Here is a 230686-nt window from a genome sequence, read left to right on the forward strand (position 1 = left end):
GATAGTATTAGAGGGATTCTGCAAGATGAATCAGTTTCTATCATTATGATTGAGCATAATCGTTACATGTTAGAAAGCTCTGATTATATAGTTGATTTTGGAAAAAGGCAGAATGAATCTGTAGAGCATTTGGATGTTGTTAATCATGAGGATTACTATCGTCAAAAAAGTAATGTGAATAGCACAGAGAAAATAAATATCTCTTCAATGCTTAAGCAGAAAAAAGGAGTTCACTATTTAGAAGAAAATCATATTAACTATTTTAAAAATGCCGAAAATGTTTATAAGGGCGGTATTTTAAAAAGTTTATCATCAATGGCTAGGTTAATTTATGGTGAATATGAATCTGATACAATCGCACCTGTTATTGCTATTGATCTTGAAAGACATTTATATAGTCAATATAGTTTCTTATATGAGATTGGTGGATTAATTAATCATATTGTAGCTGCTCATCCAATTAATAAAGATACGAGAAGTTTTGATTTCTATTCACAGGACAATCATTGTCCATCTTGTTCTGGACGTCTTCAAATTGAAGTTTTTGATAAAGATATTGCCATTCAAGATAAAAGTGTTCCATTTTGGGATGGGCTATTCGATCCAGAAATCATGAAGGTATTAAAATTTTATCAGCATGAAAAAATAGAATTTCTATTCGAAGAAATAAAAAATGAGCTTGGTCACGATTTGTCAAAGAGCTATAATGATATGTCAGAAGAAGAAAAGCATACGTTTTGGTACGGATATTTTGAAAAATCATTTTATGATAAAAAAGGAAAGACACGCAGAACATGGGTAGGATTTAATACAATTATTGGTGGATATATTGTTATTTCAAAAGCACCTATTAAAGAAGAAATTAAGAGTTCAAAAAAAATGATGAAATGTCCAATTTGTGAGGGGACGGTTTTAAATCATCATAAGCCACTTAAATTTGGTAACGTAGATATTCGTGAAATAATCAATCAGCCTATTAATAAAGTATTGAAAACAGTTGGTGATTTACCGGCACTTGTTAAATTGAAGTCTATTGTTGGTGGCGATATGGTATTGACGGAAGATGTTTCTTTATTGCCAAGAAAAGCACAAGTTGCATTGAAAATGTTTGAATTAGAACAAGCAAGCTTTTCAAACTATGAAATGGTGTTACAAAATGTCTTACCATTCTGGAGCGAAATAAAAGGAAATATCGAATCCATTAGTGTTAATAATCAGGTAACTGTTTGTGATTTCCCTAATGTTTATGAAACGAGAGAAGCCATTATAGATAAGTATTTCACAAATGGTAAATATAAAAAACTTACGTATGTATACGAAGCGTTTGGATACAAAAAATTAGTTACTCAAATTAATAAAATTAAAAAAAGTAATCCATGTCCATTTTGTAAAGGTAAGAAAGTGATAACCGAAGATAATCTACATGATGGTGTCTTTAAACTAACAATTCCATGTGTAACTTGTAACTTGTAATGCAAGTGGTATTAATGACGAAGGGTTAAAAGAAGTTGTTGAGGGCGTGGATGTACAAACGTGGTTAACTGGAAAAGTAAGTGATGTTGTGAATGAAAGCTTATTAACAGAAGCTGTTGGACAAATACCAATTTTTAATCGCATACGTGAGTTGGATAAACGAGATATGATGGCGGTTTATGAATGTCTTGAGAGTAATCAGTAAATTTTATTAATATAAATTAATAAAACATATATTCTTTATAATGTATATATTAGCGCAGTATAATTAATACAAGGTAATGAAGGTAATAAAGGTAATGAAGGTAATGAAGGTAATGAAAGAAGATCCAATTTCTTAATATCAAAATTAAGAAATTGGATCTTTTAGTATTTTTATGCCTCCATACAATATTTTTCGATAAGAAAAGAAGTAATATGGAAGGAGAGATAAAAAACTAATAGTGATAAACGATTAATATATTATGTAATTATTATATTATAAAAGCTAAAATTAAGGTTGAAAACGGTTCGTAAGTGATATATTTTGTTTGTTAATCTATTTTGCATTGTCTGATTTTTTAAATTTAACAGAAATATATACTTGAATGAAGTATATATTTCTGTTAAATTTATCCTATGGATAGAACAAGTTTAATTAAAGGTCATTTAGAAATGTGTGTATTATCTATTTTGTCGAAAAAGAAAAGTTATGGTTATGAGATTATGAAAGAACTTGAAATAAACAATTTAAAATTGAAAGGAGTAGGAAGTATTTATCCTATTTTAACTAAGTTGAAAAATCAAGAGTGGGTTAATACTTATCAAGAGGTAACAGACAGTGGTAAAGTAAGGATTTATTATGAAATTAATGAAAATGGGAAAATACGTCTTGAGAAGAAAATTAATGAGTGGTTAGAATTGCAATTGGACATTCAAACATTATTAAAAAGCGGTTTGAAAGGAGACCTTCTGAAATGAGGAATAAATTGATAGGTAAAGAAAAGCAATTTTTAAGAGACGTACTTAAGGAATTAAAGCAATACGATATTAGTTTAGAAGAAAGGGAAAATATTAAGCGACAAATATTAGAACATATTCAAGAGTGTCGTGAACGTGGTGAAGACAGTATAGATGATTTAGGTACCCCTCAATTATTTGTTAAAGATTTTATAGAAATAAATGAAATTGATTTACAAGTTAAAATGAAACAACTTCAAAATGAAAAAGGAAAATTCAACACATTTATCTTACGTGGCATATTCATCGCATTTATTACTTACCTCATCTCGCAAACTACATTTTCAATATTTTTAACTGAATCATTTAATTCAACTAATAGCAAAAATACATTTAATTATAATATTTTATATCGCATATCAGAGAATCAATGGTGGAACGTTTTATTAATAATGATTAGCTTTATGCTCTCTGTAGTAGTGTTTATTAGCTTAGTAAGTTATAAAAAAAGAAAGCTATCTAAAGTATAATGAAGAAAACTATCTATAAACTATTTCAAATCTATATTCTTTGTAATGTAATAGTATTATGTATCATTCATCCAAAATCATATGCTCAGCAAGATATTAAAGCTACTTTAGATAAGTATATTGAAAAATTTATAAAAGAACAGAATATTCCAGGGGCTGCTGTTGCAATTGTACATAATAAAGATGTATTCTTCACTAAAACGTGGGGGATTACTGGGGAATCTGAAAAAAAAATAACTAGTAAAACACCATTTGCAATCGGATCAATAAGCAAATCTTTAACAGCTTTAGCTATAGTGAAATTAATAGAAGACAAAAAGATAAAATTAGAGGATTCAGTTCAACAACATCTTCCTTGGTTTAAACTAAAAGATTCTCAAATATCCTCATCTATAACAATCCAACACCTTTTAACTCATACAAGCGGAATAAACGCATATGAAGGCTTATTAATATCAGATAAGCAATCCAAAAGTTCTACAGCATTAAAAGAAAATGTAATGAGACTTTCAAATGTAAAATTAACTGCTCTACCAGGAGAAAAATATCAATATAGTAATGCGAATTATATTGTTTTAGGTGCACTTATTGAGGAAATTACAAATGATACATATTCCTCATATATGGAAAAACATGTTTTTCAGCTATTAAATATGAATGGTGCGGCAGCAAGTAAAGAAACTGCATATGAAAAAGGCTATTTAACAGGTTATCAGTCATGGTTTGGCATACCAAGAAAAAGTGTAGTGTCCTATGATAATGCCGGGGCACCGTATGGTTATATTACCGCAAATTTGGAAGATATGATTCAATTTATTATGTTTTTGAATCGACAAGAAGATACTCAATTTTTAAAGAAAGAAAACATCGACCTTTATCTTACACCACTTTATAACATAAATTCAGAAAAAAGCTATGGTTTTGGATTAAGAACAACAAGTATAAATGAAAGCGAAACGATGATTTGGCATTCAGGATCAACGCCCGATGCTCGTACAGAAATATTTACTTTAAATAAAAGTGGCTGGGGTGGTGTGATTTTAACAAATAAAAATCATGTATTAGAAGAACCAGCACTTTCAGTATTAAAAAAGGGGATTATTAATATTTTGAATGAAGAAGAACCGGTTGATCCCCATAAAAGCATACCATTTACACAAATTGTTATGTCTACAGTTATACTCGCGCTTTTCATTTCATCAATTATGTTAATTAAAAAATATAAACATAAGAAAACTGTAAAAAAATTAACTTGGTTATTCGTAGGGACTCTATTCCTACTATTATCTATTATTTTCATCCCACTTCTTACTTATTGTACAAGCTCACCATGGCGTACGATAAAAATATTTGCGGCAGATGTAGGTTTACTTACAAGTATTATAGTAATTTTATTAGCTGTGAACGGATTATTATCAATCTTTATAGGTATAAGACAGAAGAGTGTATAAGGGTAAATAATTAAAGAAATATAATTCAAACGTTATAAACAGTTGACCCTCACACAATGTCATTGTTTAAGATAAAGTTGAGCTTCAAAGTAGATGTAACTTATAGGAGGAAATCATGTTTAAAATAGGGGATTTTTCAAAACTATCTTCCATTAGTATACGAATGTTGAGACACTACGATAAAGTGGAATTACTACAACCAGTAAAAGTCGATGAGCAGAGTGGATATCGATTTTATTCAGCAGACCAATTAAAAAAAGTAAATCAAATTCAAACGTTAAAAGCTATGGGGTTTAATATTGCTACCATCAAAGAAATAATAGAATGCGATAATATAGATACCATAAAAGAGCAATTTTTAAATCGTAGTGCTCAAATTAAAGAAGACATGAATAACCTCCAAAAACAATTACGTCTCCTCGAAGACTCAACGAAAACGATGAGAGAGGATGTTGTTGAGATGAATTATCATGTTTCAATAAAAGAAATTCCAGAAAGAACTGTAGCTAGTGTTAGAAAGATTATTCCATCGTATAATTGCGAAGGTGATTTATGGAGTGTATTAATGCAAGAAATTCAAATGAAAAATATTAGTATTGCCCAACCGAGTTATAGTATTGCGGTTTTCCATGATCGTGAATACAAAGAAAATGATGTAGATATAGAAATACAGCTAAGTATTCTAGGTAAGCACGAAAATACAAAAGACGTTACATTTAAAAATATGGAATCGACTAATGTAGCTTCTATAACAGTTAATGGAAGTTATGAACAGATGACAGCTGTAAATGAGGCTGCGGCAAAATGGATTGAGACAGAGGGTTATAAATTAGCAGGCCCGATGTTTAATATTTATCATGTGAGCCCAGCGATGGAATCGGATCCTAATAAGTGGGTTACAGAAGTTTGTTATCCAATAAACAAATAAGTAATAAAAAAGGCATGTTTTATGCCTTTTTTATTTTATGAATATCTCAAAATATATAATTTTTCCTCTTTACAGTTTTCGTATCGGACTACATAAGGCAATAAATACTTCAATTATTTTAGTAAAAGTAGCTAAAGCAAATATAAATACAGGATTGTAGGCTGAAATAATTCCACCTACTAATGCCCCCAATGGCATAGATAATCGTGTAAGTACACGAGAAAAACCTAAAACACGTCCTTGCAAATTGGATGGAACAGTTTCCTGCCGAATTGATGTAACAATCGTATTCCATGTGATATTACATGTCATCGCGATTCCGAAAGCAATTCCGGGAGCGAGCCAATATGTACTCCACAAAGCAAATGTTAATCCAAGCGCTCCCAAAAATAGGAGTAAAGGAATAAGTACACCACGTCGAAATTTCTTTTCTAAAGGAACGGCAATTAAGCTTCCTAAAAGCCCACCTATTCCTATTAAAGTATAATTATAGCCACTTTGTGTGGAGGTAAGATTTAATGTCGACAATAAATAATACATAAGTATACCTAAAACAGCACTTGCTCCAAAGTTACCTACCATTGCTTGAAGTGACAAAGCTATATTTAACCGATCATTTTTCAGCCATTTAAATCCATCAAACAAATCATTTAGTACATTTTGCAATGTCTTTTTATCAGTATTCTTTTTATTTAAGTTTTTCATAGAAGGTAATATAATCACAGCAATTAATGTAGCAATAAATGAAAGAACATTAATCCAAAGTACTTGAAAGCCGCCAATAAAAGATATGAAAAGCCCAGCTATGATTGGACCAAACAAACTAGCCAATTGATTAACCATTTGATATAAAGAATTAGCCTTCGTTAATGATGCACCTGCGATGTGTGGAATGACTGTAACTGTTGTTACATCAAAAAGCATGGACATAACTGCTAAGATAAAAGTAATTACGTATAAATGCCAGACTTCTAATAGATGTAATGCATGTAAAATTGGTACGAGACTTACTAAAATAATATTGGTAATATCCGCCATCCAAAGTAACTTTTTTCGATCATATCGATCAACTAGTACACCAACTAAAGGGCCAAATAAAACGATTGGCAATACGTTAACAGCAAATAAAGAACTCATAATTACAGCTGAACCAGTTAATTGATAGGCAATCCAAGGCAGTGCAAAAGTATATAGTGAATCCCCGATTCGTGAAATGAGTAAACCAAAAATAAAAATCTTGTATTCTTTTGAAAAAGTTGTCTTGACAGTTAATCTTCGTTCTTGTACAAATTTCACAATTGTATGACCTCCCTTTTTTATAGAGGAATTTGAAAATAATCCGTCCAATATGTATTAAATATAGAATTCTGTAAGAAGTTGTTGAATCCTACTTTATAATATTGATTTTATATAAAATTGTAGGGAATAGAAATTAGGGCGGTTTTTATGCGAGGAGGCGGAATGATTCGAGAATAAAAGGGGTTGCTGGATAAAGAGTTAATCTTATGACCTTTTCCGCAATTATTGTTGTTAGCAGAACTTTTGAAAAAAGATCCTACATTAATATATCCCTTTTTTAGTTAATAATAGCCTCCTTAATACTAGTTAATACAAGGAGGCATTAAATTTTTAATAATTAATGGTATGTGTATCCTCCATCAGGAAACAATACATTACCCGTAGTAAAACTATTTTGCATTAAATATAGGACAGTATGTGCAATTTCATCATTATATCCAGCTCGTTGTACAAGTGAAAGAGATTTATAAGCTTTGTAAGCAACTAGTTTATTTTCGTTTTGTTCATTTTCTCTTTGTATTGTTCCAGGAGAAACCACATTAACTCTAATAGGAGCTAATTCCACAGCTAAAGCCTTCCCTAAACTTTCAATAGCACCATTGCAAGCTCCATAGGCAGGTGCGCCTTTAAGTGGTCTTTGACTAAATGCACCAGACATTAACACAATCGATCCAGAGTTTGAAAGAAAAGGAATTGCATATTTTACGGCATAATATTGAGGCCAAAACTTTCCGATGAAGCTACTTTCAGCAATTTCCTCTGTAGAGGTAATTGGTCCAAGTGTGTAAGAGGCTCCCGGTGTGAATAAATGATCAAAGTTCCCAACTGTCTTGAAAAAATTTTGTAATTGCTCTTTATTTTGATTATCCAATACGTAAGTTTGGAGACGATTGCTATTTATTAATTTTTTAGCAATCTTTAATTTTTCTTTCGAACGCCCTGCAATAATAACATGTGCTCCTTGTTCAATTGCTTGTTTTGCCGTTGCGAATCCAATACCAGAACTCCCACCAATGATAACAATACGATTATCTTTTAATGTAGTAATAGACATATTTTAGCCACTCCTTTAATAAAAAACTTTAGAATATAACTGTGCTATGCTTTTATTATTCGCTAAAAGGGAGCAAGTGAAAAGTACGCACTTTATATGTACATAGTCGCAAATTTCGTACTAATTGCTATTTATGCGGATAAGTAATACGAAAAATTTCTAAATATGGTTTATCTCGCATTCACGGGCAGTAAAACTCTCACCTCAAAGTTAGGAAAATGCAAGGAAGTTAGGTAAGAGATCAACTGCCCGTAAAAGCCCGATTGGTTCAACTAATAATCAGTGTGGGATGAACAAAACCCCCACTGATTAAAGTTTCACTTTATGATATCTGAGGAGAGGTGAGAAAAATGGATTTACAAGAACCGAAGTTAAAAGGGGTAATAGCAACATTACAAATAATCGGTGGGAAATGGAAGCCGCTCATTTTGTTTATTTTGCTAACAGATGGAACGAAACGTTTTGGTGAATTAAAGAGATTAATACCAGATATATCTCAAGGGACGTTAGCAAAGCAATTACGTGAATTAGAGCAAGATCAACTAATAAAACGCGAAATTTATCAAGAAATACCACCTAAAGTAGAATATAGCTTAACTGAACATGGAAAAACAGTCAGTACTGTTTTGGATAGTATGTGTAGTTGGGGAAGAGGGCATTTAGAATATATAGATAAAGATAAACCATAAAAATGTTATGTAAACTTATTGTAGTGTGAAGGGAAATGTTGTTTTAATAATTTGTATTTTATAATATATAATTAAAGAGTGTCGTAGGTTATTATACATATTTAATTTATTTTTACAAAGGGGAAGTAATAAGATGAACGAATTAGAGTATAAAAGCTTCTATGATAAAGTAGGAAAATTAAATGGATGGGATTTTAGCAAAATAAAATGTGAAACTGTAGGAGATACATGGGACTTTTATAGTGAGGTAAAAGAAAGGTGTAAACCATCACATATTTTACTTGATGTTGGTACAGGCGGAGGAGAAAATGTACTTAACATAGCATCATCAGCTAAATTGTTGATTGGAATTGATAATTCTAACGGCATGATTGCAACGGCACATTCTAACTTGAAAAAATCAGGTGTACAAAATGTTGAGTTTCTTCAAATGGGTTCTGAAGCTTTAACATTTCCACCTGCACATTTTGATATTGCTTCAAGTTGTCATGCCCCGTTTCTGGCATCTGAGTTAGCGAAAGTAATGAAAAAGGGTGCCTTTTTCTTAACACAACAAGTAAGTGAGAATGATAAATTAAACCTGAAAGAAGCATTTGGTAGAGGACAATGCTTAGGTGAACGGGATGGTACTTTAAAAGAAAATTATATGAAGCCCGTTATCTTTTGTTTACATGGATTAGGTAGTACGAGTTTAAGTTTTATAGAAATTGCTGAGGAATTAAAAGAAGAGTATAGATTTATCTCCGTTGATGCACCTGGACATGGTAAAACACCCCCATTTGAAAGAACAGAAGATTATGAGATGCACAATTTAGCAAATTGGTTAAATGAAATAATAAATGAATTGAGAATCGAATACTTCTATTTTCTATCACATTCATGGGGAAGTTTTGTAGCGTTATTTTATTTGTTAAATCATCCAGAAAAAGTACAAGGAAGTATTCTTATTGATGGTGGATATCAAACAAAAAGGCTTAAAGAAGAAACGTTGGAAGAAGAAATTGCTTATTATGAAAAGGACTTTGATGAATACGTTTTTAATAATTGGGACGAATTTTTCAAAAGTGAAAAAGCAGCTTATACTAGGTGGTCTTCATTGTTAGAAGTTGCTGTAAAGGATCTAGGGATCGAAATGGATAATAAAGTATGGTGGCATGCCAGGGGAAATACAGCTAGTAATATAATAAGAGGTATGCATAAAGATGAAACAATAGATATATATGAGAAGCTACCGGCTAATATTGTATTACTTCGAGTTACAGTCCCACAAGTTTGGGCGGATTATAGAGATAAGACAGCAAATGTTTTTAAAGAGAAAACGGACAGTATAGTAAAAGTAATTCCTGATACTACACACATGTTGCACTGGGATAAACCAGAAATTGTTATAGCGGAAATAAAAAATAATTGGAGCTAACATATTCATACTAAAGTTGTAGTTTCTATATGAAAAATCCATCCTTCCGTTTGATTTTATCTATTTATAAGTGTAATACAATACGAATAGATAATAAGAAATGAGGGGGAATGTAAAGTGATTACACATATATCAGATATAAAACTACAAACGGTTTCCATAGAAGGGGTAAAACAAGTTTATAAGGACATATTATCTTTTCCAATAAAAAAAGAAACAGCATCCTTCATTCAATTTGAAGTAACACCTTATACAACAATTAGTTTTCAAGAAGTGTATGAACCAATCGCACCTGCACATTTTGCTTTTGAAATTCCATATTCAAAATTCCATGAAACAGCAAAATGGTTAAAGGACTCTGGATTACTCATTGTAAAATGGCAAAATGGAAATGTAATTGGTGAAGAGAATGGTCTATTCAATTTATACTTTAAAGACGGAGATGGAAATCTACTCGAAATTATCGCACATAGTTATGTTAAAGAGGATGTATTAGTACCACACTCACCTTTAAACATTTTATACGTAAGGGAAATTGGTCTTCCTGTTAAAAGTGTACCTGTTTTTACGGAATGGTTAAAATCAAATCTAAATATGAAAACGATGGAAGATGGGGATATTTTTAACTTTGTTATAGGTGGCACTGCATATATCGTCGCGACTTGGTGGCAGCGACCTTGGATTCCAATCGCGATGAAAGCTCTATCACCGAAAGTATACGTTTCTTTCGGAACACCAGACGTCGCATTTTTACAGCGAATCCAAAATAACTTTAAGAAAAATAGTGTATCATTTGAATGTAAACGTAATGAAGTATCATTTATTGAGCAAGGATATACATTTTCAATTGTGCATACATCAGAGTTTCATTCTGATATTCCTAAACAATTAAACTTACCGCTTTCTATTTAAGGATGAAAAGCGGTAAGTTTTTTGTATATTCGTGAAGAAGGTTTTAGCTAGGGTTACAGTGAATTTAAAGAGAAGTACAAGGTGTTATTTTAATTTATGTTAAGGGGAGAAATGAAGTGGTTTTAGGTAATCCAATTGCAAAAGGGAATACTGCAGAAATTTATTTAACTGATGATAAGGTTGTAAAATTATTTAAAGATTACCTCCCAGATACAGAGTCTATGAATGAAGCAAAAAAACAAAAATATGCGTATTCATGCGGGCTGCCAGTTCCAAACGTATTTGAAGTAATAAAGATACAAAATAGACAGGCAATTATTATGGAACATGTAAAAGGGGACAACATTGGTGATCTTCTGCTTAATAATTTAAATGAGGCAGAGCGTTATATCGGCCTTTGTGTTAATGAGCAAAAAAAAAATCCATGCTATACATGTAAATACAGATGAAATGGAGTTAATGAGGGAAAGGTTAGAGAGTCAAATTAAATCTGTACATAAATTGGATGAAAACAAAAAGAAAAACATATTACTAAAATTAGATTCTATTACATTTGATTTTAGGCTATGTCATGGAGATTTCCATCCATTTAATTTAATTTTGAGTAAGGAAGAGAAAGTGAAAGTTATAGACTGGGTAGATGCTAGTTCAGGGGATATTCGCGCAGATGTATTTCGAACATATTTGTTGTACTCACAATCTACGGTAGAATTAGCTGAGATGTATTTACATATATATTGCAGTCGTACCGGCTTATCAAGAGATGAAGTTTTTCAATGGGCTCCTATAATTATTGCAGCTAGATTTTCTGAAAAAGTATCACCGCAAAATGAAGTGTATTTGAAAAGATTATTGAATCAGTATTTATAAGTCATAAAAAAGGCTGTCAGCTAATTAATAAATGCTGTTGTTTAACCAAATTTTCCTTGCAGTTAAACAACAGCATTCTTAAATATTGATATAGGTATTCTTATTTTCGATCTTCATCCTATAAAGGTTCATAATCCGTACTTGTTCCTCCGTTAATTCTTCTTTATCCCAATACATATGCATTAAGCTATATTCAAAAATCTCCTTTAATTTAATAAATAACGGAAACTTGTCTTTCATCTCTTTTGGTAGCCTTCAAATAGTGCTTTTGTAATAGAATACTCATAGTCAACGATATTCCCATTTCCAGCAAATGAATATTCTATCGCACTATAAATAGGAACGGCTAAATCGAATATGTAAAAATGTTTTTGGAATGAATCCAAGAGAATATCAACTTAACAAAATGCCTATTCAATCATTTGTTAAACTAAATTTAAATAAAGAAGGGGCGTTTAAAATGAATATTTCTAGAAAAATAGAGTTTGAACAGTTACGAGATAGGAAGAGTGAGCTATTTGATAAAGAGGTACTTAACATATTAAATGGTCAAGTTATGTATGAAGAATTTAAAAACGAAAAGCTAATGGGTGATTCTGATTATGCACCATTTAATGAGGCAATGTGTGTGAACCCTGCTACTACACAAGTTTTTGATGAGGATTTTATTAAAACAAGAGCGGAAGGACATAACAGTTCCGTAGAAAGTTATACAAAAAAGGTTATAGATCCGTTAGAAAAACTTTTTACGAAAAATTATAAATGTATTGTTTTATGGTTTGGTGAAGATATGTTTTGTCAAATGAACCTACTTACCATACTTTCTCACCTTGAACAGTCTGTTTATGAAGGGAAGGTATACTTAAATAGCTTTAGAGAGGATGAATTTAAAGTAAATCAAATTGAACTTGAATTGGGGAAGTATTCTTCTATATACAATGAAGTATTAGTAAACCATAAAAAGACCTCCCATAAGGTACCACCTGTAATGTATCAGGCTATAGACTTATTTTTAGAAATGTTAACAGAAGATAATGCAGTAATGAAATTCATTTCTAAAAATAAAGATTTATCAACTCAAGAATTATTAACGAAGTTGTTTCATCTTTTTCCTACAATCGGATATGGAGATACTCAGTACATAGAACTGATTAATAAAATAAAGAAGAAAGCTACACCAAAAATATAGGTGCAGCTTTCTTCTTATAATTGCTCAAGTAATTCTAATTCTTTTTCTACAAATAGCATTAGTTCTTTAATTGTTTCACCAGAAAAATCAAAACGAATACCGGCTGCATCATACACTTCTTTTATAGATTGCGAGCTTCCTAGTGATAATGCCTTTTTATAATTTTCTAGCGCTTGCTTAGGATCCTCTTTATATTGTTTATACATTTGTAATGCACCAAGTTGGGCGATCGCATATTCAATATAATAAAATGGTACTTCAAAAATATGGAGTACAGGTAACCAACTCGTTGCTATCCAGTTTTCGTAGCCATCAATATGTATGACGCTAGACTGATAATGTTTTTGAAGTTGTAAGTATTTTTCATTTCTTTCTTTAGAAGTATGACTTGGATTTTCATACAGCCAGTGTTGAAATTGATCGACAATAAGCATAATAGGTAAATATGAAATAACATCTTTAAAGAAGTTAATTTTTGCTTGTTTTAAATCTTTTTTGTCTGTATAGAAGGTATCCCAATAATTAAGCGAGAATAACTCCATTGTCATACTGGCTAGCTCAGCTGTTTCAGCTGGAATTTCTATATACTGTCGTAATTTTAATGGTTTTATGAGTTCGTTATGAATACTATGACCCATTTCATGTATAAAAGTGACAATATCATCTTGTGTATAATTTAAGTTCATAAAAATATAAGATAATTGTGAAGCTGGTAAGTACTCACAAAAGCCACCAGCTGCTTTTCCTTTGCGGCTTGTTAAATCAAGACAATTGTGTTTATACATTCGGTTTAAAAGTGCTGAAAATTCAACATCTAGTTTATTAAAGATATGAGTGCTCTTTTCAATTAAATCATTTTCATTTGCAATAGGTTTAAGTACTTTTTGATCTGGAGTTACAGCTGATACATCCCACGGGCGAAGTGTATCCAATTGCAGTTTATCTTTTTTCTCTAGCAATATTTTATCTTTAAGAGGCACAACATACTTACGTATGGATTCAGCTAGTTCATAGCAATCTATCGCTGAATAATCAAAACGCTCGTATTTTTTGAACATATAATCGCGATAATTCTCTAGTTGAATATTTTTTGCTTTTTGATGGCGAATTTCAATTAATTGATTTAATATGTTTTGGAGTTCTTTTTCAACAGATAAAAATTGTTCAGAAATAATGGTTTTTGCCTTTTTACGGGTGTCACGATTCGAATCTTGTAAATAGGATTGTAATTCTGTTATCGTTTTTTCTTCTCCGTCCCAAATTCCACTTAATCCTCCAGTGATTTCAAAGTACTCTGTGACTAATTTGTCTTCCTTTATTTCTAATTCGATATTTTCCTCACAAAATAACTTTTGAGCATTTTTTATTTTTGTATCTAATAAACCATATACATTAGAATCTAATTCCATTCGAAAAGGTGACTCTAAATATTTATTATCCAATAAATTTTGGTATCGCTTTAAAAGTGGCTTTACAAATTGTTGATCATGTTCAAAAGTATCCTTTATTTCTTCATCATCCGTATTACATTGAAAGGCGATGTAATGTGATCTTAATTGTTCTTCGATGTCCCAAATTACTTTTGACTGCTCTTTTAACCAATTTTCAAGGTCTAGTTTTGAAGAAATCATTTTATTTAATAAAGTCGAAAGAGTTTTTTCCAATTGTAGTACATTACTAATATCAATCGTATTTACACGTTGCATTATATATCCCTCACTTTTTATTTATTCATAGAGATATTCTATTTATTAATTGTAATTCCCTTGTTAAGTGGGGTAAATGTGAAATAATGTTAAATTTAATAATTAAAGAAGGTATTTATATGTCAAAGTAAAAAGTTTATCGTAAATGAAAATATATGGAGGGGTGCTGCATGAGAAAGGGAAAGAAGTTACTTGTATTTTTATTTCCACTTGCTTTATTATGTGCCTGTGAGAATGACATTGAAGATGCTAAAAGTGAAGATTCTATAGTGATGGATATTGCCACAGCAGCGGTAAAGGAGGAATCTTTTTTTTAGTGCTGCTATAAGAGATGAAAAAGAAAGAATATTAGATTTAGAGATTGCTGATAGCGAAGATAGTAACGAAATAAAAAATGATATTAATAAAAGATTGGTGATACAAGGTGTAACGTCTTATAAAATCAATATAACTCAAAGAAATAGAGAAGTTGTAAAGGCAGAGAGTAGATGGAATCAAGTTTTTGGACATATATTTGATGACGTATTCAGAAAAAATGGATATGAAGGGTTTGGTATTCAGCAAATAAATTATAAAAAGAATCAACCTGTTACCATTGATATAAAAACTAAGATTAGCGATGATGAAGTAGGGGCGAGAGAACTTGGACAGAAAATAGAAAAAGAAGTTGAAGTTGTACTTAAAACAGAAGCAGTAAAGAAATGGATTGAAAATGATTCATATGCTATTGGGATTTACGATATAGATGATCGGAAAATTAACTAATTGAGGAATGAATGCTATATGAATGAAAAAACGATATAATTAAATATAGAATTACTGAAGGAGGTGTAAGATGTATAAGTATTTACATATTTTAAACGACATAGAAAATATGATTCAAAATGGAGAAATAAGAGAAGGAAAGAAATTACCGTCTATACGGTCACTCGTTACGCAATATGAATGTAATAAGGCAACAGTTATACGTGCGCTTCATGAATTAGAAAAGCGTCACATTATATATTCTGTCCCTCAAAGTGGATACTACGTTGTTAAAAAATCAGAGAGTACTATAGAAAATAACGAGATAATTGATTTTGCCTCCTCAGCACCAGATCCAGATGTTTTTCCGTATTTAGATTTTCAACATTGTATTAATAAGGCTATTGATACGTATAAAAATGATTTGTTTGTATATGGAACGCCGAAAGGCTTACCATCTTTAATACCAGTTATTCAAAAACAACTAGCAAATTATCAAGTCTTTACAAAAGAAGAAAATATTTTTATAACATCCGGTGTTCAGCAGGCACTTGCTATATTAACTTCTATACCATTTCCGAATGGAAATGAAACTGTATTAATTGAACAACCAACATATCATCTATATATTGATTATCTAGAAATAAATAAAGTTCCTGTAATCGGTATTAAACGTACGAATGAAGGTATCGATTTGAATGAATTGGAGCAAATATTTCAAACCGGAAAAATAAAATTCTTCTATACGATACCGAGATATCATCATCCGCTTGGAACGTCTTATTCTAAAGATGAGAAAGAAAAAATCACACTATTGGCTAAGAAATACAATGTATTTATAGTGGAAGATGATTATTTAGCAGATTTAGAAACTGATTCAAAAGCAGATCCATTATATAGCTTGGATAATTGTAGTCATGTCATATATTTGAAAAGTTATTCGAAGATTATTTTTCCAGGTTTACGGGTTGGAGTTGCGGTCATTCCACCATCCATTGCAAATGCGTTCTATACATACAAAAAGATACTAGATATTGATAGTCCGATGATTTCTCAAGCGGCTTTAGAAATTTATATAAAGAGCGGTATGTTTGAACGTCATAAAAGTAAAATTAATTCTTCCTACTATAATAGATCAATAAAACTAGCAGAAACATTAGAAAAAGTGCAAAATGAAGATCCATCATTATTTACATATAATAGACAAAACACATTTGGAATACACACTTGTTTAGAAATGCAGAAAAACACAGTTACAGAAACACTTATACAAAAATTAGGTGACAGGCAAATAAGTGTCGATACTATTGATAAGAATTATATGAGGAATTTCCCTAAAGAAAAACTATTAAAGTTAAATGTTTCGAATGTAAAAGAAGATAAGATTGAAGAAGGTATTCGTAAAGTAATTGGGGAAATCAAGCAATTAAGACAGTTTAATTTTCAGTTTAGAAAAGAATAATTTGAATTAGGAGGTTTGTTTGGTTTTGAGGCGAAAAATCATTCTCTTGTTTGTATGTAGCGCTATAGTAGTTGGTGTAATGGTTGTGGCTAAATATAAAAAAAGAGAATGCATAGCAGTTGCAAAGTATTCAAGAGGTATTATCGTAGATTAAAATAACGAACCTATAACTAATGTGAAAATTTATGAAGATTCAATTGAAAGTAAGATGCGTAGTATTTCAAATGCACAAGGTGAATTTGAAATACCACATGGAGTTTGTGGTGAAATTGCATTAAAATTAGTTACTCAGAATGGGGAAGTCTATACGAGAAAATATGATAAGAATCATGTGTAAGAAGAAAACTAAAGGTGAATAAAATGAAACCATTACAGAGAAAAGTAGCAGTTGTGGACGGAGCAACTATATATGTAACTGAATAACTATATGTTTTTTAAGAGCGCTCTTAGAAAAGAGTGCTCTTTTTCATTAATGTAAATATTTACTTAGCATCTTTTTAAAATGATTTTTATCATAATTTACATATTGCGTAGCTGTATTTCGTATTGGATCTCCGGCATAAAATCTTTCATACAATTCGTGTCTAGATCCTAATGGACTTCCAATGATATCCCAGGCTAACTTAAATAATTTTGTGCTTTGTTCGGCATCTATATTCGTTCCTTTAAAGTGCTTTTTCAATAAATTAGCTATCGGACTTTGGAAGTCATTCGAGCTCGAAGGAAGTTGAATGAACCCACCTGCTCCAATTAATTGTAAAATTTCTATTGCACGGGGATAATATTTGGAACCAAGATTCCTTGCAGTTTCGATATATTTAAAATTCGGCAAATAAGTTTTCGTTTCATTTGTAGTACCTTCAACTTCTGCAGCAATTAAAAGTGCGCGAATTGTTTCGATTTGCATAATTAATTCCCCAAGCTTCTCTTGAACATGCAAATAAGTAGTAGCACCGATCGCTTCAGCAATTTCACAAGCAATTGCAGTTATAAATTCTAGCTTTACTACTAATCGTACAATTGCTTGGTGATAAGCTAAACTACTAGAAGCTACATCTGACTTTATTGCCCATAACGCTTCAGGGTTGTTATATAGTAAGACTCGTTCCCATGGTACAAATACATTATCAAAGATTAATAGTGCATCCATTTCATCGTACTGTGAGCTAAGAGGGGAATCAACTGTAATTGAATGTGTATTCGCAAATGGTTCTCTACAAACCATATGTAATCCAGGGGAATTGGCTGCCACGATGAGAAAGTGAGCTAAATCTTTTTGAGTATCAGTCAGTTTTGCTAATGGATAGATTAATAAATCATTTGAATAAGGAGAAGCAGTACCAATCATTTTAGCACCACTTAAATAAATTCCATCAGAAGTTTTTTTCGTAACTCTTAGTAATCCTAAGTCGTTTGTATTCAACATTGATTCTGTAGATCGATTTATTTGTGGATCACGTTGAACTACGCTTAAGAATAAGTGATTATCTCTTGCTTCTTCATAATAAGATGTAATTTTATCTGGAAACTGTGCATCGAATTTTTTATAAAAATATTTTGATACGTACCAGCCAGTAAGTCTCGATCTTGCGTAATCAGATAGTCTACTCATTACACCGTCTGTAGCATAACTCCACGTTTCAAAAGCGGTTCTCCTCATTAATAATTCGTTATAGGAATTCGGAACTAAAAAGGCTGTATGGACAAATTCTTTCGTTTTTGGACTAACATATCCAACAGAATCTCTTCGTATTGGATCATCAAACAATGTAAATAAATTAGAAATGGTACTTAATGTTCCTGCAAAATGTTTGTCTGTAGTTACATCTACTTTTTGTCCATAGAGCCAAACGTTACGACCATCTTGTAAGCTCTTTATATAGTAATCTTTCAAATTTTGCATATTTCCTCCTTCTAAAGACTATTCATATATTTGGACATCTTTTAATGGTGGGGAATATACGTGGAAAGTTATTACTGCTGAATCTGTAGCATTATACATTTTATGCACAGTATCTTTTTTTACTGTGAAAATATTTCCCTCTGTAAACTCTTCAATCCGCTCGCTATTATTTTCGTACGTTATATTTTGTAACGTACCATTGACTATTAGTATACATCCTACAGATATTCCATGATCGTGCACAAAGGTCTTTGCTTTGCTGGGGAAATTTAATACTAAAATCTCTACGAATTCAGACTGATAGATAACGTTCCTTCCGTATTCAAGATTAACTGGTGAAGTAATAAAAGGAGCTATTTTATGAAGTGAAATATTTAATGATTGAATAGTGTGTATTAAATTGAACGTATCGTAGTTACATAGGTTATTAAATGCCTTTCTTATGTTATGAATCAATTGCATGTACAACTTCCTCCTAAGCATTTGCAGTGAAAGAAAGTAATCTCCTATTATATCGTGTGTAGTCGATTACATAACATTGTATTGAATAAATTCAAAAAGGTGACTGGTTTTAATTGGGTAATATTTGCTCTGGACTACATGGTAATTAATTCCTTTTTTATGGTATGCTTGAACTATAGCCCGCTTTCTATTGGAAAGGTGATGAAATAAATGGCAGTTCTTTTAGTGGATAATCTATATCAAATGTCTATTGTTTTACTGATCTTATGTTCATTTTGTTTTTATAAATATTTAAAGAAAATAAAAAGGGAAAGAAAGCTTACAGGTTTTGAAATTACGATGTATATCGTGACGCAACTTGCGTATTTCATTTGGGCGGCAACGACTTTTCTTAAAATGTTATCAGAATAGTAATCTTGAAGTATTAGACGCTGAACAGAAAGGTACAGGAGCATTAAAGGTATAAACGTGGGCAAGGGTAATTTATCATCTATTAGGTAAATAAATTTAGTCGAAATTTAGATGGATAACAATATTACTTATAACATCTTTATAAAAAGAGAGGATATAAATGGAACAATATAAGTTAATTGTAAAAGGGCCTAAACAACTTAAGTGGGAAACAAATGAAATTAAGGACATACAGGACGATGAAATTATCGTTAAAACAATCGCAGGATCGATAAGCATTGGGGCCGAGTTACCACAGTATAATGGATCCGATGTTACAGATCCGCATCCTTTTTATCCAAGAAAAACTGGATATGAAAGTTATGGTGAAGTGATTGAAGTTGGTAATCAAGTAACACATGTAAACGTAGGTGATAAAGTAGTTTCTTTTTATGGACATGAAACGATAGGGATAGTTAAGGCGCATAAAGTAATTCGAGTGCCTAGTTCTATACAACCTAAAATTGCTTTATTATCTATTCTTTCATGTGATGCCGCTAAAGGAGTATTGAAACTAAACCCGCGACAGGATGAAAAAGTACTTATAATTGGAATGGGAGTTATTGGTTTACTCGCTTGTTATTTCTTAAAATACTATGTAGGCATTGAGCATGTGGATGTTGTTGAGCCTAATAAAAATAGAAGAGATTTTGCAAAGAAGTTTGGTACGAAAAACATATATGATTCAGAAGAGAAAATAATAGAAACATATAATTATGGTTTCGAATGTTCTGCTACAAATAGTGGGTTCCATACTTTGCAAAAAGCTCTTAAAACTAATGGTAAAATATGTATACTGTCTGATGGTAATATAGAAGAACTAACATTAACTGCTAACTTTTATCAGAAAGAATTACAAATTATTGGATCAAGTGACGGATACGATTATCAAAAACATGCAGATTGGTTTTTTGAAGAAATAGGAAAAACACCATTTATAGAGGAGATCTTTCAACATGAAATACATTATACTTCACTCATACAATGTTTTGATGAATTGAGTTTAGGGATAATTAAACCATTAAAAGTATATGTTTCATATGAATAACGAAAAAATGAGCAAATATTTGTCACATACCTTACAAATGTTTCGTCACATTTATGATTATTAAATGAGGAGGAACATATATGAAAATATTTGTAGCAGGTGCAACTGGTGTAATAGGACGTTCTTTATTGCCAATGTTAATAAAAAATGGGCATACGGTGTTTGCGATGATTCGTAATACTTCGCAAGTAGAAGCAATGAAAAGGGTGTGTGCCATACCAGTAATAGCTGATGTATTTAATAGAGAGGCTGTATTTTCTGTATTAGAAGAAACAAATCCCGATGTAGTTATTCATCAATTAACGTCATTGTCATCATGGAATTTTGAGGATAATGCAAAAATTAGAACAAAAGGCACTCGTAACCTTATCGATGCCGCTAAAAATGTAGGGGTACAGAAAATAATCGCTCAAAGTATTTCATGGGCGTATGAACCAGGGGATACATTTGCGACTGAAAAAGACTCACTACATATTACTGCTTCTATGCCTCGGCAAGTCACTGTTAATGGCATATTGAAATTAGAAAAAGCTGTTACTGAGTTACCTGAATCGGTTATACTTCGTTACGGCACATTATACGGACCAGGAACATGGTATGCGGAAAACGGATTAATAGCAAATCAAGTTCGTAATAATGAAATTATCGCATCAGACGGGATAAGCTCGTTTATACATGTTGAAGATGCTGCAAGAGCTACTATGCTATCCCTTAATTGGCCTTCAGGAATCGTAAATATTGTAGATAATTATCCAGCAACTAGTAAAGAATGGTTACCAATATATGCAGCAGCGATAGGGGCACATAAGCCTAAAGTTCAAGATGGGAAAAATAGTTGGGAAAGAGGAGCTTCCAATAATAAGGCACGTAAAGAGTATGGATGGACACCTTTATTTCCATCATGGTCTGAAGGATTTAACAACTTAATAGGTAAGTAAAACATACCTTTAATGGGAATGATAGTAAAATACACCATTAAAGGATTGGGTTATTATGAATATAATTTGGGAAAGTATTATATTAACTTTTACTGGAATAATTGTTTTGAAAATGACAGGTAGTACATCTGTGAGCCAAATGACAAGAGCTGAAATCATTATAGTTGTATCAATTGGCCGTATTATTGTAGAACCTGTATTAAGTAGAAAAGTAGTCCCATCTATATTCGCGGCTATCATATTTGCAAGCATATTACTTATCATTCATTTCTTTGAATTGAAATCAAGGAAGGTGGAACAATTTTTAAATGGAAGTAGCATTATAATTGTTGAAAACGGAGAGATTGTAAAAGAGAATTTGATGCAGGCAAAAATGTCGGAACAACAACTTTATATGCAATTAAGAGAAAAAGGGATTCATGACGTAAAGAGTTTACAGCAAGTTACAGCGGAACCGAATGGTCGTATTGGTTATCAATTAATAAAAGAAGCACAACCAATAACTTTAGAAATGTTAGAAAAAGTATTAGATCGGTACAATATAAAAAGATAATTTCTCGTGAGAAAAAGCCAATACTATAACGGAAGTATTGGCTTTTTTATTTTTCTACAAACGTAAGGATTAATAAAATAGGGTGGATTTTAAACCAATCATTATAATAGATATAGGCTTATAATTGTGCTATATTCAATGGACTTATAGTGAATGTGGTAAAAAACTAATTTGGCATAGGTAGACGCAGCGTTAAAATTTATAAGTTTTTCATGTGATACTAAAAATGGATTGAAAATAAGGAGATAGATACATAATGGAATTTTGGGAATCAAGTTTTATCGAAAAACAAACGATGTGGGGATTTGAACCTACAGAATCTGCAATTTTGACAAAAGATTTTTTTCTTGAAAAGAACGTTAAGAATATATTAGTTCCGGGTATTGGATATGGAAGAAATGCAAAGGTTTTTATCGATAATGGTATAAATGTAACAGGTATTGAAATTTCAAAAACAGCAATCGATTTAGCAAGAGAAAACGGACTAGAAGATGTTAGTATGTATCACGGTTCAGTAAACGAAATGCCTTTTGATAATAAACTGTATGATGGGATATTTAGTCATGCACTTCTTCATTTGTTGAATGAACAGGAAAGAGAGAAATTTATTGAAGATTGTTATAATCAGTTAAAACCAGGCGGATATATGGTTTTTACAACTGTTTCTAAAAAAGCTCCCATGTACGGAAAAGGAAAACAGTTGGATAAAGATTATTATGAGATAATGGAAGGTGTAAAAATGTTCTTTTATGATTCTGAATCTATAAAAAAAGATTTTAATCAATATAGATTAGTACAAGTTTCGGAAATTGATGAACCAAATAAGAACATGGCAAATAAACCTTCAATCAATTTCTTAATGATAAAATGTAAGAAAGAACGATAACTAAAAGTTATTAAGAATGATTAAAGATGTTTATATATTGATTATGCACAAATAAAAAGGACAAGCATATAATATAAATACCTTTTAACTTTAAGTAACCTTAACTTTCGTTAATAGGGTATCTCAAAATCCCCAAAAGAGCACTTGCGGAAACAAGTGCTCTTTTATTTTTTGTTTCATAAATATTTATAGTTGCAAATTTCGTGCAATAAAAATAAATATGAGAGAAATAATCATATCTTTATTATACGATTATTTCTGAACTACAAACGATATAGCATTTGTTTTTAATTGAATGTGTCTTTCATTTCGAACAATATCATAAGCTAATTCTTTTATTTCAACTTTTAGTTCTTTCCATTCTTTATAAATGCTTTTTAAAGTACTTATCATTTCTTCGGTTGAAAGATTAATTTCAATTAAAGCTTCTAATTCTTCATTCGTTATTGAATCAATTTCTTGTATGTTAGAGTTAATAATTAAACAATTAATACCGCCGTTTTTTGTACCTCTTTTCATAGAGTGGAGTACATTTTTAAAATCTTCTTCTGATCTGACATGTTCTAAACTTGATACTGCAACGATATAATCATAAGCGTTAGAGTCAATATGATAGTTTTCAATTGCTGCTTCTTCTGTTTTTATAGCCTCGCATACATCATGTTCTTTGCTATAAATTTGTAGCTTTGTTAAAGCGGAATTAAGTAAATCAACACATGTAACGGTGCCGCTAGTATTTTTTATTTTTTTTGCAATTGGAATGCTATTTCTCCCAACGCCAGAGCCAAGGTCAAGTACTTGCAAGTTGTTTTGTCCGTCAAAGTGGTTCATCAAGTCCATAACCGTTTTAACTGGTTTGAAAAGCCAAGAGCCAGCTTCAAACAGTTTATATTGTTCATAGCAAAGGTCGTGATATTTCTTTTCTTCTTGTCTTATGTAATCGATACGGTTCACATTGTTTCAGCTCCAATATTTTTATTGCAAAATGAATAGGTGGGACAGCCTTTAACATTTGTTTGAATTCGAAAAATACCACCAGCATGTGGATACTCTTTTAATTCGTTATCACTCATTCTTGTTCTGGCTGTTGTAACATATAAATCTGTTAAATTAGGCCCACCAAATGTACATGATGTTACATATAACGCGGGAATTGGAATGCTTAATATTTGTTCTCCAGTAGAGGGATTCCATCTAGTTATTTTTGAACCTCCCCAATGTGCAATCCATAAACAACCTTCTTCGTCAATTGTCATACCATCAGGTAGACCATCATTTTCAGAGAAATTGATTACATCACTTGGATTATGAATGTCTCCAGTACGTATATTATATTGATAGCGAACCACTTTTTTAGTAGGTGTATCTATAAAGTAAAAGTATGTATGATCAGGTGACCAAGCAATTCCATTTGATGTATTTACATGTGAAACTTTTTTCTCTACACTTAAATTATGATGTAAACAATACAAGGAACCTGCAGCATTCATACCGTATGTATCTGTAGAACCTGCCCAGAAACGACCAGCTGGATCACATTTTCCATCATTGAAACGATTTTCTATTAAATGTGGTTCAGGGTCAAAAATATGTGTCAGTTTTTCTGTATTTACATTAATAGAATAAAAGCCGTTTTCCATAGCTAAGAGTAGTACATCCTCTAAATATGGAACAACACAGCCAATTTGTTGATTGAGAACAATTACTCGGTTCGTATTAGCGGTAGGATTATATATGCATAATTTTCTCTCCATAATATCAACCCAATATAAAAGTTGCTTTTTTCCATTCCAACATGGTCCTTCAGCTAAACTTGCTTTAGCATCTAAAACTAATTCTATATTACTGAACAAGATGTTCACCTCGCGTTATAAGATATTAATATAATTCGATAAGAATAGAGGTAAACCTTTTAGTCAAAGGATATTAAAATTTATACTGTAGAAAAATGACCTTCTCAAGTGATTAAAAAAGTGTATAAACAAGGAGAGGAAAATGCATATGATGTTTTATGAGATTGTTTGCTTTTCTTGTAAGAATATATTTCGTGTTTACGAAGGCAGTGAAAAATATAAGCGATTTAAAGAGAAACCAAAAGGGGCATATTGTTGTGATGAGTGTAGCCACAAAATTCAATTAGAAGCGATAAAGAATTTTTTTAGATAATTTTACGATTTCGATTCGGAAAAGTTTGACAATAAAAGTGTTATAAATTATCATATTAAAAAACTAATATTTAAGGCATAGAAGAGAAGAGTAGTTAAGAAAGAATACGTACAGAGAGCTCTGGTAGCTGAGAAAGAGCGGTATACATCTTAATGAAAAAAGACTTGGAGCTGCGCAAGGAACTAATTTATTTAGGGATGGTGCGACGGGTTCTCCCGTTATAGAGATAGGGTATAAGCATATTTTGCCGTACCTGAAGAGGTTAATATGGTGACATATTAACAAACTGAGGTGGTACCGCGAAGCTAACAACTCTCGTCCTCAAGATGAATAATCTTGGGGGGTGGGAGTTTTTTTGTTGCATAAAACTGGAAATGAGAAACAAAAAATAATTGAGGTGAGTAATATATGCATTGGGCGTATGAAGTAGCACATGAATTAATTAGGAAACATCCAAATAAAGAAAAGTTTGTTTGTGCATCTGGAATTAGTCCGTCAGGTTCTGTTCATATTGGGAACTTTCGTGAAATCGTAACGACTTATTTCGTAGTAAGAGCACTTCAAGATTTAGGGAAAAAGACTCGTTTTATATTTTCGTGGGATGATTATGATAGGTTTAGAAAAGTTCCAAAAAATATTGATCCATCTTTTGCAAAGTATATTGGTATGCCATACTGTGATATTCCAGATCCGTATGGATGTCATAACTCGTATGCGGAGCATTTTGAAAAAGAGTTTGAAAAATCGCTTCAAGCATTTGGAATTGAAGTAGAATTTATTTATCAACATGATGAATATAGAAGCGGAAGGTATAACGAAAATATATTAGAGGCCTTGTATAAACGAAAAGAAATATATGATATTTTAATGGGTTTTAAAACTAGAGAGTGTAGTGAAGAAGAACGAGAGAGCTTTTATCCAGCTACATTATATTGTGAGAGATGCGGAAAAGATACAACAACTATTACACATTTTGATGAAGTATTAAAAACAGTCCGGTATGAATGTGAATGCGGAAATGAAAAAGAGTTATCCGTATTAAATACAAATAAAATGAAACTAAACTGGAAAATCGATTGGCCGATGAGATGGATGATAGAGGATGTTATTTTTGAACCGGGCGGTAGAGATCATTCATCAGAAACGGGTAGTTATAATGTATCAAAAGAAATTGCAAGGAAAATATTCAATCGAGAAGCGCCTCATTACGTTGCTTACGATTTTATTGGTATTAAAGGGAATCATGAAAAAATGTCTAGTTCTTCAGGGAATAGTATTACACCAAGCAATTTATTGAAAGTGTATATACCAGAAGTAATTCTCTTTATGTTTGCAAAATACAAACCAGGCGCTGCTTTTCATATTGGGTTGGATGAAGATGTGATTCGTAATTATACAGAGTATGAGCGATTGAAAGATAGTTATGAAAATAAAACGCTCAAAAATGAAGATTTATTTGATGCAATTAAAATCTCTAGAGTTGATAGTGAGATTAAAGAATATCCGAAATTTAATCAAGTAGCAGGAACGTTACCATTATTAAATTTTGATTCAACTATTTTACAGGGGATATTAAAGAAAATAGATAGGAGCTATGCATTAGATGAAATGAGAGCGATAAGTAATCGCGCAGAGTATTGGATAAGAAACTTTCAATTTGAAAAATTAATCGCGGTAAATGAGGAGAAAAATGCAGAGTTTTACTACACATTAGATGAAAGGCAGAAAGAATGGCTAGTAGAAGTTTGTAAAATACTTCGTTCTAATAAAGATTACTCTAACTTAATGGAGCAATTATATGCGATTTGTCATCATGAAAATAAAAAAATAATGAAAGAAAATCAAAAACAATTATTCACTATTATATATAAGCTCATTATGAATCAATCAAATGGTCCTCGTATACCATTATTAATACATGTAGTAGGCATAGAAAATTTCATCACACTATTAGATTTCTAAAACACAGTTAAAAGCAACGCAAGTACCAAAATTTCTAAGTACTTGCGTTGCAAATTTTACTATCGTGAATACATTTTCGGACATTCATCACCACTTGGTTCATAAAAACAATGGCTTTTAAACTGTCCTACAAATGGCTGATTATACCATTCAGGCGGACAAGCTCCAACTGGACGGAAATACCAAAGAGCCCATCGTGCAGGCCAGCGCCATTGACCTTGTAAAACTTTTCGTGCGATTTCTTTTTCTGATTCACGAGCGCGTTGATAAAAATATCCATATTGTACTGCTTCAAATCCGCCGGGGCTTTGATATACAGCGTCTCGTACGGTACGGAGTTGTTTAAAATCTAAGCAATCACAAAATACACGGTTTACTACAACGCATCCAACTAACTCCTCACCTTGGCGACCTTCGCCTTCAGCTTCAGCACGAATTAATCGAGCTAGTAAATCAACATCACTTTCGTTGTATGGAATAAGGGGCATAGTGATACCACCTTTCTGTTATAGTAAAGAGTGTATGTTATAAAACAATCTGCGTGCTTTTTTACATAAAAATAACATTTAATTTTAAGAGGAGCTTGTATAAAAAAAGCTAATTAGTAATAGTAGATAAATATAAAAGGGAGAGGTATTATGTATCGAATTCATAAAGACCATATCATTTACTCAATGTCACCAGAAAATAAGCCGTGTATGGAAGTAGAAATTGGGAGCAGTCTTGTATTTGAAACATATGATTGCTTTGAAAATCAAATCGATTCTGAAGATGTTGTGTTACAAGAATTAGATTGGAACCGAATTAATCCAGCGACTGGACCTGTATATGTTAAAGGAGCAGAACCTGGCGATATATTAGTCGTAACGATTGAAAAAATTGAAATTGCAGAGCAGGGCGTTTTAACTACAGGTGCAAACCTTGGTGTAATGGGTGATGAGTTAAATGAAAATACAGTGAAAATTGTCCCAATACATAATGAATATGTTTTGTTTTCAAGTGAACTACAAATCCCGATTAATCCAATGATTGGGGTAATTGGTACTGCACCGAAAGAAGAGAGCATTTCATGTGGCACACCGCATGATCACGGCGGGAATATGGACTGTAAAGAAATTAAAGAAGGAACAACATTACTACTACCAGTTAATGTCCCAGGAGCACTATTAGCATTAGGTGATTTACACGCAGCAATGGGTGATGGTGAAATTGGTGTTAGTGGTGTAGAGGTTGCTGGTGAGGTAACGGTAACAGTTCAAATTATAAAAGGAAAACAATGGCCATTACCAATGGCTATTCAAAAAGAAAAAATGATGACGATTGCTTCAGAGAAATTGTTAGATGATGCAGCAAATCGTGCTGTACGTAATATGGTGACATTTTTACATGAAGAATTAGCAATGTCTAAAGCTGATGCAACGCTTTTATTATCGGCAGCAGGTAATTTAAAAGTTTGCCAAGTTGTGGATCCGCTGAAAACAGCGCGTATGGAACTAGGAATGGATTATGTGGAGAAACTAGGATTTACTTTTAGTAAATTTCATATTAAATAGATAAGGGACGAAAAAGGATACTTTTGTATAAAAGCATCCTTTTTTTAATTTACTGATTTTGTGAAAAGAGGTAGTATTTATTTTATATAAGTATATTTGAGATTGTGGATTAAAAAGGAGTTCAATAATGGTCAAAATTATGATTGTAGAAGACGATATGAAAATTGCAGAACTATTATCGACACATGTTGCGAAATATGGTTATCAAGGAGTTATTGTATCGGACTTTCAAAATGTATTAAACATTTTTTTAGAAGAACAACCAGAGTTAGTTTTATTAGATATTAATTTACCGAGTTTTGATGGGTACTTTTGGTGTCGTCAAATTCGGGGAGTTTCAACATGTCCGATACTATTCATTTCGGCCCGTGAAGGCACGATGGATCAAGTTATGGCGTTAGAAAACGGTGGCGATGATTTTATTCCGAAGCCTTTTCATTATGAAGTTGTAGTGGCGAAAATTCGTAGTCATTTAAGGCGTGCATATGGAGATTATGCACCGAAATTAGAAGAACGAATGATTGAACAACAAGGTCTTTGTTTATATCCCGAAAGACTTGTATTGAAACTTAGAAATGACGAGATTGATATAACGAGAAACGAAGCCATTTTATTAGAGACATTAATGAAAAATTATCCGCGTGTTGTGAGTAGAGAAGTGTTACTTAATAAATTATGGGATAGTGAATCTTATGTTGATGATAATACATTAAGTGTAAATACAACACGTGTGCGTAAAAAGTTACAAACGTTGCATATAGAAGGTGCGATTGAAACGATTCGTAGTGTTGGATATAGATTTCATATTACTTGGGATAATGGTATAGAAAAATGATAAGGTTGTTTATACGTGATCATATACCACTTATTTGCTTTACCATAATTCAACTACTAGCTATATTTCTCGTATATTGGTTTGATGGGCATAATCATATTACAACGGCGTTATATGCAATGTTTCTAGGTGTTTTCTTTATGGGAAGTTATTTAGTGTTTCGTTATTTTACACATCGTTCTTTTTATGAGCGCCTAGCAAACCCGATGCAATCTTTGGATGAATCTGTTCAAAAATCTGATTTTGCAGCTGTATCGGCTGCTCTTCAAGAACTACTTGAGGTGCAATATCGACATTATCAAAATCAGCTGCAAATGCAAGAGAGAAAAAATAATGACCATTTAACCTTTATGAATCAGTGGATTCATCAAATGAAAACACCTTTATCTGTAATAGAATTAATTACACAGGATGAAGTAGATTCACGTTTTGAAAGTATAAATGAGGAAACTGATCGATTAAAAAAGGGATTAGAAATGGCTCTGTATGTCGCACGTTTAGAAGCATTTACACAAGATTTTTATGTAGAAAGAGTACAACTACATAAAATAGTGAATGATTCGGTACATGAGCATAAACGTTTCTTTATCCGGAATTTTGTATATCCAGAGCTTGAAATTGATAAGGACATTACTGTAGAAAGTGATGCGAAATGGTTACAATTTTTAATCGGACAAATACTATCGAATGCGATTAAATATTCATCAGGTAGTAGAGAGAAAATTAAAGTGAAAGCTTGTAAGGAAGGTAATAATGTTATACTTGAAATTGCTGATAATGGTGTAGGTATACCGAAGCAAGATTTACCAAGAGTATTCAAACCTTTCTTTACAGGAGAAAACGGTAGAGATTTTAAAGAATCAACTGGAATGGGGCTATATCTCGTATATGAAATTACGAAGCAATTAGGACATAGTGTAGAAATCTATTCAGAAGTTGGTAAAGGTACCGTTGTACGTATTATATTTTTTAATGTGTAAAATGACTCAGGCTAAAGAACTTTTGAAATAAGTTTTTTAGCCTTACTTTATATGGATTAAATGAAATGATATACAAGACTGGTATGATTCTAATAAAAGGTCGTGTAAGTATGTGTAATGACACAATAATAAATAAGGCTGTTAAATGAGAGGGATTTAATAATTTATTAATATATAAATAGTTTATTGTAAGAAAAAAGCTCGCCCTTTAAAAGAGCTAGCTTTATGAATTTTAATTAAGTAAACAAACTTAATAATTTATATCCAATTAATCCCAAAATAGTGATAGGAATCATCATTAAGAAAGAAGAATTTCGATGAGCATTAGAGCGTTCTAATACAAGAATCAAGATAATCCCGACTATGACTTCGGTATATCCAACAGGTAACATGTGACTATAGTCTTCAAAATTTAAAAGAATGTGAAGTCCATCCGTTACAAAAACTCCACTAATAAGTGAGCTTCCGAATTTATGAAGTGGATTTGTAGTATCTTTCCATAGAAAACCTGCAATTCCAAAGATAGTTCCTCCTATACATGCACATACAATCCATACAGATATAAAATAAATAGAGTGAGCTATATTTTTAATAACTATTGCATAACCATAGTAGCCTAATACCATTCCGAATAGTGCAAGGATACCAGAAAGTATAGCTGTACGCTTAGAATAACTAAAGCCAGCCACAAAAAAGGATGGAACTAACCAAACGCTTCCTAGATTAGCTAATGAATTCCAATGTCCAGGAAGTATACTTTGCCCCAATTTAGTTAGTATACCAACAATTATCCCTACTATAATCGGGATGAGAAAAATCATTAAAAACATATTTAACTTTGTGATTTTTAATGTCCTGTCCATAAAATCAATCCTTACATTAATATTTTCTGTAAAAATATAATAGCTTATTACAAGGGGATAATCAATAAAAAATTATCGATAAACAATAATTTATTGTTGGGTAATGAATAATATTTTGTTTTTATACAAAATTTATCCCGCTTTAATGGGCAGTAAGACCCCCACCTCAAAATTCAGCGAAAGCAAAGAAATTAGGTGGGGGTCGGGCTGCCCATTAAAGTCCGATTGGTTCAACTAATAATCAGTGGGGATGAAGAAAACCCCCACTGATTAAAGTTTCACTTTATATAAGAGAGAGTGCTTAGAAGTTTACTATTGGGGAAATCTAAAGGACGTAGTACAATCAATGTAATTTGTGCTTGTTCAATATGAAGCTAAGAAATGATAAATAAACCTAAAAGAAAGCAATCTTTTTAACAGCACAAATAATTGCATTTACTCATACAGTACTAGTATGGTACAATATGGTTATTAATGACGGAAAGGAATGATGGGTGGACGATGATTAACTAATCTTATTTTTAAATGTTGAAATTCAATAAATTTCAATTTCTAAAAAATAGGATTAGTCTGCCCAATTCGAAACAACGGTATTGCTATTTATATTGCGCAATAGCTTATTTGGGTATAAATAATATAATGACTAATCCTGCCAAATTTATTTGGGAGGATTTTTTTATTCTCCCTTAATGAAAGGGATCGATATTTATGAAAGAACTATTAAAATTAAATGATGTTTATGTTGAAATAAAAGAAAATATGTTGTTAGAGAAAATGAATGTGACAGTAAAACAAGGGGATGTTATCGGATTAATCGGTAAAAATGGTGCTGGTAAATCAACGTTACTTCAATTAATAAATGGGAAGATTGAACCTTCAAAAGGTACTGTTGAATGGATGCAAATGAATATGACAACAGCATATGTTGAGCAAGAAATAGAATCTTTTATTAGTAATGATGTAATTGCAAAAGAAGCAGAACTTCTTGCAAAATGGGGCGTGCCAACGAACGATTTTCATACTTTAAGTGGTGGTGAAAAGCTGAAAATTCGATTAGCAAAAGGATTTGCTGAAAATCCTAATGTCTTAATATTAGACGAACCGACAAATCATTTAGATGAGATCAGTACGGGATTTCTCATTAAACAAATAAAAAACATGAAAGGTACAGTTATCGTTGTATCGCATGATCGATATTTTTTAGATGTTGTCGCAACAAAAATATGGTCAATTGAGGACAAAAAATTAATTGAGCATAGTGGTAATTATACGAGCTACATGAAAGCACGTGAGCAAAAAAGAAAGTCGCAGCAGCGTGAATATGAAAAGCAGCAAAAAAAGATAGAACAAGTAGAAACACATATAAAAGAATTGAGTTCATGGTCACAAAAGGCACACGCGCAGTCTACAAAACAAGAAGGTGTGAAAGAATTCTATCGTGTAAAAGCGAAGCGAATGGATGCACAAGTGAAGTCAAAACGAAAACGACTTGAAAAAGAGCTGGAGAAAGCGAAAGTAGAACGTGTGAAAGAAGAGTATTCAGTTGAGTTTTCTATTCAAGCGAACAAAAAAGTAGGAAAACGTTTTTTAGAAGTGAAGCAATTAAAAAAAGACTTTCATGGGAAAGTATTATTTGAAAACGTTAATTTTACAATTCAGCACGGTGAGAAAGTTGCGATTGTTGGACCAAACGGTAGTGGAAAAACAACATTACTGAAGATGATTATGGGAACGGAAAATGCTGAAGGAGAAATATGGATTTCACCATCTGCGAACATCGGCTATTTAACACAAGAAGTTTTTGATTTACCGCTTGATAAAACACCAGAAAATTTATTTTTTAAAGAGACGTTTGAAGAAAGAGGAAAAGTCCAAAATTTAATGAAACATTTAGGGTTCCAAGCTTCTCAATGGAAAGAGCCGATTGAGCATATGAGTATGGGAGAAAGAGTAAAATGTAAGCTAATGGCTTATATTTTAGATGAAAAAGATGTACTCATTTTAGACGAACCGACGAATCACTTGGATCTACCTTCACGTGAACAACTTGAAAATACATTAGCTGAGTATAACGGAACATTAGTAATTGTATCTCACGATCGATATTTTCTGGAGAAAACAACTAACACAAAACTCGTGTTTTCAAACAATACGATACAAAAGCAGCTAGAAGAACCTACGAAAACAAGAGATGATATTGAAGAGCTACGTTTAACGTTAGAAACAGAGAGACAAGAAGTATTAGGGAAATTAAGCTTTTTAACTTCTAACGACAAAGAATATAAAGCACTGGATGAACGGTTTATGGAACTTACGAAGCAGATTAAGGCACTATAATGTATTTGTAAACGTGATTAAGGGGGATGGTTACATTCCCATCAAGCTAATCAAGTAAATTACTAGATACGAAATGCTTCTTGTTTCAAAACTAGTAAGTGATAAAAAAGTAGGCATGCTAAAGAAGCCTATTAAAAAGTGATTTTTCGCTAGGCAGCTTGTCTATGCTTCACCGTCGTGTTATACACAATCCCTAGAATATCAAAGACGGTCATATTCTTATGTCTATGATATTTACGACCGTTCTTTTTGAGCAGTTGATAAAGGCGATGCAGAATTTTTAAAAGTTCTTCTGTGCCAACCGCTATCGCTTGAAACAGTAAAGGAAAGTAATCTTTAATCATATAAATCGCTTTGTATTCACTCAGTTCCTGCTTTTTCTTTTCAAGCAGAAACTGTCGCATTTGAAACATTGTAGAAGAACAAAGGAGAATACCTATGAGTTGCCCATATAAATGACACTCTAGGTGTTCTCTTTTTATATTTTTACATTCATCAATTTCAAAGAATGACTTCCGCGTTTTAAACAAAATTTCAATCTGCCAACGAAGTGAATATAATGAATGCACGTAGTTCGTCGGTACTTCTTCTAGCGACGTGTTCGTGATATATACATTCATGCTCATTAAACGTTTACTTTTATCCTTCATGACAATGCCTTTCTTCTTTTCACGTATTGCTTGGTTTTTCAGACGTATTTGCGTTTGATCATCGGTTAAACGATGGATAATAACACGTGCTGGAAGTTTCTGATTTTGACCAATGTATGCCTCGGGGATTTCCATCGTTTCACCAGGGATTAGACCAGACAGCATTTGTGTCATATCAAGCTGGATGTATTCCGTTTGCTTTTTTAACGTACCATTGTTGTAATATTGGCTTACGTTAAGCTTGTGAAAAAAACATATTCATGTATAATACAATTGATGTATGATACATTAGTTGTAGGAGGGTGACCTATTTGAAAAGAGAAGATGCCTTAAAACTAAGAACAGATATTAAGAAAATGATTATAATAACTGGGGTTTTTGAATCTCAAAATTTGCCCAATGGGCTATTTGAAAAACCTTTACCAACTTCTCAAATGATGGCGTTAGAGGAACTAGAGGTGGAAAAATTAACTGTTTGGCAACTATCCAATAAACTTAGATTAGAGACTTCAACTGTAAGTAGATTGGTAGATAAGTTAGTAAAAAAGGGGCTTATTTATCGTGAAGTAAATGAAAAAAATAGAAGAGAACTTTTTCTGCACCTCACAGAAAAAGGTCACATAACTGTTAATTGCTTAAGAGAGCAATCCATTACATTTTATCAAAGTATTCTCAATAATTTATCAGAATCAGAACAAAAAATAGTTGTGGATGGTTTTGAATTATTTATTGATTCTATTTCTAAGTCTTTTGATTAGAGTGAGGTAAATCATAACATTTGGAGGGTAAAATGAGTTTGGATTTTGAACGTCCTATTATTGAATTAAAAGAGAAATTTGATGAATTAAAGAAAATTATGAAAGAAAATAATGTAGATTTATCGCCAGAAATTCATGTATTAGAAAAACGTTTAAATAAAATGCAAGATAAAATTCATTCTAATATTACACCTTTTCAACGAGTTCAAATTGCAAGGCTACGTAACCGGCCCACGACATTGGACTATATACCTTTATTGTTTACAAACTTTCTCGAACTTCATGGTGATCGATTATATGGTGATGATAAAGCAATGATAGGTGGTATTGCAAAATTTAAAGGGATGCCCGTTACGGTTATTGGTCATCAAAGAGGTAGAAATACAAAGGAAAATATAGAAAGAAATTTTGGAATGGCACATCCAGAAGGTTATAGAAAAGCGCTAAGACTTATGAAACAAGCTGATAAATTTAATCGCCCTATTATTACATTTATTGATACAATAGGCGCCTATCCAGGGAAAGGGTCTGAAGAACGTGGAATTTCTGAAGCGATAGCTCGAAATCTATTTGAAATGGCTACACTTAAAGTGCCAATTGTTTGTATTGTAATTGGAGAGGCATCAAGTGGTGGAGCTCTTGGCATTAGTGTCGGTAACCATATCCATATGTTAGAGTATTCATGGTACTCGGTAATTTCGCCAGAAGGAGCAGCATCTATCCTATGGAAGGACGCTAAGTATGCTCCAGAAGCTGCTGAACATATGAAAATTTCAGCAAAAGATTTAAAACATTTAGGAATTATTGATGAAATCATTCCTGAAATTAAAGGTGGAGCACAAAATGATATAAAATCACAGGCAAAAGTGATTGAATCTGTAATCGAATCATCTCTGAAAAAATTGATACTATTATCCTCGGAAGAGCTTATACAACAGCGGTATGAAAAGTATAGACAAATAGAGAATTATAAATGAAAATATTTAAAGTCCGTATTACATTTCGGAGGATTCTCGCGAAAAAATTCTAAATATTTCGTAATCAACTTCTTAAACTGGGATATGCTGATACTATTACTCTACAAAAGGTGTGTGATCGGTATGGAAAAGGAAAATTTGTTCAAATGGATGCATTATCACATACCCATCAACTTAAGAAATTGATTGTTCCCGAAAACGAAAAAATGAGCTGAATTCTCATAAATAACTGTAAAAAGGTGAAAATTTCGGTATGGGGGTATCTCAAAAGCTTAGGTTGATGGCAATGGGGGATGGTCATGGAAATAGAAAATTCCGCTAAGTTATTTAGGCTAGATTGTGGTGAAATTTACTTACAAGAGTTTTCCACTAAAGATGCAGAGAGTATTTATAACATATCCAATCAACCGGAAATAGAAAAGTTTTTACCGGACTGGAAATCGACGAAAGAACAAAGGGTTAATTGGGTTGTAAATTATGAAATACCAGAAAATAAAGCGTTTCTTCATGCAGTGAGAACTACGACTAACATAGATGATCACATATTAAGACTAGGAATATTTAAGAAAACCACAAATGAATTTATTGGATGGTGCTGCACAGGTATGAAAGAAGAACTCCCTTCACCAAACAGAGAGATAATGTATGCTATCTCAAATGAACATCAAAATCATGGCTATGCTACAAAAGCGACTAAAGGTTTAATTGACTTTTTGTTTAAAGAAACAAATTTAAATGTCCTTAACGCAATTGCTTTAATTAACAATGTAGCATCAAATAAAGTTATTGAAAAATGTGGGTTTATTTATAAGAGCCAACAGAGGATAGAAAATCAAATATATAATCATTATATATTGAGAAGATCTGAGTGGATAAAAATATAACGTTGGGTAGTAAAAGACCGATAAAGCAATCGGTCTTTTCTCATTTATATAATAAAGGTTTCATATACTTTGTATTTCCTGCTACTATACAATTATTATAAGATAGTTATGCGTTAATTTCAGTTTAAAAAAAGTTTTATTATCAGTTTTTTTAGAAATCTTACAAGCGTGTAAGATAAATGAAAGACGAATCAATATGAGCTGTAAGACAATTCATTTACACTCTGTTATGAGACGTGCAAATGAAGGGAGAATATACATGGAAATTTTACATGCAAAAAGTATTAGTAAAGTATATAAAGGGAAAGTACCTTATAAAGCATTAGTTGATATTGATTTATCAATTCAAGAAGGTGAATTTGTAGGGATTATGGGGCCATCTGGTAGTGGAAAAACAACGTTATTAAATATGGTATCTACTATTGATTCTCCATCATCGGGAGAAATTTTAATAAATGGCACAAATCCTTTCCAATTATCATCAGAAGATTTAGCGTTATTCCGCAGAAAACAATTAGGATTTGTTTTTCAATCATTTAATCTTCTTAGCACACTTACTGTAAAAGAAAACATCGTATTGCCGATGACTTTAGATGGTGTTTCCGTGCAAGAAATGAACAAGCGATTGGAAGAGATTGCAGAGAAGTTAAATATTACAGATATCTTGAATAAAAGAACATTTGAAATATCAGGGGGACAAGCTCAAAGAACAGCAATCGCTCGTGCGATCGTTCATAAGCCGCAATTATTACTTGCAGATGAACCAACAGGGAACTTGGACTCTAAATCTTCAAATGATGTAATGGAGATGCTTGATACTCTAAATAAAGAAGAAAAAGCAACGATGATGTTAGTTACACATGATCCGTATGCAGCGAGCTTTTGCAGCCGAGTAATCTTTATTAAAGATGGTCAACTATATAACGAAATTTATTGTGGTGAAAGTAGGCAAACTTTTTATCAAAAGATTATGGATGTCCTTTCTTTGTTAGGAGGAAAAAGGCATGACTTTTCGTCAGTTCGCATTTAATAATATTTTTCGCAATAAGCGTACATATGCTGCTCATTTTTTAAGTAGTGCATTTTCTATTATGATTTTCTTTACGTATGCTCTTTTATTATTTCATCCTGATTTACAAGGTGAGTTGAAATCGACAAGTGCAACAATAAGTGCATTTGGTACATTGGGATTTTCAGTTTCGCAAGGATTGATTTTTGTATTTTCATTTTTCTTCATTTTATATTCAGTTAGTTCGTTTTTAAAAACGCGTAAGAAAGAATTTGGCGTTTTAATGATGCAAGGTATGTCAATGAGACAGCTTAAAAAGTTATTGTTAATTGAAAATATGTTAATTGGTTTTGGTTCAATATGTATAGGTATTCTTATTGGACTCATATTTTCTAAACTAGTTTTATTAATAAGCGCAAGTGTATTAATGATTAGTAACGGCTTGCCTTTTTATATACCAGTACAGGCTGTATTATTAACAATCATTACATTTCTGTTCTTATTTTTAATTGTTTCGCTAGTAACATTTAAAATGATAAAAGTTACAGAGCTTGTGGAACTGATTCAAGCAGGAGAAAAGCCAAAACCTGAACCAAAATCGTCAATTTTATTATCAATTTTTTCTTTATTTAGTATAGGGTATGGCTATATTTTAGTATTTCGCTTTATCCCAAATCATAGTTTTATTGTGCTAGGAATAGGAGTATTCCTGGTGATTATTGGAACGTACTTTTTATATACACAGTGTAGCGTTTATATATTGCATCTTGCTAAAAGGAGAGAAACTTTCTTTTTAAAGAGAACAAATATACTAACATTTTCAGAATTAATTTATCGTATGAAAGATAATGCAACAATGTTTTTTATAGTATCTATTATATCAGCAGTTGCTTTTACAGCAATTGGCACGACAGCTGCTCTTGGAAATAAAGATTTAGTAAGGATGACGAATCCGTATACATTACTATACATGGCTCCTGAAAACAACAAAATAGCGGATAAACATCTCTCTATTATAAAAAACCATCTGGCTGATGCTAATATTCCGTATCGAATGGCTTCATCTTCATATATATATACAGAAAGTAATGTATATGTAATGAAATTAAGTGAATATAACGAACTTGCGAGAGCGCTAGGGTATCAACAAGAAACGATTGAAAAAGAAGATGAAATGTTATTAATTCCTGGAATGGTATCACAAAAACAAGAATTTAAAAATGGTGATTATAAGAAGAATATTGAAGTCATTCAAGGCGATTGGACAAAGACATTTCATGTGAAAAAAACTGTCGATAATTTAGTTTTGCCACATGATACGAAAGGGATATATATTGCTATTCAAGATCATGTATATGATGGAATTCCACTTAATAGTGGTCCAGATAATGAAGATATTATTCAATATCGTACTTACGGATTTGTTGTAGATGATTGGATAAAAACGAAAGAGGTTTCAAACCAATTAAATAATATATTTGATCAAGAACCTAGAGATATACATTTTGAATTTAGAGCACTAACAATAGAGTTGTTAAGTGCAAAACAAACGAATGGGTTATTACTTATGGCTAGTGTTTTAGTCGGAATCGTTTTCTTCACATTTGCTGCTAGTTTTATTTATTTCCGATTATATACTGATTTGAATCGTGATCAACAGCAGTATAAGATGATTTCGAAAATGGGGTTAAGTAAACGGGAGCTAAAGAAAGTTGTAACGAGACAGTTATTATTAATGTTTTTCTTACCAATTGTCGTTGCAGTAATACATACTGTAGTCGCTTATATGGCATTACAACAATTAGTCGATTTTTCTATTCTAAATAGCTCTATCGTCATTTTAATTTCATTTATATGTATACAAGTTTTATATTTCTTTATAACTCGTTGGCGTTATTTACAAAAGCTTCATAAGACAATGGAACAATAGAGAAAATCAGCAAGTAAGATTGCAGAAAAGCATGTAAAAAAACAATTTGAAGTTATGGAAGGAACTGTGATGAAAAAACAATTATCTATTTTCATATTAAGTATATTATTGTTATTAAGTGTAAGTGCATGCTCTAAAAACGAAAACAGATTTCCAGCTAACGGTGTGTTAATCATTGGAGATGAGAATCATACTGGAGCAATTATGAATCGTTATAAGGAAAACACGAAAGAACAGGAAGCTTTTGCAGTGAAAACAGGTAGATTTGACCAAAAAAGGGTTCTGATAATAAATGAATCTACTGCACAAGCGATGATGAATGCAAAGCTTTTTCGTAAACGTGATCAAGCATCCCTTTCTAAAACGTTAGATACGTTGCCGAATTTTCCAAAAGAAAGTTCCCTATTATTTATAAATGAAGAAGAAAAGAATATAAAAAGTATTGAAATAGAAGGAAACAAGATACCTGTTACATATGGTAGTGATGCTTGGCTTGGCAATAAACGTGACTATGGAGCACTATGGTATATCGTTGTGGCGAAAAATAGTGTGTATAAAGAAATAAAAGCAAATGAAACGAATATGCAACTTCTACACTTGAAAAAGTCATTAGGTGATGAAAACCCTAAAATATCGACAGATAATACGTTGATTAATGAAAAAGTAAAAGTAAGAAAGTTAATTGAAGGTTATAGAGATGAGGTATCAATTCAGTTTGTAACGATTGGAGAAAAATCTTAAAAAAGAGCTCGAGGTTGATGGATACTTTATCAACCTCGAGCTCTTTTTAATACCGTTTAAATAACTTACATTACTTCATTTAATCGAGTCTCACTCGTTTCTTCAATCGCATTTGAATTTTGAACTGAATTATTTTGTGCTTCTTTTTCTTTACGAGCCTTTTGTAGCATTTCAAGTATAATCCATAAAGGAACACCTTTATCTTTTAGCATCTTCCATAAATCTAATTCATTAAATTTATGCTCAGGTTGTTTCATTTCTTTTTCAGATAAACGAATATCAAATTTGATGGAATCATTTGATATTCGTTTATCTTCAAGTTTAGTAGAAGAGATAGTATTATGCTCAAGATGAGATGGAGTTATTTTAGTAGGTTGAGATAATGTATGAATATTGAATCCGATTTGCATGCCTTTTCCTCCTTTTCAAGCAATGAGATTAGTTTTCTTATGGTTTTTAAATCTTTTTAACATGAGGAAACTATATCTAATTATAAATCTAAATAAATAGATTTACAAGTTATATTGTAAAAAGTAAATATTTGCTTGAATTAATATTTATCAACAGTTGTATATGTTTTCTATATATACAATGTATATAAAATACTTTACATTATGTTTAAGTTGTTAAATTATTCTGTTAATTTTTTCAGGAAGAAAAATGTAAACGTTTTATTAGGGGGGAGAAAGTATGGGGAAGTTATTTTTAAAAATATGTTTTTTTGCATTAGTGACCGTATGTTCATTCGCAGCGAAAATATCATACTCTGAAGAGAGGCAACAAAATAATTATCCTATCATATTGGTGAATGGATTTGCTGGATGGGGTAGAGAAGAAATGCTTGGCGTAAAATATTGGGGTGGTGTTCATGATATACAGGAAGATTTGAAACGAAATGGTTATACGGTACATACCGCAGCTGTTGGACCTGTTTCTAGTAACTGGGATCGTGCATGTGAATTGTATGCACAAATTAGCGGTGGGACAGTAGACTATGGTGCAGTCCATGCTGAGAAACATGGACATAATCGTTTTGGCAGAACTTATAGTGGTTTTGCGCCGAATTGGAGTGAAACAAATAAAGTTCATTTAGTTGGACATAGCATGGGTGGACAAACGATTAGAACATTAGTACAGCTATTAAAAGAAGGTAGTTTTGAAGAAAAGAATTATGTGAAAAATCACCCAGACACCAAAATATCACCACTATTTGAAGGCGGAAAATCATACGTTCATAGTGTTACAACATTAGCAACCCCTCACAACGGTACAACACTTGCGGATGGTAGTCTTCTACTGCCGTTCGTTAAAGATTTACTCATTACAGCTGCAAGCTTTGGAGGAAACAATAATTTATCATTATATGATTTTAAATTGGATCAATGGGGTATAAAGAAGAATGCTGGAGAGTCCTTTTTCCAATATAGTAATCGTATTCTAAATAGTTCACTTTGGAAAAATACAAAAGATATAAGTCAATGGGATTTAAGTACAGATGGTGCAAAGGAGTTAAATAATTGGGTAAAGACGCAACCAGATGTGTATTATTTATCCTATAGTGGACATGCATCACAAGCAGCACCTATAACAGGTTTACATTTGCCTCATATAACGATGAATAAAGTGTTAATGGGAAATGCATTTTTCTTAGGTTCTTATGCGAGATATGAAGAAAACCGTCCGCTAGTTGATACTTCTTGGTGGCAAAATGATGGTGTAGTAAATACAAATTCTATGATTGCACCATCTTCTAATGTTACTGTAAATAATAATGAGTCATTACAGATTGGAAAATGGAATCATATCGAAACGAAAGCGAATTGGGACCATCTCGACATGATAGGGTTAAGTGTTTCAGACTCGTTAGGTTTTTCTAGCATTCAAGAGTTTTATAGAACAATTGCTGAAAAGCTATCACGTTTACCGAAATAGGTAATAATAAAGCGCTCTCGATGGAATTCGAGAGCGCTTTATATTATATTGAAAGAGGGATTTGGTAGAAAAATATGGGGGGATATTATGAAAATTCAAGTTGTATTATCAGGATACGGAACAGTAGGTAGAGAGTTTATAAAATTATTAAATGAAAAATATTCATATATATATGAAACATATGGGATTCAATTAGTTGTAAGCGGCGTATTAGGGAGAAATATTGCAATACATAATGAAGACGGCTTATCACTTCATCATTTATTAATGTATGGTGGCGGTACCGCTGCAATTGAAAAATATTTAGAGTATCATCCGAAGGAACGTGCAACAACTAGCATAAGTGGTACTGTATTGGTAGAATCAACAGTTACAAATCTTAAAGATGGAAATCCAGGGAAACAATATATGAAACAAGCGATTGAAAAACAGATGGATATAGTAGCAATTTCTAAAGGTGCGCTCGTTACAAACTGGAGAGAAATAAATGAAGCAGCAAAAGGCGCAAATATACGAATTCGATATAGCGGTGCAACAGCCGCTGCACTACCGACACTAGATATTGGACAAGTTAGTTTAGCCGGTTGCAGTATTGAAAAAATAGAAGGAATATTAAATGGAACAACTAATTATATTCTTACGAAAATGTATGAGGAAGATATGACATTTGAAGAAGCACTGAAAGAAGCACAAAATAAAGGAATTGCTGAGACAAACCCTATATTAGATATAAGTGGTTCAGATAGTGCGTGTAAATTGTTACTTTTGACAAACAGCTTAATAGAAACAGAGAAAACACTTACTGATATACATATAAAAGGAATCGAGCACGTTACAAAACAGCAAATTCGAAATGCTAAGGAACAACATAAAATTATTAAATTAATAGCATCAACATATAAGGATGAGGGAGGCAATGTGAATTTAAATGTTGAACCGTGCCAAATAGAAAAAGATCATCCGTTAGCAAAAGTAAATGGAACCGAAAAAGGAATTACGTTCTTTACAGATACGATGGGACAAGTTACTACAATTGGTGGGGCTTCTAATCCAAGAGGCGCTGCAGCTGCAGCTTTAAAAGATGTAATAAACTTATATCGAAAAGATTTGTAAGACCGTACCGCCCTTTATAAAAAATACATATGCCGTGGACCTTTTGAGAATGAAATAAATATGCAAAAATGATTGCAGGGGGTAAGAAATTGTTTAAGGATTTTAAAGTTGTTAAAGAACGTCCCGTTTATATTCAATTGAAAGATTATTTGAAGAAAATGATTATGAAAGGGCATTTGCTCGGGGATCAAAAAATCCCATCAACAAGGGAACTAAGTGAATTACTAAGTGTGAGTAGAAACACTGTACTCGCTGCTTATGCAGATTTAGAGCAAGAAGGACTCATTTATGCAGTTAAAGGAAAAGGGAACTTTGTTGCCAAGGTGGATATATCTAACACTTCGTCTGTTGAAATAGATTGGAAAAATAAACTTAATACAGTAACCGCATTAGCGGACGAATTAGATTTAATGAAACATGGTGTTCGTTGGGAAAAGGGAATGATTGTTTTTAATAGTATAGCCCCGGATGAGAAGCTATTTGATGTTGAAAATTTCAAAAGAGCTTTTCTTACTCGTATGTCCATTGAAGGGGACATCGTATTGAACTACGGATATGCAAAGGGATATAGACCGTTAATGAATTATTTACTTCATTACATGGAAATGAAAGGTGTAGACATTTCGAATAAAGATATTCTAATTACAAATGGATTTACAGAAGGATTGGATATTGTACTCTCTTCTTTATCAAAAAAATCCGGTCGTGTCATTTGTGAGAATCCAACTCACCATGCTGCACTTAAGCTTTTCCGTTTACATGGACTTGAAGTTCATGGGATTGATATGCATGAGGATGGTATTGATACGAATGAAGTTGAAAAAAGTTTGCGTGAAAAAGATTTTGATTTTGCTTATTTAATTCCTTCTTATCATAATCCAACCGGTATTGTTACGAGTTCAGAGAAAAGAACGGAATTGATGAGGTTATTCTCAAAATACAACGTTCCTATTATAGAGGACGGATTTAATGAAGAATTACGTTATTCAGGTTCACATTTAGCTCCATTATTAACTTTTGCGGGAGCTGGCAATAATGTGATTTATATTAGTAGCTTTTCAAAGGTGCTTTTCCCTGGTTTACGTGTAGGCTGGATTATTGCAGATAAAGAGCTGATTCATTATTTAGAAAGCGTAAAAAGAGCAAGAACGATTCACACATCTACGCTAGATCAAGCTGTTCTGTTTCAATATTTACATGAGGGATATTTTGAAAAATATTTAAAAAAGGCAAGATCTGTTTATAAGAAAAAATATGAGTTAGCTGTCGGGGCATGTAACCAGTACATTCCTTTTAAAAGAATGACTGGAGATGGTGGACTTCATTTATTTATAGAGCTAGAAGAGCATATGAATGCCCGCACACTTTTACAAAAGTGTTATGAGAAAGGCGTTACGTTTTCACCTGGAGATGTTTTTTACTCTGATGGAGAAGGAGCAAACACTTTCCGATTAGGGTTTTCGCGCTTGAAAGAAGAAGAAATAGTTCGTGGAATTAAAATAATTGGTGATACATTAAAAAATGAAATTTGGAGTTGAGAAAATGAAAATCGGTGTTATTATGGGCGGGGTATCGTCTGAAAAACAAGTTTCAATTATGACGGGGAATGAAATGATTGCTCATTTAGATAAAAATAAGTATGAAATAGTTCCAATTACATTAAACGAAAAAATGGATTTAATTGAAAAAGCGAAAGACATTGACTTTGCATTGCTCGCATTACACGGAAAATACGGAGAAGATGGGACAGTTCAAGGAACACTGGAGAGTTTAGGGATTCCTTATAGCGGAAGTAATATGTTATCTAGCAGTATATGTATGGATAAAAATATTTCGAAAAAGATTTTACGTTATGAAGGTGTAGAAACACCAGATTGGATTGAACTTACAAAAATGGAGGATCTAAATCTTGATGAGTTAGATAAGTTAGGATTTCCATTAGTGGTAAAACCAAACTCTGGCGGATCGAGTGTCGGGGTGAAAATCGTTTACAATAAAAATGAATTGATCTCAATGCTAGAAACTGTATTCGAATGGGATTCTGAAGTAGTAATTGAGAAGTATATAAAAGGTGATGAAATTACATGTTCTATTCTGGATGGAAAACAGTTACCTATAGTTTCAATTCGACATGCAGCCGAGTTCTTTGATTACAATGCAAAATATGATGATACTAGTACGGTTGAGGAAGTTATCGAACTTCCAGCAGAAATTAAGGAACGTGTAAATAAAGCTTCACTGACTTGTTATAAAGCATTAAAATGTAGTGTTTATGCAAGAGTTGATATGATGGTGAAGGACGGAATTCCATATGTAATGGAAATTAATACATTACCAGGGATGACACAATCAAGCCTATTGCCCAAAAGTGCAGAAGCAGCGGGAATTAGTTATAGCAAACTATTAGATATGATTATTGAAACATCATTAAAAGTTAGAAATGAAGAAGGGTTTTAAGGAGATTATATAACGAATTCTTTTGACAGTTTCACGAAGTATGCTATGATGAATACATTATAAAAACAAAATATTTATCCACTAGGGGGGCCTTTTATAGGCTGAGATCAAATGTGATTTTGAGACTCTTAGTACCTGATCTGGTTAATGCCAGCGTAGGGAAGTGGGAAAGACGTTGCTATTTAATGAGTAAATAAATACTGTCAATTTCACTTTCTTTACGCCTGTAAAGAAAGTTTTTTTATTTTACAGCTTTAATAATTGTGGATAAATACTTATATTTTATACATTATTGGAGGGATTTAAATGACTTTTTCACAATCATTACGTAAAGAAGTAGATTCAATTTGGGAAGCGAGTTTTAACCATCCTTTTGTAAAAAAACTTGGTGAAGGAACGTTAGATTTAGCTAGTTTTCGTTATTATGTGCTTCAAGATTCATATTATTTGAGTCATTTTGCTAGAGTACAAACTTTAGGAGCTGCAAAAGCTCTTGAATTAGAGACGACAGCTCGTATGGCACATCATGCTCAAAATACATATGAAGCAGAGTTATCTTTACATGAGAATTTTGCTAAAAAACTAGGGATAACGAAAGAAGAAAAAGATAATTTTATTCCTGCGCCAACTGCATATGCGTATACTTCACATATGTATCGTGCTGCGTATGAAGGGCATTTAGGAGATATCATTGCAGCAATTTTACCTTGCTATTGGTTGTATTATGAAATTGGCGAACGCTTAAAAGAGTGTCAGCCGGAAGAGCCAATTTATAACGAATGGATTTCTGCTTATGGATCTGATTGGTTCCGTACGCTAGTTGAAGAACAAATTACACGTTTAGATACTATCGCTGAAAAAGTAACAGAGGCAGACCGCAAACGTATGAAACAGCATTTTATTATTAGCAGTCAATATGAATATTCATTTTGGGAAATGGCTTATACATTAGAAAAGTGGCCAGTGGATACAGACGTAAAAGACGTAATTGGATAAAGAATAGAAGTAATGTTATAGATAGGTCTGGATCATACCTATCTATATATTTTTTCTTGTCAAATTTGCGTAAAGTCATTAGTGCTACGGATATGGCGAAATAGAATATCGATAATTTAGCTCATTTACTTGTCTACGCATTAACTGGATAAACTTCTGTCACATTTATTTTACAATTAAAGAACGTAAATGTTAGTGGTATGAAGTTAAATAAGAAAAGAAACCCGAGCTATTAGCTGTAACGGAGTTGTTTTTTCTTTGCAGGAATTTCTAAATTATCATGGAGTGTTGTTAATACGATATGCAAATATGCATATCGTATTTTTTTGAGCTCTTTATGTGTTAAAATTAGATATAGAGATATAGAAATATAAAGAAGCAAAAGCAGGAATATCCAATGAATTTTGAGAGGTGTTATATGTTTACAAATAAGAAATTAATTCGATTTGGTTTATCGTTGTTTGTATTTTTAGGGATAATTAATTTTACAATCAGCTATTTCCAAACATATCTTGAAACAGCAGCAGATATTAAATGGGTAATTCCAGAAATTTGGAAAACTATTTTGCTAGATGTTCCTCAAGGTATACTTGTTCTTTTAGGCGCAATTGCTTTATATGATTTCACAAAAGAGGCATCACAAAAAGACGCATCAATCTAAGTGTGTCTTTTTTCTATTAGGAATTTCATAGAGAGTTTTGCTGGAGAAATAGAATGAAAAGCCCTAATAAGGGCTTTTTTCTTTGTAGGAATTTCTTATCTGTCATAGAAACCGGTCACTTGGAGGTGTTATAGCGAAAGCCATTTACAGTACAGAAAAATCTAAGCAGCAGACGGAAATATATAGGACATGGCATCATAATTATTGAGAAATTAATTGAACTTAGTAAGTATGAAGATATGACGCTAGAATTCATATTTTTTAATTTTTATTTATCCCGCTATTTGCCGGGCAGTAAGCCCCCCACCTCAAAATTCAGCGGAAGCAAAGAAGTTAGGTAGGGGATGAACAAAACCCCACTGATTAAAGTTTCACTTTATAAAAATGAGCCCATAGTAAAAATAGGTATATGAACAAGGTGCATCATCTAGTGATAAGTCATACTTTGTTGGTGTACGTATTGAACTTAGTTTATAGCGCTATTTCTACTTAGATGTAACGAACAGGAATATAGGGAAGTATCGATGAGGTTGTATTTTATAAACGGAGGTTATGAAAATGAATCAGTTTCAACAAGAACTACAAGCGTTAAGCCTTAATGATTACCGGTCTGGAAATATTGTCTATTGGGACCAGCAAAACCAATATCCATATTACTATATTGAAGATGCTGCTCGTCGCTGTGGCGGTTGTGGTCGTTGTGGCGGTTGTGGTGGAGGTCGTTGTGGCGGCTTCCGTTGTGGTGGCTTCCGTTGTATTGGTTGCTTCGGTTGTTTTGGTTGCGGAGGCTGTGGCGGTTGTGGCGGCTGTGGTGGTTGCTCTAACTGTTTTGATGGTTTTACTGATACTACCGGTACTATTGTAACGTATGAATATTGATAACATCTATCTTGCTAGTTGCGGGCAGTAACATCCCCCAAAAAATTCAGCGAGAGCAAAGAGAAGTTAGGTGGCGGACTGCCCATAAAAGCCCGATTGGTGAGAGCTGATTAAAGTTTCACTTTATTAATAAAAAAACATTAGTTATATGTACGTGCCGACAAAGAATATAGCCATTTTTAATGGATATATTCAATCATTCAAGTGAAAGAGTAACAATAAGATATATAGATGTAATCAAGATGTGATGGATAAAGCAATGACTAGATTTAAAATCTAATCATTGTTTTTTTCTTATGGTTTTGTCATTAAATATCTGTCTAGTTTAGGCATTGCTTCCTTCTAGCTAACGAATTTATTACAAATTTGTAAGGTTAATGTAATGTTAATCGATAGTAAATGAAGATGCTTGAGTGTAATTTAAATAAGATTAAAAAGTACTGTTTATCTATAAAATAATCGGGTAAATACTATGTAATTAGGAAGTGTATGAATATGATTGAACTAAAATCTATTATCCATTCGTATAAACTAAAGAGAAAAATAGCTAAAGATTTATACGGAAAAAGAGATGAATTGACACTGTTATTAAATGAATTTAATAAAATGAAATGTACAGTAACATCTGAAAAGAAGAAAAATAATATATTATCTCGTTTGCAACTAATTTATCAAAATATGAAATCGGATAAGCAGTACCCTCTAGCAGTTGCTTTTGATAGTAAATTATTGGAGCGATTAGAAAAAGAACCTCTACATACTATTGAGGATGGTGTAACATGTTTACATCTAATGTTAGATGTGAATTATGAGAAAATAAAACAATATGGTTCGAGTACAAGTAGGTCATTTGTTCCATTATCGCAGTCTTCTATTTGTCTTGCTGATTGTATTTGTTTAACAGGAGTTGTAGTAGGTTTACTAGGAGCAATTTCATTTGGGGGATTACTGTTATCTATATGTTCAATTACATAAAGGTTGATATTTGTAAAAAGGGCACCGAATTAAGGTGTTCTTTTTTGGTTTTTTTGTAAAGATATTGTAAATGATAAGTACAATGCATTAATTGTAATGTATAATTCGAATGTATCAAAATTCAAATATAGTAGAGGTGTTATACATGATAATTACTTTGAATTTTTAAAAGAGTTGGTTTGATAATAATTTATGTAGATAAACAGTTTTTACGTTTCTTTTAAATACTTGGTTTAAATGGATTAGATTAAGTAACTATTGTTCTAGCTTTTTGATAATCAAGACAACTGAAGAAAGGAAGGAATCATTTTATGAAAAAATTAAGGCTGCTAACATTTGAAAATATAGTAGAACCCCTTTTAAATGAAAAGGTATCATTTATATACTTTCCTATTGAATGGCTGGACATGGTAGAGATACATTATAAGACATTTTTATTAACGAGTAAGTTGAAACGTTTGAATGAAAGATTGTATGATATGTTTTCGGATATATTGTTTATTCAGCATAACCCATACGTATTAAATGAAAATACACCATGGATTGTATCGAAAGAACCTATTAGACAAGAGCAGCTCGATTATATTTTTCAAAGTTGGTATGAGATTATTCATGATTGGAAACCAAATAGATTAGTAGAACCACCAAAATATGAATGGCAATCCGATTTGATTTCTAATTTGCCAGTACTACATGATAATGAAACGTATTCTAAGTGGGTGCCCGCTTTAATCTCACATATTTTTTGTGAGCGTCCTATATATTTAAAAAATACAAATGAAGAAGAAATCTATTTTTCCCCTCTTAGATCACAAAATATTTGTGAGGCGATGTCAGGGCCGATAAAAGATGAAAAAACACAAGATTTTTTCTCCTATGTATATCGATTCGAATGCATAACCCGCGGTGGTGAGAACGCTCCATTATTAAATATTTCAATAGGGATTCGGAGATTTTATCAAGAATATAATCACCCAGATATTCCTTTACTTTTAAGACGGAAACGAGGCATGATATTGATTTCTACCTCAGAGTTTGCGTCAAATAATAAAAAAATACGGTTTGTAAAACTAAAAATACAACAAGCTACAACCGGCATGAAATGGATTAAGATATTTAGAAATTTAAAAGATGATTTTCAAATAGGGGGAGAGGTGGATTTAGACCATATTCTCCAATATCCGAAAGATTATATTGTAGGAGAAAATAAAAGGGTGTTATTTCCATACAATGAGAGAATTTATAAAGTTCAAGGTACTAAAATAGAACCGGGTATAACAGTAAAGGAAAGAGAGTATTTATTTAAAGAATTTCAGCGTAAATTCTCTTATTTCACAATACTTCCAGAATGTAAAAAGGTAGCTACAAATAACAAAAATGAATTATTTCCTTTATTTGCCCCAAAAGGATTAGAGACATTAACATTAGAAGTTTGGTCTGAAGATATAGTGCTGGAAATAGAACAAACATTACTTGAGAGTCAAATTGTTTTGACTAAAGTTGGTGAAAATTCTTATGTATTGAATACAGATTTTCCAGTGTTATTAAAGATTGTGAGATACAATATTGAAAAGGTGTTACAAAATCCATATAAAATGCAATATTGCCAAAAATATAAAACAAATCTTGTAGATGATGTTACGAAAGCTGTCTATGCTACCGCAGGCGAGCGCAGTGATGCGACATTAGCATTAATCGCATTGAAAAATTGTGATGGACGAGAAAAAATTGATCCAAAACAAATCATTAGAGAGGGATTTGCACGAGCAAACCGTATTTCAACATTTATTAATTTATTTATAGGCCAAAGTGTATCTCGTAAAACAATTGTAAATAGTGTTTTTAGTTTATTAGAGCAAAAAGGATTTTTGAAGCGTAGTTGGAATAAGATAAATTTACCTTGTATATATGTTAATTTATCAATTGAACGAATATCGAAATTTGATTTCTTACCTATTCTTTCAAAAATAAAAGGAAAAGAAATTTTATATAAATTATATGGGAATACAGAATGGCAAACGATTGATTACGTATTATTAAATATAAATAAATATAATGCATTTTTACCACAACCATCAAAGAGAAATGATATGGGAGCTCTTTTTAAACAATATGTTTCCGAAACATTAATGGAAATTGTACAATATGCAAAAGAACAAAATGAACAAGTTTATTTCATTGTAGATGCAAATTTGAGAAGGTATTGGATAAAAGAGTTACAAAATAAAGAAATTAATACAGATATTTTACCTGATATTGTTCCAGAGGTGTTAAAGGTTCCAAATTTAAATATTATTAGAATAAATACAGGTTTTGATGTACCAAGTTACGGTGTAATAGAATCTGATGATGCTCTAGATAGCATTGGCTTATATACAGATCAAAAAGGGATGTATTATAGCACTGGTGAATATTCACTTAATTGTAGTGGGATTTTTCAGCGATATATACTTGAAATTTTACCATTGGGTGTAAAACCTGTAGAAAGGGATTATATCGCTAAAATGATACATTACATGTGCTGTAATTCTAGTATGCTTTCGAAAAAGAATGTACACATTACATATTCCATGCATATGGAAAAAGTAATAAAGAGTTATATTACTGACATAGATGCAAGAGAGTTTAAAGAATTTGATGATGAATTGGATGTAGATGTAGTAAAAGTAGAAAAGAAAGATTCAATTATTCTACTTTAAATACTAGTAAACAAATCCTGCTCGTTATATCGATCAGGATTTGTCATTTTTTTATGTAAATAAGGATATCCTTTGTCAAGTATCTTTTCGTTTACATATTTACTTTATGTGCAGACAGGATTAATATGTTTTTTAGAAATACAAAAACTATTTCATATGGAAAAACGATTTTTATTAATTGAAAAAATTTGAAAGGAATGGGGAATTGTGAAGAAATTAGATGTGCTCTTAATGCTATTGAGCGGCCTCTTTCCAATTGCAGGACTTACAAAGCAAATCCCTCTAGAACAATCTATATATATTGGAGGGCTTTTATTTTTTACTAGTTTCGGTAGTTATTTTGCTAAAAAGATGTATTCACGTATATGCAGTTGGATAGCGTATGCGCCATTTATAACACTACTGTTAGTTATTTGGCATCAAGATATTGCAACAAGCTCAATCATAGCAAATGCGAAAATTGCTGCATGTGTCGCGTTAATTCCATGTTTATTCCGTTTTCGTACATATGGACTTACTTTGGGCTTATTCTCATTATGGGCCGCTTTACTATGGGATATAAAAGAAGTACAGTCGTTAGTCATACTTGAACGCATAACGAGTTTAATGACAAGCCATTATGTATATATATTACTATTAATTGGAGGACTTGTATTAGGAGGATTACTTGCGATGTTCATTCACCGCAAAGAGAAAGATAATCAAGAAAATATAAATCTACTTGGACCAAAAAAGAAACGCAAAAGATTATCAATTAAGATTCGACTTCCAAGATTGCCGAAATTAAAGATGAAACTATTTAAGTTTGGTGGGAAAGAATCTAAAAGTAAAATGCCAGAAAAGATCCATGAGTATAAGTACGAAGAACCAGTTGCAACATATGAAATGACAGAGCAAATAGATCCATACAAAGAAAATGCAGTTCAAGGTCAAACAAGGATGGAACGCCGAAGAAATAGGTATAATGCATAATGAGGTTTAATAACCCCGTAATGACTTATCTTAATATTGATAAATCATTACGGTTTTTTTATGTAATGAAATGAAGGTTGCTAATGTGGGGGGAACAGCATATTTTATAGGTGGGAACCAAAATGAAATAAGGGGAGGATAAAATGCTTATCATTACATATATATCTGCTTGTATATTATTCTTAGTTAGTTTTTTACATGTATATTGGGCTTTCGGAGGTAATTGGGGGACAAATAGTGTTATTCCAACTAAAGCAGGGGAAAAGGCGTTTACACCTCGTGCCGGAATGACATTGGTCATTGCATTATTATTAAGTATGGCAGCAATAATTTTGTTGCAACAAGCAAATATTGTTCATTTTGCAGTTCCTAATGTTATTATTCAAGTCGGTTCCTGGATTTGTATGATCGTCTTTTCTATTAGAGTAATTGGTGAATTTAACTATTTTGGTATCTTTAAACGACAAAAAGATACGCACTTTGCAAGAATGGATACCGGTTTATATATTCCACTTTGTGCATTTTTATCTTTATCTTTCTTATTAGCAATAATTTTGTGAGTGAATAATAGTAGTTTCCGTTCTCAAAATATATATAAACGTGAGAAATCTAAGAGGTAAATAAAAAGGATGTAAGCGCCTTCTTGTCGAAATGTAAATTATTATGAAAGGCGGTGACACTATGAAGTATGTAAAAGTTAGTATGAATGGTGGAAGTGAACATAAATTCTCAATGACTTTAGATCGGTTTGAAGAACTTATTACTACAGAGAATGGGATATTAGAAAATAAATTAGTATGTATTGAAAATGTAATGATTAATCCTACTAATATATCTTCTGTAGTTGAAAAAATTGGTGTACCGGCTAAGTTTATGGAAGCTTAAAATCTTTAGATAAAAAACATCCATTGAGGATGTTTTTTAATTTATAAATATGAAATTGTGCAGTGAAATTTTGAGTAGATTTTTTAGCAATGACTGTGCATATATTAAGTACCTGAACATGTTGCTTAATACATGCACGAAATAATAAGCACAAGCATATATTATGTAGTAGGACAAGATCTTCGTGTCCTACTTAATACTCAGAAAAAACCTCTAATCACATAAGAGCAGCTAATTGCAGGGTGCTCTTATTTTTTATGAAAATCTACTATGAGCCTTATTTTATAGTAGGATGCAATAATAAAGGGCTATTTTGAAATAGTGTTTTTTAGCCTTTAATTTTAAATTTATCTTTAACGTTAATAAATATTAAAAATAATATGATAGCAGAAATTAAGTTAGATAAGTAGAAATTTTGATGAAACAGTAGTTCAAAGATGACATCGAAAGTAACGAATAAGGCAATAGCAGGTAGTATGCAAATAAATATAAATCTCCAATTTTTTAAGTAATGTTTATAATTTGTAAGTACTTTATCCATAAATATAGCTCCTATATTTTTGTTTTTATATAATTATACATTTAGATACAAGGATTTTCAAAGTAAAAATATTTAGCAATTCAAAAATATAAGGAGAGCTTTTGTTGAAAATCCAGATTGCTGTAGTAATCTGGATTTGACTTTAAAGAACTATACTAAAATGATACACTATAATCTACGTTATTTTTGAAATGAATAGAGGGATTTGTGTGATAGATAAAATTAAAAATGCTGTAGAGGATATGTACGAAGATGAGGCTAAAGATTTACTTCAAAGTATTCTCATACAGTTAAACTTATTAGAAGAAAACTATAGTGAAGATACAATTAAAAATTTGATGGATATTCCGAAACAATTAACAAGTAATCCTACTTATAAAAGGAATGTAAAAGAAAGTACGCACGTACATATTGCTTTTGATGATTCAACGGCTGGTTGCTTAAAATATATGTTAAGTCAAGAAGAATTATTTGAAGAGAGTGTTGTTGCTTTTTCGGAATTTTTTTCAATTGGACCGATATATAGGTTGCATACGAATGAGGGGCAACTAGCAAGACAGGAGTGGTTAATAAATAACTTAACTGCTTATGATAGTTATTTTGAAGAAGAATATTTATCAAGATTTATAGCAACTATAGAAGAACTACATACTATTCCTGTTGAAACACCTATTACAATTTGGAAGGCTGATAATGCACATGAACATGTAGGCCTAAGTTTTGTAATAGCACAATTAAAGGATAAGAAAAACATTCGAGTTATTAATACGTCTGAAGCAAGTAGAGAAATATTAAAACAAGAGTATGATATTCGTGGAACGGGAGAATTACCACCTGAAAGTTTAGCTCTATTCCAAAAAAGTTTTATAAAGTTACCTTATTTAACTGAAGAGAAGCGAATGAAGTTTGAACATGAGTGGGATAGATTATCGGAAAGCATAGAATGTTTAAGAGTGTGGAAAGAAAATGAAGTGCATTTTGTACAAGAAGATTATTTTGATCAATTTATAATTGAATGCGCGAAAAGTGTGGGTGCTGATCGAGAGTTCCTCAAAGCTCCTAGAGTAATTGGTGAAGCACTTGGTCTTGTTGAACAATTGGTTGGAGATACATTCTTAGAATATCGCTTGAAACGATTAATTAAACAAGAAGTATTTGAATTTGAAGGTTCGTTAGATGAAATGCGTTTTTATAGTGTGAAGTTAAGGAAATAATAAACACATTCTATTTTTGAAAGGCTCGTATTTTTAATAATACAAGCTTTTTAAGTTGAATTTGGGCTATACATAAGCTTCCTAGAGAGGGCATATCACATATGAATGATAAAGGTAATGAATGAAAAGAAGGTGATTTGTTAATATGTATAACCAACAAAATTATCCATATGATCAAGCGATGTATTATAATCCACAAAACTACGGGTATGAACCTACAAATGAAGTGAGAGATATTGAACAAGAAGATTACAGACCAGATGATGCGGAGGATGCTCCAACGTCACCACCACCGTCACAAGCGCCATCGTTACCGTCTACATTTGCTTCTCCAGCACAACCAGGCAATATGAAATCATGGATGTGTAACTGTTTAGGAAGATGGGGCTATTTACGTTTACATCGTCCTGGACCTTTTGGAAGGGATTTATGGTTCTTTCCAACTGAAGTGAGAAGAAACGGAGTATCAGGTTACACTTGGCAAGGTGGTCGTCGTCGTAAAGTAAGTTATCGCTATCAACAAATTAGTAATTTTATGTGCTTCGCATAAAGAGAGGTGGGAGAGTAAAACGATTGTACTCTCTCACTTTTTTATTTTTCAATATACGAAGTAAGATTTTGATTAAAAATTTACAATTTTCACGTTTTTATTAGAGTATAATGCATATGTTGGTTGGTTTTCAAAAACAAATGAGAGTGAGGGAATACAATGTCAATGAAAAACAAAGTTGGGTTAAACATAGAGGATGGCATTAATTTAGCTTCAGCTCAATTTAAAGAAGATGCGTATGAAATTTATAAAGAATCGCGAAAAAAACAACCTATATTATTTGTAAACCAAGTTGAAATCGGTAAAGAATGGCTCATTACTAGATATGAAGATGCTCTGCCACTTTTAAAAGATAATCGTTTAAAAAAAGATTGGACAAATGTATTTTCTCAAGATACAAAGAACATGTATCTTTCCGTTGATAATAGTGACCACTTAACAACACATATGCTAAATTCAGATCCACCTAACCACAGTCGTTTACGATCTTTAGTTCAAAAAGCTTTTACACCGAAGATGATTGCACAATTAGACGGAAGAATTCAGAGAATAGCAGATGATTTGATAAGTAATATAGAGCGAAAAGGTACATTAAATCTTGTGGATGATTATTCATTTCCATTACCAATTATTGTAATAAGTGAGATGCTCGGTATTCCAAAAGAAGATCAAGCGAAATTTAGAATTTGGTCTCATGCTGTTATTGCATCACCAGAAACACCTGAAGAAATAAAAGAGACCGAAAAACAACTATCTGAGTTTATTACATATCTTCAATATTTAGTTGATATTAAAAGAAAAGAGCCAAAAGAAGACTTGGTGAGTGCTTTAATACTTGCAGAGAGTGAAGGGCATAAACTTAGCGCTCGGGAACTATATTCAATGATAATGCTATTAATTGTCGCAGGACATGAGACGACAGTGAATTTAATTACAAATACGGTATTAGCACTTCTTGAAAATCCAAATCAATTACAGTTATTAAAAGATAATCCCAAACTAATTGATTCGGCTATTGAGGAAGGATTGCGTTATTATTCTCCAGTTGAGGTTACAACTGCAAGATGGGCAGCGGAACCTTTTCAAATTCACCATCAAACAATACAGAAAGGAGATATGGTTATTATTGCATTGGCTTCAGCGAACCGTGATGAAACAGTATTTGAAAATCCAGAAATATTTGATATTACACGGGAGAACAACCGTCACATTGCCTTTGGTCATGGTAGTCATTTCTGCTTAGGAGCTCCACTTGCGAGGTTAGAAGCAAAGATTGCTATTACTACTTTGTTTAATCGAATGCCTGAACTACAAATAAAAGGGAATCGTGAAGAAATTAAATGGCAAGGTAACTATTTAATGCGTTCTTTAGAGGAATTACCTTTAACTTTCTAGAATAGTTAAAAGGAGACATGCATACATCGAAAATGATTTACATAGAGTATGTATGTGTTATTTAAATTCGAAACGGAAGGGTGAAGACATCCCAATGATCAACTAATTCTATTTGTAAGAGATCTTCGTTAAAAAACGAAATATTCTTCTGAATAGGGTTAGTCTGTACATTTATAGAAAAGGGATGTATTTCGCTCTGCGAATATATAGTCTTTTTATATGATTTGTGCTGCCTCCTGTTCAGAACATGAAATAGGAGGCTTTTTTATGTCGACAAATGTAGTAACGAAACAAAACAATGGGGTATCACAAGTATTAAAAAATCGGTTTGTACAAGGGATTTTAGCATCAGCATTATTTTTACAAATAGGAATATGGGTTCGAAACTTTGCGGTATTACTATATGTAATGGAAATGACAAAAGGTGATGCTTTTGCTATTTCTATGATTTCAGTTGCTGAATTCGCTCCAATTTTTATTTTTTCATTTATTGGCGGTACCTTTGCTGATAGGTGGAAGCCAAAGAAGACAATGATATGGTGTGAAACGTTAAGTTCCATTTCAGTATTCGCTGTATTAATTACGCTTATGTTTGGAACGTGGAAAATTGTGTTTTTTGTGACACTCATCTCTGCAATCCTTTCACAGTTTTCACAACCATCTGGAATGAAGTTGTTTAAACAACATTTATCAACGGAACAAATTCAATTAGCGATGTCTATATATCAAACGATATTTGCAATATTTATGGTATTAGGACCAATTCTAGGGACATTTATCTTTCATAGTTTTGGAATTTATATTTCAATCATCATAACAGGTATCTCGTTTTTACTTGCGGCAGTTGTATTGTTATTTCTTCCGAAAGATCTTGAAAACGACGTAGAAAAGAAAGATATCACTCTGCTGCAGGAGATGAAGGATGGTATTAAGTATGTCAAAAAGAAAAAAGCATTAACTTTGCTAGGGCTTTGCTTTATGGCTGCAGGACTAGGTATAGGATTAATTCAACCATTAGGTATATTTATTGTGACTGAGCAGCTAGGATTATCAAAAGAGAGTTTACAGTGGCTACTAACAGTAAATGGTGCGGGAATGATTGTTGGCGGAGCATTAGCAATGGTATTTGCGAAAAACGTTGCTCCGCAAAAGATGTTAATTATCGGTATGCTTGGTCAAGCAATTGGTATTGGCATTATAGGATATTCTACAAATTTATGGGTGACACTTACAGCTCAGCTTTTTAGTGGCTTAGCTCTTCCTTGTATCCAAATTGGTATTAATACGCTTATTATTCAAAATAGCGATACCGATTTTATAGGTCGTGTAAATGGTATTTTAAGTCCGCTATTTACCGGTTCAATGGTAGTAACGATGAGTATAGCTGGCTCATTAAAAGAGATGTTTTCATTAAGTATGATGTATGAAGGGACGGCTTTACTTTTTATAATTGGATTATTGTTTATTTTACCTATATACAATTTAAAGCCAGTAATAGCGGTAGAAAGTGAAATAAGTGGTAAAGGAAGTGCTGTACAAAATGAATCCTAATCCAAATATTAAATACCCTATTGAAGGAAATCAAAACGTTCAATTTATAAAAAATACAATAACAAAACCTAATATACTTGTTGGTGACTATTCTTATTATGATGCGAAAGATGGAGAAACATTTGAAAATCGAGTATTACATCATTATGAATTTCTTGGGGATCGCCTTACTATTGGAAAGTTTTGTTGTATTGCATCTGGAGTTAACTTTATTATGAACGGAGCGAATCATCGGATGGATGGATTTTCGGCATATCCATTTAATATCTTTGGAAATGGGTGGGAGAAGTATACACCTAGTTTGTCTGATTTACCTTACAAAGGCGATACAGTTATAGGAAATGACGTTTGGATTGGTATGGACACAACTATTATGCCCGGAATAAAAATAGGAGATGGTGCAATCATTGCAGCTAAATCTGTTGTGACTAGAGACGTCGCACCATATACAATTGTTGGTGGAAATCCAGCAAATAAAATAAAAGAGAGATTTTCAAATGAAATAATAGAAGAATTATTACAAATTCAATGGTGGCATTTTGACATTGAAAAAATAACTGAAAATATAGATGTGATTGTACGAGGAGATATTGAACCATTAAGAAAGCTAAAAAGGGAATAAAAAATGCATGACAAAGAGTATCATACCTCCGAATTTTGTTAATGATAATAGAACAAGGAGGTGTGATACTATGGCACAAGACGTTTTATGTGAAGTAAATAACTGTAAATTTTGGGCGAACGGTAATAAATGTAGTGCAGAGGCAATTTACGTAGTAAGTCATAAAGGTAAACATGCATCTACAACGGAAGAAACAGATTGCAAAACTTTCGATCCAGAAGTATAAATGTTTGAAGGGTAGCCAAATCGTGGTTGCCCTTTTATTAATTATAGTATTGATAATAAATATCATTTTCATTCATTGTTTTTAACTTTTCTTGTTATTTTTTCATATTTTTTTCATAAGTGATGTAATCCAACTCAATTCATGTTCAATTCGTGATTTACTAAATTCAATGACTTCAGTAATAAAAGATGAGGTAACATCTAGAGACTGAATAGCAGTAAGCTGATTATATAGTACGTTTTGACGTACAGTCAAAATCTCTTTTCTATCCTCATAGTCAAGTTTTTCAAATAGCGCAATACGAACAAGAAATTCTGTATTGTTTGTCGCAAGTTTTTCGGGAAACTCTCGTAACATTTCAGAAAAAATTTCTTCTCCTGTTTCTGTTATATCGTACATATTTCGGTTTGGTTTTCCGATTTGTTTATGTATTTTTTTCGTTATAGCACCCATATTTTCAAAGCGCCGAAGGGCAGGATAAAGCATGTTGTGATTTAATTCGAAATTTTCACCTAAACGATTTTGAACATTTTTTTTAATTTCATATCCATGTTTTGGTCCTGTCGTTAATTCTGCTAGTAGTAAAATGTCAACGTACATAAAAATCCCCCTTATATATTTCTCAAGTTCTCTAATGAAAAATCCCCTTTGGTATATGTTAAAATAACATATGATAGTTTATACAACTTTGGACTGCCGACCTATCACTTTTATTGTAAAAGAAAAGGGAGGAAAGAACTATGGCTTCACCTGAAAATGTTATTTTAGTTCATGAAATTTCAAAGCTGAAAACAAAAGAAGAATTATGGAATCCATATGAATGGTATCGTTTGATGAGGGATAATCACCCAGTTCATTATGATGAAGAGCAGGATGTATGGAATGTTTTTTTATATGATGATGTAAATCGTGTTTTATCAGATTATCGCTTATTTTCAAGTAGAAGGGAGCGCAGACAATTCTCAATCCCTCCTTTAGAAACTAGAATAAATATAAACTCTACAGATCCACCAGAACATCGCAATGTACGTTCCATTGTTTCTAAGGCATTTACTCCAAGAAGTTTAGAACAGTGGAAACCTCGAATACAGGCTATCGCAGATGAACTTGTACAACATATCGAAAAATGTAGTGAAGTTAATATCGTTGAACAGTTTGCTGCACCTTTACCTGTTACCGTTATTTCCGATTTATTAGGAGTCCCAACAACAGATCGTAAAAAAATGAAAGAATGGTCTGATATTTTATTTATGCCGTATAGTAAAGAAAAGTTTAATGATCTGGATGCCGAGAAAGGGATAGCATTACATGAATTCAAAGCATACCTTCTACCGATTGTTCAGGAAAAGAGATATCATTTAACCGATGATATCATTTCTGATTTAATTCGAGCTGAATATGAAGGCGAAAGATTAACCGATGAAGAAATTGTAACCTTTTCATTAGGTTTACTAGCGGCAGGGAATGAAACCACTACAAATTTAATTATTAATAGCTTTTATTGCTTTTTAGTAGATTCACCTGGAATTTATGAAGAGTTAAGAAAAGAACCTAACTTAATTTTAAAAGCGATTGAGGAAGTATTACGCTATCGCTTTCCTGTTACATTGGCCCGGAGGATTACAGAGGATACAAATATATTTGGTCCTTTCATGAAAAAGAATCAGATGATTGTTGCGTGGGTTAGTGCAGCGAATTTAGATGAGAAAAAATTTTCACAAGCCTCTCAATTTAATGTACATCGAACAGGAAATGAAAAGCATTTAACCTTTGGGAAAGGTCCTCACTTTTGCTTAGGAGCACCACTTGCACGTTTAGAAGCTGAGATTGCATTAACTACCTTTATAAATGCTTTTGAAAAAATAGAGCTATCTCCATCTTTCTGTTTAGAAAAATGTATATTGGAAAATGAACAAACATTAAAATACTTACCTATTCGATTGAAAGCCAAATAAAAATCTTAACAAGGTGCATACATTTGCATCTTGTTTTTTTGTTTCTCAATTGTGAGTTTTCGGTAATTACCTTAATATGGAATTGTATAAAACGTAGAGGAGGATTCTTATGTTGACTTGTAATGGAAGTAAATCATTTCAAAAGTTTATTAAAGGTGTTACAAATCTTATGGAAAACGGTTTATTTGAAGAAGAAATAGTGTGTGGCATTGAAAAGTTACTAGAAGAACTTTTAGAAAAGAAAACATGGCTTCCGTTAGATAAACAGAAGGCCAATTTGACTCAATATGCACGACATTTATTGTATGAAGATCCGCTCAAACGTTTTGAAGTACTAGCTCTCGTATGGAAAGATGGACAATCTACACCTTTACATGACCATGACGGCACATGGGGAGTAGAAGGCGTTTTTTCAGGAAGGATTATGGTGAAGAACTTTATACAAACGAAACAACTTGGAAATTCACTTGTTTATTTAACACATACAGGAAATCTTTATTTGGGAGAAGGAGAAACAGATAAAGTAATTCCACCAGCGGATTGTCATATTCTTGAAATTAGCAAAAATGAAAGCGTTATTACGATTCATGTCTATGGAAAACGGCTAGAAAAGTTTAAAGTATATATCCCAACTGAAGAAAAAAATGTGTACATGTGTGAGACAAAATACATTAGTTATAATTCATAGTTTAAAATCCAAAGCTTTTTTAAAAAGAAAAGCTTTGGATTTTATTTTTAATTATTTCTTGACCTGAAACGCTTTTCATAAATTATAAATAAGAAGTACCTCACGAGGATTGTATGAAAACGATACCTAATAATTAATTAGAACTCGTGTATTTATAGAAAGTGGTGAAGAAATAATGAAATTAATCGCAATTGATTTAGATGGAACTCTTCTTTCGGGGAATAAAATGATAAGTAAAGAAAATGCAGAAGCAATTCGAACATGTCAAGAAGCTGGCCATGTTGTAGCAATTTGTACAGGACGTTCTATTGTTGACATTGAGCGATTATTGTTAGAAGTTAATTTAGAGTGTCCAATCATTGCGGAAAATGGGGCTCTTATATATAAAGATAAAAAAATGATGAAGAGATATCCAATTCAAAATATGCAGGCACTTGAAATTGTAGAATATCTTGAAGAGAATGGTTTATATTATCAGCTTTATACTGATAAAGGTGTGTATGTACCGGATTATGGAGTAGAGAGTGTACGTAATGAAATTGAGTATGTGAAGAATTCAAAAGAAAATTTCGACTTGAAAGAGTTAGAAACAATCGCAGCATTATATCTTGAGCATACAGCGTTTCATAGTGCGGAAAGTTGTAAACCAATTGTAGAAACAGATATACATGTGCATAAACTATTACCATTTTCTTATGATATTGAGAAATTAAAAAAACTAAAAGAAACATTTCTTCATAATACAGATTTAGCAATTACATCTTCATATTGGCACAATTTAGAGATTAATCATCGAGATGCTCAAAAAGGGAATGGATTATATACTTTAGCAGAACATCTTAATATTCCGGTTGAAAACACTGTAGCGATAGGTGATGGACTAAACGATGTTTCTATGATGGAAAAAGCGAATATATCAATTGCAATGGGAAATGCAGTTGAAGAAATAAAAGCAATGTGTAAATACGAAACGTTATCAAATGAAGAACATGGTGTGGCACATGCTTTATATAAATATGTAATGTAAATAAAAAAGAAAAAAGAATCCAAATGGATTCTTTTTTCTTTTTTATTAGGGGTAAGGTATTCTATGAGATTCATAGAAGCCTTATTACATTTTATTATATAGAATATATTGGAATAAATGTTTATATTTTTCATAAAAAATGTGAATATTTTATGAACTTTATACTTATTGCATGTTTATATCGCTATTAGTAACGTGTATGACTCTCGAGTAAAAATTCAGTGAATGTAAGAAGGAATTCAAGTTATCTAGATAATAAGTGAGGAATCAACGAAATATATACTAATTAAAGGTATATTCAGTATATATATTCTTTTCTTGTTTTAATTGAAAAATAAAATTTGTTCGAATAATTATTCTACAGCTATATACCTACACTAGCTTTCTTCGTATAATGGAGAAGTATGAATTTTAGATTTGTATTAATTTTACATATTGAGGTGAAAAAGGAATGAATTCGCGGCTAATGGAACTTATTGATGTGAGTACAATAGAAACCATGGCAGAACAATTTTATAAATTAACTAACATATCACATCAACTTCTTGATGCTGAAAAAGAGTGTGTTTTTTCATTCGGAATGAATGAGATAAAAAAGAGTAAACTTCCAAAGATTGAAATCCCCATTTTCTTATACAATCAACATTTAGGATCTTTTGTTGTATGGTCCAAAAAAAGTGAAATTTTCAGTTGTCAAAAATACTTTGAAATGCTCTCAAGTTTAATTTTAGATGGTGCAATAAAAGTATTTCAAAGTAAAAATACAACGTTGCTTTCTCGGAAAGAAGAGGAACTACATACGATTTTACAAAACATGCCTGTTATGGTCGATGCGCTTGATTATAATGGAGATTTTGTTTTGTGGAATCGAGAATGCGAAATTGTAACAGGTTATACCGCTGAAGAAATAGTTGGAAATCCCAATGCACTGCAATTATTGTATCCTGATCATAATTATCGCCATCAAATACAAAAGAAATTTTTAACTTGTGGAAAAAATTTCAGAGATTGGGAAATGCACTTAACATGTAAAAATGGTGAAATCAAAACAATAATGTGGTCGAATATATCAGAACAGTTTCCTGTAACAGGATATAGTTATTGGGCTGTTGGTGTAGATATTACACATTTAAAAGCGATAGAAGAGCAGTTAAAACAACAAACATCTGAACTGGAATTAATTTTTAAAGCTTTACCAGATTTATGTTTCTTAACAGAAGATGATGGCACAATTATAGATTACAAGGCAGGATCTCCTACAAAGTTTTACGTACCCGCAGAAGCTTTTATGGGAAAAAAGTTTTACGAAGTATTACCAACGTCAGTAGCACAGCAGTTTCAGGAAGCCATTAATCAAGTGAAGGAAAAAGGAACGAATGTAATTGTAGAATATCCACTCACACTTAATGGAAGTATTGATTTCTTTGAGGCTAGGTGCTTACCATTATTACATGATAAAATTATGATTATTGTACGCGACATTACAGAGCGAAAAAAAACAGAAGAATTGCTAAATAAATCAGATACGCTTGCAGCAATTGGTCAATTAGCAGCTGGCGTGGCTCATGAAGTAAGAAATCCTTTAACTGTAATTAAAGGTTTTATACAGTTATTCCAAATTAATAAAGAAGATCAAGAAAGATATTTTGATCTTATGCTTTCTGAAATTGAAAGGATAGAAGCAATCCTGCAAGAATTTCTATCAATCGCTAAAACAGATGAGATAAATACAGAAAAGAAAAATATTTATCGAATTTTTAAAAATGTCGTATCGTTAATGAATACAAAAGCAATTATGAAAAATATTCAAGTTGAACTATTTACGGATGACAAAGATATAATTATTGAATGCTCAGAAAATCAATTGAAACAAGTATTTATTAATATTTTGCAAAATTCAATCGAAGCTATGCCAAATGGTGGGGAAATTTCAATTCACATAAAAGAAATAAATGATGATGGTGTCATCATTCATGTAATAGATGAAGGAATAGGAATACCTGAAGAAAGAATTAAGAGATTAGGTGAACCTTTTTATAGTACGAAAGAAAAAGGGACTGGTATTGGATTAATGTTAAGTTATAAAATTATTGAAAGTCATCGAGGGACAATTAGTATCATGAGCGAGGTTGGTGTCGGGACAACAGTAACTATTTACTTACCGAAAGTACTAAGTAAACAATCTCTTTCTAATTGTGACGACAAATGTATAGCAATACGCACTAGTAGTAATTCTTAAATCAATTAATACCCAATAACAAAGCGATTAGTGAAAACTAAGCTTTTTGTTATTGGGTATTTTTTATATTTAATTTAGTAAACTTTACCTTTTCTTTACCTTTGTTTTAATTTCTATTAAGTTTTAAACATTATATTAATATTTGTACAAAGCAATGTATAGAAATTGTACATTACTTTTAATATAGAAATGTGATTATTATTTGAAATATTGTAAGGAGGAGATTATGACAAGGTGAAAAAGCAAGAGAAGAAAAGTGATAGAGTAGTACCTCTCCGGTTAAATATTTTATTCCTTTGTGTATTTTTATTATTTTCTGGCATTATTATTCAGTTAGGGAAAGTGCAAATTTTTGATGGAGAAACATATAAAAATGAAGTAGAGAAGAGAGAAAATGCAACCGTGGGCCTTTCTGTACCACGTGGGAAAATATTTGATCGTGAAGGAAATCCAGTAGTTGATAATAAGTCTTTACGTACGATTACATATACAAAGGTGAAAGGTGTAAAACAAGAAGAAATATTAAAATCAGCAAGACAACTTGCAGATATTATTGAAATGCCACAAGAAGATATAGATAAGTTAACTGAGACTGATAAGAAAGACTTTTGGATGCAATTAAATCCAGAACTTGCTCAAGACTTAGTATCAAAAACAGAAATAGATAAGTTCCGAGATAAGGATATTACCGGAAAAGAGCTAGACAAAAAAATAGAAGATTTAAAAAGGAAACGCGTTACAGATAAAAATCTTCAAGAACTAACGGCTAAAGATATAGAAGTGTTAGCTATTAAAAGTAAAATGACCTCAGGTTTTCAAATGGCACCTCAAATTATTAAAAAGGACGTTAGTGAACAGGAATATGCGGTGATTAGTGAAAATTTAGCGAACCTTCCAGGAGTAGACGCATCAGTTGATTGGGAGAGAATCTATGTAAATGATGGATTATTCCGTTCTGTCCTTGGTAACGTTTCAAATGCTGATGAAGGATTGCCACGTGAACGATTAGATTATTATTTAGTGCGTGATTATAGCCGAAATGATAGGGTGGGCAAAAGTTATATCGAACAGCAATACGAAGATGTACTTCATGGTACAAAAAAAGAAGTAAGAAGCATTGCTGATAAACAAGGAAATACTATTAGAACGGAAACGGTTTCGGAAGGGAAAAGCGGTAAAAATTTAACTTTAACAATAGATATGGAATTGCAAAAAAAAGTAGAGGAGAGCATAGAAAAAATATTAAAACAATATAAAGGATCAGAATCAATGTTAGACCGTGCTTTCGTAGTGATGATGAATCCGAAAAATGGCCAAGTATTATCAATGGCTGGGAAAAGGCTTGTAGAAAAAGACGGGAAAATGGAAGTTGAAGATTATGCTTTAGGCACGCTGACAAGTTCATATGAGCTTGGATCAACGGTTAAAGGTGCGACAGTGTTAACAGGGTTTGAAACAAATGCAATAACTCCTGGAACACATTTTTATGATGCACCTATGAAATTTAAAGGAACTAAGGAAAAGAAGTCTTGGAAAAATTTTGGTGATATAGACGATCTAAGAGCGTTACAAGTTTCTTCAAACGTTTATATGTTTAATATAGCATTAAAAATTGCTGGCGTGGGTTATGTGAAAAATAGTTCACTAGATATTAAACAAGAATATTTTGATAAAATGAGGTATTATTTCAGGCAATTTGGACTAGGCGTACAAACTGGTATTGATTTACCAAATGAAACCGCAGGACAAATTGGAAGAAAAGATAATCAGCCTGGTTTCTTATTAGATTATTCTATTGGACAATATGATACGTATACACCACTTCAGCTTGCACAATATATTTCGACTATCGCAAATGGAGGGTATCGAATGAAACCACAAATTGTTCAAGAGATTAGAGAACAAACCGTTCAAAAAGATGAGGTTGGTAAAGTAGTACAATCAATAGAACCCGTTGTTTTAAATAGAATCGATATGAAACAAGAATATATTAATCAAGTAAAAGAAGGATTTAGAAAAGTATTTCAAGAGGGAGATGGAACGGGAGTAAGAGCATTCCAAAAAGCACCATATAAACCAGCTGGTAAAACAGGGACCGCACAAACTGTATATGGTGGAGAAAATGAAATTGGGCGAAATGCGAAAGGTGATCGTAGAGAATGTTATAACTTAACATTGGCTGGATATGCGCCATATGATGATCCAGAAGTAGCATTTTCTGTTGTAGTACCATGGGTTGAAAATGATAAATCGGGCATTAACTCCGATATTGGAAAAGAAGTTTTAGATGCTTATTTTGATTTGAAAAATAAGAGATTAACTGGTGAAGCGCCAAAAACAGATGCCTCTAAAGAGAATTAAAATGTACGAAACGTCTCTAGCATTCCTGTAAACTAGAGGCGTTTTTATCTGGGAATAGATTAGAAATGGGGTATATATGAAGCTGTTTATTCTAAAATATTGGAGGAACATATGTAGCTACATATTCATTATAATAGGGGTTATTTTTATTAATAAGTCCTTTTTATTTTGTATGGTAGAAGGAATTTCGATGCAACCTACTTTGAATGAAAAAGATTATATACTTGTTAATAAGGTAAACGTCTGTTTATCGTCTTTTCATCATGGAGATGTTGTCATTATAAAAAAAGAAGACGCGCCTACTTACTATGTGAAACGAATTATTGGATTATCGGGGGATAACATACAACTAAAAGAGGATGAGGTATTTATTAACGGTAAAAAGCGTGATGAGTCGTATATACATTTAGATATGTCACAAGTATCCAATCGTTTTTCAAATTTTAGAGAAATAAAAGTTCCTACGCATAAATTATTTGTGTTAGGTGATAATCGTAATCATAGTAAAGATAGTAGGAATACACTTGGACTTATTGATGAATCAAATATAATAGGTAAAGTAGAAATGGTATTTTATCCATTTGATCATATAAAATGGATAAAATAATTCTATTAACGATTCACATTTTATAAAATAAATCATATATTGATAGCATAGGACAAGCAGAAACACTTGTTCTAACCTCACAGAACACTCCTTATCACGGTTAGGCATCTACATAGGTAGATGCTTTTTTTATGTTGATGACTGAAAATTATTTATCAATATAATGTAGCAAGCATATTAGGACTATTAGGGGAAGATTACTTGTACAAATAACAGTATGCTTAATTAAAACAGTGAAATGTAAGGAGTGAGGAATAAGTGCTAAATATTTTAGTAGTTAATTTTCCAGCAGAGGGGCATGTAAACCCTACATTAAATTTAGTAAAAGCCTTTACTGAACGAGGGGATAACGTACATTATATTACAACGGCAAACTTTAAGGATAGAATTGAAGATTTAGGAGCTACTGTACATACTCATCCGGATCTATTAAAAGAGATTTCTATTGATGCTGAAACCTCATCTGGGTTAAATGCTTTCTTTCATGTGCATGTTCAAACTTCTTTATATATATTAGAAATTACGAAACAATTATATGAAAGTATAAATTTTGATTTCGTAATTTATGATATATTTGGCGCAGGAGAGTTAGTAAAGGAATATTTACAAGTTCCAGGTGTAGTGTCCTCACCTATATTTTTAATTCCGCCAGAATTTTTGAAGACATTACCTTTTCATCCAAATGCAGATATGCCATTTCAACCAGAGGAAATCTCTGAAAAATTACTAAATCAGATGGAACATAAATTTGGAGTAAAACCAAAGAATAATCTTCAATTTATGAATAATAAGGGTGATGTTTGTCTCGTATACACAAGTCGTTATTTCCAACCTAATAGCGAATCGTTCGGGGAAAATAACATTTTTATTGGACCGAGTATTTCAAAGCGTAAAACAAATATAAAGTTTCCACTGGGATCACTTAAAGAAAAGAAAGTTATTTATATTTCAATGGGAACACTGCTTGAAGGACTCGAACCATTCTTTAATACTTGTATTGATACTTTTTCAGATTTTGATGGGATAGTTGTAATGGCAATTGGTGATAGAAATGATATTTCTAAAATTAAGGAAGCACCAGATAATTTTATAATTGCTCCATACGTACCTCAATCAGAAATATTAAATGAAGCAGATGTTTTTATTACACATGGTGGTATGAATAGTGTACACGATGCCATTCATTATAATGTCCCATTTGTAATAATACCGCATGATAAAGATCAGCCAATGATAGCGCAAAGATTAACTGAGCTTGAAGCGGCACATAGACTATTGAAAGAACATGTTAATGTACACACTTTAAAAGAGGCCGTAACAGATGTACTTTCAAATGAAAAGTATAAATATGGTATAAGAAAACTTAATGATAGCTTTTTAGAATGTGGTGGTTCAAAAGAAGCGATTGCAGTTATTGAATCTCTTTTAAATAAAGTAAAACTTTAATTGGTGGGGCTTTACTGCCTGCAAATAGCGGGATAAATAGTCGTAACTGTATACAAGCATAGAGGTTCTCACCTTTATGCTTGTGTATTCTTATCCAGCAAATTGTACAGCAGTATTTGCATGTAAAAAAGCAGTATCAAAAACGGGAACAGTAAGATCATTTTGGGAGATGAGTAAAGGTATTTCAGTGCAGCCTAATAATATACCTTCAGCACCGTTTTGAATTAATGATTTTGTAATTTGTAATAACCTTTTTTTAGATGTTTCTGAAATGATCCCTCTACTTAATTCATCTAATATGACATGGTGGATAAAAGTTCTTTCCTCGTCATTTGGGATAATTGTCTCAATGTTATATTTCGCTAATCGTGATTTATAGAAATCTTGCTCCATCGTTTGTTTTGTTCCTAATAGTCCGATACGTTTTATATTCTGTTCTACCATTTCTTTAGCACTTACATCACCAATGTGAAGAAGCGGGATAGATATTGCTTGTTCTACCTCCTCGGCAAATAGATGTACAGTATTTGAACACATTAATAAACATTCAGCCCCAGATTTTTCAACTTTCTTTGCAACTGTAACTAGTTCATTTTTCACTTCTTCATATTGATGGTTTTGTAATAAAGTAGTTACTTCACCAAAGTCCATACTATATAAAATTAGCTTCGCATTTTGATCGTATTGAGAGAGTGTAAGTGTATTAATATGTTTATAGTATAATGATGTAGATTCCCAACTTAATCCTCCAATCAAACCAATAACTTTCATAATGCATTCCTCCCGAAACGATTTTGAATTCATTATTTCATAATTCCGATAAGAATACAATGATTTAAATGTGCTATTTAATAAAAAATAAAAATAGTAAGAAAAGTGTTGAAATTTACATTCTTTAGTGCCATAATACGAATTACAAATTAATACTTATCCAGAGAGGTGGAGGGAACGGCCCTAAGAAACCTCAGCAACCCCTATGCAATTTTATAGGAAGGTGCTAATTCCGCAGAGGACACGATGTGTTTTTTGAAAGATAAGAGGATTCTTGAACGTGAAAGAAAGTGACCTCTTATGTAAGAGGTCATTTTTTTGTTGTATAGAAAGGGAGTGTCGATGCATAATTCATTTTTAAATTAAATATAGAGTAATAAAAGTTGACTAGTATGAGAGGGGAATTGTCATGAATAAATTATCAACAAAGTTAGTAGTAGCAATCGGTATTGGAGCAGCATTATACGGGATATTAGGACTTTGGGGATTTTCTATTGCGCCGAATACATTTATTAAACCAGCATTAGCTATATTAACTGTTTTTGGAGCATTATTTGGTCCAGTGGCAGGACTGTTAATCGGACTTATCGGTCATACCGTAACAGATACGATTGCTGGATGGGGTATTTGGTGGGGATGGGTTATTAGTTCAGGAATTATTGGTTTTTCAATGGGGCTTATTCAAAAAAGAGTTGGTTTTAGTGTGAAAAACGGGTCGTTTAACAAGGGGGATATTTCTTATTTAGCAATTATTGGGCTAGTTGGTATTGTCATTGCTATTATATTTGCTGGGGCATTCGATATTATTGTGATGGGAGAACCATTTGACAAAATTGTTATACAAGTATTAGGAGCAACAATTTCCGATGTCATCGTTTTCTTAGTACTTGGATTGCCACTTACAATTGGTTTGGCGAAATCCAATAAGAAACATACACATTTAAAAATTGAAAAGTAGGGATGTTAACATGCAACCAATTATTTCGTTTGAACAATTCACCTTTCAATATGGGCATGCTGCGCAGCCTACTTTAAGTGATATTACCTTTCATATATACCCTGGGGAAAAAGTGCTAATTGCTGGACGAAGTGGTTCAGGAAAGTCGACATTAGCTCATTGTATAAATGGGCTAATCCCATTTTCTTACGAAGGGAATAGCACAGGTAACGTTTTAATTGCCGGTAAAGACCCAAGGGAAGGAAGTATTTTTGAACAAAGTAAACAGGTAGGAACAATTTTACAAGATCAAGATGCTCAATTTATTGGTCTGACAGTAGAAGAAGATGTAGCTTTTTATTTAGAAAATGAATGTGTAAAGCAAGATAACATGAAAAAGATTGTTTCGGACTCATTAAGAAAGGTGAAGATGCATACGTTTCATAAACAAAGTCCACATGAATTATCAGGAGGTCAAAAGCAAACAGTTTCTCTTGCTGGTTTATTAACAACAAATGCGGATATATTATTGTTCGATGAACCATTAGCGAACTTAGATCCACTAAGCGCCATACATACGATAGAACTTATGAAAGATATACATGAGCAGTATAATAAAACGATTGTTATTATCGAACATAGGATAGAAGAAATTTTAAAACTGGATTTAGACAAAGTTATATTAATTGATGAAGGTAAAGTCATTGCGATGGGAACACCAAAAGAAATCTTAGCGTCAAATATATTACCACGTATTGGCTTAAGAGAGCCTATTTACATCGAAGCATTAAAGAGATTACATTTTGATCGTAATAATGACGTAATATATCCAATGGAAAACCTTCAAAAAGAAAAGGTAAGCAACGTTATAAAAGAGTGGATGGAGAAACAAGTCATATTAGAAAGGAATGCTAAAAACAAGGAATTACTTAAAGTGGAGAATTTATCATTTTCATACCCTAATAAACAAAAAGTATTAGAAAATGTAAACCTTTTAATATATGAAGGAGAAATTGTGGCACTGTTAGGACATAATGGAGCAGGGAAATCAACATTAGCTCATAGTCTTATAGGTATAAACAAAATGAAAAATGGGAAAATTGCGTTAAAAGGTGAAGATATTAGTTCTTGGTCTATTCGTAAACGTGGGGAAATCATATCTTACGTGATGCAAAATCCAAATCATATGATTACACAGCCTACTGTTTTTGAAGAAGTTTCATTTACATTAACATTACATAATTTTTCTAAGGAAGAAATTAAGAATAAAGTAGAAGGGATTTTAAAAATTTGTGGTTTATATCCATTTCGTAATTGGCCAATTCAAGCACTAAGCTATGGGCAAAAAAAGAGACTAACAATCGCATCTGTATTAACAACAAATCCTAAGCTTATCATATTAGATGAACCGACAGCGGGACAAGATTATTATCATTATAAACAATTTATGTCGTTTATTAAAAACCTAGCTAAAAAGGGAATTTCATTTGTTGTTATCACTCACGATATGAATCTCGCGCTAGAATATACAGACCGTGCAGTAGTTCTACATGAAGGGAAAATTATTGCGGATAATACAGTGTTTGATGTATTAGGCGATCAAGAAACGTTACAAAGAGCCAACTTAAGAGAGAGTTCTTTAACCAAGCTTATTAAATTTAGTGGGATTGCATGTCCAGAAAAATTTATGGAGCTTTATTTAGACAGTAATAGGAGGGAGGAAGGTGCATAGTACATATTTTCATCGTATGGATGGGGTAGTGAAATTGTTTTTATTTATTTTTTGTATGACGCTTACTTTTTTGTTTTTTGATTTTCGGGTGTTGCTAATATTATTTATTATTGGGTGTATCGGACTCAGCATTGCTAAAATTCCATTTCATAAAATTTTAATTGTTTTTAGTGTCATATTTACATTTAGTTTATTAAACTCTGTCATGATTTTATTTATTACACCAACTCATGGATCTGAATTAACTGAATCATATACCGCGTTTTTACATGTTGGATATGCAACGATTACATATGAAACATTATTTTATGCAGTTACACTTTCATTAAAGTATTTTACGTTATTACCATTTACACTTCTTTTTATATACACGACAGATCCAAGCGAATTTGTAAGTAGCTTAAGTAAACTTGGTATTCATTATAAGATTACATATGCAATAAATATTGCACTACGTTATATTCCTGACATCCAGTCTGAGTATAAAATTATTAAACACGCGCAAGAAGCGAGAGGAGTGGCTTTTGAAAAAGGAGAAGCAAGTTTATGGGTTCGTATGAAGAACCGTGTTTTAATTTTCTGGCCACTAATCATTCATTCTCTAGAAAGAATAGATACGGTTTCAAATGCAATGGATTTAAGAGGATTTGGAAAGAAGGATAAACGTACATGGTTTTATACAAGTAAGGCAAAACGTGAAGATTTCATCGTTTTATTTGCCGGTGTTTTCATATTCATTGCTGCGGTATATTTAAAATTAAACGTATTTCAAAACTTTTGGTATCCATTTTAAAGCACTCTTTAAACGAGTGCTTTTACTTATTTTTATGTAGACATGCTCAAAAAAGGGATATATACATAATGTATAATACGAACCAGTTAAAATGATCAACTACCTATTAGTTTTCAAACCAAAAGGAGGAGAAAATATGAGTTACGGTGGTTCTTGTGGTTTTGGTGGAGGTTTCGCTTTACTAGTTGTGTTATTCATTCTATTAATAATTGTAGGATGCAGCTGCTGGGGCGGAGGATACTAATTTTTAATTAGTCTTCACAAATGTAAACTAAAAAAACATTGAAGATACTTATGTATCGAAACAAATAAAAAAGGAGCAACTATGCTCCTTTTTTATTTGTTTAAATGCGTATTCTCACTATATTTCGGGAACGTAATCGTTAAAGTCGTTCCTTTACTAACGATACTTCGGATTTTTAAACTTCCATGCATCGTCTCAATAATCTTAACAGCAACCATTGTACCTAAACCAGTTCCTTTTGTTTTTGTACTAAAATACGGTTCACCGAATCGATGTATTTGCTCCTGTGACATTCCAACTCCGCTATCTTCAATTCGTATTTCAACTTTACTATTATTGATAGATGAGGAAATATTTAAGGTACCACCATTAGGCATTGCTTCAATACTGTTTTTTATTAAGTTTAAAAAACATTGTTGAAAGTGCTGTTTATTACCAACAATGGTTGCCTCAGAAAAATCCTGTGTAATATGTATCGTATTCATATTACACAATGGCAATATCATATTAATAACTCGATTTAACTCTTGTTTTACTGAAATTTGATCTAATTTTTCTGGAGCAGGTTTGGCAAATGTTAAGTAATCATCGATAATTTCTTGGGCACGATTTAACTCTTCAAGTATATGTTTAATATATTCGTCTCTTGATTCAGGAGTTAAATTTTGTGTTTTTAAAAGCTGTGTAAATCCTTTTACAACCGTTAAGGGATTCCTTACTTCGTGCGATATACTTGCAGCGAGTTGGCTAACAATCTCCATTTTTTCCATTTTAATTAATTTAGAGCGCATTAATACAGCATCCTTTATAACTTCATTTATATAAACAATAAATAACATTAAAGTAGTCGGTAATACCATGAAATAAATAATATACAAATTATTCACTTCAAAATCTGATAAAGTTAATACAATTAAAGTTGTAAATATTGCTAGGAAAAAGGTTAAAAACATGGAAAAAGCTACTTTAAGTTTTCTATTATATGTATTAAATTTTGAAGATGCGAGTGCTGTAACGATGAACATTATTCCGTAAACAACGACTGTTAGCATATTAAAGCCATAAAATATAAATCTTGTAATTAATAAAATTGTAAACAATATGATACCGACAGGGAATCCACCATAAAGCGTACCTATTATGACCGGAATTTGTCTTAAATCATGAATACAACTTTCATCCATATAGATAGGGTATCGCATACATAAAATAAGCGGGATACTAGAACAAAGGGTAATCAGTAATATTTTGTATTTTTTCAAATAATGCCTGCTATCATATATGAAATAAAAAACAAATATACTACATAAAATGTATAGAAGGTTATTTAATACGTTTTGGTTAATATAAACAAAGTCCATAATATTTGCCTCGTTATTCTGAATTTACTTAACATATGTATTATACATGATAACATGTGTTAGGATGTATAAACCTTGTTCATACAAGATTTATTTAGCTTTTTTTATAAAATGCAAACATTAGCTATTCAAAGATACTTTTACCAAAACTTTTTACTGCTTCTTTCTGCATGTTCGGTAAAACATGGTGGGTTATGTTGCTACTATAAGAAACGTAGGTATTCTTTTCTAAACTCATCCTTTTAATTTCTAGCCACTGAACGAGATAGTCTTTTAAAGTAAGCTTAGACGGTTCCACAAAAGTCCCTTCATTTAAATCCGTAATCTTTTTCGCCACATTTTTTACTGCTTCTTTTTTGTCTTATAACCAGAAAAACACTAAGTACTTATTTCCTCTTTTTCGAATATGTCCTTTCACTTAAAACACTCCTTCATTTTGTTTTGAATTATGTTGTATAAGTCTAGTTGTAATGTTGCTACTTTGAAAATTGCATAGTTGGACATATGAGCGATGGATATATTTTACCATATATGAACAAATTCAGTTATAGGATATGATATGTAAGTTACTGCTAATTTTATATTTACAATATACTGAAAATTAAGTAATACAAAAAATGGAAATGTAAAATAATGCAAGGGGGAAAGAAAATGAAAAAGGTTTTTGTAGTGTTTTTTGTACTAGCATTCGCATTTATGTCTATCAATTCTTCAAAAGTTATGGCTTACGGAAATCATAAAGCGGATCTTTATACAAGCGGCGGATCTCAATTATTGAATTATGTTGGATCTAAACAACCTTTATATAATGGTCCTGGTAACCCAAATGTAGTAGGTTATGTTGCTTATCAACCTGTTAAAGTAAAACAAGCATGGTATTTAATTAATACATCGTTAGGACAAAAATGGATAGGTTATAACCTTTAAAAAGCACTCATAATGAGTGCTTTTTTTATTTATATATAAGTCTAGTTATAATTTTGGTGCTATGAAAATTACATATTTGGACATATGAGTGATGGATATATTTTATCATATTTAGATTGTTATTAAGGAATAAAAAAAGAGCCATAGGGCCTCTTTTTTTGCTGTATTCATGGAAATAAAATTAAAAGCGTTATTTTATTATAAAAAAATAGGTGACTCAACAATTGTGCTAGCCGAGTCACCTAGTACTATCGAACCAAATAATGTACTTTTTCTATATGTAGTTATGGGGAGTTCTTAGAGGCTAGCCCAATAGACAGTTAAGGGACAAATAAAATCATTTTAGAGAGTTTTACATTTTATTATGTTAATGCTACAACAGCAAGAGTTAAGCCCAACGTATTCAATGTATTAGAATATGGTCCTACATTAACAGTAAGAGTACTTGTTATACCTGGAGGTGTAGTGAAAATTGCGGGTGCTGATACAGAAGTGAATCCTGCAGTATATCCTAGAGAAGTACCTGAGCCAATGATAGGATTATTATTCAGATACATAGTTATACCTGCCGAATTACCTCCTGGTTGAATAATAACTTGCACTTCATAGATTGCCAAATAGGTTCTTCCACCTTCAAGTAAAACAGTTGTTGGTGGTGTGAATGAGATTGCCGTACCATTAGAATTTACCACGGTATCTAGTGGAATCGCAGAGTTTACAGAAATTATTGATGGGGTAGTTTGAACAACATTTAAACTGTTAGCCGTGGGAGATGGACAAGAACAAGGTTTGTGAATGTTAGAGTTGTTATCATTTTGGTAATTCACAAATAATCAAGCTCCTTTGCGTAAGATAATTTTTTATCTTATATAAAACGTAGCCTTTTTGTATCTAAGTTATTTTTAATAAGTTTTTAAAGATAAGTCGAATATTGTTGGTCAGTCGACTTTTGAAATTATTTGAAACTCTGGGATTTTAAAGTGCGTTTGATAAATATATATGAAAATTTTTTTAAGGACATTACTGTAAGTTAGGAAACATAATAAAAAACGGGAAAATGAGGGGAGTAAAAGGAAAAGAACCCTTTATATAAAGGGTTTTTCTGGTGATTTAATATATCAATCACATTCGTGGTAATATTCATCACATGAATCGTTATTATCGTTACAGCATATACAAAATGTTTTTTGAACAAATAAACTAACTACACTAGTAGAACCTTCCTGCTTTGTAAGAGTAAGACTTTGAAAATCTTCAACTTGAAATATTTTTGTTTGAACAGGTTGTAATGTAGTAGTAATTGGTACGCTAGATCTTCTTGTTAGAATAGTTACTTGAACGGGTGCACTCATACCGACAACGAATAACTGAATTAATGTTTTATTATGATTGTTTGTAAAATCCTCAAATACAGTTTGTGGAGCGGTGGTTTCAAGGAAAACTGACACAGGTATATTTCCATTTGCATTTTCTGCAGAACCAGCTATCGTATGAGTTTCAATAAAACAGTTATTTTTTTGATTGTTGGAATGTGATTGGTTTTTATAATATTTTTTACCATCTTTATAAAGTAATCAGCCATATGAATTTAAAGCTCCCTTCTTTTAGATATCTATATAGTCTATTTAATAAAGTGAAGTAGTGCTTGTACAACATAATAAAATCCGCTCTCGTAATTATCTAAAAATGTTATTTGGAAATTAAAGAGCGCCATTCAAGGCGCTCTCGGATAAACATTAATATTGAAAAAGAATACCACATTATATTTTATGCATGTTCTTAATAAATGTGTAGTTTTTTAGCAAAATCCTTATTTGAAAACAAGAAGCCCTAGAGTTAGGGCTCTAAGGCTTCTTATTTTGGTATTCTCACATGGTTTTTCAAAAAGAATAGAACATATTGAAGATAACATGTGAATGTTTCATAAATGTATCAAAAAAGTGAACAAAATTGCTAGTGGAGAAGAAGCAGAAATGAAGTTTCTAATACGTAAGTACGTGAAAGGTATTATTTCCAGTGAATAAAATGCGCATGGGACACCTAATCATTATTTTATCGGGGGAAAAGAATATGTTATGAACTTGGTTGAATGAAAAAATGAAAATTTTACTTTTAGAGTGAAACTAAACAAAAACGCTATTTTATTAGAAAAGGAGAATGAAAATGGAGGTCCAGTTAATTCACGAACAAACATATAAAAATCAGTATGATTTAGAAATTGCAGTAGAAAAATTCTACGATAGTCTCCGAGAAGAATTCGGAATGGTTGAGGACGAGGATATCAAGCAATTTGACCATATAAGCAGAGTATTTGAGGCGACGGCCGTAATGGAGAATGGTTTAAAATTGAAGGTAGAAATATTCTTTGCGGATGATGCAGACGAAGATGAATCATGGGTTTGTAAAGCTTATCAAGTAGCTTAATAAAAACTTCATTTGAAAGGAAAGTGATCAGGGTGGAAGTTCAATATGATGCGCAGGGCCGAATGAAGTATCATCCTGATTACGATCCGAATCATAAGAAGCCGTATACAACGAAAGAATTAGCCTACATATGTAAGTATTATGGATTCGGAAAGGTGAAGGGAATTGCTTTAGCATTAGGAAGAACGGAATTAACGATAAGGCAGCTAGTAAATACTCTCCGGAAGAATGGAATGTTTGAAAAATATAAAACTATGGGTGAGTAATTACAATAAAAATTTCATTTTATAGAAATAAAAACCCTAGTTTCCTAGGGTAATGGTATAACTGCCAAATATATTTTATTCGTTTATATCGTAACTTAATATTACGTTAAATACATCAGGTAAATGAAACCAATTGTAGAAAATAAGAGCAGTTAGCAAAAGCTAACTGCTCATCTCCAAGGGGGAACAAGGAGAAAATCTAATGTCATATATAGTATTGACGTAATATTTAGTTTTATTCGTGAAGAATTACGTTTAACTTAATGCATAACCAACAATTAAAGTTAGTGTTAAAAACACTGATAATAACAATGTTAGCAGAACTGTTACTATGCTTCTAAGCATTGCTATCCAATTACCTGCTTTAGAGAATCCTTTAATACCAGCAAAAAAAGTTCCTATTGAAAAAATGAGTACAAAAAATAAAGGGTGAAAATAAACGATATTTATAAACGACGCATTCATTTCAGGTGTGCATACTTCAAGATATAAAAGAAAAAAGCAATGCAAACGAATGAAAAAATAAAAGACCATAGATTTATATTATGCTTCATAGGTTGCTCCTTTGTTATCAAAATATTTCTATTAAATTTTAATGGAAAATATAAGAAAAATATAGTGGTTATAAATTGGAATGAATTTTTAAACAAAATAATCCTTTGTGCGACACGTTTCCTCATAAGTGTGCAAACACGAAATAGGAGGGTTATCAATTCGATAACAACAACTGTTTGACTGAAAGTAGGAATGAAAGCCGTCAGGTTGAGTTGAGACTACTTATCTAATACTCCTACATGCAAGGCGTGATAGTAGTCACAAATTGTATGAATCTAGGTGAAGTCGGCTGAACAAAACCTAAGTGAGAAATCATATGGTAATGGATAGGTCGGGATGCTACAAAATATCTATGGTGAGAATGTCTAAAATAACGGACTGGCGAACTTGCGAATGTACGGGTCTAAATTATTAATACAATAGAAATTTGTATGTCGTCAATGATGACGTTATCTACCGAAAAGTAAGAGTAAAGGATACGAAATTCGGAACATCTAACGATGAGGGTGTAAAGATAACAGGCTTAAAGCAAGCACCTAAGGATATATATATAGCTAAGTCAATCGGAACGTGGTAAGCAAGAAACTGTCACCAACGCCTACTAGCGGACAGATGCATATAAGGTTCTAACGAACCGAAATTGCTTCATTCTTGTGAAGGTGGGGACAAAGTACCGACGAAGCATGTAACGAATGTGGAGGGATAGTCCCTAGTCTTGTTCTTTGAAAACTAAATTAACTAGATGTAACTCACAGGATCGAGTAAGATGATGGGACTTTTCGTAAGAAAGGGGAAATAATACATCGGTGAGTACAACATTACGACATGCAGAATATTACGATATGCAAAAAGTGTTCGATGATTTATACCAACGTAGTGAAAATAACGCTACTAAAGGTATAAATCTATATAAATACATCATATCAAAAGAAAATATTCTATTGGCATATAGAAGTATAAAGGCTAACAGTGGTTCTAAAACTGAAGGAACAGATGGTATCACAATCGATCATTATAAAATGGAAGATGTAAATTCCTTCGTTGACGATATTAGAAAAACTCTCACAAATTACAAACCAAATACGGTACGTAGGGTAGAAATACCTAAACCTAATGGAAAGAAACGCCCATTAGGAATCCCTACAATGAGAGATAGATTGATTCAACAAATGTTCAAACAGGTTCTAGAACCAATATGTGAGGCAAAATTCTACAAGCATTCATATGGATTCAGACCTAACAGGTCAACACACCATGCAATGGCTAGGTGTCAATATCTGATAAACAGAGGAAGATTTAGTCACGTAGTAGACATTGATATACAAGGTTTCTTTGACAACGTGAACCATTCCAAGTTATTAAAACAACTATACAACATAGGCATAACTGATAAAAGGGTGCTGACAATTATCTCTAAAATGTTAAAAGCACCAATCAAAGGAGAAGGTATTCCTATAAAAGGAACTCCGCAAGGAGGAATCCTAAGCCCATTACTTAGTAATGTTGTATTAAACGATTTGGATTGGTGGATATCTAGTCAATGGGAGAATATTAAAACAAGAAGACCATACACAACAGCAACCAAAAATCCATTGCTGATAAAAACAAAATTGAAGAAAATGCATATCGTTAGATACGCAGATAATTTTAAAATATTTACTAACAACCATCAATCTGCAATCAAAATATTCCATGCAGTAGAAGGTTATCTTAAAAATCAATTAAACCTTAATATATCTAATGAAAAATCGACTATAACTAACCTAAAAAGAAAATCTTCCGATTTTCTGGGGTTCTCTATCAAAGCTGTTAAAAAGCGCGAAAGATATGTGGCAAACACACATGTAAGCGAGAAAAAGAAAAAGGATATCCTTGAAAAAGCAAAGACAAGGATTAAAGCAATTCAAAAAAGCCCATCAGGGAAAACAGTACAGGACTATAACTCTTACGTGCTAGGTATAAAAAATTATTACAAAATTGCAACACATGTAACTATAGACTTTGCTGAAATAGCCTTTCGTCTCTCGAAAACTTTGTTTAATCGTCTAAAATCAATAGGGAAATATAAGATTCCTACCAATGCGAATGCATTATACAAAAGAACTCATAGGAACAATTATAGAACCTTTGAAATAGCAGGCAATCATGTATATCCACTAGCGGGCATACAAACACGATTCCCTCAAAGTTTCAGTCAAGACAAATGCAATTACACTAAGCAAGGAAGACAAAAACTCATCAAAAGCCTAAAAGGTAACATTGCCAATGAAATGCAAAAGATGTTGCTATCCTCCAATAAAGGACAAAGCATGGAGTATACAGATAACAGAATATCCAGGTATTCCATGCAAAATGGTAAATGCGCTGTCATCGGAATCTTTTTAATAGTTGAAGATGTGCACTGTCACCATAAAATACCGAAAGGTATGGGAGGAACTGACGAGTTTAATAACCTGATTATTGTACATGAATTTGTCCACAGATTGATTCACGCTACAAATGACGAGACGATTAGAACGTATATGAGAATTCTTCAATTGAACGATAAACAATTGAAGAAAATAAACAAACTCCGTAAAGCTTGTAATCTAGTTACTTTAGTATAAAAGGATAAGATGGGGCGCTGTATGCGATGAAAGTCGCACGTACAGTGCTAAGCGGGGGAAAAGATGGAGATAACTTCAAAGTCTTACCTATCGCAACTGTTTAAAGAAAAACAAGCCACCACGTTACAATAATTGGAGATATTTTCTAAGGTTTCCTTAAGAGGGTGGGAATAGAAAGAATATCTTCGAGAGGAAAGGAATTAATTTATGTTAGGAAATTGGTTGGATAAATTAAAAGAACCTAAATGTATACATTGATATAAACTTATTAATAGTCATGACAATGAAGATTTTAAAACTGGTAAGATGGGGATATTTAGTTATTGTAAATGTGAAAAGTGCTGGAATTGTTCTAAAGGAAGGAATATCTGAAATATAAATATAATTGAGGGGAGTGAAATAATAATGGAAACTAGTACTTTTTTAGGGCTGTTCTGGGGATGGATGACGGTTATCGTATCGGGAATACTTTTCGTCCGTCCATCTGTGCTACGTGACTTAAAAAAATTAGTGGTTGAAGACAGAGGATTTGGTATTATGTATGGTTTTCTATCGATTTTCCTAGGATTAGGTACTGTAATTCTACATAATGTATGGGTATTCAACTGGCAGGGATTCCTAACGGTTATTGCATGGCTTGCATTATTAAAGGGAATTTACATAATTGCATATCCTGAACCCTCCAAGAAAACAGACTTTGAAGTAAGGATACTATCAACACGTATAGTACTCGCTATCATTGGTGCTTTGGCTTTATGGATGCTTATAGTAATCTATATAAAATAATCTTTTTTTAATAAATAAAAGAGCCTGATATGAGAGAAAAGGCCTTTTCAAAAATTGCATATGAGGAAAATCAATGTCAATACTTAATACCAATAAATTAGAATTAATTCCAGGTATTAAGTATTGAGAAATAAAAAATATTTAACGCAACAAAGTGGTTAACTTTATGAGCTAACCACCTGTTCCACAAAAGAAAATTAGGCCCTACAAGTAATAGATGTGTAATTTAAAGTTACAGTTATAGTGTAAGCGAGATTGAAAATGTTATACGAAAGTAATTTTGTTTAAAAGTTTTATTTTGTCATAAATAAAAGAGCATTTAGCCCAGCCTAACTGCTCGATACAGAGGTAATAGTCTAGCTACATAGATATTATATGCTGAGTTATTGATTTTATTTGTGTAAAACACAAAAGAGCAGCTAACAAAACCTAGCCGCTCTAAACAGTGATGTGTCTCTAGATGTAGTTGTAGTATAAACAGAACATTGAGTTTTATTCATGGGGAGATAGAAATGGGCTTGAAAATAGAATATAGTCCGGCTAGAAAACTAGAGGACACCAATTTTTAGAACTGCGATAAAATTGTTTTAAGAAATGGTGGTCTCTTTATTTTGAAAGGGGATTTAGGAAATGAAGGTATTAGAATAGAAATGGTTAATAAACGCATAGATTGATAAAAAGTAAAGGGCAAATCCCTTATGAGAATAAGGAATATTATCATTTTTGTTACTATTTTCTTCTATCTTTATATATAATTAATTTGTATTTTATATATAAATTAGGAGGGAATTTATGACTACAAATAAGGACTACATTCGTTATATCCGGGGAAAAGTAGGGCATGATTTAATATTTCTTAATTTTGCTGGAGGTATTGTTTATAACGAACGAAATGAAATTCTTTTACAAAAACGGGGAGATAGAAATGAATGGGGTCTTCCAGGTGGTGCTATGGAACTTGGAGAATCTCTTGAAGAAACCGCTAAACGAGAAATATTTGAGGAGACAGGATTAAATGTTGAAGTTGAACATCTTATAGGTGTCTATTCTAAATATTCTGGTGAGTTTCCGAACGGAGATAAAGCTCAGACTATCACTCATTGTTTTCAATGTAAGCCAATTGGTGGAGAACTTACTGTAGATGGTATTGAGACTTTGGATTTGAAATACTTCCCAATTGACCAAACGACTTAAGAACATAAAATCAAATTTAGATGAGCAAAGCTATTTCAAGTGAATAGAATCCATTCTTTAAGAATACATAAAAAATATATATACAAGCGTAGTCTAATCACTACATCATTGGTGAAAGTAGAATTCTATAAATTTTTTGGAGGAAGAGATATGCAAAAAAAGGTTCTCCTGTTTACAGATTTAGGGATTGATGATGCCTTTGCTATACTGTACATCTTTTTTCGTAAAGACATTCAACTTGTAGGAATTGTGGCCGATTATGGAAATGTATCAAGAGAAAATGTAATAAGAAATATAAACTATTTAAAGTACATTGCGGGAAGAGAAGAAATACCTGTATTCCTTGGTGCTTCTGTACCGTTGACAGGTATATTAATTCAGTATTTCCCTGAGGTACATGGAAAAGTTGGATTAGGACCTATTATTCCACCTGAAATTTCATATCCAGTTTATCCTTTAAATGATATTTATCAAATTATAGAATCAAATTTAGAAGATCTTACCATTATCAATTTAGGAAGACTTTCTTCGCTAGCTACGACTTTTGTATTAAATTTAGAAACAATGCGAAATGTAAGAGAATGCATTTGCATGGGGGGAGCTTTTTTCTATCCAGGTAACGTAACTGCTGTGGCTGAAGCTAATTTTTACGCAGATCCTTATGCAGCAAACTTAATTTTACAGCATGCAAAGAACTTGACGATTATTCCTTTAAATGTGACTCAACATGCGATTGTTACACCCGAAATGGTCCAACAAATTGATGCATTTCATCGGAATACACAGGATCTTGCAGGACTCATCATCAAACCTATGTTAGATTATTATTATAATTTCTACTCCAAGTCTAATCCTGGTATAAGTGGAAGTCCTATGCATGATTTTGTAACGGTGTGGTATTTGCTGAATCAAGAGGCTGTTAGTCTTTCAAGGGTACCCATTAAAGTAATTCCTGATCAAGGGGAAGGATTTGGTCAAAGCATTGCAGACTTTCGTTTTGTTACTAATCCAGGCTATAAAACGCATAATGTAGCTTTTCAGTTTGATTATGAATGGTTCAAGAAGGATATTATGGAAACGTTCCTAAAGAAGAGAGTGTAACAGACTTTATTCACTTTACTTAACGTATAGGAATCCGACTTTTTTAGGTTGAAATTCTCTAACATACAAAGTTTCCTAATTGTTGGTACATTAAACTTTTAACTTGATGACTATGTTATTCTACCCCATTCTATACAGTTACTCATTTTTAATGTGTTGTGTAACTCAAAAGAGGAAGTGTTATGAAGCTATGAATATCAAGGGCTGTAGCATTTGACTTAGTTACACAAAATATAAGATATGGGTAAGTGAAGAAAAGGTATAAAAAAGGAGCATAGTTTGTCCAATAGATGTAATGCTCTATTACTATTAAGTTAAGAAATTCATTGTTTCCGATTAATTGCATCCGTTTTTTGTGATTGTTATTGATTTTAAAAAATAAAAAATCGCCTTATTAAAGGCGATTCATTTTGCATTCTTTTGATAAATAAATATCTTTTAAAATTAAATACAATGTTCTACATTAACATGTTTCTGGATCTTTGTCTTTTTTTCTAAGACCAAATAATCCTAGTAGTCCCAATAAACCAAGCCAAGCCCAATTATTATTTTTATTCTGATTATCATTTAAATCATTTGTCGTATTTACATTTCGAGTTCTCACATCATTATTAACTCTATTCATGTTATAGTCATTAACTCGAGTTGTAATTAGTACGAAACGTTCATAAAACCATTTTTAATATACATGATAATAGTATAAACTCTATATTTCTTTTAATAATTTAGGGTTATATCTTTTCTGCGTTAGCTGCTTTTAACCACGCTTCGTAGAATTCTGTAACTGATGCATACCGTTCTGCGCGATCTTTATTTACAGCACGATACGCTACCTCATATAATTCCTTACTTGCTTCCCATTTTATAAAGGAACGATCTTTTTCACCGCCTAAAAGTGAGAAAGCCATTGCTCCCATATTAAATACATTTGTTCTTTCATCAATTATAGCGTTTAGTTCAAATTCCTCTGGTGACATAAAACGGGAGGAACCCCATAGCCGGCCCATTTTATTTATGTAAGGTTTCTTACTGTATAAATCTATATCACAAATTTTTGTCTCGTTTGTATTAAAATTATATAGAATACTACCGTCATAAAAATCTATTGCTACATAGTTTTTCTTTTCTACATAAGTATGGAAAGAAAAAAGGGAATGTAAGGAATGAATTCGTTCTATAGCAGATAAATGTCTAAATTTATAAAATGGTGAGTTTGGATTTTTATATTTTTCAGGAGATGGGAAACGCCAATGCGAATGAAGACACTCACCATCAAACCAATCGAAAATTAATACATATCCAGATTGAACTGGAAAATGATCAATTAATCTTATGAGCGATTTATGCTTTAAATCTTCATAGATAGTAACTGAATTTTTTAGCCTTTCAATAGCATCACCCGTTGTTCCTTCATATGCAATTGTTTGTGCTCCTGCGTATTTGATAAATTTCTTATGCCCATCTTTTTCTACACCAAAACTTATATTACCTGAATCTTGTTGGTCAAAAACTGCAAATACGGTCCCTAATTTAATAAGCCAATCAAAATTATGATATTCTTTTAATTGGAATGTTACGTTATTTAACTGAATTTCCACGGAATTATCTTTCATAGATTACCTCACATTTAATATAATTAAGTTGTACATTTCACTATTCGACATATTTTATGGAAATCCTATGCTAACAATATAAAATTTTATAAATATAATGATAAATATTTATAGAGAGGTGAATACAATGGATCAACAAATTGTTATTAAACCGTATCAAAAAGAATTGGTTGAAGAGTATATAAAAGAAAAAGAGAAATTCTGTTCCTTGTTAGGACAAGAAATAATTGCTGTTGAACATATAGGAAGCACAGCAGTAGAAGGATTAGGAGCTAAACCTCTTATTGATATGATGATTGGCGTAACAGAATTGCAAATAGCTGAAAAGTGGATTGAAGTTCTATCGGAAATTGGATATGAGTATGTTCCAAAAGATGCAACGAATTGGCGTTTTTTTAGAAAGGGAAAATGGAGAGCGGGTACTCATCATTTGCATATTTATATTTATAATAGTGATGAGTGGAGAAACAATATTTTATTTCGTGACTTTCTAATAAGCCATGAATGGGCACGTAAAGAATATAGAGAATTAAAAGAGAGGCTTGCTATTACATATGCTTTTGATCGTGTTTCATATACAAAGGCAAAAGCGCCGTTTATTCGAAAAATATTAGAATTGGCTAGAATTCAATAAATTTATAGATTCTTATCTAACTAGTTTTGAAACCTCTTCCTATACTTTTTATAGGGAGAGGATTTTTTTCATAACAAAATATATAATTTCTAATTATTGGAGGCAAACTATTTTATTTATTTTGATATTTCTAGTACATTGGAAATATTAAGGGGGTATTAAGCAATGAAAGCTATTGTACATCAATATGAAAAAGGATTAGAGGGGTTAGAATATAAATTTTCACCTGAGATAAGTCCTAATGCAGGTGAAGTAAAAATAAAGTTAAAAGCTGCAGGGTTAAATCATAGGGATTTATTTATTATAAACAATAGAAAAGAAATGGATCTACCATTAGTAATAGGTTCAGATGGCTCAGGAATTGTTACAGAAATAGGAGAAGGAGTTTCAAATATTACACTACATACAGAAGTTATTATTAATCCTAGTATTGGATGGGAACATGCTACTGAAGTACCGGAGTTACCGGAAGTACTAGGTGGGCCGAAAGATGGAACGTTTGCTGAATATGTAATTGTACCAGCTGAAAATGTAGTAGAAAAGCCGTCATATCTTACTTGGGAAGAATCAGGTGTTTTATCTTTATCTGCATTAACTGCATATAGAGCGCTTTTTACAAAAGGGAGATTGAAGTGCGGTGAACACGTTTTAATTCCGGGAATAGGCGGTGGTGTTGCTACATTTGCCATGTTATTCGCGAAAGCAATTGGCGCTAAAGTGAGTGTTACTTCAAGGGTAGAGAATAAAAGGAAACTTGCTGCAAAATATGGTGCAGATATTTCTTTTCATAGTTCTGGAAATTGGGAAGAGAGCTTACAAGGTGAAAAAGTAGATTTAATAATAGATAGTATAGGTCCAGCAACTTTTTTGAAATATTTTGATGTATTAAAACCAAACGGAAGAATCGTGAATTTTGGTGCAAGCTCAGGAGATAAAATTGAATTACCATTACGCGCGCTATTTTACAATCAAATTGATATTATGGGAACATCCATGGGTAGCCGTGAGGAATTTAATGAGATGATAAAGTTTATAGAAAAACATCAAATCAAACCAATTATTGATAAAGTTTACTCGTTAGAAGAGGCAATTCGAGCACTTAGCCGTATGGAACATGGAGAACAATTTGGAAATATTGTACTTCAAATGAATTAAAAAATATGATTTTGCAATTAGTATATTTAAATGAACATGTTATGTATTTCAAATATGAAAAAAATACGAACCGCCTTATTATAAAGGCTTACCGGCTTTATACATAAATAGCGTATAAAATTTGTTTAATAATTGTCACATGAGTAATAGTAAAATGAGAATTAGATGAAAAAAGTTTAAGCCTATTTTCATAATGGTATTGTATACTGTGTAAATCAAGAACACTTGTATGTAAGGAGAGAGTTTAATGAATTACACAGTATTTCAGTGGTTTAATAATTTTGCTGATTCATCCAAACTATTAGATACGTTAATGATTGCTATTACAAATAGCGCTGCATACGTAGCCGTTCTATTTATGTTTATCTTATGGTTTAATAATGGAAAGAAAGAAAAGGCAATTAGAAAACAATATACAGTTTTATATACGACGCTTTCGGTTATTATTGCATTATTAGTAAATGTTCTTATACACGCGGTATATTACCATCCGCGTCCGTTCGTATCACATGATGTACATCAATTAGTACCACATGCAGCAGATTCATCATTCGTTAGTGATCATTCTGTACTTGTATTTTCAATCGCCTTCGTATTTATTCTTAGAGGAGAAAAACTGAAATATATCGCGCTATTATGGGCAGTACTAGTCGGTATATCACGTATGTACGTAGGTGTTCATTATCCTTTAGATATACTTGGTGCAGCATTCTTAACACTTATTACGAGTGCTTTAATAATGCAAAGTACACGTATGTTTGAACCAATAGCGAAACTTGTATTCAAAATGTATGCATTAGTAGCGAGACGAATTCCTTTCTTAGCGAAATATAACCATAGCGTATAATTTTCCTATAAAAAGTTCCCCTTTGGACATCCAGAGGGGAATTTTTTTATAGGAAATACGAAAAGAGTTTAGAGTGCTCTGTAATCAAGTTGTACTAATTAATATTCTGAAATTTCACGCACCGTATTTTAAATATATAAAATAATAACACAAAATAACAAAAGTTAGTTTTGCATTGTTTTAAAGGAATTAAAAAGAAAACTTCGAAACATATAGTATCGCAAACAAAAACTACAAATTTTAAAACGGATCTTCGTACGAATCCATTCCAAAAGAGAGGAGATAAGTATGCAAAAACTCCAAACGAATAAAGGCGCTCGATATATGATGATTGCTTTTATTGTTTTGTTTCTTATTATGATTTTGCGTATATTCTATATTCAGGCAGTAGGAGTCGTGCATAATGTGAATGTAAAGGATCTCGCGAATGAACAACATAATAAAAAAGGTGTTTTAGAAGCGAATCGTGGCACTATCTATGATCAAACCGGAAAGGTGTTAGTACAAGATTCTACAACGTATCGAGTTGTTGTGAATTTAAAAGGAAAAGATAAAGTGAAAAATAAAGATGAAACCGCACAACAATTAGCCGATGCGCTTGGAATTGATAAAGAAGAAGTATTAAAAAACTTTCATGAAGGGCGTACACAAGTTGAAATTGGAAAAACTGGTCGGAATTTATCTAGGGAAACGAAAGAAAAAATTAATAATTTAAAAATACCAGGTGTATCTTTTATGTCGGAAAAAGCAAGAGTGTATCCGAATGAAGACTTTGCATCCTATATACTTGGTTTTGCTAGACCAGATGATAAAGGGAATACGGAAGGAAAGTTTGGGCTTGAAAAGAGTTTGGATAAATATTTGCGCTCTACAAACGGGAATATAGAATATGTGGGTACACGAAGGGGGATTCCGCTTACGAATGATATAGGTAAAGTAGAACCAGCTAAAAATGGGAATAACGTATATTTAACGCTTGATAAACAAATTAATAGCTTTTTAGAAGAAGCGATGAACAAAGCGCAAGAACATTATGATCCTTCTATGTTAATTGGCATTATTGCTGATCCAAAAACAGGAAAGGTTTTAGCAATGTCTAGTAAACCTAGTTACAATCCTAATGTAGGTGATATCGAATACTTTTTAAATGACCCGATTGCAAATGCATATGAACCAGGTTCAACAATGAAAGTTTTTACGTTAGCAGCTGCCATTAATGAAGGTGTATATAACGGCAAAGAATATTTTCAATCTGGAAAATATTCCGTTGGTTCATCTGATATAAAAGATCATAATGGTGGATTTGGATGGGGATCAATTACATTTGATGAAGGTTTTGAAAGGTCATCAAACGTAGCTTTTTCTATTTTAGAAGATCAGTTACTGAAACCAAATAAATTTAAGCAATATATGAATAAATTTGGATTCAATCAAAAAACAGGAATAGATTTACCTGGAGAAAGTAAAAATACTTTATTATTAAATACGCAAATTCAACAGGTTACAACTTCTTTTGGTCAAGGTTCTACAGTAACTCCAATTCAATTAATCCAAGCGGCTACTGCTATAGCAAATGACGGGAAAATGATGCAACCATATATCGTTGATAAAGTTGTAAATCCAACAAACAAAGAAGTTATTATGGAAAATCAACCGAAAGAAATTGGGAATCCGATAAAAAAAGAAACAGCGGACAAGGTTAGAAGCTTAATGGAGCGTGTTATAACATCTTCAAAAGGAACTGGTACAATGTATAAAGTAGATGGTTATCCAATTGGAGGTAAGACAGGAACAGCACAAATCCCGAATCCTGAAAACGGCCGATATATGGAAGGGAAAGAGAATTACATTTTCTCCTTTTTAGGAATGGCTCCAATTGATGATCCGGAGTTAATCGTATACTTAGCTATTAAGCAGCCAAAGTTAAAAGGAGATGAGTATGGAGCTCAGCCTCTTGCTGAAATATTTAAACCTGTTATAAAAAACAGCCTTGAATATTTAAAGGTGAAACCGTATACAGAAAAACAAATAGCTGATGCAGCAAAACAATCTCAATTAAAAGTACAAAATTATGTAAATCAATCGATGGATACAATAGAGAAAAGTGTAGAAAAAGAGAAGCTACAGCCGGTAATTTTAGGAGAAGGAAAAATAATAAAACAATATCCACAGTCTGGCGAGGTAATGAGTGAAGGTGATCGTATATTTTTATTAGGGAATAACGCACAAATGCAAAATGTAAAAGGGTGGTCCATGCGTGATGTTATGTATTTCTCTAAACTTTTGAAATTAGATTTGAAAACTTCTGGTACGGGTTATGTAACGAGTCAAAGTATTGAAAAAGGACAAGATTTACAAGAAGGAGATATACTAGAAGTAGAATTAGAACCGCCGTTACAACCGTTAACAGAGGCGAATACGAATTAATCCAGGCATTTGGAAGGAGCTGTATGCAAATAGCTCTTTCTTTAGAGTTGCGAGTAATTTCACGCACCGTAATTTTTAGAAAAAATAATAAATAAAAGAACTAAAAGTGACACGTTGTTAAATATCTGATTATTTTTTATTTACAGTTAAATGCATGTGTGATAATATGGAAAAAATCAAATGCAGTGAAGAGAAGAGTAAATAAAATGAATTTTTCACAGAGAGCTCCATTTAGCTGAAAAGGAGTAAAAATTCTTTATTGAACCAAGCCTCTGAGCAGCACATCGGAACCTATTATTAGGGGATGGTGTGACGGGAGCTCCCGTTATAGAGCTATGGTATAAGCATGAATTAGAATGCAGTACCTGATAAGGTTAGTATGGTGACATATTAACAAACTAGGGTGGCACCGCGATGATAAATCTCGTCCCTAAGATTAAAAGTCTTGGGGGTGGGATTTTTTTATTGTTGTAAAACAATTTTGAAAGCGGGGGCCAAAAATGAAAAATTTACTTAAAGATTGGAAATATCCTTTATTACTATTGTCCGGAGTTGGCATTGCGAATTTAGGGGCATGGATTTATTTAATAGCACTGAATGTACTTGTCTATAATATGGGTGGCTCAGCCTTAGCTGTTGCTACTTTATATGTAATAAAACCATTAGCCACTTTATTTACAAACGCTTGGTCTGGGAGTATGATTGATCGTTTAAATAAACGAAAATTAATGATTCACCTCGATATATATCGTGCGTTATTTATCGCCATTTTACCTTTACTTCCGTCACTTTGGATTGTTTATGTATTCGTATTCTTTATAAGTATGGCCAGTGCAATTTATGAGCCAACTGCTATGACGTATATGTCGAAATTAATTCCAGTAGAGCAAAGACAACGTTTCAACTCATTACGTACTTTAATAGGATCGGGTGCATCATTAATTGGTCCAGCGATAGCAGGGGTTTTATTAATTGCGAGTACACCTGAGTTTGCTATATATATGAATGCTATAGCATTTCTCTTATCAGGATTCATTACATTACTTTTACCTAATCTTGATAAGAAAGAAGCTTCGGATACAACAAGTAATACATTATCTCTTACAGTATTAAAAAAAGATTGGAACACTGTTATAAATTTTAGTAGAAAACATGTGTATGTCGTATGTGTGTATTTCTTATTTCAAAGTATGTTCGTATTAGCAACTGCTACTGATTCACTTGAACTATCGTTTGCGAAAGAGGTATTACTACTAACAGATAGTGAATATGGTTTTCTAGTTAGTATAGCTGGTGCAGGATTTATTTTAGGTGCCATAACAAATACAATTTTGTCAAAAAAATTAGCACCTTCATTTCTAATTGGAATAGGATCACTATTCATCGCAATTGGTTATTTAATTTATGCTTTTTCAAATGTATTTTTAATAGCTGCTATTGGATTCTTTATTTTATCTTTCTCTATGGCATATGCAAATACAGGATTTTATACATTTTACCAAAATAATGTTCCCGTTCATATAATGGGACGGATCGGGAGCATATATGGACTTGTTATTGCGTTAGTAACAATCTTTATTACAATACTATCTGGTGTTGCGACTCAGTTCATTTCTATACAACTTGTAGTTATTGTAGGGTCATTAATAATGTTATTTATTACTATCGTCTTGTGTGTGTTTACTTTATTCCCATCACAATCTAAGTTGTATTCTACTGAGTCAATAAAGTGAAAATTTAATCAGTGGGGGTCTTACTGCTTATAAATAGCGGGATAAATTTGAAATGAACTTTGTGTTTTCATTAATAATTTATCGTATTTAATAAGAGGGTTCTTTCCTCTTTATATGGAAAAATTAATAAGAGGAAAGAACAATACCGAAAGATAAGGGTGGTTGTCGTGATAAAAACAAAAGATGAAATTGATAAAATTGTAAAAGAAATACAAAAGAAAATAGATTTCTCTGGAGTAGTTTTAGTAAAAAAAGAAAAAGACTTAATCTATGAAAAAGCAATGGGTTACGCAAACAAAAGTGAATGTATAAACAATACGATACAAACAAGATTCGGCATTGCCTCAGGATGTAAAATTTTCACTGCAATTGGAATCTGTCAACTTGTTGAAAAAGGTGTTATTTCTTTTCATACAAAATTAAAGGATTGTCTAGAGATAAAACTTCCAAACTTCGATGAAGATATTACAATACATCAACTACTAACGCATAGCTCTGGTATACCAGATTATTTTGATGAAAGTATTATAGATAACTTCGAGGATCTTTGGAAACAAACACCTATGTATCTATTAAAGAGCTTAAAAGACTTTTTACCATTATTCCAAAACAGTAATATGATGTTTGCACCTGGGAGTAAGTTTCACTACAACAACGCAGGTTTTATCATACTTGGATTAATAATAGAAGAACAGACGGGACTTAAATTTACGGAGTATATAGAAACAAACATTTTTAATTCGATTGGCATGAATGATTCTGGCTATTTTTCGTTAGATAAATTACCAAGACATACAGCTCTAGGATATATAAAGGACGAAACCAACCAAAATTGGAGAACAAACGCTTACTCTATACCAATAAAAGGAGGGGCTGATGGAGGTGCATATGTTACTGCACCAGACATGTTGAAATTTTGGGCGGCACTATTTAATAATGAAATTTTAGGAAAGGAATATACAAAGTTACTTTTAACTCCCCACATTCATGTAAATGATAAACAGTCTTACGGATATGGAATATGGATTGAAACACGAGAAAACAAGGTATTCAAATATCATGTAATGGGATATGATCCAGGCGTCAGTTTTCGCTCGGCCATATATCCAGAATTAGGAATCACTTTAGTTATTCCATCGAATAAAGAGGCAGGACCTGAAAAATTAATGACAGAAATAGAAAGAGCTTTTTAATTATATGGATATAAAAGAAGAGATACGAAAATAATTTAAACGGGTTTATGATTGTTTCTGTTCTGAAAAATATTTTAGTTAACGAGGAACCCTTTATTTATTAAATAAGGGGTTTTTGTAATTCTGCACAATTACATATGTTTATATGGATTTTTAAATTAAAAAATATTACTATATAATTGTAAATTTAAATTATTAATTCATATGAAAGGATGTGTTAACAATTTGTATATGATCAACGGTAGTTTGTTTATTATTTTAGGGGTTATTTGTTATTTAATTGTACGTGGAATATTAATTGGTACCAAAAATAAAAAACATGTGATTTGGTGGAAAGAAATAGTAAGTTTTTTATTCGTGGTTTACATTTGTATGGTTGTTGCAGTAACTTTATTCCCTTTACCAATCGGTTTTCCTTCTAATATTGAAAATCTGAATCGCTCGGTCAATATAATACCATTTGCATCAATTATTAAAGACATCAATCAAATTGGTAGTGCTTATGATGGAGATGCCCTATTTATGATTGGGCTAATTGTAAGAAATGTAGGCGGAAATATTTTATTATTAATGCCTTTAGGATTTTTAGCACCAATCCTATGGGATAAATATAAAAAATTCAAAAATACAATTTTATTAGGATTTTCTATATCAACTAGTATTGAATTGCTACAATTAATTCAGTCTTTATTTAGTGGAGTGGGACGTATTACTGATATTGATGATGTGATTTGTAACGTTATAGGTTGTATTCTTGGATACTTTATTTATAAAATCACTATAATGCTAGCTGCTAAATTTAACATTCAAGTATTTAATGAGACGGATTCTAAAAGAATAGAAACTATTGATAACTAACAATTCATACATGTTAAAGTATACATTTATTTTGAATAAAGATGATAAAAGACGTACGAAAAAGTACGTCTTTTTACTTTTATAGATAAGCTTATGGCTATTACATGGTGTAACATAATAAATAGACAATAGTATAATTGGAAATGAATAATAATTAATAAAAAAGTATAAATACATTCATCCCTTGTTTATCAATGCTGTGAACGGTAATACTAAATAACATTGAACTTTTATAACAAGGGATGATCATATGATATTCATTTACACGGATTTCGGCGGAACGCATTCAACTGCACTTGCAGCAGCTTATCATTTAAATAAATTACCAACGGATCGTAAGCTAACAAAAGAAGAAATATTAAATGTAGATTACTTTAATAAATTGAAAACTGAAGATATAGGGAAAATTATTTTTCATGGAGTAGATGAAAATGGTAACCCGGTTTATACGATTGGATGCGGCGCATCAAAAATCGTTGTACCTGCGATGAAGCATTTAGGAGAAATCTTGCAAAAACATTATCAAAGCCATGAAAAGATTATATTTTCTAATACATCACCAACAGTGCCTTTACCAATGACTTTCGGTGGGCTGTTTTCTAGAAGGTTCCATATTGATTTTATTGGCGTACCTTTACTCGTATGGGGAGCAAAAATTTGCTGTGATAATATACAAAGGCTTGTTAGTTATACAAAAGAAGCTGGACGATTAACGAATGATTATGTAGTAATTTTAGATAATGAAACTTTTAAATAGTATATGATAAGAAGAAAATCGAGCAAATTCCTTGATTTTCTTTTTTATTTGTGAAATAGACAAGAAATAGTCACAATTAATATGCATCTACTATAGCCAAAACAATAAAGTCCTGTTACTATTACAGGGATATTCTCTTTTCGTAACATAAATATATAGAAAAGTCAGAAAAGAGGAATTGAATTAAGGGAGGAACAACATGAAGCGTGTTGCTTGGATTACTGATAGTACAACTGCGAGTTTTAAAACAGAAGGAGATAACTTTGTTATCCCAATTGAAGTTATTATTGATGGTGTGTCGTACAAAGATTGTGAAGAAGGTGTGCGTGAGCGCGTTTATAATGCTTTGAATGAAGGTAAAACTGTCACTACATCACAGCCTAACATAGGGGAAATGGTAGATTTATTTTCGAAATGCAAAGAAGAATATGAAGAGGGATTTGCAGTTGCTATTAGCGGAAAAGTAAGTGGAACCTATCAAAATATGAAGCTAGCTGCAGAAATGGCAGGTTTTCCATTAACGGTATTAGACAGTGAAACAACAAGTTATCCAATGGATGAACTAATTAGAAAAGCGAAATCGTTATACAATGATGGTATGACTTTACAAGATATACACAAAACATTAGTAGATGAAAAAAGAAGACCTTTCCACGTATTCCCGAAAAGTTTAAAAGGCCTTTATGCAAGTGGTCGTGTAAAGGGCATTCAATTTTTACTTGGAAGTTTATTAAGTGTTAACTTAATATTAGAAGTAAAAGGTGGAGAGCTTTTACTTGAAAAGAAAGTTCGTAAAATCCAAAAATGTCGAGAATATATTAAAAATGAACTTGAAAAAGAATTACCAAAAGTACTTCATATGTTCCATGCTAATGATAAAGATGGAGCCGAGGAATGGATTGCAGATATTAGACAAGCATTCCCTGAAATAGATTTCAAATTATATCCATTACCAATTTCATTTGCGGTTCATGCAGGTGAAGGTACAATTGCAATTAGTTATTAAAGTAAAACCCGTGAATAATTCACGGGTTTTTTATTTAATTAAAATGAAATGTGATCTCGACATATCTCCATCGAGGTTAGAAATCGATGGTCGAGCTACCTTCTCATAGATAACTGTGGAATGCCTTTTTTATGACTTATCCAATTATTTCTTACAAGATTTAAGGAGGATTGAGTTGAAAATAAATTAATTAAAGTGTAAAATTACACTAAATAACACATTAGTTACTTTTTGAGGGGGAGGTAAAGTGAATAAGGAGCATGCAATTGAACTTATTTCAACGAAAATAAAGTTAATACGCACTGAAAAAAGATATACACAAGATAAAATGGCTGAAGTTCTCGGCATATCAAAAAAAACGCTTGTTCAAATTGAGAAAGGGAGAACGAATGCAGGTTGGACCAACACTGTTGCTATTTGTGCATTGTTTAGAGATAGTGAAGTTTTACAGAATACTCTTGGGGATGATCCATTAGTAGTAATCGAAACAATGGCCCACAATAGCACTAACAACTTCAAAGAAAAAACATTGGGAGGAAAAGTCTGGTGGAAACAGATTCAAGAAAAAGGGAATTTTCGCTTACAACAAAATCTAATTAGTCAGCATTATCGTATTCTAGACAGACAGGATTACCGTTGGTTTAATTCGTTTGATTTAGAAGAAACGCTAAATCAACTTAATAAATTAGCAACGAATTCAGAACATCAAATAACCAGAACTACAATGAGCGAAAATAAATAGGAGGAAATTACATATGATCATCTTGCATTTTCTTTGGATTTACTTTATGCCAATTTACTGGTTATGTGGATTTATAGGTGGAATCTATTTAATTATTGCAGGTATCAAATATCTTAAATTACTTGTAAGTGTAATGGGATTACTTTGTCTTACCCTTGTCGTGTTACCTATTGTTTGTTGGGGGACAGGGATTAATGCGGAATTTCTTCTTACACCCGTTTCCAACTTTTCACTATTCTCTTTAAGTGGGTTAATAACAGGATTTATTGGATTTTGGTCAAAAATTAAAGGCATAAGAAATATGGGAGTTACTATTTTTACTTGTGGAGTAATAGGTGCCCTATTCTATTATTTAATGTCTATACCCGATTCATACTATATAGGATAGTTTTTCAAAACTCAGTTCATTTACAAACAAAAGGATAGTGAAACAAGAAAAACATTATTTCTATTCTTTCTGTCTAACTTATTAAATAAAAAGGAGATGCTATAGAACTGGTAGCGTCTCCTTTTTCACATGAATCATTTACCTATCAGATAGGTTGCGCTCCAGTACGTAGTAGGTAACATATCAATAGCTAGCTATAATTTCTACATTCTCTGACTTTAAATGATAAAGGAGATGTTATCACAGTTGTTCCTGCAAAGAAAAAATGAATAGTTGTAGTAAAAACATTCTAGAATACAGAATCTTAGGAATATTGGATATAAAATATGATAAATACGAGGCGTAAGCCAGTTTACAATTTTTATGTCAACACTACAAACTTGACATGTGTGTATTTCGTTTTGCACTGTAAATCATTCATATTGAGTAATGGAATTGTAGAAATATATAATAGAATATTCGCACTAATATTTATAAAACTACAATCTATTTACATATAAGGTTATTAGGATTATATTGAAAATGAAAGAGAAAACAATAGATGGAAGGGGATGTTTTTTATGTTTAAAAAAGCAGCACTAGGGATTTCATCGTTAGCAATCACAGCGTTCGTCGGATTAGGAATGGCAACAGAAGCTTTAGCTGGACCAGCAGCACCACTTACTTCACTAAACGTCGTACAAGTAGAGTCTGAGCTAGGCGGGGTAGAAACAATTAATCAGAACAGCTTCAGTACATCGCGTAACCACGGGGGAAAATACTTATATATTACAACGAAAGAAATGGGCTATGGCCAAAACCCATTTGCTAAAATGAATGGTTCTAATGTAAAAAGTATTGATTCCACTATAATTGGCGGAAGACCAATCGTTGGCTGGTATTATAAATGGGATGCTTCTGGACACCAACAAGGAACTTTTGAGTACCAAAAGACATCTATAAATGCCCCATTTAATACAATGCGTACATCAATTTATATCCAATAATTTTGAAAGCGTTCGCACATGTAGAATAGTAAAAAAGGTACTTCTAGGAGTACCTTTTTTTGATTTGAATCACGTTCATCTATATTTACAATCCTGATTTCACAGCAAGAATACTTACCATAAAACAAAATCCTTAAACGTCTATAAAATTAATATGAACGCGTAGTACAAGTCCGCTACAGTTAAAGTACGTAACTTTACATATTTCAACTCAATGAAAAAGGAAGAAACTGCAGTACTTACGCCGCAGTTTTAAATTCATCCATGAACTCACAGTTTTTAGATATATAGACATAAACGTAATACCTGCGCCTCTTTTTTAAATTCAAGATTAAAAAAGAGGAGCTAAACTTATATAAGCTTAGCTTAATGGGGATGTGGCGGAACTTTAAAATTAATTACATCTTTTTCATAGCATAAATAATTTTGTATAAGGAGATGAAAGGATTTTTTAAAGTAATAAAGAAGTATGTATAAACAAATATATAAATGGTAGTGATTAGGATGAAAATCAGTAAGTTTGCAGAAGTAAATAATGTAAGTGTAGATACGATTAGACATTATATGGATCTCGGACTCGTTATTCCTGAGAAAAAAGGAAGTCACTATTTTTTTGACGAGTATTGTCAAAAGGATATAGAACTTATATTAGAGTACAAATGGATAGGGTTTAGCTTGAATGAAATTAAAGAACTGTTTCTTTATAAAAATTTAGGGAAATCCTTAGACTATGAAAAGGATATTTTTTATCAATCTTTATTTAAAGTAAAATATGAAAAGATTGAGCAAGAGATAAAAACCTTAAAGGAACGAAAAGATAAATTAAAGAAAACGTTAAATAATTTATCTATAGAAACTGAAATTTCGAGTTCAATTTTAGGGGTAGATTTAAAAGTACTTCATTTATTTAAATGTGTTAAGTGTAACGGAAATTTAATTCTTGAAGATGGCATTATTAATAAAAATCAAATTGTTGAGGGGAAATTAATTTGTAATTGTGGTGAAGAATACGCGATTACTTCCGGAGTTTTAACAGCTGGAAAATTATTTGAGGTGTATAAGAGGAAATCACTTGAAGATTCTATTTCAGATTATATCCATGAAACGGATACTGCTTTTTTGGAAAATGTTCAAAGAGGAGGAGAATGGGCGAAAAAGAAACTAATGCAATTAGATTTAAATGAAAAAATACTACTTGATTTAGGGTCTGGTATTGGGTTCTTTTTACGAAATATTTATGAAGAACTACCGGAAGAGTGTTTATATATTGCTGTTGATCGAGATTTGAATAAACTTTTACTTTTAAAAGATGTAATTGAGAGAAGAAATGTGAAAAGAAATATTGTATTTATCTGTGCCGACTTTCTAAACATACCTATTCAGAATAATTCTGTTGATATTGTAATCGATCAATCAGGTACAAGTAATTATAGTTTTGAATATGAGGAGTTCTTATTGTGTGAATTAAATTCCCTTTTTAAACACAATTGTTATTTATTAAGTTCATTTATTTTATTTAATAAATTCAGCATAAATAGCCAAATTGCACCTAGACTCAGAGAGAATTTTACATCTGCAAAAGTAACAAAAGAAATCGAAAATTTACAGTTTCAATCTATTGATGAAAGTACTTCAAATTATTTGATACGAGGGGGAAGGTACGAGGATTTCTTTGTTCAAGGAGAAGAAATTTATACATATTCATTTTTCGGAAAAAGATGGGGTTAACCCCATCTTTTATTTATTTCCCCTTAAAACTTTTCAAATCGTACATATTGCTATTGGGTTGACCCAAGAACTTACAATGTACGTAACACAAAGTTAGGTAGGGGGAAAAGTGATGGGAAGTTTACGATTACATATAGAAAATAAAAAAAGAAACCAAGAACTAAGAAATATGTGTCTCTATTCATTCGGGAAAACAGTATCAATATTTGGTAGCTCTATTTATAGTTTTGCATTAGGATTATATGTTTTACATATAACCGGATCAGCATTAAATTTTGCCATTACGCTTATTTTAGGAACTATTCCGATGATTGTTATGAATCCATTTGCTGGTGTAATTGCAGATAAAGTTGATAAAAAGAAATTGGTCATTTGTATGGATTTACTAAGTGGAAGCTTATTAATTACTGTTTATATATTTAGCAGTAATTATGGATTAGACTTATTCACCATTTATGCTACTACCTTTCTTATAACGGTATTTACAACATTTTTTGGAATAGGATTAGAAGCTGCAAAACCAAATATCGTCTCCAAAGAGAGGCTAATGAGTATTAACTCTATAAGTAAAATTATCGATTCTATATCTTTAATTCTAGGTCCTATGTTAGGTGGTATTGTTTTTGCAGTCTTTGATATTAAAATTTTTATAATTATAAACGGTATTTCATTTATCCTTTCGGCTATTTCCATATTATTTATTAACTTTAAATTGTTTGAGCAAAACATAAATGAGGAATGTTCAATTAGAAAAATTAATTTTATTGAAGATATAAAGGAGGGATACTCTTACTTAATGGAGCGGAAAAGCTTAAAAAATACGTTCAGTATTTTAATTTCACTTAATTTCTTCTTAGGGTTTGCTGTAACTGTTCCATTGCCATACATTATTAATACAGTTCTCGATCTTGGTTCTAAACAATTTGGTATGATTCAAGGGACTTTTCCAGTAGGCATGATAATTGGTGCGATTTTAGTAAAAAAGATAACCGATCGTTTTTCTTACGCTTATCTTTTGAAAAAGTTAAGCTTTATGTTGGCGGTTTTTATGATTATTTCAGGAATTCCAGTTTTATTCAAAAGTTTTGAGGTAAATGATTTTGTATACGTTATTACCTATTGTGTTGTTATGTTCTTTTTAGGACTAATTATAGTGCTTATTGATATACCTATAGCTTATTTCATGCAAAAAGAGATTCCTGATGAATATAGAGGGAGGATTCTCAGCATTGGATTAAGTATAAGTAAAATGATGCTTCCTATAGCAATGGCGCTATCCGGTCTATTATTAAATTATATTCCAGCCTACATGATTACAATTGTAGGGGGAATCTTATATTTAATAGTAATTAAAGTTTCATCGAATTGTTTCATATTAGAAGTTCATTCGAAAGATTATAGCGCTTAGTAGATCTTAGATTATTTATATAATGGATACTGCTACATTTTTCAAGATAAGAAATGCAAATACTATAAAATGAAAAAATTGGCTGATTTCCCATGAACAATTTTGAAAAGATTACATATTCGTTTTGGAGACTACTTTAAAATTGTAGGTTGAGGGGGATGAATATCGTTCTAAATACAATAAGAAAATTTAACTTTGTTGATTGACCTTCCCCTTACAGGAAGCAGTATATTTAAAATAATTAATTACAGGAGGTGAGTGTTATGCTTTCAATTGGAGAGTTTTCAAAAATATCTCATCTTACAATGAAGACGCTGCGCTATTATGATGAAATTGGGCTTTTAAAACCAGCTTTCATAGACCCTAAGAATGGATATCGCTACTATGATATTTTCCAATTAGAAATAGCTTTATTGATTACACGATTAAAAACTTATTTATTTTCGCTGGAAGAAATTAAGGATATTTTAGAAAATCGGGAGAAAACTGAATTGCTTAACTCTAAAATGAAAACCAAACAAGAAAATCTAACACAGCAGATAACATATTATTCTTCTTTATTAAAAAAATTAAAGCGTGATATTCAACAATTAGATGAAGAAGAAAGTATCATAGGTTACTTAAATCATATTGAGATTAATCTTGTAAATCACTTAACCTATAATATATCATCTCAGCGAAAACAAATTAATACCGTTGATTTCCTAACACACTTTAATGAGTTGTTTAGTAAAATTTCATTTGAAAATTTATTACCTATTGCAAAACCACTTGCTATTTTCCATAGTTCAGAATATGTACCTGAAAATTATGATGTGGAAATTGCGATTCCCCTTGCAGAAGCCACAAATAAAACAAAAGTGTTTAATCCCGGTCTTTGCGCAATGGCTACGCTTATTGGTTCTTACGAAGAATTACCTTTTATTCATACAAAGCTACACGTTTGGATTGAAGAAAATAACTATAAACTGAATGGAGCTCCGTTTGAAGTTTATAAAACGAATCCTTATAGCACACAGGAGGAGAATAATATCATAGAAGTTTATTTTCCTATAAAATGAATAAAGGGAGGAGCGTATCACAATGTATGGTATAAACCGGCCAACAATAAAAGAAAAAATATTAATTTTAGTTACTGAGATTATCTATCTAATCATTGCGTATTACTTACTTTTCATTACTTATTTCAAACCAGGCATTTCAATAGGGCTGTTTATAGCTTTAATTATCACCGCTTTACGATTAACGGCTATGATGTTTATATGGTTGCCTAGAGGGATTTCATGGCAAGAAGCCATTATGAACAGTATTGCTTTTGGAATTTATTATTTAGGTTTTCCAATCTTAATGATTACTAGTAATCAGGATCCTAATTTAATATTACTTACAATAGGTTGGATATTGTTTTTAGGAGGAAGTATGTTAAACACAGTTTCAGAGCTACTTAGAAAATCCTTTAAAGACAATCCTGTAAATCAAGGTAAGCTATATACAGGTGGTTTATTTAAATATGCGATTCATATTAATTATCTGGGGGATTGCCTTTGGGTGTTAGGTTTAGCATTTATCGCTAGCAATATTTATAGTTTATTTATACCTCTAGGCCTGTTCTTTGTATTCGTTTTTGAATATATTCCAAAATCTGATGGTTACTTACAGAAAAAGTATGGAGAACAATTTACAGTCTATAAACAGAAAACAAAAAAATTAATACCGTTTATTTGGTAAATCAGTTTCATAAATTATAAAAAGCGCAGGATTAGCATCCTGCGCTTTTCTATCGTAATTCAGCGGTTTTTCTAATGACAATCTTATCAATATCATCTTCTTCATCACCAATAAATAATCCGCGTTCTTTTAAATATGCTTCAAAATATAAATCTGCTTCAGCACGTTCGTCATATGGCTTTACAGAGAGAACGAAACCTAATTTGTTTTGTTCTTCTAAGTGAGAAGTGGAGATGTAAGCCGGTACATTATGGCGTAAAAAGAGTTCTTTAACTGGAATAATCATATCTTTCATTAATTTCGTTAGCATACCCATTTCAAACTCGAAATTAAAGCGATCTATACTAGATAAATCAGCGAATACTACACCGATAAAACCTGTATTAAATACTTCTTGATATTCTACATCTTCATCATGGCCGCCATAAAAATTCTTTTCGATTAAATAATTTACAAAATAAGCAACGCCATCACTTTGTTCAAATGGTTTCGTTGAAAGAACAAAACCAATTTTCTTTTGTTTATGTAAATACACACATGACATGTATGCTGAAATGTTATGTTCTTTAAATAAAGCACTTGTTGCTCCAGAGAGACCATCTAGTACGTGATGAACAATTTGAAGTTTTTTACGAGCGAAATAATAGGATTTCTTTTGTAACTCCAATGTATCAATAAAGACAGAGCCGATAAAGCCTGTATTTGAAATAATAGGTGCTTGCTTTTTTCTTCCTCTGCGCTTTAATGGAGCCATTGTTAAAATCATCCCTTCATGTACGTTTAAAATAAAAAGAACGTTTGTTCGTATATTTATATTTTACTATTAAAACGCTATAAAGTAAAGGGTTTTTGATGAAAATATAACAAAAAAGACACCTTATAAAAGGTGCCTTAAACGCTGTAAGGGATAGGGTTTACCCTAACTATTTATATTATGATACAGAAACAATCTCTTCTGTATCTTCTACATCTAAATGACAGTCCATAGTACGAACATCTTGATCTTCATGACTTCCGAAATAAATAGTAATTTTCATATGTATCGCTCCTTTATTCTAGGAATACCTAAAATAATTACTAGTAATGTTAATATTTATTATATACCACTTTTTTCATTCCGACAACGTTATATCATTTTTAATTATTTTAAACTATAGAGCACAATTTAAAGAGGTACTTTTTATAGAAAATGGTAAATTTCTAATATGTTATATTTAATATAGAAAAATTCGAGTGTTACTTTTTATGAAAAGGAGAACTATTGATGAATTATAAACAACTACTACTAGATAACTTTGCATTTAAAACTTCATATGTTGCACAATTTGTGCCCGGAATGAGTATAAAAAAAACGAAAGATTATATTGCTGTTGATTGTGGATTACCTGCCGATACATTTAATATCATCACTCTACTAAACAATAATTTAACGGAAGGGATCGAGAAATTATATAAAGAGGTAGAATACTATTATCAAAGAAATTTTCCAATGAGTGTTTGGTTATGGGATGAGGAGCAAGAGCGGGATATAAAAAGTGAGTTAATTAAAATCGGTTTAAAAGAAGTGGAACAGAATATTGCGATGGTAGCAGACTTAAAAACAATTTCCCCAACAATAAACATGCCAGTAAGTTTTACTATTCAACAAGCATCTTCACCTGGACAAATAAATAAATTTGGAGAAACGTTAGCTAATCTATTCGGCACATCAGAAGAAGGTATACATGTACAAGCATTCTATAATCAAATTTCTAATCTTGATATATGTAACAGTGAGAATATGAAATTATTTTTAGGGTTATATGAAGGTGAAGTCGTAACTGTTGGTTCATTGATATGTTCAAAAGATAGTATTGGTATTTATGACATAGCAACTAAAGAAGGAATGAGAGGACGAGGGTTTGGATCTGCTATGTTCAATTTCCTGCTGCAAGAAGCACATAAATTTAAAAATACGTATTGTGTATTACAAGCTTCACCCGATGGAATCAATATTTATAAAAAATCGGGATTTCAAGCTATCGGCAAAATGACTGTATTGGAAAATCGACATTTAATTGAGTGAATCATTCAAGTTAAATCGTCTTTATATAGGAGCTTATAAATCGTTATGAAAAAGATATATCTCGTTACAATAATTTGTGCCTTTATAGTAATAAGTATCTTTGTTTTTCAGAAAATAAATGAACATAAGTATACTAAAGCTATGAATCAATCAAATCATATAAAAAATATCGCACATAGAGGTGCTTCTGCATATGCGCCTGAACATACAATAACAGCATATAAATTAGGACAAAAAATGAATGGAGATTATATAGAAATTGATCTCCAAATGACAAAAGATGGGCATTTAGTGGCAATGCATGACGAAACCTTAAATCGTACAACAAATGGTACTGGGCTAGTGAAAGAGCATACATTAGTAGAAATAAAGCAACTAAATGCAGATTCTTTTTTCAACGAAAAATATCCGAACTTAGCAAAGAAAGAATTTGAAAATGCTAAAGTCCCAACATTAACAGAAATTATTGAAACGTTTGGGCATAACGCAAACTATTATATCGAAACAAAATCACCTAATAAATATCCAGGAATGGAAGAAAAATTATTAGAAATTATTAATCACTATGAAATACAGGATAAAGTTATTATTCAATCGTTTAGTGAAGAAAGTCTGCAAAAGATTCATAGCTTAAATAGTAATATATCTTTAGTACAATTATTACCTTATAAAAAAGCAGTTCAATTAACAGAATTAGAGATAGAAAAGTATAAAACGTACTGCATAGGTCTTGGTATGAATTACAAATATATTGATTCAGATTATGTAAAGAAAATAAAGAAAAGCGGATTAGAAGTTCATCCATTTACAGTAGATAATGAAAAAGATATGAAAAAGTTACTTTCATGGGGAGTCGATGGGATGTTTACTAATTATCCGGATCGTTTACATTCAATATTATTGGATTTGAAAAGTCATGAATAAGAAGTGTTATTCATAAAGGAAAAATTTACAAAACCTGCATATTAGGATTATCAATGCAAGAAGGCATGTAGCATATAAAAAGAAAATACCAAAAACCGCAACTTGAAGACTTAGGTTGTGGTTTTTTTATTGCTTCGATTTCAACTTACAAAGTTTGAAGCTAGAAGTGAAAACCTTTTTAGCTGAATTGGCTTCCTATGTATTTGTACTTCGTATCGTTCTAGGTATATGTACAACCCGTGAGACGAGTTTTGCATAGGATAATAGAAAAGGAGATGTTGCATATTGAAATACCACAATAGAAATGTAAGTAATCTGAATAAATTAGCGGATAATACGAAAGCTGCAGCTTTTAAGTGGTATCAGTACTGTATCGACAATGGAATTGAAGTATTAATTTATGAAACAATCCGTACAGTCGAGCAACAACGTGAATATGTTCGTAAAGGAGCATCACAAACGATGCGCTCATATCACTTAGTAGGACAGGCATTAGATTTTGTTCCAATTCAGTCGAATGGTACAGAAGATTGGAATGGCTATAATAAAGAACCGTGGGCTTCAGCAATTCGTTATGCTAAACAAATTGGTTTCGAATGGGGCGGTGACTGGAAAGGATTTGTGGATAGCCCGCATTTGCAATATAACTACAAAGGGTATGGAACGGATACTTTTGGAAAAGGTGCTCAAAACGTAGTGACTCCTCCCACGTCGAATGATAATGTAGGGGTTGCTTATATTAACGGTAGTAATGTAAATTTACGAAAAGGACCTGGTACTGGATATGGCGTTATTCGTCAATTAGGGAAAGGAGAGTCCTACAAAGTATTTGGACAAACAAATGGTTGGTTAAATCTAGGTGGCGATCAGTGGGTTTATAACGATCCATCATACATCCGTTATACGGGAGGAAATGTACCAGCAACTTCACAATCATCAAATGATGGTGTAGGTGTAGTTACTATAATCGCGGATGTATTGCGTGTTCGTACCGGCCCTGGAACAAATTACGGCATTGTGAAAAACGTGTATCAAGGTGAAAAATATCAATCGTTTGGATATAAAGATGGTTGGTATAATGTTGGTGGAAATCAATGGGTTTCTGGTGAATATGTTACGTTTGTAAAGTGAAAATAAGAGCCGTCCAGTTGGGCGGCACTTTATTTTAAATATTCATAGGGCGAGCACTTATAATATCATTCGTGATGCATAGAGTATAATTTTTCATTCTAATAATCAGAAAGTAATCAAAATGTAATTAATTTCAACTACGCTTTTTATATTTTTTTGATACACTGGCTACGAGGGGGATACCAATTAAGGTCGGTAAAAACCAAAACCATATTGGCGGAAGTAAATTTATAATGGGAATATGGATGCCGACATTTACTAAAAGTGCGGTGACTGCACCAATATAAGAACCTAACATGCCTCTAATGTGGTGATGGAGCCAATTTTTCCAACGTTTTTTTCGTGCAAGGTATCCATAAATCGCAAATGAATAAGAGAAGATTGCTACATAAAATAAATATGCGATTTTATCCCAGTTGATAATGGATAATATTATTGCCGTAAGGGTAATGACAACATAGGATGCATGATATATTTCGCCCCATTCGGTATGTTTTCCTTTCTTCTTTTGGGCAACCATCGCTACAATACCAGTGATTAAGCATATTGTTCCAAATAGGATGTGTATGGTTAAAAGAATGTTAAAAATGCTCATAATAATTCCTCCTTTTTTATTTTTATAGTATTGCAGTATAGGAGAAAAGTTGAAAAATATAGTTAGTTCGGCTTAATATATTGAAATAAAGGTACTCCTAGAACAAAACCCAATGATTTTAATATTTAGTGAGATGATTATTATGTTAAATGAAGGAGAGACTTCTATGTTTACATCTATTACATATTTACAATCTGGCAATGAGAAACAACAAAAAATATATGATGTTTTGAATAGCCTAAACATAATGGAGGATTTAGCTTTATATAATCCCGTTCTTTGCGGGACAATCCCTATAAGAATTGATACTCCTCAATTTGACTTAGATATTGTAATGGAAGTATATAATTTTGATGTTTTTGAGCAGGAAATGAGATCTTTATATGGTTCTTATGGAGGGTTCAACATAAAAAAGAAAAAAATTAAAGGTACTGAATCGATAAAGGTGAATTTTGAATTCGAAGGTTTTGAATTTGAATTATTTGCTCAACCGAAGCCAGTGCGTAATCAAAATGCATATAGACACATGATAGTGGAGCACATGCTATTAATGCAGCATCCCCATATAAGGGAAGAAGTTATTCGCTTAAAGGAACAAGGTTTAAAAACAGAACCTGCTTTTGCTCAAGTATTAAATATTGACGGAGATCCTTATGAAGAGCTTATTTTATTAGGGCAGGAAATGAAATTGTGGTAAATAAGATACATAAAAAAATCCTCCAAAAACAAAAGAGGATTTTTTTATGCTGTTAACTTCCGAATTAATTCACTGAGCAATTTAATTCCGTTAGTCATTTGTTCTGGAGTAGCATATCCATATGATAAACGAATGTACTGATCTGATTCTTCTTCATAAATACGTCCCGGATTTAAAAGAATTCCTTTTGATAGTGCCTCTGAAAATAGTTTTTTCATCGGAATGTTATGTACAACCTTTAGCCATATAAAAAATCCACCACTAGGAATATCCCATGATGCAATATCTGCACAATATTTATTTAAAGCTCGTATCATTATTTGTCTTCGTTCTTTCAGGTGCATTCTTACGTTTGCTACATGTGCTTCATAAAAACCTTCATTTATCCATTCAGCAGCTACTCTTTGAGATAAAGAGCTGGATCCATAGTCTGTTTGCATTTTTATATCTGACAATCTATCAATAACAGGTTCTGGTCCGATTATCCATCCAATTCTAAGTCCTGGGCTAAGTGTTTTAGAGAGACTACCAATATATAATACATGTCCATGTTTATCCATCGACTTTAAAGGAGCTGGAGGTGATTCATCAAGCCATAACTCTCGGTAAATATCATCCTCGATGATAGGCAATTGCTCTTTTTCACATATTTTTAATATTTCTTTTCTTCGCTCTTTGGACATCAATAGCCCCGTTGGATTTTGAAAACAAGGGATTGAATATAAAATATTATTCTTTTGACTATATTTAATTCGTTTTAATAAGTCGTTAGGTAAAATACCGTGATGATCCATTGATATACCTGATAAATTTATATTTGCTGATTGAAAAACATGAAGTGAATATAAGTAAGAAGGTTGCTCAAGTAAAACAGTTGACTTTCTATGTAAAAGACCAATTGATATTAATTGTAATGCTTGGAGTGCACCAGAGACTATTAATATAGAACCCGGTGATGCATGTATTCCAAATGATCTTACATATTGGCTTATTGCTTCTCGTAACGGATAAAAACCTTTTTGTTCTTCGTATCCAAAATAATCTAATTCCTCACTGACTTTTTTTATTATAGATTGCATAGTTTCGAGCGGAAAAAGGTGAGGTGCAAGTTCACCTTTACTAAGATGGATAAGCTTTTTATTTGCTTCTGCTTCATTTATTTCTCGAACCATTAACTTACTTGGTTTATGAATACCGGCTTTTACATATTCACTCCAATCGGGCGGAGGATTAGTTGCTAATAATGACCATGTATTATTCATTACAATTGTTCCTGCTCCGATTTGTCCTTGAATTAAACCATCTGCCATAAGTTCATCTAGCGCATTTATTACAGTACTTCGATTTACATGAAATAATTTTGCTAACTGCCGCTGACTAGGGATTTTACTTCCAATTGGCCATTCTCCGTTTTCAATTTTTTCTTTCATATAGTCTATTATCTGCCGATATTTGGGCACTTTTTTATCGGTTGTCATATAAAAAACTCCTTCGTTTATTTAAAAGATTCAAAGTGGTTGGTTTTTCCGATAAATAACTGGTTGAAGACATTGTATCAACTATTAAATATGATGAAAAGAAATAATTGGTAATTTAAAAATGGTTGGTTTTTTAGGGAAGGAGAGAAAATATGCATAATAAAAAATGGGATTTACGCATTATATGTGCTCACGCTTTTACAATTCTTATATGGGGAACTGCTTTTCCAGCAATTCGTATGGGGCTTGAATCTTATACGCCTGAACACCTTACTTTACTACGCTTATTAATCGCTTCATTTATACTTTTGTTATTTTCATTTATATACAAACTACGACTACCGGATTTAAAGGATATCCCAGCAATTTTTATATTTGGTGCTCTAGGATTTACTATTTATCACATCGCATTAAACTACGGCGAAAAAACAGTAAATGCTGGATCTGCAAGTTTAATAATTTCAGTCACTCCAATAGTAACGGTAATTCTTGCTTCTGTTTTTTTGAATGAAAAAATGAAATTAAATGGCTGGATCGGTGGTGTAATGAGTTTTGCAGGAATTGCCTTAATTTCATTTAGCCAAGGCGACGCTATTCAATTGAATAGCGGGGGATTATTTATATTATTAGCGGCGATTTCAGAAAGTCTATTTTTCGTTTTCCAAACATCTTACTTAAAAAAATACGGCTTCTTACCATTTACCATATATACAATTTTGTCTAGTACTGTATGTATGCTTATTTTCTTACCCGGAGTTTATCAAAAAATACTAGCAGCTCCTCTTGAAGTTAACTTGAGCGTTATATATTTAGGTGTCTTTCCAACAGTACTCCCGTATATTGCATTGGCCTATATTATATCTCGTGCTGGTGCTTCTGAAGCAACAAGTTCTCTATATTTAACGCCAATAACTGCGTGTTTCATTGCTTGGATATGGTTAGGAGAAGTGCCAACTTTAGTTTCGATAATTGGCGGAGGAATTACTATACTTGGAATTGTGATTGCTCATATACCGGTATTAAGAAAAGAAAAACATAGGAATTTAGCAAATAATCAATCCGTATAATGTAATTCAATAATAATTTTATGATACTTTTTTATATAGTTTCTTTCTTATGTTGATAAATATAATATTTTGTATTTCAGTTAAATATTGTATGTTACATTTTATGTAGTAAGCATTTTAAAAGGAGCTGACAACATAATGAATGGAAAAAGAAAAATTTTCACATGTATTTCTATTGTAGGAATCGGACTAGCTAGTTTTTCTAATTCTAGTTTCGCAGCAAGTGTAACGGACAATTCAATACAAAATTCTATTCCCGTAGTTAATCAACAAGTAGCTGCTGCAAAGGAAATGAAACCATTTCCCCAGCAAGTTAATTATGCAGGTGTTATAAAACCGAATCATGTTACACAGGAAAGTTTAAATGCTTCTGTAAGAAGTTACTACGATAATTGGAAAAAGAAATATTTGAAAAATGATTTATCTTCTTTACCTGGTGGTTATTATGTAAAAGGAGAGATTACAGGTGATGCTGATGGGTTTAAGCCACTTGGAACTTCAGAAGGTCAAGGGTATGGGATGATAATTACAGTATTAATGGCTGGTTATGATTCGAATGCTCAAAAAATCTATGACGGTTTATTTAAAACAGCAAGAACTTTTAAAAGTTCTCAAAATCCTAATTTAATGGGATGGGTTGTCGCAGATAGTAAAAAAGCACAAGGTCATTTTGATTCTGCTACTGATGGAGATTTAGATATTGCGTATTCTCTTCTTCTTGCTCATAAGCAGTGGGGATCTAATGGAACAGTTAATTATTTGAAAGAAGCACAAGACATGATTACAAAAGGTATTAAAGCTAGTAATGTTACAAATAATAACCGACTAAATTTAGGAGATTGGGATTCTAAAAGTTCACTTGATACGAGACCATCTGATTGGATGATGTCACACCTTAGAGCATTTTATGAATTTACAGGTGATAAAACTTGGCTTACTGTTATTAATAATTTGTACGATATTTATACGCAATTTAGTAATAAGTACTCTCCAAATACAGGACTTATTTCAGATTTCGTTGTAAAAAACCCACCACAACCCGCACCTAAAGACTTCTTAGATGAGTCAGAATATACAAATGCATATTATTATAATGCTAGTCGAGTACCTTTAAGAATTGTAATGGACTATGCGATGTACGGCGAGAAGCGAAGTAAAGTCATTTCTGATAAAGTCTCTTCATGGATTCAAAATAAAACGAATGGAAATCCTTCTAAAATTGTGGATGGTTATCAATTAAATGGATCCAATATTGGTAGTTATCCAAATGCTGTATTTGTTTCACCGTTTATTGCTGCAAGTATAACGAGTAGCAATAATCAAAAGTGGGTAAATAGTGGTTGGGATTGGATGAAGAATAAGAGAGAAAGTTATTTTAGTGATAGTTATAATTTATTAACTATGTTATTTATTACAGGAAATTGGTGGAAGCCTGTACCTGATGATAAAAAAACACAAAATCTAATAAATGATGCAATTTATGAAGGATACGATAATTAATTAAATTTGAGAATGGTTACTGAAGAAAGGAATTAGCATTCGCTAGTTCCTTTTTAATGTTTTGTAAAACATTATCCATTCTAAAATTCGCATAGATATACTTGCTTTTTTCATATACATAGTTATTGATGACTCTATGTTTTTATGAAGGGAGAGTATTTCTTGGAAAAAGTATTATTTTTCGGAGATCCAGGTATTGATGACTCATTTGCCATTATGTATGGTTTACTGCATCCCGAAATTGAAATTGTCGGTATTGTAACCGGATACGGAAATGTTGAGCATATACATGCTGCACATAATGCAGCGTATATTTTACAGTTAGCAAATAGACAAAACATTCCTGTCATTAGTGGTGCAACAAAACCACTGACAGAAGAAATCACTACGTACTATCCTGAAATTCACGGAGCAGAAGGATTAGGGCCCATCCATGTTCCAAGAAATATATTATCTATTCCAATATATAATTTCGGCAGTATTGCTGCGATTCTTATAAAGTACGGAAAAGATTTAACGATTGTTGATGTAGGAAGATCTACCTCGTTAGCAATTGCTTTTAATTTATGGAATGATTTAATGCTAAATGTAAAAGGAATCTATTTCATGGGTGGTGTTTTTTTAGAAGTAGGAAACGTTACGCCATTAGCAGAGGCAAACGTGTATGGAGATCCGATAGCAAGTAAAATTGTTTTCCATCAAGCAAAGAATTTATTCATATTCCCTTTAAATGTAACAAACAAAGCTGTGTTAACACCAAATGTATTTAACTATATTCAAGCTAATGCAAAGAATCCATTTCATATGATAATGAAACCAATGTATGACTACTATCTATCCGCATACCAAAAACTTAATCCATCTATGGAAGGACCTTTGCTACATGATGTGGTTGCAATAAGCGGATTAGTAAATCCAAGTTTTTTTGAATTTGTGCATCGTACAGTAAATGTAGATACATACGGAGATACGAAAGGACAAACATTTGCTGATTTTCGCCCTAACTCTCAATCTGAAGGAGCCCGTATAGCTTTAGAAATAGATGCAGAAAAATTCATTCAAGATTTTATAAAAATTATGTTATAAGTTGCTGTCGAAAAAGGGAATTATTTCAATGCGTTGAATATAAAAATACATCCTCTAGATAAAGGAGCTTACAATATTGAATGTCCAGTTAAAGGTTGTTACGAGAGACAATTGGGAAGATGCATTAAAGTTACAAGTTAAAGAAGATCAAAGAAAATTTGTCCCCGCTGTAGCAGTTTCACTTGCTAAAGTATATATAAAACCAGATGGTGACAATGTAGAGTACATACCATTCGCTATATACGATGGTGACCTTATGGTTGGTTTTGTTATGCATGCTGTTGTAATAGAGACATCGGATATGTATTGGATTAACGGATTTATTATTGATCAATCGCAACAAGGTAATGGTTATGGAAAAGCAGCATTACAAGAAAGTATTGATATAATAAAAAATACTTTTAAATCGTGTAAAGAAATAAGATTAACCGTACATAAAGATAATCTCTCTGCAAAGAAATTATATGAACGATATGGTTTCATATCATTAGGACAGGAGTATGATGGTGAGCAAGTATACCGTTTATTTGTTTAACTATTAAGAAGTAAAGGTGTGAAATGAAATATGCAATTTACTGAAGTGAAAATTGAAGTGTTCATTCCTGAAGAATATATTGAAACATTAAGGGATGAATTAAATAAAATTGGAGCATGTAAAACGGGCGAGTATGACCATTGTCTTTCCTATAGTTCAGTGAAAGGATATTGGAGACCTTTAGAAGAGGCATCTCCTTTTAATGGAGAAATTGGTCAAATATGCGAAGGACAAGAATGTAAAGTTGAAATAAAGTGTAAACGAGAACTTGTAAAAGATGCTCTTGAAGTTATTAATGATATTCATCCGTATGAAACACCTATGATTTATATTATACCAATACTAAATGACTATTTTGAGAAACTATACATTAAATAACTAGGAGGAATATCAATTGAAAAGTAAATTTCATCATATTGTACGAGCAGTCATGATAAAAGATGAAAAATTATTAGTTGCTGAATATATCGGCCATCATTATTTTTTACCTGGTGGCCATGTTGAAATTGGAGAATCAGCAGAGAATGCATTAAAAAGAGAGTTAAGAGAAGAACTTGGAGTAAACTGTAGTATACAACAATTTTTAGGCGTCATAGAAAATCAATGGCAAGATAAAGAAGTGCTTCATCATGAAATTAACCACATTTTTGAAGTAGAGTCACAAGATTTACATACGGACTTAACACCGAAATCTAGCGAGTCTCATTTAGCATTTCACTGGATAGATTATAATAAAGAAGCCTTAAATCATTATGAAATCATGCCAATGCCTTTAGTGAAGGAATTACTAGAAAGAAAGTTAAGTGATGAACTACTAAATTGTTGGATTAGTAATTTTTAAATCACTTTATTTATAGTAAATACGTCCATCGAATGAATATAAAGAAAATAGGCTGAAAAACAAGGTACATCACCTAGTGTAAGTTCATATTTTGTTGATGTACGCATTTAGTCTATAGTCTTGTTTCTACTTTGTTTAAAAGAATTTATTAACTTTAATATTTGGACGGAATTTACATTTATAAATGGAGGGTTTCATAATGAATCAGTTTCAACAAGAACTACAATCATTAAACCTTAATGATTATCAAACTGGCAATGTTGTGTATTGGGATCAACAACAAAGTCAATATCCATACTATTACATTCAAGACGATGCACGTCGTTGCGGCGGATGTGGCGGTTGTGGTGGACGTTGCGGTGGATGTGGCGGTAGATGTGGTGGTTGTGCAGGTCGTTGCGGCGGATGCATAGGATGCGCAGGATGTTTCAGTTGCTTTAATTGCTGGAACTGGTGGATTATTTAAGTATAGAAAATTCAAGTTATTTTATATGAAAGAAAGGTGTAAAAACTATTTTGCACTTTTCTTTCATGCTGTAATTTTGATGTGTATTAAGGGGGATTTATTTGTATACATATGATAAGTTGATTTCTTGGGTAGAGGATATAAAAGAAAAAAATCATAGTTCTGCTACAGCACTTTGTATTATAAAAGATAATAAAATCGTACTAGAGCATTATAGTGGTTATCACTCAAATACATCTACAACCAAGAGAGTAACAGCATCTTCACAATTTAACGTTGCTTCTGCTAGAAAAAGTTATTTAGGATTAATGATAGCGTATGCGCTTTATGAGGGGAAAATAAACTCTATTGATGATGAAGCGATAAAATATTTTAAAGACTTTGATCCTGCATTGCTTAGTAAAACGACGATAAGACATTTAGTAACACATTCGCACGGATTAGAAGAAACGAATGACAGGACAATTTTTCGTGAATTTGCACCGGGACAATCATGGGCGTATAGAGATATTAATGTAAGAATGATGACACGTCTTATTTATCAGCTATATAACAAAAGTTTTCCTGAATTGTTAAAGGAGCGTGTGTTTAAGCCTGCTAATTTTCAAGAAACAGGTTGGAGAGTTCAGCGAGATGAAAATTTAGTTGACGTTGTTAATAATCCAAATGAAGACGCAATTAGTGAAATTGGTACGGTAGATGACGGTACTGAAAAAAATTTGTTTGTCTCAGCTAGAGAATTTGCGCAGTGGGGCAATCTTCATTTAAATCAAGGTGGGATAGATGGTAAACAAATTGTTCCAAAAGAAGTTATAAAAATCGCTACGAGTTTGCAGAGTCCAACATATATAAACAAAGAGCTACCACAAAATGGATTGTTTTGGTTCATCCAAAATGAGCCTGCGCAATTAAGCGAACTTGGTGAACGTGTTCCAAAAGGGTCGTATCAAATATTAGGGATTACTGGACCGACCATTTTAGTAATACCTGAATATAATGTAGTTGTTGCAAAAATGTATAACAAAAGATATAACTACGGCGGTGATAATTACTTATATTATTTACGTGAATTTAGTAATTTAGTCGCTGATACATTTAGTAACGGTAATAGGGCATAATTACTCCTATAACAAAAAGGAGTGATTGAAAGTGAAAGATAAAGTGAACAAAAATAAAAAACAAAATATAAAAGATGTAAATACAGAGCAAAATGCAATTTATAGCGATCCTAAAGATGCAGCTAATATGCAAACTGTACCGCAGCCGAAAGATTTTGATGAAATCGAATATTAATTTTTCATCCGACTATATGATGAATGAAAAATACGTCTTAAGTCTCATAACATTTAAGAAATTATTTGATAACATATATACATAAGCATTTGAAAATGTCTTATCTTAACAAAGCTTTCTTTAGAAATATCTGATATAACCTGCAAAAGGCACTTCTTTATGAAGTGTCTTTTTGTGTATATGAACTTAATTACCATTTTCCGTACAGTATCTTGCAATTTATGATGGATATACTAACTGTGAAAATTCATGTCAAGATAAAAGAAGGGGACAGTTAGCATGAAACAAACTTCTATAAATCCGTTACTAATTGTTCTAGGTACAATCATTGTTCAAATTGGCCTTGGAACAATTTATACATGGAGTTTATTTAATCAACCCCTTGTAAGTAAGTTTGGATGGAATCTTAATTCAGTAGCGATAACTTTCTCCATAACAAGTTTTTCTTTATCATTCTCAACTTTATTTGCAGCAAAGTTACAGAAAAAATTAGGACTTCGGAAACTTATTGCTACTGCAGGAATTGTTTTAGGACTCGGCTTAATACTTAGTTCACAAGTTTCTTCCTTACCACTATTATATTTATTAGCCGGTGTCGTTGTTGGTTATGCGGATGGAACAGCTTATATTACATCACTATCTAATTTAATTAAATGGTTTCCAAATCGGAAAGGGCTTATTTCAGGTATATCTGTATCAGCGTATGGAATGGGCAGCTTAATCTTTAGATATATAAACGGAAATCTTATCGATAACCTTGGTGTATCACAAGCATTCTTATATTGGGGTATTATCGTGTTACTTTTAGTGTTAATTGGATCGTTCTTCTTACGTGAGGCAATTGTAAGTAATGCTGTAACTGAAACATTACACAATGACTATACTCCGCGTGAAATGATGCGAACGAAACAAGTATATCTGCTATTTTTTATGTTATTCACCTCGTGTATGGGTGGTTTGTATTTAATCAGTATGGTAAAAGATATCGGCGTACAACTTGTTGGACTTAGCGCAGCAACCGCTGCAAACGCCGTTGCTATGATTGCAATCTTTAATACAGTAGGTAGAATCATTCTTGGGACGTTATCAGATAAAATCGGGCGAATGAAAATTGTCTCTGCAACGTTTATTATTATAGGATTGTCAGTCTTTACTTTAAGTTTTATTCCGCTAAATTACGGAATCTATTTTGCTTGTGTAGCAAGTGTCGCCTTTTGCTTCGGCGGTAATATAACTATATTCCCAGCTATTGTCGGAGATTTCTTTGGATTAAAAAACCATAGTACAAATTACGGGATTGTCTACCAAGGTTTCGGATTTGGTGCGCTTGCAGGATCATTCATTGGAGCGATACTTGGAGGATTTCAACCAACTTTCATTATAATTGGTGTTTTAAGTGTTATTTCCTTCATTATTTCAATATTAATCCGTCCACCAACTGCAGAGAAGACAAAGGAACTAAAACATCTACATCGGAAAGTGGCGTAATACTAAAAAGAGTCCTAATATAGGGCTCTTTTTAGTACAAAACATTTTTTGTGTAGAGAGAATAGAGTTATTTAATTTAAAATGAAATGAGTAGCAGATACTTAGAATATTCATATTGTTTTATAAAGGAACTAACATGTTGCTAAAAACATTTAGAAAATTACAGTTAACAAACTTTGTGATGGAACGTGCACTTCATTCATAGACCATTATTTTCTTATCAGTTTACAATGAAAGTAGTTGGCTTTTATTGATTACAACCATAATTTCTTCTGTTGTGGCATTCGCTACAACAAATATTGATGACATTTTTATACTACTTGTTTTATTTTCACAAGTAAGAACAGAAGTAATTAGGAAAGAAGGAAGAGCTGTCCGCGAAAAAGCTACGAGAAAAAAACTTTATATTGTTATTGGACAATATTTAGGATTTAGTATGATTATTTTTCTAAGTATCATTGGTCTTTAAGCTCTTTTTTCATTCCTGTTTCGTGGATTGGATTATTAGGATTCGTGCCAATTTATATGGGGGTTAAAGGACTATTGTCACTTCGTTCTTATAAAAGTAATGAAGTTATCGATAACGTTACTGTTTCATTATTTAAAGTAGCTTCAATTACATTAGCTAATGGAGCTGACAATATTTCGATTTATATACCAATGTTTGCTAGTCAAACTCTTGAAACAAATATCGTTACATTAGTTATCTTTTTTTCCATGATAGCGATATGGTGTTTTATTAGCTACAAATTGATAAAAGCTCCTATACTAGCTAAAGTACTTGAGGAAAACTGTCATATTATTGTTCCAATTGTTCTAATTGGTTTAGGAATGTTCATTCTTTTTCGTAGTGGTACAATTGGACTATTCTCCTAAGGTGTTGAAATAACGGAAGTTTTCATAAAAAAGAATTGAACAATTTTAATATTTTTTGAGCAATTATATTCATTGAGATTAATTAGATTCTACACAACGTATATAAGTCTTATTACAGATGAAATGTAGTAGGGCTTTTTTTATTTTAGTGAAATGAAACAATTGTATTAGTGATCTACGACTATTATTTAGACAGGACATTAGCATTATGAAGTTGAATAGCTATCGTAAAAGGAGCGTGATAATTAAAATGAAAATAGTAAAACAATGGGTCCAAGAAGATAGTGATTACATAAGAGAAAAAGTAATTGAATATAACCAAAAACATATTTCAGATGAAGAGAAAAAGCCTTCAGAAAAAATTAGTTTTATAGTGAGAAATGAAAAGGGAAAAATTGTAGGTGGAATAACTGCAATTACATTTTGGCACCACGTACATGTTGATTTCCTGTGGGTTTCTGAAGAATATAGACACGAAGGTTATGGAACCAAGTTAATAAAACTTATTGAAGAATTTGCAATTGAAAAAGGGTGTAGGTTAATTAATTTAGATACTTTTAGTTTTCAGGCGCCTGATTTTTATAAGAAGCATGGATATAAAGTAATCGGAGTAAGTGAAGATCATCCGAAAGGACATAATCATTATTATTTAGAAAAACGGCTAAAAAGTATATAGAATTTGTTAACATTAGTATTTGGAATACACATGCAATAAGGGCGAGGTTATTATTAATTTTAGTATTAATTGAATCAATTTTTATTCTAAAACTGCAAGAACGTACTTTGGATAATCTTCCTAAGGTACGTTCTTTTTTTATATCAGTAGCCTATTCTTATTAACTCCACCAATAGTGGTAAAGGCAAGACTTAACTAACTTATATATATTAAAAGGAGTTAATGGTAGAATGAATAGAAGACAGAAAATTCCTTTTATTAAAAATAGAGGAGGTACATATGAAAAAAGTTAATGTTACATACGCGATTTTGTACGATAAAACTAATGAAAAGATTTTAATGGTAAAAAACAAAGGGGAAAATGGTTCTTATTATACATTACCAGGTGGCGCAGTTAAATTAGGAGAAACATTGGAAGAAGCAGTAATTCGAGAAGTAAAAGAAGAAACAGGGTTACATATAAACGTAAAAGGGATTTGTTCTATCAGCGAAGCCTTTTTCGAGGAAAGAGATCATCATGCAATTTTCTTTAATTTTCTAGGTGAAATAATTGGCGGAGAGACATATATATCAAGGCCGAAAGAAATTGAAGAGATTACTTGGATGGAATTACATATAGCAGCTCCATATTTACGCATACCAGAACATTTACTAGATTTATTACAAAAGAAAGAAACAGTACCTTATTTTTTTAACGGAACAATCGTTCATCAATCTTCATAAAAATATTATCTCATGTAAGGCGGGGAAAAAATGGAGTTTATCGTTAATCACAAACAATTCACTCAAGCACTTTCAGAAGTCAACAAAGCAATATCAACAAAATCTTTAATTCCTATATTATCTGGTATAAAAATAACTGCAGATCAATCTGGAATTACTTTAATTGCAAGTAACTCGAATATTTTTATTGAAAAATTCATTCCTGTTTTAATTGAAGACGAAAAGATTGCAACTATTTTAAAGGCAGGAACTATTGTTGTACCTGCAAAGTATTTTATTGAAATAATAAAGAAAATGCCAAGTGATATAGCAATAAAAAGTAAGAATGAGCAAATTATTAAGATACAATCAGAAGAAATCACATTAAGTTTAAATGGATTTCCTGCAGATGAGTTTCCGAATGTACCGCTTATAGACAATCATGCAGAAATCAAAGTAGAAACAGAGCAATTGATTGAAGTATTTAAACAAACAGTCTTTGCGGTAGCAAAAAATGAATCTAGACCTGTTCTTACTGGGGTGCATATAGAGTTATCTAATAATAAGTTTATTTGTGCTGCAACTGACTCACATAGACTAGCGATACGTGAAACGCGACTTTCCTCAGATGTAAAAGCAAATTGTATTGTACCAAGCGCAACCATTAATGAACTTCTAAAATTAATGAACAGCAATTCGAAATTCGTATATATCTACCTTTCAGAGAGTCATATTATATTTACGCTCGGAACAACTACATTATATTCAAGACTAATTGAAGGGAAATATCCTAATATTTCTAACCTTATTCCAAATGATTTTAAAACGATTATTAACGTAGATAGAAAAAAGATATTACAAGGTGTAGACCGATCAAGTTTATTAGCAAGTGAATGGGCCAATAACAATGTTAACTTAGAAATCATAAACGAATCCACAATTAAAATTTCTTCAAACGCTTCTCAAATTGGGAAAATATCCGAAACGCAACAAATAGATGCGATTCAAGGTGAAAAACAATTAAATATATCTTTCGATGGGCGTTTTATGGTTGATGCTTTACGAGCAATAAAAGAAGAAACGATTACTTTAAGCTTTGGCGGTTCTATGAGACCGATATTGATTGAAGCAGGAGAACAATCTGCAGCAGTACATCTTATATCACCAGTAAGAGCTTATTAGGGATAGAGGAAGGAATTACATTATGTACAAGCAGACTTTTGTTTTATGAAATCATAAATCAATACATTATAAGAATGATGTATTAGTAAAGCAAACAGTTTACTAAATCCTACATAATATAATTCAATCATAGACAAAGCAGCAATGGTAATCTGAAATACAAAGCAAAATAATAATAACTTCAATATAAAAGCCATAGATTAATCGATATGGGGTGAGTATGATGAAGAAAATAATTGTTTTACTCATTGGTATAGCTTTAATTACTTTTGCTTTTTATCAATACAATAAAAAAGACTATGCAGCTAAAAGTACTAACTTGTATGTAGAAAACTTTAAAGGGGAAAATGATTCAATAAAAATACAATCTGCTATTAATAAAGCAGAATCTAGTAAAATTAAAACGGTATTACTTGATGATAAGAAGTATAAAATTACGTCACCAATCATTGTTAAAAAAGGTGTGAAATTATTATTTGGTTATGGATCCCAATTTGTAGTTGAGGGAAACTTTAGAGTTCTAGAACTGGAGAACAACGCATCCATTGAAGGAGCGTATATAGCTATTGACGATCCTAAATTTAGCTCTGAAGTTATTTATTTAGACGGTAAAAATAAATATTATAACACTTGGAACAAAACACAAATAAAAGATATAAATATTATCAATTGGACGGAAACGAATAAAGGTACCGGAATTTCTTTATACTCTGCTGGAAAAGAAAATGAAATTTCGTTTGTTAACTTCGAAAACATTAAAATTGTAGGAATGGAAACCGGACTAAAATTAGTAGCAAAAAAACCGAGCACCGGACAAGCTTGGATAAATGCCAATCGTTTTATGAACTTTTCTTTAGAAGACTGTGTGAATATGATTTATATGGATAGTCAAGTAACTACGCCAAATGAAATTAGTGGGAATCAATTTACAAATCTTCAAATACAGCCTTCAAATAAAACAAAAAGCATTATAAAAGTAAGTGGTCAGTATAATGAATTTCATGGGATGGTGTGGGATTTAAATAAAATAAAACATGAAAACGAACTCATTGAACTAACTGATAAAAGTATGAATACAGTGATTGAAATGTCCAGTGTACCAGCAAATAGAGTTTTAGATAGTGGGAAATCCAATATTGTGAAATAAGTTTAAATACAGAAAAAAGAGCGAATTCTTTATAAGAGGATTCGCTCTTTTTATATTTTAAAATTAAATTTCCTTCCACCAAGCGGATGAAGGATAATTTGTAGATTTTAACGTAATAGATTCACCAATTTGAGGCGTTGTAATTTTAACTCCTAAACGGTTAGCTTCTTTCGTAATACGTTCTATCGGGTCCCTCCATTCGTGTAATGCTAACGTAAAGGCACCCCAATGAATCGGAAGAAGTAATTCTCCTTTAACATCAATATGAGCTTGTACCGTTTCTTCAGGCAACATATGAATAGCAGACCACCTCGGATCATATTGCCCGCATTCCATTAATGTAAGATCGAATGGACCGTATTTATCACCAATTTCCTTAAAGTGAGGGGCATAACCGCTATCACCACTAAAGAAAATTTTAGTCTCTTGACCAAGAATAAGCCATGAACACCATAATGAACGATCTCTATCTGTCATACCACGTCCCGAGAAATGCCTTGCAGGCGCACATACTAACTTAATATTATCAAACGTAATTTCGTCCCACCAATTATGTTCACTAATTTTACTAGGCGAAACACCCCATTTAATAAGATATTGTGCAACTCCAGTTGGAACATAAAAGTGCTTTGCGCGATCTTTTAACTGCATAATACTTTTGTAATTCAAATGATCATAGTGATTATGAGAAATGATAATCGCATCAATTTCTTGAAGGTCATCACGTTCTAAAGAAAAAGTACCACTATAGCGTGTACTATTAAACAAAGGAAATGGGGAAGAGGCATCTCCAAACATAGGGTCTAATAATAGTTTTTTACCTTCTATTTTCAAAAGAGAAGCAGAATGGCCAAACCATGTAACACTCTCTAACGATTCATTATCTTTATTTGATAAAACGATAGGCAAATCCTTTATAGGACGCAGCTTTGATTTTATTTTAAAGTAATCCGTCATTAAACTTATAATATCTTTCGGTTTAAAACTCATATCAGTATGAATTTGATTTGTATATTTCTTATTCATTCGTTCTCCTTTTTACGATTAACAATTTATGTATGTTGTTATTGTAGCTATTTGTAGTTTAAACTATATTATTTTACCTTTCATCTAAATTGCCTTGTATTTCATAAATTCGTCAAATTCATTATTTGTATCTATAAAGTACAAATTGCACAGTGGCAGCTAAAACAAATATTAAGTACATGTAAATTGTTTTTATTTAGTAAATTCCTTCTTATACGCAACAAAGAACATACGTTTCGTTGTATGTTATAGAAGAAAATATGTCTCTAATAAAAGAAAGGAAGGAGAGGATGTAAGTGCACATAGAGCGAAAAAAGAAATCAAAATGTAAACTATCAAAATCTGAAATCATGCATTTGTATACTGAAGGGAAGAGCACCTCAGAAATCGCCATGCTTGCTAATGTGTCTGCAAGGTATATTCGTATGGTTTTATCAGACAATAACGTACCAAGACGCGCTATAGGGAGTTGGAAGAGAAAGTATGACATAACAGAAGATTATTTTAAAACGTGGTCAAACAATATGGCTTATATTTTAGGGTTTATAGCAGCAGATGGTGTTATACAGAAAGAAAATCAATGTGTCAGTATATCTCAAAAAGAAAGTTATATTTTAGAAGATATAAAAAAAGAACTAAAAACAAACCAGCCACTTTATCAAAACAAAAAAACAGGCGTATATATGCTAAACATTAATAGTAAAGTAATAAAAGACGATCTAATGAATATTCACGGGATCATGCCATGTAAATCTTTTAACATTGAATTTCCTTTAGTACCAGAAGAATATTTACATCATTTTGTTCGTGGATATTTTGATGGGGATGGTTACGTCAAGTATGAAACTTATACAGTTAATTTCGTAGGTGGATCATATAACTTTATGAATTCTTTACATCAAATTCTTCAAAATCGCAATTTACGAGCCGATTTACTAAATCAAAACAAACATTATCGTGTTATTTTATCTGGAAGAAAATCAATACAACTATTTTCAAATTGGATTTATAAAGACAAAGATATTTATTTGCATAGAAAATATGAAGTGTTTCAGAAAGAAAGTCTGAGTTTAGATCAATTACAAGATCGAAAATTAAAACAAACTCAAACTGCTGTTAAGCAAAGAAAACAAAGTTTCCTTGAAGAATATATGAAAAATAAATGTAATGCTATAACTTGTTCAAATTTAGAAATAAGCGAATCGGCTTTCAAACGTTGGCTAAAAAATGATAATCAATTTAAAAGAGATTATGAAAAGATTAATTTAACAATGTCCACTAGCGATAACTAAATATAAAATCCTAAAAAACCTTAGAATAGGTATGAAGATAGCTATTCTAAGGTTTTTTATTTTTAAATCATAAAGGATTCTTAATTTTATTGATTGAATATAGTAAATACATAGATTTTACAATTGTCTTGATAAAAAAGGAGAGAGACACCTTGCAAAAGAAATTTATCAATCCAGAAACGATGCCACCAACTTCTGGATATTCACATGTAGTGGAAGTTAGTAACGCTAAACGAACAATTTACATATCTGGACAAGTAGCGATTAACACTGATGGTCAAATAGTTGGCATTGGTGATTTAGCTACACAAACGCGACAAGTTTTCGAAAATATTAAAAGTGCATTAGAAACTTCGGAATTAAGATTTAATGATGTAGTAAAATTAACATTTTTCCTAACAGATATTTCTCAAATGGCCACTGTTAGAGATATACGAGATCAATACATTGATACTAAAAATCCACCAGCAAGTTCAGCTGTAGAAGTTAGAAAGTTAATTAACGATAACTTTTTAATTGAAATCGAAGCAATTGCTGTAGCAAACTAATTTTAAAAACTTATTATGAATCATATCAATGCAATTCGTTTAATGTGTTCAGTTAAAACGAATTGCATTTTTTATTGTCTTAAATATAATTTATATCTGGAGACATTTTCATCAACAACTTATAAAATAAATAACTAAACAATCCATCACACAGAATGATTAAAAAGAACAAGGGGAGGCTAATCACAAAAACTAACTTACCTATAATAAGTTTATTATTTAAAGTTAGTTAACATAATATATATTATAGGCAGTTATAGAAACAAAGCAATACCAGGTATCAAAACCCAAGTAAACTATACTTAATGAGACGAAACGGAGATTTTTGGTGAGATTTACATTAAATCTTATCTAAACAAATTTCTTCAGTTTTTATCGTTTTTATTTGTTATAAATTCATCACAGCAAATCTTAATCAATAATCGCTTAAGATTTAACGAATTAAAAACATTTTTGATTGGCAAGAAATTTTTATACAGAAAAATTATTTCTATACAAAATATAAATTAGTAATTTTATTTTATGTTTTACTTAATGAATTTATTGCTATTTGCACATGTTTTACAACTTTACATTATTTGTTGTTATTTCTGTTATTTAGACTTGACTTTCAGTACACTCATTGTTTTTTATTCTAGTTAACATAACGCTTATTTTTAACATAAAAAAAATCCTCCTCACCTTCAGGAAGATTTTTTGTTTGCTATTATTTTATTTATATCTTCTAGTAACAATCCCAATTGTAAATGACATTGGAAAAATCTAGATTTAACAAATCTTCCTTACGTATAAAGAAATTAGCAACGCCAGAATCTCCCCACATAATATTTAATGAATCGTCTGTATCGATTTGCATCAATAATATGTCATGTTGCTGGTATTTTTCTTCCCATTCCCTTGGATCTGTCTGTGTGAAAAATGGATAACCACCAATTTTATGTCCTTGATCCTTACATAAATCATCATACAGTTCGCCTAATTCTGTATTATTTTCTTCATCAACAATTTCTTCCCAATCAATGTTATCATTAAAAATCATTTCAAATCGATAATCTCTTGGTGTTACTGGTTGATATGCCAACTCAAACTTTAGTTTTGCTGCTTTGGGTATGATAAAATTCTCTAAATCTAAAGTGTTTAAATAACTAAAATCAGTAATCACCTTAGTTAAATCCGCTGTGATTGTAGAATGATAAACAATTCGAAAGTCTTTTTGGCTTGTGGGATGATCAAAATCTGCTCCAAAAAGATCTTCTTCAGCACTTATGAAAAACTGTAACATTCCATGTTGAGGCATATGTTCAATGTTTGGTATTTCTTCAAGGTTTAACTGCGCAAGTAGCATCATAGGTTGTCCGTTTGAGTCTTTAGGATGCTCTTGATCTATAGGTAAATACGGATATCCACCAAACTTACTTTCAAAAAGCGTTGTCTCTGCTAATGTTCCAGACACTTTAACATACGGTTTCACACTTTCTTCTAAAATACTACGATACTGTTCTAGTTCTTTCGGAATTTGAAGTTGATACGTATTCTTCACTATATTTGCCTCCTTTTAGTAATGAATTGAAAATGCCTATCTTAATTATATAGTAAGCGATAGCTTAATTGAAAATCGTTAAAAATCCATTTTCACCCTCATTTTTTGCGCGCTTGGTGGACAAAGTAGATTATGTTCTAATACCTTTTTATTAATAGTTCGAATTAAATCCGCTGCTTCTGCAGTATTTGTATTTTCTTTTAGCTTTTCTTTTAAATCATCAATTTCTTTTGAAAGCTCAATCCACCTAGGTAAAACATGATTATTTGCTAAAGTTCTATAAAGTTGCTTTTCAGGATTGTACGAAAGATCTTTATCAAGATTAAGAGGTTTCCCTTTACCAGGTAAATGATCAAAAGCTCCTTTCTGTTCTGCTTGTTTAACGATAGAACTAATATGATCCTCATACGTATAAGACCAAACTTTCTCATCTTTTACTAAAATCTCTTGTTTTTTTAGTTTTTTATCTAGTTCTTCTTGATTCATAGATTCTCTCTCCTTTTTATTTTCTAATGTCGTTTTTGTAAATTCTAATGCCCTTAATCCATCGAATAGCTTTTCTCGCCACCATACGCTATCATGTCCACCTTGAAACTCTTCGTAAGTGGTTTGGGTATTTCTTTGCTTCTAAAGCTTTATATAGCCGTCTATTAGCCGTTAAAAGAGGTTCGTTTTCGAGTTCACCTACTGCTATGTAAGAATGTAGATGAGTCGCATTAGAATTTATTGATGAAATTTGATTTTCAATCCAAGGAATTGTATTTTCATAATTATCCTTTTTCCAATGTACGGATCCAGACATTGACAACACATTTCCGAAAATATGTGGATTTTGAAGTGCTGCATAAAAAGCAGCTAAGCCACCAAGACTGAAACCAGCAATTGTTGTATGATTCTTTTCTTGATAAACGTGATACTTAGCTTGAATCCACGGAAGTAATTCCTTCGTTAAAAATGCATTCATTTTATCGTTATAAGTTAGCTCTTCTAATCGATCGACAGGATCTATAGCAACAGCAATACACGATGGGATTTCTTTTTTGTAAATTAAATAATTAAGTGTTTTTGTGATTGAAAGGTCATTAATGAATGAATTCCCATCAAATACAATGAGAAGTTCTTGAAGATGTAAAGTGTGAGAATAATCATGAGGCGTATAAATATGAATTTTGCGTGTGTTATTTAAAATCGAACTATAAAAAGAATATGTTTCAATCTTTCCGGATGGATAATCATTTGAAGGAAAACGACTGCTATATTGCACCTCCATTCCTATGTTTAACACAGACGCTTTATTGGTACCTTCTCCAAATGTATTTCGATTAAATTGGTCTATTTCGTACTGTTCACTACGCTTTATCCAATCATTTTCGAAAACATCGTTTACTGAAAAATAGTACGTTGAAATAAAACTCTTATCCGTCCTAAACGTTACATACCAAATTTCTGTCTGTAACAATCGTTGTAATTGATTTACAGACAAATCCCAACCAGGAAAACTACCGAATACATAAACGTTTTCAGTGTTTTGATCCCCTAACCATATATACGTTATAAGCTTATACTGATTATCTGCAGGGCATTGTTCTATTAGTGGCGTGTGATTTGACTTTATTTCATGCCAAAAAGTATAAAGAGCTTTTTCGTTTCCATTCTTTAATTGATTTTTAAGCTGCTCTAACTTATGACTAATGATCGAAGTCACCTCTCTTCCTCTTTTGTAGTACTCTATATGTAGTTTTTTCATTAGAATCCCTATATAAAAGTAGTCGTAAGTAATGTGTTTAGAGAAGTTATTGATTAGAAAAATTATCAATCGCTTGAATAGAAAGTTCCAATGATTTTATTCTTCTTTCTAAAAGTGTTCTTTGAGGACTCCCAAGCTTTGACTTATCGTAAATCTTTTCAATTGATGGAAGCAAACCAATCAGAACATTACGAGCTTCTGCTAAATCTTCTTGAGTATAATGATGAGTTTCTTGATTCCAAACACTTTCTAACATAGCTAAGCCGATACTAGCTGCTTTGAGTCTTTTTTTCACTAAAGTAGTATTTGAGCCCTTTTGAGTCATCTGTGATAAGGCATTTTCAAGTTTACGGATTGTTGACTGTAAAGATTTTATTGATTCCAATTTATCTATTTTTGATACGTTTTCCATGTTAATGTTGTCCCTTCTGCATTGTTGACTTATTTTGTTTAAAGCTTGATTTCATTCGAAATATTTTAACATAAATAACTAACTAACTGTATTCGAATTGGACAATATCTTAAAGGAAAACAGCTATTCCTCTCTCCTCCCCTACATCATTCTATAATATGTACTTCTTTCTTCTCGTTAGAATTCCTATATAAACTAGTTGTTAAAATTGAATGTTTTATGAACAAAAAAACGTACAAGTAATGTAACCTGTACGTTTTCGCTTTTATTCAGTAAGGTAATAAAGTAATAGCTTCCTGGTCTTCTCATAACTTATGAAATCTCTATACAAAATGGGATAATTCACAATTTCTGTTTCTAGAAAACGATATTGCGGAAAACACTCAAAAAACGATTTTCTTAACCACTTTATTTGTTGAAACGTAATGTTCAGTTCGTTTCCATTTAGTATAGAATTTAAAGTAGCTGCTGTATGCATCCAATAATGATTAAAATCAGCGTTTATACAATCATCTTCGGTAAATTTACTTTTTAAGTCTCGCTGCAATTTTGCTGTAGCACGATAAGGAAACGGTTTATGAAGTGGACTATGCATTTTCTGCAATTCCTTAAAAATAATTTGTTTTCCTAACTTCAACTTTCTCCTCCTTTATTTCTCTATCCAATTTAATAAGTTTTCATAATGATATTGAGCATCGATATACCCAAGATTATATAGATTAACAAGCTTTTCCTTATTTCTTTCTATTCCGCTTATAGGAAGCTGTACACTTGGTTGAATTACATAAAAATTATCTTTTTGTTCTTCTCGATTCATATAAGATATCGTCTCATTATAAAAACGATAATGGTCTACTAAATTCTCTGCGATTTTCGGATATTTTCTATATAAAATTTTAGCTAGGCCTGAAAATTTATTCCGCTGCTTCTCATATCCTTCTGGCTTTGTCATAATTACAACGTTCTTTTCATAACCGTCCTTTTGGGCTTTTAAAACTGGTATAGGATCTATAATTCCTCCATCTAGTAATTTTCGATTATCATATTCTACAGCAGGTGCTATAAACGGCACAGAGCTAGATGCACGAATGATTTTTAAAATATCATTTCCGTGTTCTGCTTTATTATAATAAATGGCTTGTCCTGATTCGCAATCAGTCGTCCCTATAACAAACTGTTCATTACAGTTTAAGAAAGTTTGAAAATCAAATGGTACAATTTTATTAGGTACTTCATCAAATAAAAAATCCATTCCGAATAATTCACGTTTTCGAATTAAGTTTCGATAAGATATATACCTGTAATCTGATACTAGCTCTGTATTTACTTTCTTATTTCTACCTTTTTGACGTGACAAATAGGTTGCTCCCATACAGGCTCCAGCTGATACGCCGACTACATACGGAAAGAATAAGTTCTTTTCCATGAAATATTCGAGTACACCTGCAGTATATAAACCTTTCATTCCTCCACCCTCTAATACTAAACCAATATTCTTCATGCTATATCCCTCTGCTTCTTTTTTCTTAATTTCATATTAGCATAAGATTTTAAGATGAGGTTTTATAAACTAATTACAACAATAACCAGAAACTACTAAAGTAATGTCATAATATCTTTGTGAGTAACATGTTACAATATAAGTAATTCATTCCACATATATTAAAGGAGGAATTTAATATGGGTTTATTTAGCGGTATTTTAGGAAATGCATCAAATACGAGTTCTGAAAGTGTAGAACGTGATTTAGAGAAGATTATGCTAGACGATGAAAAAGTAGAGCATGCTTATAAATTAATTCGTGATCTAATCGTATTTACAAATCGTCGTCTTATTTTAGTAGATAAACAAGGAGTAACTGGCAAAAAAACAGAATACCATTCTATTCCTTATAAAAGTATTACACAATATAGCATCGAAACGGCTGGGCATTTTGATTTAGATGCAGAACTTAAAATTTGGGTGTCTAGTATGGAGGATCCAATTACGAAAGAATTTAAAGGTGACGATAGTATTTTAAGCATTCAAAAAGCGTTAGTAACCTTTACGACCAAGTAGTGGCTTTTGTATTTTTATTCATTTTTAAAATTACTAACCCGAGTATTTTGGAAGAAAATACATTGTTTTTGTATATTTAATCTAAAATAACATAAAAAGGTAAAGCGTATTTTATATGCTTTACCTTTCTTTTTTGTAATAAATAAGTGTAGTTTCATCATTTAATTTCTTTATAACTTCTGTTCTTTTATACTCCATCTTTTCATACAAAAAACAATTTTTCTCTTCTTCTAAAATAGTAGCAAATTCCCAGCTCGTTGCTTCAGGAAACATTTCCTCAATTAATGTAAGTACCTTTTGGGCAATTCCTTTTCCTTGATAACTCGGGTGAATAAACATTGGACTGATCCAAAATTTAGAGGGTGTTTCTTTTTGTGAAATGCATATCGCTCCAACAAGATTCATTGCCACTATTATTTTATAGAAGCCACCGTCTACATAATTTATTCTACAAATAGTTTTTTCGATAGTTTCATTTGCTGGATTTGTTTCATAGTCTTTATATTTATGTAATAAAGGGCTAAATGAGTCTATTTGCATTTGAAATAAATCTGTTGCATCACTTTCTGTCGCCTTCTCTAATGTAATCTCCATGTTACCAATTTAGTCGCTTTCTTAATGAAGTTATATGAGCTGTATGATGCCGTCCGTGCCATGCGTATAGTCCTATTGCAACAGCAAGTTTTGTTTCACCAGTTTCAGGATGGTTAAATGTCTTTTCTAGATCTTCAATTTCTAGAGAATATAAAAGGTTAACCCATCTTTTATGTAATGAATCTAGCATTACTAGTGAAACATCCACCGGTAATTTTGAATCGGGTAACTCTGCCCACTTCTCTTCTTTATACGGCTTAATAGTTGGATTCTTTTCTGTCAGTGCTAATTTAAAGCGTATGTAGCTATTCATATGGCTATCAACGACGTGATGAACTACTTGACGTACAGTCCATCCTCCAACGCGATATGGTGTATCTAACTGCTTCTGATCTAAATCTTTAATTGCCTTTGTTAGTTCATTAGGTAAATCTTCAATTTCTTGAATCCATGTATCAATCATTTCTTCAGTTATAGGACGTTTGTATGTAAATTGGCCAATTGGATAACGTAAATCATTCATGAATAAGTCCTCCTTATTATAAGCGTGAAGTATTTCTCCAAATATAGTGTACAAACTTCACATGTTCTCCATGTAATTCTACAGATGTTATATCTGATTCGTTTTGGTAAGAAGAAAATCCGCTTTTTTCTAGTACAATTTGTGATGCGAGATTATTAGTCGTTGTTTTAGCATGAACTTCAGTAATTTCATTATTTTTCGCTACATCTAAAATTAATTTTACGGCTGCTGTTGCAACTCCTTTTTTAGTAAATTTTTCTCCGACCCGATACCCGAGCGAACTAATTCGAGTTTCCGTATCTATATCTACTAAATTAATTCGCCCTACAATTTCTTTTTCTTCATTACGAATTAAATAAAAATAAGAATCTCCATCTGCTTGTTCTATTAATAAATCGTCTAGTAGTTTTTGGAAATATTCAAATTCAAAATATTTTGAGTCACGATTTGGTACCATTGTTTCAAAAAAAGATTTATTCGTAAGTTCAAACGTAAATAAATCCTTAGCATCTTGTTTCTTTAGTTGCTCTATGTATATTTCCATCCCGTATTCTCCTTCTAGATTTACTAACTGTTATACATTCTTTTTTAATCAATTATATTCCTGCTATTACTTTCGATTAAGTAATACAGATAGTAGCACTTTCGGATGAAAAAGATGAAATGGACTACGAATTAAATTCATAACTCGTACTAACCGAATATAAACATCAGAATTACTTGCGGATAGTCGATATATTTGTTTCGTATACCATAGCTGAAATTTTTGTTTTGTAGTTAATTCTCTCTTTAGTTGCGGATGACGTGATATTTCCGTTGTTGTCATATCCCATGGGGTTTCTATTATAGTAGCTGCCTTTTTATAAAATTGTTGTGTAAATGTTTTATCGAGTTGTTTTCTACCTTGCAGAAGTAATTGCAACTGGTGAGCCTCCATAGCAGCAACTGATACGCCTTGGCCGAAAACGGGATCAAAACGACATTGCGCATCTCCAACAACTAATAAGCCTTCTGGTACATTATTCACTAAATCAAATCGCCGGCGTACTTGATAAGGAATTTTGTATGTCTTTATATCAGTAATTCCCTCAGCCTTGTTTAGGAAGTCTGTAACATTAGAAATTGATAGGTTTTCAGCAAAATCATAAAACTCATCATCTGTTTGTGGTGCTTTCTCGTTTGCGTATCCACTGAAAGTAACAAAATAACGATTATCTTCTATCGTTTGAATAAGAACGCCATAAGGGTTATCAGGGAAACTCGGAGACATTAGCACATTGCAACAGTCTAATTTCTCATTTTCTTTAAGTTTGAACATTTTCGTTGCGTAAAATAAATCAATACGAACTTTCTCTTCTTGTACTTCAATTTCGTATTCTCGTAACCACTCTATACTTTTTGAGCCAAATCCACTCGCATCAACTACAAGGTCTGCATGAACTTCTTCTTGTATGTCTGTCTCTAAATATTTAACTTTTACTCCACACACTTTGTTAAGCTTTTCATCTACCAATAACCCTTTAACCAATGTTTCATATTTAATAGTAATATTTGAAATCTGATGTATTCGTTTTTGAATATGCCATTCTAGTAAAGGACGACTTTGTTGAATCATATGTACTTCCCCTATGAACGGTTGTTTCCATAGACCGAATTGATGCCATTTCAAATCACGTGTAAAGTTGTTTATAATACTACCCGCTTCTATTAATTCATTCGTAATAGTAGGAAACAATTCTTCAATTGCTTTTTCTCCACCTTTTAATAACACGTGAGGATGATTACTTTGTGGAACTCTTTTTCTTGAAGCTTTTCCATCCCATTTTTCACCGACTTCTAAAATGATTACTTCTTTAAAAAAAGTTGATAATGCTTTTGCTGCAAACTTTCCTGCCATACTTCCACCAATAACGATAGCCTTATTAAACATATTTTCCCCCTTAATAAAAAGAGATCCTGCCTTGTATGAATGAAACAGGATCTTAAACTAATTAACTTCTTTATCATTATACTTAAAATACATCAGTAAATTGCAACGTTAAAATTAAAATACCTAATCCCCATACGTAATACGCGAATACTTTTAAGGAGTGACGTTTTAAATATTGAATCATCCATGAAACGGCTATGTATCCAAAAAACGCTGCTGATAACGTTCCGACAATTAAAGATGTACTAGAAATAGATTCTGCTTTCCCTTGAAAAACGTCTGCAAATTGCAAAATGATAGCTCCAACAATAGCTGGTGTCGACAGTAAAAAAGAAAAGTAAGCAGCAGTTTCACGGTCTAATTTTCTCCATAATGCAGCGACAATTGTCATTCCAGAACGGGAAATGGCTGGAAAAATAGCAGCAGCTTGAAATGAACCGATAATTAATGCGTCTTTATATGTTATGTCATCCATTTTTTTACGACCATTCTTTTGTTTATCTGCCGTGTAAAGAAAGAATCCGGTCACTAAAAACTCCCAACCGATCGTGATTCCTGTTTTTGAAATATCTTCAAAGAAATCTTTAAACAATAAACCAATTACAACTGCGGGTATTGTCCCAACGATAAGTAATAACATGAGCTTTGAAAATGGGTTTTTAATTAAATATATAAATTCTTTTTTGTAATAAATAAAAACCGCAAGTAAAGTCCCAATATGCAGCATCGTATCTAAAAATAAGCCAGCCTCATCTAATCGGAACAAATGCCTTCCTAAATAAAGATGTCCGGTACTACTGATTGGTAAAAATTCTGTTAAACCTTGAATTATACCTAGTATGAAAGCTTCTAACCAATTCATGATGGTCTCCTTTCTCTTTTGCTTGTACCAATATATGAGGGTTAAATTTTCGATATGAAAAAAACTATATTTCTCTATGAATTTACTTTTCATTTATGGATATATATGTAAAGAGGGTTAAGGAGGGTTATTATGTGGAAGCACACAAAATTCGGTAATGTATTACTTTGGGTGGGCCCTATCCTTGTATTTTTAGGACTATGTATGACAAATGTTATTTCAGATATTCCTTTCTTTGAGGGAAAACATAAAACGGTTGGTATTGTACTTATATTTATAGGTGTAATCTGTTTTGTTGCTGCTAATCATTTGAAAAAAGGAGAAAGATATGAAGAATAAATCTAAATAAAAAACAATCCTGGCATATTAGCTAGGATTGTTTTTTATTAATGTTGATTATTTGTAGAATACTTTATCAACGTTATATTTCGCTTTGTATTCATTAATGATATATGTTTCGTAAATTTCTCTTTCTGTTGGATCTTCTACGATACATGCATCAATGCGGTATACTTCATCACGGTGATTTTTAATTGGTGAAACATTATCTTCAAAATGCTTCTTAATACGTTGTCTAATTTTACGAGCTTTACCTACGAAAAGAAGTTCGTCATTAATATTGTAAAACATAAAAATGCCGCCTTTATCTCTAGGGAACAAGTGGAAATCGATAAATCCATTAATTGGAGTAATGATTGGCTCGTCTCCTTTAATAACTTGTTTACGTTCAGTAATTGAAACATCAGCTTCAGGAATATTAATTTTAATCAAGTTCATTCACGTCCTCTTTTATTATAAAGATAAATAATAGCATACATAAGTAAGAAAAGCTATGTTCAGAGGCATATTTCATTTTATAATTCAAATATTATAGGTGTATCATGTAAACTTTTCTTCCAAATCATATGATCGCTGGATTCTCCCCAGTAATCTTTCAATACATAGCTAGGTTTTCCAAACTTTTTCGTCCATATACTTTGCGCATTTTTATATCCACTATCTAAACAATATTCTGTTATCCCTCTGCTAAGTAATGTAAGAAACATTGTATGTAGTAATAAACTCCCTATTCCCTTTCTCTGATACTCCGGAAGTATGAATACAGTTCCTATTTCATACAAATTTTTAAGTACACCACCTGTACAACTATTAATCAATGTACTTGCTGGACCGATTTCGATTGTTCCAATGATTTTATCGTTACTTGTATCAATTGCTAATAAAAAGTAACGACCTTCTCCGTTACTATCAAAATCACTTTTCAAATACTGCTTTTTTGAGTTAATTTCATTTTCTATGTCATCCAATGATTGTGACAATCCTTCATTTTTGTATGTATTCGTAATAACGATACGGAAAAATAAATATAGTTCATCTACATCATTCAAATTCGGTCTTCTAACTGCAACGTTAGTCATGAATTCAATCTCCAATCCTCATTATGCCATTGTTAATACAACACTTTATATAATCTATTCATCATTATTCTGCAAAAACCTGCATAAATCCAACAGTATAGAAAGCTCATTATAGATATTGATAAAATAATTTTTATATCCATAGTTGTATGAACAGCAGGACCAAGTACCGGAAAACGGAAAACATCGAGAACAATCATAATACCAATAATTAGACAAGTTGCTGAAAAGGAAACAATCCAAATTCTCCTCTTTAATTTTAAAAAAGATACTCCTAAGGCTAGACCTAATAAGCCTGTAGTAAAAGGAAAGACAATTAGTTCACTTGGCTCAATAATAAATAATAGAAAAATAGTAAGAATATAAGAAAGTATTCCCTCACGAATAGAATAGAAAATAGCAAAAAAAATCGGTAATGTCGAAAATGGACTAATGAGCAAACCTATACCAGGAACTAGGTTTCCTGCTGCTTGAAACATGGTGGCTAATGTACTCATCAAAGCTGTAAGTACTAACTTATTCGCAAGGGACAATTTTCTTTTATGAACAAAGCTCGTATCATGTTCTATCATCAGTTGATACCAATAACGTACAAACCAATTCATCAATATCTCCCCCTAAAGATGCCTCATTCATTACTTTCTATATTATTCATACACTAGTGGTTTATGAGCTGCTTTCTACTTGTTATGAATTACTATATAATAAAAGGCTTTTAGGGGGATAAATTGTGCGTTTTGAAACAAAATAAATTCCTTGGATTATTAAACTACGAGTGTGTATCGTATCAGGGAATAATTTCAAAAATGGTACCTTTATTAAAATCAGTTACTTTCATAGAACCGTAAACTCCTAAATATAATTTAGTTTGATCCGAATTTGTTCCTAAACTCATATAATAAGCTGGTTGCGTACCAAAATCATAATTGGTTTCAATAACATGAAAGTCAGCATGTTTACCGTCTGTACCTGCTCTAGTATAGGCTAAAACACCCTTAATTGGAGACTGAGATTCTCCTTTATTGGCAAGGTCAGTAAACACAACGCTACCTGTTAAATTTGGAATTGCATTTCCCATATATGGCTGAACTCCTGTAAGTGAAGTTCCTCCAAACTTATCTGTTCTAGAATCTTTATGAAAATAACTAAGTAGAGGCAGAATACGCTTCACTGAAGTTTGTATTGTTTCATCATAATAAACTATTGTTCTCTCATCCAAAGTCTGATTCTCAGAACAATGTCGTATAAAAGAAGTAGGTAAATCCCCTTCCCATCCTCGCCACCCAAAATTGATAACCCCATCTTGATTGGGAGTTAACCTCATAAAATGCATTTGAACAAGTTCTGTAACCAATATAGGTTTATATTGAATAAATGAAAAAATAGACTCTACAATATCTTGTCCGACATTTCCGGCGTATTTGATATATTGATTATAAAACCTTTGAAATGAAATGCCGGTTATATTACGTACTCCTTTTGCAATTACTGTAAGTGTTTCTTGTATAGATAAAGGGAGTTCATTAAAGCGTGTAACTACAGGAGGGTTATTTATAAATGTATTTTTACTTACATCGATTTCAATTATTTTACCTGCTATTTCTAAATCATCTTGGCTTAAATTAAATGGATCATAACCTGACCCGCCATCTCCATTTGTAAAAACAAGTTTTCCAGTCTCAGGTGAAAAGTTTAAACTATTGACTCCGTTATGATTAAAAAATGGTCTTCTTACATTCAGTAATGTTCGTCGCTTTTGAGCTTGACCATTAGATTGTAAAGTCCATTCTTCTACTGTATCAATGTGATCATATTGCGTATTTCTATTAACCCACTTTAAATTTAACGTTTTAGGGTCACAAGGATTCGGTTTAAATTGCTCAGAAAATGCACCTGGCCCTTGAGTTCCAGCTACTGAATAATGAAGATAAAATAACCCATTTTGATAAAATTGTGGATGGAACGCAAGTCCAAGCAATCCGCGTTCATCATAACCGCTACTAGAAACACCTTCTTCAAATGTACCTAATTTAATAATTAGGTGACGAATATCTAAAAATGTCTTTATAACTCCGTCCCCTATGTAAAAAATCTCTCCTAATTGGGTTGCGATAAATAGTCTTTCGATCGATTCACCTGGAAGTATCGTTGTTTTCAATACGGTTGGTAAAATTACGTTTTGAACAATGGGTCGTAAACTAACTTTAACTTTTGTCAATTAACTGTACACCCCTTTTTCTTCTTTTTTATAGAAGAATATGATTAGAGTAGTTTTGTTAGTATCAAATAAGTCGTATTCCTTTTTATTACAATTTTGTATATAATATAAGAATCAATATATTAGGGGAATCAATTATGACACTCTTATTACAAATCATCGTACCACTTATATGTGCAATATACTTATTTACTCTCTATCATAACGGGACGTATGGATCAGCTTCATTCCTTTTAGCAGTCATGATAGGAATTTTCGGTTTAGAGAATATCTTTCAATATGCTAGTCTAACAAATCATGCTATTTATCCATATTGGGGCAGTCTGAAGGCTGTTGTTATCGTTTTATCAGTCGTATTTCTATTTAAAAAAGGTGGTTTAACAGGAAAATATTGATTTGTAATGCGTTACATATTTTCTTGTTAAATTGCTTTTATTTTATAAAAGAAGAAATATTTATGTAAAAGTACGAAGGGACGTGTTACATATGTCTATAAATATTATTTCAATAGTATCTATCATAATATGGATTGTGTTAATTACAGAACTTATAAAACCTTCAAAAGAACAGAATGGACGAAAAATAGTAACTTTAGTAACTGCTGGTTCCGCATCAACACTTATTTTGACCGTTTCATTTATTCAAAATATCCCGTTTTGGAATTGATAGTGATATAACTAACAAAAATATGTATAAATAAAAAGATTAGGATTCACTCCTAATCTTTTTATTTTGGGGTAGCACCACACATCTATCAACTTAAGAATAAACGCCACCAAAACAAAAAAAGCCCCAACTTATTTTTCTTGAAAATAAGTTGGGGCTTTTGAAACAGTAAAGTATATTTTTAACTATGAAAACTACGATAAATTTTTCCTTTTTTCCTACTTGCTAAATTCAGCAAGTAAAATTTTTTTAAAAGGATTAGGACTGCCAATTCTACCCAAACTATTCCAATTGACGACCAACGTATGCTTGCCTCCAAGTTTACCTCCAACAAGAGTAGTAAACCCTAGAATGCCACCTGTGTGTCCCCATATCGAGACACCGCTTGGAAGCTTAGTTTCATAGATTCCAAGACCATATCCATCGATTCCTTCTTTTCCTGTAGGAACTGTAGTAAGCATTTGTTTTAGTTGCTGTTCTTTCAGTAATTTGCCACCGAGCAAGTAAGAGAAGAATTTGTTTAAGTCTTCAGCCGTAGAAATCATATCTCCAGCAGAGCTAGCTGCACTTGGGTTATAATAAGTAACGTCTTTTAGCTCACTTGCTCCGTCTGGTTGGACATACCCACGGGCATGGTTAGTGCCTGGAATAACACTTGAGTTGCCTGGTAGGAATGTATTCGACAATTCAAGTGGTTCAATAATTCGATTTTCAACCTCTTCCGCATAGCTGTTTCCAGTTACTTTTTCAATAAGGATACCCAGTAATACGTATCCTGTGTTTGAATAAGACCAGCCCTTTCCTGGAGCAAAGTCTGGGGGAAGAGAGATCCCAATCTTCACTAACTCTTCAGCCGTATACGATTTTTTTGTATCCGTAAAATCAACGTCTTTTGACCTTGAGTATTCAGCGATACCACTTGTATGGTTCAATATCTCCCGGATAGTAATCTTGTTACCATCATATCCATTTCCTTGAATGACACCAGGCAACCAGTCTTCGATGTAGTCGTCTAGCTTCAGGCGATTCTCTCCAACTAATTGAAGTACAACTGTTGCGGTGAACGTCTTCGTCACACTCCCAATGCGAAAGCGAAAATCTGTTTTCATTGGTTTCTTGGTTCTCAGATCCGCTATTCCAGCGGCATACCCCCACGTTTTTCCACCCTCAGAAGTTTTAGCAAGTATCCCCGGGTATCCAAGTTGCAATGTATCCCGCATTGCTTGCTTGACGGAAGTACGATCTCGTTGCGTATTTGTTTGTAACGAACTAGATACATTTTGAGTGGGCTCTGCTTTTACAATTGAGGTTGGTGTTGTATATAACAGGGAACTTCCAGCTATTAAAAGGGCCAGACTTGCACATGTAATTTGACTACGTATTTTCATAAGGCATTCCTCTCCTCTATTCATATTGTATAAGTGTTTGCTTACTGTTCCTTACTTCCTGACAAGACTTAGGGAAAGACCCTCATGCATATAGATTAAAGCCCCAGTACAAAGGTATTTATCAATACCAACAATTTGAGCCATTTAAATCTCCATCCCTCCTATAACAAAATTATTCAAAGGTATGAAAGCATATTATGTACCCTTAGTTATTGTTAGTATTAACACAACATGAGACATAACCCTAACCCATATTTTACTTTATTTATCCATAATATGTATTGAGAAAGAATGTAAATTCGAATCCTTTCCGTAACCCAACTATTGATTATTTTTTCACCTATTATAATTAGTTATTTTGAATTTCATAATAAAAAAACTGTAAAAAAATAACTATTCCCTTAACGTACAGGAAGCGGTTGAAAAATATGTCTATACGCACAATTTTCTTGTTTTGATATGGTGAACCCATCGCCATTAAGCTAAGGTTTTGAAGTACCCACTAAATGAAATTTTTCTTTCTCTACAGTTAGTTACTTTGAGAAGTCATCTCATTTTTTTGTTTTTTGGGGTGTTTCTTTTTCTTAACTTGATGGATGTGGGGTCTCGCCATATCCATCAAGTTATCTAAATAAAATACCCTCTAAAAATTAAGAATATTCAAAAGTAAAAATAGACATTTATTCACTTCGTTTGTTATAATTCAAACAAAATAAAAAATCGTTTATATTTTACATTTAACGATATCAAATTTACTGGAGGGGATAAAGATGAAAAAAGCACTTTACATCAATATAGGTGGAGAAGGACACTTAAATCCAACATTAGGATTAGTACAGGATTTAGTACAACGTGGAGACAACATTGTCTATTATTCATCAAATGATTTTGAAGAAAAAATCAAAAAAGCAGGTGCGCAATTCCGTCCCATCAATCAAGAGGCACAAAGAGAGCTTTCGGAAACTATGAATCTTATGACTTCCCATCCTCAAGAGTACTTATTACACTTCCTTCATGCTATGGAAAGAATTACTGATGCCATTTTTGAAGAAATCTCCAAAGAAACATACGATTACATCCTCTATGATGCACAGTCTTTACCTGGAAAATGGGTTGCTCACCATAGAGGTTTAGCATCTATTGCAACTTGGACCACGTTTGCTTTTTCACAAGAACTAAAAGAAAATATGAACCTGACAGGAACAAGAAACATAGAACAAAAACAGGAACGTTTAGCCATGCTACAAGCATTTTTGCAATTAGAAGAAATAGCAAAAAGGAAACAATATTTAGAAGGAAAATATGAAGTATCCCTATCTGATAATTTTTTACTTTGTCCGGGTTCAGGCGATTTGAATATTGTCTTTACTTCTCGCTATTTTCAAAGAAACAGCAAGGATTTTAAGGATGGCTATATTTTTATCGGTCCTTCCATTGCTGAAAATGAAACTCTAAATGATTTTTCGGTTGATGAATTAAAAGGAGAACGTGTGATTTATATTTCTATGGGAACCATAATTAATAATCAGCCTGAATTCTATCAAAAATGTTTCGTCGGTTTAAAAGATCTCAATGCGAAAGTAGTACTTAGTATAGGCAAACAATTAACAGTGGAGCAGCTAGGAGATATACCTGATAATTTTATTGTTGGTAACTATCTTCCACAATTAGATATACTGCGTCAAGCGGATGTATTTATTAGTCATTGTGGAATGAATAGCACAAGTGAATCACTTTATTTTGAAGTACCTCTAGTTATGCTCCCATTTATAAATGATCAGCATACGATTGCTGAGCGAGTATACGAACTTGGCGCAGGATTTATGTTAAATATCCAGCAATTATCGGCCGAGGATTTAAAACATGCCGTTAATGAAGTGTTGCAGCATTCGATTTACAAAGAGAATGCCAAAAAAATTAGTCAATCATTCCGTGAGGCAGGTGGTTATATCAAAGCTGTTGATGAGATTATTACATTTACTCGTTAATTCTGCTATGTATGCCACTCAAGGCCTATTAACTTAAGAATTTTATAACACCCTACAACAAGAATATAGAAGATAGAAGATAGAAGATAGAAGAAATGCTGGCAGTATCCCATACTCATCAAGATAAGAAATTAAATACCCCATTACTATCAATTCTTAAGTTGATAGTAATGGGGTAGCACCACATACCCAGCAAGCTAAGGTCTTGAAGTAGCCCCTAAACAAAATTTTAAATTTTTCTAAAGTTATTTATGTGAATTCAAATCGTTTTCAGGAACATATGTGGTCCTTTTACAATTTGAATTTCTTTTTAAGCTTCTTATATTTTCTGTACGAACGTCTAACAATGTTTAACATAAAATACGGTATTTTAACGGGGAAAGGCAATTTATAAATGAAAGGAAAATAAAAGGTGAAATATGCCTTTTCTAGGTCTCTCCACTTACTATCTTCTTTTGTTTTTAAGAAATCAGATACATCGACTACATATCCCCTTCCTTTTTCCATCATCACATTTTTCCCGTGAACATCACAAGGAGTTAACCCTTGTTTCCTCGCATACTCTAAAGCCTCATTAATATCAAGTATTACTTGCTTAGGAATTTTAATTCCCTTATGAATAGCATCGTATAAGGTAATTTCTTTTAAACGTTTCAATACTATGAAATTTTCCCCTTTATATATAAGCTTTGAATAAGAAGGATGATCTCCAATTCTTCGGTATACTTCTGACTCTTTTTCAATTCCTTCTCCTTCTCGCACGTAAACTTTCACTACCCAATCTTTGTATTCTCTGTGCATGAATACCGCGGCATAATTACCTGTTCCTAAACACTTCCAAAGTCTAGGAATATCTTTAACTACTACAGGCTCGAATTCATCCTCACTTCTTATACTTACCTCTTTTAATAATTCGTCATTTATCAATCCCACAAAACTATTTATACTCATCATTCCCACTCCGGTTTTGCTAAAAGGGGGCCCACCCACATTTTAACGAAAATATACACTAAGCGAATTTTAGCATAAAACGAGTCATCTTTCTTCTTAAAATAAAAAGCTAACTCATTTTATTTAAACTGTTGAATACTTAATATTTATTCCGTTATTCATAGCCAAAAACCGTACGATATAAAAATATTTCTAACTATTTTCATTTTTTCAGAGTCAACTGTATAGGGCTTTTCTTAGTACAAGTTCTCTTCATTCATTACCCATGCCAAATCTATAAAACATTGTTTAGAAGTGTAGCAAAGGTTTGTTAATGGTTCAATTCTTGTTCCACTACTATCTTTGTTAGCTAAAACTTTTATTGTTTTAATAGTCTTTTGTTTAATTCCCACAATGCTGTTTTGTTGCTATCCCATTTCAAAAGCGTTACTGCTTCCTCAAAGCATAACCATTTATAATTGAAGTGTTCTTTAGATAATGATATGTTTTTTGTAGGGACTTTAACTCCAAAAGAAAATTCTTTTATTACATAAACCTCTTCTCCCCAACGGAATCCTCCAACTACATCCTCTACTGGTAGTGAAGACACAGAATCTAATTGTATATATGGACATTCTCTTGTAATACGAGCCTCTTCAAACGCTTCCCGTTTTGCTGATTCAATAGGAATCTCACCGTCTTCTCCGCCACCAGCTATTCCTTGCCAATAACCATAATCACTTCGGTTAAAAATGGCATATTGAATAGAATCGGCAGTTTTTATATAAGGAAATATCAATACTTGATATGGCGCTCTCATTACTTAACCTCCTCTCGAAAATAAGTTTTAAATCAATATGAATAAAGAGCCGACATCACAATTCTACATTATTAATGCAGGTTTATAATGTCGGCCCTCTATTTTTAAATAATTTTATTTTTCATAAACAGGCTTACTCTTAACAGAGGAAAAACTACTTATTCTCTGTCGAATTTGTTTAGCATGGTTTTTCATAAATGTTAGCAGTACTCCATATTATTCAATTGCGCCAGCAACGTCATAATCATTTAAATCTAATTCAATCGGTTGTCCGAGCGCTAGTTTAGCAAGTTCCGCTCCTAGATATGGACCAGCTGTTAAACCCGAAGCCCCTAATCCATTCGCAACGAGAATTCCTTCAAATTTAGGTAGCGGTCCGATAACAGGTAAGAACCCTGGTGTAAATGGTCTGAATCCAACTCTCGTTTCAAGCATTGTAGCATTTTCTAAGCCAGGTGCAACTGCTAATGCCTTATGGAATACTTCATGTAAACCACCTGCTGTTACACGATGATCGAAACCAGTATCATTCTCATGTGTTGCACCAATTACGACATGACCATTGTCAAACGTTAAAATATATTGATCGTTTGGTGGCATAACAACTGGCATATTTTCTGTTGCTGTATTCTCGATTTGCAGATGAACAATTTGTCCTTTTTGGAATGTAACTAAGAAATTAATTCCTAATGGTTTCAAGATTTCATTCGCCCATGCGCCTGCAGTTACAATAACCTTTTCCGCTAAAATTGTTTCATCGTTTACTGTAACTCCCGTAATATGATTTCCTTCACGGACTAACATAGCATCGCCTTTTATGAAAGTTGCACCATGTTTTTTCGCAGCACTTATTAATGCATTGCGTAATAATCTTCCATTTACTCGTGCAGCACCACTAATATGAACAGAACTATATTCGTCTGATAATGCTGGGAATAATTTTTTTGTTTCTTCAGCTGATAAGCGAGTTATTTCACCAATCTCCGGGGCATCTTCACGTCGTTTATAAGCTCGCTCTTCCATTTGATCTAACTTTTTCTCGTCAGTATGTAAACTAATTGCACCTACACGATTATATCCTGTGTCAGTTTCACCGTCTTCTTCTAATTGCTGAATTAACGAAGAATAGTAACGTGCACCGCCTTTAACGATTTTATACCATGCTTTATTACGGCGCTGTGATAGCCATGGACATACAATACCTGCTCCTGCATCGGTTGCTTGCCCTAATTGTTGGCGATCCACGATAGTAACATTCGCACCTGCCTTAGCAAGATGATAAGCAGTAGACGCTCCTAAAATTCCTGATCCAACTACAATATACGATTTCATTTCAAACACCTTTTCTCTTTTGCTAATTATATAAATATAAGAACATTCCTTAGTATAATGGAAGGAATGCTTTTTTCAATGTACTCATCACAATTAATTGTTGCAGCATTGTGACTTCCTTAATCATTATTTTTTCTTCTTACGGAATAATTCAATTGTTTTATAGCCTTGTGAAAGGATTTCTATCATTTTCTCTAGACGTTTTTCACGTGTTTTTTCTTGTTTCACAGAAAAAAGATTACGTGCCCAATCTTTTTGGTATCCAGGCGTTAAACTTTGATAAAACTTAAGTTCATTCGGATGATTAGCTAATAATGCTTCAACATCTTTAATTCGATCTGCATAATCGGCAACACATTGACTCATAGCAGATGTTTTTGTTGTTTTTTTCTTTTCACGTTTTAAACCAACAACAGTAAAGACTTCATCCATACTTACCATTCGTGCAAATTTAATATCGCTTTCTCCCACATAACCATCTTCTCCAACGTTTAATGCCGGAAACATTTCATCACGGTGAATAAACGTACTATAACGCGCATTACCTTTTTTCGGATATGCGAAGAATACGTAACCTTTTTCAATTAGTAATTCTTCATTACTAATAATAAAATTCGTTTGTTTCACCATTTCATCAAGCGTTTCTACAAATATAAAGATAGCATCGTGTTCTTTTGAGAATGCAGTTTCTTTACCTGTAAAAATGTCATAATCACTTGGTTCGTTAATAACGACCATATTTGTATACTTATTAAGTTTCAATTTATCAATAACTGACATAATAATCTTCCTTTACATTCAAAATTCATTGTACATACTTTTTCGTACTGTTCTAGTGTATTATATGTATTAAGAAAATCAAACTTTAAATCGTATTATTCTGCTGCAAAAGAACATAATTCTTTACTAGATGGGTGGTTTTATGCCATATGTAATCCGAGATGAAGGGCTAGTTTTATAAGGGGATGATGGAAAAGAACCAATTTTTCATACATATGAAGAAGCTGAGGAAACATTAAAAACATTAACTATACCGCAGTTTCCGAAACATATTAGAAGAAAACCATTTACACCAAAAATAATAAAGATAGCCGCTTCTGAATAAGAACCGGCTGTCTTTATTATTCATAACTTAATAGCAAATAAAGTATATAAAAACTCTTTATATTGATCTTCTGTAATTTCACGCTTAGTTTTTTCCCCATGAATAATTTCGGTTAAACTTGTATTCGTTAATGAAATATGGCCAGAGTTCGTCAACTTTACTGCAATTGGTCCTTTATTAAAAATAGACTTCTCATCTTCTATCACTCTTCTTTGAACATCATTTACTACTATCTCATCAATAATATGTTTATAAAAAGCATGACAAACTTTCCATTCTCCAGCAGCATCTATTCTTTCTAAAACATAATTTCCTTTATTCGTATCTTTTCGTCTCACCCGGTACGAACCATTTTTTGAAGAAACCGACTCGCCAGTAAAAGGTACAGGAACAAGAGGTACTAACGAAGCTATACCTATATCAATTAAATACTGTACATTATCATAAGTTAAAATAATTGTTATATGGCCATCCTCAAGTGCCCATGCATTTATATCGTTTTTATAAACCGTACCTAATGCCAGTTGTACATCATAGCCACAGTCTCTTAAGAAATAGTAAAAAAGAGTATTTAATTCGTAGCAAAGTCCACCACGGGAACTAGTTAAAATTTTCTCTCGTAAGTTTTCCAGAGAGATTTGATTCGTATTTCGTGCTATAACATCTAAATTCTCAAATGGTATAGTATGCGCAAACGAAAAGAGTATGGTAGGTAATTCTTCAAACGTTACATCATTACGTTTTTTAAGATTTAATCTTGTGAAAAGCTGATCTTGTAAACTTGTCATATTTAGCACCCCTTAAAAATTTATAAGTTTAAATAATATATGCTGATTGTAAATTTTAAGGGGCACTGTAACAATGTACATTTCATTTAACTGTACCGGTACAAAAATTACGATTCACGAGGTAAATTAATAGAAGGCGTCATTACAAATGTCTTTTCTGTAATTACTTCTTTTTGGGGCAAATCAAAAGCTACGAATATAAATTTAATAGTTTATCTATAGGCAAATTATTACTATCACTTAAATCAACAAAATATTGAAGTTGCCACGTTTGGCTCTTTTTAGCTTGATTACTAACAGTGGTATCCCAAACAGGATAAATCCTCATTGCCATTTTCCCTGTTTGACTTTGTGTTCTCAATATTTTTTCTTTAAGAAGAATCTCTTTAGGAAAAATAAATTGCCCTAGTTTATTATCAGCAATACAAGTGATTACTAATAAATCAGGAGCAGCTTCATAAGAGAAAGCTCTATTTCGCATATTTTCATCTTTCTCCCAAAAAGAAACAAATTGACCAATTTTATTAGGTGTAACTTTTGATTTTCTAAAACGAATGGTTTTGTTATTTAAGTGGAATAAACATCCGGCATATTCTGAGTTTTGCTTTTCTTCTTTTAGATTCGTAATCATTAAGTTGTTAGGTTTGTAAACTATATTATTTAAATTTTGGATTATATTATTAAAATTGTTCAAAAAAACTCCCCCTTTATTCATCTCTTAGTTTACCACAAACATCAGTTCTTCTATATCGTATATAATTATGAACTAAGTGAAATGGGGGAATTTAGCAAGATATAATTATTACTTTAATGTACTTAGTTTTTCAATTGCTTGTTGTTCAGTTGCTAAGTAAAGAATGTCATTTCCTTTATTACATTCATAAATAAAATCTTTTAAGCTTTTACTAGTATACATAGAGAAATCTCCAACAATAGCAATCTTTACCTTGTAGTTTATAAACTTTTGAAGGATATCGCCCGCAAGCCGTGTTTTTAGGTCAAAGAAATCTTCACTTATTAAAGATTTATGGATAATAATATGTTTCGCATCTACCTCATATTGAACTGCTGCCATAGTATCTAATGCAGACTGAACATCCGATATTAATACCTTATCGTTTCTAATGACCGCAATATTGATTCCATCGATTACTACTTTCTTTATTTCCATAGTCCTCCCCCTTTATAATTTACACAGTATGAGTAAAATTGTTTTACAAAACTTCGTATTAATCATAGATTAAATTAGCCACAGCTATTAAAATGGCCTCTATTTTTTGTTGTAAATATCTATTTTTTATTACTAATACGGTCAATGAAATTAATGATAGTTTCTCTTTTTTTGTATTTTTAAATATATATATATGGAATTACTTTTACTTGTTATAAAAATATTGTGGAGTAACATAACTTAACAAACTATCCAAAGTGTTAATCTCGGCATACGGTTGTATTTTGGTAGTATTCTTGATCTTCTGAGGGTTAAACCACACACCTTTTATATTTACATTTTGAGGACCAGCAATATCCTTTTCTAAGTCATCCCCAACAAATAAAGTATTTTCCGGTTGTAAATTTAACTTATTTAATGCTAGTTCGAATATACGTTTATCAGGTTTACTAAATCCCACTTCTTCAGAAATAATGATTGTTTCAAAATACCTATTTAAATTCGTGTTAAATATTTTAGCTTTTTGCCTCTGAGTTGAGCCATTTGTTATAATTCCAACTTTAAAGTGCTTCTTTATTTGATTTAAGAAATGAATAGTATTTTGGTCTATTGAAAAACATCTAGGGAAATTATTATTCCAAAAATCTTGGATGTAATTGCGTGGCAATCTATACTTCGGCGTGAATTCATCAAACAATGATTCTAAAACTGTCGTTTTATTACTTATGCCATATTCTCTTTTATCGTATTCTTTGAATTTCTGTAACATGTTGCTTTTAGCCGCACCATCTACATTTTCATAACACTTTTCTAAAACAATTAAAAATAATGCCTCTACTGCTTTATCCCTATCAAGTAATGTATCATCTAAATCAAACAGCATCGCTTTATAACCCATCAAATCATTTCACAACCTTTCTAGCATTATATAAATCTCTCCAAGTTTGTACCTTTAAACTTTTGGTTTAGCAAGAACATTGTTATGTAGTGATTAACGATTAAATAGAAACTAGATGAAAGAAATCCAAAGTTCTTGGCACACACTCTAGTATTACGGTAGCTTCTTCTATATTGAAATTCCTTTTCCTCTTTTGGTAAAGAAGCAAAAGTATATTTTCGCGAATTTTAAGAAACTACATACAATTCACGTTATTATACATTAGTTTTTCGTAAATATTAATCGTACATCAATTCATACGATAAGTTTTTTTAAACAATTATTTCTCCATAAAAAAGTAATATAGCTAATAATATTTTTTAGTAGTAAACGTCCTATGAAGTTTACTACTGTATCTCCACATAAACTCCAGATAGTACGGCTATAATGACTACCAGAGGTGATATTATGAAAAACTATCATATTCTCGTGGTAGAGGACGATCAAGAAATTCAGGAATTAATTAAACAATTTTTAATGACACAGCATTATACAGTGGTAGTCGCTTCAGATGGACTAGAGGGTATGACACAATTTAATAAGCAATCATTTGATTTAATTCTTCTAGATGTCATGATGCCCAATCTTAATGGGTTTGAAGTTTCTAAAATGATTCGAAGTCAGTCAAACGTACCAATTATTATGCTAACTGCGTTGGAAGAAGAGGAAGATCAAATGAAAGGATTCGACCTTGGGATCGATGATTATATAACAAAGCCCTTTTCATTTCATGTTTTGATTAGACGAGTCGAAGCTGTACTTAGAAGAAGTTATGATAAAAATGTAAATAATCATTTGATATTTAAAGAAGTGCGTATCGATGTGGATGCATATAGAGTATATGTAAATGACGTTGAAATTATATTAACGACAAAAGAGTTTGAAATTCTACAACTACTATTTCAAAATGAGAGAAAAGTACTTACAAGAGAAAATATCGTAGAGAAGGTTTGGGGGTACGATTATTTTGGAGAAACACGAATAATTGATACACATATTAAAAATCTACGTAAAAAATTAGCTATCCCTTATATTAAAACAATAAAGGGTATTGGTTATAAAATTGATGAATAGTATTGTGAAACTCATGAAGATGAAGCAAATTACTTACAAACTCTTTATGACTACATCTCTCATTTTGTTATCCTTTGCAGTATTGATTTATTTAACTTTATACTTCTTTCTCCCTACGTTTTATGAGCAATATAAAACAGATCAACTTCAAACAGGGATAAACGAAATCATTGATAAATCTAAAAATCTTACGTTTCAAGATGCGATACCACTTTTTGATGAATACGCAAAAAAAAATAATGCGATGCTTTATCTTCAAAATAAAGAAGGAGTAATTATTTACTCTCCTTCATTTTCTTTTATTCAAAGTGGTACGCAAAAAACAGTAGTTACTAAAGCAACACGATTCGAGAATGCAAGTACCCTTAGCAATTCATATAACGCTACGAAACCAATTCAATTTCAAGATGGTAGTTTAACGCTTGTAGTGTTTGCTACATTTCAACCGATTGATGAAGCTTCACAGGTTTTAGTACGCTTTCTCCCCTATATTAGTATCATTGTGCTTGTTATTGGTATAGGGAGTGCTTATTTTTATTCCAGGTTTATTACAAAGCCACTTATTTATATTAATGAAGGTGCACAAAAGATGGCAAATTTAGATTTCTCCGAAAAAATTGAGGTTCGCTCTACAGATGAGTTAGGAGAATTATCTAATAGTTTGAATGACATGTCTATTAACTTGCAACAAGCTATGTTTGATTTAAAAAAAGCAAATGAACAATTAAAAAATGATATTGAAAAAGAAAGAGAAATAGAAACAAAACGCAGAGAGTTTTTTGCGATTATAGCACATGAATTAAAGTCCCCTCTTACTGTAATGAAAGGATACTTAGAAGGAATGATATACAATATTGGCCCTTATCAAAATCGCGATCAATATTTAAAGAAGAATCATCAAATTATTGAAAGTATGGAACAATTAGTTCGTGAAATTTTAAGCGTATCGAAATTAGAACAACACACCTTCAAACTAAAAGTAGAGAAAGTTAATCTTTCAAAATTAATAGGGACAATTACAAAAGATCTCGAATTTTTTGCTTCTCAAAAAAACATCGAAATAATAAAAGAAATTGATTTTGGCCTTGCTATTTATACAGATTGTGCCCTTTTAGAAAAAGCATGTAAAAATATTGTCCATAATGCGGTTATGTATTCACCACATAATGAAAAAGTCTATATAAAGTTAAGTGAGGATTCTAAACAAAGTCAAATCGAAATGCAAATTATAAATACAGGTGTCAATATTAAAGATGAAGATTTACAACAAATTTTTAAACCATTTTATCGAATTGAAAAATCAAGAAATCGAAATACTGGAGGAAGTGGTTTGGGGTTATATATTGTTAAACAAATTCTTGAAACGCTAGATATAAAGTATTCAATAAAAAATATGGAACATAGTGTGCAATTTCGCATGAGTATTCCATTATCTAAACACAAAAACAAACAAACTCTCCTTTAAATAGGACGAGTTTGTTTGTTTTTGTAGTAAATATAAACTTATTAACAGGTTTTTCACTTAATGGACAAATGCTGCTTCTTAAATGGCGATTATCATAAGTAGTGACAAACTGTATTCAATTTACATATTTATCTTCTACTATAACAGCAAAAACGAAATTCCGCTTAGCAGCAAATTAGATTCTCTTATTTGAGATGCATTTCATCTATGAAACTGAAAAGGAAGATGAAAAATGCATATTTCCCTCCATTTTTCAGATTAATTTAAAATTCTTTTATGGTAAGCTATATGTAAAGATTAAACATAAAACATAAAGGATGATTCGTATGCAAATAAGGCCACAAGTAAGTGAATATAACTCCTATTATGCAACGTATACCAACTTGGTATCAGACGGAAATATCATACATATTCTAGAACAACAAATGAAGGAAACGAATCTCTTATTAAAGGAAATTTCTAATAGTGAGGGACTTTTCCGGTATGCTCCTACTAAATGGAGTATAAAAGAAGTAATGGGTCATATAGCAGATACAGAACGGATTATGGCGTATCGATTGCTATCAATCGCTCGAGGCGAGACAGCAGAACTTCCAGGCTATAATGATGATATGTATGTTCTTAGAGCTGCTTTTGATAAGCAATCTATGCAAGATCTTCTTGAGAATTTAATAGTTGTTCGCCAATCTACCCTGTATTTACTTAGAAGCTTAGATAAAGAAGCTTGGTCACAAAGAGGAAATGCGAATAATTCTGAAGTTACAGTTCGTGCATTAGCATACATCATTGCTGGTCATGAGCTTCATCATCTTCAAATTATAAAAGAACGTTACCTTGGTTCTGATTTATATCCAGCAACTTAACATTTGAAGAAAATGAGTCCTATTTATGTAGGGCTCTTTTTCAGTATTTATAACGGATTAGTGCTTAGAACCATGGTGATTAAATGCATTTATTTATAAAGTCCACCACATAATATATATGCTATCCCCTTTTATTCTGTACATGAATTTCTTTAGGTTGATATACTACAAACTCAATATATCTGGAAAGGTGATGATATTATGTATGAACAGCAAAATAATAGAGATAGAGATCAAAAAATGATGTTTTCTATGCAGGGAGTTCCCTCAAATAAAATTAACATGAATCAATTACCTAAATGGATTAGAATTTTTGGCTATTGTGTGTTTGGTTGGATAATAGTATTTAGTTTAATTATGATTGTAGGTTTAATTCTGCAATATCTATGTGTGATTATCCCATGATATAGGTAACCAATTATAATAAAAAGAACTTGTAGAATATCATACAAGTTCTTTTTCAAATATTATTAAAACGGGAACAACAAACTATTTTAACATTCAGTACAGGGAGACCATTTTGGTTATGGCTTGATTTTATTATAAATCAAATATAAGCTTTTGAAAGAGATAGATTTTGAAAATTATGTGAATTGAACAGTTATGATGTTTATATTAGATTTCATTTACGACCAACTTCTTCTTACTTAAATACACTGCACGATCTGATTTTTTAGCAACCTCCTGTGAGTGCGTCACAACAATAATGCATTTATTCTCTTTATGTGCAAGTTCTTGAAACAGTTCTATTATATCCATTGCGGTTTCTTCGTCGAGGTTTCCTGTCGGCTCATCTGCAATTAGTAAATCAACATTACACGATAGTGCTCGAGCAATTGCTACACGCTGTTGTTGTCCACCGCTTAGTTGCAGGACGTTTCGTTTCGCTTCAGCTTCTGAGAGTCCTACCCTCTCTAATAATTCTAATGCTCTTGCTGTTTTATTTTGCACTTTAACACCTGTAATTTCCATTGCTGTTAAGACGTTTTGAAGAGCGGTCATATAGGTAATTAAGTTATAAGATTGGAAAATTACAGATACATTTTGATTACGGTATCGATCCAAACCAATTTTTCTAATATCTTTGCCATTATACAGTACATAACCATTTTTAGGGACATCCAGTCCACAACCTAAACTTAGAGTTGTGGTTTTACCAGATCCAGATGGTCCTAAAATCGTGTAGAAATGTCCTTTTTGAAAAGAAAAGTTAACATTATCTAGTATCGCTACATTTTTTCCATTACTTTCATAATAATAATCCAAATTTTTAAACTGTAAAATCGTCTCCATATCGATCCTCCTCATTCATCTTTTAAAAGAATTTGTTTTGGGTTTAAACGTAGAATAGATAATGCTGGAAGAAGCGTTGCTATTATAGCAATACCTAGTCCAATCCCCCCCATTTTCCCTACATCTTCTCCTGTTACACTTACATCAATTTTATCAATTGGATCTTCTTTTTGATTTTGTAGAGTACCACCAGGTCCAGCCATCATTACAGTGCCATGTTGCGAGGTATCTGTTTCTTCGCTCGCAGTAGCAATTTCATTCGAAAGTAAATTATCCCCTATATATTGAGAAACTTTAGCTCCTGTTGTTATGGATAATCCAAATGCTAAAATAGCGACACACACTACTTCTACTACGAATTGCGCCATCAGTTTCCACTTTTTCTCTCCAATAGACAATAGAATTCCCATTTCTTTACGACGCCCTTTAATTGATAGCATAATGATTAATCCTAAAATGATCGCACCTGCAATCGATACAATATAAATGATCATTTGAGAAGTCGAAGAGATATTTTCAATAGGACCAATCATTTGCTTGTACAATGAATCATGCGCATCTAATTTATAATAATTAAAATCAATATTAGATTTTTTTGCTTCTTTTTTAAATGCATCAATATATTGTGGATCATTCAAGAAATACACGACTTGAACACTACTTATACCTTGGTCTACTTCTAATTTTTTCATAGTTGAATGCGGCATATATAGTTTATTAGCCGGATCCATAATAGGAGGAGCCTGTTGACCCATTGCTTGCTCATTTGTTTCGTAAATACCGATAATTTCAACCTCAAGGGTTTCCTTCTTATCCCCTGATTGCACTTTAACTTTGTCTCCTACTTTCAAATTGTTTAATTCCGCTAATCGTTTTTCCATTAAAGCTACATTCTGATTCTTCATTTGCTCTGTAATTGGTTTTCCGTCAATGATTTTACTTTTTCCGTTTTTAAAGCTTTCTTGTAATGCAGTCTTGCGGACTCCCTCAATCATAAAAGAAGCATTCATATCTATTTCTGTACCAGAGCTTGAACCGCCTCGCACAGCCGCTATTCCCGCTTTACCTTTACCTTCTTCTCCTTCTGAAGCTCCTACTAGTTTAAGTCCATCAGAAATACCGAAAGTGTTAGCTATGTAATTATAGTCTTTTACATACTTGGACTTCGCTAATTGTTCTGTTTCTTTTGTATCGAGCTGCGGCGGACTTGGCATTTCTCCAGTTTCCTTAGCTTTTTGACCTAATTTGTCGAAATCAAGACCTAAAGTAACATCTGCACCAAGTTTTTTTCTCGCAGCATCCGCTGCTTTTTTTGACGCATTTTGGATTGTAAAACCTGAAAGAACCAAATTTGTAACAATCAGAAAAACTGCCATCAAAATTAATGATGTTCCTATCCTTTTTTTCATACTGAGAATTGCTCGTTTCATAAAATTCATTTTTCTTACCTCCTTGATAACTTGTATTCTATATAGGTTATCTAGAGTTTATATGGAGCTAATCGGTAGTTTAACTAGAGATATAAGGAGTTTATGTGTAGTTATTTACCTGTTCCAGAAAAGCTAGAACACAAATTCAAAAACACAGTCGTTTTTAAATTTCGGTAAGGAGTTAGTCAATCTAAGAGACTTATAGAAAAGAGAGGTTAAGCTTGATTTAATGTATGTAACATAAAAAATATATTTATTGTATAATTTCTATACAATAAATATAGAGAACCAATTTGTGAATATCTATATGGGAATTGTAAGTTGTTCTTCATAGAAATTACAGCTTTTAATAAGAAAAGAAGCAAGTTAATATTCTTTTATATGGATAAGAATATTAACTTGCTTCTTAAATTTTAGTATAAATTTTTTATTGTAAGCTTTATAATATAATATACAAATTTATCCTCTATTTTTATAATTCAAGCACCTACTATTTTTTAAACAATATGTATTTTGGAGGAAGTTAATTTGATTTTTTCAAAACTCATTGATCGGTATGCCTTATATGATTTACACAAAAAAAGAAGTGTAGCGTTTCAGTTTACTTCCCTTTCTAACACTTCATTAAATATAAAGGACATAGAATCTTTTTATAAAGTAAAACCATCACATATTCATTTTGACATTAAGCATTCAAAGCAAGAAAATGAATACATGGTTGGGCAATTCAACTATAAAAGTTCGGTTCAATCCGGTGATTCACGCAACGACTCTGTAACTGGGGAATTATTCTTACATAAAAATGAAAATGCACCTCATATTATCTTTGTTCACGGTTGGAGAATGGATTCTAACGAACGTGTAAAAAAAATATTCCACAATCATATGACCACCCTGAAGTGGAATATGTATTATTTCACTCTACCCTATCATTTTGAAAGAAAACCCGATCAATCCCTATTCAGTGGAGAATATATGGTAAGTGCAAATATTGATCGAACAGTACAAGCAACTAGACAAGCGGTAGCTGATTTACGAGCTTTGATTAAATGGATTAAAGCAAACAAAAATGGTCCCCTGATTCTAATAGGGATTAGTTTAGGCGGATTTATTACTAACTTAACCTCTCTTGTTGAAGAAGAAATTGATGTGTTAGCATCCATTTTCTATGCAAATCGACTTTCTTATTCTATTTGGAATACAATTCCGGGTAAATTTATTAGAGAAGACTTGGAACATCATGGTGTTACGTATGATGATTTAATAGATTATTGGAAAATCACTGAACCGAGTCAAGCATTGCCAAAAGTAAAAAAAGAAAATATTTTATTAATTTCAGGTAAGCATGATCTATATGTGCATTCTGAGGATACAGACTACTTGTGGGAATCTTGGGAAAGACCTACACGATATATTTATACATGTGGGCATGCCGGGATCGTTCTTAAACGTAAAAAAATTGCAGCTGATACTATTAATTTTATTCAAAATCGATTGAACTCCCCGCACTTATCTAATGTCGTGCCTTAAATCGCGAGATTACTAAGTACAAAATCTTATACTTATATTGTTATATTTTTTACTAGTCACCTTTGTAAATCTTAGCCCCAAGCCTTACAATATTGAAAATGAAATAAAATAAATTATTTATCCATTAATCTATACCATCCGTATTTACAGTTATGGATACCCTAATTACATATGAAAAAGAGAGAAGAACATTGGTTAGTTCTTCTCTCTTTGTTTATTTTTAAGATAACTATCTATAAAATTTTGCTTTTCATAATTCTTCATGAGTCTAGAAAAGAAATTTTTCTAATGTACATAATTACAACGCCATTAAAACACTTTGCTCTTAAATCCACTACTTGTATTATTGATTGCATGAAACTCCTTCTTGAGAAAGGTTTTAATTTCCGAATATTCTGTTGACTGTTATAACATATCCAATTTACAATTTAATTGTGGTGTTCTTTCACAATTAAACTACTTAGAATACACTTCATTTATTTGAAAACAATTACAAATAGAGGTGCTAAAATGAAAACTAGAGTAAATCCAGAATTATTACAAGGGTTAGAGATGTTTCCGGATCTCGATTTACGCCCAGAAAATTTGCAATCAATCAGAGAAGGAATAGCTCAAATGAGACCACCTACCGTTGTTGATGACTCCCTTTCTTTAATAGATAAAGTCATTGTTGGGCCTGATGATAATCCGTTACCATTACGAATTTATCGTCCAAAATCAAATCATGAATCTTTACCTGTCTTATTATGGATACATGGTGGAGGTTATATCTTAGGGTCTATAGATGATAACGATGATACTTGTATGAGGTTTGCAAAAGAAGCTAGCTGTGTGGTCGTGTCTGTAGACTACCGCTTAGCACCTGAACACCCTTACCCAGCACCAATTGAGGATTGTTATTCAGCTTTAAAATGGATTGCTGATAATGCAAAGTCATTAAACATTGATTCGAATCGAATTGGGGTTGCAGGAGTAAGCGCTGGCGGTGGACTAACAGCAGCATTATCATTATTAGCACGAGATCGAAAATATCCTTCAATTTGTTTACAAATGCCACTATATCCAATGATTGATGACAGAAATGATACACCTTCAGCGAATGAAATTAAAGAGGGATTTGTTTGGAACCAAAAGGCAAATGAAGCTGGCTGGAAAATGTATTTAGGAGAAATGTATGGAACGGATCAAATCCCTGCCTATGCAGCACCTTCTCGAGCTGAGGATTATAGTGACTTACCGTATACTTACACATTTGTTGGTCAATTAGATCCATTCCGCAGCGAAACATTAACCTATGTAAGCAAACTAGCACAAGCTGGTGTTGATGTGGAGTTTCATTTATATCCAAATGCCTATCACTGGTTTGAAGGGTTAAATCCAAATGCCGATGTATCTATTTATGCTGTGAACGAAATAGTACAAGCAATAAAGACTGGTTTCAAACGAGTATCCAAGGTTGAGGCTTAATCCCATTACAAGAGAAACACTTATAAATAGTATATATGTATTTATCATTTAAATATAATAGCCGATTCTAAATAAGAATCGGCTATTAATATGTAAAATCCGCCTAATATATCAAGGTTGAGAAACAGATATAAGATGTTTAGGCGATGTGTTTATTTCCTCTGCTAATGCTTTTATGTTCATCATGATTTGAAGTATTTCTTCTTTTGTTGTTCTTGGGTTGATAGAGCAAAGTCGAATTACTACTTTTTCTTTTAATTTAGTCGTACTTAGCATAGCAAATCCTCTTTGATTAATTTCTTCCACCAATTTTTTGTTTATTTCATGAATTGTATCTGTAGATGTTAGCTCACATGGAATATAACGAAAAGTAACAATTCCTAATTGGGCAGGTGTTACTACTTCCCAATCTTTTTCTTTCCTTAAAAACTCTTCAACTTGTTCAGCTAGCATAATGCCATGATCAATTGCCTCACGAAAAGCTGTAACTCCGAATGCTTTAAAAGAAAGCCATACCTTTAATGCTCTAAATCTACGAGAAAGTTCAATTCCACGCTCCCCAAAATTCACTTTTTCTTCTATATTAGTTTCTGTATCCTTAATATACTCTGGGATCATACGGAATGTTTCACTTAAATATTGGCTATTTCGAATAAGTACACAACCAACATCATAAGGCTGAAAAAGCCATTTATGCGGGTCTAACGTTAAAGAATCGGCACGATGAATTCCACTTAATAACTCCCTTCCTTTTTCACTGAGAATTGCTGCAGCCCCATAAGCCCCATCCACGTGTAGCCATATATCTTCATCACCACATACATCAGCCAATTCATCGAGGGAGTCCACCGCTCCGCAATTCGTTGTCCCTGCATTAGCAATAACACAGAATGTTTTTTTCCCTTTTAATCGATCTTCTTTTATTTGTTTTCTTAAAGTACTAACTGAAATTTTTAAGTCTGCATCTGTCTCAATTCGGCAAATTTGATGCTGTTTAAAACCTAATACTTTAAGTGCTCGATCTACAGAAAAATGAGTTTGGTTAGAAAAATAAACAATCGCATTTTCTATGTCATTATTCAGCTTGACCTGTCTCGCTACAGTAAGTGCAGTCAAATTAGCCATGGAACCACCACTGACAAATAATCCTTCAGCTGAATCAGGGAATCCTAGCATTGATTTTAACCAGTTAATTGTCGTTAATTCAATTTGTTCGGCACCTGCACCTACTATCCAAGCTGTAGGAAATACATTAAACCCACTTGCTAAAAAATCTGCTAATACACCAACATAATTATTAGGACCTGGCACAAAAGCCATAAAATGAGGATGATCCACATGAGTAATTTGATTAAACACATTTTTATTAAGAAAATGAAGTAATTCTTTTGGATTAGATCCGTTTTCCGGAATCGTTTCAATTAGCTTGTCTCTAAAAATATTACTATCAATCGTTTCTGAAACTGGTTTACTTTTTAAATGATTCATATGATCAACAATTAAGTCAACCGCTTGATATCCTAACTGACGCATTTCTTCGGCTGATAACTGTAATTTTTTTGTCATTTGATTTACTCCTATTCTATTTAAAAAGGCGAGTTCTTGCTCGCCTTTTCATTTTTTATAATTTGTAATCACAAATTGTTTGTATTGGATTTTGAAGAATCGTGTTGATTAACCCCTGGATGTGATTTAATATTTCCTGTATTTTCTCTGTTTCATATACCGTTTGATCATATCCAAACTTTATTGTAAGTCTTTCTTCAGGGAAGCACATAATTCCATACTTTACATGTGGCTCATCAACAACTTCGTAATCCGTGATAGCAAAATGTCTGTTTTCATTTGAAGAAAAGATTGCTGGATTAGTTGGATAGTTTTCAAAAACCCAAAGATGGTCAGTCAACTCAGTTTTTAATTCACTTTGCTTTTGTATATCAACAAATGAATAGTATGCATACTCATTACATTTCAATGTCTCTAGTTGTACCTTTTGCAGGAAGTCCACAAAAGATTGCGTTTCTGTCCATGCTAATCGGATAGGCAAAACATTTGTGAACAGACCGAACATATTTTCAATTCCTTCTACTTCGGGAGGTCTGACTGATACTAGGTTAGGCAATACTACTTCTCTCGTTCCGTTGAATTTGCCAAGCAATATTCCCCATACAGCTAGTAATGCCGTATTCATAGTTATATTATTTTTAGTTACAAATGTTTGTAACTGATCAGTCAAATCCTTGTCTAATGTTAAATCCATAAAAGTGAAGTTTAACCCTTCACTTTTAGATGGGACTTTCTTTTTAGGAATACTAATTTTCTGATTGTATCCTGATAAATAATCTCGCCAAAAATGACGTGCTTTCTCATGATCTTGTGCCAAAGTCCAATCTATAAATGTTTCAAAAGGTTTTACCATGGGTAACCCCGCCGTAGTTCCGGCATTTGTAGTTTCGTAGAGCTGGAATAATTCGTCTATCAAAATGCTGACGCTCCAACCATCACATAATAGATGATGGGAACTCCAAATTACTTTATGCTCGTTATTACCTAGTTGGAATATACAGAGACGTGTCATAAGTTCATCATTTTTAAATCCTCGACTTAAATTTTCATTCATCCACTGTTTTAGGAATTCTTGCTGTTCTTGTTTCGTCATCTCAATCAAGTTTTTTATTTCTGAATTTATTTGAACATCATATAGAACAGCTTGCCAAGGTTTTGCTTGTTCATCTTGCACAATTATTGTTCTTAAAGAATCATGACGATCAACTAATTGTTGGAAACACTGAATAAAGAGTTTAATATCCAGCTCCCCCTCAAGTGCCCAAATTGTTTGTTCAAAATATGCATTTGTATCAGGTTCATTCGTAGCATGCTCATAAATAACTTCCTGGAAAGGTGCTAACGGGTAAATACGTTCTATTTTTATATCCGGCATTTTTTCTTGTATTTTGTTAAGTGTATGTTGATTAAGTTGTTTATCTTTAACATTTAGTAATGTAGCTTTATTATCGTTCATTATGTTTACATCATTTGTTTGTGAACTTGAAAACTGGTCTAGCTTTTTAACAAATTGAACCATGTCCCTTAATATAGGAAATGAAAATATATTTTTTGGTTCAAGCTCGAATCCTTGTCGATACAGTCTGACGGACACTTGAATCGCTTTTATCGAATCTCCACCTAAGGCGAAGAAATGATCATTTACTCCAACTTGATCTATTTTGAGTACTTCTTGCCAAATACTAGTTAATATTTTTTCCATTTCAGTTTTTGGGGCAATAAATACTTCATTTTTTTGTTTCTCCGGAGTAGGGAGCGCTTTTCTATCTAATTTCCCGTTTGGAGTCAGGGGTAATTGGTCCAAATAAACAAAATAAGAAGGAATCATATAATCTGGCAAGTGATCTTGCAAATGCTTTCGTAGTTCTGTTGTACTAATATTTTGCTCAGTTACCACATATGCAACTAAAAATTTTATTCCGTTCTCATCTGTTTGATCAATTACGACAGCATGTTCGACTTGTTTATAAGTTAGAAGACAATGAGAGATTTCTTCTAACTCTACTCGATATCCCTGAATTTTCACTTGGTAATCTTGGCGGCCTAAAAATTCAATATATCCCTCAGAATGCATTTTTCCACAATCCCCTGTTTTATATATAAGACCAAAATCAGGATGTGACACAAACGCTTCATTTGTTTTCTTTTCATCATTTAAATATCCTTTAGCAAGGCCCACTCCCCCGATATATAAATCTCCAATTACACCAACAGGGCACATTTTCTTTTCATAGTTCAACACATAATACGTTTGGTTTGCCAAGGGCATCCCGTATGGAATACTATTCCAATGTGATTCCACCTGTTTGACCGGATAATAAATTGACCAAATCGATGCTTCTGTTGCCCCTCCTAGTGAGACTACTTCTGCAATCGGAAAATGTCGTTTTATTTTTTCTGGTAAAGAAAGCGGAATCCAATCTCCACTATGTAAAACTAAACGTAAAGAAGGATATTCAAAATGAGAACCTACTTGCTCCAATGCCAAATCCATGATTGCAGGCACTGTATTCCAAATTGTAATCCCTCTACGTTCGACAGTGCGGATTAATTCTTGCATGTCTCTCGGATCACGAATCATTACTAACATTGCACCTGTGCTTAAAGCTCCGAAAATATCGTATACAGATAGGTCAAAACACATGGAAGAGATACCAATAATACGATCATCTTCATTCACCTCATATTTTTGATTTATGTCTTGAATAGTATTTGTAACCGCTTGGTGAGTAATAATTACTCCTTTTGGTTTTCCTGTACTTCCTGAAGTGTATATAATATAGGCAATATCTTCTGGACCAGCAATAGCGGGCATATCTTCTGTTGTATAAAATGACAAATGATTTTCTTCATAAAGACTAGGTTCTAATAAAAGCTTGCATGAGCTATTTTTTAAAATATATGTTTGGCGATCTAAAGGATGATCGGGATCAATCGGAACATAAGCGGCACCTGATTTTAAAACACCTAACATATTAACAATTGTGTCAACTCGCCTTTTTGCTAAAAGACCCACTTTGTCACCTAGACCAATACCTTGCTCTTTTAAGAAGTGGGCAATTTGATTAGAACGTTTATGAAGTTCCGAGTATGTTAACCATTCTTGTTCAAATACCACTGCTACTTCATCCGGTGTACGTTTTACTTGGTCTGTAAATAATTGATACAGAGTAGTTGAAGGTATTTTTTCTGTTGTTTCATTGTATTGCTTAATTAAAGTTTGATCCGATTCTTTCATCTGCAAAGATGTTATATCGCTTTGTTTCACCAATTGTTCCAATAAGTCAACAAATTGGGAAAACATTGCTTCTATTACATCAACATCAAATAACTCTTCAACATAGTTCCAGCTAATTAATAACTCTCCATTTTTTTCAATTACTACATTATCCAAATACACTTGTGGAGTCCGAGCATGAATATAGCGAAGAGAACCAAGTTGTTCCCAAGAGAAAGCACCTGCACCTGCTAACATCGAGGTGAAAACGATTGGCATAACTGCTTTTGGCGTCATTTGATGATATCGAGTAAAATCTCGAATAAAGTTAACTCCATCGTAATGACGATGTTCAAGGCCATCTAATAAAGTAGCTTGCGTTTCTTTTACTCTAGTAAAGAAAGTTTGCTCTGGTTTTACATCAACATCCAATAAAATAAGTGATGTGAAATCTCCAACAATCTGTTCTACTTCATCATGAACAGGATAACGGTTAAATACAGTCAAGTTAATTGCTAATCGACGTTGATTACTCCAATGTGCCAACACATCACCATATATTGTACAAAGTAGAGCGGAAGGCGTTACCTCTTTCTCTTGTGCTAACTTTCGTAGCTTTGTCCATTTTTTATTATCCAGGATTTTTGTAAGTGATTGGAATTTAGGAGTAGCAATCTCTGCTGGATCCTTTTTTAACAGCAAAGATGGTGCAAACGGAAAGTCAGGAAGCTTACTTGTCCAATAATCTTTTGCTGTTTTATATTCTTCGCTTTGTTCCATTTCATCATAGATAAACATATAATCTTGAAAATCAAAAGATAAAGATTCTAATTTTTGATTTGGTTTATAATAATAATGCAACAAATCCTGTCCAACAATGTTCATGCTTGCTCCGTCCATTAATAAAGCATCGTATCGAAAACATAATAAATACGTGTCTTCTTTTAAAAGAAAAGCTTTCAATTCAAACAAAGGCCATTGCCCCAAAGGGAATACATGGTTAGTCATTCGAGAACGCTCTTCTTGTAAGCGAGCATTTTGATTCCTATCATCTAAATCTATGAGACTCACTATTTCAATCTCGTAATCAGGAACGCTTTGTAATATTTGTTGTTTTCCCTCTGGTAAAATTACAGCTCGCAACATTGGATGACGATGGATTACCTTTTGAAAACTTTTTGAAAGACGATTGATATCCAATGCTGTTTCATATTCAAAATATGTTTGAGGTGAAATACCACTTAATTCAAACTGCGAATTCCTTCCTAACATATACGCTGTCTGAACTTCTGTTAAGGAAAATGGATTAGACAAATCTTTAACATGAGTTGGTCTACTTTCAAAGTTTTCCTCTTTATGCTCTAACTTTACACAAGAACTCAGTTGAGCGATTGTAGGGTGCTTAAAAAAATCTGTTGTACTTATTTTTAAGCAGTCTTTTCTTAATAAATTAATTACCTGAAGTGCTTTAATGGATTCTCCTTTTAATGCAAAAAAATTATCATGAATACCGATTCCCTCAATCTCCATAACTTTTTCCCACGCACACACTAATTTTTGTTCAATTTCATTGCGCGGGGCAACGTATGGAATTGATACATAATCCGTTTGTGTTATATCCAATAACCTTTTTCTATCCACTTTTCCATTTGGATTCAATGGAATCTCTTCTACCTGAATCATTTTTTCAGGAATCATAAACTCAGGTAGTTTATCACTTAAATATTTTCTGATTTCACCAAAAGACACCTTGTTATCCGATACATAGTAGGCAGCTAATAATTTCCTATTTCCATACACTTGATCAACAACGATAGCCTGATTTATTTCTGGATATTCCCTTAATTGAGTTTCGATTTCTCTTAATTCAATCCGATACCCCCGAATTTTCACTTGATGATCCATTCGACCTAAATATTCAAGTTCTCCATTAGGCAACCAACGAACGAGATCACCTGTATGATACATCATTTCCCCTGCCGCAAAAGGACTCGGTACAAACTTTTCATCTGTCAGTTTACTTTTACCAAGATACCCTCGTGCTACCGCTACGCCAGCAATGCAGAGTTCACCAGGAATTCCAAATGGTTTTAATTGGCCATACTTATTCAATATATAGGAATGATAATTCGGGTTAGGTTTGCCAATCGTAACTTCTTTGGAAGTGCTCAAGTCTTTTACTGTTGCGCAAATGGTTGTTTCTGTGGGACCATAAATATTTAAAATTGTTGCTTCACTGATACAACGAATTTTTTCAACCAAATCAATGGAAAATGCTTCTCCTGCTAATAAAATAGATTTTAAATCTTTTAGAAAATTTGCCCCTTCTGGATCACTCAAAATCACTTCCATTCGCGATGGCGTTGATTCCCATAAATCCACCTTATGTTTTTTGACTAAATGAGCCAATTCTTTTGTTGCAAACTGGTCCTCCGTAGCAATTACTACTTTTGAACCTTGCGTTAAAGGAAGACATATTTCTAACAAGGAAATATCAAAAGATACACTAGCAAGAAACAAGAATGATTGATTAGCTTTTACTTTTTCTCTCATTACATTTAAAAAATGAACTAGCGATTTTTGTTCGATCATTACCCCTTTTGGATTTCCTGTCGATCCTGATGTGTAAATAACATAAGCCAAATCATTAGGATTATGTTCTCGTACTAAATTACTTTCTTCACCTTGGAAAAGATATTCTTTATCAAGATACAGTACTTCACCCGCAAATTGCGGCAATACTTCCTCTTTTCGCTTACTAAGTAAATATTTTGCTTGACTATCTTGTAACATATATTCAATTCGTTCAGTTGGGTAGTTAGGGTCGATTGGTAAATACGCTGCTCCTGCTTTTAAAATCCCCATCATACCAATAATCATTTCTAATGACCGATCTACCATAACGCCAATAATACTTTCTTTTGAAACACCTTTACTTTGAAGAATAGAAGCCAATTGATTCGCTTTCTTATTCAATTCTCTATATGTCAAAGATTGATCATTACAAACAACAGCAATTTGATCTGGAGTTTTTAATACTTGCGCTTCAAACAAATCTTGAAATGATTGAAACAAGTCTATGCCCGTTTGAAAAGTATTCAATCCTTCTAGCAACTCTTTTTCTTCTTCTGCAATAATACAAATATCTTTCAATGCCAAATTCGGGTTTTGTGAAACTTGCTTTAAAACATAACAATACGAATTGGCAAACTGTTGCAAAGAAGAGAATGAACGGGACTTGCAAGAAATTTGAAATTCAAATTCATTATGTATTTCATTCCATTTTCTTCGTATCCATAGGACTAAATTATTCTCTGCGTATTCTTCTAGCGAATTTTCATTATGTAATCCTTCCATCCCGATTACAATTTGAAAAGGAGTTAAATTGTGTTTAACTAATAATTCAGAGAGCGGATACTCCTGATTTTCATACCCGAATAAAGTCGTTTGTTCAATCTCATTTACTAATTGTTTAAAGGTGTGATGCGGATGAATTTCACTTCCTAAAGGAATCAACTTATTAAGATTCTCACTTTGTTCAAGATTCTTTTCAATTATAGGAATACTAATAGTAATTCTTTCTTGATCTGTATAATGTGCCAAACAAACCCTTAAAGCGGCTTGAAACCAGCTAAATAATAATAAATCTTGAGACTTACATATTTTTTGTATATTTTTACTAAACTCTACATTCACTATGACTTGAACGAACTCACAAGGTGTTTCTTTATTTAGTTGGTTATCGCTATTAAATACAGAAAAATCGAGAACCTCGGAAGATAATTGCTCCTTCCAAAACGCTTCTACTTCTTGATTTTCATGAATTGAACTTCGATCTTTAATGTGCATTTTTATCTTTATCCCCCTAATATTCATTTCTTCTACTCGTTAATTTTCAAGCCAACTTCAAGCCCATGGAGAAACACTTGATGGTTATCCAAACATAAAAATTGCTGAATCTCTTCAAATTTCATATGACCAACTGAACAAACCCCTAAATTTAATGTCTCAGCAACCATATTTAAGGTAGCAGTGATAATGCCTGACTCGATACAAGCAAATAAATATCCATCTGAACCGTATTTCGGGATGGAAGCGTTCGCATTATAAACCAAATAAACTGAGAATGCAGATTGAGTAAATAAATCCTGATTAATTAACTCATGATCACTTTTGATCACTTGATCAATGTTGTTTACAATCACAAGACTATTTTTTGATGGGTTATAATAATAAAATCCAGCTTTCATACCCTCTATACGTTTTGGTTTTATATAAACAAAGATATCAATGGGATAGAGCCCGCCTGCACTTGCGTAATGATAGTATATTTTTTCTTCCCTAACCTGTCTTAGAGTTGATAAGAATTGGGAAAATTCCGAAAAACTAATGTATTTTTCCATTTCAAATTGACGACAAGACCTACGTTCCTTGATTATAGTGGGTAGCTCATCTGTTGTTTCAAGTTGAATTTCGGTTGACCGTGCAGCAACGTGCGTGCGATTTAATTGTTCACTCATATACTTATCTAACTCTTCTTTAGAAAAGCGAATCTGGTTGCTATATGGATTTGGAAAAATCTTTTCTTGTGAAGAAAATACTTCTCTTGGGTGTAATATGTTACTTACTAACACACGATTTTTTATCATGAGCTCTATGTTTTTTTGTGTCTCTTCTACATTTCCTAACGAAAAGCGCTCTACTAGTTCACTAATTTTCACACCTTTTTGAGCCATAAAATAAAAATCAGGAAACCACTCAGACAGAATACCTGTAAATCTCATTTCCCCTATCAAAACTTCATTATGCAACTTCTCCCAATGCTTAATCGGAGACCAGTAATAAATTTTCTCGCTCATATAACCCTCCATAAACGTTTAACTTATTTTTGAAATGCAATTTTCTAATTTACAAAATTTTTTTAGATTCTGCTCCTTGTCTCATAGTGATTATAAATACATGCACTTTAACGAAACTTGAAAATAATGAAATAACTTTTTCTTCATTAAAATTTTTTATTTCATCATAAAAAATGATTTTTTTTTTGATATTTCACATCCTTTCCCATAGTAATCCTATAAGGTATAAACCATTTATAACATTGAGAATATTCATGTATTTTCAATGTGAAATTATTGTAATAGATTGGAGAGCGGTTGAATATAGTTATTAAATCAAATAATGTTGAGAAAGTTTTATTTATTATATCGATAAAATTTTATGATGCAATTTATTACAAATAGATTAAGAAAAGAGTTTTAAATTTTTCTTAATCAGTTAGTGTGAAAATATCACATACTATTACATACAATAGAGTTACTTACATTTCATATTCAAAATAGAGAAAAGACACCTTGAATGGTGTCTTTTCTCTATTTTAATTCCATATACTTTTTACGCTTTTGTTATTTTTAAAAGATTTGTAGGAATTAATACAACTCGAACATCTAGTTCGTTATATGTTCGAATATTTAATAAAAATTATATGAATTACGAATGTATTTCATATAATTTTATAAATAAACTCAAAGATATCTTCTCTTCCTACTGTCACAAAAGAAATAATCTATTGCTTATTTTTTTTATTAAATTGTAATATAATTACAGTATGTGAAATTATATTACATTAACTTTAAAAACGAAGTGAGAATAATCTTCACTTCGCTTTTTTCATTTGCAATCCTTATTAACTTTGCTCAATTCAGTATTTATTTCCACACTCTTCGCTTTTATTTAATCGTTTTTTCTGATTTTAAAACAATGGAACTTAATGCAGGAACTTTAATTTTATTGTCATGGACAACATAAAGTGGTTTACTTCCCGCCTGCTTGCCATCTACTAGTACTTTCCAAGGCCCTTTCGATGGAAGTGTTATTTCAACAGCTTCTCTATTTGCATTGTGAGCCACTGTAAAGTATTCATGTTTATTCCCCTCTATTATATAAGCTACAGTATTTTTTGGAGCATCAATAAATGATACGTGTGTTTTTATTTGCTCTGCAGATGTCATTCGAAAAGCTGAGTACTTTTTGCGTAATTCTATTAAACCCTTCATATAATCTACTTCATTATTAAACGTTGCACGGCGCAGCCAATCCATCTGGTTAGTTGAGTCTGGAGATTTGTAACTATTATGATCACCGTATTTCGTCCGCATAAACTCTTGCCCTGCATGTAAAAATGGAATACCTTGTGATGTTAATAAAATCGAAGAAGACAATTTGTGCATTTGTTTTCGCACTTCTTCGTTATCACCTGAATTAGTCAACTCAAGTTTATCCCATAATGTATGATTGTCATGCGCTTCCACATAAGTTAGTACCTGTTCCGGATCTTGATAAGTAGACGAATTTGTATCGTAGTCAATACCTGCTGTAATGCCTTTTTTAATACGATCTTCCATGTTTTGCTTTCCATTTACAAATCCATTTTCTTTCTCCTCAAATACACTACCTTTCAATCCATCACGTATATCATCGTTGAAATGTGCAATCCCTTTCATTTTCTCTGCATTTTTTTGATTTGCTTTCAGCTGAGCTGCAAGAGGTGTATTTAAATCCCATCCTTCTCCGTGTAGTATAATAGAAGGGTCAATTTGATTAACAGCTTTACGTATTTCATTCATCGTTTCATAATCATGAATACCCATTAAATCAAAACGGAATCCATCTAAATTGTATTCTTTTGCCCAATATGTGACGGAATCTATCATAAATTTCCTCATCATTTTTCTTTCTGAAGCAGTATCATTTCCTACTCCAGTTCCATTTGCAAATGTTCCATCTTCATTGTAACGATAATAATAACCTGGAACTAACTTATGGAAATTAGATTCAGCAGCGTTATACATATGGTTATATACTACATCCATCACCACTCGAAGATTATTATCATGTAGTGTTTGAACCATTTGCTTTAATTCAGTTATTCGCACAGTCGGCTCATAAGGATTTGTAGAATAGGAGCCTTCTGGAACGTTGAAATTTTTAGGATCATATCCCCAGTTATATTGCGGTTCATTTAAAGTCTCTTCATTTACAGAAGCATAATCAAATATCGGTAAAAACTGAACGTGAGTAACACCGAGATCCTTTATATGATCAAGTCCTGTTTTTACACCTTCTGGCCCTTTTGTTCCTTTTTCTGTTACACCTAAATACTTCCCTTTCTGTTTAATACCACTTTCAGGTTGAATGGAAAGATCGCGTACATGTAACTCATAAATAATAGCATCTTCCGGATTTTTAAATTTTGGCTTTTTGTTTGCTTTCCATTTTTTCGGATTTGTTTCTTCTAAATTAACGACTGCACCTTTATCCCCATTTACAGAAGCAGCACGCACATATGGATCAACCGCTTCAGTCCACTTATCACCAATTTTGACCTTATACGTATAAAAGAGCCCTTTTTGGTTCCCCTTTAGTTCTGATGTCCAAGTTCCCTTTTCACCTTGTTGCATGTTTATTTCAGCACCTATTTTATCGCTCCATTTTTTATATGTAACTAACTTCGCTTCGCTTGCAGTAGGAGCCCATAAACGGAACTTTGTATGTTGCGGAGTATATGTATTTCCTAAATCGTTACCACCATAATAAAATAAATTATCAAATTCTTCGCTACGAATGACTTTACCAATTTCAGTATTCGTATCAGCTAAGTTTTCTATTTTAACTTTGTATGTTTGTTTTAAATCAATTTTCTGTTCCGTAATTATTTTGACCTTATTAGTAATATCGCCACTGTTTATATCATAAGGAGTAATATTCTTAATTTTAATGCCTTCAATTTCAATTTTCTTTTCCTTAATATTAAACGGGACATTAGTCGTTACAGTAATTTCATGGAAACTATCAATAGTTGCTTTTTGAATTGAGAGATCCGATGAAGGCTTAGAGTTATATACTTTTTCATCACCCGAAAGGATCCATACTTCAGCACGACCGTCCTTTATATTTTCAATCCAACGATCCCCACCATCTTTTTCCCATTCATTTGTTCGAACTATAAATCCTACACGATTATAGTCACCGTCTATTTTTATCTTAGCGTATTTTCCAAATTCATCTTCACCAGTAAATTGATAAGATGTACCATTTGCATTTTCTCCCCATAACCAAAGATTCCAGTCTTTTGTATTTCCAAGCTTTTCTTTGTAATGAATGATAATTTCAGTTGTTTTCGAATTTGAAACTGCCTTTACACTCTGAAAGGAGAAAACAGATGATAACATAACGATTAAAGTAAGTAATAAAACTGTTTTGTTAATTAATCTTTTTGTAATTTGCATCACATACACCCTTTCTTCAAATATTACTAACGATTTATTATGCTTACACTGAATAACACTGCTTAAATTAATCTAGAAATCTCTTTTACTTCACCTCCATATCGGCTATTTTCACGTATGTATTTCAATGACCTTTTAATACGAAAACGTTTGCATTAGTACTTAAAAAAATAGATTTGTTTATGCCTTCATATATTTGTAAATACTAAAAGATCAGGGAAAACATTTTAAAGCAATCGTTTGTTATCGCTTTCATTTTATAGACTTTCTATCAAGAGGTCAATATATTGTTAATTTTCTGTTTTTATATATTTTAAACCTTATTTATTTGTCACAACTTCTTACAGATAAAGTGCCTCATTATTGCTTAGTCAGTTTATTTTCAACGATACATTGCCACGTAAAAAACAGCTAATATCCTTAAAATGACATTAGCTGTTTTTCATAATGTATTAATATATGAATGATAACTATATTTCTAAATCACTTAATTTTTGCTGCATCAAATGCTTTTTGAACTGCTTGAACTTCAGCTGTATTCGCACCATATTTATTAGTTGCCACTCGAATACATGCTGATCTCAATTCTTTGAAATTAGAAGTCATGTTTAACTCATCTGTATTTGCATAATAGAAAATATCAAACATTTTATCTTCACCAATTCCTTTAACAGTTACTCCGTTATGAGTTCCGCCTTTTGCAATCAGATACGCAACTTTATTAATAATACTTGAATTAAAATGAACACCGCCTTGATCCCATCCATTAAAATCGTTAAATTCACTGTAATCATCTGGATAAGGCACTCCAAGTGAAGATGGAACAGAAGCTGGGTTTTCCATATCACGGAAAACAGATCCCGTTTGTTCTCCCATTGTCCAGTTAAAGTTTCCATTATTTACGTATTTCTCAATAGATGTTCCCATAATATCAGATAGCGCCTCATTAATCGCACCGGATTCCCCGTAATATTCAAGATTAGATTCGCTAGAAGTAACAGCATGTGTAAATTCATGTCCAGCTACGTCATATGCTTTAACAATAGGATCGCCATATACAAGCATACTTCCATTATTAGCACTTAATGCATTCTGCCAATTTTTCGGATCATTCGTCTCTTCAGAATCCCAAGCGTGTACAACTGAAACTACCTTTTGTCCCTTATTATCAAAGCTATTACGCTTGTATTTATCTTTATAAAAATCAAATACTTTTGTTGCTAAGTAATGAGCACTTACTGCTTTTGGATCGTTAAATGTTGCCGAAGTACTTGTCGCTAATGTACCAGGATAATAGCTTTCTTCTTTAGTAATATCTCTGTAATTCACATCATATGTTTCAATGCCTTGCCCTCTTGTATAATCAGCAAGAGCATATTTGCCATTACTTTGTTTAGAGATACCAAATGAACGATTAATACCTAAATCATCTTTTCCTGTTCCGGTTAATGATGTAAGACTGCTTTGTTTACTTTTCTTTAAAGCTCCAACTAGTTTGTCACTGGCCTTTAAGTTAGATTCTTGTACCATATTTTTTAACATATCACCATTTTGTGCATTTACTAAATAAGTACCAGAAACATAGTTTGGTGTTGCAGCTTCGAAGGTAACTTGGTATGCATTGCTAGCTTGTCCATTATTTTCATCAACAAAAATAACCTCTTTAACTTCTGGCTCAGAAATAAACTTGATATCGTTCCCGTATTTCGTATAAATATATTGTTTTGCTTCATCTTTTGATAGATTAATAGGTTTTTTCAATTCTTCTTGTTTTAAATTTTGCGCGCTATCACCTGAAACACTTTTAATAACACCCTTATTATCTACGTGTGCAGTTAATTGATGTCCATATACTTCTTTTCCTTCGTATGTTTGCTGCATACGCACAAGTGTAGTTCCATCATACGAACCACGTTTTTGAAGGACTTTATAATCTACTCCTGCTTCTCCATTGACTTGTTTTTGGGACAGAGCTTGTTCTGTTTTCTCCTTAAGTGCATCCTTTACTACATTTTCTGGTGCCTTTTGTGACGGCTGTGTAAGTTCACCCGAACGGAACGATTCCTCCTGAATTTGAACTTGTAGTTGATCTGTTTCCTCTGCATGACCTACCCCATATGGTGCCACAGCTGTTAAAGCTAATCCTGTTGTTAATGCTACCTTAGTTAATGTCTTTTTGTTTTTCATTATTTCACCTCGTATAATTTTTGAAATAGAAAGCTTGTACAAAGTATACTGTCTATTAATGTCTAAAAAAAGAGAAAATACACAATTTATGTAACATTATGCAAAATTACATAAATTGTGGTCAATATTATAAATAATGAACGGAACACATATGTACATTAATTTGAATAAAAGAGAGTCCTTATAGGTGCTCACCCAATTGGTTAGTTATTAATTATCTATATTCATTGTAATAAAAGTATACTTACCTCTAAATAACAACATAAAAACCCACTCTTTACTATTGTAAGAGTGGGTTTAATGTTATTAAAATAACAATTACTATAAGAAATTTTATAATTTATATTTTTTTAGTAATCCTACTAAGTTTTTTGTAAAATTCACCTTTTGTCTTTACATGATTAAACTGATTTGGATTAATATTTGCTTTTTGTGAGAGTAATATAATCTCTTCTTTTGAAATTGAGTCTTTCGTATTTATAGATGCTATATTTGTGTATTTTCCGTCTTCTGTTTTTGGAATTTCTAAAATCCCTTTATTCACAAGATCAACTACCGCCTTATGCTCTGAAGAATGTAAATCTACACCAGTAATTTTCCAATTATGCATAACTTTTGGTGTGTATACACCGTTCTTTACCTCTTTTAAATATGTAATAGCAAGGTTACGAATGGTTCCGCCTGTTTCTCCAAATGCATTCTCTTGTTTAGATGACCAAATTTGTTCAAACTTACGCCCCTCTAAAGCTCCACCTTTTGCCTGAAGAGCCTCCATTCTATATGCATTCATTCCCAACGTCATAACATCGCTCATTTTGATTGGTTTGTTTGTACGAATAGAGCGTAAATTTGTAATTCTGCTTCCATATGGTTTTGTTAAGTCAATTTCGTATTTTACGCCTCCAAAGAAATCGTTCGTACTGTATTTAGATGCACGGCGGGTTTTATCAAAGCTAACGGTTACATCTCCGGCACGAGATGAGTTAAAATATCCTGCTGCCCATTCCATATAGTCTTTTAAATCTTTTCCAGAAATCTTATATACTGTAATTTCTCCCAAGGCATATTGGTAATTGTACGCAATATCTTTTTTCTTAATAGGGCCTGTATCTAAACGGGCATAATCATTATCAATTTGATGGGCTACTACATCTGCTTTACTGTAGTAGAGCATAACTTCATGAAAGAAATCTGATAAAGGTGTTTCTTGAATCTGAACACTTGGAATACCCTTTATTTCATTTTCAGGAACAAGATTTCTACCCTTTAATTGAGCGACTACAACATTTGCATCTCCTCTCGCATATTCGTGAAAAGGTGTTAATGTTTCTTCAAGTGTAGAATCGGATAATATCGTTGTCCCATCAGCATTTTTTACAGGTATAGCGGTAGCAGTTTTATTTTTTAAAGCCAACTTCCCATCTTGCTTTGTAAAAGTAAGGTCAATACGTGAAATATGTGTTCCATATTTATCTGGTTCTGTAATAATTACGCCATTTACAACTTCTTTTTTTACAAGTTTATGCATATGAGCCGCAAAAATAGCACTTAGTTCCGGACAAGCATTTGCAATATCTTGAACACCAGTACCAGGGATACCATTCTCATTTTCTAGTCCCATATGCATAACTCCTACCATTACATCTACTTTACCTTCTAATTCCTTAATTGCCTTTTTCGTCTCTTCTACCGGATTTTTCACCACTAAACCATTTAAGTGATCTGTCCCTTTTTCAAAATCACTAATCATTGGTGTATTCATACCAATAATCCCAACTTTAATTCCACCTTTTTCTACAATTGTATATGCAGGAAGAAAGCGCTCTCCATTTTCCTTATAAATATTTCCTGCTAACGTTTTTCCCTTATATTGCTCACTAACTTTTTTCAATGTATCTAATCCAAAGTTGAATTCATGATTTCCAAATGCCCAGGCATCATATCCCATTGTATTCATCGCTACCATCATTGGCGATTGTGGCTTATCGTTGAATAATTCTACTGAGTTTCCTTGAATTGTATCCCCGGCATCTACTAATATGGTATTTGGATTTTCTTGACGGACCTTCTTTATAACCGTATAAAGCTGCGTCAAACTTCCACTCATATTTGCTCCATCAAGCGCATAATCCCAAGGCATAAATCTACCATGAATATCTGCAGTACCTAACAATGTAATATTAACTTCAGATTCCTCAGCCTTAGAGATAGATGGTTTGACTATTACTGCCGTTCCAAGCAGTAATAAAATTACAAAGTAACATACATAGTTCTTCCATTTCATTTTTTGCATAATAATAATATTTCTCCCCTTTTTGTACTTTCATAAAGTTGCTTGAACTTTAAAAATGTAACTTATTATTCAGGAAACTTCAACTACAAAAGATAATTTTGAAGGTGGTTCTGTTGCAAAAATAAAGAGAATAAATTGCATACATCCCCTAACAGAATTGTATTTTATCGTTTTCTGACAGAATACTCCTTCCTTAAGCGTGTGAAGTGTACTTTCAAAAAATAACCCCGCTCTTCATTTAAGACGGGGTTACACTTATACAGAAAATCGGATAGTTTCATATTTTCTTAAGCTTATTGGTCACTTTCAACTAATTTCATTCTATTTTTGTTTTCTTCTGAATCAATATGAATCAACCGTTTCCCCTGTTTATAATACGTATCAATAAATAGGGAATAATTTTTACTTTTCAATTTCACAAAGCAATTTTATCTCTTTTATTTGTGAAATATGACGCTGTTCATGTAAATAGATCAATTCTATCCACTGATCAAGGGATAATTCTCCAAGAGCTGGATGCATCACTGATTTTTTCGCTAATATAGACTCATCTTCTATTGTACTCAGGAAACGCATCAATTCTTTTCTTGATTCGTTTAGCATATTGAGCATTTGCTCCACTTCAAATGGTTCTATACTTGGTTCAATCATTTCTGGAGCTATAAACTTTTTCGTTCTATCTAATAAAATAGTGTGAATTTCTTTACGCTCATTTTGGGTACTATCTAACTTTTTTAACCCTGAGGAAATAACTGTTATCACTCTCTCATCTAATAAAACTAAATGATGACAAACTTGTGCAATACTCCATTTATCCTTATCTGGTTTCCTATTAAATTGAGCATCACTCAACAAAGTAATTTCCTCAAATAATTGATCTCTCGTTTCATAAAACTTGTCATTTACAAATGTATCCATGTGGATTCTCCTTTCATTGCAACCTACATACTTAAATTTCTACGCTAGAGATATTATCTTCGAAAAAAGATTTTCTTTCACTACTATTCCAATTTTATTTTAAAGCCACAAATGAACTTATTTGTTTTTTTATATCTTTTTAATTGGCACAAATAAATCAACCTTTAACTTTCCGTCTAGATCTTCAGCAACATTATTTAAGCAAAACTCTAAATTATCTCTATCATAATCTGCATCATACTCACTATTTGGTAGCCACTCTACATACATGTATTGATACGCTTCACTTAATTTATGAGGTTCATCATAGAACTGGTATAGACCATATGTACCTCCATCTAATTTTTTAAATTGCACATCATGATACTTTTCTTTATCGAAGTTTTCAGGAATCGTAACACATGCATCATGCCGGCACTTATGACTTGCAACAAGTTCAGGATTATCCAATGATATTCCGATAAATGATTGCTCTGGTGGATACAGTTTATTTTCAATTGACCAATTCAGTAACTTTCCCCAGTGGTCTTGCGGTTCAAAGTAGCTACCAGTTCGTCTTATATACGCTACTTCTAATGGTGGTAATTTTTTTATAACAACTTTCATTTATATCTTCTCCCCTATAAATATGTACACTGTTTAATTAGCTTTCTTTAACATTTATTCCTTCTTAAATAAAAAGAATTCTCTAATCATATAAAGTGAAACTTTAATCAGCGGGAGATGAATTTGAATTGAAATATAATTGATTACTATTACTACTAAAGTAGTATGTACTTTCATACTTTTATTTGATTTTACATTCTTTTTAAATCGATATATTAATTGTAAGAAAATAAAAAGGTGGAGGATTTTAATTGATTAAAGGAATATACGAAGCGCATTTACCAGTGAGTAATTTACAACAATCTATCGAATTTTATGAAAAACTAGGGTTGAAGTTAGCCTGGAGCGATGAATCAACAGCATTCTTTTGGATTGAGGAAGGGAAAAGTTGGCTAGGATTATGGGCGGGCTCTGAATACGAAACAAAATATCATCCTTCTTTACGTCATATTGCATTTAGAGTTTCCTATGAGGATTTAAAAGAATCATTACATTGGTTACACTCACTTCAAATTAAAGCTGTTCCGTTTGGGAGTAATGAATCTATTGAACCCTTTGTCCGTCCACATCAAGGTAATGCATCTGTTTATTTTATTGATCCATATGGTAATAGCTTAGAACTTATTTGTCATATTGTTGTACCTAACGCACTAAAACATATAACTGATAAATTATCCTTTAAAGATTGGGAGACGCTATTAGCTGACACATTTGAATGAATATTAGTTATAAATCATAATGGCTCGCTTTTATTTTTATAACATGTATAACAATCTTGAATAATAATGTCCTATCAATTTATCATTAAATAAATGTAAAAAATGACCCTATTTATTCATTTTTAATGCGTATGTATGTACATTTGTTAATTTATTCGATATATTATGGGTATTGAATGATTACGTAAAGTGTAAAGGTCGCTTATATAACACCTTATATTTTTATATCCGTGAAAACTACAAAGTGTATGAAAATCCATTTGTCAAATGAATTTAGTGCGGAAGGAGGTTTGTGGTTACTTCATAGGGTATAATAATCAGTTTTTTACTGATAAAAATATAGGAGGCGACATAATGTTTCGTACGATTTCAAATTTCATGAGAGTAGCTGAGATAAGAAGGAAAATCCTTTTTACACTAGCGATGTTAATCGTTTTTCGAATTGGCACGTTTATTCCAGTTCCTCATACTAACGCAGAGGTATTAAAAGTACAAGATCAAGCTAACGTTCTAGGTATGTTAAACGTATTTGGTGGAGGAGCATTGCAACATTTCTCAATCTTTGCTGTAGGTATTACACCATATATTACAGCTTCCATCATAGTACAATTACTACAAATGGATGTTATACCTAAGTTTTCGGAATGGGCAAAGCAAGGAGAAATGGGCCGTAAGAAATCAGCTCAATTCACTCGATACTTTACAATCATTCTCGCATTCATACAGGCCATCGGAATGTCTTATGGCTTTAATAATATAGCAGGTGGACAATTAATAACAGATCAAAGCTGGACTACATACTTATTTATTGCGACAGTTTTAACTGCAGGTACTGCATTTTTACTTTGGTTAGGCGAACAAATTACCGCTAACGGAGTTGGTAATGGTATTTCGATGATTATCTTCGCAGGTCTCGTTGCCGCGATTCCAAATGTTGCAAATCAAATTTATTTACAACAATTCCAAAATGCTGGCGATCAGCTATTTATGCACATAATAAAAATTGTTTTAATTGGACTCGTAATTTTAGCGATAGTTGTTGGTGTTATTTACATCCAACAAGCTGTACGTAAAATACCGATCCAATATGCAAAAGCTGTTTCAGGAAACAATCAATATCAAGGAGCAAAAAACACTCATTTACCGCTTAAAGTAAATAGTGCTGGTGTTATACCAGTTATCTTTGCTTCTGCATTTTTAATGACGCCGCGTACAATTGCGCAGCTCTTCCCTGATTCAAGCGTATCAAAATGGTTAGTTGCAAATCTTGATTTCGCACATCCAATTGGAATGACACTTTATGTCGGTCTTATCGTTGCTTTCACATACTTCTACGCATTTATTCAAGTAAATCCTGAACAAATGGCTGAGAATTTGAAAAAGCAAAATGGATATGTTCCTGGTATTCGTCCTGGTAAAGCAACTGAACAATATGTAACTAAAATTTTATACCGTTTAACATTTATCGGTGCAATTTTCTTAGGTGCTATTTCTATATTACCGCTCGTATTCACGAAAATTGCTACGTTACCACCTTCTGCTCAAATTGGTGGTACAAGCTTACTTATCATTGTCGGTGTAGCACTAGAAACTATGAAGACGTTAGAAAGCCAGCTTGTAAAACGTCATTATAAAGGCTTTATTAAAAAAGTGAATTAATTATCAAAAACACAGTTGGTTATTTTTCCAACTGTGTTTTTGATTTTATCAGTCCTGTAATATACAGGGCTGTTGCTTTATTAAACTACATCTCCTTCTCTAATAACCGCCCTTTTTTGAAATAAGTCCGTAGTGTTGAACGATTGGCCAAAAATACACCAATCAATATAAGACAAGCTCCCATTCCCATTGTAGGATTTAAAGGCTCTCCTAAAATGATATATCCCACAATTATTGCAATTAATGGTGATACATATAACCACGTCGATGGAAATACTGGATTTGTTTTTGATAAGAGCCAGTAATATAATCCGTGTCCACCAATCGATCCGATAAATATGAGATATAAAATAGGCCATTGCACACTCCATGAAGTTAATACGGTTACATTTGGTTGTTCTACAATAATAGATGCGATGAGTAGTAAAATCCCTCCATAAAACATTTGAATACCGTTAATAAGAAATGGTGATACATTTGATAAATCTGACAGTATTTCTTTTGAACGAATAGAGCCTATTCCGTAAAATAGCTCCCCTATAACTAAAACAATACAAGCAATACTCCATATGAAACTTACTTGTTGATGCATTCCTGGTAAAGAAACAAATATAACACCTATTAGTGCAATAACTAAAGCAACGAGTTGTTCCTTTTGTAATTTCTCCCTATTCCTCTTTGCTTGTATTAATAAAATCATCATTGGTCCCGTAGCAGAAAGAACAGCAGCTAATCCCGAAGAAATATATTGTTCTGACCAATATAAACTTGCGAATGTCATAAATGTTAAACAAAATCCAGCATACATAATACGTTTTGAAAATATATGTGGCATAATTTCTTTTCGCTTTAATTTAAAAATAATCATAAGGATTATACCCGCTAAAAAGAAACGAATTCCTGCTGAAAACAACGGTGGCGCTCCTGCTTCAATTCCAATTTTAATCGTTAAAAATGTTGTCCCGAAAATAATACATACTAAAATGTAATTAAAAATAACCATTTTACTTCCTCCTTTTTACTCTTAAAATGAGTATAGAGGCTATGGTGTATAACAGTGTATCGGTACATATAACAGTTACTTCAAGTTGTAGTTGATTCCCTATATATTTTTCGCTTTAATTAAATTAAAAAGAAAAATAGGTGAACCTATGAAGATTGTATTGCGTAAAGAATCAAACATACCGTATTACAAGCAAATATATATGCAAATTGTTGAAAGAGTACAAAGTGGTATGCTTTCACATGGTGAATCCCTTCCTTCTTTACGTTGTATGGCCACAGATTTACAAATCAATGTATTAACTGTTCGTAAAGCTTATAAACAGTTAGAAACGAAAGGGTATATACGCATCGAACAAGGAAAAGGTGCTTACATATATAAACGTGTAAAGAAAGATTTCAAACCGATACCGTATAAATGGCAACAATCAAGATCTATTAATGTTATGCGTTCTCAATATGCAATGAATAAACACCGTAAATATTATGATTTTTCACAAGCAATTCTGTATCCCCGTCTGTTACCAAATCCATTTTTGGCAGACGAAATGCATAAATTGCTGGATAAAAATCCGATGTTGTTAGCAACTTATGGGCCAGTTCAAGGCGATTATGAATTGCGAGTTGAAATAGCAAATTACTTAAATGAACACCAGAAATTAGTGACGGACCCATCTCAATTATTAATTACAAGCGGAGCACAACAAGGAATTGATTTAATTGCTCAAACATTATTAAAACCTGGAGATACTGTATTAGTAGAAAGTCCGTGTTACAGTGCCGCGCTTGATGTTTTCATCAATAAAGGTGTTCAAATCATTCCTGTTTCTCTTGATAATCATGGAGTTCGCTCCGACTTAATTGATGATATTTGTCAAAGTAAAAATCCCGTTTTATTGTATACGAATCCGACCTTCCAAAACCCGACAGGTACAGTAATGAGTAAAGAACGAAAAATGGAACTTATAGAACTAGCGGGGCTATATCAATTTTTTATCATTGAAGATGATTCTTTCGGAGAAATATATTTTGAAGATGCTATAATCCCGCCCCCAATCAAAAGTTTTGATAAGGATGGCCACGTAATATATATAAAAGGATTTAGTAAAACGTTAGCACCAGGACTGCGTATCGCGGCGCTTATTGCCGATGGTCCTATTTTTGAATGGCTATATGCAGTAAAAGGTTCAATGGATATCGGTAGTCCTTTATTAACACAAAAGGCACTTCTACCGTTTTTACGTGCAGAACGTATGAAAAACCATTTAGAAAAATTACGTACAGCTTTACAAATGAGACGTGATTTAACAATTGATATATTATCGCCATTAAAAGAACTACACTTTGAAATACCAAATGGAGGTTTTAATTTATGGGTGACACTACCTGATTCGATAGATCCCTTTACCTTATTACAAAAAGCAAATGAAGTAGATGTCTCTTTTTTACCAGGAACAGCTTGTCTATTAAACTACGAAACAAATGATAACCAATTAAGAATTAGCTATTCAATGTTAAACGAGAAAGATATGGAAATTGGATTAGAGAAATTACATGATACAATACGAAAAAGTATTTGTTAGAAGCAATATCACATTAGCCAACAATAAATAATGCCCGCAAATGAAAATGTATAGTATGGGATATTATCTATTGTTGAGCTTTTTCGTTATTCTTAACAACCGGTTTTAAAACTTGTCTTTCTTTTAATTCTTCAACACTGCCATATCGATCAATAACGATTGCTTTCATTTCCTCTCCTCCTTGCTGTTTATTTTAATAACATACAATTATTTCTCAAAATTTTTTGCCTTGAATTACCATATACTTATTTTTGGGGGTAATTATGCAAAAAGCATTATAAAGTGAAACTTTAATCATTCCTCACCAATCGGGCTCTTACTGCCCGGCAAATAGCGGGATGAATTTCAAAGAGAATCTTACACACATCTTAGAATGATTCAAAACTGTATTATTAATTAAATTCAAAAGAAATGGGGCTAACTTTATGAGTGAAAAGATATTTAAAATAAACGGTATTGATATATGTACAGAAAGCTTCGGTAACTCTAATGATCCCGCTATTTTATTAATTATGGGAGCTACTTGTTCAATGATATATTGGGATGAAGAATTTTGTGAACAGTTGGCAAACACAGGAAAATTTGTTATTCGCTTTGATAATCGCGATGTTGGACGCTCTGTTACATATGAACCTGGCACTTCAAATTATTCAGTAACAGATATGGCTGAAGATGCAATCGGAGTATTAGACGCTTATCATATTGATAAAGCCCATCTTTTTGGTATGTCATTAGGTGGTATGATTGCTCAAATTGCCGCTGTAAAACATCCCGAAAGAATTTTGACGCTAACTTTACTAGCGACTAGTGTAATAGGATCTGATAATAATACTCGCGATTTACCCCCAATGGATGAAAGGATTTTAACACATCATGTAAAGAGCGCAAGTATAGATTGGACAAATAAAAATGATGTGGCAGAATATTTAGTTTCAGGATCTCGTCTATTATGTGGATCAGAACGAATATTTGATGAAAATAGAGTTTATACACAAGTAAAACAAGAAATAGAACGCGCAAACAATTTATTAAGTATGTTTAATCACGCTTTACTTCAAGGTGATGATGCATATGAAGGTGTACTTCACTCCATACAAGCACCAACATTGGTTATTCACGGAACAGACGATACAGCACTCCCATTTGAACATGGCCTCGCACTAATTGATGAAATTCCAAACTCAGTACTATTAACTCTTAAAGGGGCAGGCCATGAAAACCATCCAGATGACTGGGAAAGCATAATTAACGCTGTTTCTAAACATACATCTAAAATTTAGATAAATAACTAATGGAAGGGGGCACAAATTGTGCCCCCTTCTAGTTACAAACAAAAACCCATCACTGTATTCGTATGTATAGTGATGGGGACTTTTTATATTTTTCTATGTTTAAAAAAATGGACAATCTAATTGATCAACAGATTCCCATAATTTTTTTTTTGCATTTTCGGTGGATGTATTTGTGTCTAGTGTCATGTTTTTAAAAGGGTTTACTTCGACTTTTAATAAGGATGAAGGCTCCACATATAATGAGAAAACATGGCTGCTTGGTAAAGCTTTTGAAACGTCAATATCTCCAACTTGTTTAAATAGTTGCTGCGCAGCAAAAAAGAAGAAATTAGTTGGATTTGATTGTTTATTCAGCCACGCAAGCATTTCAGGTGATACCGATTTATGAATATTGATTTTTACTCGATCACCACGTTTATATCGCCTAGATCGCATACTTCCACCAACTAACTTATCGTTAAGTTTGTAAATCCTAACTCTTTTTGCTTATGCTCTCTATATTTTGGCGAACAAGTATAAACTAATAATCCTCGTGCATTTGTAAATAACGGATTATCTACAAAGATTACATTTTTGAGTCGTCCTTTTTGCTTTAAAATCATTTTTAAACTGTTTTTAATAATTACTGCACCCCCGCCATAAATAAACACGTATGGATCGTCTTTCATATCATCAATTTTATTTATAATATCTGTTGCAACACGTGCTGCTAAACCTAATAGCGCTGGCTGTGATTCCTCAACTAATAAGGTATTTCTCGGATGCTTATCATTTAAATAAATTTGATTAAATTCTGTAATACTATCAATCGTTTTAGTTGGATACTTCCGGTTCCATCTCGTAATGATTTGTAGTAACGTCTCTTTTACACCATAAGATAAACCTTTACTTAGTTGCGGACGGAAATTCACCCCTAATGAAACGACTTCTTCTGTCGTCCCTGCACCAATATCAAAAGAGAGTAGAGTTTTATCTACAAAATCAATTTCAGAAACTTGATTTTGCTCACATTCTATTTTATGTTTCACAACATTTCCTTCTTCATCGTATACAATGCCCCACGTACCAGAAGCGCCCTCAGGCAGGCATTTACAATACTCAATTGAAACATTAATTGTCACATCGCGTCCGTTCGGATAATGGAAAATAACCTTATGATTTCCCATATAACGTTTTGCATTTTCAGCAGCTATTTCTTGTGTAATAAGCTGCATAGGAAGAGCGACAGATAAATCATAACGAATATTAATATGGCTAGAAGTTGGACTTTGACGCATAGCGCTTACCGCCAAACCTGATAGTATTGTAATAACCATTAACTCATCCGTTGACTTATTCGATTTCTTCTCTACCTCAGTACCTTTTAATTGATCTTGAATAACTTTTTCTCCAACGATGTATCGTACATTATTTAGCATTAACGATGGCGAACTTATAGTCACATCAATGTGGTTTTCTAATTCAGATAATGAAACATCTACCTCATCTAAGAGTCCTGTAGGCTCACCTATATATAAAGAATAAATACTCGGAATAAAAATAGGGTCTTGCCCTTTCACCATTAACTTCAAACCGTTGTTTCCTGCATCTGCACCAGCTTTTAAAAGTATAGACATAACTACCCCCTAAATTAATCTGACATCCCTTCCAAATATATGCGAGCCCATTCTTTTACATTCAAATGTATTGTAATTTTTTATTTATCATAAAAACAAAATATTGCATACTTACATATTGTGTGTAAAAAGTATTTGACATGACAATTTTCCAATTTTATACTTATATTTGTAAAGAGTTTTTTTACAATCGAGGGGGCAATTATTTATTGAATACTAAAAAAACTATTTTTATAATCATTGTTTTAGCATTAATTGCAATACTAGTACATGGCACATATAAATACATAACTGAAGGTTCTATTTTAGGTGGTACGATTTTTGCTATTTCGTTAATACTTAGTAATTTAATTAATCACATTACTTGGGGAGATCCCCACGGTGTGTCAGAAGAAAGTCAAGATGAGATGGGACAACAAATTACATATAAAAGCTTTAAAATTGCGTATTTTGTGCTTGTAGTTGTAATGTTCCTTTTATTAATCTTCTCCGAAGGATTTTCTATGGGGGCTAATTTAGATGGAGTAAAAAACCTCCCCCTGTTCATCGCAATTTGCTCTTCATTCTTTATTTATCCTATTGTCGAACTCATAGTTGCAAAACAATATAAGTAAAAAGATGAGGTTTTCTACATGTAGAAAACCTCATCTTTTTATATTTACATACTCTCTACAATTGCTTTTAATTTATTCACAGTCCGCCAATTCCTAACTGTAGCTGGTGTATGTAACTTCTGAAACTGGTTCATTAATTTAGAATTTCGAATGCTATTTTTGAAAAATAAATAAACGACCTTCTCATCTATATAGCAATCTTCAAGTTCACTTTTAAATGTAAGTAATTGACTACTCTCTTCTTCAGAAAGTACATTAGCTAAAAAAGCAATATGAACACTTTCTCCTTCTAACAATGAATGAACTTCATATGGACATTGTTTAATAATATTTATAAATTCATCATGTGTTCTTAGCATGACTGGAACATCGAAATCAAATTCTTTTTTTATTTCAGATTGTATTCGGTCCTTTAGAAAGTTTATACCTTCCTCAGATTCGAACACAATATTACCACTTTGTATATATGTTTTCACTTGTTTTAACCCTATTGATTCAAACACTCGTTTTAAATCAGCCATTTTGATTACTTTATGGCCACCGACATTGATTCCTCTTAGTAATGCAATATAAAGTGTCATATTATCCCCCCCACAGTAAAATGAACTTATCAATTGACTCGGTTTTCCCACTCATATTTCTCGGATATTTGTTTTAATTCTTCTAACATATCATGAATAGATAATACCTCAAATAAAATAATAGATTCACTTGAAAAATGGTGATGATAATGATTTGGTTTATAATCTTTTAAATCATTTTTATAACTCCAAAATTGCTTGTCTAATTCAGCAATAAGTTTGAAATGTTCCTCATCAATTTCATTACAACGGTTTCTCAATATAGCAATTATAGAATGAATTGTTCGTTGTAATATTTCTCTTTCACTTTGTGACCAGTCACAAGTCTCAATTGATACCCGAGCTAAATTATCTATATGGTAAATGATTTGCTGTAATATATGAAGTTGCTTCTGCATCGTTAAAAAGCTTCTCATTTCCTTCTTTGTATGTTGATGATATTCCCAATCTTTCTGCTCATATTGAACAAATTGTATCGCCTTATGCAATAATAAAGTCAATTTAGATAAATCCTGAGCAGTCTCCTTTTTCATACCTTTTCCTGCAACTAATGCAGCAATCCATTCTTCCATAATATTTGCTGTTTTAGCAAATAGATCCTCTGTACATCCAAAAATCATTTTCGTGTAGTGGGGTGGAAAAATGAAAAAATTCACTAAAGTAGATACTATAATACCAGTAGATGTAGTAGCTAAACGAATTAAAAATGCAGTAAAATAATGATTTGCCGTAATTGGAATCATTGCTACGGCAGTTAAAGTTGCGACTAAAGTTCCCGCATGTAACCTTAGTTTTTGACATGTAACGATCGTAAACATTGCAGCTAATGCATAAGAAATTGCTTGGTGGCCTAGGAAAAATGTGAAAGTCATGGCATATGCCGATCCAATTGTTGAGGCCGGAAAGCGAATAAGTCCTTTTTTTATTGAGTCTGTTGCAGTTGGTTCAATTGTAACAATTGCTGTTATTACAGCAAAAATAGTTGGGATGTTAAAAAAATCACAAACTAACACTGTAAGAAAAACTGCAATCCCAGTTTTAATCACTCTTCCTCCAACGATATTCCATTTTCTATCTTGATTCATTTTTTATATCCTTCATTCCTGTTTCATTTTATATACATATATTATATATTGTTAAAATAAAAAAACCTACTACTTGAATATTCAAGAGTAAGTTTTCTATCTCATTATTTCATTATAGGTAAATGCATTATTATTTGTTGGCCAATTGGTCCCATTCTTCTAAAACCTTTATCTTGGAAACCAACTTTTGCATATAAATTTTGTGCAGGAATATTTCTTTCATTCACAGCAAGTACAACTTCATTTTTTATTGGAAAATAACGTTTTACAAACTCTTCTAATAATAACAATGACTTTTTAGCGAATCCTTTTCTTTGTCTATTGTGATTAATAGAAAATGACGTTAAAAGTAAAGCATCCTCATTATCTGTGAACTCCTTTACTCTATCTCCCGTTTCCAATGCGAAAAGACCCACCGGTACCCCATTGTGATCTAAAATAACAATCACATTTTTTGTATAATCACTTTTTGCTTTCTCCAGTAATGCGCTTGGATCTGATGTAAACTGAACTTGTTCACTTGGTAAAGTAAATGTTTGTATAACTTCTTTATATTTCTCCTTATACGGAGTTAATTGAATTTCCCCTGTGTGTATGTTCATGCTAAACTCTCCCATTTTTTAGCTTATTAACTTATACCTTGCTGTGCTTTTGAATGCACTCTTCCATCTAAAAAGGTAATTTCAACAAATGAATTTGGATCGTTCCCTTTCCAAGCAAAAATTTGTTTAATTTGTGTAGAATGCTCTACCCCTTCTTCTATAAGTAAATCTCCTTCAAAACCAATTAAATCTTTCACTTCTGTATAAGTCATTCCTTCATTTATACTCGAGAAATGATTTATATTGATAGACTCTTTCTGTTGCCTTTCCATCACAGTAGAAGAAGTTGCTGTTTGGTTTTTCACTTCTTTTCTCTGTTCACACGCTGTCATACTGAAACCTAAGCATAAACTAAACAATATACATGCGCTTTTTTTCATCATAACAGTTGTCCCTCCCATGATAATTAAACCATATATTCCCTTAAAAATAAACTGAATATTTAATATTATATTTAAAAACCTCGTACAATTAAGTACGAGGCTAATTTCATTTATTCAAATGATTATTTGATTGATCATCCTGTTCTTTTCTTAACTCTTGTTCTTCATCTTTTGGTAATTGTTTATCATTATCTTTAATTGGATTCGTTTCTCTATTTTCTATCATATCATTTGGAACTTGTGGCATTACTCGGCCCACAATAGCGGCTAATTCATCTAGTATACCTTCACCTGTTTTTCCTTTTTTAATTTGCTTTCCGATTTGTTTGAGGCGTTCATACGTATCAACATCTGCTACAACGACTGCATTAGCACCGTCAGGGTCATTTTTTAAACTTTCTGCAACAGAGTATTTAATTGATTCAACTCGAGTTCGATCAAGTTTTGCTTTTACATCAATACCTACAATAGCATATTTTCCAACAACGACCGCTGTTGCATCATTCACACCTGGCACACTTGCTGCTAAAGATGCTAAATGATCTGCTGCTTTTTCATTTGGCTTATTTGATTTATTCGTATAATTAACATTTTTCATTGAAACATTTTTTTGTTCCGGCTTTTCGTTTGGATTGTCTTTTTTTCCAATACTGCATCCAGTTATAACGAAGCAAAGCATCAATATATATATTAGAGTTTTCATTATTTTCACCACTTCACTATTAAGGTTTAATCATAAATTTTTTCAACAGCTTGCATTTTCTTTACCTTTTCCTCGGCCCCGCTATTAGCATTAATGAATATTTGGTACGTATCTTTTCCTAAAGTGACTACAAATTCATAGCAAAGCACTTCATTATGCAAATCATTGACTACTAAAGCTTTACGTTCTTCCATGACTTTTACATCCGGATTGATTTTCTTTCTTGCTTCGGCTGCAGTTAGCTTTGCCGATGGAACTGTTCGCTTTTGATGTGACGCTAAGTATTCTTTTGCGGAGAACCCAACGATAGAACCATCATCTAAAGCAATTTTCATTTGGATTGCTTCTGGATAAATTCGTACTCCATTTTCATTTACTACATACGTAAATACACCAACATTATCATATTGAGAGCTATCATAAAGCTCCATATTATTAAACTTATGGTCCTTTAAAAATTTCAAACCTTTACTACCTGCATCGTTTAAACTAACTTTCTGTTCTTTAATTTCGCGGTTATTCATAACCCAAATTGGATATCCGCCTTTTCCGGTAATATCCATATAGAACTCATTGTTCGTTGCTTCATCTTTAATTTTCACACTATAGAAGGATTCTTTCGCACCTTTTCCGCTTTTCTCAACATCTACTTTTTCATTTCCTTTTAAATTCAAAAACGATTTGGCAATTTTCGCCGCTTCATCTTTAGAAATTGCCTTTCCTTCCGCTTCAAATCCACCTTTTTTATTTTTTTGCGCACTTGTAAAGGTCGGTCCGAAGTTTGTAGAAGAATATGATGTTACGTTTTTCTCTACAGTTTTCAATCCATCAATAATTGTGTTATCTGCTGGATCGCGATTTGATGCAAGTGCCATTTCTACATCCATCCAGCGTAAATTATTTTTCAAAACAAGATGTTGTACTTTTCTTAGTTCATCTTGTATATTTCCTGCATTTGAATATAAAGTTTGTAGCGTTTTATATTCTTGCTCATTTAACGGTTCTTTTTCTAAATCACGAATGGCTGCACGGTAACTGAAATCACCGATATTCGCTAAAAATTCTTCCGTTTTATTAAATGGCATTAATGTTAAAGGAAGTTGCCCTACATCCGAGCGAGCTTCAGATGTTAAACGCCATACATCCGCTAATGCAGGTGATAAAGATGATCGTGAATTCATCGCAAGTGTTGTGCCAATTTTATCGTGTAATAAATCGACTTCGTATGCTAAATCATGGAATGCACGTTGATAGCTATTTTCCGCTCGAATTAAAACCGCATTTTTCTCTTGGTGCTCTTTATAGCCCCAATAGCCTGTTCCTACTACACCGACTGTTAATAATACAATGATAATACCTCGTAACATTGTCCCACCTCCGCTCTATTTACAGAAAATATGTTTACCGATTTTTTTAATTTGTGGACGAGTCCAAATCCATTTACTAGTCGCAGTATCTGGATTGAAATAATATAAAGCATTTCCTGTTGGATCCCATCCGTTAATCGCATCTAAAACTGCTTTTTTTGCTGTTTCATTTGGTGTTAAATATATTTGTCCATCGGCTACCGCTGTAAATGCTCTAGGTTCAAAGATTACACCTGAAACAGTATTTGGGAATGACGCACTTGTAACACGGTTCAAAATAACAGCAGCTACTGCAACTTGTCCTAAATACGGTTCACCACGTGATTCTCCGTATACTGCGTTTGCCATCAGCTGAATATCATTTTGAGAATAACCGTTCGGAACATTTGTCCCTTTATTTTGAGGTGGTTTATTCTCTTGTGCAGTGCCACCACTATTTCCTTTATTCGTTGTCGTTCCTTTATTAGCAGTTGATTTGTCATACTTCGTTGCCTTCACGAGCATTTGCTTCGTTTTAGCTCCAGCTAAACCATCAACGGGTAATCCAAATTTCTCTTGAAAATTCCGAAGTGCCCAATATGTACCCCATCCGAAAACACCATCTACTTTTCCCGTATAAAATCCGTTATATTTTAAACGAGATTGCAGTTCAATGACATCTTCGCCCGATGCTCCTCTTTGAATGACTTGATTAGAAAATGCTTCTACATTCTTTAGTTGTATACTACTGACCATTAAAGACAGTCCTATGAACGCAAGTAAAACCGCTATTTTAAACATAGCTTTTTGGCGCATAATTTTCCCTCCTTAATTATGTAAATGATTTCTTGGTTATGTTTTGTAAAAGCCTCGCTTTTATGTAAAGAAGACAAAAAAATCCAAACTAATATCGTAGAAAGAAAATGTAAACAATATAAAAAAAGGATAAAAGGAGTTCATCATGAAGAATTTGTTAAAGCGTGTCGCACTCGTCCTTCTGTTCCTAACAACATGTTCAAATATATATACAGGCTCATCAATTGTTCATGCGCAGCCGCCGTATGCAAAATGGGGTAAGCTTGCTGTAGAGAAAACGAAAGAAAAGTACCCAAAAGCAGAGATTATTGATTACCTTCATATAGGTAGAAAACCAAAAACCGTTCAAATAACAGTTGAAAAATTCAAATTGTGGCTACGTGAAGACGGAAAAGAATATGGTGTTTTTGTTGATGTGGAATTTGAAACGAAGACGGAGAAATTTATTAAAATGTCGTTTCAGAAGACGAGTAGATAAAATGAAAGAAACCCGGCTATTTAGATTCATAACAGCCGGGTTTCTTTCATTTCTAAAATTCTTTTCTAAAATATCGATTCCCTAAAAATCTTACCAATATACAAATAGTGCCAATTACAACTGCTATCCCTATACTGTATAAAAGTACTCTACCATATCCACCTATTCTCGGATCTAAAAATGGATAAGGATACCAATTCACGATTGGACCACGAATTAAGCTATATACAACGTAAAAAAACGGGAATAAGAGCCAACTTGAAGCTTGTTTCCAAGTGATTTTCTTATTTGGTGGATTTAATATCCAATCTAAAAGCATAGCAATTGGCATGATATAATGTAACACCGTATTTACCCATGGTATTGCCGTTTGAAGTGATTCTTCTAACCCTCTTAATAATAAAAAATAAATGAGTCCAGTCGTAAGTATGTATACCGTTGCTGCACCACGAAGTATACTAAACTGTTCTGAGCGACCAAATGTAGCTGTTCCGATACTACTTAAAAGGAGAATACATGCAACTAAAATGTTACTTTCGATCGTAAAGAAACTAAAAAAGTTAACTGGATTGAACGGTTTCACTTGTGCCCGTATTATAAATTGCGTAATGATTGCACTAAATGCTAGAAGGCTTAAACATAGTCTAAATAAAGATAAAATTTTTTCATCTTTCATACATTCCCTCCTTTTCTTATATATAATTAGAATTTCCCTGTACATGCTCAATAAATAAATTTAACGGAACGAGCCCACGTTTTGGCATATGACTACTTATAATAGATACTACTTCTAATTGAGGAATGATAACGATGTATTGTCCGCCGTATCCCATAGCGAAATATATACAATACGGTATGTGAAATCTTTCGTTATGTAATACCCACCAGTGATATCCATATGCGCCGACATGTTCATATGTTTCAAATTGCGCCCTACTTGACTCTTCTAACCATTTTGCTGATACAATTTCTTTTTCATTCCAATATCCATTTTGCAAACATAATTTTCCTAATTTTAATAAATCGGTAGATTTCATTTTCATACCGAAGCCACCTACATATATACCCTGCGGATCTTGTTGCCACTCGTATTCGTTAATTTTTAATGGATCAAATAAATATTTCTTTGCAAACCGCTCTGTCGACATTCCAGTAGCTTCTTGAATAATATAGCTCAGTAAATGAGAAGAACCTGAATTATAATTCATTTTTGTAGCAGGTTCTTCAATTATTGGCTTTTCTAATATGTACTGTACCCAGTTCTCTGATTCTACAAAGTCATTTGGGAATACTACTCCATTCCCAAACTCTTTCCAGTCCTCACCAGTAGTCATTGTTAATAAGTGATATAGCGTTAAATCATGTTTTTCCCCAGGTACATTTTCAATCCACTCTGTAATTGATGTATGTATATCATTTATATAGCCCTTATCAATTGCAATACCAATTAATAAAGATACGATACTTTTTGTAATCGAATTTATTTTATATAAGTTATTTGCACATTCGGGTGTTTTATAATACTCAGTTGTTAATTCCCCTTTTTGATAAACAAGAAATGTATTCACTTTTTTCTTTTCGAATTTATTTTCTAGTTGCTTGAAATCCAAAAACTTTACCTCCATTTAAATAGTTACTCCATTTATTATATCTTGTTCCTTCATTTTAAACATAATTGTGCTCAAATAAAAATAAACCTGTCAGCCATAATGAACTGACAGGTTTATTTTTATAATTTCGTACGAACATTCCAAAGCTCTGGGAAGAATTGTTGATCAAGTACTCGCTTTAAATAAGAAACACCGGAGGATCCACCTGTACCCATTTTATGTCCAATAATTCTTTCTACTGTTTTCATATGACGGAAACGCCATTGTTGTAGCCAGTCTTCAATATCAATCAATTTTTCAGCAAGCTGATATAAATTCCAATATTTTTTCACATCCGCATACACTTCCAACCATGCTGCTTCTACTGTTGCATCTTCTTCATAAGGCTGCGTAATATCACGGTTTAATACATCTTTATGAATAGGGAATCCTTCTTTTACTAATGCTTGAATCGCGACATCATATAGACTTGGTGCATGTAGCGCTTTATGAAGTCGTGCATGTAATTCTGGATCCTTTTCATAAATTTTTAATGCGTGTGGCGTTTTATAGCCAAGTGCGTACTCAATCATACGATATTGATACGATTGAAAACCTGAAGCTTGACCGAGTGAATCACGAAACTCAATATATTCTGATGGTGTTAATGTCGCAAGAATATCCCAAGATTGAATAATTTGAGACTGAATTTTTGATACACGTGCTAACATTTTAAAAGCTGGTTGTAATTTATCTTGTTTAATAGATTCAATCGCCGCATTTAGCTCATGTAAAATGAGCTTCATCCAAAGCTCACTTGCTTGGTGAATAACGATAAATAACATTTCATCATGATGGTCCGATAATCTTTTTTGAGAAGATAGTAAACTATCTAATTGTAAATACTCCCCATACGTCATATTCTCTTTAAAATCCGTATGAATCCCTTTTTCCATAATTACTTTTTCATTTTCTTTCATATTAGCCAAACGCCCCTTTTATATGATTCTACTTATATTGGTCTAATAACGGCTCGAACTGGACTTCCATCTGCATCAGTTAATGCAAGTGGTAATGCAATAAGTTCATAATCACCGTCTGCTACATGATCTAGTACGACATTTTCTAAAATATGAATTCCATGTTTAAATAATTGATGATGCGCTGCTAATTCTTTATCATCTAGCGGATCAACTGATGGTACATCTACTCCGATTAAACGAATACCTTTCTCTGAAAGAAACGACGCTATGTCTGCACGTAAATGAGGGATCACCTCTGGAAATTCTTCAGCTTTTCCATGTGAAGATGTACGTAATAATAATCGTTCTACACCTTCTAAATGAAAGCTTTCTAATTCCTTTTTCCCGATGCTTTCAAGATTAGAAACGTCAATAATCCGTGCTGGGCCAACATAAACTTGAACATCTAAATCCAATACTTTCTTTCCATCATTGTCAAAATGAAATGGTGCATCAATATGAGTGCCTGTATGAATACTCATCGTTAACTTTCCGACATTTACTGAGCCACTTTCTTCTTTTGACCATGAAACTTCATACGAGAACGGTGTGTCTCCTGGCCACGTTGCAATATTATTATTTAGCGGTTGTGAAATATCAATCCACTCTGATGTTTTCATATTTATGCCACAACCTCTCGCTTATTTTCAAACTGCTTATACTCTTCATTTTTCATAATTTTCTTTAATATTTGTACAGATTTCCACACTTCTTCGTATGTGTTATATAAAGCGACCGGCGCAAGTCTCACCCCATTTGGCGCTCTAAAATCTGGAATTACTCCATTTGCTTTTAGTGCTTTACATATACGTGCTGCTTCTGCATGCTCTAAATAAATGTGCCCGCCTCGTTTTTCATCCTCTAATGGATTTCCAATTGTAAATTCGAAATCTTTTAATTCATGTCCAATTAAATTCAGCATGTATCTCGTAATATGTAAAGATTTCTCACGTAAACGTTCAATACCAGCATCTTTGAAAATTTCAAGTGAACCAATTAATGGTGCTGTACTTAAAACGTGCGGTGTACCAATTTGATAAGCACCTGCATGATCAGCAGCTGTTAATGTATGCTCCATATCAAACTGCTTATCTTTTCTAGAACTAAACCATCCAGACAACCCTGGTAGTCTATTAAAATGTTTATTATTCACATAAATTCCTGCAACGCCACCCGGTCCTGCATTTAAATATTTATAATTGCACCAAACAGCAAAATCGACATCCCAATCTTTGAAATGATGCGGAATAGATCCTATTGAATGGCATAAATCAAATCCGATATGAATGCCGCGTTTATGAGCTTCCGTTGTTAAACGTTTCATATCCAGAATTTGACCACTTCTATATAAAACAGAAGGTAATAAAATTAAAGCGATATCATCTTCCATCGCATAAATAATATCTTCTTCAGAAAGTGTTCTACCATCTCGGCTTTTCACTCTTACTAAATGCTCCTCTGGATCTAATCCTTTTAAACGAATTTGACTTTGAAGTGCATAAATATCTGATGGGAAAGTTAATTCATCCGCAAGTATTTTTGTACGTATTCCTTTTGGTTCGTAAAACGTCGCAATAACTTGATGTATATTTGTAGTTGTAGAACCGGTTACAATAGTTTCTTCCGGTAAAGCACCAATAAGAGGGGCTGTAAGTTTACCTAATTTCTCTGAAAGGAAAAACCACGGGTGCTCACCTTCTGTCCAGCCGTCAATGCCATACTCTTTCCACGAATCTAGCAACGTAAGTAATGATTTCTCTGCTCTTTTTGAAAGTAGCCCTAATGAGTTTCCATCTAAATATATAGTACCTTCGTTTTTATAGAATTCAGTTTGAAAATCTTTCAGTTCATCATGTTTATCACATTCAAGCGCATACTCATAAGTTGGTTGAAATGGCTCTTTATACATGGTGTCACCTTCTCTTAATTTTCTTTTTATTCTAACTAATTGAAATATATCACCTTAATTGATACAACGTCAATGATATTATGTCAGTTGACTTTATATATGAACTTCTTTTACAATACAGTTATATTTTCAGATATTTCAGTATAAAGAGGTGATTCTTTGAAAAATTCTACTCTTTCATCAAGAAAACACCGCTCCTTAGAAACGAAGAAGAAACTATTACACTCTGGTTACACTATTTTTATAAATAATGGATTTCAAAAAACGACAATTACACAAATTATTAAACATGCAGAAACTGGTTATGGAACAGCATATGTATACTTCAAAAACAAAGATGATCTCCTAATTAGTTTAATGGAAGATGTTATGAATCGTTTTTATAATATCGCTGAACGCTCTTTTTCTCCACAAACAAAAGAGGAAGCACGTATAATGATTCAAAATCAAGTTAGAGCATTCCTGCAATTAGCAGATGAAGAACGCGCTATTTTGCAAGTTGTAGAGGAAGCGATAGGATTATCAAGAGAAATACGGCAAAAATGGGATGAGATTCGGGAACGTTTTATAACAAGCATTAAACAGGATATTACTTACTCTCAAGAAAGTGGATTAGCACAACCTAATTTAAATAAAGAGATTGTAGCACGCGGTTGGTTCGCGATGAATGAATCGTTTCTTTGGACTATTACGCAAAATGACAAAAAGATTAACTTAGAGGAAATTGTGTATACGTTAACGGAGATGTATACGACGGGGTTATATAAATAGCACACCTTCAATAAGTAAGGTGTGTTATTTTACATCTATAAAAATATATTATCTGGGTATGGTAGTGCTAAAGTAGGCTTTTCAGAAAATGAGAAATATTGTAGTTTTAAAGATTCACCATCTATCGATTTCAGTTTTCCACTAGTAATTTCACATTCAAACACAACAACAATATATTCTACTTGATCGCCATTCGGATATATATGACGGAACCTTTCCCCTCCAAATACCCCTTTTTGTTTTTTTACTTGCACTTTCAAACCCGTTTCTTCCCACACTTCACGAACTACCGCTTCTTCTGGAGTTTCTCCAGGCTCAATTGCTCCAGCCGGCAAACTCCAATATTCTCCGCCAGGATATTGAAATAAGATTTCTCCCTGCTCGTTTTTAATAACTGCAGCTACACTTGGCATGAATATTAGTTCATGGCCTAATTGCTCACGGATTTTTTTATAATATAGCGACATCGACATATAATTCTCTCCCACCCCAATAATAAACAACTGTATTTTCTGACACCTATTGTATAATAATACCAATAGCAATTTCTATATAGAAAGGATAAGAAAATGACCCAAGTACAACTAGTAAATAGCTTTCTATCATTTTTAGGTACGACAAAACAGCCTACTAGCTTAAAGTTTTTAAATGAGCTTATTAAAGCTCATCAAGAAAAAATAAAATGGGAAACCCTTACTAAAATAATTGACTGGGAAAAGGGTAATGAAACAGGTAATTATTTTCCTTCCATTGAGACATACATAAACCGTATTACAACAAAAGGTCTCGGGGGTACTTGTTGGACGCACTCAATTGGATTCCATTGGTTATTATCAAATCTTGGTTTTAATATTCATTATATGTATATGGATCCCGGACATTTATGCTTACGGGTTAACTTAGACCAACCTTATTATGTTGATGTTGGTTATTGTGCACCTTTATTCCAAGCTTACCCACTTTATGAATCATTTCAAGTAAGTAATGTAAGAGAAACTTTCACTTATGAAGTCTCAAATAATAGGATTAAAATTGCTAGAAATCCAGGTCCAGCAAAAATCTTACATACAGATCCAATACATTTATCAAGTATGAAAGAACTCGTTAAAAAGTCTAACGATTGGCATACATCTCCTGTATTAAAGAAAATTCAGATTTTCGGTTATATCGATGGTATTCCAACTTCTATTAATGATAATGTTTTAAAACGATATTTCCAAGGTAAGAAAAGAGAACAAATCATTACATCTTCTGAACTTAATTATTGGATAACAGAAAGATTTTGTGTTGATAAAGAAATATATGAAAGAGCTATTGAGTTTTTCAATGAAAAATCTTCAAACAGTAAAAGCGTTACTCATGAGATTGAGTAACGCTTTTACCTTAATATATTTTAATATTAATCTTCTTTATGATAAGCAGCTTCTACACATTCTGCTAGACGTTCCATTTGTTCCATAGTTAAACCTCGTGAAATCCAACCTGTTAACTTATACATCATTTTATAATAAAAATTACTAGGTTCATATTCTGAAATTAATGTTAGTGCTGTACCTTCCTCATCTTCTTCTAACATATAAGTCATTGCTGAATATCCTTGCTTCATTTCACTACCAAGTGAAATAATATGCGGTGTATCGTATTCAAGAATTTCTACTTCTGCCTCGAATATTTTCTTACCGACTTTTTGAACAGTAATATATTTATCTCCTACACGTGGATTCTCTTTATCCATATTTGAAGGATAGCGATTTTCTATTATAAACGTATTCCATTCTTTTATTTTTTCATCTTCTATTATATAGTCACATACAATATCCATTGGTGCTTTTATTACTATTTCAATTGCAAAACTCATTATACTGCCCCTCTCAAATACCCTATCCATTTCTATTTAACTAAATCATTATGCCATATTTTATATAGTGAAATACAAGTGGAATTTTAACTTTTATTGCGAGAATGTTTTTCGTAATAAGAAAATCATGAATAAATAATTTAAATACTTATTCATGCAAAATGTTTTACTAACAATACAACAATTAAATATAATGCAACGAGTAGTCAAGCGATGTCCATACTTTTATTTTCTTTTTTTTTTAAAATTTTGCACTCCTAAACTAACTAACATAATCCCTATAAGCGTTTGTAAAATTAGCATACTCTGTTCCGAAACAGCATTCCAACTATAAATGGAATACCCCATTACAATAATTGCAAGTACAATCGTTAAGATCCTATTCATATGAAAATCCTTCCTATAAAAAAAGAAGCCACTAAGTTTCCTTAGTGGTTTTATTAACAATTTATATTTAGTAAAATTACTTTTTATGAGTTTGATATAAGTCAATAGAATTTCCTGGCCAATATAACTATGTATGTTAGCACACTTTTTCTTTATTCAGTCTACTTACAATTCCAACTATAAATTTATATTCAATCCTCTTCTTCTTAATCTTTTTAAATCCTTCTTTCGTATCAAAAATTAAACACGTTTTCCGAAACCACATTCGTACATATAGTGACTCAAAATAAATAGGTTTTATAATTCCTCGTTCTTCAAATTCAGTTCCATCTTTATTTTCGGTTTCTGTTCGAACGAACCACCTATTCCCGATTCCAATTTCAATGTACTTCACACACTAACCCCCATTAGGAAATTTCCCTTCTAACAATTCTATTATTTCCCCGGTAAGCGCACATTCCGACAGAACATGAGCCCACAAAGAAAAAGTAGATTACAAAAATCTACTTTATAACTTATATTTTTGCATTCGTTTATAAAATGTACTACGGGGTACATCTAATAGTTTTGCAGCTAATGAAACATTTCCGTTTGTCTTTTGTAATGCTTCAATCATGCTATCACGCTGTATTTTTTCGCGAAAATTCAATGTATGTTCGGTTTTATTTTCAACTTGTAACTCAAGTTGTTGTTGATTTCCCATCATTGTTTGTATCAAAAAAGCGACTTGTTTTTCGCATATTTCCCGTCCTTGCGACAAAATGTAAATGCGTTCTAATGTATTTACTAGTTCTCGAATATTTCCGGGCCATGTATGTTGTAAAAATTGATTACAAATACTCTTCGGAAATACAACATTCCAATTCTTCCGTTCGCAAAAGTGTTGTATAAAATATGGAATATCCTCTTTTCTTTCTATTAACGATGGAACATATAGTGGATAAACATGTAAACGATAATATAAATCTTGACGGAATTTCCCTTCTTCTACTAACCGTAGTAAATCTTTATGTGTGGCAGTAATAATACGAATATTTACTGGTACCTCTTTTGAACTTCCTATTGGAGTTATTGTACGTTCTTGTAAAACACGCAATAATGCTACTTGCATCTCTGGTGGTACTTCACCAATTTCATCTAAAAATAATGTTCCTCCATTCGCTTGTTCAAATTTCCCTTTATACCCTTGACGTCGCGCACCTGTAAACGCACCTTCATCATAACCGAACAATTCACTTTCCATTAATTCTTTAGGCAAAGAACCACAATTAACAGCTATAAAGGGCCCGTCTTTTCTTGGACTATTTTCATGAATCGCTCTCGCGACATATTCCTTTCCTACTCCTGTCTCACCACATACATACACACTAGCATCAGTCGGTGAAACAAGCTTAATTTCTTCTAGTGTGTGTTGAAATGCTTTGCTTGTCCCGGTAACTCCTGGAAAAGTAATTCCTTTTATAAATGTGAAAGCAGAATATGTATTCATTTGTTTGTTTTCCTTTAAATACATACATTTCCCGATCATTCTTTCATTACTATATACCGGTATTTCTAATTTAGTTTCCAATCCATGGTGCACTAAATCTTCAAGTTTCATTCTTGACCAATTAGTTACTCGTTCCCGAACGCTCTTACTCGCAGAAACGATAACATCACGATGATTACAAATAACTACTTGTTCATCACTATCAATGACATCTAAAAAACGATGGATTAAGTGTAATTCATTTTGATGAACTCTTATGCTACATTCACGTTCAATCGCATGTGCAATTGAAGTTACCATACCGAGCATATATGGATGCGAAAATTCAATTGGACAGGAGAAATCTAGAACACCAATTAATTTCCCATCATCATTATGAATGGGAGCAGCCGCACAACTCCAACTATGAGATGCCACGGAGTAATGTTCAGTACCACTTATCATAATAGCTTCTTCAATTTCTAGCGCTGTTCCTATTGCGTTTGTCCCCACAGCTGCTTCTGTCCATTTTACACCTTCAATAAAATTAATATGTTTCGCTCGCTTTAACGTTTGTTTATTTCCACTTAAGGATAGAACATAACCATCTGGATCGATTAATAATGCCATCATTTGTAGTTCATCAATGGTTTTTCTCATATTTTGTATTTGAGGGATTGCGATATCTAGGAAGATTTCACTCTTTTTCTTTTGATCTTGAAAAAAATTAGAAGACAAAATTTTCTGACCCTTATTCATGTGAGGATTCACATTTGCTTGTTTACATCGATGCCATGACTCTGAAATTCTTTCGTTTATACGGTTCGAATCAAGGACTCCTTCATTAATAAACTTTTTCCATGTATGTAAGTAAAACGGTGAAGCTAACATTGTATCATCTCCCTATTCATTGTTTTGGAGATCTGTAAAAACATACTTTTATTATAAAACTGAATAAAAGCGTTTTCAATAAAACTAGAAAGACGACACAAATATGTTAATAATTTGAATATCTTAATGCACTTCTTTATTCTTTTTTAGTAGCACTATATTTTGTATAATGGAAGCAAAGAAAATACATAACCAAAACCACTTTTGTGGATTACCGTTTATAAAGAAAACAATCACGGCTATTGCAAATAAAATAGTGGATGCTAAACTAAAATATAATTTTGTTTTCATTCCTATTATCCCTCACCCCTCTATTACTTTACAGTACATACTAACTCTTCATTTTTCATCTCTACTATGTACTCCTGTAAAACATATTCTTTCCCGCCATGGTTTTTATACCATTCATGTATTCTTCTAATATGCCTCTCGTCACTTCTAATTTTCGATTCTATTTCTTTATACTGTTCATAACTATCATATTCCCATATGGCAAATACTTCAGACGTACCATTCTTATTATCTTTCATCCAGCGTCCTATTAGCTTAGAACCATGCTTTAATTGATTAGGTAAGTTCGTGTTATTGAAATGATCATTAAATACTTCTATGAATTCATTTTTCACTACATAGTACTTCCTTCTGTAAAACATACTTCTTCACCTCTTTTATGAAAAGTATCAGTAAACCTTCCCATCACTACCGTATTATAATACTTTCCGTCCGATAGTCTTTTGTCATTTTTCAAAACGCCTTCTACTTCAAAACCTAATTTTTTATAAAGATGAATAGCTTTCTCGTTTGTCTCTAATACTTGTAAAGATATTTTATTTACTGCATTTTCGTCAGCCCATTTAATAGATTGTTGTAATAGGCTCTTACCCATTTTATATCCCCAAAACTCTTTTAAAATGCAAACGCCAAACTCCACTTTATGAGATAATCTCTTAAAATTTGATCCTTCACACCTTGAAAATCCAACGATTCGATTGTGCACTTCTGCAACTAAAAAGAGATTCTTCGTCTCTTCACTATCTGTTTTTATTATTTTTTGAAATCCTAGATTATCTATAAATCCCTCTCCAGCAGCTCTATCCATATTTTCAGTTTCTCCATCAATCTGAACTCTAATTTTCGATAACTGGTCAGCATCTTTCTCAGCTGCAGAACGAATTGTATAAGTTAATCCATTTATATGAAACTCTTGCTCTTTTACAATCATGTCAAACTCCTTTCAAATGAATATAATGGTGCTATTACAATTTGTTTACCTTGTTTCTCAAAGTCCTGAACAGTTTCTTTACTAGCCTCTTCGTCAGTTATAATAATGTCAATTTTTTTTAGAGACTCTCCTCTTATAAAACAATCTATTCCAAGTTTATTATGCGGAACTAAACAAATATTTCTTCTAGCAATTTCACTTACTCTTTTACTAAAATAAGCAACTTCAGGTGTTGCGGTACTAATACCTTGTAATGAAATGCCTCCACCTGTAGAGAAATACAGATCAATAGAAAATCTACTTATCAATTCAGAGGCAAGTGTATCAGTAATATTCCCTGAAGGTTTTACTTTTCCGCCAATTAAATACGTATCAATATTCTTATATTCTCGTAGATAACCAGCTATTTCTATAGAATTCGTAATAACCGTAAATGATACTTCCGGTAAATATTTCAGCATCGCATTATGAACGGAAGCCCCACCAATAAAAATTGAATCACCTTCTTGTATATAAGATACCGCAACTCTTGCAATTGTGTCCTCATATATTGAGCTATCACTATAACGTTTAGTTGGTTCCGCAGCTAAGTTTCTCACTCGCGTAAGTTCAATTGCACCTCCGTGCGTTCTTTTTAATAAACCATCCTTTTCCATAATAGACAAATCTCTTCTTATAGAATCAATAGACATATCAAATCTTTCCGCAAGATCCTTTGCTATTACTCTTCCATCTGTATTAAGTAGTTCTAAAATTTTCTCTCGACGTTCTTCAGTAAACATGTTATCACCACCGTTATTGAAGGTTCAGAAACTTAAACTTTATTTTAATTATATGCATGCCTCTTCCGTTTTACAATATTTTCAATTCTTATTTATTCCGTTTTATACAGTCTTCTCCCTCTTTCTATCCTGTTAACTTGACAACCAAATAAATGTATATCTGTATATTACGCAAAAATACTTCCATTCACCTTCCTGTTGATGTGAAATTATTCCTATGTTTTACTTTTTAATACAGAAAGGGATTACTATGAAATCATTAATCAAAACGACATGTACAGCATTATTATTTACTGGAATATTAACAGGATGTAATAGCAATACTACATCAAAACAAGAAAAGAGCGCTCTCGAAAAGAATGCAATGCACTATGGAGAAATAGTTAAAAACGAATACTATAGAGCGACAGTTGAGAATGCAAAGTTTGAAAAAATAGACAAAGAGCGGCGCCTTACTACTCGTGTTATGATTAATAATGTTCGAGACGATGGACAAACTATTGATCTTTCGGAAATAAAATATTTCATACAAGATGAAAAAACTGGTGAGAAATATGAAGGTGAAGCTCATCCGATAGATGACGAGCACTATAAAAATGTTCCACACGAATTCTCTTTAACTACTGACGTTGTATTTGAACTGAAAACTTCACCAAAAGATTTAAATAATATGTATTTATACATAGATAGCAAAGCAGCGCCGTTAACAAATACATATTGGAAGCTTGATAATTTAGTATCTAAATAGAAAGACCAGTCTTACATGACTGGTCTTTTACATTCATACATTTAACTTTCATTAACACTTATATTAATTTTCTAATAACAACTTGAATAACATCAGCTAAACCAGTGTGCCCTTTCCCTTCAATTCGCTCTTGTTCGCCATTAAAGAAATGAATTACCTTATGTTCTTCACACCAAGTAAAGATATCAATTGGATCATACAGCATATCAACATCTTTTGGTCCACCAGTACTATAGTTTATTTGTTTTTTTGAGTAAACTTCAAACATAATTAAACCACCAGGCTTTATCGTTTGTATCATTTTACCTAATATCATTTTTTTATAATCATCATGAAAATGTCCAAATACCATAATTGCTGCATCATATTCATTTTCTGGCAAACTATCAGCTAATAAATCTACTTTTTTTGTATGCACGTTTACGTTGTGCTTCTCTGCCAATTTTTTTGTCTTCTCTAATCCATCTTCCGAATAATCAATAGCTGTTACTTCGTTCCCTTGTCTTGCTAGAAATACAGCATTTCTACCTTCTCCCTCCGCGAAAGCTATTACTTTATTGTGATTTGCTAAACGAAATGCTTGTTCTTTAATAAATGTATTAGGTTCTTCCCCGTAAAAATATTCATCTGATTTATATCGATCATTCCAAAATTTAGTCATCATCTTCTCTCCTTCTTCATATCATTTTCTAACTACAATTAAAGATATCAAAGAGCCTTTTTATCCTTAATTAATTTAAAAATAAAAGCAGATTAAAAATCCACTTTTATTTTTTTCGCAAGATCTACGATTTTTTGATTTCGTAACTCTTCTTCCATTTTCTCTTCTGCTGCGAGCATTGCCTCATTAATTAAACATCCCGGTTTGTCATGTAAACAACATTCAAACAATGATGTTTTACCTTCAATTGCATGTATAATATCTAAAAATGAAATATCTTCCCAATTCTTACTAAGCGAGTAACCGCCTTTTGGACCAGATGATGAGTGTATCATCCCTTCCTTCGTCAACTTAGTTAGTATTTTAGACAAGTACGTTGGTGAAACATTTTGCATTTCTGCCAATTGGTGAACACTAACTAACTTATTTGGTGTGGCCTTTGCCAGAAAAAGCATTGTATGAAGAGCATAATTTGTAGCTTTAGAATATTTCATAGTACAGCTCCTATTGTAGACTTCATATATCTACAATAACTTTATTTTTTTATTATGTCAAACGTTTGTAATGCTCCATACAACATTATTTCTTCACAAGTAATACATCTGCTGCGCAAATCGTCACTTCTCTAAACGGAGAGTCAAATAAAACGCCTAGTTCAAAACCATCTTCAGTAAGAGCTATTTCATGATATAACCACCAAGCATTTTCAAAGTTTTCCGGCATAGAACACTGTGTTACTCCTATAAAGGTTACTCCAAGTTTATCAAATTCACTAAAAGTACCACTGCAATCTAATACGATAGACAAAGTATCTTCTGATTCTCTCTTTATTACTTTAATTACACTATCGTGTAGTAATGTCTTGTGTAACTGAGCGACATTTGACGGAAGTTTTTTCTCAATGGAATTAAAATATTCTACGTATGATTGATCTAATTTTGCCATTCTTTTCTCATAATCTGTTGTCCACTCTTGCATAAGTTTTTTCAGTTCACCTGATGGGTATTCTGAATTAATTGTGATGTTTTGTATAATTGAGTATATCGATTCAGGAAGGAATTTTAATAAATCTATTTTCCTTTCCTCTATTTCTTCCTTTAAACTTTGTATATCCATTTCCGACCATTCTTTTATAGACTCTATAAAACTTATAAATTCTAAAACTTGCATTTTTTTATACCATTCTCTTGTAAAATATTTCAATGACACCTCTCCTAAAATATCTTTACATCCAGTAAAAGCAATACATCCATTTATTATATCATTCCAATAACCATTTTTTCTAAAGAAATAATGTAAAAATGTAAATATTCCGCCTATTATTTCTAAAACTTCAGAATATTTACAAAAATATAAAATTAGAATACATTTTAGCTGTACAAGATTCATCTGTACAAAAATTCAAACAAAAAGGGATGGTTATATGTTGAAGAAATTAGTAGCAGGGACATTAGTAGCGGGTTTTGCATTAACTGGAGGACTAGGTGCAGTAAGTGCTGAGGAAAAAAGTAACACAATTAAGTCATTTGATTATTTAAAAGTGGATGAACAAAATGTTAATTCATTTGCAAAATTAAGTGATCAGGATAAGAAAGATATCCAAATTACTATGGTATTACCAGAGCAAAATGAAAATGGAGATTGGCTAGCTTATGGTTTTACTAGCCGTGAAACATTGGATGCGTATATTGCAAAGGATAAAAAAGCAATTAAAAATAATATTAATCCTTTAGGTAGCGGTGCTGGTAGTACTGATTTTTACGAACATAAAGATAAAGGTGGTCAATATATTTACTGGAGCAGCGGCTTTAAAAACTTACCATCTAGCTGGAATGACAGAATTTCTTCTGTAAGTACAGCCTCACCTTCTGCAAGTTATTCAACGACACTTTGGGAGCACACTTCAACACAAGGATATGGAAAAGGTGTTATATTTAAACACGCTGATTGGTATGGTAAAACTGCTAATTTAGCTCCTGATTGGAACGATATTACTTCAGCGATTGAAATTAAAAAATAATAAGATATTCTATTAATAAAAAATCCAACCACTATTCTCTTATTTGTTTAGAGAATAGTGGTTTATTATATTTCCATTTAAGCATGTACAGCATGTCCTACCGCTTGCATTAACGCTTCATGAATTGCTTCTGATAAAGTAGGGTGTGCTGCAATATAATCTCTCATTATATCAGCGGTAACTTCTGTATGAATCATTACGGTTCCTTGACCAATAAGTTCAGTTGCATGAGGACCGATAATAGAAATCCCTACAATTTCTTGGTATTTAGGTTCTACAATGACTTTTACTTTACCTACTTGTTCTCCTAAAATAAGAGCTTTTCCGTTCGCTGTAAAAGGAAATTCTCCGATGAGAATATCACCATATTGTTCTCTTGCACCTTTTTCACTTAACCCGACACTAGCTATTTCTGGAGCTGTGTATATACAACGGGGCACAGCATGATAATTTACTTTCACGTCTTCTCCGCTTGCGTGTAATGCTGCTGTCGTTCCTTCATGGAAGGCAACGTGAGCAAGCTGAATTCCACCGATTACATCACCAGCTGCGTATATATGCGATACGTTCGTTTGCATATGTTCATTCACAGCAATCCCTTTATTTGAAAACAGAACCCCTGCCTTTTCTAATCCTAATTGTTGCACTCGTGGTTTTCTTCCTACAGAAACAAGAACAAATTCTGGAGTTACTTCGTGAGTAATTCCCTCGTACTCAAATGAAGCTTGCTTCTTATAGTTATTTAATCCTTTTAAAACTGCTCCCGTAAAAATTTTCACACCATCTTTTTCCAATTTCTCTCTTAAAATATTCGCGATATCTTCATCTTCACCAGGTAGTAATTGCGGTGCCATTTCAACTATCGATACTTTTGTGCCAAGTCTACTATAAATACTTGCAAACTCACATCCTATTACACCACCGCCAACGATTAACAATGAAGATGGTACACTCTCAAGAGACATGGCATGGCTACTATTTAAAATCCATTTTCCATCGAACGGAGCGAATGGTAATTCTGTAGGTTCGGAACCAGATGCGATAATAAAGCTCTCTCCATCAACTACTTCTTCTTTATTTCCTTGTACAACTCGCACACGATGATCCGTTTCGAATTTCGCTTTTCCTTTTACAACTTTAATTTTATTTTTCTTCATTAAATATTGTATTCCTTGGACGAGTTGCATTACGATTTGTGATTTTCTCGCCTGTATTTGATCCCAATCAATTGATATACTTCCTGTATTAAGCGTAACTCCATAATCATTCGCTTTTCTCACAATGTCATGTATTTCAGCACTTTCTAACAGTGATTTCGTCGGCATACACCCAACATTTAAACATGTTCCGCCAAGGTCAGCTTCATCAATAAGAGTGACATCTTTGCCATTTTGAGCCGCGGTAATTGCTGCTACATAGCCAGCTGGTCCGCCTCCAATTACAACTAGTTTACTCATTCTCTCACCTTCTCTTTATAAAAGAATTGTTATAGGTTCTTCTAAATAATGTTTAATTGTGCGTAAAAATGCAGCTGCTGGTGCACCGTCTAGTACACGATGATCGAATGTTAAACTTAAAGGTAACATACTACCTTTTTTTAATTTTTTCCCTTTATATACAGGAACATGTTCAATTGCGCCAATACCTAAAATGCCAGTCTCAGGTGTATTTAATACCGGTGTGAAATATTCAATACCAAAGCTACCTAAATTACTAATTGTAAATGTCGTTCCGTGCATATCATCACTACTTAAGCTACCTGCTCGCGCCTTTTGTGCCACATTCTTAATCTCTTTAGACAATTCTACTAAAGATAAATTATTTGCAAAGCGAATAGCTGGAACGATTAACCCTTTTTCTAATGCGACTGCCATGCCTAAATGCACATGTTCAAATTGATGAATTGCATCATCTATATAAGCGCTGTTCATTTCTTTATGCTCTCCAAGTGCTAATACAGCAGCACGCGAGACAAAATCCGTAATGGTTAATTTATTATCATCTCTTTTTTGTACAACTTTCGCTATTTCTTTATGTAAAGCAACTACATCTGTTACATCTACTTTCATCGTTAACGTTAATTGTGCGCTATTTTGTAAGCTTGCGTGCATACGATTTGCGATCGCTTTACGCATACCAGTAACAGGAATCACGTTACTTTCTTCTTGTTCAGATATTTCCGGAACGTTTACTCTTACCTCAAGTGCTTTTAATACATCTGCCTTTGTAATCCTTCCACCAGGACCTGTACCAACTAATGCCTTGATATCCAGATTTTCAGACTTTGCAATTTTCTTGGCTACAGGTGAAATTTTAATTCTTTGCTTCGATACTTCTTTCCCATTTGCTTCTTGATTTTGTACATTTTGTACTTCTATATTAGATATTTTTTCTTCTACAACATGTGTGCTTTCCTGCATTTCTACCTTTTCATTCGGTTTACCGATGTAGCAAATTACAGTACCAGGCGGCACTCCTTCATCTTCACTTACAGCTATATCAAGTACCGTACCATCAGCTGGCGCTTCAATTTCCGTTTCAATTTTTTCTGAATTAATACTAGCAATTAGTTCTCCTTTTGCTACATTATCGCCTGCTTTAATATTCCAGCTCGTAATAATACCTTCTTTCATCGCCATACCTAACTTCGGCATTACAACTTCTACAGCCATGTCTCTCTCTCCCTTCTCATCGTTTTATTACACATGTAATAAAGATTGGTCTCCGATCATTTCTGATACAGTTTCAATTACTTTTTCTGGTGTTGGCAAATACAACTTTTCAAGTGGTGGTGAGAACGGAACAGGTGTATGTGGTGCTGTAATTCGTTTAATAGGTGCATCTAACAAATCAAAACCTTTATCCGCTACAATTGCCGCAATATCTGTTGCAATACTACATCTAGGATTCGCTTCGTCAATGACGATAAGACGATTTGTTTTTTCAACAGATGATAAAATAGTATCTTCATCAAGTGGTGATAAAGATCGTGGATCAATTACTTCTACTTCAAGCCCCTTTTTCGATAATTGCTTTGCAGCTGCAAGCGCTGTATGAACTTGCTTTCCGATTGCGACAATTGTTACATCAGAACCTTCCCGTTTAATATCTGCTTTTCCTAATGGAATTGTATAGTATCCTTCTGGCACTTCACCTTTCATATTGTAAAGTGTTTTATCCTCAAAGAAGATTACTGGATCATCATCTTCAATTGCCGCTAATAATAAGCCTTTTGCATCATACGGTGTGGAAGGAACAACAACTTTAATACCTGGTATGCTCGTAAATAATGCGTACAAACTTTGTGAATGTTGAGCTGCTGCACTAAAACCAGCGCCATGCATCGTACGTACTGTAACGGGTACTTTTGCTTTACCTCCAAACATATAACGGAATTTCGCACCTTGGTTTAATACTTGGTCAAGACAACTACCGATAAAATCATTAAACATTAACTCAGCTATCGGACGTAACCCAGTTACAGCAGCGGCCATCGCAGCTCCCATATAACCCGCTTCAGAAATTGGTGTATCCAATATACGATTTCGGCCAAACTCTTGTACAAGTCCTTTCGTAACACCAAGCACACCGCCCCAAGCTTCATCATCTTGCAGGTGATCAACTTGTGCACCGCCTGCAACGTCTTCACCTATTAAAATTACATTTTCATCACGACGCATTGAGATTTTCATTGCTTCATTAATTGCAGTTGACATACTTACTGTTCTAGTCATAATTTTTCACCCTCCTCTTATTTGTAAGAAACGTATACATCTTTTAATAATTCTTCATCGTCTGGGTATGGACTATTTTCACTAAATTCAATGGATCTTTGTACTGCATCATCTACTGCTTTTTCCATATCAACAAGTTCAGATTCCGTTAATAAACCTTCATGAATTAAATGCTTACGGAAATTCACAATTGCATCTCTTTCGTTTAAATGTTCTTCTTTTTCTTCTGATGTTTTATATGTTTGTGCTTCACCTTCGAAATGACCATAATTACGATATGTCATACATTCAATAATTGTTGGACCATCACCATTACGTGCACGTTCCACTGCTTCTGCAGCAGCTTTATATACAGCTAGAAGATCTTTTCCATCTACTTGAACACCTGGAATATTATAAGCTTTTGCACGATCAGCAATAGAATCACAACTTGAAGCATATTCAAATGTAGTTGCTTCACCGTAACCGTTATTTTCTGCGATAAAAATAACTGGTAACTTCCAAATCGCCGCTAAATTAACCCCTTCATGAAATGTCCCTTCATTATTTGCTCCGTCACCGAAGAAGCAAACACTTACATCTTTTGTTCCTTTATATTTAGCTGTTAATGCTGAACCGCAAGCAAGTGGGAAACCGCCGCCTACAATGCCATTCGCACCTAGCATTCCTTTATCTAAATCGGCAATATGCATGGAACCGCCTTTTCCTTTACATAATCCTGTCGCTTTCCCGAAAAGTTCAGCCATCATACCATTTAAATCACAACCTTTTGCGATACAATGTCCATGACCTCTATGTGTACTTGTAATACTGTCACTATCCGTTAAGTGGGCACATACACCAACTGCTACCGCTTCTTCACCTGCGTATAAATGAACGAAACCTGGCAAAACGCCTTGCGCGAACAATTCATGCACCTTATCTTCAAACTTACGAATTTCTAACATTTTTTCGTACATCCAACGAGCTTGTTCTTTCGTAATTTCATTCCCTTTACTTTCAGTTGTTTTTAACATGTCCAGCCCTCCTATTTTCTTGTTCGTCTTTTATATTGCAAGTATTGTGCCAATTTCAAATCCTTGTTTTAATAGGTTTTCTCTATCTTTAAACAATAAAAAAGTGGACAAAATGAGACGTTTGTCTCGTTTTGTCCACTTTTGTTCCCTTAATAAGAGAATTGTTACTTTATTCATTATCAAAGCTCTTCTGTAATTTTCGGATGTAAATAATTTGACCAATATGATATGCATTATGAGTTGTTACATTCGCTAGCACTTCCCACCACTTTGCAGAAACAGGAAATCCCACTACATCACTTTCAACCTTTTCTTCATTTATGAGATTTTGCCATTGTAACAGTTTTTCTAGTAGTTTTTCCCGTAATTCATCGAAAGTTTGATTATCTGAGAGCATAAAACTTTTGTTATTATCTCCTATAGCGGGTACTGCATTCACATTTGATTCTTTATACCTAGTTTGCCACGTAGAGTTCCAATACAGTAAATGTTGTACGATTTCAGCTATACTATTACTCTCTTCATTCGGTTTCCAGAAAGCTTCCCTCTCGGATAAATCCTTAACTGCATCTGAAAATGGCATATACCAACTGGGATCATTTGCATTCGCTAATAGCTGATCTGCTAATACAGCTTTTACATGGACCATTTTTCTTCCCTCATTTCATTATCATATTAATATACACTACTCTATATACGCTGATTCCCTATAATCCCCTTTTTTTACATACAAATTGATTTCATAATGAATGTAAGAATAATAGATTTTCTTATCATAACTCGTTATGATAAAAGAAAAAGAAAGCTGGCGAAAAATGAATAAAAAAATCGCAATAATTACTGGAGCCTCAAGTGGATTTGGACTATTAACTACACTCGAACTCGCAAAAAAAGATTATTTAGTTATCGCTACAATGCGAAACCTTGAAAAACAAGGAACCTTACTATCCCAAGTTACTCAACTTAACTTACAACAAAATATAAAAGTTCAACAATTAGATGTAACAGATCAAAATTCTATACATAATTTCCAATTATTTTTAAAAGAAATTAATAGAATAGATCTCCTTATAAATAATGCAGGATATGCAAATGGGGGCTTTGTAGAAGAAATCCAAGTAGACGAATATCGAAAGCAATTTGAAACGAACCTTTTTGGAGCTATATCAATTACCCAGCTTGTTTTACCAGATATGAGAAAACAAAGAAGTGGAAAAATCATTAATATAAGCAGCATTAGCGGCCAAGTTGGATTCCCTGGTTTATCTCCTTATGTATCTTCAAAATATGCATTAGAAGGCTGGAGTGAATCGCTTCGCTTAGAATTAAAAGCTTTCGGAATAGATGTCGCTTTAATTGAACCTGGTTCTTACAACACAAATATATGGGAGGTTGGTAAACAACTAGCTGAAAACCAATCTGATACAACATCTCCTTACAAAGAATATATGGATAAAATACAAAAACATATTAATAGCGGTAGTGATACATTTGGTAATCCGATAGATGTTGCTAATAAAATCGTTGAAATTGCTGAAACAAAGCGTACTACTTTACGATATCCTATTGGAAAAGGTGTAAAATTTATGATCTTTACGAAGAAGATTCTTCCTTGGAGATTGTGGGAATACCTTGTTTTGAGAAGCTTTAAGAAGATGTAATAAACTTTTTGAAAACTATTTTGAAAGAGGTGCTAATTAAATGTTAGGTTTACCGTATGGGAAAGTGTTTTTAGTGCCGTGGATTGAAGAATGGGAAATTGAGTTTATGAAAGAGAAACAAATCATTGAGGAACAAATTGGCGAACATATTTTAGCGATGCACCATATTGGTAGTACTTCTATTCCATATTTAAGTGCAAAGCCAATTATTGATATAGCAATTGAATTAGAAAATTATACGGACGGTATACATTGTATTAAAAAGTTAGAACTACTAAACTATAAATATAGAAAAGAAGTATTACCCGAAAGATACTATTTTAATAAAGGTGAACCAAGAACTCATCAAATTCATATGTATGAACAAGGGAATACATATTTAATAGAACAATTACAATTTCGTGATTACTTAATAGACAATAAGACTGCTCGTATACAGTATGAACAGTTGAAGATTCAACTTTCAAAAGCTAATCCTAATGATAAACATCAATATGCAGAGGATAAAACAAATTTCATTAAATCCGTATTAGCGAAATTAAATGTTTAAATTAAATAAGAAACCATTTAGCAGTAAATGGTTTCTTATTTATTAGTTATCTCATTATTTATAATCAAATTTTTAATTATACAGCAGGTGGAACGAAATAAAATAGTATCGAGAGCATCAATATAAAAGAAACCATTCCCGTTATCGAAAGTATATATTCTTTTGATTTTCTATCATATTTCCATTCCATCCATGCTCTTAAAGTCCATGATATCCCTAAATAAGTGAACATGACATGAGCCATTTTAGCGTTTTCAAATTTAAACATATAATAACAACTACTTATTACATAAATAATAATAAGACCTATTTCTAATTTTACATGTAAACTATTCACATGCTTATATCCAAAGAAGCCTCTTTTCTCCATATTTAATTTTCTTCTTAAAAACTGTTCTAAAAAGTAACCACCTATACCCAGTCCAATAATAATAATTAAAATTGTAGAGGTATCCATTGTTATCCCTCCAATTACTTTATATATTTTTAGAAACAAAGTGGACTATATTATGGTTATTCTCTTCTAAATAACTTACAATTCCTTCAGGATATGTTGGCTTCTCCTTTAATTCCTCTATGCTCATCCATATTAATATAATATTCTCATGTTCTTTATGCCTTATTTCATTTGTAACCATCTCTTGAACAGTTCCCCAATGTATCAATGTACAATGATGTCCTTTTTCGTTGTTCCACTCGAAAATATGCTCATTTACAACAGCTAGCTCTTGGACATCAATTTTCAAATCGTATTCTTCCATTAATTCTCGTATTATCGCTTCTTTTGCAGGTTCCCCAAATTCAATAGAGCCTCCTGGAAAACGATAAAATGTTTCACTTAAATCACATTGTACTAGTACTTTAGAATGATCTTTATTTACAATCATTGCTTCAGCACGTAATTTAGGCATTTTCATTTTGTCTCCCCATTCATTCCATATATAATTAAATCCAATATCTATAAAAGAAAAGATTAAGCATAATTCCTGTTATTATTAATAACGGAACCGTTCCTAAAGAAATGACATATTCCCTCGATTCTTTATCAAATTTCCATTCCATATATGATTGAAAGCAGTATAAGGTTATTAAAAATAAAATGGGTAAATTACTAATATAAATAGGATTTAAAGTAGCACATATCAGCGTAACAATTATATAAGAAACGATAAGAGCCCTAGTGCCCCATTTATGAGCGTTGTTTACATATTTACTATTCCAGTCTGTTTGTTTCGGTATATTTAATTTTTTTCTCACTACTTTTTCCAAAACAACTAAGAATATGATCCATACTATTAATAAAATTCCTTTAACTAAAAACAGTGATGTCTCCTCCTTTACTTTTTATCTGGCTGATCACTCGGATAAGTAGCTTTTCCTTTATTATCAATGTCCCAACTAATAATCGTCGCACTATCTCTTCCTAATTGCAGGTGAACGTGTTCTAAAACATTATGGATATTTACTTTAAGTACGTTATTATTTCTATTCATATCACTATACAGATTTACAGGAGTTTCATACCGACGTTCCCCGCATTCTAATACTCCATCTGTCACCATTACAATTCGATTCTTTCCATTACGTAATTCACGAATGCCTGTTGAATAACAAGGAACAGGTAAATCAAATGTGTTTACATTTCCAATCCATTCGTAAAAATGACGTTGATTTAATGCATATTGTCCTAACTTATGTAACTCTTCATGAAATACATAAACTAAACAGTCTCCAATAGATAGCCACCATATATAATTTTCTTTTCTTACACATAGTAAGCAAGCTGTTTCACCTTTAATTCTTTGACACTTTTCCTTAAATGAAGAAGATTGAAAGATAGTAAGAATATGATTTTCAATAGATCGAAATACTATATCAATTGATTCATTCATCATTTCTTTTATATTTTCATATTCTTTTTGAATTGTATTTACTACTAAATCAACACTTTCTGCACTATTATGTCCATCTAATATAGCTGCAAATTCCCAATCACCATTTGACCAAACTAACGCACCATCTTCGTTCTTTTTTGCTCCAGCACTTATATTCCCACCATATGTACCGAGCACGATGTCACCATATTGTTTTACTGAAACTTCGTCTAAACACATTTCACTACTTCCAACCCATGAATGTTGTCTATTATTTGTTGTATGCATATTCACTCACCATATACTTTCGTAATCTTTCGCATAGTTTTTTGATTTTTCCTGCGTCACCATAAGGCGCACCGTTCCATTTCGCTACTTCAGTCGGTGACCAAAACTCTTTTGGTGTATTTTCATAACGCGGTATGATGTGCATATGCATATGTGGTACACCATTTCCTGAAACAAAAGTGTAAATATGTTCCGCACCTTCACTTGCTTTTAGCGCTTTACTTACTCTACTTGTTATAAGTCCGAATGCTTTCGCTTCTTCATCTGTTAGTTCAGCAAGGCCAGGGACATGTCCAACGTAAACGAGTTCATCTTCGTAAATAGCTCCACCTGGAACTATAATATTTCCTTTATGTTTTTCGCAAATGAAACAGTTTTGTTCTATTTGATTGTTTGTTGACATATCCATCACCTTCCTTTTCATATATAATAGCACAAAAAAAGGAAAAACAGGTTTCGTATTCCGAATTTTCATTCTTTTGATACAACAATTTTTGAAATGAATTTACATCTCATTATTTCTTCAAAAACGCAATCCCAATTATAATTCCGATTACTAAATTATTTGTAAAGTGCCCTTGAAATACACCGATTACAACCCCTATACCGACACCTATTGCCAAAGCATCATTTCTTTTTTTATTTTTAGCCAAAATTACATCTCCTCCCACCATTTCTCCCTAAATAACATACATTTACTTGAATGTATTAATATACGCACTATTTTGATTGAATATTTCAAAAAAAATGCGCTTTAACTTCACATATAATATTTTCCATTTTCTGTACATACTCCTTTTATATTGAAAAATTTTCAAGTAACTATTAATTATACATAGGCATTTTACTATAAGAAAAATCCGTAATTTATTGAAAGAGTAACAATTCAAATGTATCCTCATTGGAATCCAAATATAAATTAACAGTATGTTTATTCCCCCATCCCGTAAGGAATACATTGCATCATGATTCACAATATATGATGCAACGTATCGCAAGTCTTGAAAATCAATTAACTAAATTAATCTCATTAATCGAGGAAAATAATCAATTAATTAAATCAATCAATGGAACAACAAAAAACCAAGTTTGTGCACCAGCTGGAGGTTCTGTTATCGTTCGTATGTAATCTGGATGCAATAAAAAACACACTTTGTATTATAAAAGTGTGTTTTTTGGTCATTATTTTCTTTTCGTATGGAACCCTTGTGTAATTCGATCTAATATAATTGCGATCACTACGATAGCTAATCCAGCTTCAAATCCCATTCCGATATTAACTTGTGTTACAGAGCGATATACATCAACTCCAAGTCCTGGAGCTCCTACAAGTGATGCTGTTACAACCATCGATAACGAAAGCATAATGCTTTGGTTCACACCAGCCATAATCGTTCCGGTTGCAAGTGGTAATTGTACTTTAAATAGTTTTTGTGATGCCGTGGATCCAAATGCATTTGCTGCTTCAATTAAATCTTCTGGAACTTGTCTAATTCCTAAGTCAGTAAAACGAATTGTCGGTGGCATTGCAAAGATTACTGATGCAATAATTCCAGGTACTACACCTACTCCGAAAAATGTAATCGCTGGAATAAGGTATACGAATGCAGGCATTGTTTGCATAAAATCTAATGTTGGTTTTAAAAATTTTGAGAAACGTTCATTTTGAGATGCTAATATACCAATTGGAATTCCGACAATAATTGAAATAATAACAGACGTAAGTACGAGTGCTAATGTTTGCATCGTTTGTGCCCAGTAGTTAATATTCAAAATGAATAATAATCCAATAAGCGTAAAAATGACTAAAGATAATTTCCTCGTTGTGTACCAAATGAAGAAACACAAGATAATAATCATCAATATGGCAGGTATTATTGTTAAAAAATTAGTGAGTAAATCAACGAATCCACCAATAATATAAGAGAACCCTCGGAATAAGCCTTCAAAGTGCTCATATAAACTTGCAACAAATGAGTCGACCCATTCCCCTAATGGAATACGTGGTATACTATTCATCGTCTTTCACCTCTTCCTCAATGTTTCCTGCAAGAGCTTGAATGACACTTTCACGTTTAATAATTCCTCTTAGCCTTTTCTTCTCATCGATTACGGGTAACGGATATTTCATCTCTGCCATTTTTGCATATGTCTCTTCCAGTAAAGTATCCAAATACACATGCGGAATATCATTAAGTAATAAATCAGCAATCGGCCACTGTTTTTGTACTGCTTTACTAGCATCATCCGCAGTTAATATACCTAAAAACTCATACTTTTTGTTTACAACATATACAGTTGAGACGCCTGCATTCCTCATAATTTGAAGAGCCACACGAGGTCCACGATCAATTAATAAAGTTTCTGGTCGTTTTAAAATAGACTCAGCCGTAATTACTTTTCCTAAATTCACGTCCGCAACAAACTTTTCTACAAATTCATTTGCGGGGCTCATCATAATTTCTTCTGGCGTTCCAATTTGGACGATTTCTCCATCTTTCATTAATGCAATACGATCTCCAATTCGAAGCGCTTCATCTAAATCATGCGTAATAAATATAATCGTTTTTTCCATTTTATCTTGTAACTCTAACAATTCATCTTGCATTTCTTTTCGAATAAGTGGATCTAATGCACTAAATGACTCGTCCATTAGTAATACATCTGGATTATTCGTTAGTGCCCTTGCGATTCCAACGCGCTGCTGCATACCACCACTAAGTTGACTTGGATAATTATCTTTATGATGATCGAGTCCTACTAACTGTAGCGATTCTAACGCTTTTTTCTCTCGCTCTTCAACCGGAACTCCTTGTATTTCTAAACCATATGCAACATTTTGTATAACTGTACGATGCGGAAATAGAGCAAATTTCTGAAATACCATACTCATTTTCGTTCTTCTTACTCTCCGTAACTCTTCTTTTCCCATCGTTGCGATGTCTTCACCATCTATGTATATATGACCTGCAGTTGGTTTAATCAATTGATTTAACATACGAACTAGCGTAGATTTCCCGCTGCCAGACAAACCCATAATAACGAAAATCTCTCCAGAGTAAACTTCAAACGTTGCTTTTTTCACCCCAACGTTCATTCCTGTCTCTTTTAAAATTTCCGATTTACTTTTTCCTTCTTTTAATAAGGAAAGGGCTCTTTGCGGATGTTTCCCGAATACTTTTGTTACGTTTTCAACACGCACCTTTGTATTATCCATGTCACTACTCCTTTTCTACCCATCTATTCACATAGTGTTGCGATTTTACAAAGAAATATTACATAAAAATGACATTCATAAGATTTCTTTAAAATTCTCGTTTCCGTTCATAATAAGAATGCTTACTTATACATTTATTTTATAAGGCAAACGTTACTTAGGAGGTTTTCGATGCGAAAGAAAATTTGGTTTATATGCCTTGCATTATTTATTACTATGATTTTCACTTCATGTAATGCAACAAATGCAAATTCGAAAGGAAAAATTAAACTTGGTGTAACAAGTTGGAAAGAAAATATTGCAACTGCAAACATGTGGAAAGTTTTATTAGAAGAAAAAGGCTACAAAGTTGAGCTCATGTATTTAGAAAAAGCCGCAATTTGGACTGGTGTCGCTCGTGGCGATGTTGATGCGAATTTAGAAGTATGGCTACCAGTTACAGATAAACCGCTAAACGATCGTTATAAAGATGATATTGTCTTAAAATCAAAATGGTACGAAGGTACTGGACTAGGTTTAGTCGTCCCTTCTTATATGAAAAACATAAACAGTATCGAAGATTTAAATGCTCATAAAGATGAACTAGATAATAAAATTGTCGGTATCGAACCCGGTAGTAGTCTTATGAATTTAACGAATAAAGCAATGAAAGAATATGATATAAAACTAAAACTTGTCCAATCTTCTGAAGCTGCGATGATGAGTGAACTAAAGAAAGCATATACAAAAAAGAAACCAATCGCTGTTACGCTTTGGAATCCGCATTGGGGTTTTTCAGAATTTGACTTAAAATATTTAAAAGACCCTAAGAAAGTATATGGTGAAAAAGATGACATTTATTACTCCGTTCGTAAAGGTTTCGAAAAAGATCACCCGGATATCATAAAATACTTTGATAAATGGAAAATGAACGATGAGCAGCTTGGTACATTAATGGTCGAGTTAAATAAAACGAAAGATCCCGAAGAAGCGGCACGAAAATGGATTAAGAACAATCAAGCGCTAGTTGATGAATGGGTAAAGGATTAATAAAAAGGCTAGAGAATTAACATATCCTCTAGCCTTTTTCATCTTATTTTTTCGTAACAACATCATCTACAATCCCATATACCTTCGCTTCTTCTGCAGTCATAAAATAATCTCTTTCTGTATCATGTGCTACTCTTTCAATCGGTTGGCCTGTTTTTTCTGCAATCATTTTATTAATATCATGCTTTAACTTTAATATTCTCTTCGCAGTTATTTCAATTTCTGTTGCTTGCCCTTGTGCACCACCAAGCGGCTGATGAATCATAATTTCACTGTTAGGGAGCGCAAACCGTTTTCCTTTTGCTCCAGATAATAATAGCAATGCACCAAATGATGCCGCAAAGCCCATGCACAGCGTTTGCACATCTGGTTTAATTAAATTCATCGTATCTAATATTGCAAAACCTGCTGTCGTTGAACCTCCTGGGCTATTGATGTATAAATATATATCTTTTTCTGCATCTTCTGCTTCTAAAAATAATAATTGCGCTACGACACTACTCGCTACTTGATCGTTAATTTCTGATCCGATAATAATAATGCGGTCTTTTAATAACCTTGAATATATATCATAGGAACGTTCTCCTAATTTTGTTTGTTCTACTACATATGGAATTGTATTCATTTTAAATTCCTCCAATACTTGTTATGCTGCGCAAAGCATACAACTGTAGGAAGAAGGGTTTTTCACATTAAATAATAACACTGGCTGTTTAGATGGTAACTTAGTAAAATCTATTGTCGGAAGAAGTTTCGTTAACAATTCTGGTCTTTCCTCACGAATAGATGTTACAACAACTTCAATATCCTCTGTGAATTCGACTATCTCAATCCCTTCTTCACTTACAGTTTTCAGCCTATTTCTACTCCGAAATAAAGAAGCCTTTACTGCACCTTCTGATACAGAACACACTTTAGCAATATCAGCGATACTATATTGAAAAACATCTTTTAATAATAAAATTGCGGATTGCTGTACATTTAATGAAGACAATACTTTCCCTACCATTTCATGCAAATCTGCAATGTTCTCATGTGGTTCTTCAAAAGTGATTTGTTCTCTTATTTTTTCATGAACAGACTTAGACTTTATCTGATCTAACCAACGATTTCTTGCTATTTTATAGACGAGTGTCATACAAATATCTTTATTTCTATATTTTTGAAGCACTTTACACACTGTTTCTTGGGCGAGATCTTCCCCATCCCATTTGTTTTTCGTTAAAAAAGTACAGTATCTTTTTAACTCTCCATATTGTTCAATTAAAAAGTTTATATTTGAATGATTCATATCGATATGGTTCTTTAAAACATGAGTTACTTTTGTGCACAAAATAACCACTCCTTTTCAGCGCTTACTTAATAAACGATTCAACATTAAAAAAAGTTACGGGGATATAAAAAAATAATGTTTATGTTCAATAATTCGCGGTCATAAATATGTTATGTACAATTTTACGTGAGGAGGAACAAATTTGCCAAAATTAACAATTGAAGGTGCGGGAACTTTTGATGTGAAAGAAGGAACAAAGTTAGTATTAGCAATTGAAGATAGCGGTGTCAACATTCTTCATCGTTGCGGCGGGAATGCACGTTGCACAACTTGTAGAGTAGAAATACTAGCAGGTGATTTCTGTGAAGCGAGTGCGAATGAGAAACATGCAATGACGGAAAAAGGGATTGAAGATCATTTACGATTATCTTGTCAAATGCGTGTACATAAAGATATAGTCGTTCGTCCGGTACTTACAGTTGAAAATTCAGGTCTTGATGCTGGACCGCGTCCAGCGGAGTAAAGCGATGAATTTAAAACAGCTCGCTGGCGAATATGCCGCTAACTTTGTAAATGATGGCATGAAGATTGGGCTTGGTACAGGTTCTACTGTATATTGGACAATACAAAAATTAGGTGAGCGTGTAAAAGAAGGATTATCAATTCAAGCTGTACCGACATCAAAGGAAACTGAAGCATTAGCACATCAACTAAATATCCCCCTAATTTCGTTAAACGACGTACAAAGTCTTGATCTTACAATTGATGGAGCGGATGAAATTGATTCAAATTTACAACTTATAAAAGGCGGTGGCGGTGCATTACTTCGTGAAAAAATCGTTGCCTCTTCCTCTAAAGAACTAATTATCATTGCTGATGAATCGAAACTTGTAACTCATTTAGGTACTTTTCCATTACCTATTGAAATCATCCCTTTTTCATGGAAACAAATCGAAAATAAAATTCAGTCTTTAGGATGTCAAACAACATTACGTTTAAAAAATAATGAAACCTATATAACCGATAACAATAACATGATTATCGATTGTATATTCCCTAATCATATTTCTAATCCTGCCCATTTACACACTCAATTAAAAATGATTACTGGTGTAGTTGAAACAGGGTTGTTTATAAGTATGACGAGTAAAGTAATTATCGGCGCTAAAAATGGGATAAAGGAATTGTAATAAAAGCTAACTTTTTAAAGTTGGCTTTTTAGTGTGTTCTTTTTCTCTTGATAGCGCTTTATTATGATATACTATGAAAACACATCATACTAGAAAGGACTGAACATTTTGCAATCCAAACTTATAACAGAACTTACTGATTTAGAAACTGCTTTTCATATTCGAAAAGAAGTATTTGTAAAAGAACAAGGTGTCCCTCTTGCAGATGAATTCGATACATTCGATGAAATCGGAGAGCAATGTAAACATATTTTAGTTTATTATAATAAGCTTCCTGTAGGTACAGGGCGTATACGATTTGTTGATGGCGTCGGAAAATTAGAACGTATTTGCATTTTAAAAGATTATCGTACATACGGATTAGGTAAAGTCATCATTCAAACGTTAGAAGAAATTGCTCGTAACGAACAAGCTACAAAAGTGAAACTACACGGGCAAACACAAGCTGAAGGATTTTATAAAAAATTAGACTATCAAACTTCTTCTGATATATTTATGGAAGATGGCATTCCGCATATACTTATGACGAAAATGTTATCATAATAAAAAGGGTAGTATATGAATCTTATGTATTCATACACTACCCTTTTTTATTAATAGAAAAGTGAATTCTCAAGGTTCTCTTTTTCATCAAAGCCCATCATCTCTTAGTTCATACCTAGGTAAAGCTTACACTGTTTTCCATAATGATAATGCATAAATCCAGTTCGGATCACCATTTCCTTGATAACTCTGGACTGCTTCATATACTTTTCCTTCGTGTAGAACTCTATCTCCCTTTTTATATGCTTTTTTTGCATCCCACGCTTCATATGAAGCGCTTTCAGTTTTTGTAGTAATTGTGAATATATCACTCTGTACGGATTCATTTCCATCTACATCAACAGCTTTTACTACATATTTATAAGTAGTATTAGCGAGCAGATTTTTATCCATATAAGAAGTTGTATTGGATGTTGCAATCTTTTTCATTGATCCTTCTGTTTCTCTATAAATATCGTAATGGTCTACACCAATATTATCGTCAGATGGACTCCACATTAAATCCACACTTGACGCTGTCGTTCCCATACTATGTAATCCTTTTGGTTGTGTTGGTGCTTCTGTATCAGGAATCTCAACTGTTGTTTTTACTGTAAGCGCTGTACTTTCCTTCGATATATTGCCAGCTGCGTCAATTGCTTTTACAGTATAAGAGTATTCTGTGCTTGGTTGTAATTTCTTATCAATAAAATGAGTGCCTATTACTGTATCAATCATCTCTCCGTTACGGAAGATTTGATATCCTTTTACCCCTACATTATCCGTAGAAGCGTTCCATGTTAGTTCTACACTATTTGCTGTTACTTTTTGCGTCTGAAGTCCATTTGGAATACTTGGCGCTTCTATGTCTGGTTTCACATCATTAATAAGATTAACATCAATTACATTATAGAATGCATTTGCTGTATCAGCTACATCCCATACTGCTAAAATCACATGATATCCACTACGATCAGTAGGTACATTGATTTTATGAGTTAAATTATTTGAAGCTGCAGAACCATCATGTTGTACAGTTCCAATTGGTTCAAAATCTGCTCTTGTTAGCGCTTTATTTGGATTCCATCCTTTTTTAGTAATATAGTAATGCCACTTACTCGTTAAGTGAGGCGCAGTATACTTCCAAGTAAATGTATTTTCCCCACCAGTGATTGTATTTTTAAACCAACGATTTGCTGTTTGTTGATCTAAAATACCACCAAATTTTCCGCCTGCTGAAGCAATTTGTCCATCTACTGGACCACCTTGTGGGAACCCTTTTGGAGCTTCTAAACTTTGTGGTTCATACATAACACTTCCACAGTTTACATTTAGCGCACCATAAGTTGGACTACATAAAGCAGATCGGCTACCAGGCTTTTCAACAAAACCGTGCGCATAAGCATTTTGAGGAATAAGTGTCGTACTAATAATTCCAGCTGTTAATGCTACAGCTCCTAAACTTTTTTTGTTCATTTTCATATTTTGTAGTTGTTTTAAAAATCGATTATTCATGTTCATGTCTCCTTCTTGTTATACTTTGTAGTGGAATGTGGGCTTTGATGTAAAAGAATAACAAGAGACAAACTTGTACCGATGTATGTGTTAATTATGCATACACCGCAGTGAAATTATATTTTTCTTGTGAAATATTTCACTTTATGAATATATCATGACATAGAAATTACCTGAGTATGTGCAGAAGTTGTGCAGAAACAGTGAAATTATTACTAACATGTAAAACTAAGTCCTAACATTTTAAAATACAATTTGAATATATTTATCTATCATCTTTACTTCATAATTAACAATACATTTAACTGGTTAACTTTTATTCTTATACTTATATCACTCAGTGCCTTAGTTTTAACCATACTAGATATTAAAAATAAGAATTATAAAGTTAAATAAAAAGCATCCTATTTAGATGCTTTTCTAATGTATAATTTCATTTTTTTCACTGACCTACAAATATAAAAATTTCATCAACAGCTTCCTTATATCCACCTGATTTTTGGAAAGATTCCTTCAAATTCAAAGCAACTTCTTTAAATGAACGATTATTTAATACTATTTCTACACTTTCACTTAGTTGATCCGCAGTTAATCCTTGCATTTGTAATTTTACTCCTGCTCCAAGACTCTCCACTTGCTTTGCGACTACTGGCTGATCTGCACTTTGCGGTATTACAACGAGCGGAACCCCGTTATACAGTCCTTCATGCGCACTGTTCATCCCGCCGTGTGTAATAAATAGTTTCGTATATGTAAGCAGCTCAGTTTGGGGTACATAGTTTTTCACAATGAAGTTTTTAGGGATTTCGCCTAGATCACTTATTTTTGTTTTATTACCAATAGACATAACAATTGTATGCTCACTATTCTCAAAGGCCTTCATACACAGTTTATAAAAGTCAATCGCTTCATTAAAAACAGTACCTAATGAAATATAAATCGGACTTTTTTCTTCAATTGAAGTAAAATCAACGTCTCTGTTTTTCATTTGTGCAGAGATAGATGGTCCTACAAATTTATATGTTTCATCAAACGTATCACCAAAAGGCTGGAACTCCTTAATTGTATATACAATAGTAAGGGGTGCAGGATTACAGAAAACTTCATACGATGATTTTATTTCAACACCATATTTTTCAGCAATTCCCTTCGTTAAGTTTTGAAAATCATTCTGTATTTTATCATAAATTTCTACTGGGATATTTTTTAATAGATGACCTAACATTTGCTCAAAGGATTTTTCATCCTGCGCAAAAGATGTGCATGAATTTATGGCTGGAAGTTTAAGGATTTGAGCAATTAAATGGCCACAGCCAAACATAGAATCATGAATTATGTAATCAAAATGTTCACCTTCAATTTGTTCTAAAACGCTAGGTATTACAATATCCGCTGTATGTAGAAGGCCATTTATTCTTTCCTGCAAATAATTTCTGCCTCCAGTTAGAAACGCTTTTATAAATTTTTGATCATCAATCGTTCGTACAGTAGCACCTGTCTTCTCAATCCGCTCCCTGAAAGCTTCTATTGAAAAATAAACGACCTCTTCACCACGAGAAATCAATTCATCTACAACTTGTAAAGTTGGATTTATATGTCCTTCTGATCCAGCATTAATAAATAAAACACGCGCCATAATAAACACTCCTTACGTTAAATCATTTCTATGTTGACAAGAGTACGGATTCTCTCCATACTCTTTTCCTAGCTGTTCGTATCATGTTCCTACTAAATTGACCTAGCGAGTCTAAAACCGAGATCATCTATATGAAATGTAGGATGGCTTCGACGACGACAAGTAGCGCCGCAACCTCTCGCTACCTCCGCCCAACTACCTCCACGAAAAATGCGGTATGTTCCGTATACTTTTTCATCATACAAATCATAGCACCATTCCCAAACGTTCCCTAACATATCATAGAGTCCCCATGCATTCGGTTCCTTTTGGCCAACGTCATGAATATGTCCATTTGAATTTTCATTATACCATGCTATATCATGAAGTTTCCCGTATGTATATCCGGTTGTACCTGCTTTACATGCATATTGCGACTCTGCCTCAGATGGCAATCGGTAGCCATTTGAATCTAACTTACATCTAACAATTTGACCACCATCACTAATAGAATAATATTCTTTTAATCCCGCTTTTTTTGAAAGTACATTACAAAACGCAATGGCATCGTTCCATGAAATATTGACAACTGGTTTATGATTTTCAACAAAATTATTTAATGTACTATTTGTAATAGCATCATATACTTCCATTGTTACAGCATACTTTGCAAGAAGAAATGGTTGAATTTGTACTAGCCATTCTTTTTTTATTCGA

The 230686-nt window shown here is 32.4% G+C and carries 222 protein-coding genes, 17 pseudogenes, 2 riboswitches and 2 other annotated features (2 of these 243 only partly in view); of the genes and pseudogenes, 134 read left to right on the forward strand and 105 right to left on the reverse strand.

Annotated features, from left to right (window positions below; genetic code table 11):
- The 5 genes and pseudogenes from ACTFR3_RS00275 to ACTFR3_RS00295 form a co-directional block, all read left to right on the forward strand.
- Positions 1 to 1678: pseudogene (locus ACTFR3_RS00275) on the forward strand (ATP-binding cassette domain-containing protein) (it extends 1500 nt beyond the left edge of the window).
- 449 nt (positions 1679 to 2127) lie between these two features.
- Entirely contained in the window at positions 2128 to 2433 is a 306-nt protein-coding gene (locus ACTFR3_RS00280) for a PadR family transcriptional regulator (protein ID WP_002094025.1), read from the forward strand.
- Positions 2430 to 2942 (forward strand): hypothetical protein, encoded by a 513-nt coding sequence (locus tag ACTFR3_RS00285; protein WP_440044047.1) that lies wholly within the window; start codon positions 2430 to 2432, stop codon positions 2940 to 2942. Before ACTFR3_RS00280 ends, ACTFR3_RS00285 begins: the two co-directional genes overlap by 4 nt.
- A complete protein-coding gene (locus ACTFR3_RS00290) occupies positions 2942 to 4393 on the forward strand; it encodes a serine hydrolase domain-containing protein (RefSeq protein WP_440044048.1) in 1452 nt (483 codons plus the stop codon). Before ACTFR3_RS00285 ends, ACTFR3_RS00290 begins: the two co-directional genes overlap by 1 nt.
- 115 nt (positions 4394 to 4508) lie before the next feature.
- Complete coding sequence (locus ACTFR3_RS00295; RefSeq protein WP_259593235.1) at positions 4509 to 5321, forward strand: MerR family transcriptional regulator; 813 nt, start codon at positions 4509 to 4511, stop codon at positions 5319 to 5321.
- A 69-nt stretch (positions 5322 to 5390) separates the two neighbouring features.
- On the opposite strand, the gene ACTFR3_RS00300 is transcribed toward ACTFR3_RS00295, so the two are convergent.
- Both ACTFR3_RS00300 and ACTFR3_RS00305 read right to left on the reverse strand, forming a co-directional pair.
- Entirely contained in the window at positions 5391 to 6617 is a 1227-nt protein-coding gene (locus ACTFR3_RS00300) for an MFS transporter (RefSeq protein WP_048538113.1), read from the reverse strand.
- Positions 6618 to 6957: 340 nt separating this feature from the next.
- Positions 6958 to 7674 (reverse strand): SDR family oxidoreductase, encoded by a 717-nt coding sequence (locus ACTFR3_RS00305; protein WP_440038439.1) that lies wholly within the window; start codon positions 7672 to 7674, stop codon positions 6958 to 6960.
- Positions 7675 to 8024: 350 nt separating this feature from the next.
- On the opposite strand from ACTFR3_RS00305, the gene ACTFR3_RS00310 reads away from it, so the two are divergent.
- From ACTFR3_RS00310 to ACTFR3_RS00330, 5 genes and pseudogenes are all read left to right on the forward strand, one after another.
- Positions 8025 to 8363, forward strand: a complete 339-nt coding sequence (locus ACTFR3_RS00310) for a winged helix-turn-helix transcriptional regulator (RefSeq protein WP_000365529.1) — start codon at positions 8025 to 8027, stop codon at positions 8361 to 8363.
- 133 nt (positions 8364 to 8496) lie between these two features.
- Positions 8497 to 8913 (forward strand): annotated as a pseudogene (locus ACTFR3_RS00315) (class I SAM-dependent methyltransferase); the annotation flags it as partial.
- Positions 8887 to 9780 (forward strand): alpha/beta hydrolase, encoded by an 894-nt coding sequence (locus ACTFR3_RS00320; RefSeq protein ID WP_440044246.1) that lies wholly within the window; start codon positions 8887 to 8889, stop codon positions 9778 to 9780. The pseudogene ACTFR3_RS00315 and the gene ACTFR3_RS00320, both read left to right, overlap by 27 nt.
- Before the next feature lie 117 nt (positions 9781 to 9897).
- Positions 9898 to 10692, forward strand: a complete 795-nt coding sequence (locus ACTFR3_RS00325; protein WP_000627924.1) for a VOC family protein — start codon at positions 9898 to 9900, stop codon at positions 10690 to 10692.
- A gap of 116 nt (positions 10693 to 10808) precedes the next feature.
- Positions 10809 to 11562 (forward strand): annotated as a pseudogene (locus tag ACTFR3_RS00330) (aminoglycoside phosphotransferase family protein).
- Positions 11563 to 11640: 78 nt separating this feature from the next.
- On the opposite strand, the pseudogene ACTFR3_RS00335 reads toward ACTFR3_RS00330, so the two are convergent.
- Positions 11641 to 11936 (reverse strand): annotated as a pseudogene (locus tag ACTFR3_RS00335) (protein kinase); the annotation flags it as partial.
- Between the two features lie 2 nt (positions 11937 to 11938).
- On the opposite strand from ACTFR3_RS00335, the gene ACTFR3_RS00340 reads away from it, so the two are divergent.
- Positions 11939 to 12751, forward strand: a complete 813-nt coding sequence (locus ACTFR3_RS00340) for a hypothetical protein (protein WP_001069556.1) — start codon at positions 11939 to 11941, stop codon at positions 12749 to 12751.
- Between the two features lie 14 nt (positions 12752 to 12765).
- Here ACTFR3_RS00340 and ACTFR3_RS00345 read toward each other — a convergent pair whose 3' ends face one another.
- Positions 12766 to 14457, reverse strand: a complete 1692-nt coding sequence (locus ACTFR3_RS00345) for a M3 family oligoendopeptidase (protein ID WP_074047730.1) — start codon at positions 14455 to 14457, stop codon at positions 12766 to 12768.
- 170 nt (positions 14458 to 14627) lie between these two features.
- Here ACTFR3_RS00345 and ACTFR3_RS00350 point away from each other — a divergent pair.
- From ACTFR3_RS00350 to ACTFR3_RS00360, 3 genes and pseudogenes are all read left to right on the forward strand, one after another.
- A pseudogene (locus ACTFR3_RS00350) lies at positions 14628 to 15222 on the forward strand (DUF4030 domain-containing protein).
- 70 nt (positions 15223 to 15292) lie between these two features.
- Positions 15293 to 16663, forward strand: coding sequence for an aminotransferase-like domain-containing protein (locus tag ACTFR3_RS00355; protein WP_078187660.1), 1371 nt, complete (start codon positions 15293 to 15295; stop codon positions 16661 to 16663).
- 25 nt (positions 16664 to 16688) lie between these two features.
- Positions 16689 to 17000: pseudogene (locus ACTFR3_RS00360) on the forward strand (hypothetical protein).
- Positions 17001 to 17132: 132 nt separating this feature from the next.
- Here ACTFR3_RS00360 and ACTFR3_RS00365 read toward each other — a convergent pair.
- Both ACTFR3_RS00365 and ACTFR3_RS00370 read right to left on the reverse strand, forming a co-directional pair.
- Complete coding sequence (locus tag ACTFR3_RS00365) at positions 17133 to 18566, reverse strand: 4-hydroxyphenylacetate 3-hydroxylase family protein (RefSeq protein ID WP_440044049.1); 1434 nt, start codon at positions 18564 to 18566, stop codon at positions 17133 to 17135.
- Between the two features lie 18 nt (positions 18567 to 18584).
- Complete coding sequence (locus ACTFR3_RS00370; RefSeq protein WP_001176009.1) at positions 18585 to 19028, reverse strand: cysteine dioxygenase; 444 nt, start codon at positions 19026 to 19028, stop codon at positions 18585 to 18587.
- A 210-nt stretch (positions 19029 to 19238) separates the two neighbouring features.
- On the opposite strand from ACTFR3_RS00370, the gene ACTFR3_RS00375 reads away from it, so the two are divergent.
- The 5 genes from ACTFR3_RS00375 (at position 19239) to ACTFR3_RS00395 (ending at position 22903) form a co-directional block, all read left to right on the forward strand.
- The gene (locus ACTFR3_RS00375; protein WP_000279688.1) at positions 19239 to 19439 is read left to right on the forward strand and encodes a hypothetical protein; all 201 of its coding nucleotides are present in this window, start codon (positions 19239 to 19241) and stop codon (positions 19437 to 19439) included.
- 160 nt (positions 19440 to 19599) lie between these two features.
- Positions 19600 to 20526: a zinc-dependent alcohol dehydrogenase gene (locus ACTFR3_RS00380; protein ID WP_078187661.1), complete on the forward strand. Its 927-nt coding sequence runs from the start codon at positions 19600 to 19602 to the stop codon at positions 20524 to 20526.
- A gap of 80 nt (positions 20527 to 20606) precedes the next feature.
- On the forward strand, positions 20607 to 21464 hold the full coding sequence (locus ACTFR3_RS00385; RefSeq protein ID WP_440044050.1) for an NAD-dependent epimerase/dehydratase family protein: 858 nt from the start codon (positions 20607 to 20609) through the stop codon (positions 21462 to 21464).
- Positions 21465 to 21519: 55 nt separating this feature from the next.
- Positions 21520 to 22017, forward strand: a complete 498-nt coding sequence (locus tag ACTFR3_RS00390; RefSeq protein WP_001021703.1) for a DUF421 domain-containing protein — start codon at positions 21520 to 21522, stop codon at positions 22015 to 22017.
- Positions 22018 to 22273: 256 nt separating this feature from the next.
- On the forward strand, positions 22274 to 22903 hold the full coding sequence (locus ACTFR3_RS00395) for a class I SAM-dependent methyltransferase (RefSeq protein WP_000397612.1): 630 nt from the start codon (positions 22274 to 22276) through the stop codon (positions 22901 to 22903).
- A gap of 252 nt (positions 22904 to 23155) precedes the next feature.
- Here ACTFR3_RS00395 and ACTFR3_RS00400 read toward each other — a convergent pair whose 3' ends face one another.
- Together ACTFR3_RS00400 and ACTFR3_RS00405 are read right to left on the reverse strand one after the other, a co-directional pair.
- Positions 23156 to 23857: a class I SAM-dependent methyltransferase gene (locus ACTFR3_RS00400; protein WP_372468471.1), complete on the reverse strand. Its 702-nt coding sequence runs from the start codon at positions 23855 to 23857 to the stop codon at positions 23156 to 23158.
- Positions 23854 to 24756, reverse strand: a complete 903-nt coding sequence (locus tag ACTFR3_RS00405) for an SMP-30/gluconolactonase/LRE family protein (RefSeq protein WP_000492433.1) — start codon at positions 24754 to 24756, stop codon at positions 23854 to 23856. The genes ACTFR3_RS00400 and ACTFR3_RS00405 overlap by 4 nt, the downstream gene beginning before the upstream one ends.
- 142 nt (positions 24757 to 24898) lie before the next feature.
- On the opposite strand from ACTFR3_RS00405, the gene ACTFR3_RS00410 reads away from it, so the two are divergent.
- Positions 24899 to 25069 (forward strand): DUF2197 domain-containing protein, encoded by a 171-nt coding sequence (locus ACTFR3_RS00410; protein WP_000551042.1) that lies wholly within the window; start codon positions 24899 to 24901, stop codon positions 25067 to 25069.
- 69 nt (positions 25070 to 25138) lie between these two features.
- Positions 25139 to 25395, forward strand: a binding site (T-box leader).
- A gap of 82 nt (positions 25396 to 25477) precedes the next feature.
- A complete protein-coding gene (lysS, locus tag ACTFR3_RS00415; RefSeq protein WP_048538119.1) occupies positions 25478 to 27031 on the forward strand; it encodes a lysine--tRNA ligase in 1554 nt (517 codons plus the stop codon).
- Between the two features lie 59 nt (positions 27032 to 27090).
- Here lysS and ACTFR3_RS00420 read toward each other — a convergent pair whose 3' ends face one another.
- Positions 27091 to 27519 (reverse strand): cell wall hydrolase, encoded by a 429-nt coding sequence (locus ACTFR3_RS00420; protein WP_001128402.1) that lies wholly within the window; start codon positions 27517 to 27519, stop codon positions 27091 to 27093.
- A gap of 150 nt (positions 27520 to 27669) precedes the next feature.
- Here ACTFR3_RS00420 and ACTFR3_RS00425 point away from each other — a divergent pair, with 150 nt between their 5' ends.
- The 3 genes from ACTFR3_RS00425 (at position 27670) to ACTFR3_RS00435 (ending at position 30399) form a co-directional block, all read left to right on the forward strand.
- Positions 27670 to 28584 carry an acetamidase/formamidase family protein gene (locus ACTFR3_RS00425; RefSeq protein WP_017656684.1) on the forward strand — a complete coding sequence of 305 codons (915 nt, stop codon included), beginning with the start codon at positions 27670 to 27672 and terminating at the stop codon, positions 28582 to 28584.
- 127 nt (positions 28585 to 28711) lie between these two features.
- Positions 28712 to 29419, forward strand: coding sequence for a response regulator transcription factor (locus ACTFR3_RS00430; RefSeq protein ID WP_000238994.1), 708 nt, complete (start codon positions 28712 to 28714; stop codon positions 29417 to 29419).
- Positions 29416 to 30399, forward strand: coding sequence for a sensor histidine kinase (locus ACTFR3_RS00435; RefSeq protein WP_002183605.1), 984 nt, complete (start codon positions 29416 to 29418; stop codon positions 30397 to 30399). The genes ACTFR3_RS00430 and ACTFR3_RS00435 overlap by 4 nt, the downstream gene beginning before the upstream one ends.
- Positions 30400 to 30635: 236 nt before the next feature.
- On the opposite strand, the gene ACTFR3_RS00440 is transcribed toward ACTFR3_RS00435, so the two are convergent.
- Positions 30636 to 31262: a DUF6518 family protein gene (locus ACTFR3_RS00440; RefSeq protein WP_440044051.1), complete on the reverse strand. Its 627-nt coding sequence runs from the start codon at positions 31260 to 31262 to the stop codon at positions 30636 to 30638.
- A 708-nt stretch (positions 31263 to 31970) separates the two neighbouring features.
- Between ACTFR3_RS00440 and abc-f the strand changes: the two genes are divergently transcribed.
- Positions 31971 to 33599, forward strand: a complete 1629-nt coding sequence (gene abc-f, locus ACTFR3_RS00445) for a ribosomal protection-like ABC-F family protein (protein ID WP_440044052.1) — start codon at positions 31971 to 31973, stop codon at positions 33597 to 33599.
- Positions 33600 to 33748: 149 nt separating this feature from the next.
- On the opposite strand, the pseudogene ACTFR3_RS00450 reads toward abc-f, so the two are convergent.
- Positions 33749 to 34477, reverse strand: a pseudogene (locus tag ACTFR3_RS00450) (IS4 family transposase); the annotation flags it as partial.
- An 83-nt stretch (positions 34478 to 34560) separates the two neighbouring features.
- Between ACTFR3_RS00450 and ACTFR3_RS00455 the strand changes: the two are divergent.
- From ACTFR3_RS00455 to ACTFR3_RS00480, 6 genes are all read left to right on the forward strand, one after another.
- Entirely contained in the window at positions 34561 to 35007 is a 447-nt protein-coding gene (locus tag ACTFR3_RS00455; RefSeq protein WP_000817658.1) for a MarR family winged helix-turn-helix transcriptional regulator, read from the forward strand.
- A gap of 32 nt (positions 35008 to 35039) precedes the next feature.
- On the forward strand, positions 35040 to 35984 hold the full coding sequence (locus tag ACTFR3_RS00460; protein ID WP_000050722.1) for an acetyl-CoA carboxylase carboxyltransferase subunit alpha: 945 nt from the start codon (positions 35040 to 35042) through the stop codon (positions 35982 to 35984).
- Positions 35985 to 36283: 299 nt separating this feature from the next.
- Positions 36284 to 36868, forward strand: coding sequence for a GNAT family N-acetyltransferase (locus ACTFR3_RS00465; RefSeq protein ID WP_000402112.1), 585 nt, complete (start codon positions 36284 to 36286; stop codon positions 36866 to 36868).
- Positions 36869 to 37127: 259 nt separating this feature from the next.
- A complete protein-coding gene (locus tag ACTFR3_RS00470) occupies positions 37128 to 37898 on the forward strand; it encodes an ABC transporter ATP-binding protein (RefSeq protein ID WP_000404283.1) in 771 nt (256 codons plus the stop codon).
- Positions 37873 to 39807: an ABC transporter permease gene (locus ACTFR3_RS00475; RefSeq protein WP_000144159.1), complete on the forward strand. Its 1935-nt coding sequence runs from the start codon at positions 37873 to 37875 to the stop codon at positions 39805 to 39807. Before ACTFR3_RS00470 ends, ACTFR3_RS00475 begins: the two co-directional genes overlap by 26 nt.
- 69 nt (positions 39808 to 39876) lie before the next feature.
- Positions 39877 to 40548: a lipoprotein BA_5634 family protein gene (locus tag ACTFR3_RS00480; RefSeq protein ID WP_000744467.1), complete on the forward strand. Its 672-nt coding sequence runs from the start codon at positions 39877 to 39879 to the stop codon at positions 40546 to 40548.
- A 65-nt stretch (positions 40549 to 40613) separates the two neighbouring features.
- On the opposite strand, the gene ACTFR3_RS00485 is transcribed toward ACTFR3_RS00480, so the two are convergent.
- Complete coding sequence (locus ACTFR3_RS00485; RefSeq protein WP_440044054.1) at positions 40614 to 40958, reverse strand: DUF3914 domain-containing protein; 345 nt, start codon at positions 40956 to 40958, stop codon at positions 40614 to 40616.
- Positions 40959 to 41238: 280 nt separating this feature from the next.
- On the opposite strand from ACTFR3_RS00485, the gene ACTFR3_RS00490 reads away from it, so the two are divergent.
- The 13 genes and pseudogenes from ACTFR3_RS00490 (at position 41239) to ACTFR3_RS00550 (ending at position 54117) form a co-directional block, all read left to right on the forward strand.
- Positions 41239 to 42480: an esterase/lipase family protein gene (locus ACTFR3_RS00490; RefSeq protein ID WP_440044055.1), complete on the forward strand. Its 1242-nt coding sequence runs from the start codon at positions 41239 to 41241 to the stop codon at positions 42478 to 42480.
- A gap of 87 nt (positions 42481 to 42567) precedes the next feature.
- The gene (locus ACTFR3_RS00495; RefSeq protein ID WP_000701758.1) at positions 42568 to 43593 is read left to right on the forward strand and encodes a homoserine dehydrogenase; all 1026 of its coding nucleotides are present in this window, start codon (positions 42568 to 42570) and stop codon (positions 43591 to 43593) included.
- Positions 43594 to 43682: 89 nt separating this feature from the next.
- Entirely contained in the window at positions 43683 to 45131 is a 1449-nt protein-coding gene (pdxR, locus tag ACTFR3_RS00500; protein ID WP_000471644.1) for a MocR-like pyridoxine biosynthesis transcription factor PdxR, read from the forward strand.
- A 4-nt stretch (positions 45132 to 45135) separates the two neighbouring features.
- Positions 45136 to 46050, forward strand: coding sequence for a D-alanine--D-alanine ligase (locus ACTFR3_RS00505; RefSeq protein ID WP_000690435.1), 915 nt, complete (start codon positions 45136 to 45138; stop codon positions 46048 to 46050).
- 73 nt (positions 46051 to 46123) lie between these two features.
- A riboswitch (TPP riboswitch) is annotated at positions 46124 to 46229 on the forward strand.
- Between the two features lie 127 nt (positions 46230 to 46356).
- On the forward strand, positions 46357 to 47046 hold the full coding sequence (gene tenA, locus ACTFR3_RS00510; protein WP_000144509.1) for a thiaminase II: 690 nt from the start codon (positions 46357 to 46359) through the stop codon (positions 47044 to 47046).
- A 397-nt stretch (positions 47047 to 47443) separates the two neighbouring features.
- Positions 47444 to 47707, forward strand: a complete 264-nt coding sequence (locus ACTFR3_RS00515) for a DUF3937 domain-containing protein (RefSeq protein WP_002082716.1) — start codon at positions 47444 to 47446, stop codon at positions 47705 to 47707.
- Positions 47708 to 48265: 558 nt separating this feature from the next.
- The gene (locus ACTFR3_RS00520; RefSeq protein WP_001071364.1) at positions 48266 to 48586 is read left to right on the forward strand and encodes a heterocycloanthracin/sonorensin family bacteriocin; all 321 of its coding nucleotides are present in this window, start codon (positions 48266 to 48268) and stop codon (positions 48584 to 48586) included.
- Positions 48587 to 48731: 145 nt separating this feature from the next.
- Positions 48732 to 48866 (forward strand): annotated as a pseudogene (locus tag ACTFR3_RS00525) (site-specific integrase); the annotation flags it as partial.
- Between the two features lie 209 nt (positions 48867 to 49075).
- Complete coding sequence (locus tag ACTFR3_RS00530; protein ID WP_002182774.1) at positions 49076 to 49561, forward strand: hypothetical protein; 486 nt, start codon at positions 49076 to 49078, stop codon at positions 49559 to 49561.
- Between the two features lie 311 nt (positions 49562 to 49872).
- Positions 49873 to 52260, forward strand: a complete 2388-nt coding sequence (locus tag ACTFR3_RS00535; protein ID WP_440044056.1) for an RNaseH domain-containing protein — start codon at positions 49873 to 49875, stop codon at positions 52258 to 52260.
- Between the two features lie 207 nt (positions 52261 to 52467).
- On the forward strand, positions 52468 to 53232 hold the full coding sequence (locus ACTFR3_RS00540) for a DUF3959 family protein (RefSeq protein WP_000732180.1): 765 nt from the start codon (positions 52468 to 52470) through the stop codon (positions 53230 to 53232).
- Between the two features lie 143 nt (positions 53233 to 53375).
- Positions 53376 to 53792 carry a DUF3995 domain-containing protein gene (locus ACTFR3_RS00545; RefSeq protein WP_000905568.1) on the forward strand — a complete coding sequence of 139 codons (417 nt, stop codon included), beginning with the start codon at positions 53376 to 53378 and terminating at the stop codon, positions 53790 to 53792.
- A 121-nt stretch (positions 53793 to 53913) separates the two neighbouring features.
- Positions 53914 to 54117, forward strand: a complete 204-nt coding sequence (locus ACTFR3_RS00550; protein WP_000878369.1) for a hypothetical protein — start codon at positions 53914 to 53916, stop codon at positions 54115 to 54117.
- A gap of 328 nt (positions 54118 to 54445) precedes the next feature.
- On the opposite strand, the gene ACTFR3_RS00555 is transcribed toward ACTFR3_RS00550, so the two are convergent.
- Positions 54446 to 54658, reverse strand: coding sequence for a hypothetical protein (locus ACTFR3_RS00555; RefSeq protein WP_000362067.1), 213 nt, complete (start codon positions 54656 to 54658; stop codon positions 54446 to 54448).
- A 209-nt stretch (positions 54659 to 54867) separates the two neighbouring features.
- Here ACTFR3_RS00555 and ACTFR3_RS00560 point away from each other — a divergent pair, with 209 nt between their 5' ends.
- From ACTFR3_RS00560 to ACTFR3_RS00585, 6 genes are all read left to right on the forward strand, one after another.
- Entirely contained in the window at positions 54868 to 55872 is a 1005-nt protein-coding gene (locus tag ACTFR3_RS00560) for a DUF1835 domain-containing protein (protein ID WP_440044057.1), read from the forward strand.
- Positions 55873 to 56017: 145 nt separating this feature from the next.
- Positions 56018 to 56422, forward strand: coding sequence for a hypothetical protein (locus ACTFR3_RS00565; protein ID WP_000282687.1), 405 nt, complete (start codon positions 56018 to 56020; stop codon positions 56420 to 56422).
- 159 nt (positions 56423 to 56581) lie between these two features.
- A complete protein-coding gene (locus ACTFR3_RS00570; RefSeq protein WP_440044058.1) occupies positions 56582 to 57817 on the forward strand; it encodes a cytochrome P450 family protein in 1236 nt (411 codons plus the stop codon).
- A 267-nt stretch (positions 57818 to 58084) separates the two neighbouring features.
- Positions 58085 to 59368, forward strand: a complete 1284-nt coding sequence (locus ACTFR3_RS00575) for an MFS transporter (protein WP_000106396.1) — start codon at positions 58085 to 58087, stop codon at positions 59366 to 59368.
- The gene (locus ACTFR3_RS00580; RefSeq protein ID WP_001069204.1) at positions 59358 to 59990 is read left to right on the forward strand and encodes a Vat family streptogramin A O-acetyltransferase; all 633 of its coding nucleotides are present in this window, start codon (positions 59358 to 59360) and stop codon (positions 59988 to 59990) included. The genes ACTFR3_RS00575 and ACTFR3_RS00580 overlap by 11 nt, the downstream gene beginning before the upstream one ends.
- Positions 59991 to 60060: 70 nt before the next feature.
- The gene (locus tag ACTFR3_RS00585; RefSeq protein WP_000046095.1) at positions 60061 to 60216 is read left to right on the forward strand and encodes a DUF1540 domain-containing protein; all 156 of its coding nucleotides are present in this window, start codon (positions 60061 to 60063) and stop codon (positions 60214 to 60216) included.
- Positions 60217 to 60318: 102 nt separating this feature from the next.
- Here ACTFR3_RS00585 and ACTFR3_RS00590 read toward each other — a convergent pair whose 3' ends face one another.
- Positions 60319 to 60816, reverse strand: coding sequence for a PadR family transcriptional regulator (locus ACTFR3_RS00590; protein ID WP_137396771.1), 498 nt, complete (start codon positions 60814 to 60816; stop codon positions 60319 to 60321).
- A gap of 140 nt (positions 60817 to 60956) precedes the next feature.
- On the opposite strand from ACTFR3_RS00590, the gene ACTFR3_RS00595 reads away from it, so the two are divergent.
- The 7 genes from ACTFR3_RS00595 to ACTFR3_RS00625 all read left to right on the forward strand — a co-directional run bounded on the left by ACTFR3_RS00595 (position 60957) and on the right by ACTFR3_RS00625 (position 70539).
- Positions 60957 to 62171, forward strand: a complete 1215-nt coding sequence (locus ACTFR3_RS00595) for a cytochrome P450 (RefSeq protein ID WP_000168020.1) — start codon at positions 60957 to 60959, stop codon at positions 62169 to 62171.
- 109 nt (positions 62172 to 62280) lie between these two features.
- Positions 62281 to 62859, forward strand: a complete 579-nt coding sequence (locus ACTFR3_RS00600) for a cysteine dioxygenase family protein (RefSeq protein ID WP_000954442.1) — start codon at positions 62281 to 62283, stop codon at positions 62857 to 62859.
- 175 nt (positions 62860 to 63034) lie between these two features.
- Positions 63035 to 63886, forward strand: coding sequence for a Cof-type HAD-IIB family hydrolase (locus ACTFR3_RS00605; protein ID WP_000766393.1), 852 nt, complete (start codon positions 63035 to 63037; stop codon positions 63884 to 63886).
- Between the two features lie 451 nt (positions 63887 to 64337).
- Positions 64338 to 66125, forward strand: a complete 1788-nt coding sequence (locus tag ACTFR3_RS00610; protein ID WP_440044060.1) for an ATP-binding protein — start codon at positions 64338 to 64340, stop codon at positions 66123 to 66125.
- Positions 66126 to 66359: 234 nt separating this feature from the next.
- On the forward strand, positions 66360 to 68486 hold the full coding sequence (locus ACTFR3_RS00615; RefSeq protein WP_440044061.1) for a peptidoglycan D,D-transpeptidase FtsI family protein: 2127 nt from the start codon (positions 66360 to 66362) through the stop codon (positions 68484 to 68486).
- A gap of 76 nt (positions 68487 to 68562) precedes the next feature.
- Entirely contained in the window at positions 68563 to 69093 is a 531-nt protein-coding gene (gene lepB / locus ACTFR3_RS00620) for a signal peptidase I (RefSeq protein ID WP_033666239.1), read from the forward strand.
- Positions 69094 to 69351: 258 nt separating this feature from the next.
- The gene (locus ACTFR3_RS00625) at positions 69352 to 70539 is read left to right on the forward strand and encodes a macrolide family glycosyltransferase (protein ID WP_440044062.1); all 1188 of its coding nucleotides are present in this window, start codon (positions 69352 to 69354) and stop codon (positions 70537 to 70539) included.
- A 90-nt stretch (positions 70540 to 70629) separates the two neighbouring features.
- Here ACTFR3_RS00625 and ACTFR3_RS00630 read toward each other — a convergent pair whose 3' ends face one another.
- Positions 70630 to 71310, reverse strand: a complete 681-nt coding sequence (locus ACTFR3_RS00630; RefSeq protein WP_000864372.1) for an aspartate/glutamate racemase family protein — start codon at positions 71308 to 71310, stop codon at positions 70630 to 70632.
- A 153-nt stretch (positions 71311 to 71463) separates the two neighbouring features.
- Positions 71464 to 71579, forward strand: a riboswitch (SAM riboswitch).
- 140 nt (positions 71580 to 71719) lie between these two features.
- On the opposite strand from ACTFR3_RS00630, the gene ACTFR3_RS00635 reads away from it, so the two are divergent.
- The 4 genes from ACTFR3_RS00635 to ACTFR3_RS00650 all read left to right on the forward strand — a co-directional run bounded on the left by ACTFR3_RS00635 (position 71720) and on the right by ACTFR3_RS00650 (position 75016).
- Positions 71720 to 72268 carry an ECF-type riboflavin transporter substrate-binding protein gene (locus ACTFR3_RS00635; RefSeq protein ID WP_440044063.1) on the forward strand — a complete coding sequence of 183 codons (549 nt, stop codon included), beginning with the start codon at positions 71720 to 71722 and terminating at the stop codon, positions 72266 to 72268.
- Positions 72269 to 72278: 10 nt separating this feature from the next.
- Positions 72279 to 73979 (forward strand): ABC transporter ATP-binding protein, encoded by a 1701-nt coding sequence (locus ACTFR3_RS00640; protein ID WP_001182511.1) that lies wholly within the window; start codon positions 72279 to 72281, stop codon positions 73977 to 73979.
- Entirely contained in the window at positions 73972 to 74772 is an 801-nt protein-coding gene (locus tag ACTFR3_RS00645; protein ID WP_440044065.1) for an energy-coupling factor transporter transmembrane component T family protein, read from the forward strand. The genes ACTFR3_RS00640 and ACTFR3_RS00645 overlap by 8 nt, the downstream gene beginning before the upstream one ends.
- A 136-nt stretch (positions 74773 to 74908) precedes the next feature.
- Positions 74909 to 75016: a YjcZ family sporulation protein gene (locus tag ACTFR3_RS00650; protein ID WP_000120182.1), complete on the forward strand. Its 108-nt coding sequence runs from the start codon at positions 74909 to 74911 to the stop codon at positions 75014 to 75016.
- A gap of 92 nt (positions 75017 to 75108) precedes the next feature.
- Here ACTFR3_RS00650 and ACTFR3_RS00655 read toward each other — a convergent pair whose 3' ends face one another.
- The gene (locus ACTFR3_RS00655) at positions 75109 to 76377 is read right to left on the reverse strand and encodes a LytS/YhcK type 5TM receptor domain-containing protein (protein ID WP_440041354.1); all 1269 of its coding nucleotides are present in this window, start codon (positions 76375 to 76377) and stop codon (positions 75109 to 75111) included.
- 169 nt (positions 76378 to 76546) lie between these two features.
- Positions 76547 to 76795: pseudogene (locus tag ACTFR3_RS00660) on the reverse strand (site-specific integrase); the annotation flags it as partial.
- A 233-nt stretch (positions 76796 to 77028) separates the two neighbouring features.
- Here ACTFR3_RS00660 and ACTFR3_RS00665 point away from each other — a divergent pair.
- The gene (locus tag ACTFR3_RS00665) at positions 77029 to 77304 is read left to right on the forward strand and encodes a hypothetical protein (RefSeq protein WP_025710271.1); all 276 of its coding nucleotides are present in this window, start codon (positions 77029 to 77031) and stop codon (positions 77302 to 77304) included.
- Between the two features lie 362 nt (positions 77305 to 77666).
- On the opposite strand, the gene ACTFR3_RS00670 is transcribed toward ACTFR3_RS00665, so the two are convergent.
- Together ACTFR3_RS00670 and ACTFR3_RS00675 are read right to left on the reverse strand one after the other, a co-directional pair.
- Positions 77667 to 78131, reverse strand: coding sequence for a hypothetical protein (locus tag ACTFR3_RS00670; protein ID WP_025710270.1), 465 nt, complete (start codon positions 78129 to 78131; stop codon positions 77667 to 77669).
- A 291-nt stretch (positions 78132 to 78422) separates the two neighbouring features.
- A pseudogene (locus ACTFR3_RS00675) lies at positions 78423 to 78886 on the reverse strand (exosporium protein D).
- A gap of 581 nt (positions 78887 to 79467) precedes the next feature.
- Between ACTFR3_RS00675 and ACTFR3_RS00680 the strand changes: the two are divergent.
- Together ACTFR3_RS00680 and ACTFR3_RS00685 are read left to right on the forward strand one after the other, a co-directional pair.
- The gene (locus ACTFR3_RS00680; protein WP_097960832.1) at positions 79468 to 79728 is read left to right on the forward strand and encodes a hypothetical protein; all 261 of its coding nucleotides are present in this window, start codon (positions 79468 to 79470) and stop codon (positions 79726 to 79728) included.
- Between the two features lie 32 nt (positions 79729 to 79760).
- Positions 79761 to 79994 (forward strand): hypothetical protein, encoded by a 234-nt coding sequence (locus ACTFR3_RS00685; protein ID WP_000453747.1) that lies wholly within the window; start codon positions 79761 to 79763, stop codon positions 79992 to 79994.
- Positions 79995 to 80249: 255 nt separating this feature from the next.
- Here the strand turns inward: ACTFR3_RS00685 and ACTFR3_RS00690 are convergent.
- Positions 80250 to 80548 (reverse strand): annotated as a pseudogene (locus ACTFR3_RS00690) (hypothetical protein).
- An 807-nt stretch (positions 80549 to 81355) separates the two neighbouring features.
- Here ACTFR3_RS00690 and ltrA point away from each other — a divergent pair.
- From ltrA to ACTFR3_RS00710, 4 genes and pseudogenes are all read left to right on the forward strand, one after another.
- Positions 81356 to 83155 (forward strand): group II intron reverse transcriptase/maturase, encoded by a 1800-nt coding sequence (gene ltrA / locus ACTFR3_RS00695; RefSeq protein WP_440044066.1) that lies wholly within the window; start codon positions 81356 to 81358, stop codon positions 83153 to 83155.
- A gap of 405 nt (positions 83156 to 83560) precedes the next feature.
- Positions 83561 to 83941 carry a hypothetical protein gene (locus tag ACTFR3_RS00700; RefSeq protein ID WP_000450247.1) on the forward strand — a complete coding sequence of 127 codons (381 nt, stop codon included), beginning with the start codon at positions 83561 to 83563 and terminating at the stop codon, positions 83939 to 83941.
- A 792-nt stretch (positions 83942 to 84733) separates the two neighbouring features.
- Positions 84734 to 85126 (forward strand): annotated as a pseudogene (locus tag ACTFR3_RS00705) (NUDIX hydrolase); the annotation flags it as partial.
- A gap of 159 nt (positions 85127 to 85285) precedes the next feature.
- On the forward strand, positions 85286 to 86236 hold the full coding sequence (locus ACTFR3_RS00710) for a nucleoside hydrolase (RefSeq protein ID WP_001170283.1): 951 nt from the start codon (positions 85286 to 85288) through the stop codon (positions 86234 to 86236).
- Between the two features lie 463 nt (positions 86237 to 86699).
- Here the strand turns inward: ACTFR3_RS00710 and ACTFR3_RS00715 are convergent.
- Both ACTFR3_RS00715 and ACTFR3_RS00720 read right to left on the reverse strand, forming a co-directional pair.
- Positions 86700 to 86888: pseudogene (locus ACTFR3_RS00715) on the reverse strand (WGxxGxxG family protein); the annotation flags it as partial.
- A 79-nt stretch (positions 86889 to 86967) separates the two neighbouring features.
- Complete coding sequence (locus ACTFR3_RS00720; RefSeq protein ID WP_440044067.1) at positions 86968 to 87849, reverse strand: protein kinase domain-containing protein; 882 nt, start codon at positions 87847 to 87849, stop codon at positions 86968 to 86970.
- Positions 87850 to 87976: 127 nt separating this feature from the next.
- On the opposite strand from ACTFR3_RS00720, the gene ACTFR3_RS00725 reads away from it, so the two are divergent.
- The 16 genes from ACTFR3_RS00725 to ACTFR3_RS00800 all read left to right on the forward strand — a co-directional run bounded on the left by ACTFR3_RS00725 (position 87977) and on the right by ACTFR3_RS00800 (position 105439).
- Complete coding sequence (locus ACTFR3_RS00725) at positions 87977 to 88483, forward strand: GrpB family protein (RefSeq protein ID WP_440044068.1); 507 nt, start codon at positions 87977 to 87979, stop codon at positions 88481 to 88483.
- Between the two features lie 165 nt (positions 88484 to 88648).
- Entirely contained in the window at positions 88649 to 89638 is a 990-nt protein-coding gene (locus tag ACTFR3_RS00730) for a zinc-binding dehydrogenase (RefSeq protein ID WP_375531949.1), read from the forward strand.
- Positions 89639 to 89885: 247 nt separating this feature from the next.
- Positions 89886 to 90485 (forward strand): undecaprenyl-diphosphatase, encoded by a 600-nt coding sequence (locus ACTFR3_RS00735; RefSeq protein WP_440044069.1) that lies wholly within the window; start codon positions 89886 to 89888, stop codon positions 90483 to 90485.
- A gap of 288 nt (positions 90486 to 90773) precedes the next feature.
- Positions 90774 to 92912, forward strand: coding sequence for a penicillin-binding protein (locus tag ACTFR3_RS00740; RefSeq protein WP_440044070.1), 2139 nt, complete (start codon positions 90774 to 90776; stop codon positions 92910 to 92912).
- 176 nt (positions 92913 to 93088) lie between these two features.
- Positions 93089 to 93347, forward strand: a binding site (T-box leader).
- Between the two features lie 65 nt (positions 93348 to 93412).
- The gene (locus tag ACTFR3_RS00745) at positions 93413 to 94645 is read left to right on the forward strand and encodes an MFS transporter (RefSeq protein ID WP_439962747.1); all 1233 of its coding nucleotides are present in this window, start codon (positions 93413 to 93415) and stop codon (positions 94643 to 94645) included.
- A gap of 167 nt (positions 94646 to 94812) precedes the next feature.
- The gene (locus tag ACTFR3_RS00750; RefSeq protein WP_440041347.1) at positions 94813 to 95838 is read left to right on the forward strand and encodes a serine hydrolase domain-containing protein; all 1026 of its coding nucleotides are present in this window, start codon (positions 94813 to 94815) and stop codon (positions 95836 to 95838) included.
- Between the two features lie 225 nt (positions 95839 to 96063).
- Positions 96064 to 96696 (forward strand): VanZ family protein, encoded by a 633-nt coding sequence (locus tag ACTFR3_RS00755; RefSeq protein WP_440044071.1) that lies wholly within the window; start codon positions 96064 to 96066, stop codon positions 96694 to 96696.
- A 250-nt stretch (positions 96697 to 96946) separates the two neighbouring features.
- Positions 96947 to 97453, forward strand: coding sequence for a DUF3189 family protein (locus ACTFR3_RS00760; RefSeq protein WP_440044072.1), 507 nt, complete (start codon positions 96947 to 96949; stop codon positions 97451 to 97453).
- A gap of 199 nt (positions 97454 to 97652) precedes the next feature.
- Positions 97653 to 98459 (forward strand): DegV family protein, encoded by an 807-nt coding sequence (locus tag ACTFR3_RS00765; protein WP_440044073.1) that lies wholly within the window; start codon positions 97653 to 97655, stop codon positions 98457 to 98459.
- A 247-nt stretch (positions 98460 to 98706) separates the two neighbouring features.
- A complete protein-coding gene (locus tag ACTFR3_RS00770) occupies positions 98707 to 99201 on the forward strand; it encodes a helix-turn-helix transcriptional regulator (protein ID WP_001031007.1) in 495 nt (164 codons plus the stop codon).
- Between the two features lie 13 nt (positions 99202 to 99214).
- Entirely contained in the window at positions 99215 to 99589 is a 375-nt protein-coding gene (locus ACTFR3_RS00775) for a hypothetical protein (RefSeq protein WP_000584711.1), read from the forward strand.
- Positions 99590 to 100149: 560 nt separating this feature from the next.
- Entirely contained in the window at positions 100150 to 100575 is a 426-nt protein-coding gene (locus tag ACTFR3_RS00780) for a DUF4879 domain-containing protein (RefSeq protein WP_000472909.1), read from the forward strand.
- Positions 100576 to 101079: 504 nt separating this feature from the next.
- Positions 101080 to 102303 carry a MerR family transcriptional regulator gene (locus ACTFR3_RS00785; protein WP_000703280.1) on the forward strand — a complete coding sequence of 408 codons (1224 nt, stop codon included), beginning with the start codon at positions 101080 to 101082 and terminating at the stop codon, positions 102301 to 102303.
- Positions 102304 to 102415: 112 nt separating this feature from the next.
- Positions 102416 to 103711 (forward strand): MFS transporter, encoded by a 1296-nt coding sequence (locus ACTFR3_RS00790; protein WP_000535173.1) that lies wholly within the window; start codon positions 102416 to 102418, stop codon positions 103709 to 103711.
- 263 nt (positions 103712 to 103974) lie between these two features.
- Complete coding sequence (locus tag ACTFR3_RS00795; protein WP_000948769.1) at positions 103975 to 104772, forward strand: MerR family transcriptional regulator; 798 nt, start codon at positions 103975 to 103977, stop codon at positions 104770 to 104772.
- A gap of 22 nt (positions 104773 to 104794) precedes the next feature.
- Positions 104795 to 105439 carry a methyltransferase family protein gene (locus ACTFR3_RS00800; RefSeq protein ID WP_000274258.1) on the forward strand — a complete coding sequence of 215 codons (645 nt, stop codon included), beginning with the start codon at positions 104795 to 104797 and terminating at the stop codon, positions 105437 to 105439.
- Between the two features lie 49 nt (positions 105440 to 105488).
- Here ACTFR3_RS00800 and ACTFR3_RS00805 read toward each other — a convergent pair whose 3' ends face one another.
- Positions 105489 to 106193: a hypothetical protein gene (locus ACTFR3_RS00805; RefSeq protein ID WP_000035355.1), complete on the reverse strand. Its 705-nt coding sequence runs from the start codon at positions 106191 to 106193 to the stop codon at positions 105489 to 105491.
- Positions 106194 to 106703: 510 nt separating this feature from the next.
- Here ACTFR3_RS00805 and ACTFR3_RS00810 point away from each other — a divergent pair.
- From ACTFR3_RS00810 to ACTFR3_RS00820, 3 genes are all read left to right on the forward strand, one after another.
- Positions 106704 to 107504, forward strand: a complete 801-nt coding sequence (locus ACTFR3_RS00810; RefSeq protein ID WP_141541680.1) for a GNAT family N-acetyltransferase — start codon at positions 106704 to 106706, stop codon at positions 107502 to 107504.
- 45 nt (positions 107505 to 107549) lie between these two features.
- The gene (locus tag ACTFR3_RS00815) at positions 107550 to 108428 is read left to right on the forward strand and encodes a glycerophosphodiester phosphodiesterase (protein WP_440044074.1); all 879 of its coding nucleotides are present in this window, start codon (positions 107550 to 107552) and stop codon (positions 108426 to 108428) included.
- A 285-nt stretch (positions 108429 to 108713) separates the two neighbouring features.
- Positions 108714 to 109559 (forward strand): SH3 domain-containing protein, encoded by an 846-nt coding sequence (locus ACTFR3_RS00820; protein ID WP_000873738.1) that lies wholly within the window; start codon positions 108714 to 108716, stop codon positions 109557 to 109559.
- A gap of 133 nt (positions 109560 to 109692) precedes the next feature.
- On the opposite strand, the gene ACTFR3_RS00825 is transcribed toward ACTFR3_RS00820, so the two are convergent.
- Positions 109693 to 110154: a DUF2306 domain-containing protein gene (locus ACTFR3_RS00825; protein ID WP_000021744.1), complete on the reverse strand. Its 462-nt coding sequence runs from the start codon at positions 110152 to 110154 to the stop codon at positions 109693 to 109695.
- 166 nt (positions 110155 to 110320) lie between these two features.
- On the opposite strand from ACTFR3_RS00825, the gene ACTFR3_RS00830 reads away from it, so the two are divergent.
- Positions 110321 to 110851, forward strand: coding sequence for a DUF4269 domain-containing protein (locus ACTFR3_RS00830; RefSeq protein ID WP_440044075.1), 531 nt, complete (start codon positions 110321 to 110323; stop codon positions 110849 to 110851).
- A gap of 44 nt (positions 110852 to 110895) precedes the next feature.
- On the opposite strand, the gene norG is transcribed toward ACTFR3_RS00830, so the two are convergent.
- Positions 110896 to 112329 (reverse strand): efflux pump transcription regulator NorG, encoded by a 1434-nt coding sequence (norG, locus tag ACTFR3_RS00835; protein WP_071740714.1) that lies wholly within the window; start codon positions 112327 to 112329, stop codon positions 110896 to 110898.
- A 152-nt stretch (positions 112330 to 112481) separates the two neighbouring features.
- Here norG and ACTFR3_RS00840 point away from each other — a divergent pair, with 152 nt between their 5' ends.
- The 15 genes and pseudogenes from ACTFR3_RS00840 to ACTFR3_RS00910 all read left to right on the forward strand — a co-directional run bounded on the left by ACTFR3_RS00840 (position 112482) and on the right by ACTFR3_RS00910 (position 125188).
- The gene (locus ACTFR3_RS00840; protein ID WP_000551625.1) at positions 112482 to 113396 is read left to right on the forward strand and encodes a DMT family transporter; all 915 of its coding nucleotides are present in this window, start codon (positions 112482 to 112484) and stop codon (positions 113394 to 113396) included.
- 138 nt (positions 113397 to 113534) lie between these two features.
- On the forward strand, positions 113535 to 114896 hold the full coding sequence (locus ACTFR3_RS00845) for a glycosyl hydrolase family 8 (RefSeq protein WP_440044076.1): 1362 nt from the start codon (positions 113535 to 113537) through the stop codon (positions 114894 to 114896).
- Positions 114897 to 115058: 162 nt separating this feature from the next.
- Positions 115059 to 115982, forward strand: a complete 924-nt coding sequence (locus ACTFR3_RS00850) for a nucleoside hydrolase (protein ID WP_440044077.1) — start codon at positions 115059 to 115061, stop codon at positions 115980 to 115982.
- 76 nt (positions 115983 to 116058) lie between these two features.
- Positions 116059 to 116517: a GNAT family N-acetyltransferase gene (locus ACTFR3_RS00855; RefSeq protein WP_001102671.1), complete on the forward strand. Its 459-nt coding sequence runs from the start codon at positions 116059 to 116061 to the stop codon at positions 116515 to 116517.
- 30 nt (positions 116518 to 116547) lie between these two features.
- Positions 116548 to 116895 (forward strand): divalent cation tolerance protein CutA, encoded by a 348-nt coding sequence (gene cutA / locus ACTFR3_RS00860; protein ID WP_001160791.1) that lies wholly within the window; start codon positions 116548 to 116550, stop codon positions 116893 to 116895.
- A 16-nt stretch (positions 116896 to 116911) separates the two neighbouring features.
- Positions 116912 to 117358 carry an NUDIX domain-containing protein gene (locus ACTFR3_RS00865; protein WP_000836832.1) on the forward strand — a complete coding sequence of 149 codons (447 nt, stop codon included), beginning with the start codon at positions 116912 to 116914 and terminating at the stop codon, positions 117356 to 117358.
- Between the two features lie 199 nt (positions 117359 to 117557).
- Complete coding sequence (locus ACTFR3_RS00870; protein ID WP_001071389.1) at positions 117558 to 117824, forward strand: heterocycloanthracin/sonorensin family bacteriocin; 267 nt, start codon at positions 117558 to 117560, stop codon at positions 117822 to 117824.
- Positions 117825 to 117925: 101 nt separating this feature from the next.
- A complete protein-coding gene (locus ACTFR3_RS00875; protein WP_000288894.1) occupies positions 117926 to 118942 on the forward strand; it encodes a serine hydrolase domain-containing protein in 1017 nt (338 codons plus the stop codon).
- 31 nt (positions 118943 to 118973) lie between these two features.
- Positions 118974 to 119117 carry a hypothetical protein gene (locus ACTFR3_RS00880; RefSeq protein ID WP_000653680.1) on the forward strand — a complete coding sequence of 48 codons (144 nt, stop codon included), beginning with the start codon at positions 118974 to 118976 and terminating at the stop codon, positions 119115 to 119117.
- A 279-nt stretch (positions 119118 to 119396) separates the two neighbouring features.
- Positions 119397 to 120605: an L-lactate MFS transporter gene (locus ACTFR3_RS00885; RefSeq protein ID WP_000815137.1), complete on the forward strand. Its 1209-nt coding sequence runs from the start codon at positions 119397 to 119399 to the stop codon at positions 120603 to 120605.
- A gap of 250 nt (positions 120606 to 120855) precedes the next feature.
- A pseudogene (locus tag ACTFR3_RS00890) lies at positions 120856 to 121481 on the forward strand (cadmium resistance transporter).
- Between the two features lie 250 nt (positions 121482 to 121731).
- Positions 121732 to 122157, forward strand: a complete 426-nt coding sequence (locus tag ACTFR3_RS00895) for a GNAT family N-acetyltransferase (RefSeq protein ID WP_000706723.1) — start codon at positions 121732 to 121734, stop codon at positions 122155 to 122157.
- Between the two features lie 279 nt (positions 122158 to 122436).
- Positions 122437 to 122880: an NUDIX hydrolase gene (locus ACTFR3_RS00900; RefSeq protein ID WP_000757601.1), complete on the forward strand. Its 444-nt coding sequence runs from the start codon at positions 122437 to 122439 to the stop codon at positions 122878 to 122880.
- A gap of 30 nt (positions 122881 to 122910) precedes the next feature.
- The gene (gene dnaN / locus ACTFR3_RS00905) at positions 122911 to 124041 is read left to right on the forward strand and encodes a DNA polymerase III subunit beta (RefSeq protein ID WP_000394470.1); all 1131 of its coding nucleotides are present in this window, start codon (positions 122911 to 122913) and stop codon (positions 124039 to 124041) included.
- Positions 124042 to 124264: 223 nt separating this feature from the next.
- Positions 124265 to 125188, forward strand: a complete 924-nt coding sequence (locus ACTFR3_RS00910; RefSeq protein ID WP_000721067.1) for a hypothetical protein — start codon at positions 124265 to 124267, stop codon at positions 125186 to 125188.
- A 63-nt stretch (positions 125189 to 125251) separates the two neighbouring features.
- On the opposite strand, the gene ACTFR3_RS00915 is transcribed toward ACTFR3_RS00910, so the two are convergent.
- Positions 125252 to 126214: an MBL fold metallo-hydrolase gene (locus tag ACTFR3_RS00915; protein ID WP_440044078.1), complete on the reverse strand. Its 963-nt coding sequence runs from the start codon at positions 126212 to 126214 to the stop codon at positions 125252 to 125254.
- 296 nt (positions 126215 to 126510) lie between these two features.
- On the opposite strand from ACTFR3_RS00915, the gene ACTFR3_RS00920 reads away from it, so the two are divergent.
- Together ACTFR3_RS00920 and ACTFR3_RS00925 are read left to right on the forward strand one after the other, a co-directional pair.
- Positions 126511 to 127506, forward strand: a complete 996-nt coding sequence (locus tag ACTFR3_RS00920; RefSeq protein WP_000546829.1) for an LAGLIDADG family homing endonuclease — start codon at positions 126511 to 126513, stop codon at positions 127504 to 127506.
- A gap of 152 nt (positions 127507 to 127658) precedes the next feature.
- Positions 127659 to 128054 (forward strand): RidA family protein, encoded by a 396-nt coding sequence (locus tag ACTFR3_RS00925; RefSeq protein WP_001169716.1) that lies wholly within the window; start codon positions 127659 to 127661, stop codon positions 128052 to 128054.
- Positions 128055 to 128778: 724 nt separating this feature from the next.
- On the opposite strand, the gene ACTFR3_RS00930 is transcribed toward ACTFR3_RS00925, so the two are convergent.
- The 6 genes from ACTFR3_RS00930 to ACTFR3_RS00955 all read right to left on the reverse strand — a co-directional run bounded on the left by ACTFR3_RS00930 (position 128779) and on the right by ACTFR3_RS00955 (position 133254).
- Entirely contained in the window at positions 128779 to 129594 is an 816-nt protein-coding gene (locus tag ACTFR3_RS00930) for a YwqG family protein (RefSeq protein ID WP_000799803.1), read from the reverse strand.
- A gap of 78 nt (positions 129595 to 129672) precedes the next feature.
- A complete protein-coding gene (locus tag ACTFR3_RS00935) occupies positions 129673 to 130080 on the reverse strand; it encodes a J-domain-containing protein (protein ID WP_002204774.1) in 408 nt (135 codons plus the stop codon).
- A gap of 91 nt (positions 130081 to 130171) precedes the next feature.
- Complete coding sequence (locus tag ACTFR3_RS00940) at positions 130172 to 131341, reverse strand: alpha/beta hydrolase (protein WP_440044079.1); 1170 nt, start codon at positions 131339 to 131341, stop codon at positions 130172 to 130174.
- Between the two features lie 46 nt (positions 131342 to 131387).
- Positions 131388 to 131753, reverse strand: coding sequence for a hypothetical protein (locus tag ACTFR3_RS00945; RefSeq protein ID WP_088338188.1), 366 nt, complete (start codon positions 131751 to 131753; stop codon positions 131388 to 131390).
- 265 nt (positions 131754 to 132018) lie between these two features.
- The gene (locus ACTFR3_RS00950) at positions 132019 to 132390 is read right to left on the reverse strand and encodes a YxiJ-like family protein (protein WP_088338187.1); all 372 of its coding nucleotides are present in this window, start codon (positions 132388 to 132390) and stop codon (positions 132019 to 132021) included.
- Between the two features lie 12 nt (positions 132391 to 132402).
- Entirely contained in the window at positions 132403 to 133254 is an 852-nt protein-coding gene (locus ACTFR3_RS00955) for a patatin-like phospholipase family protein (RefSeq protein WP_088338186.1), read from the reverse strand.
- A gap of 179 nt (positions 133255 to 133433) precedes the next feature.
- On the opposite strand from ACTFR3_RS00955, the gene ACTFR3_RS00960 reads away from it, so the two are divergent.
- Positions 133434 to 133811 carry a PH domain-containing protein gene (locus ACTFR3_RS00960; RefSeq protein WP_000522472.1) on the forward strand — a complete coding sequence of 126 codons (378 nt, stop codon included), beginning with the start codon at positions 133434 to 133436 and terminating at the stop codon, positions 133809 to 133811.
- Positions 133812 to 133931: 120 nt separating this feature from the next.
- Here the strand turns inward: ACTFR3_RS00960 and ACTFR3_RS00965 are convergent, their stop codons facing one another.
- The 5 genes from ACTFR3_RS00965 to ACTFR3_RS00985 all read right to left on the reverse strand — a co-directional run bounded on the left by ACTFR3_RS00965 (position 133932) and on the right by ACTFR3_RS00985 (position 137720).
- Positions 133932 to 134405 (reverse strand): GNAT family N-acetyltransferase, encoded by a 474-nt coding sequence (locus tag ACTFR3_RS00965; RefSeq protein ID WP_440044081.1) that lies wholly within the window; start codon positions 134403 to 134405, stop codon positions 133932 to 133934.
- A gap of 1 nt (position 134406) precedes the next feature.
- Positions 134407 to 134928, reverse strand: a complete 522-nt coding sequence (locus ACTFR3_RS00970; RefSeq protein WP_000999070.1) for a YfiT family bacillithiol transferase — start codon at positions 134926 to 134928, stop codon at positions 134407 to 134409.
- A 16-nt stretch (positions 134929 to 134944) separates the two neighbouring features.
- Positions 134945 to 135472, reverse strand: a complete 528-nt coding sequence (locus ACTFR3_RS00975) for a GNAT family N-acetyltransferase (protein WP_088338184.1) — start codon at positions 135470 to 135472, stop codon at positions 134945 to 134947.
- 66 nt (positions 135473 to 135538) lie between these two features.
- A complete protein-coding gene (locus ACTFR3_RS00980; RefSeq protein ID WP_088338183.1) occupies positions 135539 to 136858 on the reverse strand; it encodes an FAD-dependent monooxygenase in 1320 nt (439 codons plus the stop codon).
- Between the two features lie 82 nt (positions 136859 to 136940).
- Positions 136941 to 137720 carry an undecaprenyl-diphosphate phosphatase gene (locus tag ACTFR3_RS00985; protein ID WP_088338182.1) on the reverse strand — a complete coding sequence of 260 codons (780 nt, stop codon included), beginning with the start codon at positions 137718 to 137720 and terminating at the stop codon, positions 136941 to 136943.
- Between the two features lie 132 nt (positions 137721 to 137852).
- Between ACTFR3_RS00985 and ACTFR3_RS00990 the strand changes: the two genes are divergently transcribed.
- Positions 137853 to 138059: a hypothetical protein gene (locus ACTFR3_RS00990; RefSeq protein WP_000265477.1), complete on the forward strand. Its 207-nt coding sequence runs from the start codon at positions 137853 to 137855 to the stop codon at positions 138057 to 138059.
- 57 nt (positions 138060 to 138116) lie between these two features.
- On the opposite strand, the gene ACTFR3_RS00995 is transcribed toward ACTFR3_RS00990, so the two are convergent.
- The 4 genes from ACTFR3_RS00995 to ACTFR3_RS01010 all read right to left on the reverse strand — a co-directional run bounded on the left by ACTFR3_RS00995 (position 138117) and on the right by ACTFR3_RS01010 (position 141356).
- Positions 138117 to 138497: a nucleotide excision repair endonuclease gene (locus ACTFR3_RS00995; RefSeq protein WP_001048941.1), complete on the reverse strand. Its 381-nt coding sequence runs from the start codon at positions 138495 to 138497 to the stop codon at positions 138117 to 138119.
- 77 nt (positions 138498 to 138574) lie between these two features.
- Positions 138575 to 139138 carry a GNAT family N-acetyltransferase gene (locus ACTFR3_RS01000; RefSeq protein WP_000185966.1) on the reverse strand — a complete coding sequence of 188 codons (564 nt, stop codon included), beginning with the start codon at positions 139136 to 139138 and terminating at the stop codon, positions 138575 to 138577.
- Between the two features lie 32 nt (positions 139139 to 139170).
- The gene (locus ACTFR3_RS01005) at positions 139171 to 139743 is read right to left on the reverse strand and encodes a hypothetical protein (RefSeq protein ID WP_001103998.1); all 573 of its coding nucleotides are present in this window, start codon (positions 139741 to 139743) and stop codon (positions 139171 to 139173) included.
- A gap of 182 nt (positions 139744 to 139925) precedes the next feature.
- A complete protein-coding gene (locus ACTFR3_RS01010; protein WP_440044083.1) occupies positions 139926 to 141356 on the reverse strand; it encodes a PQQ-dependent sugar dehydrogenase in 1431 nt (476 codons plus the stop codon).
- A gap of 137 nt (positions 141357 to 141493) precedes the next feature.
- Here ACTFR3_RS01010 and ACTFR3_RS01015 point away from each other — a divergent pair, with 137 nt between their 5' ends.
- Together ACTFR3_RS01015 and ACTFR3_RS01020 are read left to right on the forward strand one after the other, a co-directional pair.
- Complete coding sequence (locus ACTFR3_RS01015) at positions 141494 to 141751, forward strand: hypothetical protein (RefSeq protein WP_017657242.1); 258 nt, start codon at positions 141494 to 141496, stop codon at positions 141749 to 141751.
- A gap of 91 nt (positions 141752 to 141842) precedes the next feature.
- The gene (locus ACTFR3_RS01020) at positions 141843 to 142022 is read left to right on the forward strand and encodes a hypothetical protein (protein ID WP_000026325.1); all 180 of its coding nucleotides are present in this window, start codon (positions 141843 to 141845) and stop codon (positions 142020 to 142022) included.
- 218 nt (positions 142023 to 142240) lie between these two features.
- Here the strand turns inward: ACTFR3_RS01020 and ACTFR3_RS01025 are convergent, their stop codons facing one another.
- A complete protein-coding gene (locus ACTFR3_RS01025; protein WP_000702510.1) occupies positions 142241 to 143410 on the reverse strand; it encodes a serine hydrolase domain-containing protein in 1170 nt (389 codons plus the stop codon).
- A 770-nt stretch (positions 143411 to 144180) separates the two neighbouring features.
- On the opposite strand from ACTFR3_RS01025, the gene ACTFR3_RS01030 reads away from it, so the two are divergent.
- Positions 144181 to 145398 carry a macrolide family glycosyltransferase gene (locus tag ACTFR3_RS01030; protein WP_088338180.1) on the forward strand — a complete coding sequence of 406 codons (1218 nt, stop codon included), beginning with the start codon at positions 144181 to 144183 and terminating at the stop codon, positions 145396 to 145398.
- 291 nt (positions 145399 to 145689) lie between these two features.
- Here the strand turns inward: ACTFR3_RS01030 and ACTFR3_RS01035 are convergent, their stop codons facing one another.
- From ACTFR3_RS01035 to ACTFR3_RS01050, 4 genes are all read right to left on the reverse strand, one after another.
- A complete protein-coding gene (locus ACTFR3_RS01035) occupies positions 145690 to 146349 on the reverse strand; it encodes a serine/threonine protein kinase (RefSeq protein WP_017673315.1) in 660 nt (219 codons plus the stop codon).
- 358 nt (positions 146350 to 146707) lie between these two features.
- Positions 146708 to 147148, reverse strand: coding sequence for an NUDIX hydrolase (locus ACTFR3_RS01040; protein ID WP_001202589.1), 441 nt, complete (start codon positions 147146 to 147148; stop codon positions 146708 to 146710).
- Between the two features lie 216 nt (positions 147149 to 147364).
- Positions 147365 to 148480, reverse strand: coding sequence for an NAD(P)/FAD-dependent oxidoreductase (locus tag ACTFR3_RS01045; protein WP_088338211.1), 1116 nt, complete (start codon positions 148478 to 148480; stop codon positions 147365 to 147367).
- 126 nt (positions 148481 to 148606) lie between these two features.
- Positions 148607 to 149260 (reverse strand): YdeI/OmpD-associated family protein, encoded by a 654-nt coding sequence (locus ACTFR3_RS01050; protein WP_000110844.1) that lies wholly within the window; start codon positions 149258 to 149260, stop codon positions 148607 to 148609.
- Positions 149261 to 149402: 142 nt separating this feature from the next.
- Between ACTFR3_RS01050 and ACTFR3_RS01055 the strand changes: the two are divergent.
- A pseudogene (locus tag ACTFR3_RS01055) lies at positions 149403 to 149585 on the forward strand (hypothetical protein).
- Between the two features lie 20 nt (positions 149586 to 149605).
- Here the strand turns inward: ACTFR3_RS01055 and ACTFR3_RS01060 are convergent.
- From ACTFR3_RS01060 to ACTFR3_RS01075, 4 genes are all read right to left on the reverse strand, one after another.
- Positions 149606 to 150373, reverse strand: a complete 768-nt coding sequence (locus ACTFR3_RS01060) for an arylamine N-acetyltransferase family protein (RefSeq protein WP_000202746.1) — start codon at positions 150371 to 150373, stop codon at positions 149606 to 149608.
- 190 nt (positions 150374 to 150563) lie between these two features.
- A complete protein-coding gene (locus ACTFR3_RS01065) occupies positions 150564 to 151067 on the reverse strand; it encodes a MepB family protein (RefSeq protein WP_135277853.1) in 504 nt (167 codons plus the stop codon).
- A 108-nt stretch (positions 151068 to 151175) separates the two neighbouring features.
- Complete coding sequence (locus tag ACTFR3_RS01070; RefSeq protein ID WP_088338178.1) at positions 151176 to 151544, reverse strand: DUF4180 domain-containing protein; 369 nt, start codon at positions 151542 to 151544, stop codon at positions 151176 to 151178.
- Positions 151545 to 151749: 205 nt separating this feature from the next.
- Complete coding sequence (locus ACTFR3_RS01075) at positions 151750 to 152442, reverse strand: HAD-IA family hydrolase (protein WP_000540709.1); 693 nt, start codon at positions 152440 to 152442, stop codon at positions 151750 to 151752.
- A 447-nt stretch (positions 152443 to 152889) separates the two neighbouring features.
- Here ACTFR3_RS01075 and ACTFR3_RS01080 point away from each other — a divergent pair, with 447 nt between their 5' ends.
- The 4 genes from ACTFR3_RS01080 to ACTFR3_RS01095 all read left to right on the forward strand — a co-directional run bounded on the left by ACTFR3_RS01080 (position 152890) and on the right by ACTFR3_RS01095 (position 156288).
- Complete coding sequence (locus ACTFR3_RS01080; RefSeq protein WP_000800727.1) at positions 152890 to 153555, forward strand: response regulator transcription factor; 666 nt, start codon at positions 152890 to 152892, stop codon at positions 153553 to 153555.
- A gap of 13 nt (positions 153556 to 153568) precedes the next feature.
- Positions 153569 to 155020, forward strand: a complete 1452-nt coding sequence (locus tag ACTFR3_RS01085; RefSeq protein WP_440044084.1) for an ATP-binding protein — start codon at positions 153569 to 153571, stop codon at positions 155018 to 155020.
- 326 nt (positions 155021 to 155346) lie between these two features.
- Positions 155347 to 155883 carry a DinB family protein gene (locus ACTFR3_RS01090; protein WP_001167135.1) on the forward strand — a complete coding sequence of 179 codons (537 nt, stop codon included), beginning with the start codon at positions 155347 to 155349 and terminating at the stop codon, positions 155881 to 155883.
- A gap of 201 nt (positions 155884 to 156084) precedes the next feature.
- Positions 156085 to 156288: a hypothetical protein gene (locus ACTFR3_RS01095; protein ID WP_440041327.1), complete on the forward strand. Its 204-nt coding sequence runs from the start codon at positions 156085 to 156087 to the stop codon at positions 156286 to 156288.
- Positions 156289 to 156498: 210 nt separating this feature from the next.
- Here the strand turns inward: ACTFR3_RS01095 and ACTFR3_RS01100 are convergent, their stop codons facing one another.
- Both ACTFR3_RS01100 and ACTFR3_RS01105 read right to left on the reverse strand, forming a co-directional pair.
- On the reverse strand, positions 156499 to 157176 hold the full coding sequence (locus ACTFR3_RS01100; RefSeq protein ID WP_000447852.1) for an ABC transporter ATP-binding protein: 678 nt from the start codon (positions 157174 to 157176) through the stop codon (positions 156499 to 156501).
- An 11-nt stretch (positions 157177 to 157187) separates the two neighbouring features.
- Positions 157188 to 158615 carry an ABC transporter permease gene (locus ACTFR3_RS01105; RefSeq protein ID WP_001010221.1) on the reverse strand — a complete coding sequence of 476 codons (1428 nt, stop codon included), beginning with the start codon at positions 158613 to 158615 and terminating at the stop codon, positions 157188 to 157190.
- 519 nt (positions 158616 to 159134) lie between these two features.
- Here ACTFR3_RS01105 and ACTFR3_RS01110 point away from each other — a divergent pair.
- Complete coding sequence (locus ACTFR3_RS01110) at positions 159135 to 160136, forward strand: alpha/beta hydrolase (RefSeq protein WP_440044085.1); 1002 nt, start codon at positions 159135 to 159137, stop codon at positions 160134 to 160136.
- Between the two features lie 510 nt (positions 160137 to 160646).
- A complete protein-coding gene (locus ACTFR3_RS01115; protein ID WP_103622010.1) occupies positions 160647 to 161603 on the forward strand; it encodes an alpha/beta hydrolase in 957 nt (318 codons plus the stop codon).
- 111 nt (positions 161604 to 161714) lie between these two features.
- Here ACTFR3_RS01115 and ACTFR3_RS01120 read toward each other — a convergent pair whose 3' ends face one another.
- The 8 genes from ACTFR3_RS01120 to ACTFR3_RS01155 all read right to left on the reverse strand — a co-directional run bounded on the left by ACTFR3_RS01120 (position 161715) and on the right by ACTFR3_RS01155 (position 180678).
- Positions 161715 to 163169, reverse strand: coding sequence for a pyridoxal phosphate-dependent decarboxylase family protein (locus ACTFR3_RS01120; RefSeq protein ID WP_440044086.1), 1455 nt, complete (start codon positions 163167 to 163169; stop codon positions 161715 to 161717).
- A 55-nt stretch (positions 163170 to 163224) separates the two neighbouring features.
- On the reverse strand, positions 163225 to 170235 hold the full coding sequence (locus tag ACTFR3_RS01125) for an amino acid adenylation domain-containing protein (RefSeq protein ID WP_440044087.1): 7011 nt from the start codon (positions 170233 to 170235) through the stop codon (positions 163225 to 163227).
- 32 nt (positions 170236 to 170267) lie between these two features.
- Positions 170268 to 171245 (reverse strand): SagB/ThcOx family dehydrogenase, encoded by a 978-nt coding sequence (locus ACTFR3_RS01130; RefSeq protein ID WP_001290959.1) that lies wholly within the window; start codon positions 171243 to 171245, stop codon positions 170268 to 170270.
- An 870-nt stretch (positions 171246 to 172115) separates the two neighbouring features.
- Positions 172116 to 174674, reverse strand: coding sequence for a type I pullulanase (pulA, locus tag ACTFR3_RS01135; RefSeq protein ID WP_440044088.1), 2559 nt, complete (start codon positions 174672 to 174674; stop codon positions 172116 to 172118).
- Positions 174675 to 175157: 483 nt separating this feature from the next.
- The gene (locus ACTFR3_RS01140) at positions 175158 to 176861 is read right to left on the reverse strand and encodes a M4 family metallopeptidase (RefSeq protein WP_000791447.1); all 1704 of its coding nucleotides are present in this window, start codon (positions 176859 to 176861) and stop codon (positions 175158 to 175160) included.
- Between the two features lie 340 nt (positions 176862 to 177201).
- A complete protein-coding gene (locus tag ACTFR3_RS01145) occupies positions 177202 to 179154 on the reverse strand; it encodes a bifunctional metallophosphatase/5'-nucleotidase (protein WP_243821051.1) in 1953 nt (650 codons plus the stop codon).
- A gap of 402 nt (positions 179155 to 179556) precedes the next feature.
- Positions 179557 to 180072 carry a DinB family protein gene (locus ACTFR3_RS01150; protein ID WP_000379366.1) on the reverse strand — a complete coding sequence of 172 codons (516 nt, stop codon included), beginning with the start codon at positions 180070 to 180072 and terminating at the stop codon, positions 179557 to 179559.
- A gap of 129 nt (positions 180073 to 180201) precedes the next feature.
- On the reverse strand, positions 180202 to 180678 hold the full coding sequence (locus ACTFR3_RS01155; RefSeq protein WP_000869612.1) for an AraC family transcriptional regulator: 477 nt from the start codon (positions 180676 to 180678) through the stop codon (positions 180202 to 180204).
- A gap of 251 nt (positions 180679 to 180929) precedes the next feature.
- On the opposite strand from ACTFR3_RS01155, the gene ACTFR3_RS01160 reads away from it, so the two are divergent.
- Together ACTFR3_RS01160 and secY are read left to right on the forward strand one after the other, a co-directional pair.
- On the forward strand, positions 180930 to 181397 hold the full coding sequence (locus ACTFR3_RS01160) for a VOC family protein (protein WP_243821052.1): 468 nt from the start codon (positions 180930 to 180932) through the stop codon (positions 181395 to 181397).
- Positions 181398 to 181751: 354 nt separating this feature from the next.
- A complete protein-coding gene (gene secY, locus ACTFR3_RS01165) occupies positions 181752 to 183056 on the forward strand; it encodes a preprotein translocase subunit SecY (RefSeq protein ID WP_000490135.1) in 1305 nt (434 codons plus the stop codon).
- Between the two features lie 85 nt (positions 183057 to 183141).
- Here the strand turns inward: secY and ACTFR3_RS01170 are convergent, their stop codons facing one another.
- Positions 183142 to 184059 (reverse strand): DMT family transporter, encoded by a 918-nt coding sequence (locus ACTFR3_RS01170; RefSeq protein ID WP_000234337.1) that lies wholly within the window; start codon positions 184057 to 184059, stop codon positions 183142 to 183144.
- Positions 184060 to 184207: 148 nt separating this feature from the next.
- On the opposite strand from ACTFR3_RS01170, the gene pdxR (ACTFR3_RS01175) reads away from it, so the two are divergent.
- Both pdxR (ACTFR3_RS01175) and ACTFR3_RS01180 read left to right on the forward strand, forming a co-directional pair.
- Positions 184208 to 185641, forward strand: a complete 1434-nt coding sequence (pdxR, locus tag ACTFR3_RS01175; protein ID WP_243821053.1) for a MocR-like pyridoxine biosynthesis transcription factor PdxR — start codon at positions 184208 to 184210, stop codon at positions 185639 to 185641.
- Between the two features lie 425 nt (positions 185642 to 186066).
- Positions 186067 to 186921: an alpha/beta fold hydrolase gene (locus ACTFR3_RS01180; RefSeq protein ID WP_001290785.1), complete on the forward strand. Its 855-nt coding sequence runs from the start codon at positions 186067 to 186069 to the stop codon at positions 186919 to 186921.
- A gap of 111 nt (positions 186922 to 187032) precedes the next feature.
- Here the strand turns inward: ACTFR3_RS01180 and ACTFR3_RS01185 are convergent, their stop codons facing one another.
- Together ACTFR3_RS01185 and ACTFR3_RS01190 are read right to left on the reverse strand one after the other, a co-directional pair.
- A complete protein-coding gene (locus ACTFR3_RS01185; protein ID WP_001257760.1) occupies positions 187033 to 187368 on the reverse strand; it encodes a hypothetical protein in 336 nt (111 codons plus the stop codon).
- Positions 187369 to 187379: 11 nt separating this feature from the next.
- Positions 187380 to 188549, reverse strand: a complete 1170-nt coding sequence (locus ACTFR3_RS01190) for a ParM/StbA family protein (protein WP_000025622.1) — start codon at positions 188547 to 188549, stop codon at positions 187380 to 187382.
- A 209-nt stretch (positions 188550 to 188758) separates the two neighbouring features.
- Between ACTFR3_RS01190 and ACTFR3_RS01195 the strand changes: the two genes are divergently transcribed.
- Positions 188759 to 189163, forward strand: coding sequence for a hypothetical protein (locus ACTFR3_RS01195; RefSeq protein ID WP_001093141.1), 405 nt, complete (start codon positions 188759 to 188761; stop codon positions 189161 to 189163).
- 44 nt (positions 189164 to 189207) lie between these two features.
- Here ACTFR3_RS01195 and ACTFR3_RS01200 read toward each other — a convergent pair whose 3' ends face one another.
- The 7 genes from ACTFR3_RS01200 to sleB form a co-directional block, all read right to left on the reverse strand.
- Entirely contained in the window at positions 189208 to 189744 is a 537-nt protein-coding gene (locus ACTFR3_RS01200; protein WP_000177389.1) for a DUF1697 domain-containing protein, read from the reverse strand.
- Positions 189745 to 189773: 29 nt separating this feature from the next.
- Positions 189774 to 190829 (reverse strand): aromatic acid exporter family protein, encoded by a 1056-nt coding sequence (locus ACTFR3_RS01205; RefSeq protein ID WP_440044090.1) that lies wholly within the window; start codon positions 190827 to 190829, stop codon positions 189774 to 189776.
- Positions 190830 to 190933: 104 nt separating this feature from the next.
- On the reverse strand, positions 190934 to 191446 hold the full coding sequence (locus ACTFR3_RS01210; protein WP_128809263.1) for a GNAT family N-acetyltransferase: 513 nt from the start codon (positions 191444 to 191446) through the stop codon (positions 190934 to 190936).
- An 11-nt stretch (positions 191447 to 191457) separates the two neighbouring features.
- Positions 191458 to 191814, reverse strand: coding sequence for a hypothetical protein (locus ACTFR3_RS01215; RefSeq protein ID WP_000976446.1), 357 nt, complete (start codon positions 191812 to 191814; stop codon positions 191458 to 191460).
- 106 nt (positions 191815 to 191920) lie between these two features.
- Complete coding sequence (locus tag ACTFR3_RS01220; protein WP_000854053.1) at positions 191921 to 192517, reverse strand: YhcN/YlaJ family sporulation lipoprotein; 597 nt, start codon at positions 192515 to 192517, stop codon at positions 191921 to 191923.
- Positions 192518 to 192543: 26 nt separating this feature from the next.
- The gene (gene ypeB, locus ACTFR3_RS01225) at positions 192544 to 193884 is read right to left on the reverse strand and encodes a germination protein YpeB (protein ID WP_440044091.1); all 1341 of its coding nucleotides are present in this window, start codon (positions 193882 to 193884) and stop codon (positions 192544 to 192546) included.
- A gap of 15 nt (positions 193885 to 193899) precedes the next feature.
- Positions 193900 to 194679, reverse strand: coding sequence for a spore cortex-lytic enzyme (sleB, locus tag ACTFR3_RS01230; protein WP_001249063.1), 780 nt, complete (start codon positions 194677 to 194679; stop codon positions 193900 to 193902).
- A 145-nt stretch (positions 194680 to 194824) separates the two neighbouring features.
- On the opposite strand from sleB, the gene ACTFR3_RS01235 reads away from it, so the two are divergent.
- Positions 194825 to 195157 carry a YqzG/YhdC family protein gene (locus ACTFR3_RS01235; protein WP_000793368.1) on the forward strand — a complete coding sequence of 111 codons (333 nt, stop codon included), beginning with the start codon at positions 194825 to 194827 and terminating at the stop codon, positions 195155 to 195157.
- Between the two features lie 52 nt (positions 195158 to 195209).
- On the opposite strand, the gene ACTFR3_RS01240 is transcribed toward ACTFR3_RS01235, so the two are convergent.
- The 5 genes from ACTFR3_RS01240 to kynU form a co-directional block, all read right to left on the reverse strand.
- Positions 195210 to 195833: a Pr6Pr family membrane protein gene (locus ACTFR3_RS01240; RefSeq protein WP_000650957.1), complete on the reverse strand. Its 624-nt coding sequence runs from the start codon at positions 195831 to 195833 to the stop codon at positions 195210 to 195212.
- Between the two features lie 16 nt (positions 195834 to 195849).
- Positions 195850 to 196767: a serine hydrolase domain-containing protein gene (locus tag ACTFR3_RS01245; RefSeq protein WP_000346250.1), complete on the reverse strand. Its 918-nt coding sequence runs from the start codon at positions 196765 to 196767 to the stop codon at positions 195850 to 195852.
- Positions 196768 to 196886: 119 nt separating this feature from the next.
- Positions 196887 to 197726 carry a tryptophan 2,3-dioxygenase gene (gene kynA / locus ACTFR3_RS01250; protein WP_000661957.1) on the reverse strand — a complete coding sequence of 280 codons (840 nt, stop codon included), beginning with the start codon at positions 197724 to 197726 and terminating at the stop codon, positions 196887 to 196889.
- A gap of 32 nt (positions 197727 to 197758) precedes the next feature.
- Complete coding sequence (gene kynB, locus ACTFR3_RS01255) at positions 197759 to 198388, reverse strand: arylformamidase (RefSeq protein ID WP_000858074.1); 630 nt, start codon at positions 198386 to 198388, stop codon at positions 197759 to 197761.
- A 2-nt stretch (positions 198389 to 198390) separates the two neighbouring features.
- Complete coding sequence (gene kynU, locus ACTFR3_RS01260; protein ID WP_000276307.1) at positions 198391 to 199677, reverse strand: kynureninase; 1287 nt, start codon at positions 199675 to 199677, stop codon at positions 198391 to 198393.
- Positions 199678 to 199836: 159 nt separating this feature from the next.
- Between kynU and ACTFR3_RS01265 the strand changes: the two genes are divergently transcribed.
- On the forward strand, positions 199837 to 200448 hold the full coding sequence (locus tag ACTFR3_RS01265) for a TetR/AcrR family transcriptional regulator (protein WP_078400574.1): 612 nt from the start codon (positions 199837 to 199839) through the stop codon (positions 200446 to 200448).
- A gap of 35 nt (positions 200449 to 200483) precedes the next feature.
- Here the strand turns inward: ACTFR3_RS01265 and ACTFR3_RS01270 are convergent, their stop codons facing one another.
- The gene (locus ACTFR3_RS01270) at positions 200484 to 200921 is read right to left on the reverse strand and encodes an NUDIX hydrolase (protein ID WP_065212641.1); all 438 of its coding nucleotides are present in this window, start codon (positions 200919 to 200921) and stop codon (positions 200484 to 200486) included.
- A gap of 96 nt (positions 200922 to 201017) precedes the next feature.
- On the opposite strand from ACTFR3_RS01270, the gene ACTFR3_RS01275 reads away from it, so the two are divergent.
- Positions 201018 to 201821 (forward strand): hypothetical protein, encoded by an 804-nt coding sequence (locus ACTFR3_RS01275; protein WP_440044092.1) that lies wholly within the window; start codon positions 201018 to 201020, stop codon positions 201819 to 201821.
- Positions 201822 to 201847: 26 nt separating this feature from the next.
- Here ACTFR3_RS01275 and ACTFR3_RS01280 read toward each other — a convergent pair whose 3' ends face one another.
- The 7 genes and pseudogenes from ACTFR3_RS01280 to ACTFR3_RS01310 form a co-directional block, all read right to left on the reverse strand.
- Positions 201848 to 202306: an SRPBCC family protein gene (locus tag ACTFR3_RS01280; protein WP_119683512.1), complete on the reverse strand. Its 459-nt coding sequence runs from the start codon at positions 202304 to 202306 to the stop codon at positions 201848 to 201850.
- 206 nt (positions 202307 to 202512) lie between these two features.
- A pseudogene (locus tag ACTFR3_RS01285) lies at positions 202513 to 202693 on the reverse strand (DUF3953 domain-containing protein).
- Between the two features lie 136 nt (positions 202694 to 202829).
- Positions 202830 to 203087 (reverse strand): DUF3977 family protein, encoded by a 258-nt coding sequence (locus ACTFR3_RS01290; RefSeq protein ID WP_000873847.1) that lies wholly within the window; start codon positions 203085 to 203087, stop codon positions 202830 to 202832.
- A 114-nt stretch (positions 203088 to 203201) separates the two neighbouring features.
- On the reverse strand, positions 203202 to 205052 hold the full coding sequence (locus ACTFR3_RS01295) for a sigma-54-dependent Fis family transcriptional regulator (protein ID WP_440044093.1): 1851 nt from the start codon (positions 205050 to 205052) through the stop codon (positions 203202 to 203204).
- 314 nt (positions 205053 to 205366) lie between these two features.
- A complete protein-coding gene (locus tag ACTFR3_RS01300) occupies positions 205367 to 205705 on the reverse strand; it encodes an NIPSNAP family protein (protein WP_440044094.1) in 339 nt (112 codons plus the stop codon).
- Complete coding sequence (locus ACTFR3_RS01305) at positions 205678 to 206274, reverse strand: N-acetyltransferase family protein (RefSeq protein WP_440044095.1); 597 nt, start codon at positions 206272 to 206274, stop codon at positions 205678 to 205680. The genes ACTFR3_RS01300 and ACTFR3_RS01305 overlap by 28 nt, the downstream gene beginning before the upstream one ends.
- Positions 206271 to 207056 (reverse strand): DeoR/GlpR family DNA-binding transcription regulator, encoded by a 786-nt coding sequence (locus ACTFR3_RS01310; RefSeq protein WP_119683515.1) that lies wholly within the window; start codon positions 207054 to 207056, stop codon positions 206271 to 206273. Before ACTFR3_RS01310 ends, ACTFR3_RS01305 begins: the two co-directional genes overlap by 4 nt.
- A gap of 250 nt (positions 207057 to 207306) precedes the next feature.
- Here ACTFR3_RS01310 and ACTFR3_RS01315 point away from each other — a divergent pair, with 250 nt between their 5' ends.
- Positions 207307 to 207804: a hypothetical protein gene (locus ACTFR3_RS01315; RefSeq protein ID WP_053564253.1), complete on the forward strand. Its 498-nt coding sequence runs from the start codon at positions 207307 to 207309 to the stop codon at positions 207802 to 207804.
- Between the two features lie 58 nt (positions 207805 to 207862).
- Here the strand turns inward: ACTFR3_RS01315 and ACTFR3_RS01320 are convergent, their stop codons facing one another.
- The 3 genes from ACTFR3_RS01320 to ACTFR3_RS01330 all read right to left on the reverse strand — a co-directional run bounded on the left by ACTFR3_RS01320 (position 207863) and on the right by ACTFR3_RS01330 (position 209668).
- Positions 207863 to 208468 carry a class I SAM-dependent methyltransferase gene (locus ACTFR3_RS01320; RefSeq protein ID WP_440041311.1) on the reverse strand — a complete coding sequence of 202 codons (606 nt, stop codon included), beginning with the start codon at positions 208466 to 208468 and terminating at the stop codon, positions 207863 to 207865.
- An 89-nt stretch (positions 208469 to 208557) separates the two neighbouring features.
- The gene (locus ACTFR3_RS01325; protein ID WP_440041310.1) at positions 208558 to 208959 is read right to left on the reverse strand and encodes an Rrf2 family transcriptional regulator; all 402 of its coding nucleotides are present in this window, start codon (positions 208957 to 208959) and stop codon (positions 208558 to 208560) included.
- 85 nt (positions 208960 to 209044) lie between these two features.
- Entirely contained in the window at positions 209045 to 209668 is a 624-nt protein-coding gene (locus tag ACTFR3_RS01330; protein ID WP_440041309.1) for a DUF4085 domain-containing protein, read from the reverse strand.
- 220 nt (positions 209669 to 209888) lie between these two features.
- Between ACTFR3_RS01330 and ACTFR3_RS01335 the strand changes: the two genes are divergently transcribed.
- Positions 209889 to 210485 carry a hypothetical protein gene (locus ACTFR3_RS01335; RefSeq protein ID WP_000914433.1) on the forward strand — a complete coding sequence of 199 codons (597 nt, stop codon included), beginning with the start codon at positions 209889 to 209891 and terminating at the stop codon, positions 210483 to 210485.
- Positions 210486 to 210562: 77 nt separating this feature from the next.
- Here ACTFR3_RS01335 and lpdA read toward each other — a convergent pair whose 3' ends face one another.
- The 6 genes from lpdA to ACTFR3_RS01365 are packed head-to-tail and all read right to left on the reverse strand — an operon-like array spanning position 210563 to position 215884.
- Positions 210563 to 211942: a dihydrolipoyl dehydrogenase gene (gene lpdA / locus ACTFR3_RS01340; protein WP_440041307.1), complete on the reverse strand. Its 1380-nt coding sequence runs from the start codon at positions 211940 to 211942 to the stop codon at positions 210563 to 210565.
- 15 nt (positions 211943 to 211957) lie between these two features.
- Complete coding sequence (locus ACTFR3_RS01345) at positions 211958 to 213157, reverse strand: dihydrolipoamide acetyltransferase family protein (RefSeq protein WP_440041305.1); 1200 nt, start codon at positions 213155 to 213157, stop codon at positions 211958 to 211960.
- A gap of 27 nt (positions 213158 to 213184) precedes the next feature.
- On the reverse strand, positions 213185 to 214219 hold the full coding sequence (gene acoB / locus ACTFR3_RS01350) for an acetoin:2,6-dichlorophenolindophenol oxidoreductase subunit beta (protein ID WP_440041303.1): 1035 nt from the start codon (positions 214217 to 214219) through the stop codon (positions 213185 to 213187).
- A gap of 17 nt (positions 214220 to 214236) precedes the next feature.
- Positions 214237 to 215235, reverse strand: coding sequence for an acetoin:2,6-dichlorophenolindophenol oxidoreductase subunit alpha (acoA, locus tag ACTFR3_RS01355; RefSeq protein WP_000921277.1), 999 nt, complete (start codon positions 215233 to 215235; stop codon positions 214237 to 214239).
- A 30-nt stretch (positions 215236 to 215265) separates the two neighbouring features.
- The gene (locus ACTFR3_RS01360) at positions 215266 to 215412 is read right to left on the reverse strand and encodes a hypothetical protein (RefSeq protein WP_001045412.1); all 147 of its coding nucleotides are present in this window, start codon (positions 215410 to 215412) and stop codon (positions 215266 to 215268) included.
- Positions 215405 to 215884 carry a DinB family protein gene (locus ACTFR3_RS01365; protein ID WP_000233778.1) on the reverse strand — a complete coding sequence of 160 codons (480 nt, stop codon included), beginning with the start codon at positions 215882 to 215884 and terminating at the stop codon, positions 215405 to 215407. The genes ACTFR3_RS01360 and ACTFR3_RS01365 overlap by 8 nt, the downstream gene beginning before the upstream one ends.
- Before the next feature lie 166 nt (positions 215885 to 216050).
- Here ACTFR3_RS01365 and ACTFR3_RS01370 point away from each other — a divergent pair, with 166 nt between their 5' ends.
- Positions 216051 to 216896, forward strand: coding sequence for an oxidoreductase (locus ACTFR3_RS01370; RefSeq protein WP_440041301.1), 846 nt, complete (start codon positions 216051 to 216053; stop codon positions 216894 to 216896).
- A 40-nt stretch (positions 216897 to 216936) separates the two neighbouring features.
- A complete protein-coding gene (locus ACTFR3_RS01375; RefSeq protein WP_440041300.1) occupies positions 216937 to 217446 on the forward strand; it encodes a GrpB family protein in 510 nt (169 codons plus the stop codon).
- Positions 217447 to 217522: 76 nt separating this feature from the next.
- Here ACTFR3_RS01375 and ACTFR3_RS01380 read toward each other — a convergent pair whose 3' ends face one another.
- The 6 genes from ACTFR3_RS01380 to ACTFR3_RS01405 form a co-directional block, all read right to left on the reverse strand.
- Entirely contained in the window at positions 217523 to 217903 is a 381-nt protein-coding gene (locus ACTFR3_RS01380; RefSeq protein ID WP_000381557.1) for a DUF4181 domain-containing protein, read from the reverse strand.
- 19 nt (positions 217904 to 217922) lie between these two features.
- The gene (locus ACTFR3_RS01385) at positions 217923 to 218363 is read right to left on the reverse strand and encodes an NUDIX domain-containing protein (protein WP_440041298.1); all 441 of its coding nucleotides are present in this window, start codon (positions 218361 to 218363) and stop codon (positions 217923 to 217925) included.
- Between the two features lie 28 nt (positions 218364 to 218391).
- Positions 218392 to 218715: a DUF4181 domain-containing protein gene (locus tag ACTFR3_RS01390; RefSeq protein ID WP_002197847.1), complete on the reverse strand. Its 324-nt coding sequence runs from the start codon at positions 218713 to 218715 to the stop codon at positions 218392 to 218394.
- A 68-nt stretch (positions 218716 to 218783) separates the two neighbouring features.
- On the reverse strand, positions 218784 to 219608 hold the full coding sequence (locus ACTFR3_RS01395; protein WP_000557581.1) for a PP2C family serine/threonine-protein phosphatase: 825 nt from the start codon (positions 219606 to 219608) through the stop codon (positions 218784 to 218786).
- On the reverse strand, positions 219592 to 220032 hold the full coding sequence (locus ACTFR3_RS01400) for an HIT family protein (RefSeq protein ID WP_243821055.1): 441 nt from the start codon (positions 220030 to 220032) through the stop codon (positions 219592 to 219594). The genes ACTFR3_RS01395 and ACTFR3_RS01400 overlap by 17 nt, the downstream gene beginning before the upstream one ends.
- A 91-nt stretch (positions 220033 to 220123) precedes the next feature.
- On the reverse strand, positions 220124 to 220279 hold the full coding sequence (locus tag ACTFR3_RS01405) for a septum formation initiator (RefSeq protein ID WP_179885216.1): 156 nt from the start codon (positions 220277 to 220279) through the stop codon (positions 220124 to 220126).
- A 219-nt stretch (positions 220280 to 220498) separates the two neighbouring features.
- Here ACTFR3_RS01405 and ACTFR3_RS01410 point away from each other — a divergent pair.
- A pseudogene (locus ACTFR3_RS01410) lies at positions 220499 to 220737 on the forward strand (hypothetical protein).
- 53 nt (positions 220738 to 220790) lie between these two features.
- On the opposite strand, the gene ACTFR3_RS01415 reads toward ACTFR3_RS01410, so the two are convergent.
- Positions 220791 to 221627, reverse strand: coding sequence for an ABC transporter permease (locus ACTFR3_RS01415; protein WP_001084759.1), 837 nt, complete (start codon positions 221625 to 221627; stop codon positions 220791 to 220793).
- Positions 221620 to 222825, reverse strand: a complete 1206-nt coding sequence (locus ACTFR3_RS01420) for a quaternary amine ABC transporter ATP-binding protein (RefSeq protein WP_000370606.1) — start codon at positions 222823 to 222825, stop codon at positions 221620 to 221622. The genes ACTFR3_RS01415 and ACTFR3_RS01420 overlap by 8 nt, the downstream gene beginning before the upstream one ends.
- 171 nt (positions 222826 to 222996) lie before the next feature.
- Here ACTFR3_RS01420 and ACTFR3_RS01425 point away from each other — a divergent pair, with 171 nt between their 5' ends.
- The gene (locus ACTFR3_RS01425) at positions 222997 to 223854 is read left to right on the forward strand and encodes a glycine betaine ABC transporter substrate-binding protein (RefSeq protein WP_001227613.1); all 858 of its coding nucleotides are present in this window, start codon (positions 222997 to 222999) and stop codon (positions 223852 to 223854) included.
- Between the two features lie 43 nt (positions 223855 to 223897).
- Here the strand turns inward: ACTFR3_RS01425 and clpP are convergent, their stop codons facing one another.
- Both clpP and ACTFR3_RS01435 read right to left on the reverse strand, forming a co-directional pair.
- Positions 223898 to 224479: an ATP-dependent Clp endopeptidase proteolytic subunit ClpP gene (clpP, locus tag ACTFR3_RS01430; RefSeq protein ID WP_001092373.1), complete on the reverse strand. Its 582-nt coding sequence runs from the start codon at positions 224477 to 224479 to the stop codon at positions 223898 to 223900.
- A gap of 21 nt (positions 224480 to 224500) precedes the next feature.
- A complete protein-coding gene (locus tag ACTFR3_RS01435) occupies positions 224501 to 225187 on the reverse strand; it encodes an RNA polymerase subunit sigma-70 (protein ID WP_000337509.1) in 687 nt (228 codons plus the stop codon).
- A gap of 142 nt (positions 225188 to 225329) precedes the next feature.
- Here ACTFR3_RS01435 and ACTFR3_RS01440 point away from each other — a divergent pair, with 142 nt between their 5' ends.
- From ACTFR3_RS01440 to ACTFR3_RS01450, 3 genes are all read left to right on the forward strand, one after another.
- Entirely contained in the window at positions 225330 to 225650 is a 321-nt protein-coding gene (locus ACTFR3_RS01440) for a 2Fe-2S iron-sulfur cluster-binding protein (RefSeq protein ID WP_001125388.1), read from the forward strand.
- 4 nt (positions 225651 to 225654) lie between these two features.
- Positions 225655 to 226317 carry a ribose 5-phosphate isomerase A gene (gene rpiA, locus ACTFR3_RS01445; protein WP_440044096.1) on the forward strand — a complete coding sequence of 221 codons (663 nt, stop codon included), beginning with the start codon at positions 225655 to 225657 and terminating at the stop codon, positions 226315 to 226317.
- Between the two features lie 108 nt (positions 226318 to 226425).
- The gene (locus ACTFR3_RS01450) at positions 226426 to 226860 is read left to right on the forward strand and encodes a GNAT family N-acetyltransferase (protein ID WP_440044097.1); all 435 of its coding nucleotides are present in this window, start codon (positions 226426 to 226428) and stop codon (positions 226858 to 226860) included.
- A gap of 126 nt (positions 226861 to 226986) precedes the next feature.
- On the opposite strand, the gene ACTFR3_RS01455 is transcribed toward ACTFR3_RS01450, so the two are convergent.
- The 3 genes from ACTFR3_RS01455 to ACTFR3_RS01465 form a co-directional block, all read right to left on the reverse strand.
- Positions 226987 to 228354, reverse strand: a complete 1368-nt coding sequence (locus tag ACTFR3_RS01455) for a lytic polysaccharide monooxygenase (RefSeq protein WP_440044098.1) — start codon at positions 228352 to 228354, stop codon at positions 226987 to 226989.
- A 442-nt stretch (positions 228355 to 228796) separates the two neighbouring features.
- Positions 228797 to 229990 (reverse strand): macrolide family glycosyltransferase, encoded by a 1194-nt coding sequence (locus ACTFR3_RS01460; protein ID WP_440044100.1) that lies wholly within the window; start codon positions 229988 to 229990, stop codon positions 228797 to 228799.
- A gap of 92 nt (positions 229991 to 230082) precedes the next feature.
- On the reverse strand, positions 230083 to 230686 hold the 3' portion of the coding sequence (locus ACTFR3_RS01465; protein ID WP_440044101.1) for a formylglycine-generating enzyme family protein. Its footprint extends 77 nt past the window's final position; 604 of the gene's 681 nt are visible here — the last part of the coding sequence; its start codon lies beyond the right edge, outside the window; its stop codon occupies positions 230083 to 230085.

The sequence above is a fragment of the Bacillus cereus group sp. MYBK14-1 genome (assembly GCF_051916885.1).
Lineage (GTDB): Bacteria > Bacillota > Bacilli > Bacillales > Bacillaceae_G > Bacillus_A > Bacillus_A cereus.

Bases quoted from the DNA above. Each gene is read 5' to 3' on its own strand.
- ACTFR3_RS01145 (WP_243821051.1), bottom strand. From the start codon at position 179,154: ATGCAAAAAATGAAATGGAAGAACTATGTATGTTACTTTGTAATTTTA.
- ACTFR3_RS00990 (WP_000265477.1), top strand. From the start codon at position 137,853: ATGTGGAAGCACACAAAATTCGGTAATGTATTACTTTGGGTGGGCCCT.
- ACTFR3_RS01320 (WP_440041311.1), bottom strand. From the start codon at position 208,468: ATGATGACTAAATTTTGGAATGATCGATATAAATCAGATGAATATTTT.
- ACTFR3_RS01420 (WP_000370606.1), bottom strand. From the start codon at position 222,825: ATGGATAATACAAAGGTGCGTGTTGAAAACGTAACAAAAGTATTCGGG.
- ACTFR3_RS00555 (WP_000362067.1), bottom strand. From the start codon at position 54,658: ATGGATAAAGTACTTACAAATTATAAACATTACTTAAAAAATTGGAGA.
- ACTFR3_RS00460 (WP_000050722.1), top strand. From the start codon at position 35,040: ATGAGTTTGGATTTTGAACGTCCTATTATTGAATTAAAAGAGAAATTT.
- dnaN (WP_000394470.1), top strand. From the start codon at position 122,911: ATGGAGTTTATCGTTAATCACAAACAATTCACTCAAGCACTTTCAGAA.
- ACTFR3_RS00490 (WP_440044055.1), top strand. From the start codon at position 41,239: ATGGGGAAGTTATTTTTAAAAATATGTTTTTTTGCATTAGTGACCGTA.
- ACTFR3_RS00955 (WP_088338186.1), bottom strand. From the start codon at position 133,254: ATGAAGAATATTGGTTTAGTATTAGAGGGTGGAGGAATGAAAGGTTTA.
- ACTFR3_RS01040 (WP_001202589.1), bottom strand. From the start codon at position 147,148: ATGAGAGCGCCATATCAAGTATTGATATTTCCTTATATAAAAACTGCC.
- lpdA (WP_440041307.1), bottom strand. From the start codon at position 211,942: ATGAGTAAACTAGTTGTAATTGGAGGCGGACCAGCTGGCTATGTAGCA.
- ACTFR3_RS01305 (WP_440044095.1), bottom strand. From the start codon at position 206,274: ATGATTGTAAAAGAGCAAGAGTTTCATATAAATGGATTAACTTATACA.
- ACTFR3_RS00370 (WP_001176009.1), bottom strand. From the start codon at position 19,028: ATGCAATTGATTCATAACATAAGAAAGGCATTTAATAACCTATGTAAC.
- ACTFR3_RS00385 (WP_440044050.1), top strand. From the start codon at position 20,607: ATGAAAATATTTGTAGCAGGTGCAACTGGTGTAATAGGACGTTCTTTA.
- ACTFR3_RS00940 (WP_440044079.1), bottom strand. From the start codon at position 131,341: ATGAAAAAACTACATATAGAGTACTACAAAAGAGGAAGAGAGGTGACT.
- ACTFR3_RS00635 (WP_440044063.1), top strand. From the start codon at position 71,720: ATGAATAAATTATCAACAAAGTTAGTAGTAGCAATCGGTATTGGAGCA.
- cutA (WP_001160791.1), top strand. From the start codon at position 116,548: ATGCAATTTACTGAAGTGAAAATTGAAGTGTTCATTCCTGAAGAATAT.
- ACTFR3_RS01400 (WP_243821055.1), bottom strand. From the start codon at position 220,032: ATGAAAAGGAAGGTGATGGATATGTCAACAAACAATCAAATAGAACAA.
- ACTFR3_RS01315 (WP_053564253.1), top strand. From the start codon at position 207,307: ATGAAATCATTAATCAAAACGACATGTACAGCATTATTATTTACTGGA.
- ACTFR3_RS00795 (WP_000948769.1), top strand. From the start codon at position 103,975: ATGCTTTCAATTGGAGAGTTTTCAAAAATATCTCATCTTACAATGAAG.
- ACTFR3_RS01300 (WP_440044094.1), bottom strand. From the start codon at position 205,705: ATGTTTTACAGAAGGAAGTACTATGTAGTGAAAAATGAATTCATAGAA.
- acoB (WP_440041303.1), bottom strand. From the start codon at position 214,219: ATGACTAGAACAGTAAGTATGTCAACTGCAATTAATGAAGCAATGAAA.
- acoA (WP_000921277.1), bottom strand. From the start codon at position 215,235: ATGTTAAAAACAACTGAAAGTAAAGGGAATGAAATTACGAAAGAACAA.
- ACTFR3_RS00545 (WP_000905568.1), top strand. From the start codon at position 53,376: ATGCTTATCATTACATATATATCTGCTTGTATATTATTCTTAGTTAGT.
- ACTFR3_RS00740 (WP_440044070.1), top strand. From the start codon at position 90,774: ATGCAAAAACTCCAAACGAATAAAGGCGCTCGATATATGATGATTGCT.
- ACTFR3_RS00945 (WP_088338188.1), bottom strand. From the start codon at position 131,753: ATGGAAAACGTATCAAAAATAGATAAATTGGAATCAATAAAATCTTTA.
- ACTFR3_RS00885 (WP_000815137.1), top strand. From the start codon at position 119,397: ATGAAACAAACTTCTATAAATCCGTTACTAATTGTTCTAGGTACAATC.
- ACTFR3_RS01090 (WP_001167135.1), top strand. From the start codon at position 155,347: ATGCAAATAAGGCCACAAGTAAGTGAATATAACTCCTATTATGCAACG.
- ACTFR3_RS00760 (WP_440044072.1), top strand. From the start codon at position 96,947: ATGATATTCATTTACACGGATTTCGGCGGAACGCATTCAACTGCACTT.
- ACTFR3_RS01150 (WP_000379366.1), bottom strand. From the start codon at position 180,072: ATGGATACATTTGTAAATGACAAGTTTTATGAAACGAGAGATCAATTA.
- ACTFR3_RS01270 (WP_065212641.1), bottom strand. From the start codon at position 200,921: ATGTCGATGTCGCTATATTATAAAAAAATCCGTGAGCAATTAGGCCAT.
- ACTFR3_RS00775 (WP_000584711.1), top strand. From the start codon at position 99,215: ATGATCATCTTGCATTTTCTTTGGATTTACTTTATGCCAATTTACTGG.
- kynA (WP_000661957.1), bottom strand. From the start codon at position 197,726: ATGAAAGAAAATGAAAAAGTAATTATGGAAAAAGGGATTCATACGGAT.
- ACTFR3_RS00430 (WP_000238994.1), top strand. From the start codon at position 28,712: ATGGTCAAAATTATGATTGTAGAAGACGATATGAAAATTGCAGAACTA.
- ACTFR3_RS00425 (WP_017656684.1), top strand. From the start codon at position 27,670: ATGTATCGAATTCATAAAGACCATATCATTTACTCAATGTCACCAGAA.
- ACTFR3_RS01185 (WP_001257760.1), bottom strand. From the start codon at position 187,368: ATGCGATCTAGGCGATATAAACGTGGTGATCGAGTAAAAATCAATATT.
- ACTFR3_RS00485 (WP_440044054.1), bottom strand. From the start codon at position 40,958: ATGCAAATCGGATTCAATATTCATACATTATCTCAACCTACTAAAATA.
- ACTFR3_RS01460 (WP_440044100.1), bottom strand. From the start codon at position 229,990: ATGGCGCGTGTTTTATTTATTAATGCTGGATCAGAAGGACATATAAAT.
- ACTFR3_RS01275 (WP_440044092.1), top strand. From the start codon at position 201,018: ATGACCCAAGTACAACTAGTAAATAGCTTTCTATCATTTTTAGGTACG.
- ACTFR3_RS01415 (WP_001084759.1), bottom strand. From the start codon at position 221,627: ATGAATAGTATACCACGTATTCCATTAGGGGAATGGGTCGACTCATTT.
- ACTFR3_RS00745 (WP_439962747.1), top strand. From the start codon at position 93,413: ATGAAAAATTTACTTAAAGATTGGAAATATCCTTTATTACTATTGTCC.
- ACTFR3_RS01380 (WP_000381557.1), bottom strand. From the start codon at position 217,903: ATGGATACCTCTACAATTTTAATTATTATTATTGGACTGGGTATAGGT.
- ACTFR3_RS00665 (WP_025710271.1), top strand. From the start codon at position 77,029: ATGAAAAAGGTTTTTGTAGTGTTTTTTGTACTAGCATTCGCATTTATG.
- ACTFR3_RS00785 (WP_000703280.1), top strand. From the start codon at position 101,080: ATGAAAATCAGTAAGTTTGCAGAAGTAAATAATGTAAGTGTAGATACG.
- ACTFR3_RS00805 (WP_000035355.1), bottom strand. From the start codon at position 106,193: ATGGCTCCATTAAAGCGCAGAGGAAGAAAAAAGCAAGCACCTATTATT.
- ACTFR3_RS01370 (WP_440041301.1), top strand. From the start codon at position 216,051: ATGAATAAAAAAATCGCAATAATTACTGGAGCCTCAAGTGGATTTGGA.
- ACTFR3_RS01170 (WP_000234337.1), bottom strand. From the start codon at position 184,059: ATGGTTATTTTTAATTACATTTTAGTATGTATTATTTTCGGGACAACA.
- ACTFR3_RS01375 (WP_440041300.1), top strand. From the start codon at position 216,937: ATGTTAGGTTTACCGTATGGGAAAGTGTTTTTAGTGCCGTGGATTGAA.
- tenA (WP_000144509.1), top strand. From the start codon at position 46,357: ATGACTTTTTCACAATCATTACGTAAAGAAGTAGATTCAATTTGGGAA.
- ACTFR3_RS01205 (WP_440044090.1), bottom strand. From the start codon at position 190,829: ATGAATCAAGATAGAAAATGGAATATCGTTGGAGGAAGAGTGATTAAA.
- ACTFR3_RS00985 (WP_088338182.1), bottom strand. From the start codon at position 137,720: ATGAATTGGTTAGAAGCTTTCATACTAGGTATAATTCAAGGTTTAACA.
- ACTFR3_RS00810 (WP_141541680.1), top strand. From the start codon at position 106,704: ATGAATTATAAACAACTACTACTAGATAACTTTGCATTTAAAACTTCA.
- ACTFR3_RS00995 (WP_001048941.1), bottom strand. From the start codon at position 138,497: ATGAACTTGATTAAAATTAATATTCCTGAAGCTGATGTTTCAATTACT.
- ACTFR3_RS00380 (WP_078187661.1), top strand. From the start codon at position 19,600: ATGGAACAATATAAGTTAATTGTAAAAGGGCCTAAACAACTTAAGTGG.
- ACTFR3_RS01005 (WP_001103998.1), bottom strand. From the start codon at position 139,743: ATGAATTGGTTTGTACGTTATTGGTATCAACTGATGATAGAACATGAT.
- ACTFR3_RS00815 (WP_440044074.1), top strand. From the start codon at position 107,550: ATGAAAAAGATATATCTCGTTACAATAATTTGTGCCTTTATAGTAATA.
- ACTFR3_RS00580 (WP_001069204.1), top strand. From the start codon at position 59,358: ATGAATCCTAATCCAAATATTAAATACCCTATTGAAGGAAATCAAAAC.
- ACTFR3_RS00390 (WP_001021703.1), top strand. From the start codon at position 21,520: ATGAATATAATTTGGGAAAGTATTATATTAACTTTTACTGGAATAATT.
- ACTFR3_RS00720 (WP_440044067.1), bottom strand. From the start codon at position 87,849: ATGAAAGATAATTCCGTGGAAATTCAGTTAAATAACGTAACATTCCAA.
- ACTFR3_RS01070 (WP_088338178.1), bottom strand. From the start codon at position 151,544: ATGGAAATAAAGAAAGTAGTAATCGATGGAATCAATATTGCGGTCATT.
- pulA (WP_440044088.1), bottom strand. From the start codon at position 174,674: ATGCAAATTACAAAAAGATTAATTAACAAAACAGTTTTATTACTTACT.
- ACTFR3_RS00575 (WP_000106396.1), top strand. From the start codon at position 58,085: ATGTCGACAAATGTAGTAACGAAACAAAACAATGGGGTATCACAAGTA.
- kynU (WP_000276307.1), bottom strand. From the start codon at position 199,677: ATGTATAAAGAGCCATTTCAACCAACTTATGAGTATGCGCTTGAATGT.
- ACTFR3_RS00725 (WP_440044068.1), top strand. From the start codon at position 87,977: ATGGATCAACAAATTGTTATTAAACCGTATCAAAAAGAATTGGTTGAA.
- ACTFR3_RS01360 (WP_001045412.1), bottom strand. From the start codon at position 215,412: ATGAATAAAGTAACAATTCTCTTATTAAGGGAACAAAAGTGGACAAAA.
- ACTFR3_RS00435 (WP_002183605.1), top strand. From the start codon at position 29,416: ATGATAAGGTTGTTTATACGTGATCATATACCACTTATTTGCTTTACC.
- ACTFR3_RS00495 (WP_000701758.1), top strand. From the start codon at position 42,568: ATGAAAATTCAAGTTGTATTATCAGGATACGGAACAGTAGGTAGAGAG.
- ACTFR3_RS01105 (WP_001010221.1), bottom strand. From the start codon at position 158,615: ATGAATTTTATGAAACGAGCAATTCTCAGTATGAAAAAAAGGATAGGA.
- ACTFR3_RS00730 (WP_375531949.1), top strand. From the start codon at position 88,649: ATGAAAGCTATTGTACATCAATATGAAAAAGGATTAGAGGGGTTAGAA.
- ACTFR3_RS01200 (WP_000177389.1), bottom strand. From the start codon at position 189,744: ATGACACTTTATATTGCATTACTAAGAGGAATCAATGTCGGTGGCCAT.
- ACTFR3_RS01220 (WP_000854053.1), bottom strand. From the start codon at position 192,517: ATGAAAACTCTAATATATATATTGATGCTTTGCTTCGTTATAACTGGA.
- ACTFR3_RS00765 (WP_440044073.1), top strand. From the start codon at position 97,653: ATGAAGCGTGTTGCTTGGATTACTGATAGTACAACTGCGAGTTTTAAA.
- ACTFR3_RS00565 (WP_000282687.1), top strand. From the start codon at position 56,018: ATGTATAACCAACAAAATTATCCATATGATCAAGCGATGTATTATAAT.
- ACTFR3_RS01215 (WP_000976446.1), bottom strand. From the start codon at position 191,814: ATGATGAAAAAAAGCGCATGTATATTGTTTAGTTTATGCTTAGGTTTC.
- ACTFR3_RS00585 (WP_000046095.1), top strand. From the start codon at position 60,061: ATGGCACAAGACGTTTTATGTGAAGTAAATAACTGTAAATTTTGGGCG.
- ACTFR3_RS01240 (WP_000650957.1), bottom strand. From the start codon at position 195,833: ATGAAAGATGAAAAAATTTTATCTTTATTTAGACTATGTTTAAGCCTT.
- ACTFR3_RS00680 (WP_097960832.1), top strand. From the start codon at position 79,468: ATGGAGGTCCAGTTAATTCACGAACAAACATATAAAAATCAGTATGAT.
- ACTFR3_RS00535 (WP_440044056.1), top strand. From the start codon at position 49,873: ATGAAAAAATTAAGGCTGCTAACATTTGAAAATATAGTAGAACCCCTT.
- pdxR (WP_243821053.1), top strand. From the start codon at position 184,208: ATGAAGATTGTATTGCGTAAAGAATCAAACATACCGTATTACAAGCAA.
- ACTFR3_RS00710 (WP_001170283.1), top strand. From the start codon at position 85,286: ATGCAAAAAAAGGTTCTCCTGTTTACAGATTTAGGGATTGATGATGCC.
- ACTFR3_RS00375 (WP_000279688.1), top strand. From the start codon at position 19,239: ATGGCAGTTCTTTTAGTGGATAATCTATATCAAATGTCTATTGTTTTA.
- ACTFR3_RS01310 (WP_119683515.1), bottom strand. From the start codon at position 207,056: ATGTTTACTGAAGAACGTCGAGAGAAAATTTTAGAACTACTTAATACA.
- ACTFR3_RS00610 (WP_440044060.1), top strand. From the start codon at position 64,338: ATGAATTCGCGGCTAATGGAACTTATTGATGTGAGTACAATAGAAACC.
- ACTFR3_RS00320 (WP_440044246.1), top strand. From the start codon at position 8,887: ATGAAAAAGGGTGCCTTTTTCTTAACACAACAAGTAAGTGAGAATGAT.
- ACTFR3_RS01130 (WP_001290959.1), bottom strand. From the start codon at position 171,245: ATGAGCGAGAAAATTTATTACTGGTCTCCGATTAAGCATTGGGAGAAG.
- ACTFR3_RS01345 (WP_440041305.1), bottom strand. From the start codon at position 213,157: ATGGCTGTAGAAGTTGTAATGCCGAAGTTAGGTATGGCGATGAAAGAA.
- ACTFR3_RS00840 (WP_000551625.1), top strand. From the start codon at position 112,482: ATGCATAATAAAAAATGGGATTTACGCATTATATGTGCTCACGCTTTT.
- ypeB (WP_440044091.1), bottom strand. From the start codon at position 193,884: ATGTTACGAGGTATTATCATTGTATTATTAACAGTCGGTGTAGTAGGA.
- ACTFR3_RS00845 (WP_440044076.1), top strand. From the start codon at position 113,535: ATGAATGGAAAAAGAAAAATTTTCACATGTATTTCTATTGTAGGAATC.
- ACTFR3_RS01395 (WP_000557581.1), bottom strand. From the start codon at position 219,608: ATGCATACAACAAATAATAGACAACATTCATGGGTTGGAAGTAGTGAA.
- ACTFR3_RS01385 (WP_440041298.1), bottom strand. From the start codon at position 218,363: ATGAAAATGCCTAAATTACGTGCTGAAGCAATGATTGTAAATAAAGAT.
- ACTFR3_RS00780 (WP_000472909.1), top strand. From the start codon at position 100,150: ATGTTTAAAAAAGCAGCACTAGGGATTTCATCGTTAGCAATCACAGCG.
- ACTFR3_RS01060 (WP_000202746.1), bottom strand. From the start codon at position 150,373: ATGACAAGTTTACAAGATCAGCTTTTCACAAGATTAAATCTTAAAAAA.
- ACTFR3_RS00970 (WP_000999070.1), bottom strand. From the start codon at position 134,928: ATGAATGATTTACGTTATCCAATTGGCCAATTTACATACAAACGTCCT.
- ACTFR3_RS00895 (WP_000706723.1), top strand. From the start codon at position 121,732: ATGAAAATAGTAAAACAATGGGTCCAAGAAGATAGTGATTACATAAGA.
- ACTFR3_RS00960 (WP_000522472.1), top strand. From the start codon at position 133,434: ATGGGTTTATTTAGCGGTATTTTAGGAAATGCATCAAATACGAGTTCT.
- ACTFR3_RS01045 (WP_088338211.1), bottom strand. From the start codon at position 148,480: ATGAAATCGTATATTGTAGTTGGATCAGGAATTTTAGGAGCGTCTACT.
- secY (WP_000490135.1), top strand. From the start codon at position 181,752: ATGTTTCGTACGATTTCAAATTTCATGAGAGTAGCTGAGATAAGAAGG.
- ACTFR3_RS00310 (WP_000365529.1), top strand. From the start codon at position 8,025: ATGGATTTACAAGAACCGAAGTTAAAAGGGGTAATAGCAACATTACAA.
- ACTFR3_RS00965 (WP_440044081.1), bottom strand. From the start codon at position 134,405: ATGGAGATTACATTAGAGAAGGCGACAGAAAGTGATGCAACAGATTTA.
- lysS (WP_048538119.1), top strand. From the start codon at position 25,478: ATGCATTGGGCGTATGAAGTAGCACATGAATTAATTAGGAAACATCCA.
- ACTFR3_RS00340 (WP_001069556.1), top strand. From the start codon at position 11,939: ATGAATCCAAGAGAATATCAACTTAACAAAATGCCTATTCAATCATTT.
- ACTFR3_RS01180 (WP_001290785.1), top strand. From the start codon at position 186,067: ATGAGTGAAAAGATATTTAAAATAAACGGTATTGATATATGTACAGAA.
- ACTFR3_RS00825 (WP_000021744.1), bottom strand. From the start codon at position 110,154: ATGAGCATTTTTAACATTCTTTTAACCATACACATCCTATTTGGAACA.
- ACTFR3_RS01095 (WP_440041327.1), top strand. From the start codon at position 156,085: ATGTATGAACAGCAAAATAATAGAGATAGAGATCAAAAAATGATGTTT.
- ACTFR3_RS00630 (WP_000864372.1), bottom strand. From the start codon at position 71,310: ATGAAAGTTATTGGTTTGATTGGAGGATTAAGTTGGGAATCTACATCA.
- ACTFR3_RS00480 (WP_000744467.1), top strand. From the start codon at position 39,877: ATGAAAAAACAATTATCTATTTTCATATTAAGTATATTATTGTTATTA.
- ACTFR3_RS00900 (WP_000757601.1), top strand. From the start codon at position 122,437: ATGAAAAAAGTTAATGTTACATACGCGATTTTGTACGATAAAACTAAT.
- ACTFR3_RS01120 (WP_440044086.1), bottom strand. From the start codon at position 163,169: ATGACAAAAAAATTACAGTTATCAGCCGAAGAAATGCGTCAGTTAGGA.
- ACTFR3_RS00345 (WP_074047730.1), bottom strand. From the start codon at position 14,457: ATGCAACGTGTAAATACGATTGATATTAGTAATGTACTACAATTGGAA.
- ACTFR3_RS00470 (WP_000404283.1), top strand. From the start codon at position 37,128: ATGGAAATTTTACATGCAAAAAGTATTAGTAAAGTATATAAAGGGAAA.
- ACTFR3_RS00600 (WP_000954442.1), top strand. From the start codon at position 62,281: ATGTTGACTTGTAATGGAAGTAAATCATTTCAAAAGTTTATTAAAGGT.
- ACTFR3_RS01015 (WP_017657242.1), top strand. From the start codon at position 141,494: ATGACACTCTTATTACAAATCATCGTACCACTTATATGTGCAATATAC.
- rpiA (WP_440044096.1), top strand. From the start codon at position 225,655: ATGAATTTAAAACAGCTCGCTGGCGAATATGCCGCTAACTTTGTAAAT.
- ACTFR3_RS01140 (WP_000791447.1), bottom strand. From the start codon at position 176,861: ATGAAAAACAAAAAGACATTAACTAAGGTAGCATTAACAACAGGATTA.
- ACTFR3_RS00975 (WP_088338184.1), bottom strand. From the start codon at position 135,472: ATGGAAATATACATAGAGCAACTAAAGAAACAAGATGCTAAGGATTTA.
- ACTFR3_RS00465 (WP_000402112.1), top strand. From the start codon at position 36,284: ATGGAAATAGAAAATTCCGCTAAGTTATTTAGGCTAGATTGTGGTGAA.
- ACTFR3_RS00305 (WP_440038439.1), bottom strand. From the start codon at position 7,674: ATGTCTATTACTACATTAAAAGATAATCGTATTGTTATCATTGGTGGG.
- ACTFR3_RS01335 (WP_000914433.1), top strand. From the start codon at position 209,889: ATGTTGAAGAAATTAGTAGCAGGGACATTAGTAGCGGGTTTTGCATTA.
- ACTFR3_RS00980 (WP_088338183.1), bottom strand. From the start codon at position 136,858: ATGTTTAATAAGGCTATCGTTATTGGTGGAAGTATGGCAGGAAAGTTT.
- ACTFR3_RS01235 (WP_000793368.1), top strand. From the start codon at position 194,825: ATGAAGAATTTGTTAAAGCGTGTCGCACTCGTCCTTCTGTTCCTAACA.
- ACTFR3_RS00655 (WP_440041354.1), bottom strand. From the start codon at position 76,377: ATGGACTTTGTTTATATTAACCAAAACGTATTAAATAACCTTCTATAC.
- abc-f (WP_440044052.1), top strand. From the start codon at position 31,971: ATGAAAGAACTATTAAAATTAAATGATGTTTATGTTGAAATAAAAGAA.
- ACTFR3_RS01075 (WP_000540709.1), bottom strand. From the start codon at position 152,442: ATGGGTTATAAAGCGATGCTGTTTGATTTAGATGATACATTACTTGAT.
- ACTFR3_RS00280 (WP_002094025.1), top strand. From the start codon at position 2,128: ATGTGTGTATTATCTATTTTGTCGAAAAAGAAAAGTTATGGTTATGAG.
- ACTFR3_RS00420 (WP_001128402.1), bottom strand. From the start codon at position 27,519: ATGCCCCTTATTCCATACAACGAAAGTGATGTTGATTTACTAGCTCGA.
- clpP (WP_001092373.1), bottom strand. From the start codon at position 224,479: ATGAATACAATTCCATATGTAGTAGAACAAACAAAATTAGGAGAACGT.
- ACTFR3_RS01425 (WP_001227613.1), top strand. From the start codon at position 222,997: ATGCGAAAGAAAATTTGGTTTATATGCCTTGCATTATTTATTACTATG.
- ACTFR3_RS00605 (WP_000766393.1), top strand. From the start codon at position 63,035: ATGAAATTAATCGCAATTGATTTAGATGGAACTCTTCTTTCGGGGAAT.
- ACTFR3_RS00285 (WP_440044047.1), top strand. From the start codon at position 2,430: ATGAGGAATAAATTGATAGGTAAAGAAAAGCAATTTTTAAGAGACGTA.
- ACTFR3_RS00410 (WP_000551042.1), top strand. From the start codon at position 24,899: ATGCATATGATGTTTTATGAGATTGTTTGCTTTTCTTGTAAGAATATA.
- ACTFR3_RS00550 (WP_000878369.1), top strand. From the start codon at position 53,914: ATGAAGTATGTAAAAGTTAGTATGAATGGTGGAAGTGAACATAAATTC.
- ACTFR3_RS00650 (WP_000120182.1), top strand. From the start codon at position 74,909: ATGAGTTACGGTGGTTCTTGTGGTTTTGGTGGAGGTTTCGCTTTACTA.
- norG (WP_071740714.1), bottom strand. From the start codon at position 112,329: ATGACAACCGATAAAAAAGTGCCCAAATATCGGCAGATAATAGACTAT.
- ACTFR3_RS00915 (WP_440044078.1), bottom strand. From the start codon at position 126,214: ATGAATAAGAAATATACAAATCAAATTCATACTGATATGAGTTTTAAA.
- sleB (WP_001249063.1), bottom strand. From the start codon at position 194,679: ATGCGCCAAAAAGCTATGTTTAAAATAGCGGTTTTACTTGCGTTCATA.
- ACTFR3_RS00290 (WP_440044048.1), top strand. From the start codon at position 2,942: ATGAAGAAAACTATCTATAAACTATTTCAAATCTATATTCTTTGTAAT.
- ACTFR3_RS01000 (WP_000185966.1), bottom strand. From the start codon at position 139,138: ATGACTAACGTTGCAGTTAGAAGACCGAATTTGAATGATGTAGATGAA.
- ACTFR3_RS01190 (WP_000025622.1), bottom strand. From the start codon at position 188,549: ATGTCTATACTTTTAAAAGCTGGTGCAGATGCAGGAAACAACGGTTTG.
- kynB (WP_000858074.1), bottom strand. From the start codon at position 198,388: ATGAAAACATCAGAGTGGATTGATATTTCACAACCGCTAAATAATAAT.
- ACTFR3_RS01455 (WP_440044098.1), bottom strand. From the start codon at position 228,354: ATGAATAATCGATTTTTAAAACAACTACAAAATATGAAAATGAACAAA.
- ACTFR3_RS01125 (WP_440044087.1), bottom strand. From the start codon at position 170,235: ATGCACATTAAAGATCGAAGTTCAATTCATGAAAATCAAGAAGTAGAA.
- ACTFR3_RS00475 (WP_000144159.1), top strand. From the start codon at position 37,873: ATGACTTTTCGTCAGTTCGCATTTAATAATATTTTTCGCAATAAGCGT.
- ACTFR3_RS00830 (WP_440044075.1), top strand. From the start codon at position 110,321: ATGTTTACATCTATTACATATTTACAATCTGGCAATGAGAAACAACAA.
- ACTFR3_RS00595 (WP_000168020.1), top strand. From the start codon at position 60,957: ATGGCTTCACCTGAAAATGTTATTTTAGTTCATGAAATTTCAAAGCTG.
- ACTFR3_RS00800 (WP_000274258.1), top strand. From the start codon at position 104,795: ATGTATGGTATAAACCGGCCAACAATAAAAGAAAAAATATTAATTTTA.
- ACTFR3_RS00640 (WP_001182511.1), top strand. From the start codon at position 72,279: ATGCAACCAATTATTTCGTTTGAACAATTCACCTTTCAATATGGGCAT.
- ACTFR3_RS01155 (WP_000869612.1), bottom strand. From the start codon at position 180,678: ATGAAAGTTGTTATAAAAAAATTACCACCATTAGAAGTAGCGTATATA.
- ACTFR3_RS00355 (WP_078187660.1), top strand. From the start codon at position 15,293: ATGTATAAGTATTTACATATTTTAAACGACATAGAAAATATGATTCAA.
- ACTFR3_RS00590 (WP_137396771.1), bottom strand. From the start codon at position 60,816: ATGTACGTTGACATTTTACTACTAGCAGAATTAACGACAGGACCAAAA.
- ACTFR3_RS00790 (WP_000535173.1), top strand. From the start codon at position 102,416: ATGGGAAGTTTACGATTACATATAGAAAATAAAAAAAGAAACCAAGAA.
- ACTFR3_RS01115 (WP_103622010.1), top strand. From the start codon at position 160,647: ATGAAAACTAGAGTAAATCCAGAATTATTACAAGGGTTAGAGATGTTT.
- ACTFR3_RS00910 (WP_000721067.1), top strand. From the start codon at position 124,265: ATGAAGAAAATAATTGTTTTACTCATTGGTATAGCTTTAATTACTTTT.
- ACTFR3_RS01020 (WP_000026325.1), top strand. From the start codon at position 141,843: ATGTCTATAAATATTATTTCAATAGTATCTATCATAATATGGATTGTG.
- lepB (WP_033666239.1), top strand. From the start codon at position 68,563: ATGAAGCTGTTTATTCTAAAATATTGGAGGAACATATGTAGCTACATA.
- ACTFR3_RS01280 (WP_119683512.1), bottom strand. From the start codon at position 202,306: ATGAGTTTTGCAATTGAAATAGTAATAAAAGCACCAATGGATATTGTA.
- ACTFR3_RS01295 (WP_440044093.1), bottom strand. From the start codon at position 205,052: ATGTTAGCTTCACCGTTTTACTTACATACATGGAAAAAGTTTATTAAT.
- ACTFR3_RS00570 (WP_440044058.1), top strand. From the start codon at position 56,582: ATGTCAATGAAAAACAAAGTTGGGTTAAACATAGAGGATGGCATTAAT.
- ACTFR3_RS00295 (WP_259593235.1), top strand. From the start codon at position 4,509: ATGTTTAAAATAGGGGATTTTTCAAAACTATCTTCCATTAGTATACGA.
- ACTFR3_RS01030 (WP_088338180.1), top strand. From the start codon at position 144,181: ATGAAAAAAGCACTTTACATCAATATAGGTGGAGAAGGACACTTAAAT.
- ACTFR3_RS00440 (WP_440044051.1), bottom strand. From the start codon at position 31,262: ATGGACAGGACATTAAAAATCACAAAGTTAAATATGTTTTTAATGATT.
- ACTFR3_RS00515 (WP_002082716.1), top strand. From the start codon at position 47,444: ATGAATTTTGAGAGGTGTTATATGTTTACAAATAAGAAATTAATTCGA.
- ACTFR3_RS00395 (WP_000397612.1), top strand. From the start codon at position 22,274: ATGGAATTTTGGGAATCAAGTTTTATCGAAAAACAAACGATGTGGGGA.
- ACTFR3_RS00520 (WP_001071364.1), top strand. From the start codon at position 48,266: ATGAATCAGTTTCAACAAGAACTACAAGCGTTAAGCCTTAATGATTAC.
- ACTFR3_RS01210 (WP_128809263.1), bottom strand. From the start codon at position 191,446: ATGGGAGAGTTTAGCATGAACATACACACAGGGGAAATTCAATTAACT.
- ACTFR3_RS01035 (WP_017673315.1), bottom strand. From the start codon at position 146,349: ATGAGTATAAATAGTTTTGTGGGATTGATAAATGACGAATTATTAAAA.
- ACTFR3_RS00735 (WP_440044069.1), top strand. From the start codon at position 89,886: ATGAATTACACAGTATTTCAGTGGTTTAATAATTTTGCTGATTCATCC.
- ACTFR3_RS00870 (WP_001071389.1), top strand. From the start codon at position 117,558: ATGAATCAGTTTCAACAAGAACTACAATCATTAAACCTTAATGATTAT.
- ACTFR3_RS01025 (WP_000702510.1), bottom strand. From the start codon at position 143,410: ATGAAAATACGTAGTCAAATTACATGTGCAAGTCTGGCCCTTTTAATA.
- ACTFR3_RS00935 (WP_002204774.1), bottom strand. From the start codon at position 130,080: ATGAATCAAGAAGAACTAGATAAAAAACTAAAAAAACAAGAGATTTTA.
- ACTFR3_RS01050 (WP_000110844.1), bottom strand. From the start codon at position 149,260: ATGTCAGTTATTGATAAATTGAAACTTAATAAGTATACAAATATGGTC.
- ACTFR3_RS00530 (WP_002182774.1), top strand. From the start codon at position 49,076: ATGAATATGATTGAACTAAAATCTATTATCCATTCGTATAAACTAAAG.
- ACTFR3_RS00505 (WP_000690435.1), top strand. From the start codon at position 45,136: ATGAAAATCGGTGTTATTATGGGCGGGGTATCGTCTGAAAAACAAGTT.
- ACTFR3_RS01085 (WP_440044084.1), top strand. From the start codon at position 153,569: ATGAAGATGAAGCAAATTACTTACAAACTCTTTATGACTACATCTCTC.
- ACTFR3_RS00365 (WP_440044049.1), bottom strand. From the start codon at position 18,566: ATGCAAAATTTGAAAGATTACTATATAAAGAGCTTACAAGATGGTCGT.
- ACTFR3_RS00700 (WP_000450247.1), top strand. From the start codon at position 83,561: ATGGAAACTAGTACTTTTTTAGGGCTGTTCTGGGGATGGATGACGGTT.
- ACTFR3_RS01325 (WP_440041310.1), bottom strand. From the start codon at position 208,959: ATGAAATATTCTAAAGCTACAAATTATGCTCTTCATACAATGCTTTTT.
- ACTFR3_RS01100 (WP_000447852.1), bottom strand. From the start codon at position 157,176: ATGGAGACGATTTTACAGTTTAAAAATTTGGATTATTATTATGAAAGT.
- ACTFR3_RS01080 (WP_000800727.1), top strand. From the start codon at position 152,890: ATGAAAAACTATCATATTCTCGTGGTAGAGGACGATCAAGAAATTCAG.
- ACTFR3_RS01365 (WP_000233778.1), bottom strand. From the start codon at position 215,884: ATGGTCCATGTAAAAGCTGTATTAGCAGATCAGCTATTAGCGAATGCA.